The organism is Streptomyces sp. NPDC001450 (assembly GCF_053597295.1).
Window position 1 is genome coordinate 1 of the sequence record NZ_JBSFHY010000008.1, and the last position, 189,433, is coordinate 189,433.

Below are 189,433 nucleotides of genomic sequence, written 5' to 3' on the forward strand. Positions count from 1 at the left end.
AAAACGCTCGGCTGGGAAACCCCAGCCGAGCGCCTCGCTAAGCTCCTGGCCACAGCCAGTTGATCACTGTGTTGCAACGACCCCTGGAATTCGCCTGATCGGTTGGGGGCCTTTTCGCTGGTGGGGCCAACTGGTCCATCGACCGCTGGGGGCCACTGCCGTGACCGGCTCGTGGATGACGCGCCTGATCCCGCTGGCTCCCATGACGTTCGGCTTGTACGTGATCTGGCGGTTGGACCTGAGCCCTTACGTCTCATTCGGGCAGGATCGCCTCCACGTGAACAATATGTTCACGCGCTACCTTGTCCCCTACCACCTGATCACGACACTGGAGGGGCGGACCGCCCTCACCCTTGTCGTGTCGGGGTACGGCCGCTTGTCGGTGGACGCAGTCGGCGCCGCTCCTCTGACGGGCAAACTGGTGTCAAAAGACCCCCGGACCGATGATCCGGGGGTCTTCTCGCTGGTGGGGCTAACAGGATTTGAACCTGTGGCCTCATCCTTATCAGGGATGCGCTCTAACCAACTGAGCTATAGCCCCGCCGCGCTCTGCGGTGTGTGTCCCGCGCGCTGACTCCTGAAGATTAGCGCACGAGGGCGGCAGTCCCAAAATCGATTGTCGGGGGACTGTCAGGAGAGCCCGGCAGGTGGGGTCACTCGTCCTCGGCCAGCGTCAGTTCGACGCCGCCCACGAAGCCCGCGGAGAGGTTGTAGATGAAGGCGCCGAGGGTGGCCAGCGCCGTCGCGAGGACCACGTCGATCACCGCGATGATCGTCGTGAACGTCAGGACGTGCGGGAGCGAGAGGAAGGCCTGGAGATCGAAGCCGTTCGCCTCGTTGGAGCCGGTCGCCTCCGAGATCGTGCCGCCGACCGTGGAGAACACACCCATCGCGTCCATGACCATCCACAGCACCGCCGAGGCGACGATCGTGCAGATGCCCAGCGCGATGGAGAGCAGGAAGCTGACCTTCATCACCGACCACGGGTCGGCCTTGGCGACCCGCAGCCGTGCCTTGCGGGTGCGCGGCGCGGTCTTCGCACCGGTGCGCGGCCGGCGCACGGCCCCGGTGGGAGGCTGCGCCGGATAGGCCTGCGGCGGGTGGTAGGGCTCCGCGGACTCGGGGCGCCGCTCACCGGGCAGCGGGGACGCCTGCTGCCCATCGGCGGGGCCGGGCTGGGCCTGCGGGCCGCGGGTGTCCGTCACAGTTCCCCCCTGGGATCCATGCGTGTCGGGCGAGGGCGAGTCGGCCGTGCCTGCCTCGATCTTGCGCAGTTGGGTCGTGTGCGGGTCCGCCGCACGCGCGGCGGAGCCACGGCCGCCGCCGTCCGTTTCCGTACCCACAGAGGTACCGGCCGATCCCGCGCCCGTGGCTCCGCTCACGATGACTCACTCCTCGTGCCTACTCGGCCGAGGGCGCCTCACCCTCGTCCGTGCCGGTGGTCGCGGCACCCTCGGCGGCCTCGTCGACGGCATCCTCGCCGTCGACCTCCTCCGCCTCGCGCCCCGCCTCGGCGTTACGTGCGATACCGACCACGGCATCGCGCTTGCCCAGGTTGATCAGTTGGACGCCCATGGTGTCACGGCCCGTCTCCCTGACCTCGTTGACTCGCGTACGAATCACACCGCCGGACAGGGTGATCGCGAGGATCTCGTCGTTCTCCTCGACGACCAGCGCGCCGACGAGAGAACCGCGGTCCTCCACGATCTTGGCGGCCTTGATGCCGAGGCCGCCGCGACCCTGGACGCGGTACTCGTCGACAGCGGTCCGCTTCGCGTACCCGCCGTCCGTGGCAGTGAACACGAACGTACCGGGTCGAACAACATTCATCGACAGAAGTTCATCGCCCTCACGGAAACTCATCCCCTTGACGCCGGAGGTGGCGCGGCCCATCGGGCGCAGGGTGTCGTCCGAGGCGGTGAACCTGATCGACTGTGCCTTCTTGCTGATCAGAAGCAGATCGTCGTCGGCCGAGACCAGTTCGGCGCCGATCAGCTCGTCGTCCGAGCCGTCCTCGCGCTCGCGCAGGTTGATCGCGATCACTCCGCCGGAGCGGGGCGAATCGTAATCCTTCAGAGGCGTCTTCTTGACCAGGCCGGACTTGGTGGCCAGGACCAGGTACGGCGCCGCCTCGTAGTCGCGGATCGCGAGGATCTCGGCGATCGCCTCGTCCGGCTGGAAGGCGAGCAGGTTCGCCACGTGCTGGCCGCGCGCGTCCCGGCCGGCCTCGGGCAGCTCGTACGCCTTCGCCCGGTACACCCGGCCCTTGTTGGTGAAGAACAGCAGCCAGTGGTGCGTGGTGGAGACGAAGAAGTGGTCGACGATGTCGTCTTCCTTCAGCTTCGTGCCGCGCACGCCCTTGCCGCCGCGCTTCTGCGCCCGGTAGTCGTCCGTCTTCGTCCGCTTGACGTAACCGCCGCGCGAGACGGTGACGACGATGTCCTCCTCGGCGATCAGGTCCTCGATGGACATGTCGCCGTCGTAGGGCACCAGCATGGTCTTGCGGTCGTCGCCGTACTTCTCGACGATCGCGGCCAGCTCCTCGCTGACGATCCCGCGCTGGCGGACCGGGGAGGCGAGGATCTCGTTGTACTGGGTGATCTTCGCCTGGAGTTCGTCGTGCTCCTGGACGATCTTCTGGCGCTCCAGGGCGGCCAGGCGGCGCAGCTGCATCTCGAGGATGGCGTTCGCCTGGATCTCGTCGATCTCCAGGAGGCCCATCAGGCCGCTGCGCGCGATGTCGACGGTCTCACTGCGCCGGATCAGCGCGATGACCTCGTCGATGGCGTCCAGGGCCTTCAGCAGACCGCGCAGGATGTGAGCGCGCTCCTCGGCCTTGCGCAGCCGGAAGCGGGTCCGGCGGACGATGACCTCGATCTGGTGCGTCACCCAGTGGCGGATGAACGCGTCCAGGGAGAGGGTGCGCGGCACGCCGTCGACCAGCGCCAGCATGTTGGCGCCGAAGTTCGTCTGCAGGTCGGTGTGCTTGTACAGGTTGTTCAGGACGACCTTGGCGACCGCGTCCCGCTTGAGGACGATCACCAGGCGCTGGCCCGTACGGGACGACGTCTCGTCGCGGACGTCCGCGATGCCGCCGATCTTGCCGTCCTTCACCAGGTCGGCGATCTTCTGCGCCAGGTTGTCCGGATTGACCTGGTACGGCAGCTCCGTCACCACCAGGCACTGGCGGCTCTGGATCTCCTCGACCTCGACCACCGCGCGCATCGTGATGGAGCCGCGGCCGGTGCGGTACGCCTCCTCGATGCCCTTGCGGCCCACGACGAGCGCGCCGGTCGGGAAGTCCGGGCCCTTGATGCGCTCGATGAGCGCGTCCAGCAGCTCCTCGTGCGTGGCCTCCGGGTTCTCCAGGTACCACTGGGCGCCGGCCGCGACCTCGCGCAGGTTGTGCGGCGGGATGTTGGTCGCCATACCGACCGCGATACCGGCCGAGCCGTTGATCAGCAGGTTCGGGAAGCGGGAGGGCAGGACGGTCGGCTCCTGGGAGCGGCCGTCGTAGTTGTCCGTGAAATCGACAGTCTCCTCGTCGATGTCGCGGACCATCTCCATCGACAGCGGCGCCATCTTGCACTCGGTGTAGCGCATGGCGGCCGCCGGGTCGTTGCCCGGAGAGCCGAAGTTGCCGTTGGAGTCCACCAGCGGCATCCGCATCGACCACGGCTGGGCGAGGCGCACCAGGGCGTCGTAGATCGAGGAGTCGCCGTGCGGGTGGTAGTTGCCCATGACGTCGCCGACCACGCGCGCGCACTTGTAGAAGCCGCGCTCGGGGCGGTAGCCGCCGTCGTACATCGCGTACAGCACACGGCGGTGGACGGGCTTGAGACCGTCCCGGACGTCGGGCAGCGCGCGGGACACGATGACGGACATCGCGTAGTCCAGGTACGAGCGCTGCATCTCCGTCTCGAGCCCGACGGGCTCGATGCGCATCACGACGTCGCCGCCCTCTTCAGGGGTGACGGGAGTGTTCTCGTCGGCCATTGCTGGTGAAGATCCTTCCTGGTGCGGTCAGCTGAGACCGACTCAGATGTCGAGGAAGCGGACGTCCTTGGCGTTGCGCTGGATGAACTGGCGCCGGGCCTCGACGTCCTCGCCCATCAGGACCGAGAAGAGGTCGTCGGCCTGGGCGGCGTCGTCCAGGGTGACCTGGCCGAGGACGCGGTGCTCGATGTCCATCGTGGTCACGCGCAGCTCCTCGGCGTTCATCTCGCCGAGACCCTTGAAGCGCTGGATCGAGTCCTCGCGGACGCGCTTGCCGCGCTGGCGGCCCATCTCGATCAGCGCGTCGCGCTCCCGGTCCGAGTACGCGTACTCGGTGTCGTCCCGGCCCCACTTGATCTTGTACAGCGGCGGGCGGGACAGGAACACGTGCCCGGCCTCGACCAGCGGCCGCATGAAGCGGAACAGGAAGGTCAGCAGCAGGGTGTTGATGTGCTGGCCGTCGACGTCGGCGTCCGCCATCAGGATGATCTTGTGGTAGCGGAGCTTCTCGATGTCGAAGTCCTCGTGCACGCCCGTACCGAAGGCGGAGATCAGCGCCTGGATCTCCTGGTTCTGCAGGATCTTGTCGATCCTGGCCTTCTCGACGTTGAGAATCTTGCCGCGGATCGGGAGGATCGCCTGGTACTGCGGGTTGCGGCCGGACTTGGCCGAGCCGCCGGCGGAGTCACCCTCGACGATGAAGATCTCGCACTTGGTGGGGTCGTTGGACTGGCAGTCCGACAGCTTGCCCGGCAGGGACGCCGTCTCCAGCAGGCCCTTGCGGCGGGTCAGGTCGCGGGCCTTGCGGGCCGCCACGCGCGCGGTGGCCGCCTGGATGCCCTTGCGGACGATGTCCGCGGCCTCGACCGGGTTGCGGTCCAGCCAGTCGTTGAGGTGCTCGTAGACCGCCTTCTGCACGAAGGTCTTGGCCTCCGTGTTGCCCAGCTTGGTCTTCGTCTGGCCCTCGAACTGCGGCTCGCTCAGCTTGACCGAGATGATCGCGGTCAGACCCTCACGGATGTCGTCACCGGTGAGGTTGTCGTCCTTCTCGCGCAGCAGTTTCTTGTCGCGCGCGTACTTGTTGATCAGGCTCGTGAGGGCCGCGCGGAAGCCCTCCTCGTGCGTACCGCCCTCATGGGTGTGGATGATGTTCGCGAAGGAGTACACGCCCTCGCTGTAGCCGCTGTTCCACTGCATCGCGACCTCGAGGGACAGGCTCTTGTCCTTGTCCTCGGCGTCCAGGTCGATGACGGTGGGGTGCACCACGTCTCCCTTGCGGGAGTTGAGGTACTTCACGAAGTCGACGATGCCGCCCTCGTAGTGGTACGTGACGGTCTTGACCTCGGCCTTCTCGTCGGCGCCCGCCTCGTCCGCACCACTGGTCGCCTTCGCCGACTCGCGCTCGTCGGTGAGCCGGATGGTCAGGCCCTTGTTGAGGAAGGCCATCTCCTGGAAGCGCCGGGACAGCGTCTCGAAGGAGTACTCGGTCGTCTCGAAGATGTCGGGGTCGGCCCAGAAGGTGACCGAGGTGCCGGTCTCGTCCGTCGCCTCGTGCTGGTCGAGCGGGGCCGTCGGGACGCCGAGCTTGTAGTCCTGCGTCCAGCGGTGGCCGTCGGTCCTGATCTCGACGGCGACCTTCGTGGACAGCGCGTTCACGACGGACACGCCCACACCGTGCAGACCGCCGGAGACGGCGTAACCGCCGCCGCCGAACTTGCCGCCCGCGTGCAGCACGGTCAGCACGACCTCGACGGCCGGCTTGCCCTCGGACGGGACGATGCCCACGGGGATGCCACGGCCGTTGTCGACCACGCGCACGCCACCGTCGGCGAGGATCGTCACGTCGATGGTGTCCGCGTAGCCGGCCAGCGCCTCGTCGACCGAGTTGTCGACGACCTCGTACACCAGGTGGTGCAGACCGCGCTCGCCCGTGGAGCCGATGTACATGCCGGGCCGCTTGCGGACCGCGTCCAGCCCTTCGAGCACGGTGATGGCGCTGGCGTCGTAGGACGCAGAGACCGCGCCAGATTCCGTGGCCTCGGCAGTCACGCCGGCGTCGGTGGACGGGATGTTCTCGTTGGGGTTGCCGGAATCGGCCACGAAGCGCCCTTTCTGGCACAGCACGAGCCGGGCTCGTCGGCGGGTTGCCGGAGCGGCTGCGGCATGTTGCGTTGGTAAGCCTTGATCAGCGTTGCTCAGCTTTTCCCGGGCGGTCCCCACGATTGGGGCGGGATTGGCTTCCAGTCTACCGGTAGCGCCGACAGTGATGGGGGTTTGCCGGTACCTGAGTCCTCATGTGCCGCCCTCAACCGGTCTCGGCCGGGTCCCGATATGCGGAAGGGGGCCCCAAGGGGCTCACGGCGCCACTCAGCGCTTCGGGCCGTCAACCCTTGGCTACTGGGGGGTCAGCTCGTGATCCACACCTGTGCACAGGGGTGCGACAAGGCGTACGACGACGCCACGCGTCGACCGCGCGACGTGAGGTACGTCACCCGTAGGTATCACCCGGGCCCGTGCTCCCCGGAGCCCGCAGCGGGCCGTAGCGCCGGGTAGGACCACCGGGACCGTTGACCTTGAGCAGGCGGACCGTGCCGTGGCCGAGGTCCTCGTTGAGCCGGGCGACCAGGGTCGGGGCGAGCAGCCGCAGCTGGGTCGCCCACGCCGTCGAGTCGCACTGCACGGACAGCACCCGCTCGTCCTCGTCGTACCGCTGCGGCACACAGTGCTTCGCCAGATCCTCGCCGACGATCTGCGGCCAGCGGCCCATGACACCGCCCACCGCGGCCGGCGTCTCCCAGCCGCGCTCGTTGATCAGCCGGTTGATCGCGGACCCGAGCGCCATCGGGTCACGGCCGTCGGCACGCGCGCCGGAGCGCAACCCGCCGCCGCGCCGCGCCTGCTTCTTCTGCCGCGCCGCGTCCCCACGCGCGCGAGCCTGCTCCTTCGCGGCGCGCAACGCCACGCGCGCGAGGTCGACACCGGAGGGCTCCGGAGACTTCCCGGGGTTCTTCGGGGTGGGTTCGTCGGTGCTCATACGCGCTCCACCGTCCCGTCGGCCACCGCATAGCGGGCGCCGGCCAGTACATGCGGTACGTCGTCGTCCACAGCGGCGGTGACCAGCACCTGCTCACCCGGCGCGACCAGCTCGGCCAGCCGCTCACGGCGGCGGGCATCCAGTTCGGCGAAGACGTCGTCCAGGATCAGCACCGGCTCGTTGCCCTCCGCGCGCAACAGATCGTACGAGGCCAGGCGCAGGGCGAGGGCGTAGGACCAGGACTCACCGTGAGAGGCGTAGCCCTTGGCGGGCAGCTGACCGAGTTTGAGAATCAAATCATCCCGATGCGGGCCCACAAGAGTGACGCCCCGCTCGATCTCCTGCTTGCGCGCCTCCGTGAGTGCCGCCATCAGCTGGACGTACAGGTCCTCGCGGGTGTGCGCCTCGCCGGGCGCGGACGGCTTGTACTCCAGCGCGATCGGACCGCCGCCCGGAGCCAGCTGCTCGTACGCCTTGTCCGCCAGCGGCTGCAGCGCGGCGACCAGGTCCAGGCGCTGGGCAAGCAGCTCGGCGCCCGCGCGCGCGAGGTGCTGGTCCCACACGTCGAGCGTGGACAGGTCCATCGAGCGGCCGCCGTGCCTGCGGGCCAGCGCCGCGGTCTTGAGGAGCGTGTTGCGCTGCTTGAGCACCCGCTCGTAGTCCGAGCGCACACCCGCCATGCGCGGCGAGCGCGCGGTGATCAGCTCGTCCAGGAACCGGCGCCGCTCCCCGGGATCGCCCTTGACCAGCGCGAGATCCTCCGGCGCGAACAGCACGGTCCGTACGATCCCCAGTACGTCCCTCGGCCTGGCCTGCGAGGACCGGTTGATGCGAGCACGGTTGGCCTTGCCGGGGTTCAGCTCCAGCTCGACCAGCTGCTGCCGCTCGCCCTGTCTGACCTGCGCCCGGATGACGGCCCGCTCGGCGCCCATGCGGACCAGGGGAGCGTCGGAGGCGACACGGTGGCTGCCGAGGGTGGCGAGGTAGCCGACCGCCTCGACCAGGTTGGTCTTGCCCTGCCCGTTGGGGCCGACGAAGGCGGTGACGCCCGGGTCGAGCGGGACCTCGACCCGGGCGTACGAGCGGAAGTCGGCCAGCGAAAGATGCGTGACGTGCATGGTCGTTCGCCGACCTCCCCCAGGGTTGTGGATCGCGGAGCGACCCTGTGGATTACTTCTTCTCTACGGCGTGGCCGCCGAACTGGTTGCGCAGCGCGGCGATCATCTTCATCTGCGGCGAGTCCTCCTGGCGGGAGGCGAACCGCGCGAACAGCGACGCGGTGATCGCGGGAAGCGGCACCGCGTTGTCGATGGCGGCTTCCACAGTCCAGCGTCCCTCACCGGAGTCCTGTGCATAACCGCGCAGCTGGTCGAGGTGCTCGTCCTCGTGCAGCGCGTTCACCGCGAGGTCGAGCAGCCAGGAACGGATGACCGTGCCCTCCTGCCAGGAGCGGAACACCTCGCGGACGTTCTCCACGGAGTCGACCTTCTCCAGCAGCTCCCAGCCCTCGGCGTAGGCCTGCATCATGGCGTACTCGATGCCGTTGTGGACCATCTTCGCGAAGTGGCCCGCGCCGACCTTGCCGGCGTGCACCGAGCCGAAGTCACCCTCCGGCTTGAGCGCGTCGAAGACGGGCTGCACCTTGGCGACGTTCTCGGCGTCACCGCCGTACATCAGCGCGTACCCGTTCTCCAGGCCCCAGACGCCGCCGGAGACACCGCAGTCGACGAAGCCTATGCCCTTGGCGGCCAGCTCCTCGGCGTGCTTCTCGTCGTCCGTCCAGCGGGAGTTGCCGCCGTCCACGACCACGTCGCCGGGCTCCAGCAGCTCGGCGAGCTGGTCGATCGTGGACTGCGTGGGCTCGCCGGCCGGGACCATCACCCAGACCACGCGCGGACCGCTGAGCTTGCCCACAAGTTCTTCCAGGCTGTGGACATCCGCGAGGTCCGCGTTGCGGTCGTATCCGATGACGGTGTGGCCTGCGCGGCGGATCCGCTCGCGCATGTTGCCGCCCATCTTGCCGAGGCCGACGAGACCGAGCTCCATCAGTTGTGTTCCTTAGGTTGCTGTGTGGCGTGTGGGGCACCTGCGTACCCGGGTCCGAGCCTAGTCCCGGACCCTCACGCACAGCTGTGGGCATACGCGCTCATACGTATGCCCTCACCTGGGGCTTTGTCCTGTGGATACCGGCGGCTGGGCTCAGCCGCTGAGCCGCACCGGCATGATCAGGTACTTGTAGGCCTCGTCCGCCTCGGCGTCCAGCGCCGGCTTGCCGCTGAGCAGCGCGGGCTTGGTGGACGTCGTGAACGACAGCTGGGCCACCGGGGAGTCGATGGCGCTCAGACCGTCCAGCAGGAACGTCGGGTTGAAGGCGATCGAGATGTCGTCGCCCTCCAGCTGCGCGTCAACCCTTTCCACAGCCTGTGCGTCGTCGCTGGAACCGGCCTCCAGGATCAGCACGCCCTGCTCGAAGCTCAGCCGCACCGGGGTGTTCCGCTCGGCGACCAGGGCCACACGCTTGACGGCCTCCACGAAGGGGGCGGTCTCGATCACGGCGACGGAGTTGAACTCGGTCGGGAACAGCGTGCGGTACTTCGGCAGGTCGCCCTCGAGCAGACGCGTGGTCGTACGACGGCCCGCACCCTCGAAACCGATCAGGCCCTCGCCCGCGCCAGAGCCGGACAGGGCCAGCGTGACGCTGTCACCCGCGCCGAGCGACTTGGCGGTGTCCAGAAGCGTCTTGGCCGGGACCAGGGCGACCGCGGAGGCGTCCGGGTTCTCCGGCTTCCACAGGAACTCGCGGACCGCGAAGCGGTAGCGGTCGGTGGAGGCCAGGGTGACCGTGTCGCCCTCGATCTCGATGCGCACACCGGTGAGGACGGGCAGCGTGTCGTCGCGGCCGGCCGCGATGGCCACCTGGGACACGGCGGCCGCGAAGACCTCGCCGGGGACGGTGCCCGTCGCGTTCGGCATCTGCGGCAGCGCCGGGTACTCCTCCACAGGCAGGGTGTGGAGTGTGAACCGCGAGGTGCCGCAGACCACGGTCGCCCGTACACCGTCTGTGGAAATCTCCACCGGCCGGTTGGGGAGAGCGCGGGAGATGTCGGCGAGCAGCCGGCCGGAGACGAGGACCGTGCCCTCCTCGTCGACCTCGGCCTCGACGCTCACGCGAGCGGAGACCTCGTAGTCGAAGCTCGACAGGCTCAGCTGGCCGTCCTCGGCCTTCAGCAGCAGGCCGGCGAGGACAGGCGCCGGCGGACGGGCCGGGAGGCTGCGTGCAGCCCACGCCACTGCCTCCGCGAGTACGTCGCGTTCCACCCGGATCTTCACCGTAAGCCGCCTCCTGCTGTTGCTACTGAGTCCTCCGACTCGGTGTCACCACCCACTGCGACGGGAAGGACACCGGGGACCAGTCTGACGCACCGCACTGACAGTAGGTGCCTGTCGGGGTCAAGTCGCTCCGAGGGGCAGCCGGGCTCGAGAGCGCGAGTTGTGCACAGGCCCCGCTTCGAAACGGATTCCGAGCTCTCTCTAGTCGGAAGTAGTAGTAGGGCCTGTGGATACCGTGGATAACCACGTTTGCCCAGCTCAGAGCGGGAATTTTGTCCACCGGCCCTGTGGGTGGAGGCGGTGGACAACCTGGGGTCTCTGTGGAGAACAGAAAGTTCTGCACACACCGCCCACAGCTCGAGGGCAGTTCTCCCCAGCTGTGTCCCCAGGTTTACCCACGTTTCCCACACCCCAATCCGGCAGCTTCGTGTGACGGCTTTCACTCGACGCGGTGAGAGGGTGCGTCACGTTGCCGAACAGTGGACAGCCATGTGGAGAAGCCGGGATTCGCTGGGGACAACGGGCCTCAGCCTGTGGGCTTCCCGTGGAAAACTCCGTACACAGGCTGTGGATCTCCGCTTTGTCCACAGTCTGTGGAGATCGTTCGTCCACGATTCCACAGGCAGCTGAGCTGGGCGGACGCCGCTTCCCCAGCCTCCCTGTGGATGCAGTTCGGGACAACTCCACAGTCCCCAGGATGTGGACGGAAGAAAGTCACCGAATCTGTGGAGAGTGCCCGTAACCAGGCACTTAATCGAACACCCGGTGGCCGGGGAGGGATGGCTGCGGGGCGTCGACGAGTCGTCGGGAGGTCGCGAGGACGGGTGCCTGCGGCGGTCAGGGACGCGAAGGGCGGCGGCCGGCGATGCGAAGTACGGCCGCCCGGGGACGCGAGAGACGGCCACCCGAGGCACGGAGGACGGCTGCCAGGGGACGCGAGGGACGGCCACCCGGGACGGCGGAGGACGGCAGCCCGGGACGCGGCAGGCGGCCGCCGTGGACACGAAAAGGCGCCCCCGGATTGTCCTTCCGAGGGCGCCCTCAGCGTCGGCCCGTGGCCGCCGTCAGCCGTTCTTGATGCGGTTCGTCAGCTCGGTCACCTGGTTGTAGATCGAGCGCCGCTCGGCCATCAGCGCGCGGATCTTCCGGTCCGCGTGCATGACGGTCGTGTGGTCGCGGCCGCCGAAGTGCGCGCCGATCTTCGGCAGGGACAGGTCCGTGAGCTCACGGCACAGGTACATGGCGATCTGGCGGGCCGTGACCAGCTGGCGGCCCCGCGAGGTGCCGCACAGGTCGTCGACCGTGAGGCCGAAGTAGTCGGCGGTCGACGCCATGATGGCCGACGCGGTGATCTCGGGAGTCGAGTCCTCGCCCCCGGGGATCAGGTCCTTGAGGACGATCTCGGTCAGGCCCAGGTCCACCGGCTGCCGGTTGAGCGAGGCGAACGCCGTCACCCGGATCAGCGCGCCCTCCAGCTCACGGATGTTCCGCGAGATCCGGGAGGCGATGAACTCCAGTACCTCCGGCGGGGCGTTGAGCTGCTCCTGCACCGCCTTCTTGCGCAGGATCGCGATGCGCGTCTCCAGCTCGGGCGGCTGGACGTCGGTGATCAGGCCCCACTCGAAACGGTTCCGCAGCCGGTCCTCCAGTGTCACCAGCTGCTTGGGCGGCCGGTCGCTGGAGAGCACGATCTGCTTGTTCGCGTTGTGGAGCGTGTTGAAGGTGTGGAAGAACTCCTCCTGCGTCGACTCCTTGTCCGCCAGGAACTGGATGTCGTCGACGAGCAGGATGTCCATCTCGCGGTAGCGCTTGCGGAAGCTGTCGCCCTTGCCGTCTCGGATGGAGTTGATGAACTCGTTGGTGAACTCCTCGGAGCTTACGTACCGCACGCGTGTGCCCGGGTAGAGGCTGCGCGCGTAGTGCCCGATCGCGTGCAGCAGGTGCGTCTTGCCGAGCCCCGACTCCCCGTAGATGAAGAGGGGGTTGTACGCCTTCGCGGGCGCCTCGGCGACGGCCACCGCGGCCGCGTGCGCGAACCGGTTGGAGGCGCCGATGACGAACGTGTCGAAGAGGTACTTCGGGTTCAGTCGCGCGGTCGGCTCTCCGGGACCGCTCGACGGCGCGGGCTTCGCGGCCAGCGGACCGGGCGCGCCGCTCCCGCCGGCCGGCGGCAGGTCCGGGCGGCCGGGACCGCCCCGGTGCACCGGGCCGGCGCCGGCCGCCCGGTCGGGCAGCTCACGGCGGACGGGGTCGCGCTGGTCGTACTCCGCGCGCGGAGAGTCGTAGTCCGGGCGGGATTCGTAGTCCGGGCGCTCGTACTCCGAGCGGTCGTAGTCCGGACGGTCGTACTCCGGGCGCGGGGCGTCGTAGTCGCCGCGCTGCTGGTCGTACGACGGGCGCTCCATGCCCTTCGGGCGGTAGCCCTGGGTCGGCGCGCCATAGGTGTCCTGCCCCGCGGAGCCGTAGGAGTCCTGCGGCGGCGAGGCGTACGGGTCGCGCTCGGGGAAGCCGAGGCGCGGCTGCTGCCAGCTGTACTCGTCCTGTCCGGACCGCGGCCAGGCGCCGGGCTCGGGCCGCTGGTACTCGGACGGATAGGCGGGCCGGGCGGTCGGCAGCTGGTCCCCGCGGGCGGGCGGCTCGCTGCCCGGGAGCGGTTCGGCGGCACGGTGCCGGCCGTAGCCCTCGTACGGTCCGGAGGGCAGTTCCGGCTCCTCGTAGCGCGGCTGCCGCTGCGGCTGGGCGGGGGGCGCCTGCGGGGCCGGCGGCTCGCCGGCGGAGTCGTCCACGGTGATCGCGATGCGGATGGGGCGGCCGCACTCGCGGCTCAGGGTCTCGCTGACGATCGGCGCGAGACGGCCTTCCAGCACGTTCTTCGCGAATTCGTTCGGTACGGCGAGCAGCGCGGTGTCCGCGACCAGCGCGAGCGGCTGGCAGCGCCGGATCCAGTGCTCGTCCTTCGCCTCGACACCCTGTCCGCGGCCCTCACCGAGGAGCTGCTCGAGTACTCGTGGCCACACTGCGGCAAGATCGGCAGGTACGTCAGCCACAGGGCACGCTCTCTCACGGGTCCCACGAACGTGTGGTTGTGGGACGGGTCGGGATGAAATCCGGGTGGGTGGGTGGGGCAATCCCGCTCGGGCGGGGATAAGGGAACGAATCGGAGTCCAGCCACGGTAGTCAGCGCGGCGGGTACGGTTCAAGTTGTTGTCCCCAGCCTGTGGATAGTGTCTCTCGGTGACCCCCGGTTTGACCGGATGGCGTAGCCCCGCGTACCGTAACCAGGTCGAGTTGTCGATGGCTGCTGCCGCCTGCCTCCGAAGGGCACAGGTCACTTCAGGTGATTGGGAAGCGGTGCACTCGGGCGTGACGCGAGCTACTCGTGGGCGCACGGTGACAGCCAGGACGGCACCCGCCACCATCGATTTGATTTCTGGAGCCCCCGAGTGAGCAAGCGCACCTTCCAGCCGAACAACCGTCGTCGCGCGAAGACCCACGGCTTCCGCCTGCGGATGCGTACCCGTGCCGGCCGCGCGATTCTCGCGAACCGCCGCAGCAAGGGTCGCGCCAGCCTGTCCGCCTGATCCTGATCAGGTCATGACGTCGTGCTGCCTACCGAGCATCGGCTGAGGCGGCGCGAGGACTTCGCGACCGCGGTACGACGGGGTCGCCGGGCAGGCCGCCCGACCCTCGTCGTCCACCTTCGTAGCGGTGCCACGGACCCGCACGCGCCAGGGGAGAGCGCTCCCCCGACGCGTGCGGGTTTCGTCGTGAGCAAGGCCGTGGGTGGAGCGGTTGTGCGCAACAAAGTGAAGCGCAGACTGCGCCATCTGATGCGTGACCGAGTCGCCCTGTTTGCCCCCGGTAGCCTGGTAGTCGTACGAGCGCTGCCCGGAGCGGGTGACGCAGACCATGCACAGCTGGCCCGAGACCTGGATGCCGCCCTCGAGCGGCTGCTGGGAGGGGGCGCGCGATGAAGTACCCGCTGCTGGCTCTGATCAAGCTGTACCAGTGGACGATCAGTCCGCTGCTGGGGCCGGTGTGCAAGTACTACCCGTCGTGCTCCCACTACGGCTACACGGCCATCGACCGGCACGGTGCGATCAAGGGAACGGCACTCACCGCCTGGCGCATCCTCCGGTGCAATCCGTGGTCGCTCGGCGGTGTGGACCATGTTCCGCCGCGCAAGCGCCCGCGGTGGCACGAAATGCTGCGCAACGCTTGGCGCGCACGCAAGGGCGGGACCTCCGCCGCCGAACCGGCCACCGGGGAGACAGCTCACACCGAGCTTCCCCCGAGCCCGGCCGCAGAGACCTCGTCCCATGCCCAAGGAGCATGATTAGTGGACACGATTGCCAGCCTCTTCAGCTTCATCACGACACCTGTCTCCTGGGTCATCGTCCAGTTCCACACGGTGTACGGCGCCATCTTCGGCCCCGACACCGGGTGGGCCTGGGGCCTGTCGATCGTGTCCCTCGTGATCCTGATCCGTATCTGCCTGATCCCGCTCTTCGTGAAGCAGATCAAGGCGACCCGGGCGATGCAGACGCTCCAGCCCGAGATGAAGAAGATCCAGGAGCGCTACAAGAACGACAAGCAGCGTCAGTCCGAAGAGATGATGAAGCTGTACAAGGAGTCGGGCACCAACCCGCTCTCCTCGTGCCTTCCCATCCTGGCGCAGTCCCCGTTCTTCTTCGCCCTGTACCACGTGCTCAACGGCATCGCGTCGGGCCAGACCATCGGCGTCATCAACCAGTCGCTGCTGGAGAGCGCCCGTAAGGCGCACATCTTCGGGGCCCCGCTCGCCGCGAAGTTCAAGGACAGCGCCGAGACGATCCACGCGCTGGGCGCCTCGGTCGTGGACGTGCGCGTCGTGACCGTGGTCATGATCGTCATGATGTCCGCGTCGCAGTTCTACACGCAGCGCCAGCTGATGACGAAGAACGTCGACACCACGGTGAAGACGCCGTTCATGCAACAGCAGAAGATGCTGATGTACGTCTTCCCCGTCATGTTCGCCGTCTTCGGTATCAACTTCCCGGTCGGTGTCCTGATCTACTGGCTGACCACCAACGTGTGGACCATGGGCCAGCAGATGTACGTCATCCACAACAACCCGACCCCGGGTTCCAAGGCCCAGGCCGCCTACCTGGAGCGTCTCACCAAGCACGTCACGCACCACGGCAAGATCCGTCGCCGCAGCGAGAAGACCATCGTCAAGGCGATCGTCGCCAAGGGCCGCGACCGCAACGAGTTCGAGCGCAAGTTCATCAACGGCCTGAGCAAGGCGGGCCTCGCGGCCCAGGTCGACGGCACCGTGGTGAAGAGCGAGAGCCAGGCCGTGGTGCAGACCGAGGACGGCACGACGACGGCCACCGCCGCCGCCCGGCGCCAGCAGCCCAAGCGTCAGACCAAGGCCCAGCGTCAGTCCGGTGGGACCAAGCAGGCGGGCGACGAGACGCCGGCCACCTCGCTGGAGAAGTCCGACGACCCGCAGGACGCCAAGCCCGCCGCTGCCAAGCAGCCCCAGAAGCCCGGCTCCGGCACCCGCAGCAAGGCCCAGTCCGGCCAGCGCAAGGGTGGCCCGCAGCGGCCCAAGTCCCCGTCCAAGAAGTAAGAAGGAGCCCATCCCGTGACGGAAGGCACCACCTCCGCCGCTGCCGAGGGTGCAGACACCCTCACCCGCCTGGAGCAGGAGGGCGAGATCGCGGCGGACTACCTGGAGGGTCTGCTGGACATCGCCGACCTCGACGGCGACATCGACATGGACGTCGAGGCCGACCGGGCCTCCGTGTCGATCATCAGCGACACCAGCAGCCGTGACCTGCAGAAGCTGGTCGGCCGCGATGGCGAGGTGCTGGAGGCACTGCAGGAGCTGACGCGTCTGGCCGTGCACCGGGAGACCGGCGACCGCAGCCGCCTGATGCTGGACATCGCGGGCTACCGCGCCAAGAAGCGCGCCGAGCTGTCCGAACTGGGCTCCAAGGCCGCAGCTGACGTCAAGAACACCGGCGAGCCCGTGAAGCTCAAGCCGATGACCCCGTTCGAGCGCAAGGTCGTGCACGACGCGGTCAAGGCCGCCGGGCTGCGCAGCGAGTCGGAGGGCGAGGAGCCGCAGCGGTTCGTCGTCGTGCTGCCCGCCTGATCGGTCCCTCACGTTTCACCGGCCCCGTCTGCACGCAGACGGGGCCGAACTTTGTCAGCCTGGTAGTTCTGGTGGCCGGTGCGCGAAGCACTGGCGCTGTACGGAAGGACGGTCCCCGTGACGGAGGCAGCGGAGCTTCCCCCCGCGCCCGAGCAGGCGCGGGTAGTGTTTGGTGATCGCTTCGCCGATGCGGTCCGCTATGCGGAGCTGCTCGCCGAGGCGGGCGTGCAGCGTGGCCTGATCGGCCCACGCGAAGTGCCCCGCCTGTGGGAGCGGCATCTACTGAACTGCGCGGTCCTTTCGGAGGCGGTTCCCGAGGGGGTGACGGTATGCGACGTCGGCTCGGGTGCCGGCCTGCCGGGCATTCCGCTGGCCCTGGTCCGGGACGACCTGAACATCACCCTTCTTGAGCCCCTGCTGCGGCGCACCACCTTCCTCACCGAGGTCGTCGAGCTGCTGGGCCTGGATCACGTCACCGTGGTGCGGGGCCGGGCCGAGGAAGTCATGGGCAAGCTGCCGCCGGTCCATGTGGTGACGGCCCGCGCCGTGGCCCCGCTGGACCGTCTGGCAGCCTGGGGCATTCCGCTGCTGCGCCCGTACGGCGAGATGCTCGCGCTCAAGGGGGACACCGCCGAGGAGGAGCTGAAGTCCGCGGCCACCGCGCTCAGCAAGCTCGGTGCGGTGTCGACGTCCATCCTGCATGTGGGTGAGGGCGTGGTGGATCCCCCGTCCACGGTCGTACGGGTCGAGGTGGGCGAGAGCCCGGGCGGTGTGCGTTTCGCGGCCAAGCGGGCCAAGGCGGCCCGGACGGGTCGGGCACGGCGGCGTCGCTGATACGCGAGATCGGCGTCGCCGGCCCTGGAGACAGGCGTCTCTGATCCGTCCTGACGACGAGACGTACTCCACACAAGCTGCCAAACGTACGCAAGCCGGAGTGTCGCGAAGGTCCGGCCGCCGTCACTGTGCATCGTGTTTCACGTGAAACGTCGCTCACTGCTGCACGGCATCATCAGTCGCGGCCGCGCTGCGGCCGAACCTCGCGACCGGAGGCCTCTCGGTTCACTCGGAGAGGCACCGGAGTTGTCCACAGAGGTGGATTTCTCCACAGAACACCAGGCCTCACTGGTTCACGACCCCGAAGACATGGGAGGCTCTGTTCATTGCGAGCCTGAAGTCGAGGAGAGTGAATCCGTGCGGTCCGACGCCAACATCGCGGGACCGATGACCGATCCGGTCCCCGGTCCCCGTACCGAGTCGATGGGGGCGGATGTTTCACGTGAAACACCGTCCCCGATGGACGACACTCCCATCGGCCGTGCTGCCCAACTGGCGGTGGAGGCTCTGGGGCGCGCCGGCGAGGGCTTGCCGCGCCCCGAGCAGACCCGAGTCATCGTGGTCGCCAACCAGAAGGGCGGCGTGGGCAAGACCACAACGACCGTCAACCTTGCCGCTTCGCTGGCTCTGCACGGCGGCCGCGTTCTGGTGATCGACCTCGACCCGCAGGGCAACGCCTCCACGGCGCTGGGAATCGACCATCACGCGGAAGTTCCGTCCATCTACGACGTGTTGGTGGAGAGCAGGCCCCTCGCCGAGGTCGTCCAGCCCGTCCCCGATGTCGAAGGTCTCTTCTGCGCCCCTGCCACCATCGATCTCGCCGGTGCGGAGATTGAGTTGGTGTCCCTGGTGGCCCGTGAGAGCCGGCTGCAGCGTGCGATCCAGGCGTACGAGCAGCCGCTGGACTACATCCTCATCGACTGCCCGCCCTCGCTGGGTCTGTTGACGGTCAACGCGCTCGTCGCGGGCCAGGAGGTCCTCATCCCCATTCAGTGCGAGTACTACGCGCTGGAGGGCCTGGGCCAGCTACTCCGCAACGTCGACCTGGTGCGGGGGCACCTCAACCCCACCCTGCATGTGTCGACCATCCTGCTCACCATGTACGACGGCCGGACGCGTCTCGCCTCGCAGGTCGCGGAAGAGGTGCGCACCCACTTCGGTGACGAGGTACTGCGGACGAGCATTCCCCGCTCGGTCCGTATTTCCGAGGCGCCGAGTTACGGGCAGACGGTGCTGACTTACGATCCTGGATCGAGCGGTGCCCTCTCCTATCTTGAGGCGGCCCGAGAAATCGCGCTGAAGGGCGTCGGCATCAGCTATGACGCCAGCCAGGCCCACATCGGCGCCCAGAATGACCCGAGCATGGTGGAAGGGATCCAGTGAGCGAGCGACGGAGGGGGCTGGGCCGCGGACTTGGGGCACTGATCCCTGCTGCCCCGACCGAGAAGAACCCGGCTCCGGCCGCGATGGGGAGTGGAGCGTCCACGTCCCCGGCAGTGGCCCCGGTGCTGACGACCGACCGTGGGGTGGCTGCTGCGAAGGTGGCCACGCTGCCGCCTGTTTCACATGAAACCGAGGAGCCCTCGGTGAGCCCTGCCACAGAGGCTCCCGCGCCTCCGGTGGGCGCACACTTCGCCGAGCTGCCCCTCGACGCCATCACGCCGAACCCGCGCCAGCCGCGTGAGGTCTTCGACGAGGACGCGCTCCAGGAGCTGGTCACCTCCATCAAGGAGGTCGGTCTCCTCCAGCCCGTCGTCGTACGACAGCTGGGTCCGGGTCGCTATGAGCTGATCATGGGTGAGCGCCGGTGGCGGGCCTGCCGTGAAGCCGGCCTTGAGGCCATCCCGGCGATCGTCCGGGCCACCGATGACGAGAAGCTCCTCCTGGACGCCCTGCTGGAGAACCTGCACCGGGCGCAGCTGAACCCGCTGGAAGAGGCGGCCGCCTACGACCAGCTGCTGAAGGACTTCAACTGCACGCACGACCAGCTGGCGGACCGCATCGGGCGCTCCCGTCCGCAGGTCTCCAACACCCTGCGGCTGCTGAAGCTGTCGCCGGCGGTCCAGCGCAGGGTCGCCGCCGGGGTCCTCTCCGCCGGGCACGCCCGGGCGCTGCTGTCCGTCGAGGACTCGGAGGAGCAGGACCGGTTGGCCCATCGCATCGTGGCCGAGGGCCTCTCGGTACGGGCCGTCGAGGAGATCGTGACCTTGATGGGCTCGCGGCCCCAGACGCCCCAGCGCTCCAAGGGCCCGCGGGCCGGTGCTCGGCTCTCCCCGGCGCTGAGCGAGCTGGCCACCCGTCTGTCGGACCGCTTCGAGACCCGGGTGAAGGTCGACCTCGGTCAGAAGAAGGGCAAGATCACCGTCGAGTTCGCCTCCATGGAGGACCTTGAGCGGATCCTCGGCTCGCTCGCCCCGGGCGAGGGGCCGGTTCTGCAGAAGGGTCTTCACGACGGCGACTCCGAGGAGCAGGACGACTGAACCTCCGGCGGTCCCGCCGGAGGGTGCAGGGGAGCGGATCGCATCCGGTGTGTACCGGAAGGCGGTCCGCTCTTTTGCTTTGGGGCAGTATCGAGAGAATCGCTTCGTGGATACGATGCGGATGGGGTATGGCGCATCCACCTGGCGGATCTCTGAGTGGGGAGACAGGGGCCATGCGATCGATGAGCCGCACCGGACTGGTGAGTGCTGTCTTGGGCCTTGGGGCCGTCGGCGGATTCGTCGGCAGCCTGCTCAGGGAACACAGTGCTCTGACAGCCGCTCGCGACGCAGCGGGCGAAGGAAGCGAGGAACAGCCTTCATGGGGCGTCGGCTCGTACCGCTCACGCTGGACAACCTTCAGGACCTTCCCAAGCGCTGTCGCTCGTGTGTCTTCTGGGAGCTCGACCCCGTCAGCGGCGAAGCCGCGGTAAAGGCGGGCACCTCCGCGCTGGAGAAGGAGTCCTGGATCTCCGCCGTCCTGCTGGACTGGGGATCGTGCGGCCGGGTGGTCTACGTCGACGACGTCCCCGTGGGCTTCGTCCTCTACGCGCCACCGGCCTATGTCCCGCGCTCCACGGCGTTCCCCACGAGTCCGGTCTCACCGGATGCCGTCCAGCTCATGACGGCGTTCGTCATGCCCGGATATCAGGGGCAAGGGCTGGGCCGGGTGCTGGTTCAGACGGTCGCCAAGGACTTGCTGCGTCGGGGCTTCAAGGCGATCGAGGCGTTCGGTGACGCCCGCTGGAGGGAGCCCGCCTGTCTGCTGCCCGCCGACCATCTCCTGGCCGTGGGCTTCAAGACGGTCCGGCAGCATCCCACGCACCCCCGCCTGCGACTGGAGCTGCGCTCGACGCTCTCTTGGAAGGAAGACGTGGAGCTGGCGCTCGACCGGCTCCTGGGAGCCGTACAGAAGGAACCTGCGCTGCGGCCGTTGTAGAGGTCGCTGTCAGCCGAGGGCCTCATGCGAATGGGCCAACCCATGGGGGTTGGCCCATTCGTGTTTCACGTGAAACGTCACTCGGCGATGAACTCGTCGAGGTCGCGCACCAACGCAGCCTTCGGCTTGGCACCGACGATCGTCTTGACGACCTCGCCGCCCTGGTAGACGTTGAGGGTCGGGATGGACATGACGCCGTACTTGGCGGCCGTACCCGGGTTCTCGTCGATGTTCAGCTTGACGATCTCGATCTTGTCGCCGTGCTCGGCGGCAATGGCCTCGAGGGACGGAGCGATCTGGCGGCACGGGCCGCACCACTCGGCCCAGAAGTCCACCAGGACGGGCTTGTCGCTCTTGAGGACGTCCTCGTCGAAGGACGCGTCGGTCGTGCTCTTCAGGGCCACGGTGGGCTCCTTATCTTCTGCGGTGGGGCGGGGGAAGGGGAGGGTCAGGCGGTGGCGGCGGCCTCGGTCTTGTCCTCGTCCGCGAGGGCGGAGAGGAAGCGCTCGGCGTCGAGGGCGGCGGAGCAGCCGGTGCCGGCCGCGGTGATCGCCTGCCGGTAGGTGTGGTCGACCACGTCACCGGCGGCGAAGACACCGGTCAGGTTGGTGCGGGTGGACGGAGAGGCGACCTTCAGGTAACCCTCCTCGTCCAGGTCCAGCTGGCCCTTGAAGAGCTCGGTGCGCGGGTCGTGGCCGATCGCGATGAACAGGCCCGTCACCGGCAGATCGGAGAGCTCGCCCGTCTTGACGTTGCGCAGCTGCAGACCGGAGAGCTTCTGGTCGCCCTGAACCTCGGCGACCTCGCTGTCCCAGACGAACTTGATCTTCGGGTCGTTGAAGGCACGGTCCTGCATCGCCTTGGAGGCGCGCAGGCTGTCACGGCGGTGGACGACCGTCACGGACTTGGCGAACCGCGAGAGGAAGGTGGCCTCCTCCATCGCGGTGTCGCCACCGCCGATCACGGCGATGTCCTGGTCCTTGAAGAAGAACCCGTCACAGGTGGCGCACCAGGAGACACCGCGGCCGGAGAGGGCGTCCTCGTTAGGGAGGCCGAGCTTGCGGTGCTGGGAGCCGGTGGTGACGATGACGGCCTTCGCCCGGTGCACCGTGCCCGCGGTGTCAGTGACGGTCTTGATCTCACCGGTCAGGTCGACGGAGACGATGTCGTCCGGGATCAGCTCGGCGCCGAAGCGCTCGGCCTGCGCCCGCATGTTGTCCATCAGCTCAGGGCCCATGATGCCGTCGCGGAAGCCCGGGAAGTTCTCCACTTCGGTGGTGTTCATCAGCGCGCCACCGGCGGTGACGGCCCCCTCGAACACCAGGGGCTTCAGCGACGCGCGCGCGGTGTAGAGCGCCGCCGTGTAGCCTGCGGGCCCGGAGCCGATGATGATCACGTTACGGACGTCGCTCACGGCTTGATTCCTCGTCTCTGGTCTGTGTCAGTCGACCGGTGAGGGCCCCTTTCAGAACTCTCACCCCACCCAACGGATCCTAAGGGGCGCGCATTCCCGGTGTGTCCGGGCACACGGGGATCGCACACGGTACGGATGACCGCACAGACGGAGATGAATCCCTCTTCGGACTCAGGTTCGAGGGAAGGACTGCTTGAGCAAGACCTTGCCGACGGATGCGGGGTCCTGGTGGACACAGTCCGCGTCGACGACATAGGCCGTGACCCGGGTGCTGTCGCCGCCGTCGGGCATCACGACAAGATAGGCACTCCTGCCGGCATAGGTGCCTGTCTTGGCGCCGAGGACGTCGTCGCTGCTGTTGATCGCCTGCCGGACGCAGTCGGGAACAGAGGGCTGGGTCTGGATCAGGGTGTTCGCGCTCTGGGTGGACCCGGGGCTGTTCTGTTCGGAGTCGATGCCCGAGCGCGGCCGCTGGCTGGCGGAGCCCGGCTCCGTTCCCTTCTTCGTGGTGAGCAGATCCTCCACCTGGCTCTGCACGCTGTTCCCGGAGAACACGCTGACGGCCGGTGTCGGCCGGCCGTGAGCCGTCGTGTTGGAGCCACTGCTGACCAGCGACTGGAGGACGAGGGATCCGGCCCCCAGGACGGCGGCGGTGAGCACCGCACCCAGGGCGACGGTCTTGCGGCGCCGGCCGCGCTCGCGTCCCTTCCGCCCCGGGCCGGTCGATCCGCTGGGGCGCCCGAGGGGGCGGTCCGACGGGAGCGAGGTTTCACGTGAAACACGCCCGCCGGTGCTGGCCGGCTCCTCGGACCCGGAAATGAGGAGAGGCGCCTCCAGGGCTTCAGGTGCGGTGGAGGCCAGCAGCACTTCGGCGGCGAGGGCGGCATCGATGCGCCCGGCGACGTCCGCCGGCATACGCGGCGGGCCCGGCATGGTGCCGAGCAGCCCTCGGATCTCCTCCAGCGAGGCATGCACGTCCGCGCACAGCTCGCATCCCTCCAGGTGGCGCCGTACCTCTGTGCCTCGGTCCGGCGGGAGGAGGTTTTCGGTGAGGTCGGAGATCTCGGCGACGTCCGGGTGCCCGGCCGTGTCTGTCGAGGAAGTCACGCTCGCCCACCTCCGCCCTTCACTACGGCTGAATCGCTCGGACCCGTACGTCCGGGACCCTTGTCATGAGGACCCGTCGCAGGTGGGACGGATTTCCCTTCCACCCGGTTCCGTCCCGGCCCGGGTTCCTTTTCGTCACCTGTGCTTCCGGGCCGCAGATGGGTGAGCAGTGGTAGAAGTCTGGCCCGGCCTCGGGCGCACCGGCTCTTCACCGTCCCCGTGGGTACATCGAGGATCCGGGCGGCCTCGGCCACGGGGTAACCCTGCATGTCCACGAGTACCAGAGCCGAACGCTGCTCATACGGAAGCGTGCCGAGCGCCTCGAGGAGCTGGCGGTGCACATCGTTCCGCTCGGCGGGAGCGGAGGCCGACTCGTGCGGCTCCAGCAGCTGTTCCAGCCGCTCGGTGTCGTCGATCGGAGCGGTCTTCCTGGAGGCGGCCTTGCGGGCCCGGTCCAGGCAGGCGTTCACGGTGATGCGATGGAGCCATGTCGTGACGGCCGACTGCCCCCGGAAGGTGTGCGCGGCCCGGTAGGCGGACACCAGCGCATCCTGGACGGCGTCAGCGGCCTCCTCCCGGTCCCCCAGCGTCCGCAGCGCCACCGCCCAGAGCCGGTCCCGATGCCGCCGCACGATCTCACCGAAGGCATCGGGGTCGCCTTCCACATGGCGGGCGAGCAGGTCCTGGTCGCTCACTCCGTCGTATCCGGCGCCCTCTGCCATCTGCCCCTCCCGAGTGGAGACCTCAGCTGGTCACCTTGATGTCTGCCACTCTGCCCCGCCAGTGGTCTCCCCCGTCCGAGGGCAGCTTGGTCAGCCACACCAGGAGGTATTGGGTCTTGAGGGACTTGTCGGGCTTGAGTACCACCGTCGTGCCCGATCCGCTGGCAGCCTTGGTATAGGCGTCGAACGATGTCGGTTCCGACCCTGCGTCCGCGCTGGCGGCACGGAGCTCGACCGACGTGGCCCCCACGAAGGTGACGGTTACCTTTCCGACCTGCTGGACCTTGCCGAGGTCGAGGACCATCCCGACGCCCGGCTTCAGATTGCCGAACTCCGGGCTCAGGTAGAAGCTCGTCTCCCAGTTGGTGGACGGGCTGTTGTCGAAGGCCTTCGTCGTGTCATCAGGGTTTTCAGAGTGGTCGTCGCTGAACGGGTCGAAGTCGCGGCCACCCTTGATGGGGACGGGAGTGCCGGAAGTCGGCTTCTTCGGTCCCTTGCCGCCACCGTCCTGAACCTGCGTCTTGTTGGTGTCGTCCGACTTGTCGCCCTGGTCCATCAGGGCATCCGCCAGCTGCCAGCTGCCCAGACCCAGTGCGGCGATGAGGAGTGCCGAGACCGCCCACTTCAGGGCCTTGCCGGTGCGGCTCTGCAGCGGGGGCGGCGGTGCCACGATCGGCTGCGTGGCACCGGGACGCGCTGCGGAGCGGCCGTACGTGCCCTGCTGGTACGTCGTGCGCTGGTACTCCGGCGGGGCCGTGAACGCCGGCTCCGGCGGGCGGATGCGGGGCATCTCGCCGATCGCCTTGACCAGCTCTTCCGGCGTCGTGCAGGGAGACTCGTGCCGGGACGCGGTGGCCCCGTCGTTGACCAGGGCGCGCATGGCGAGCTCGGACAGGCCGCGGTGGACCCCGGCGCGCACCTGGTCCGGGGCGATCAGGCCGATGTCCTTGGGCAGGCCGGACAGGCCGTAGGCGTCGTTCTCGTACGGCCAGCGCTGGGTCAGCGCCGCGTACAGCAGGGCGCCGATCGACTCGGTGTCGGTGCGCTGCGGGGTGTCGGAACTGATGCCGCGCAGCGCCGCGTTCACGGCGAGGCCGCGGATGCGCCACTGACCGGTGGAGGCGCGCAGGACGGCGTTCGGGTTCAGCCGCAGATGGGCGAGGCCCTCGCGGTGTGCGGCGGCCATGGCGGAGGCGACCTGACTGACCATCTGGTAGGCGTCGTGCGGCTCCAGCGGGCCGGCCGCCAGCAGCGCGGTCAGTTCGGTGGCGTCGGGCAGCCACTCGTGCACGACGTAGACGAGGTCGTTCTCCTCGACGGCGTCCAGGACCTGGACGAAGCGCGGATCGCCGAGCAGCGCGGAGGAACGGGCGGCGGCCAGTACCGACCGGGCCCGCGTATGGTCCGCGGGCAGGATGTGGACGCCGACCGCGCGACGGAGTTTCTCGTCGACCGCACGCCAGCTGCTGAATCCGTCCAGACGGGTGACGCACTCCTCGAGACGGTAGCGTCTGGCGAGTTTGTGACCGCTGTGCAGTTCTGGCGGTGAGGCCTTCTTTCCGTGACCGTCCGTTCCGCCGCTCCCCTGCCCCTCGCTGTCCGTGTCCCGCTCCGGGTTCTGGGCCACCCCGTCGGCCGTGGACTGGTCCGCCTTGGCGGTCAGCGGCTGCTCGCCGCTGTTGTCTGCCACGTCGACGGCAGCCGTGCTCCGTTCCGCCACCGTCGTCCCTGCCTCCCCATCCGTTGCGCGCTGTCCGACGCCGAAACCAATTGTGCCCACAGTCCGCCGCTATGCACGACACACAGCTGCGGACGATGGTTGTGCGCCTACCCCCGCCTCAGCGACCCAGACGCCCGCGAACCATGCCCACGAGCGAGTTGAGTTCGTCGATCCGCATCCGGCGGGCGGCCACGAAGAAGACGCCGAGCAGAACCGCACCGCCCACGACCAGCGCCGCGAAGGAGCCGATGACGCCCTGGCCGAGGGTATGCCCGATGCCGTAGCAGGCGGCACCGCTGAGCAGGGCCGCCGGCACCGAGGCGATGCCGAGCCGCGCGTACGTCCGCAGCACCCGTGCGCCGTCCAGGTCACCGCCGAGCCGCTTGCGTAGCCTCCGCCAGGCCACGCCCACACCGATCGCGTAGGCGAGGCCGTACGCGGCGGCCATGCCCGCGACCGCCCAGCGGGACGGCAGCAGGAGGTAGCAGAGCGCGGAGGCGCTCGCGTTGACCGCCGCCACGATGACGGTGTTGTAGAAGGGCGTCCGGGTGTCCTCGTAGGCGTAGAAGGCGCGCAGGACCACGTACTGCACGGAGTACGGGATCAGGCCGAGGGCGAAGGCCATCAGCATGAAGCCCATGTTGGTGGCCGCGCCGGTGCCCGAGGAACCGAAGATCAGCGTGCACATCGGGATGCCGAGTGCGAGGAAGCCGAAGGAGATCGGGACGATGGCGACAGCGGTCGTCCGCAGGCCCTGGGAGATGTCGTCGCGGACGGCGCCCCCGTCGCCCTCGGCCGCCGAGCGCGAGATGCGCGGCAGGAGGGCGGCCATCAGGGACACCGTGATGATGGCCTGCGGCAGACCCCAGATCAGCTGGGCGTTGGCGTAGGCGGCGAAGCCGGTGCCTGCGGTGCCGGAGTCCTTGCCGGCCGCGGTGGACAGCTGGGTCACGATCATCGCGCCGGCCTGGTTCGCGAGGACGAACAGGACCGTCCACTTGGCGAGCATCGCGGCCTTGCCCAGGCCGTGGCCCCGCCAGTCGAAGCGCAGCCGGATCCGGAAGCCGGTCTCGCGCAGGTACGGGATCATCGCGAGCGCCTGCACGACCAGACCGAGCAGCACACCGACGCCGAGCAGCCGCTGACCCTCCGGCGGAATGCTGGCGACGGTCATGTGGGAGTTGGCGGCGCTGCCGTAGACCCAGATGAACATGCCCAGCGTCACGATGATGACGACGTTGTTCAGGACCGGGGTCCACATCATCGCGCCGAACTTTCCGCGCGCGTTGAGGATCTGACCCATCACCACGTGGATGCCCATGAAGAAGATCGAGGGCAGGAAGTAGCGGGTGAAGGTGACGGCCACGTCGTTGGCCGCCGAGTTGGTGGCGACCGGGTTCGACAACATGCGCACCAGGAGCGGTGCCGCGAACATCGCGAGACCGGTCAGCGCGGCCAGGGCCACCATCACGAGGGTCAGCAGCCGGTTGGCGAAGGCCTCGCCACCGTCCTCGTCCTCCTTCATCGAGCGCACCAGCTGGGGCACGAAGACGGAGTTGAGACCGCCGCCGACCGTGAGGATGTAGATCATCGTCGGCAGCTGGTAGGCCACTTGGAAGGAGTCGGCGAGGAAGCCGAGGCCCAGCGCGGCGGCGATCAGTGCGGAACGGATGAAACCGGTGAGCCGGGACACCATCGTGCCCGCCGCCATGACCGCACTGGACTTGAGCAGCCCGCCGGCCTTCCCGCCCTTCTTCGGGGCGGGAGCCGTGGGTGCGGAGGCCTCCGCGGGAGCGGACGGACCGGCAGGCTCGGGAGCCGCTGCCGGGGCCGGCACCGGGGGCTGGACCGGCTGCCCGGCGGCGGGCGGACCGGCCTGGTACGGCGTCTCGGCGTACTGGTTCGCGTACTGCGGGCTCTGGGCGTGCGGCGGCGCCGGGTACGGAGCCGCGGGGCCCTGTCCGGGGCCCGGCACGGCAGCCGGGCCGGGAACCGCCGGGGGATCCGTCGGCGCGGGCGCACCGCCCTGCTGCTGGTCCCGGAAGAGGTGCGCGAAGGCGTCGGGCTGGTGGTACTCCTCGCCTGAGTGCGTCACCAGGTCGTCCACGCCCACGAACTGGGTCGTACGGGGGTCGTCACCGTACGGCAGGTACTGGGTCGCGCCCTCCGGCTCCGGCGCCGGGGTCTGCGCCCACACGTGGGGGTCGGGGGCGTACGGCGACTGGGCCGGCGGCCCGTACAGCGGCTGCTGCTGCTCGTACGTGCCCGGGGGCGGCGGGGGGTGCGCGGCACGGTCGTAGAGCGCCTCGGCGACCGGGTCCTGAGCGGCGAGATCGTGGTCCCGGTAGGGGTCCTGGTCGTAGGCGTCCTGGAGGTACATGTCCGCAGCGTGCTGCGGCGGCACCTGCCCGGGCTCGGGCGTCGGCTCGGGGTAGCCAGAGCCGGCCGCGCCCTGACCGCGGTCACCGTCGTACGGCGCGTTCATGGTTACCCCACCTCATCGTCCCGGGCCACACCGGCCACGACATCGCTCAACGGTCCACTCTCTCACCCGTCCCGGACGGGTCGGCGCTTTCCGGTGCGGTGTCCGGTGCAGGGTCACTCGGCTGCTCCGGGTCGTCTGCCCCGGAGGGGGCGTCGGACTCCTCCGGGAGACGGTCTCCGGGGGCGCCGGGGTTCCCGGGCTTCTCACCGGTGTCCTCCCCCGCGGCGTCGGGGCCGTCGTCCTCGGCCTGGCGGGCGGCCGCGCGCTTGCGCTGGGTGTACATCCGGAAGCCGGCCAGGACGAGGAGGAGCACGCCGCCGCCGATGACCAGCATGACCGTGGGCGTGACCTCGGTGACCTTCACATCGAACTGGACGGGGTCGCCGTATTCCTGGCCGTCCTCGGTGTACAGCTGGGCGAAGACCGAGACCCGGCCGTTGGCGTTGGCCGAGGTGGTGAACTTCACGGACTGGCTGTGGCCGCCGGAGACATCGACGCGCTGGTCGTAGTAGGCCTTGCCGCCGATCTTCAGGCGGGTCGGATTCGTCGAGGTGAGCCGCAGCACGAGGTGGTTCACGGGCTGGACGAGGTTGTTCTGGACGGTCACCGGGATGGTGGCGCTGCGCCCGGAGAGCTTGGTCTCGGACTTGTCGATCAGCTTGACCTGGTCGGCCAGCTCGTCGAGCCAGTTCTCCACGTCGTCCCGGAAGCTGTCCGCCTGCGTGCTGCGGCCCCGCCACGACGTGGACATCTCACGGTTTATGGCCCGCCCGAACGGGGTGACCACGCGGGACTGGTCGCTGAGGATCACCTTGAAGTTGTCGAGCTTGTCCTGCGTGCGCGCGATCTGCTCGAAGGCGGTCCTGGGCAGCTCCTGCTTGCGCAGCGAGGAGGGGTAGGCGGACGTGGAGGGAATTCGCGTGGCGGCGTCCGGGTCCGGCTTGGCCTTGGCGGCGGCGGTGAGGTTCTGCGACTGGGACCAGGTCCCGTCCTGGAGCGTCTTCAGCGCCGCCGCCATCGCCTGTGCCTGGCTAGCCGACGGCATGCGCTGCGGAGCGACGACGATGCTGCGCTGCTCGTCCGTCTGCGCGTTCACCTCCAGGCTCTGCGCCAGGAACTTCTGCACGGCGAGCGTGGCCGAGTCCGCCTTGCTCAGATCGCCTTCGAAGGCTGTGGACAGCCGTGCGTCGGCCACCACGGCAGTCGTACCGCCGCCTACGGGGCGGGCTGCGGAGGGGGTGTAGGGCAGCCCGGTGGCCTCCTGAAGGCTGTCGCTGCGGGCGATCACCCGGTCGGCACCGGCCGAGGTGGCGACCTTCATGATCGACGGGTCCACGGCGCCTTCCACCGGCCAGGCGAAGTCCGTGCTCGGTGTGACATGGAGCACGGTCTTCACGGTGGTGGCGGCGACGTCGGTGGCGTCCTTGAGATGGCTCAGCGAGCCGGTGACGCTGGTGCCGTTGTGCGCGAGGGAGGCCAGGTCCGGGTCGGCGAAGGGCAGGGCGACGACCTCCTTGCCCGCCACGGCCTTCTGCAGGCCGGCCAGCCACTGCTTGGCGACCGCCTGGTGGGTGCCGGCCGTGGTGGTGTCGCCGTCGCCCTGGATGCGGTAGTTGCCCGCCATCGCGTCCACCGACGCCAGCAGGTCCGGGTCGATCACCCAGGTGACGTCGAGGTCCTTGCCCAGCTCCAGCATCTGCGCCAGCCGGCCGCCCGGGGCGATCTCCTTGGCCAGGTCGTCGTTGAGGAAGACCGGCGTCTGCAACTCGCCGGCACGTGTCCTGGCCGTCATGTGGACCGTGGAGATCAACGGCCACAGGAACGTCGTCTTCGTCTTCGTGTCGGCCTCGGAGGCCTGCCACGGCAGGAACGTCCGCTGGATGCCGAGCGTCTGCTCCCAGGACTGTGCGGAGGTCTGGCCGGACAGGGCGACGCCGAACTCGTAGACGCCGTCATCGCCGAGGTCGAGCTTGTCCACCGGGACCGAGATGCTGAAGTGCTCGGCGACTCCCGGGGCCAGCTTGGAGAATTTCTCCTCGTACTTTTCGCCGACCTCGGTGCTGGTGCCGCCCTGGAGGTCGTCGGAGCGCCGGGCGACGCCGTCGATCGCCGCGCGCGTGTTCAGCATGGGACCCACCCGCAGGCCCACGTGGGCGCCGGTGACGGCCTGCTTGCCTTTGTTCATCACCGTGCCGGACACGGTCAGCGTGTCGCCGTCCGTGGGGGCGCTGGGGCTGAGGGAGTCCACCGAGACGGACACGGTGTCGGAGGAGGCGGCCTGTGCCGGCCCTGCGGCGGGCAGCTGGAGGAGCCCGGCCAGCAGGGGCGCCCCGGCGAGCAGTCCTCCGGTGCGCCGCAGCCACCGGCGCACAGGTGAGGCACTGGTCCCCTGGAAGTCAGCCGCCTCGGCCACGCGCTCGCCCGTCCCTCGTCGTCGTCAGTGTGGTCGTCGGAATGTGCGTCCACGCATGGTAACGAGGCGCGCTGAGGGGAAGTGCCGCGGTCTGCTCCACAAGATCGGGGGACAGTAGCGACCCGTCCTCTATATCCAGTATCGGGGGAGAGCGGATGTACGCCGTAAGCGCAGCCCTTGTGCGGTTATGGCAGTAGGCATCCATGCCCGCCTAATCGAGGCGCCCCGGGTCGCCGGGGCCACGTACCCTCTTCTGTTGTGCCGAACCCCAACGATGACAAGCCCTCTGCCCTGAGTCAGGCGCAGCAACGCGCTGTGAGCGAGCTGCTACGGGTGGCCCCCGTGGCCGACGACCTCGCCCGCCGCTTCCAGGAGGCCGGGTTTTCGCTCGCCCTGGTGGGCGGTTCGGTCCGCGACGCGCTGCTCGGCCGGCTCGGAAACGACCTGGACTTCACCACCGACGCGCGCCCCGAGGACGTACTGAAGATCGTGCGCCCCTGGGCGGACGCCGTCTGGGAGGTCGGGATCGCCTTCGGCACGGTCGGGGCGCAGAAGGACGGCTACCAGATCGAGGTGACCACCTACCGGTCCGAGGCCTACGACCGCACCTCGCGCAAGCCCGAGGTGTCGTACGGCGACTCCATCGAGCAGGATCTGGTCCGCCGGGATTTCACGGTCAACGCGATGGCCGTGGTGATGCCGGAGAAGGAGTTCATCGACCCGTACGGCGGCCTGGAGGACCTCGCGGCCCAGGTGCTGCGCACCCCCGGCACGCCCGAGGAGTCGTTCTCGGACGATCCGCTGCGGATGATGCGGGCAGCCCGGTTCGCCGCGCAGCTGGACTTCGGGGTCGCTCCAGAGGTCGTCACGGCGATGACGGACATGGCCGCGCGGATCGAGATCGTCTCGGCCGAGAGGGTCCGGGACGAGCTGAACAAGCTGATCCTCTCCGCGAACCCGCGCAAGGGCCTGAGCCTTCTGGTCGACACCGGGCTCGCCGACCACGTCCTGCCCGAGCTGCCGGCCCTGCATCTGGAACGTGACGAGCACCACCGGCACAAGGACGTCTACGACCACACGCTGATCGTGCTGGAGCAGGCGATCGCGCTGGAGGAGGGCGGTCCCGACCTCACGCTGCGCCTGGCCGCGCTGCTGCACGACATCGGCAAGCCGCGCACCCGCCGCTTCGAGAAGGACGGCCGGGTCTCGTTCCACCACCACGAGGTGGTCGGCGCGAAGATGACCAAGAAGCGCATGACGGCCCTGAAGTACTCCAACGAGCTGGTGAAGGACGTCTCACGTCTGGTCGAACTCCACCTGCGCTTCCACGGCTACGGCACCGGTGAGTGGACGGATTCGGCGGTGCGCCGCTACGTGCGTGACGCGGGCCCGCTTCTGGACCGTCTGCACAAGCTGACCCGCTCCGACTGCACCACGCGGAACAAGCGGAAGGCGGCCGCGCTGTCGCGAGCCTACGACGGCCTGGAGGAGCGCATCGGGCAGCTCCAGGAGCAGGAGGAACTGGACTCGATCCGCCCGGACCTCGACGGCAACCAGATCATGGAGATCCTGGGCGTCGGCCCCGGCCCCGTCATCGGCAAGGCGTACAAGCACATGCTGGAGCTGCGCCTGGAGAACGGTCCGATGGACCACGATGCGGCGGTGGCGGCCCTCAAGGAGTGGTGGGCCGAGCAGAGCTGAGTCTGTGGGCGAGGTCATGTTTCACGTGAAACATGACGAGACCCCTAGCGAGGGGGTGATGTTTCACGTGAAACATCACCCCCTTTGCTGTCTCGGTACGCTTCGAAGCGGGCCATGACCACCGCGACCCCGCCATAGATCAGGGCGACGAACACCACCAGCACCACCGAGCGGCCGTCCGGCGGGAGCATCAGGGCGGCCACTCCGGCAGCACCCACGAAGGCGATGTTGAAGAGGACGTCGTACACGGAGAAGATCCGGCCCCGGAAGCCGTCCTCGACCGAGGACTGGACGATCGTGTCCGTGGCGATCTTGGCTCCCTGGGTGATCAGCCCCAGGACGAAGGCCGCGACCATCAAAGGGCCTGTGGCGAACGGCAGGCCCAGCGCAGGCTCCAGAACCGTGGCCGCGCCGGAGCAGACCACGATCCAGCGGCCGGGGCCGAGCCGTCCCACCGCCCACGGTGTCACCACGGCAGCCGCGAAGAAGCCCGCGCCGGACACCGCCACCGCGAGTCCGAGCAGCCGGAGTCCGTCGTCCGGGGTCGCGGCGAGGGTGTACCGGCACAGCATGAGGAGCAGTACGAGGAGCGCGCCGTAGCAGAAGCGCATCAACGTCATCGAGGCCAGCGCCCAGGCCGCTTCCCGGCGCCGGGGCTCGGCCAGATGCCGGACGGCCGCGAGCAGATCGCGTGCGGTGTCGGCGACCGCGGTCCGCATGTGAGGCTGCGCCTGTACCCGGTCGGGGCCCAGCAGCGCGGGAGCCATGCTCAGTGAAGTCACGGCGGCACAGAGATAGAGGAGGGCGCCGAGCAGGACCACCGCGGCATCCGAGCCCGACGCCACGAGCCGTACGAGGAAGGCGAGGCCGCCACCCGCGGTCGCGGCGAGGGTTCCGGCTGTCGGAGACAGGGAGTTGGCGATCACCAGGCGCTCGGTGTCGACCACGCGCGGCAGGGCGGCCGACAGTCCGGCCAGGACGAAGCGGTTGACGGCCGTGACGCACAGCGCGGACACGTAGAACAGCCAGTCCGGCACCGAGCTGACCATCAGTACGGCGGTGGCCGCCGCCAGCAGTGCGCGCAGCAGGTTGCCGTAGACGAGGACCTGGCGGCGCCGCCAGCGGTCCAGCAGCACGCCCGCGAAGGGACCGACCAGCGAGTAGGGGAGCAGCAGGACCGCCATCGCCGAGGCGATCGCCACGGCCGAGGTCTGTTTCTCCGGGGAGAAGACGACGTACGCGGCAAGCGCGACCTGGTAGACGCCGTCGGCGCCCTGCGAGAGGAGGCGCACGGACAGCAGACGTCGGAAGTCCCGCAGACGCAGCAGGACGCGCAGGTCACGGACGACGGGCATGGAGCAAAGCCTCACATATGCCGAGGGTCCCCGGGTCACGAAACCCGGGGACCCTCACAGCCCTGGCAGGAGCGTTCTGTGCGGCGCGCCTGGCGCACCACGTCGTGCCGAGCTAGCACGCCGCGTTGTGTCGAGCTAGCACGCCGCGTTGTGTCGAGCTAGCACGCCGCGTTGTGTCGAGCTAGCGCTCGACCTCACCGCGGATGAACTTCTCGACGTTCTCGCGGGCCTCGTCGTCGAAGTACTGGACCGGCGGGGACTTCATGAAGTAGCTGGACGCCGAGAGGATCGGGCCGCCGATGCCGCGGTCCTTGGCGATCTTCGCGGCGCGCAGGGCGTCGATGATGATGCCGGCGGAGTTCGGGGAGTCCCAGACCTCGAGCTTGTACTCCAGGTTCAGCGGGACCTCGCCGAAGGCGCGGCCCTCGAGGCGGACGTACGCCCACTTGCGGTCGTCCAGCCAGGCGACGTAGTCGGACGGGCCGATGTGGACGTTCTTCTCGCCGAGGTCCCGGTCGGGGATCTGGGAGGTGACGGCCTGCGTCTTGGAGATCTTCTTGGACTCCAGGCGGTCACGCTCGAGCATGTTCTTGAAGTCCATGTTGCCGCCGACGTTCAGCTGCATCGTGCGCTCCAGGCGCACACCACGGTCCTCGAACAGCTTCGCCATGACGCGGTGCGTGATGGTGGCGCCGACCTGGGACTTGATGTCGTCACCGACGATCGGGACGCCCGCCTCGGTGAACTTGTCCGCCCACTCCTTGGTGCCGGCGATGAAGACCGGAAGGGCGTTGACGAAGGCGACCTTGGCGTCGATGGCGCACTGGGCGTAGAACTTCGCCGCGTCCTCGGAACCGACGGGCAGGTAGCAGACGAGCACGTCGACCTGCTTGTCCTTGAGGACCTGGACGACGTCGACCGGCTCCTCGGCGGACTCCTCGATGGTGAGGCGGTAGTACTTACCGAGGCCGTCGAGGGTGTGGCCGCGCTGGACCGTGACGCCGGTGTTCGGAACGTCGGCGATCTTGATGGTGTTGTTCTCGGAGGCGCCGATCGCGTCCGCGAGGTCGAGGCCGACCTTCTTGGCGTCCACGTCGAAGGCAGCGACGAACTCGACGTCACCGACGTGGTAGTCGCCGAACTGCACGTGCATCAGGCCGGGGACCTTCGACGCCGGGTCGGCGTCCTTGTAGTACTCGACTCCCTGCACCAGCGACGCGGCGCAGTTGCCCACGCCGACGATGGCTACGCGAACCGAACCCATTCCGGTTGCTCCCTGTGTGTACGAGTGAGGCCCTGAGTGGGTCTCACGTGGCGGTGTCGCCGGGCGTATCCGCCCGGGGGGTTTCCCCGGGACGGGGCAGGCCGCCCGTCGCTCCAGTTGTGGTGTCCTGCTGAGCGGACCCCCCGGATGCGGAACCCTTCAGGTCCCGCCCGGCCCGCTCGCTCTCGATGAGCTCGTTCAGCCAGCGCACTTCGCGCTCCACGGACTCCATCCCGTGGCGCTGGAGCTCAAGCGTGTAGTCGTCGAGGCGCTCCCGGGTGCGTGCCAGGGAGGCGCGCATCTTCTCCAGGCGCTCCTCCAGGCGGCTGCGCCGGCCCTCCAGCACGCGCATACGCACATCGCGCGACGTCTGCCCGAAGAAGGCGAACCGTGCGGCGAAGTGCTCGTCCTCGTACGCGTCAGGACCGGTCTGTGAAAGAAGCTCCTCGAAGTGCTCCTTACCTTCTGCCGTCAACCGGTACACGATCTTCGCGCGGCGTCCGGCGAGGGCGGCGGCGAGGGCGTCCTCATGGGTGCTTCCTTCTTCGATCAACCAGCCGTTGGCGACCAGCGTCTTGAGGCAGGGGTACAGCGTCCCGTAGCTGAACGCCCGGAACACACCCAGAGACGTGTTGAGTCGTTTGCGCAGCTCATAGCCGTGCATCGGGGACTCGCGCAGCAGCCCGAGTACGGCGAACTCAAGGATGCCGGAACGTCGGCTCATGATCGCCTCCTCTCGGTCCGCAGCGTCTTTATCTCGCGCTGATGTATCGACTCGATACATCTCGACGATAGAACGGCCTTCCGTATGCGACAAGAGGGAGGACGGTGAACGGGATCACATCACCGATTCGTAGGACGCGAGTTGCCTGTTTTGGGGTGAACTTCGGGGCTCGGCAGGTTTTGGCGGTGCGTAGTCTGTGCGGCATGCACGCCACCGGGAACCAAGTGACGCCTGGGGGCGTCGTCGTCCCCGGTGCAGTACGGATGAATGCGGAACCGACCACATCCGTACTTCGGGGGGACCGGAAACCAGCCGCCGTTTCCAGGCGCGCACGGGTGCGCCTGCCCGAGGAGTAATCGTTCGATGAGCGAGCACCGTCGCAAACCGCCGCAGCCGCAGGAAGGCGGACGTGCCGCGGCCCGACGCGGCCAGTCCGGCCCGTCCTCCGGCCGCCGTGCGGCACCGCGAGGCGCCACCGGGTCTTCCGCCGACTCCTATGGTTCCAGTTCCCATGGGTCGGACTCCTACGGCTCGGGGGGTGAGGAGCGCCCCTACGGCAGCCGTGCCGAGGCCCGTCGGGCGGCGCAGAGAGGCGGCGGCAGGCGTCGTGTCGCCGACAACGGAGGTCCGGGCGGCCGGCGCGGCGGTCCGGGCGGACCGACCGGGCCCGGGCGCGGCAGGGGCCGTGCCGCGGCACCGCCCGACAAGAAGCGGTTCATCGACTACCCGCGGGCGGGCAAGTACGGCTGGCACCGCTGGGTGCCGTCCTGGAAGCTCGTCTCGGGTCTGTTCATCGGCTTCGTCGGCGGTCTCGTCGCCATGGTCGGCATCGGCTTCGCGATGGTGCAGATCCCCAGCGAGAACATCGCCGCCCAGTCGCAGAACAACGTCTACTACTGGGCCGACAACACTCAGATGGTGGCCACCGGCACCGGAGTCAACCGCCAGAACGTCACCATCGACAAGATCCCCGAGGCCATGCAGTACGCGGTGATCTCGGCCGAGAACAAGAGCTTCTACCAGGACTCGGGTGTCGACCCCATGGGTATCGTCCGAGCCCTGGCCAACATGGCGCGAGGCGGTCAGACGCAGGGTGGTTCGACCATCACCCAGCAGTTCGTCAAGAACACCTACCTGAGCCAGGACCAGACCGTCACCCGCAAGTTCCGCGAGATGTTCATCTCCATAAAGGTGGGTGCCAAGCTCTCGAAGCCGCAGATCCTCCAGGGGTATCTGAACACCTCGTACTACGGCCGCGGTGCCTACGGCATCCAGGCCGCCGCCCAGACCTACTACGGCGTGGACGCGGTCAAGCTCACGCCGAGCCAGTGCGCCGTCCTCGCGGCGCTGCTGAAGGGCCCGACGTACTACGACCCGGCGGGCAACCCGGATCTGGACAAGTCGGCGACCCAGAAGGCCAACACCAAGCGCTCGAAGGACCGCTGGTCCTGGATCCTCGGCGAGATGCACAAGGACAAGCACCTCACCGACGTCCAGTACCAGGAGGCCATCAAGGAGTACCCCGTGCCCCAGGGCCGCAAGGCGACCAAGGGCATGACCGGCCAGATCAGCTACCTCGCCGACACGGCGAAGAAGTACGTCCTGAACCACTCCCACATCACGGAGGCGGACTTCGACCGGGGCGGCTACCAGATCTACACGACCTTCCAGAAGAAGAAGGTCACCGCCCTGACCGCGGCCGTGAAGAAGATCCAGAAGTCGCGCCTCGACCCGAAGCACCGCGACCTGGACAAGTACGTCCAGTTCGGCGCGGCGTCGGTGGTGCCCAACGACGGCGCGATCGTCGCCCTCTACGGCGGTGACGGCTACGAGAACGGGCACTTCACCAACAACGCCGACACCTCGGGTGTCCCCGTCGGTTCGACGTGGAAGCCGTTCGTGCTGGCCGCGGCCATGGAGTACGGGACGTACAAGACCGCACCCGAGGGACTCTCGCCGCTGAGCAAGTACAACGGCAACGACAAGCTCAAGGTCCTGAACCAGGACGGCAGCACCGTCCTGAAGAAGGACGGCTCGCCCTTCTACCAGCGCAACGAGAGTGACCACCGCTGGGGCTACATCACCCTGCGCAAGGCGATGGAGCAGTCCATCAACACGCCGTTCGTCCAGCTCGGCATGGACGTGGGGATGTCGAAGGTCCGGGACGTCGCCCGCTCGACCGGCATCCTCGACCAGAGCATGTCGAAGGACCTCAACCCGTCGTTCGCCATCGGTACGTCCACTCCCAGCGCGATCCGCATGGCCGACGCCTACGCGACCTTCGCGGCGTCGGGCAAGCAGGCGGATCCGTACTCGGTGACCCGCCTCAAGAAGGACGGCCAGGACCTGCCCGGCTTCGAGAAGCCCAAGCGCAAGCCGGCGATGGACCCGAACATCGCCGACAACGTCACGGACGTCCTGCAGAACGTCATCCAGAACGGTACGGGTCAGAACGCCAAGGCCCTGGGCCGTACGGCGGCGGGCAAGACCGGTACCACCGACAGCAACAAGTCGGCCTGGTTCGTGGGCTACACCAAGCAGTTGTCCACCTCGGTGGCGATGTTCCGTGAGAACCCGAAGGACCACGAGCTGCTCTCCATGAACGGCACGGCCGGCGTCGCGTCGATCCATGGCGGTGACATCCCGACGTCGGTGTGGACCGAGTACATGAAGGTCGCGCTGCAGGGGAGCAACGACCTGGGCTTCCCGGAAGCCACCGAGATCGGCAAGGTCCAGGACGAGGCGGGTGCGCCTTCCCCGACCCCGTCGGTCACCGTCACGCCGAGCCAGACGCCGGCCGACTCGCCGAGCCCGACGCCGAGCGACACGGCTACGCTCCCGTCTCCGACGCCGAGCGACTCCTGCCAGTTCGGCTGGGGCAACAAGTGTGACACCAGCGGCGGCACGGGGAACGGTGGCACGACCGGCGGAACGTCGCCCACGCCTACAGCCACCGACACCACCAGTACCGGCAGCAGCAGAGGCAATGGCAATGGAGGAATCTTCGCAGGTCCGACTGGCTAGCCAGGCAGTCTGACCGATTGGCGGTCATATCGCCCGCCAAGGGTGTTTCACGTGAAACGAGGGCCGCCGTACCCACGAGGTACGGCGGCCCTCGGCGTACTCCTGGACAGGTACGGCAGGATGTGGCCCATGCCCAGTGCAGAGATGACACCCGCGAGCGTGCACGAGCCCGAGCCCGTGCGGCCTGCCGGTGCGGAGCCGGTGCGGCCGACCAGGGAGGACGAGGTCGCCGCGGCCGGGAGTGAGCTGATCGGTGGGCCCATCGGGCGGCGCGCCCTGCTCGGGACGACCTGGTGGACCCCCGTACGGGTCGTCGCGCTCGTCGCGATCGGCATGTTCGCGCTCGGCCTCGTCCAGAAGGCGCCCTGCTATCACAGCGCCTGGTTCTTCGGCGCGAGCTCGCAGTACACGCACGCCTGCTACTCGGACATCCCGCACCTCTACCAGGGGCGTGGCTTCGCCGACGGGCTGGTGCCGTATTTCGACAAGCTCCCGGGCGACATGGACTACCTCGAATACCCGGTGCTGACCGGTGTGTTCATGGAGGTGGCCGCCTGGCTCACGCCCGGCAGCGGCACCATCCAGCACCAGGAGCAGTGGTACTGGTTCGTCAACGCCGGGATGCTGATGGCCTGTGCGGCCGCCATCGCCGTCTGTGTGGCCCGCACCCACCGCCGGCGCCCCTGGGACGGCCTGCTGGTCGCTCTGGCGCCCGCCTTCGCCCTCACGGCCACCATCAACTGGGACCTGCTGGCGGTGGCTCTGACGGCCGCCGCGATGCTGATGTGGTCGCGGGGCCGTGCCCTTGCCTTCGGAGTCCTCCTGGGGCTGGCGACGGCCGCCAAGCTCTATCCGGTCTTTCTGCTCGGCCCGCTGCTCGTGCTGTGCTGGCGGGCCGGCAAGTGGCGGGAGTTCTTCCAGGCCGTGGGCGGAGCCGTCGTCGCCTGGCTCGTCGTGAACCTGCCGGTGATGCTCTTCGCGTTCCAGGGCTGGTCGAAGTTCTACACGTTCAGCCATGACCGGGGTGTCGATTTCGGTTCTTTCTGGCTGATCTGGGCGCAGAACTCCAGCAACCCGCCCACCACGGACTTCGTGAACACCGCCGCCACCGTGCTGGTGGTGCTGTGCTTCCTGGGGATCGCGGCCCTCACGCTCACCGCCCCGCGCCGGCCGCGCTTCGCCCAGCTCGCGTTCCTGATGGTGGCGGCCTTCATCGTCACCAACAAGGTCTACTCCCCGCAGTACGTCCTGTGGCTGGTGCCGCTGGCCGTTCTCGCCCGGCCCAAGTGGCGGGACTTCCTGATCTGGCAGGCGTGCGAGGTCGCGTACTTCCTGGGCATCTGGATGTACCTCGCCTACACGACCAGCGGAGACGCTCACAAGGGGCTGCCGACGCAGGGCTACCAGTGGGCGATCGCGTTGCACCTGCTGGGCACGCTGTACCTGTGCGCCGTCGTCGTACGGGACATCCTCATGCCCGAGCGGGACGTGGTGCGCCGGTCAGGCGACGACGACCCCTCGGGCGGGGTGCTCGACGGCGCGGAGGACGTCTTCGTGCTCGGTGGGGCGGCCCATCCCCCGCGGCACGCGGCCCACTTCGACGCTCCTCAGGTGATCTGGGGAAGGCCGGAGCCGCCATCCTACGAGGACCGTTCGCTCTGAGCGAACACCCTGTCGGGTGCCCCCTCGGCACACCGTCGGGGCCCCGGTGGGCATGAAGAAGGCCGTACGCGAACATCGTGTACGGCCTTTCGCCTCGGCAGCCCGGATCGGCAGCCCGGACTAGCGGTCCACGATCCGGTCGAACTGCGTGGTGGTGTGCCGCAGATGGGCCACCAGCTCGTCACCGACCGTCGGCTCGGGGGCGTCCGACGGGACGAACAGGATCGACACCTGCATGTGCGGCGGCTCGGCGAACCAGCGCTGCTTGCCGCCCCAGACGAACGGAGAAAGGTTCCGGTTCACCGTGGCGAGGCCGGCCCGTGCGACGCCCTTGGCGCGCGGCATGACGCCGTGCAGGGCCTTCGGGGCCTCCAGGCCCACCCCGTGCGACGTACCGCCCGCCACGACCACCAGGAAGCCGTCCGAGGCCGCCTTCTGCTGCCGGTAGCCGAAGCGGTCGCCCTTGGCCACGCGCGTGACGTCAAGGACGGCGCCGCGGTACTCGGTCGCCTCGTGGTCCCCCAGCCACAGGCGGGTGCCGATGCGGGCGCGGAACCGGGTCTGCGGGAACTGCTGCTGGAGCCGGGCGAGTTCCTCGGCCTTGAGGTGGCTGACGAACATGGTGTGCAGCGGCAGCCGGGCCGCCCGCAGCCGGTCCATCCAGCCGATGACCTCCTCGACGGCGTCCGAGCCGTCGGTGCGGTCCAGCGGCAGGTGGATGGCGAAGCCCTCCAGCCGGACGTTCTCTATGGCGGCGTGCAGCTGCGGCAGGTCCTGCTCGCTGATGCCGTGCCGCTTCATCGAGGACATCACCTCGATGACGACACGGGCGCCCACGAGGCCGTACACGCCGTCGATCGACGACACCGACCGGACCACCCGGTCCGGCAGCGGGACCGGTTCCTCACCGCGCCGGTACGGCGTCAGCACCAGCAGGTCACCGCTGAAGAAGTCCTTGATGCGCGCGGCCTCGTACGTGGTGCCGACGGCGAGGATGTCCGCGCCCAGGCGCGTGGCCTCCTCGGCCAGTCGTTCGTGTCCGAAGCCGTAGCCGTTGCCCTTGCAGACCGGGACGAGCCCAGGGAACTGCTCCTGCACGTGCTTGTGGTGCGCCCGCCAGCGCGCGGTGTCGACGTAGAGCGTGAGCGCCATGGCCGGACCTGGAACCTTTCTCGTGGCTGCGGTGTGTCAGAGGTGCGAAAGCTGTGAAGCCTATGGAATCAAACGCCCGCGGCTCAGCGGCGCGACATGTAGATGTCGAGCGCCTTGTGGAGCAGCTTGTTCAGCGGGAAGTCCCATTCGCCCAGGTACTCGGCGGCCTGCCCGCCCGTGCCGACCTTGAACTGGATCAGGCCGAACAGGTGATCCGTCTCGTCCAGCGAGTCGGAGATGCCGCGCAGGTCGTAGACGGTGGCGCCGAGCGCGTAGGCGTCCCGCAGCATCCGCCACTGCATCGCGTTCGAGGGCCGGACCTCACGGCCGATGTTGTCGGAGGCACCGTAGGAGTACCAGACGTGCCCGCCGACGATCAGCATGGTCGCGGCGGACAGGTTCACGCCGTTGTGGCGGGCGAAGTACAGCCGCATCCGGTTGGGGTCCTCGGTGTTGAGGGCCGTCCACATGCGCTGGAAGTACGACAGCGGGCGGGGCCGGAAGTGGTCGCGCACGGCCGTGATCTCGTACAGCCGCTGCCACTCGGCGAGGTCCTGGTAGCCACCCTGGACGACCTCGACGCCGGCCTTCTCGGCCTTCTTGATGTTGCGGCGCCACAGCTGGTTGAAGTTCTTGTGGACCTCTTCCAGGGAGCGGTTGGCCAGCGGCACCTGGAAGACGTAGCGCGGCTGCACGTCGCCGAAGCCGGCCCCGCCGTCCTCGCCCTGCTGCCAGCCCATACGGCGCAGCTTGTCGGCCACCTCGAAGGCGCGCGGCTCGATGAAGTCGGCCTCCATGTCGCGCAGGCGCTTCACGTCCTGGCTCTGGATGCCCCGCTTGATGGTCTCCGCGTTCCAGCGGCGGATGATCACCGGCGGGCCCATCTTCACGGAGAAGGCGCCCTGCTGCTTGAGGTGCGCCAGCATCGGCTGGATCCAGTCGTCCAGGTTCGGCGCGAACCAGTTGATGACCGGGCCCTCGGGGAGGTAGGCGAGGTAGCGCTTGATCTTGGGCAGCTGACGGTAGAGGACCAGACCGGCACCGACCATCTCGCCGGTGCGCTCGTCGAACCAGCCGAGGTGCTCCGAGCGCCACTCCGCCTTCACATCGGCCCAGGCCGGGACCTGCATGTGGCTCGCCGCCGGCAGGCTCTGGATGTAGGCCAGATGCTGCTCGCGGCTGATGGTCCTCAGGGTCAGGCTCATGTCGGGGCGCTCCTCGGGCTGGTGTGTCCCCATGGGTTCAGGGGCTCCGGCTCTCGCGCCGAAGCCTACTGCGCCGTGCGAGCACCCCGACTGGGGCGTACGGCACCTTCGCCCCGGCTTCTGGCCGCCGAGGCGTTTTCACGGTGTCGGGGAAGGTGCCGGACCGACGGCCGGACGGGTCAGCCGATGAGGCCGCCGAACAGTCCGCCGTTCGCCATGCCGAGCATGAAGCCGACTCCGGAGGCACCGAGACCCAGGATCAGACCGGTCCGCTCCCGTGTGGTCTCCGAGATCCACTGCCCGTACAGGCCGGTGATGATCCCCAGCAGGCCCGTCCAGGACGAGAGCAGGTGGAGGCCGTGGAAGAAGGACGTGATGAAGGCGACCAGGCCCAGGACCAGCGTCGCCACCGTCAGGGTGTCCTGGAGCGGATGAGGCTTGCCGTCTGTGGCGAAGAAGGATCCGGCGGTGTTGGGTCGCAATGCCTGCTGTGCCATGGGGCACCTCCTGCGGATCGCGGCGCACTGTAGCGCCATACACACCCGATGTGTACAGATTGAAGGGCCCCCGCCGCCGGATTTCAACCGGAAGCACGTGTGCAGGTAGTCTGTACCGTCTGCACCGGTGTCTGCCCAGGCCGCTGCGGGGATTCCCCGAGGAGCCCCCGATTGTCAGTGGTGGCCGATACCGTTGCGTACGCATCACAACCCTCCTGCCACGGAACGACCGTGGCCGCTGAGTCCAAAGGAGGTGGGTTCCACATGCGTCACTACGAGGTGATGGTCATCCTCGACCCCGATCTGGAGGAGCGCGCTGTCGCCCCCCTGATCGAGAACTTCCTCTCCGTCGTCCGTGAGGGCAACGGCAAGGTGGAGAAGGTCGACACCTGGGGCCGTCGTCGTCTCGCGTACGAGATCAAGAAGAAGCCCGAGGGCATCTACTCGGTCATCGACCTGCAGGCCGAGCCTGCGGTCGTGAAGGAGCTCGACCGCCAGATGAACCTGAACGAGTCGGTCCTCCGGACCAAGGTCCTCCGCCCCGAGACCCACTGAGCTTTCCCGCTCAGCTGATCTCGGGATTCGAGTAGCAGCAACAAGCAGCCAGAGCAGCAAACCCGCCGAGAGGTTCCCCCATGGCAGGCGAGACCGTCATCACGGTCGTCGGCAACCTTGTCGATGACCCCGAGCTGCGCTTCACCCCGTCCGGTGCGGCGGTCGCGAAGTTCCGCGTCGCGTCCACTCCCCGCACCTTCGACCGCCAGACGAACGAGTGGAAGGACGGCGAGAGCCTCTTCCTCACGTGCTCGGTCTGGCGGCAGGCGGCGGAGAACGTCGCCGAGTCGCTCCAGCGAGGCATGCGCGTCATCGTGCAGGGCCGGCTGAAGCAGCGGTCCTACGAGGACCGTGAGGGCGTCAAGCGCACGGTCTACGAGCTGGACGTCGAGGAAGTCGGCGCCAGCCTGCGCAACGCCACGGCCAAGGTCACCAAGACCGCCGCCGGTGGCGCTCGCGGTGGCCAGGGTGGTTACGGCGGCGGTGGCGGCCAGGGTGGCGGCGGCTGGGGCGGTGGCCCCGGTGGCGGCCAGCAGGGCGGCGCTCCTGCCGACGACCCGTGGGCGTCCGGCGCACCCGCCGGTGGCAACCAGGGCGGCGGCGGCTGGGGCGGAGGCTCCAGCGGCGGCGGTGGCGGCTACTCGGACGAGCCCCCCTTCTAGGGCTCGCATCCCCACTTCTTGATCACACAGGAGAAACACCATGGCGAAGCCGCCTGTGCGCAAGCCTAAGAAGAAGGTCTGCGCTTTCTGCAAGGACAAGGTCACGTACGTGGACTACAAGGACACGAACATGCTGCGGAAGTTCATTTCCGACCGCGGCAAGATCCGTGCCCGCCGCGTGACCGGCAACTGCACGCAGCACCAGCGTGACGTCGCCACGGCCGTCAAGAACAGCCGTGAGATGGCGCTGCTGCCCTACACGTCCACCGCGCGCTAAGGGAAGGGTGACCGACACATGAAGATCATCCTCACCCACGAGGTCTCCGGCCTCGGTGCCGCCGGCGACGTCGTCGACGTCAAGGACGGCTACGCTCGCAACTACCTCATCCCGCGGAAGTTCGCTATCCGCTGGACCAAGGGTGGCGAGAAGGACGTCGAGCAGATCCGTCGTGCTCGTAAGATCCACGAGATCCAGACCATCGAGCAGGCCAACGCTGTGAAGGCCCAGCTCGAGGGCGTCAAGGTGCGCCTGGCTGTTCGCTCCGGCGACTCCGGCCGTCTCTTCGGTTCCGTCACCCCGGCCGACATCGCTTCCGCGATCAAGGCTTCCGGTGGCCCCGAGGTCGACAAGCGCCGCATCGAGCTCGGCGCGCCGATCAAGACCCTGGGCGCCCACGAGACGTCCGTGCGTCTGCACCCCGAGGTGGCCGCCAAGGTCAACATCGAGGTCGTCGCGGCGTGACGCTGCGCTCGTCTTGAGCAGCTGAGAGGGGCCGCCTCCTACGAGGCGGCCCCTCTTCGCGTTCGGTGTCGGTACGGCTGCGCGCCGGGCGCTGCATGTTTCACGTGAAACGGTCAGCGCGTCGCGCCTGTCACGATCCAGCGGCCCGAGCGGGCGCGGAGCCAGAGGGTCAGCATTCTGACCGTCATCATGAGCGTCATGGCCGCCCAGAGTGCCGTGAGGCCCCCGCCCAGCGTGAGGACGAGCAGCGCCACCGGGGCGAACACGGCCAAGGTCGCCACCATCGCCCAGGCCAGATACGGCCCGTCCCCGGCGCCCATCAGGACACCGTCCAGCACGAAGACGATCCCGCAGACGGGCTGGGAGAGGGCAACCATCAGCAGCGCCGGCAGTGCCGTGTCCTTCACCACGGAGTCGCTGGTGAACAGCGGGAGGAAGAGCGGCCGGGCGGCCACCACGAGGAGGCCCAGTACGACACCGGCGGCTATGCCCCACTGGACCATGCGGCGGCAGGCGTCACGGGCGCCGTGGGCGTCGTTCGCGCCAAGGTAACGGCCGATGATGGCCTGTCCGGCGATCGCGATCGCGTCGAGGGCGAAGGCCAGCAGGCTCCACAGGGACAGGATGATCTGGTGGGCGGCGATGTCGGCGTCACCGAGGCGTGCCGCGACAGCCGTGGCGATCACGAGAATCGCCCGCAGCGACAACGTGCGGACGAGCAGGGGAACTCCGGCCTGTGCCGAGGCCCGGATGCCGGAGGCGTCCGGGCGCAGGGAGGCTCCGTGCTTGCGGGCCCCCCGCACGACCACGGCCAGGTAGACGGCCGCCATACCGCACTGTGCGATGACGGTGCCCCAGGCGGAACCGGCGATACCGAGTCCGGCGCCGTAGACGAGTCCCGCGTTGAGTGCGGCGTTGGCGACGAAGCCTGCGACAGCGACGTACAGCGGGGTCCTGGTGTCCTGCAGGCCGCGCAGCACGCCGGTGGCGGCGAGGAGGATCAGCATGGCCGGGATGCCGAGTGCGGAGATGCGCAGATACGTCGTGGCGTAGGGGGCAGCGGTGGCGGAGGCGCCGAAGAGGTCCACGATGTCCGGGGCCAGCGGGAGGACGAGGGCGATGACTGCCACGCCGAGGAGCAGGGCGAGCCAGATGCCGTCCATGCCCTGGCGGATGGCTGCCTGGAGATCGCCGGAGCCGACGCGCCGGGCCACGGCGGCCGTGGTGGCGTAGGCGAGGAAGACGAAGACGCTCACGGCGGTGGTGAGGAGAGCCGAGGCCACGCCCAGACCGGCGAGCTGGGCGGTCCCGAGGTGGCCGACGATGGCGCTGTCGGCCATGACGAACAGGGGCTCCGCGACGAGTGCGCCGAAGGCCGGGACGGCCAGCGCGATGATCTCTCGGTCGTGCCGGCGGGGGGTCGCCCGGGGGATCGCTGGAGCCTGTGTCATGAGCACTAATCTAATCGTCCACAGGTAAGAGATGCAATTGCTGACTGACCCTTACTTTCGATCTCGACCCGTGCACATGAGCGCACCGTTCGAGGCGATCTTGGTCCGACTGGGGAAGTTTTTCTTCTGCACAGCCCGTGGACGGTAAAGGTGCAGGTCAAAGCGCTGTGCTCGACGCGATCGAGGGCTTGTTCACAAGGCTGTCCACCGGGTCGTGCACAGGTTTCGGTGGGTTCTCCACAGCATCCGGGCCGTCGTCCACATGGCCTGTGGATAACCAGATTGGCTGACGGTGCCGACAGGCCTACGGTTGTCCGGCGCCCGCTTCTTCCCTCGGCCCGGGAAACGTCACAAAACCGACGCGCCAGAACCGGAGTTGGGCCTCTCAATTGTCAGTGTCGTGCCGTACAACAGAGGGCACGGCGAGGTCCGCCGTGCGGACGGGAGGAGGTGGCTCGGTGAGCATTTCCGAGCCCTTGGACGATCCGTGGGCCGACAGCGGACCCAGCGATCGTCTGCCCGCCTCCCGCCGCCGAAGCGACGGCGGCCGGGGCCGTGACGAACAGCACGACCGGGGCCGGGAGAACGGCGACTGGGAAGGCGGTTCCTCCTTCGAGCGAGTGCCGCCGCAGGACCTGGACGCCGAGCAGTCCGTGCTGGGCGGCATGCTGCTGTCCAAGGACGCCATCGCCGACGTCGTCGAGGTCCTCAAAGGCCACGACTTCTACAAGCCCGCGCACGAGACGATCTACCAGGCGATCCTCGACGTCTACGCCAAGGGCGAGCCGGCCGACCCCATCACCATCGCCGCCGAACTCACCAAGCGCGGCGAGATCAACAAGGTCGGCGGCGCGTCGTACCTCCACACCCTCGTCCAGACGGTGCCGACGGCGGCGAACGCCGAGTACTACGCCGAGATCGTCCACGAGCGAGCGGTCCTGCGCCGCCTGGTCGAGGCAGGCACCCGTATCACGCAGATGGGATACGCGGCCGACGACGACGTCGACGAGATCGTCAACCGCGCCCAGGCCGAGATCTACGCGGTCACCGAGCAGCGCACCAGCGAGGACTATCTGCCGCTCGGCGACATCATGGAGGGCGCCCTCGACGAGATCGAGGCGATCGGCTCGCGCAGCGGCGAGATGACCGGTGTGCCCACGGGCTTCACGGACCTGGACTCGCTGACCAACGGCCTGCACCCGGGCCAGATGATCGTCATCGCGGCCCGTCCCGCCATGGGTAAGTCCACGCTCGCGCTGGACTTCGCGCGCGCGGCGTCGATCAAGCACAATCTGGCCAGCGTCATCTTCTCCCTCGAAATGGGGCGCAACGAGATCGCGATGCGTCTGCTGTCGGCCGAGGCGCGCGTGGCCCTGCACCACATGCGCTCGGGCACCATGACGGACGAGGACTGGACCCGCCTGGCGCGCCGGATGCCCGAGGTCTCCTCCGCGCCGCTCTACATCGACGACTCCCCGAACCTGTCGATGATGGAGATCCGCGCGAAGTGCCGCCGGCTGAAGCAGCGCAACGACATCAAGCTCGTGATCATCGACTATCTGCAGCTGATGCAGTCCGGTGGTTCCAAGCGCTCCGAGAGCCGTCAGCAGGAGGTCTCGGACATGTCCCGTAACCTCAAGCTGCTGGCCAAGGAGCTGGAGGTACCGGTGATCGCGCTGTCGCAGCTCAACCGTGGTCCCGAGCAGCGCACGGACAAGAAGCCGATGGTGTCCGACCTGCGTGAGTCCGGCTCCATCGAGCAGGACGCCGACATGGTCATCCTGCTGCACCGCGAGGACGCCTACGAGAAGGAGTCACCGCGAGCGGGCGAGGCGGACATCATCGTGGGCAAGCACCGTAACGGCCCCACGGCGACGATCACCGTCGCTTTCCAGGGTCACTACTCCCGCTTCGTGGACATGGCCCAGACCTGACCCGGCCGGACTGCCGGGCAAATGAACTCGACGCATGGCGCCCCAGCGGATGGACTGGGCCCATGACGACATCGCAAGAAGAGCTGCTTCCGGGCACCCGGCGGGCATTGCTGCACCGGATCGCCGTCGCGCAGGCCGAAGGACGGGCGCCCTCGCTGGTCGCCGCGGTCGTGCGGGACGGGCGGGCCGTCTGGCACGGGTCGCGCACTTCGGTGGACGGGCACGGGCCGGACGAGAACGTGCAGTACCGGATTGGGTCGATCACCAAGACGTTCACCGCCGTACTGGTGCTGCGGCTGCGCGACGAGGGCGTGCTCGATCTCGGTGATCCCCTGGAGAAGTATCTGCCGGGTACCGGAGCCGGCGAGGCGACGATCGCCGAACTGCTCGCACACACCGCCGGGTTGGCCGCCGAGTCGCCCGCGCCCTGGTGGGAGCGGACCCCGGGCTCACTGCGCCCCGAGCTGAGCGACGTCCTCGGCGAGCAGCCCCTCCTGCACCCCGTCGGCCGACGCCACCACTACTCCAATCCCGGCTACACCCTGCTCGGCGCACTGGTGGAGGAGCTTCGGCGCGCCCCCTGGGGGGAGGTGTTGCGCAGCGAGGTGCTCGAACCCCTCGGCCTCCATCGCACCAGCGCCCAGCCGCAGGCGCCGCATGCGGGCGGCTGGGCGGTGCATCCCTGGGCCGACGCGCTGCTGCCCGAACCGCTGGAGGATCTCGGCCGGATGGCCCCCGCCGGCCAGCTGTGGTCCACCACCGGGGACCTCGCGCGGTTCGCCGCCTTCCTGGCGAGGGGGGACGACCGGGTGCTGAGCGCGGAGTCGGTGCGCGAGATGCGGACGCCCGCGGCGCCGGCCGAGGCCGCGGACGTGGTGGACGGGGCGACCTATGGCCTCGGCATGCAGGTCCAGCAGCGGGACGGCAGGCTCCTCGTCGGGCACTCCGGCTCGCTGCCCGGCTTCCTCGCGAACCTCACCATCAGCGTGGAGGACGACGTGGCGGCGGTGGTGCTGGCCAACTGCACCAGTGGCCCGCTGCTGGGTGCGGTGGGCGCCGATCTCGTCCGTATCGTCGCGGAGGCGGAGCCACGCATCCCCGAGCCGTGGCGCCCGCTGCGTGAAGTCGACCCGGACGTCCTGGAGTTGGCGGGGCAGTGGTACTGGGGGACGCACGCGTTCGCCCTGCGGGTGATGGCCGGCGGGCTTCTCGCACTGGGACCGCTGGCCGGTGGCGGTCGCCGGGCCCGCTTCCGTTCGAACGGAGACGGGACGTGGACGGGCCTGGAGGGTTACTACGCCGGAGAGCTGCTCCGGCCCGTCCGCCGCCCGGACGGGTCCGTGATCCATCTGGACCTCGGGTCGTTCGTGTTCACACGGCAGCCCTACGAGGAGGGGGCCGGAGTGCCCGGCGGGGTGGCTCCGAAGGGCTGGCGGGGGATCGCGGAGTAGGCGGCTTGTCGGCCGTGGGGTGGGCGTTTCACGTGAAACACCCACCCCACGGCCGTTCTTTCAGAGCTGGAGCTTGAACCCCACGTGCGAGGCGGTGAAGCCGAGGCGCTCGTAGAAACGGTGGGCGTCGGTGCGGCTGCTGTCGGAGGTCAGCTGCACCAACTGGCAGTTCTGGCGCCGGGATTCCTCGACAGCCCACTCGATGAGCTGGGTACCCAGGCCGCTGCCGCGTTCGTCGGCGTGGATGCGGACGGCCTCGATGATCGAGCGGGTCGCTCCCTTGCGGGAGAGCCCGGGGATGAGCGTCAGCTGGAGGGTACCGATGACTCGGCCCTCCCGCACCGCCACGACGAGCTGCTGGTTCGGGTCCGCGTTCAGCCGGTCCAGCGCCGCGAGGTAGGGCGTCAGGTTGTCGGGTGACTCGCGCTGGGCACCCAGTGGATCGTCGGCGAGCATGGCAACGATCGCCGGCAGATCGTCCGCGGTCGCACCGCGTATTTCAAGATCTCCCATACTCGCACCCTATGCGGGCACGTTCAGGGACTCCACGACGCGTACCAGCGGGGCCAGTTCGGGGTTCCTGGCCGCCTCGTCCAGCGCCTCGCGCAGGGCGGCGTCATTGGTGGGCCGCGCCTCCTCCAACAGCCGCATACCCGCCTCGGTGACGTTGGTGTAGATGCCGCGACGGTCGGTGGGGCACAGGTAGCGCTCCAGCAGACCGCGGTCCTCCAGGCGGGTCACCAGTCGCGTGGTGGCGCTCTGGCTGAGCACGACCGCGTCGGCGACCTGCTTCATCTGCAGATGGCCGCCTTCGCCCTCGTGCTGCCGGCTGAGCACGTCGAGCAGGGAGTACTCGCGCACGCTCAGGTCGTGCCCGGTCTGCAGGGCGCGCTCGATGTGCGCCTCGATCCTCCCGTGCAGGAGGGCGAGGGCGGACCAGCCCTGAGCGAGGGCGGTGAGCGCGGGGTCCGTCGCTGTCATTTGGCGTTTTCCTCCGTCCCGGAGCGGCTGGATCCAGGGTAGAGCACTCCCGCAATAGTCGGCGATTGCACTTAGCCCGCGTCTGCAACTATTGTGGACGCACGCAAAGCGCTCCTGCAATCGTCTGGGAAGGTGTATCCCCACATGCCTCTCGCGCTTCTGGCCCTCGCGATCGGGGCCTTCGGAATCGGAACGACCGAGTTCGTGATCATGGGTCTGCTGCCCGAGGTCGCCGGAGACTTCGGGGTCTCCATCCCCACAGCGGGCCTGCTCGTGACGGGATACGCCCTCGGCGTGGTGATCGGTGCCCCGCTGATGACCGTGCTCGGTACCAAGGTCTCGCGCAAGCGGATGCTGATGCTGCTGATGGGCCTGTTCATCGCCGGAAACCTGATCTCCGCCATGGCCCCCACCTTCGCGATCATGCTGATCGGACGGGTGATCGCCTCTCTCGCCCACGGTGCCTTCTTCGGCATCGGCTCGGTCGTCGCGGCCGAGCTGGTGGCTCCCGACAAGAGGGCCGGCGCCATCGCGATGATGTTCACGGGCCTGACCGTCGCCAATGTCGTCGGCGTCCCGCTGGGCACGCTCATCGGGCAGCACGTCGGCTGGCGCGTCACCTTCGGCATCGTCGCCGCCCTCGGTGTCGTCGGCCTGGCCGGCATCGCCAGGCTGGTGCCCGAGATGCCCAGGCCCGAAGGAGTGCACCTGCGCCATGAACTGGCCGCCTTGAAGAACGCCCAGGTCCTGCTCGCCATGGCGATGACCGTGCTCGGCTTCGGCGGTGTCTTCGCGGCCATCACCTACATCGCGCCGATGATGACCCACATCGCCGGCTTCGCCGACGGGTCCGTCACCTGGCTGCTGGTCCTGTTCGGCCTCGGCATGGTCGGCGGCAACCTCATCGGCGGCACGTTCGCCGACCGCGCGCTGATGCCGATGCTGTACGTCTCCCTGGGCGCCCTGGCCGCCGTCCTCGCGCTGTTCACGCTCACCGCGCACAACAAGATCGCCGCCGCCGTGACCATCGCCCTGATCGGCGCCCTCGGCTTCGCGACCGTCCCGCCGCTGCAGAAGCGCGTCCTCGACCAGGCCCACGGCGCCCCGACGCTCGCCTCGGCCGTGAACATCGGCGCCTTCAACCTGGGCAACGCCCTCTCCGCCTGGCTCGGCGGCATGGTGATCGCGGCCGGCTTCGGCTACACCGCCCCCAACTGGGTCGGCGCCGCCCTCGCCGCGGCCGCCTTGGTCCTCGCCGTCCTCTCGGCCGCCCTGGAGCGCCGGGACATCGGAGAGGGCGCCGTGGTGGCCTCCGGAAGCCCCGCCGGGCAGCGGACCGCCGTCCACCACTGAGCCCGCTGCGACCGCGGGGCATCACCACCCGTACCCGACCGTCATCCGGACCGCTGGGGCGCAGGCTGCCCCCGGCCCGTGCGGCACCCCCTCACCTCACGCACACACCGCACCAAGGAGAACGCTCCATGAGCACCACCGCCGTCGCCCCGCTCACCGTCGAGGACGCCGAGCTGCTCGTCGCCACGGCCCGGCGCGCGGCCGAGGAGGCCGGCGTCACCGTCAGCGTCACCGTTCTGGACGCAGGCGGCCACCTGCTCGCCTTCCGCCGGGACGACCGGGCCGTGCTGATCTCCGGCGAGACCAGCACCCGCAAGGCCTACACCGCGCTCCAGCTGAACGCGGCCACCGCCGACCTCGTGGACGCCGTCCAGCCCGGCGGCCTCTTCCACACGCTGCCCACGGCCCTCGACCGGCCCCTGCTCTTCATCGCGGGCGGTCTCCCCGTCCACCGGGACGGCCGACTGATCGGCGCGATCGGCGTCGGCGGCGGTGCCCCGGACCAGGACCACGGCTTCGCCGCCGCGTCCGTCCAGGCGCTCGCCTGACCGCACGGCCCGCGGCATGACATCGCCGGCCCCCGCCGCCCCTGGAGCGGTGAGGGCCGGCGTCTGCCGTGCGACCGCTCAGCCCGCGGCCACCGTCAGCGGCGCGAACCGGCGCGTCCAGTCCCCCGGCAGGTCCGTGACGCCGTAGGTCATGACGGCGTTGAAGGCCACGGAAGCCAGCCCCCGCGCCTTGGCCCAGGCCAGCAGCTCCTCGTGGCGAACGTCGATGTCGGTGCGCAGGGGGCGGTCCGTATGGGCTGCCAGCGAGGCGATGAGGGCCTTGGCCGTCTCGGTGTCCCGGGCGATCAGCGGGCCGACGACATGCGTGTCCATGTTGGGCCACGCGGCCGTGTAGCCGGTGATCCGGCCGCCGTCCTCGGCCACGCGCAGCTGATCGGCGAAGGCGGGCAGACGGGTGATGAGGGGAGTACGGTCGACGCCGAACACCTCCTCGTCGAGACGGAGGATCGAGGGCAGGTCCTCCGCGGTGGCAGCACGGGTCGCCACCCCGTTTTCCGGCCCGCCTGGGGCGAAGTGCCCCGTCACCATCTCCGCCCGGCCCGTGACCTTGAAGCCCAGTTCCTCGTAGAGCGGGCGCCCGTACGGCGTGGCGTGCAGGGTCAGCGGTGTGGTTCCCATGGCCGCGACGACATGCTGCATCAGTCGGCGCCCGACACCCCGGCGGGCGTGACGCTCGGCCACCAGGACCATGCCGATGGCGCCGAGCTCCGACCGCTCCCAGGAGCCGTACTCCGTGACGACGCAGGCGGCGACGAGCCCTCCGTCGGGATCGTCGATGCCGTAGCCCTTGCCGGCCGTGAGCAGGAAGCCCCACTTGTGTTCCTCGCGTGGCCACCCCCGATCTTCGGACAAGTCTGCGCAGGCGGTGAGATCGCGGAGCGTCAGACGGCGGATGGGCAGAGCAGTGAGGGAAGGAGTCGGCACGCAGGTCAGGCTGTCTGACGGGCACCCCTGACGTCCACCTGTTTCGATGCAGACGCAGGTGCTTTTGGCCAAGTAGTGGCCGTTCGCACAGGTCGTCGGCGGGCGTGGCTGTTTCACGTGAAACATCGGGGGGCGCGGTGGCGCCTCTCACTAGCCTCAGGCCATGGCGAGACTTCATCTCTTCGACCTCGATGGCACTTTGCTGCATGGCAGCACCGCTCCCGTGGAGATTTCCCGCCAGTTGGGCAGGGAGGCGGAGACGGTGGCGCTGGACCGGGAGATCGCGGAGGGACGGATAGGTCCGCCGGAGTATGCGACCCGGGTGTACGACCTGTGGGCGGAGCTGACCGAGGTGCATGTGAGTGCGGCCTTCGAAGCGGCTCCTTGGCTGGCCCGGATTCGTGAGGTCTGGGCGGAGATCAGAGCCACGGGGGACTACTGCGCGGTGGTGTCCCTCTCGCCTTCCTTCTTCGTGGAACGTCTCCTGGGCTGGGGTGCACACGCGGCCTACGGATCACGCTTCCCTGTCATGCCCTTCACCGAGCCCGTGGACCCGGCGGGGGTACTCAACGCCGCGGCCAAGGTGACCATCGCGGACCGGCTCTGCCAGGAATTCGGTGTGACCCGTGCGGACTGCGTCGCGTACGGCGATTCGCTGTCGGACAGGGAACTATTTGCTGTCGTACCGGTTTCTGTTGCGGTCAATGCGGACCGGCATCTGGCCGGACTCGCCACATACTCCTACACCGGCCGTGATCTGTGGGATGCCTATGAATTGGTGTACACGTCCGGTAGTTGAGGGAGTTCATGGTTCGCCCCTTGCTCGTTCCATGGGGAAGCAAGGGGGGACTTGTGTGCATGGCGACGGCCGGTAGGGTCGACTCCGGTTCACGTCCGGGATGGAGTGCACGCATCCCGTGCGGGCCGAGAGCAGGGCAGGCAGCCTAACGGGACGAAGAGATCGAAGACCCGCGTTTCCGGGTAAACGGCCGCGGCATCCGGCCAGGATGGGATGCTGCGGAGAGTGCTACGGCTGGCCGCCCGCCGGGGGAAAGCATGCGCCTCCCGAGGAGGTGCGCAGACCGACCGAGAGATGTTCGAGGCGAGGGCACCTATGGACGCTCCGACCACCACGTCGGGGGAGAACGGCATAGCGGGCGGAGGCGGCTGGTTCACGCCGCGCAACACGCCTTCGACCCCGCCGCCGGGCGGTGATCAGGAGACGGCCGAGGGACGCAGGCCCGCGGTGGTACGCCCGGTGGGCCGGCCGACCCGGGAGGGCGCCGCCCGCCCCGCGTCCGACGCTCCCGCCACCTACCCCGCTTCTGCCGCTCCCGTCGAGCAGCCCGCGCAGCCGCTCGCACAGGCCCCGCCCAGCGCATCGATTCCCGATCCCGCTGCGACCTCCGAGCCTGCACACCCGGCCGGCGCGTCGACCGAGCCGCAGCGCGTGCCCACCCACCACTCTGCTCCACCCGTCGTCGAGCAGGCATCCCCGGACGCCCTCGCCATCCGGGGCACGATGACCGAGATCGGCTCCGTCGCCGACAAGGTCACCTCCTACTTCTACGCGCTCCTCTTCGTTCGCCATCCCGAACTACGCCCGATGTTCCCGCCGGCGATGGACACCCAGCGGGACCGGCTGCTGAAAGCATTGCTCACCGCGGCCGAGCACATCGACAACAAGCCGGTCCTCGTCGAGTACCTGCAGAACCTGGGCCGTGGACACCGGAAGTACGGCACGCGCGCCGAGCATTATCCGGCCGTGGGCGAATGCCTCATCGGCGCACTCAGCAAGTACGCCTCCGCCATCTGGAACCCCGAGATCGAGGCGGCCTGGGTGCGGGCCTACACCACGATCTCCCAGGTGATGATCGACGCCGCGGCGGCGGACGAACTGCGCGCCCCGGCCTGGTGGCACGCCGAGATCGTCACGCACGACCTCAGAACCCCCGATGTCGCGGTCCTCACCGTCCGCCCGGACCAGCCCTACCCCTTCCTCGCCGGGCAGTACACAAGCGTGGAGACGCCCTGGTGGCCACGGGTCTGGCGGCACTACTCCTTCGCCTCGGCACCCCGCTCGGACGGCCTGCTCACGTTCCACGTGAAGGCCGTTCCGGCCGGCTGGGTCTCCAACGCGCTGGTGCATCGCGCCCGGCCAGGAGACGTCATACGCCTTGGCCCGCCGGTCGGCTCGATGACCATCGACCACACCACCGACAGCGGGCTGCTCTGTCTGGGCGGCGGCACCGGCATCGCACCCATCAAGGCCCTCGTCGAGGACGTGGCCGAGCACGGCCGGCGCCGTCAGGTCGAGGTGTTCTACGGCGCCCGCACCGACCACGACCTGTACGACATCGACACCATGCTCAGGCTCCAGCAGAGCCACCCGTGGCTCTCCGTGCGGGCGATCATCGACCAGCTGGCCCATCTCCAGCTGCCCGACGCCATACGGGAGTACGGCCCCTGGAACGAGTACGACGCCTACGTCTCGGGACCGCCCGGAATGATCCGCAGCGGGGTCCACGCCCTGCGGGACAGCGGCGTCCCCTCGGACCGCATACGGCACGACTCGGTCGAGGAACTGGTCGTCGTCGGGAACTGACCGGCGCCGGCCGACTATCCGAGGTCGGGGGCGTGCATGGCGCGGACGCCCTCGATATTGCCGTCCAGGTAGTGCCGCAGCGACAGCGGTACGAGATGGACGGAGGCGATGCCGACCCGGGTGAACGGGACACGGACGATCTCGTACTCGCCCGCCGGCTCCTCCACTTCGGGGCCGTGCCGCAGCGACGGGTCCATGGACTCCAGCCGGCAGACGAAGAAGTGCTGGACCTTCACGCCGGTCGCGCCGCCGTCCTCGCCGATGTGCTCCACGGTGTCCACGAAGCAGGGCACGACGTCGGTGATCTTGGCGCCGAGTTCCTCGTACACCTCGCGGTGCAGGGCGTCGACGACGGTCGGGTCCGCGGCCTCGACCCCGCCACCGGGAGTGACCCAGTAGGGATCGACACCGGGCTTGGTGCGTTTGATCAGGATCAGGTCGTCACCGTCCAGAAGAACGGCACGGGCGGTGCGCTTGACCACGGGTCGGACGGTCATGGGAGAAATGTGGCCCGGCTGGTTCCACGTGAAACATCCCACAGCGCCACCACCCGAGCACACCGCGTAAAACCCGGGAACAGGGGCTCATCTCATCCCCAGCTCGCGGCTGCCCGCAGAAGCCACTCGTGCGCCCGCGCGACATGCGGCATGGCGAGCGTTCCGGTACGCACCGCCAGGAAGTACGTGCGCAGCGGTGGCACCGCCGGGTCGTGCAGCGTCACGATCTCCCCCCGCTCGAGGCCGGGAGCGCACAGATAGCGGGGCAGCACCGCCAGTCCGGCGCCCGCGATCGCACAGGCGAGCACCGCACGCAGATCGGGGACGATGACCGTGCCTGAGGCGGCCGGGCGCGAGTCGAAGACGGAGGCCCAGTAGCGCGAGACGAACGGCAGCGACTCGTGGACCTCGACGACCGGCAGGTTCTCCAGGGCGGGCGCCCCCTTGAGGCGCAGCGCTCCGGGGCCGATCCGCTCGGCCCAGCGGGGGGCGGCGACCAGCATGTGCTCCTCGTCGCAGAGGGCGGTGGCGGTCAGGAGGGCACCGCGCGGCCGGACCGTGCTGATGGCCAGGTCATGGTGTCCGGCGGCCAGCCCCTCCAGCGTTTCCTCCGCGGTGCCGAAGGAGGCGCGCAGTGCGAAACCCTGGCCGTCGTCGCCGGTCAGTTCCGTCAGGACGGGAAGCGCGCGTTCGGCGGTGAACTCCGGCGGGCCGGCGAGATGCAGCGTCCGTAACGAGGACTCGTCGTCCAGGCCGCTCTCCGCTATCTCCACCAGGGCGTCGAGGTGCGGCGCGGCCTTGTGGGCGAGTTCGTCGCCGATCGTCGTGGGCGTGACTCCGCGGGCCTGCCGCAGGAACAGGGGGCGGCCCAACTGCCGCTCCAGGGTGCGGATCTGGGAGGTGACGGCGGGCTGGGAGAGGCCCAGCAGGGCGGCGGCGCGGGTGAAGGAGCCGGCCCGGTGCACGGTGACGAACGTGCGCAGCAAGGCCAGATCCATGGCACGCCCTTCCCTCTCCCTGCCCTTCTCCGGCCCCCGAGGCAGGCACCAACTATAAATAAGTCGATAGGTCTCTGTCGCTACCGTGATTGGACACTGACAGAGAGTCAACTAGCCTTGTTCGCGCGGTTCTTAGCGCGCGGAACCGAAGGCGGTCCGAGCCACGAGGGGGGAGGCTCGGACCGCCCGCAGACGGATCAGGCGGCTCCTGATCCGGTCACTCGGCGGACTCGTCCAGGGCCCGCAGCACATCCGCCACCAGGTCCTCGGGATCCTCGGCGCCGACGGACATCCGGATGAAGCCCTCCGGGACGGCGTCTTTGCCCCAGCGGCCGCGGCGTTCGGCCGTGGAGCGCACACCGCCGAAGCTCGTGGCGTCCTCGACCAGGTGCAGCGCCTGGAGGAAACGCTCGGCACGCGCGCGCGTGGGCAGCGTGAAGGAGACCACGCAGCCGTAGCGGCGCATCTGCTGGGCGGCGACCTTGTGCGCGGGGTCGTCGGGGAGCCCTGGATAACGCAGCCCGGAGACCTCGGGCCGCCGCCGCAGGGCCTCGGCGACCGCGAGGGCCGTCGCGTTCTGCCGGTCGACGCGCAGCTGGAGCGTGGCGATGGAGCGGTGCGCGAGCCAGGCCTCCATGGGGCCGGAGATCGCACCGACGATCTTGCGCCAGCGGCGTACGGCGGCCATCGCCTCGGCGTCGCGACCGGTGACGTAGCCCAGCAGGAGGTCACCGTGCCCGGTCAGCTGCTTGGTGCCGCTGGCCACGGAGAAGTCGGCGCCCAGCTCCAGCGGGCGCTGCCCGAGTGGGGTGGCGAGGGTGTTGTCGACGGCCACCAGGGCGCCCCGCGCGTGTGCCGCCTCGGCCAGCCGCCGGATGTCGCACACATCGAGCCCCGGGTTCGACGGCGACTCGATCCACAGCAGCCGCGCGCCGTCCAGGACCTCCAGCTGGGCGTCGCCGCCGGTGGGCGCGGTGCGCACCTCGATGCCGTAGGCCTCCAGCTGGGCGCGGACCAGCGGCAGCGCCTGGTAGCCGTCGCAGGGCAGGACGACCGCGTCCCCGGTACACAGCTGGGAGAACAGCACCGAGGAGATCGCGGCCATGCCGGAGGCGAACACCAGCGTCTCGACGTCGTCCCGCCCCGGCGCCTCCAACTCGCCGATGGCGCGCTCCAGCAGCGTCCAGGTGGGGTTGTCGTCCCGGCCGTAGGCGTATGGTCCGGACACCTCGCCCGGCAGGTGGAAGTGCGCGGCGAACACCGGTCCGGGCAGGGTCGGCTCGTGCTTGACGGGCTCGGGGAGTCCGGCCCGTACCGCGCGCGTGCCGTCGCCGACGCGGTCCGCGTCCTTGCCGGTGTCGCTCATGCGGCCCGTCCCTCCAGGTGTTCCCGTACGGCGGCGAGCAGACCGGTGCTCGCCGTCTCCGCCATCTCCAGGCACTCCTCGAAGCCGTCCCTGCCCCCGTAGTAGGGGTCAGGCACGTCGAGGTCGTCGCCGGCCGCGGGGTCGTACGCGCGCAGCAGGCGCACCTTGCGGGCGTCCTCCTCGGTGGGCGCGAGACGGCGCAGGGCCTTGAGATGGCCGGAGTCGAGGGCGATCACCAGGTCGAGGCGGGCGAACCAGGAGCGCTGGAACTGCCGTGCGACGTGCTCGGTGCCGTAGCCGTGCTCGTCGAGGACCGAGGCGGTGCGCGGATCGGCGGCATCCCCCTCGTGCCAGCCGCCGGTGCCGGCGCTGTCGATCTCCACCAGATCCGCGAGGCCGGCCTCTTCGACGCGCGCGCGGAAGACGGACTCGGCCATCGGGGAACGGCAGATGTTGCCGGTGCACACGAAACAGACGCGGTAGGCCATGGCGGGCTCAGTCCTCGTCGGGCAGGACGAGGTTCAGCGCCCACGAGACGACGGAGATGATCAGGCCGCCGAGCACGGCCGTCCAGAACCCGTCCACGTGGAAGCTCAGGTCGAGCTTGCCGCACACCCAGGAGGTCAGCAGCAGCATCAGCGCGTTGACGACCAGGGTGATCAGTCCGAGGGTGAGGATGAACAGCGGGAAGGTCAGCACCTTCATGATCGGCTTGACCAGGAAGTTCACCAGGCCGAAGATCAGCGCGACCACGATCAGCGTGCCGGCCTTCTTGGCCGTGCTGTCACCCGTGAGGGTGATCTTGTCGAGCAGCCACACGGCGACCGCCAGAGCGCCCGCGTTGGCGATCGTCTTGACTACGAAATTCTTCATGTGTCTGATCGTGGCAGACCAGATCGACGGTGAGCAGTGGGGCGAGGGCGGCAAACGGCGATGAAGGCATTCCGGCTGGACGAACTGGAGGCGGAGCGTGCCGCCAACGAAGGGGCCTACCTGCAGTTTCTGCGGGAGCGGCACATGTCGGTCGGCCTGTACGCCCTCAACGCGGGCGAGCACGACCCGCAGCGGCCGCACAACCAGGACGAGGTGTACTTCGTCGTCAGCGGCCGCGCGTCGATCACGGTCGGCGAGGAGACCACCCAGGTGGCGCGGGGCAGCGTGGTGTACGTGCCGGCCGGCGTCGCCCACAAGTTCCACCACATCAGCGAGGATCTGCGGGTTCTGGTCGTCTTCTCTCCGCCTGAGGCCTGAGCCCGGCCCTCAGGGTTCCCTAGGGGGCGGGTCAGGGGAGGACAAGGGGTGCGAGGCCCCCGCGGGACCCTCTGGCGGCCCTAGCATCGAGTGCAGACATCGAGAACTGTGTCCACGACAGCGCGCAGTACGCCGTGAACGCACCGGAACGCAAAGGACGAGGGCAATGCGAGAGATCTTCGCGGTGCTGCCGTGGTGGGTGAAGTGGGTCGCGGTGCCGGTCATCGCCCTGGTCGTCTTCGGCAGCCTGATAGCGACCGTGGTCGGCTTCGTGATCGGCCTGCTCTTCAAGGCGCTGATCTTCGTCGCCCTGGTCGGTGGACTGATCTACGTCGTGCGCAAGTTCATGTCGAACTCCTCGTCGCGCAGCGACTGGTGAGGGACACGGGAGCCGGTGACCGGTAACGGGAATCGCCGGTTCCCTCGGGGGAGGGAAGTTTCCTCAGCAGGCCGTCTGCACGCGGTGGCGGGCGGTTAGAGTCCGGAACCCCACGCGGGGCCGGGCCCCGCGGGCGGCGTACACCCCCACCCGTGCTTCCTCCGCACGGGCTGCCCCCACCCTCGCGCTACGGGAGTGACCCTTGGCCACGGTTGACACCGCACCGGCAGAACCCCACGCACCCCCCGCTCCGCCGCACTCCTGCACACCCCCCATGCAGCGGCCACCCTCCGCGGCCGTCCCGGGACAGCCGCGTGCCGCGTCCCTCGACGGAACCGCGCACTCCTCGGACGTTCCGGGTCAACCGTCCGCCGCGACCCTCATCGGATCCGTGCAGCGCGCGATGCGCCTGCTGGAGACCGTCGCGGCGCATGAGTACGGCGCCCCCGCCAAGCAACTCGCCCGCGAGACCGGCCTTGCCCTGCCCACGACCTATCACCTGCTGCGCACCCTGGTCCACGAGGGCTATCTGCGCCGCGAGAAAGGGCTGTTCTTCCTCGGTGACGCAGCCGAGCGGCTGAGCAGCAGCGGAGCGCAGCAGAAACGTCGCAGCACGGTGGCCGACACCCTGGCGCACTGGCACGATTCCATCGGTGTGCCGGTGTACTACGCGATGTACCGGGACGGCGAGATCGAGGTCATGTGCGTCGCCGACTCGCGGGAGACCCCGGCGGTCGAGGAGTGGGCCGACTTCCGCGAGACGGGGCACGCCCACGCGGTCGGCCAGTGCCTGCTCTCCCAGCTGGACGAGGACGCCCGCCGGGACCACCTGAGCCGCTATCCGGTGCAGTCCATCACCCCGTACACCGTGCGCGACAACCACGCCCTGCTGCGCCGGCTGGCCCGGATGCCACGGATGGAGCCGGTGGTGGAGCGTCAGGAGTACGCGCTGGGGACGGTCTGCGCGGCGATTCCGATCACGGTCGGCACCACGGCGGCCACGTTGGGCATCTCGCTCCCCGCCCACCAGGCCGACCGTCTGCTGCCCGCCGCCCAACGGTTGCAGGCCGAGATCGGGCGCCATCTGGGCGCGCTGACGCTCTCTATCAGTATCTGAAAACTCACTCCTTGTGATCTGTTGTGCACGTTCAGCAAGATTTGGACCACGGTCGAGGGATCAATCCCGGCCAGTCGATGTCATTTGACGGGGTAGGCGATGCGGGAATCCGTACAAGCAGAAGTCATGATGAGCTTTCTCGTGTCGGAGGAGCTCTCCTTCCGCATTCCGGTGGAGTTGCGCTACGAGACCTGTGATCCCTATGCCGTGCGGTTGACCTTCCATCTGCCCGGTGATGCCCCGGTGACCTGGGCCTTCGGCCGAGAGCTGCTGATCGACGGGGTCGGACGGCCGTGCGGTGAGGGGGATGTGCACATCTCCCCCGTCGACTCCGAGGTGCTGGGCGAGGTGCTGATCCGGCTTCAGGTCGGCGGCGACCAGGCCCTGTTCCGCTCTTCCGCACCGCCGCTCGTGGCCTTCCTCGACCGCACGGACAAGCTCGTGCCGCTCGGGCAGGAAGGCGCGCTGGCCGACTTCGACGCCCACCTCGACGAGGCCCTGGACCGCATCCTGGCCGAGGAGCAGAGCGCCGGCTGAGGTGTTGCGGCGACGGGGCGCCAGGCGCTCCGCCATGCCGCCTGCGACTGTGCAGGAACGCTTCTTCAATGGGCTCCCGGACCCGGCCCGGGCCTCCTCACCGCTTCCGGCGTCGGCCCCTGCCGCCGCGCGCCGGAACGGGTTGTGCCCCGGCGGGGGCCGCCGCGTCCGGTCCCGGCCGGTCGGCCGACACCACCAGGGCGGCGAGCACGGTGGTGACCGGGACGGAGGCGACCAGGCCGATCGAACCCACGAGCGTGCGCACGATCTCCTCCGCCACCAGCTCGCTGTTGGCGACCGTGCCCACGCTGCTCTGCGCGATCGAGAACAGCAGCAGCAGCGGCAGCGCGGCACCTGCGTAGGCGAGGACGAGGGTGTTGACCACCGAGGCGATGTGGTCGCGACCGATCCGGATGCCCGCCCGGTATAGCCCGCGCCAGCCCATCGCCGGATTGGCCTCGTGCAGTTCCCAGACCGCCGAGGTCTGGGTCACCGTCACATCGTCCAGGACACCCAGCGAACCGATGATGACGCCGGCCAGCAGCAGACCGCTCATGTCGATCGACGGATACAGGCCGTGGATCAGGCCTGTGCTGTCGTCCGTGTTGCCGGTCAGCGCGGCCCAGTCGATGAACTCCGAGCCGAGGATGCCGATCAGCAGGAGTGAGGCCAGCGTGCCGAGCACCGCCACCGATGTACGGGCCGACAGTCCATGGCACATGTAGAGCGCGATGAGCATGATCGCGCTGGATCCGACGACGGCCACCAGCAGCGGATTCGAGCCCTGCAGGATCGCGGGGAGGATGAAGAGCGTCAGCACCAGGAAGCTCACGGCCAGCGCCACCAGCGCCATGACACCGCGCATCCGGCCCACCACCACGACGGCGAGCGCGAAGATCCCCGCGAGCAACGCCATCGGGAACGTACGGTTCACATCGGTGACGGAGTACTGCAGGTCCTTCGGCGCCGAGGGCTCGTAGGCGACCACGACCTTCTCGCTCTGGTGCAACTGCCGTGACTGGTCCGGCTGCACGATCTCGGTGAACGTACGGCCCTGGTCGTTGCCGGTGTCGACCCGGACCGTCGCCTTCGTGCAGGTAGCTTTCGCCTCCTGCTGCGCCGAGTTGCCCCCGGCGGTGGAGGTGTCGCCGGGCGAGGTGCCCCCCGATGCGTTCACCGACTTGCAGCTCACCTCGACCACCTTGGTGACCGTGGCCTGCTGTGTCTGGCGGTCGAAGCCGACGCCCGTGCGCTCGTGCGGCGGGGCTCCCCCGGGCCAGAGCACCACCAGGCCGACCACGACCGCGGCCGCGAACGGGATCAGGACCGCCGCGATGACCTTGCGCAGATGCTTCGAGACGGGCGCGGCGGGTCCGTGGCTGTGGCTGTGGCTGTGCCCGTGCGAGTGGCCGTGGCCGGCGCCCGGGCCCTGCTGGCGCCGGTGTCCGTGGCCGTCATGGACGTGGCCGCCGCCCTGTCCGGAGCCGCCTCCGCGCGGCGGTTCGGACGGCGGGTGCGGGTGCTGCTCCGTCGTGGTCACCGCCCGATCATCGCAAGAACGGCAGGGGCCCCCTGTTCACCGCGCCCGAATTGACGCTAGCGTGGAGGCACCTTTGCACACGCGGGAGCTCGGAGCACCGGGCTGAGAGGGCGCTGACCTCCGTATTCGCGATGTTTCACGTGGAACGTGGTTTCACGGGAGACATCGGCAGACGGAAGCCGCTGCGTCGACCGCCGAACCTGTTACCGGGTAATGCCGGCGTAGGGAGTAGGTCTCATGACCAACAAGGACGCACGCACGCCTGCCTCCGTTCAGGACGAGAAGTCCCAGGAGGCCGGGAAGTCCATCGGCTGGCACAAGGCGTACGTCGAGGGCACCCGCCCCGACATGCGCGTGCCGGTCCGCCAGGTGCACCTCACCAACGGGCAGTCGGTCACGCTGTACGACACATCAGGCCCGTACACCGATCCACTCGTCGACACCGATGTCCGCAGGGGCCTGCCGCCGCTGCGGGAGAACTGGATCATCGCCCGCGGAGACACCGAGGAGTACGCCGGCCGTCCCGTCCGCCCCGAGGACGACGGGATCAAGCACACCTCACCGCGCGGCGGGCTGCGCAACCTGGACGCGGTCTTCCCCGGACGTCCGCGGCAGCCGCGCCGGGGCCGTGACGGCAAGGCGGTCACGCAACTCGCGTACGCCCGCCGCGGCGAGATCACGCCCGAGATGGAGTTCGTGGCCCTCCGCGAGAACGTTTCTCCCGAGGTGGTCCGCGAGGAGATCGCGGCGGGCCGCGCGGTGCTGCCGGCCAACGTCAACCACCCGGAGATCGAGCCGATGATCATCGGCAAGCGGTTCCTGGTGAAGGTGAACGCCAACATCGGCAACTCCGCGGTCACGTCCTCCATCGAGGAGGAGGTCGAGAAGATGACCTGGGCGACCCGCTGGGGCGCCGACACGGTCATGGACCTCTCCACCGGCCGCAACATCCACACCACCCGCGAGTGGGTGCTGCGCAACTCCCCCGTCCCCATCGGCACGGTGCCGCTCTACCAGGCGCTGGAGAAGGTCGACGGCAAGGCCGAGGAACTGACCTGGGAGATCTACAAGGACACGGTCATCGAGCAGGCCGAGCAGGGCGTGGACTACATGACCGTCCACGCGGGCGTGCGCCTGCCGTACGTGCCGCTCACCGCCAACCGCAAGACGGGCATCGTCTCGCGCGGCGGCTCGATCATGGCCGCGTGGTGCCTCGCGCACCACAAGGAGTCCTTCCTGTACGAGAACTTCGAGGAGCTCTGCGAGATCCTCGCCGCCTACGACGTCACGTACTCGCTGGGCGACGGCCTGCGGCCGGGCTCGATCGCCGACGCCAACGACGAGGCGCAGTTCGCGGAGCTGCGCACGCTCGGGGAACTCAACCGCATCGCGAAGCGTTTCAATGTTCAGACCATGATCGAGGGCCCGGGACACGTCCCGATGCACAAGATCAAGGAGAACATCGACCTTCAGCAGGAGATCTGCGATGAGGCTCCGTTCTATACGCTCGGCCCGCTGACGACGGACGTCGCTCCGGCGTACGACCACATCACCTCCGGCATCGGTGCCGCGATGATCGCCTGGTGGGGCACGGCGATGCTCTGCTACGTCACGCCCAAGGAGCACCTGGGCCTGCCCAACCGTGACGACGTCAAGACCGGCGTCATCACCTACAAGATCGCGGCGCATGCGGCCGACCTCGCCAAGGGGCACCCCGGAGCGCAGGAGTGGGACGACGCGCTGTCCGACGCCCGCTTCGAGTTCCGGTGGGAGGACCAGTTCAACCTCGCCCTGGACCCGGACACGGCACGGGAGTTCCACGACGAGACGCTGCCGGCCGAGCCCGCCAAGACGGCTCACTTCTGCTCCATGTGCGGGCCGAAGTTCTGCAGCATGAAGATCAGTCAAAGCATCACAGAGCGGTTCGGTGGTGCGGCGGCCGAGGGCGCGTCGGCGGAGGAGGTCGCTGAGGGGATGCTCCAGAAGTCGAAGGAGTTCGCCGAGGCGGGGAACCGGGTGTACCTGCCGATCGCGGACTGAACCATCTAGATTGGCGCTGCTCCGCGGGACGCAATGCCTCGGGAGCAGCGTCATCGGTGGGCGGCGGTCAGGGGGGCGGGCGATGGATCCCGTGGGGTTGTGGACGGTGTCGGCGTCGGTCCAGTCACTTGTCTGGCAGGGCGACGATCTGGTTGATCTGGTGGGAGGGCGAGCCTGGGATTCCGTCGGTGTGGAGCGTCGGATCTCTACCGACCACGGTCCCGGGTTCGACAGAAGCGTGGTGTCTCCCTCCGGCCGTTACAGCGTTGTCTACGCCGAGCGCGGGACCACGGCCCTGTTACTGGAAGGAGCGCGCGTTGTCCGGGAGCTCTCGCGCAGCGCTTACCACGCGGAGGACTTCGACTACCCCGTGGCATTGGGAGCGTTGCGGGATGGCCGGGAGATCCTGGTTCACTGCCCGGACGAGTACGCCGTCCTCCAGGTCGAGGACGTCGAATCGGGGCAACGGCTCACCGCAGGCACACGTCGAGCCAGGGATGTGTTCCATTCCCGGCTGTCGGTGAGCCAGGACGCCAGGCATCTTCTGGTAGCCGGCTGGGTGTGGCATCCGTACGGGATCGTTGAAGTGTTCGACCTGGACAGTGCGCTGGCAGACCCGGCCGTCCTGGACGGGCCAGGGGTGATGCCCATGGAGCCGGGACTGGATGCCGAAGTGGCGTCAGCCTGCTGGCTGGACAATGATCGCCTGGCTGTTGCGACCGGTGACTACGTCCTCGATGACGAGGAGGTGCCGACTCTGGGGCCTCAGCATCTCGGCGTGTGGTCCCTCTCCCAGCGCCGGTGGCTGCACCGAAACCGCACCGATTTCGAGATCGGCACCCTGATCGCAGAGGGCAGCCGGGTCGTCTCCCTGCATGGGCACCCCAGACTGATCGACATCGCGACCGCTTCCGTACTGGCGGAATGGCCCGAGCTGGACGTATCAAGGCGAGACGGGGCCTACGGCGTCACCCATGTCCCGACCCCGATTGCGGCGTTGCACCCCGACGGATCCCGCCTGGCAGTTGCTCAGGCCGAGAGCATCGCGATCGTCCAACTGCCTGATCCCGACGCATGACTGCGAATGACTCCGGCCCGAACTTGTCCAGCATGAAGATCTCGCAGGACATCCGCCGCGAGCACGGCGGCAGCCGGACCGAGATCGAGGAGGGCATGGCCCAGAAGTCGAAGGAGTTCGCGGCCGCGGGCAACCGGGTGTACCTGCCGTTGGCGGACTGACGCATCCGGATGGGCGCCGTTCCCCGGGCTCCGATGTCCGGGGAACTGCCGGATGCTCGCGCCGGACAGGCGCCGTAACGGAAGGAACACGATGCCGGCCGGGGGCTGACAAGATCCCTAAGGTCTCCCGTGTGGGTGGGATCGATGTTGCCAACGGGGTGGCCGGTGCTGTCATCGGCATGCTGTTCGCGGTGCTGTTCCAACAGCCTCTGCAGGACGCGTGGTTCCGGGTGCGCAAGCGCTCGGTGAGTGCGCTGCGCGGTCGCAGGCGCCGGGAGGAGTCGGGACCGGCGTGGCGGACGTTCTCGCTCGGGCCCTTGCAGACCTCGGCGCTGATCGTGGAGGGAGACGGCGAGACCCCGATCCCGACGGAGACGATCTTCGTGCACGTGCTGGACGAAGAGGTCCGGCTGCCGGCCGACATGAATCCGTGGCGGGACGAGATAGCCACCGAGAGCGAACGCCTGCGCGCCGAGGGGCGCACTCCGCTGTGGAACGGGCCGCGTTATGCGGTCGAATCGTTCGACATCTCTCGTACGGCACTGGACGAGACGCCGGAGGTGCACCTGCGCCTGCGGCCGACCGACTACTACACGTTCCTGGCGGCTCAGCAGCTCGACCGTCGGCTGCCGGACGGCGCGACCCCCCGGTCGCGATACCTGGATCCCGAGCAGCCCTTGGCCGCCCCCGCGTTCCTCCAGTGCAGCTTCGCCGTCAACGTCGCCGTGGTCACCGCCGACGACATGCTCGTGGTGAGCCGGCGCAGCGAGCGGGTCAGGATGGCGCCCGGCGTGTGGAACTCCTCGGTCAACGAGGGCCTGTCCCGGCACATCGACTCGTCGGGACGGAGCGCGCCGGACCTGCAGGCGGTGTGCCGTCGGGGAATGCGTGAGGAACTGGCTCTGGAGGCGCACGAGTACTCGCTCGACCTTCTGGCCTTCGTCCTGGATGTCGACAAGCGCCACTGGAGCGGCCACTACTTCGCCAGGCTCAAGGACTTGCGGAGTTCTGACCTCCAGGCGCGGATGAGCAGGGGTGTGGCGGACCGGTGGGAGCATCAGACGATCGACTATGTGCCGTTCCGTCCGGCGCCCGTCATCAGGTATCTGCTCCGGGAGGACCGTATCCACCGCTGGGCGCCGCTGGCGCCCCCGCTGTTCCACCTCGCTCTCGTGCACGTCTACAGCCGAACGTCCGTCGAACGCGTCGAGGCGCAGATCGTCCGACGGCTGTAGCGGGACCGGCTCGCTCCCGGCCGGGATCCGGCGTGTGCCCCGGGCGGGGCACACGCCTCACTCCGGCTGGTGTTCCGGGCCACCGAAGTCCGGGCTCGTGTAGTCCGGGCTGGTGAAGCTCGGGCGGCCGGAGGCGGAGCCGTCGTCGGGACTGCTGAAGCCGGGCCGGCCGTAACCCAGGCGCGGCATGCGGCCGGTCGGGGCCGACGGGGCCGTGGGGTGCAGGGCGGCCGTGCCCGGCTGGGCGAGCGCGTCCCGCAGGAACGGCAGAATGCCGCGCTCCAGCAGGGCCTCCCGCCAGGTCTCTCTGGCCCTGGCCACCGCCTCGCTCGCCGCGTCATGGGTCCCGGCTTCCGCCGCGGCACTGTTGCGCAGGGCGGTGAGCAGCAGACCGACCGCGGCGACGAGGATCGCGGCCGCGGCCACGGCGCCGAACACCCAGCCCGCGGTGAGCATGGTCTGGGCGAAGGCCTGGCCGGGGGCCAGCATTCTCAGGATGTAGCCGACGAGCAGGAAGATCGCCGCGGCGGTCCCGGCGAGGACGGGGGCCAGCACCGCGATCACGGCGATGGCGCCCGCTCCGGTCGTCTCGGCGGCCTCGCCGAGGCTGGTGGCGAGCCCCATCGTGTCCGCACCCGGTTCGGCGCAACCGGAATCGCGGGCGGCCGAGGGGGCGGACGGCGCCGGGTGGCGCTGTTCCTCGCGGACCTTCACGTAGTGCTGGTACTCGGTCGCCGCGGCCGCCGTGATGAGCGCGGTGGCGTTGAGGGCCATGGTGCGCAGTTGTTCGGGGTTCAGCCGCTGTCCGACAGCGGCCAGTTCCGGTCGGTGTGGTGCGGAGCGCAGCGCCTCATCGAGGATCCGCTCGAATTCCTGGCGGTCCTCGCTCAGCAGGTGCTGCGGAACGCTGTTCATGTGCATCCCCCGATGCTCCGTAGGGCTTGTGGCTCGCACGCGAGCGAGCCGTCGGGCAGAAACGGAGGGGAGCCTGCTACGGATAAGCCGATGGTAGAGCCGTGACGGCACGCGGTGACAGGGGGTTGCCGGAAATTGCCTGCCGACCTGCGCTCATGCGGTAGAGGGCGCGCCGGCCCAGCGAACGCTCAGATATCCAGGGGAAGTTGCTGGACCAGCAGTTTTCCGGCCATGGTCACGCCGCCGTCCATGGCGATGGCGAGTCCCTCGGCGTAGACGTGCGGTCCCTCGACGACGGGTCCACTGCTCTCCTCGCCGTCCTCGGATCCGACCTCGCCGAGCAGGTACGGGATGGGGCTGTGGCCGTGAACGACGCGGGTGCCGCCGTACGTATCGAGCAGGGAGCGTACGGCGTCGGCGCCGCCCTCGTCGCGGAAGGAGAAGCGCTTGGTGAACTTCCGGAAGAGGTCCCAGCACTCGTCCGCGTCGTTGCGCGTGAGCGTCTCGCGGACGGTGTCGTTGACGGCCTCGATCGAGTCACCGTAGTCGAGGTAGGCGGTGGTGTCGGAGTGCACGAGCAGGTAGCCGTCGACCTCCTCGACGGCGTCGAGGCGGGCCATCCACTGCAGATGGTGGTCCTGGAGGCGGTCCATGTCGGTCTTCTGGCCGCCGTTGAGCAACCAGGCCGCCTGGAAGGTGGCGGTGCCCGCGCCGGAGTTGACGGGGGTGTCACCGAACCGCTTGGCGCCGAGCAGCAGCAGCTCGTGGTTGCCCATGAGGGCCTTGCAGTAGCCGCCGGCCGCGGCCGCCTCGGCGGACAGCCGCATCACCAGGTCGATGACGCCGATGCCGTCCGGGCCGCGGTCGGTGAAGTCGCCGAGGAACCACAGCCGGGCGGTGCCCGCGCACCACTGGCCGGAGGCGTCGATCAGCCCCTTCTCCTGGAGGGCGGCCACCAGCTCGTCCAGGTAGCCGTGGACGTCGCCGACGACGTACAGCGCGCCGGGGCCGGCCGTGGGCTGCGCGGCGGGGGCGGCGGGGGCCGGTTCGACGGGGACCTGGAGCGTGTCGCCGCGGTTGATGACGGGCAGGTCGCGCTGGGTGGGCGTGTAGCCCTCCGGGTAGGCATCGTCCACGGGCGGGAGGGTGTCACCGGACTGGGCGTGGACGTACGGACCGGTCTCGTGGACGTACGCGGGTACCCGGAAGTCGCGCAACGTCGCCGTCCGCTCCACCTCGGGTCCCTGACCGGCCCCCTGAGTCATCAGACCCCTCCACCATCGCGCCGCAGCTGCACCGCTTCGGACTGCCTGGTCGCAGCGGCCCGCGGTGTCGTGGGCCCATCATAGGAATGCGCGTCGCGCCGTGTGATGACCCAGGGGTGGTGAATCAGAGCAAGACGCCAGTTCACCGCGGCTTTCGCCCCGTTTGGGCAGGGGTTCGACCGGCTGCCCGTCCTGCGTCGGCCGCACGGCTGGACGGTCGACCGACCCGTTTGGGGCTACGGAGCCGCGTGCCGCGAGGCGGCCGAGCCATGGCGGCCAGGCTCGGCCCCGCGGCCCCCGGCCGCAGCGGGAGATCCGACCGCGCCACCCGCCGGACTCCCGCCTGCGATCCCCTTCCCGCTATCGCCCTTCCGGGGCCCGCGGCGGGCTGACGGTCGTGCGCGGAGGACGCCGCTGGGACGAGGTGCGCACGATCAGCTCGGTCGGTATCACCTGCTCGACGGGATGGTCCGACTCGACGCCCTCGATGGCGTCGATGAGCAGCTGGACCACCGCGGTGCCGATCCGGCGCGGCTTCAGGGAGAGCGTGGTGATGGGCGGCTCGGTGTTGGCGTACACCGTGGACTCGCTGCAGCACACCAGCAGCAGGTCGTCCGGGACGCGCAGGCCGTAGCGGCGGGCGGCGGCGAGCAGGTCGGTGCCGTTGGGGTCGAAGAGGCCGTAGACGGCGTCGGGGCGGTCGGGGCGGGCGAGCAGCCGGTCGGCGGCGACGGCGCCCGCGCACGGGTCGTGCGCCGGGTAGGCCTCGTAGACCGGGTCCTGGCCGACGCGCTCGCACCAGCGCAGGTAGGCCGTGGTCGACAGATGGGTGTACGTGTCCGTCGTCGTGCCCGTGAGCAGGCCGATCCGGCGGGCGCCCGCGGCGGCGAGGTGGTCGAGGATGCCGAGGACGGCGGCCTCGTGGTCGTTGTCGACCCAGGCGGTGACCGGGAGCGAGCCGGCCGGGCGGCCGTCGGAGACGACCGGCAATCCCTGCCGGACGAGTTCGCTGACCACCGGGTCCTGGTCGGAGGGGTCGATGACGACCGTGCCGTCCAGGGCCACGTTGGACCACACGTCGTGGCGGGAGGTCGCGGGCAGGATGACCAGGGCGTAGCCACGGGCGAGCGCGGCCGAGGTGGCGGCCCGGGCCATCTCGGCGAAGTACGCGAACTCCGTGAAGGTGAAAGGTTCATCCCCGTACGTCGTCACGGTCAGGCCGATCAGTCCCGACTTGCCGGTACGGAGGGTGCGGGCGGCGGCCGAGGGGCGGTACCCCAGCCGGTCGGCGACCTCGCGGACGTGGCGCCGGGTGGCATCCGGGAGCCGGCCCTTGCCGTTGAGGGCGTCGGACACGGTCGTGATGGAGACCCCGGCGGCGGCGGCCACGTCTCTGATGCCTGCCCGGCCCGGCCGACTGCCTCGACGTGAGGTTTCCGCGCGGCTCACCTGGTGCTTCCCTGCTGCTGTCATGGCGAGCCGATAGTAGGGCTCATGCGGTGGGGTAGTGCGGACGCATATGCACGCGTTGGCAGGTACGTTTCTGCATGGTCATTACGGCTCAACTGTCTTGGAAAAGAAGGAAGTTGAGCGCTCTCATGGCAAGACGTAACTTGTCGACGCGCATGGGCCTGCCAAGTGCTCGATGTCTCGAAGAGGTCTCAACTCACCTGCACGGGTGATGCGCGCCACGGCGCGAGCCACCGGCGCATAGATATATGTGCGGCGCGCCCCCCGATACGTACGCCTTCGTCTGATGATGCCCCTGATGCCTGTGGGAACGATGAGGTTCACCTCTTGGTGTCCCGCATCTGTTCGCAGGAACGCCGAATCCTCATAAGGTGTGGAGTATTGAAAACCGGCGGCGTCGACGGTCCGCCGGGGGTCGCGAGGAGGACTGCGGTGAGCGAGACGAGCCCGAAGCTGCGCGCCGAGCTGGCGGGTATCCCCACCTACAAGCCGGGCAAGCCTGCCGCGGCCGGCGGGCCGGTCGCCTACAAGCTGTCCTCCAACGAGAACCCGTATCCGCCGCTGCCCGGCGTGATGGAGAGCGTGACCGCGGCCGCCTCCAACTTCAACCGCTACCCGGACATGGCCTGCACGGGTCTGATGAACGAGCTGTCGGAGCGCTTCGGTGTCCCGCTCTCCCACCTGGCCACCGGCACCGGCTCGGTGGGTGTCGCCCAGCAGCTGATCCAGGCCACCAGCGGCCCCGGCGACGAGGTGATCTACGCCTGGCGGTCCTTCGAGGCGTACCCGATCATCACCCAGATCAGCGGCGCCCGGTCGGTGCGGGTGCCGCTCACGCCGGGCGATGTGCACGACCTGGACGCGATGGCGGAGGCGATCACCGACCGGACGCGTCTGATCTTCGTCTGCAACCCCAACAACCCGACGGGCACGGTGGTGCGGCGCGCGGAGCTGGAGCGGTTCCTCGACCGGGTGCCCGGCGATGTGCTGGTGGTGCTGGACGAGGCCTACCGGGAGTTCATCCGCGACCCCGAGGTGCCCGACGGCGTCGAGCTGTACCGGAACCGGCCCAACGTCTGCGTCCTGCGCACGTTCTCGAAGGCCTACGGCCTCGCCGGACTGCGCGTCGGTTTTGCGATCGCGCACGAGCCGGTGGCGGCGGCGCTGCGCAAGACGGCGGTGCCCTTCGGTGTCAGCCAGCTCGCGCAGGAGGCGGCGATCACCTCGCTGCGGGCCGAGGACGAGCTGCTGGGCCGGGTCGGCTCGCTGGTGTGCGAGCGCACGCGCGTGGTCGACACGCTGCGAGCCCAGGGGTGGACGGTCCCGGAGACCCAGGCCAACTTCGTGTGGCTGCGGCTGGGGGAGCGCACGGTCGCGTTCGCGGCGGCCTGTGAGGAGCACGGTGTGGTGGTCCGGCCGTTCGCGGGCGAGGGTGTGCGGGTGACGATCGGCGAGACCGAGGCGAACGACATCTTCCTGAAGGTGGCGGAAGCGTTCCACAAGGAGATCTGAGCGGGCGCTCCGTCGGGAGCATCGAAGCGGTTCCGGGTGGGCCTCGCGTGTGCGGGGCCCACTCGTCGTTCCGTGCCTGCTCGTGGATCAGTTCCACGCGTACGGGGTCGCCGTCCCGCGCGGTCGCCAGGATTGAGGCGTCCCCGTCCAGGTGCCCGGAGCGCAATTCAACAAGATGTTGAAGTCATCGCCAAGGTCTTGACGTGACGGCACAGTGGGGACCCCCCGTTGGCTGTGGAAAATCGGTACGTCATAATGGCTTGTGAATGTGAACGCGTTCACAAGCGCATCCCTTTTGGTCCTCTATGTACGTGACAAGAGGGGCAAACCGCCGCAGTACCACGGCGTAGTAAGGAGAGTGATGACGTGGACCTGGCTCTGGCGCCGGAGACACTGGCGCGCTGGCAGTTCGGCATCACCACCGTCTACCACTTCCTGTTCGTCCCCCTGACGATCTCCCTGGCCGCCCTCACGGCCGGGCTCCAGACGGCCTGGGTGCGCACGGAGAAGGAGAAGTACCTCAGGGCGACGAAGTTCTGGGGCAAGCTCTTCCTGATCAACATCGCGATGGGTGTGGTCACCGGCATCGTGCAGGAGTTCCAGTTCGGCATGAACTGGTCGGACTACTCGCGCTTCGTCGGTGACATCTTCGGCGCCCCGCTCGCCTTCGAGGCCCTGATCGCGTTCTTCTTCGAGTCCACCTTCATCGGGCTGTGGATCTTCGGCTGGGACAAGCTGCCCAAGAAGATCCACCTGGCCTGCATCTGGATGGTCTCGATCGGCACGATCCTGTCGGCGTACTTCATCCTGTCGGCCAACTCCTGGATGCAGCACCCCGTCGGCTACCGGATCAACAAGGCGAAGGGCCGGGCCGAGCTCACCGACTTCTGGCATGTCCTGACCCAGAACACCGCGCTCAGCCAGGCCTTCCACACCCTCTCCGCGGCCTTCCTGACCGGCGGCGCCTTCATGGTCGGCATCTCCGCCTACCACCTGGCCCGCAAGCGGCACATCCGCGAGATGAAAACCTCGCTGCGGCTCGGCCTGGTCACGGTGGTCATCGCCGGCCTGCTCACCGCGGTCAGCGGTGACGTGCTCGGCAAGGTCATGTTCAAGCAGCAGCCCATGAAGATGGCCGCCGCCGAGGCGCTGTGGGACGGCCAGAAGCCGGCACCGTTCTCGATCTTCGCCTACGGCGACGTCGAGAAGGGCCACAACACGGTCGCGATAGAGATCCCGGGCCTGCTGTCCTTCCTCGCCAACGACGACTTCACCTCGTACGTCCCCGGCATCAACGACGTCAACAAGGCCGAGCAGCAGAAGTTCGGGCCCGGCGACTACCGGCCCAACATCCCGGTGGCCTTCTGGGGCTTCCGCTGGATGATCGGCTTCGGCATGGCCTCCTTCGCCATCGGCCTCGCCGGACTGTGGCTGACCCGGAAGAAGTTCATGCTGCCGCAGCACCTGAGGGTCGGCGACGACGAGGTGCCTCACCTGGTGCTGTTCCCGAACAAGGCGCTCGGCCCGAAGCTGACCACGTGGTACTGGCGCATCGCGATCTGGACCCTGGCCTTCCCGCTGATCGCCAACTCCTGGGGCTGGATCTTCACCGAGATGGGCCGTCAGCCGTGGGCCGTCTACGGCGTCCTGCAGACCCGGGACGCGGTCTCCCCCGGTGTCTCCCAGGGTGAGGTCCTCACCTCGATGATCGTCTTCACCGCGCTCTACGCGATCCTCGCCGTCGTCGAGGTCAAGCTGCTGGCGAAGTACGTCAAGGCCGGCCCGCCGGAGCTGACCGAGGCCGACCTCAACCCACCCACGAAGATCGGCGGCGACACCCGTGACGCCGACAAGCCGATGGCCTTCTCGTACTAGGCCGGGGGAACAGTCATGGAACTTCACGACGTCTGGTTCGTCCTCATCGCCGTCCTGTGGACCGGCTACTTCTTCCTGGAGGGCTTCGACTTCGGGATCGGCATCCTCACCAGGCTGCTCGCCCGGAACCGGCCCGAGCGCCGGGTGCTGATCAACACGATCGGGCCCGTCTGGGACGGCAACGAGGTGTGGCTGCTCACGGCGGGCGGCGCGACCTTCGCCGCCTTCCCGGAGTGGTACGCCACCCTCTTCTCCGGCTTCTATCTGCCGCTGCTGGTCATCCTGGTCTGTCTGATCGTCCGGGGCGTGGCCTTCGAGTACCGGGCGAAGCGGCCCGAGGAGAACTGGCAGCGCAACTGGGAGACGGCCATCTTCTGGACCTCGCTCATCCCTGCGTTCCTGTGGGGCGTGGCCTTCGGGAACATCGTGCGGGGGGTGAAGATCGACCAGCACTTCGAGTACGTCGGCAGCTTCGGAGACCTGCTCAACCCCTACGCCCTGCTCGGCGGCCTGGTGACGCTCACGCTCTTCACTTTCCACGGCGCGGTCTTCACGACGCTGAAGACCGTCGGGGACATCCGGCTGCGGGCACGGAAGCTGGCGCTGCGGGTCGGTCTCGTCACGGCTGTTCTGGCGCTCGCCTTCCTGCTGTGGACGCAGGCCGACAGCGGTGACGGCAAGAGTCTGGTGGCCCTGATCGTGGCGGTCGCCGCTCTGGTGGCCGCTCTGGTGGCCAATCAGGCGGGGCGCGAGGGATGGTCGTTCGCGCTGTCCGGCGTGACCATCGTGGCGGCGGTGGCGATGCTCTTCCTGTCGCTCTTCCCGAACGTCATGCCGTCCACGCTCAACGGGGGCTGGAGCCTGACGGTCACCAACGCCTCGTCGAGCCCGTACACGCTGAGGATCATGACCTGGTGTGCGGCCATCGCCACGCCGCTCGTCCTGCTCTACCAGAGCTGGACCTACTGGGTGTTCCGCAAGCGGATCGGCACGCAGCACATCGCTCCTGACGCTGCCGCACACTGAGTCCGTCGAGGGTGTGTTTCACGTGAAACACACCCTCTGGACCGAAGGGCATGTTTCACGTGAAACCAATCGATCCGCGCCTCCTGCACTACGCCCGCGCCACCCGTCTCTTCCTGGTGGCGGTCGTCGGCCTCGGGGCCGTCGGGGCCGGGCTGGTCATCGCCCAGGCCATGCTCATCGCCGAGGTGGTGGTCGGCGCCTTCCAGCACGGGCAGTCGGTCGCTGAACTGCGCACTCCCCTGGTGCTGTTGGCGGCTGTGGCCGTGGGGCGATCGGTTGTCGCGTGGCTCACCGAACTCGCTGCACACCGCGCGAGCGCGGCCGTGAAGGCGGAGCTGCGGGGGCGGCTGCTGGAGCGCGCCGCCCAGCTGGGTCCCGGGTGGCTGAGCGGGCAGCGGACCGGCTCGCTGGTCAACCTGGCCACCCGCGGGGTCGACGCCCTCGACGACTACTTTTCGCGCTATCTCCCGCAGCTGGGCCTCGCGGTCGTCGTCCCGGTGGCCGTGCTGGCGCGGATCGTCACCGAGGACTGGGTGTCGGCGGCGATCATCGTCGGCACCCTGCCGTTGATCCCCCTGTTCATGATGCTGATCGGCTGGGCCACCCAGTCCCGGATGGACCGTCAGTGGCGGCTGCTGTCCCGGCTGTCGGGCCACTTCCTTGACGTGGTCGCCGGGTTGCCCACGCTGAAGGTGTTCGGCCGGGCCAAGGCGCAGGCCGAGTCCATCCGCCGGATCACCGGCGAGTACCGCCAGGCCACGATGCGGACCCTGCGGATCGCGTTCCTCTCCTCGTTCGCCCTGGAGTTGCTGGCCACGCTGTCGGTCGCGCTGGTCGCCGTGACGATCGGCATGCGTCTGGTGCACGGCGACATGGACCTGTACATCGGCCTGGTCATCCTGGTGCTGGCGCCCGAGGCGTATCTGCCGCTGCGTCAGGTGGGCGCCCAGTACCACGCGGCGGCGGAGGGGCTCGCCGCGGCGGAGGAGATCTTCGCCCTACTGGAGACGCCGGTACCGGCGTCCGGCACCGCGGCGGTGCCCGAGGGCCCGCTGGCCTTCGACGGGGTGACAGTGCGCTATCCGGGGCGGTCGGCGGACGCCGTGAGCGAGGTGTCGTTCACCGTCGGGACCGGCGAGACCGTGGCGCTGGTCGGGCCGAGCGGCGCGGGCAAGTCGACGCTGCTGAACGTGCTGATGGGGTTCGTACGGCCCGCCGAGGGCCGGGTGCGGGTCGGGGGAACCGATCTCGCGGACGTCGACCTGGCGGAGTGGCGGTCGCGGATCGCGTGGGTGCCGCAGCGGCCGCACCTGTACGCGGGGACCATCGCCGAGAACGTACGGCTGGCCCGGCCCGATGCGGACGACACCGCAGTACGCCGGGCGCTGCGGGACGCGGGCGCCCTGGAGTTCGTGGACGCGTTGCCCGAGGGGGCCGGCACCGTGCTCGGCGAGGACGGGGCCGGGCTGTCCGCGGGGCAGCGGCAGCGGCTCGCGCTGGCCCGGGCCTTTCTCGCCGACCGGCCCGTGCTGCTGCTGGACGAGCCGACGGCCGCGCTGGACGGGGCGACCGAGGCCGACGTCGTGGCGGCGGTACGGCGGCTTGCGGCGGGGCGCACGGTGCTGCTTGTCGTGCATCGGCCGGCGCTGCTGGAAGTTGCCGATCGGGTGGTGCGGCTGGAGGGCGCGGAGACTTTGGCGCACCAGTCCGGGAGTTGCCCTCCCAGGGTGCTCCGCCCCCTGGACCCCCGTCCTGGCCCACCCGCCACCGGACTCGGTCAATGTGCAAGTGGCCCGGAAAGGCAGCCCGCGGCACGTACTCGGAGCGCGCTTGCCCGGGTTCGGGGGCTGGCCGGGCCCCGGCGCGGTCGGCTTCTTCTTGCGCTGCTGCTCGGGAGCCTGGCGCTCGGCAGCGCTGTCGGGCTGATGGCCACCTCCGGATGGCTGATCTCGCGGGCCTCGCAGCAGCCGCCGGTGCTGTATCTGATGGTGGCCGTGACGGCGACGCGGGCCTTCGGGATCGGGCGGGCCGTCTTCCGGTACGCCGAACGGCTGGTGTCGCACGATGCCGTGCTGCGGATGCTGGCCGACACCCGGGTCTCCGTCTACCGGCGGCTGGAGCGGCTGGCTCCCGCGGGGCTGCGCACGGCCCGCCGCGGTGATCTCCTCACCCGGCTGGTCGCCGACGTGGACGAGCTCCAGGACTACTGGCTGCGCTGGCTGCTGCCCGCCGGCGTCGCGGTCGCCGTCTCCACCGCCTCCGTCGCCTTCACGGCCTGGCTGCTGCCCGAGGCCGGAGCCGCCCTCGCGGCCGGGCTCCTCGCGGCCGGTGTCGGAGTCCCCCTGGTCACCGCGGCCGCGGCCCGGCGGGCCGAGCGGCGGCTGGCGCCCGCCCGCGGAGAGCTCGCTACCCGGGTGACCGACCTGCTCACCGGCACCGCCGAGCTGACCGTCGCCGGCGCGCTGCCGGCCCGTACGGCCGCGGCCCGGCAGGCCGACGGCACGCTCACCCGGATCGCCTCGCGCTCCGCCGCCGTCACCGCGCTCGGTGACGGGCTCACCGCGCTGCTCTCCGGCCTGACCGTCACCGCCGGTGCCCTGCTCGGCATCCAGGCGGTCGCCGCGGGCCGGCTCGGCGGCGTGGCGATGGCCGTGGTGGTCCTCACCCCGCTGGCCGCCTTCGAGGCCGTACTGGGGCTGCCGCTCGCCGTGCGCTACCGGCAGCGGGTGCGCCGGAGCGCGGAGCGCGTGTACGAGGTGCTGGACGCCCCGGAGCCCGTACGCGAGCCGGGGCGGCCCCGGCAGGCGCCCGCCTCGCCCTTCCCGGTCGTGCTCAGGGGCCTGGACGCCCGGCACGCCGGGCAGCACCGGGACGCGCTCGCCGGACTCGACCTCACGCTGGAGCAGGGCCGCCGGATCGCCGTGGTCGGTCCCTCCGGCTCCGGCAAGACGACCCTCGCCCAGGTGCTCCTCAGGTTCCTCGACCCGCGGGCGGGCTCGTACACGCTCGCCGGTGTGGACGCGTACGCCATGTCCGACGACGACGTACGGCGGCTCGTCGGACTGTGCGCCCAGGACGCGCACCTCTTCGACAGCAGCGTGCGCGAGAACCTGCTGCTCGCCCGGAAGGACGCCACCGAGGCCGACCTGCGAGACGCGCTGGCCCGGGCCCGGCTGCTGGACTGGGTGGACGGGCTGCCCGACGGGCTGGACACGCTCGTCGGCGAGCACGGGGCGCGGCTGTCCGGCGGACAGCGGCAGCGCCTCGCGCTGGCCCGCGCGCTCCTCGCCGACTTCCCGGTCCTCGTCCTGGACGAGCCCGCCGAGCACCTGGACCTGCCGACGGCGGACGCGCTCACCGCGGATCTGCTGGCCGCCACGGAGGGCCGTACGACCTTGCTGATCACTCACCGGCTGGCCGGACTCGACGCGGTGGACGAGGTGGTCGTACTCGACGCCGGCCGGGTGGTGCAGCGGGGGCGGTACGCGGAGCTGGCCGCCGTGGACGGGCCGCTGCGGGACATGGTGCTGCGGGAGACGGCGGCGGAGGAGCTGGCGGGAGCGCGGTGACGATGCGGTCCGTGGGCAGCTGGCTGGAACTGCACTCCACGCTGGACCGGATCTGCGAGACCGCTGCCGGTCCGGCCGGGGCCCGGTACGCCGCGATCGGTGTCGTCGCCGAGTACGGGAGGGCCTCGCCGGTCGTCCGCCACGGCGTCGACGAGGCGACCGCCCGCCGCATCGGGCGGCTCCCGGACGGGCAGGGGGCTGCTCGGCGCGCTCATCCGGCACCCCCTATGCCTGGCAACTGCTCCGGCCGGCAACCCTTCCGCCGGCGAGGCTGGGTCAGACGCGTTCGGCGATCATCTGTTCGATCACGACCGCCACGCCGTCGTCGTTGTTGGCGACCGTCCGGCCCGAGGCGGCGGCGATGACGTCCGGGTGGGCGTTGCCCATCGCGTACGACTGGCCGGCCCAGGTCAGCATCTCGACGTCGTTGGGCATGTCCCCGAAGGCGACGACCTCCTCAGGCGTGATGCCGCGCTCGGTGCAGCACAGGGCGAGTGTGCTGGCCTTGGAGACGTCCGGGCCGCTGAGTTCCAGCAGGGCGCTGGGGCTGGAGCGGGTGACGTTGGCGCGGTCGCCGATCGAGAGACGGGCCAGGGCGAGGAAGGCGTCCGGGTCGAGGTCGGGGTGGTAGGCGAGGATCTTGAGTACGGGCTGGTCGGCGTCCGGGCCGTCGGCCGCGAGAAGGTCCTCGGCGGGCAGGAGGTTGTCCGGTATCTCCATGTGCAGCTTGGGATAGGACGGTTCCTGGTGGAAGCCGTACGTCTGCTCGACCGCGAACACCGTGCCGGGGATCGCGGCGCGCAGCAGTCGTACGGCGTCCAGCGCGTTCTCCCGGGCCAGTTCGCGCACCTTCACGAAGCGGTGGGCGCCCGGGCCGCCGTGCAGGTCGACCACGGCGGCGCCGTTGCCGCAGATCGCCAGGCCGTGGCCGTGGACGTGGTCGCTGACGACGTCCATCCAGCGGGCCGGGCGGCCGGTGACGAAGAAGACCTCGATGCCCGCGGCCTCGGCGGCGGCCAGCGCGGCGACCGTCCTCGGGGAGACCGACTTGTCGTCGCGCAGGAGAGTGCCGTCGAGGTCGGTGGCGATCAGCCGCGGCGGTAGAGCGGCGGCCGGGGTCCCGGGCTGTCTGGTCGCTGAGGTCACCGGGTCATTCTCGCGCATATGCCAGCACGCCCGTGCGGAAGTCCGCACAGATGAGTCCACAGACACATCGGAGTTGGCCGACGGGTGACGTCTGTCACCGGTTCACGCCAGCTGCGCGGGCGCCTCCATGGCGATCCGCTCGAAGACCTTCTCGTCCGCGGCGAAGTCCGAGTCCGGGACGGGCCAGTGGATCACGATCTCGGTGAAGCCCAGCTCCTGGTGGCGCCCGGCGAAGTCCACGAAGGCGTCCAGGGATTCGAGCGGCCGGGCGCGGTCCGGGGTGAAGCCGGTGAGCAGGACCTTCTCCAGCTCGGTCACGTCCCGGCCGAGCGACGCGCAGGTCTCGGACAGCTTCTCCAGCTGTCCGCGCAGCGCCTCGACCGACTGCTCCGGCGTGCCGCTCTCGTACAGCTTCGGGTCGCCGGTGGTCACCCACGCCTGTCCGTGACGTGCGGCCAGCTTGAGCCCGCGCGGGCCGGTGGCCGCCACCGCGAAGGGCAGCCGGGGACGCTGCACACAGCCGGGGATGTTGCGCGCCTCGTGCGCCGAGTAGAACCGGCCCTCGTACGTCACCGCGTCCTCGGTGAGCAGTCGGTCGAGCAGTGGCACGAACTCGGCGAACCTGTCGGCGCGCTCGCGCGGCGTCCACGGCTCCTGGCCGAGGGCGGTCGCGTCGAAGCCGGTGCCGCCGGCGCCGATGCCCAGGGTGATGCGGCCGCCGGAGATGTCGTCCAGGGAGATCAGCTCCTTGGCGAGGGTCACCGGGTGCCGGAAGTTCGGCGAGGTGACCAGAGTGCCGAGACGGAGCCGGTCGGTGGCGGCCGCGGCGGCGGTCAGCGTCGGTACGGCGCCGAACCACGGGCCGTCGCGGAAGCTGCGCCAGGACAGGTGGTCGTAGGTGTACGCGGTGTGGAAACCGAGTTGCTCGGCCCGCACCCAGGCCGAACGGCCGCCTTCGCTCCAGCGGCGGTACGGAAGGATCACGGTGCTCAGACGCAGACTCATGCGTCCGAGGGTACGGGGCCCCACGGACCAGGGCCGAAATCGATCAAGAGAACCGCAGGTAGCGGGGTGGCACCGCCTTGGTGAGCCAGACTCCGTTCGCGCTGATGCGGAAGACGTGGCCGTCGCGGTGCATGGCCCCGGCGTCCACGGCGAGCACGACGGGGCGGCCGCGGCGGGCGCCGACCCGGGTCGCGGTCTCGCGGTCGGCCGAGAGATGGACGTCGTGCCTGCTCATGGGCCTGAGGCCTTCGGCGCGGATCGCGTCCAGGCGGGCGGCCACGGTGCCGTGGTAGAGGTACGGCGGCGGGGTCGCCGGGGGCAGGCCGAGGTCGATCTCGATGCTGTGGCCCTGGCTGGCGCGGATTCTCGTGCCCTCGACCGCGAAGCGCTGCTTGTCGTTGGCGGCCACCACGTGGTCGAGCTCTTCGCGGGTGAACCGGAACCCGTGTGCGGCGGCCGCGGCGATCAGCGTGTCGATCTCCACCCAGCCGCCCGGGTCGAGCGTGAGACCGATGCGCTCGGGCTGGTGGCGGAGGTGTTTCGAGAGGTACTTCGACACCTTCACGGTGCGTCTTTCTTCCATGCCTCCAGGGTGCTGGAGAGACGCGGATCACGCAGGTTGTTTTCGCTGCCGGGTTTGATCCACAAGCAAGTGCGGTTATCCACAGGGGAATTGGAAAAAGTGTGGACAACTGGCAGGTGATTCACGGTGATTCGTGAAGTTCGTTGTGAGGGAGCTTCAGTGCGGCGAGGTCATCCAAGGTCCTTGCTCTGACCTCCCGTTCGGTGGCCAGAGCGATGAACATGGAGGTGCGTTCGCGGCCAACGAGGCGCTCCACGGCGGTGATCGTCTCCGTGGGCAGGTCGACGGAACGCGTCCGGCTGGGCGGCTCGGGCGGATCCTCGGCGCCGAGGCGTGTTCGCAGGTGCTGGACCGCGAACACGCGCATGGCCCGGGCCAGTTCGGCGTCCACGGTCTGCTGGGCCAGGGGGCGGAGACGGCGCACCAGTGAGGCCGCTTCCGACGCGTGGGCGTCCGTTCGGTGGGCAGGGTCGTCGAGATAGCGGGCGAAGACGTACTCGGTGGTGAACTCCAGGAAGCGGGCGGCTATGTGCTCCACCTGGCCCCTCAACTCCCTCAGGTGGCCCGAGATCGCGGAGAGCGGCACGCCGGCTGCGTGCAACTCGGCTGCCACGGACAGTTCTTGGGGGCTCGGCACCAGGAAGGTGTCCGGGTCGCCGTCCACCGGTTCCAGTACGCCGAGTTCGACCGCCTCGGCCACGGCGTCCTCGTCGGAGGCGCCGCCGAAGCGTGCGTCCAGCTCGGAGCGGGTGATGCGAGCCGGCTGCTCGTCGGTCCACGGGCCTTCCACCTCGGTGACCAGGCCGAGGACACCGCCCAGGCCGCGGCCGGTGTCCCAGGCGTCCAGGAGTTCCTTGATCGAGGCGAGGGTGTAGCCGCGGTCGAGGAGGTGGGCGATCTGGTGGAGACGGGTGAGGTGGATGCCGGAGTAGAGGTTGGCGCGGCCCTGGCGCTCGGGGCGGGGGAGGAGACCTTTGTCCTGGTAGGCGCGGATGGTTCTGACAGTGGTGCGGCTGTGGTGGGCGAGGTCTTCGATGCGGTAGGTCTTCTGGGCCGGGGGGCCGGTCATGTCAGGCTTCCTCGGCGGGACACCGGAGGCTTCACAGCTTCGGCTCCACCCGCGCGATCCCCCGCAACACTCCCGGCATGAACCGCGACAGAAGATGCGCGCCTCTCGCCTCGGGTGTCACCGGTACCACCGCCTTGTTGTGGGTCACCGCGTCCAGGACGGCCTTGGCGACCTTCTCCGGTGGGTAGTTGCGCAGGCCGTAGAGGCGGGCCGAGTGCTTCTGGCGGCGGCGCTCCTCGGCCTCGTCGACGCCGGTGAAGCGGGCCGTGGAGGTGATGTTGGTGTTGACGAAGCCTGGGCAGATCGCCGTGACTCCGATGTCCTGTGCGGCCAGTTCGGCGCGCAGGCACTCGGAGAGCATCAGGACCGCCGCCTTGGAGGTGCTGTAGGCGGGCAGTGCCCGGGAGGGCTGGTAGGCGGCCGCCGACGCGATGTTGACGATGTGGCCGCCCTGGCCGCGCTCGGCCATGCGCGCGCCGAAGAGGCGGCAGCCGTGGATCACGCCCCAGAGGTTGACGTCCAGGACCCTGCGCCAGTCGTCGGTCGTGGTGGTGAAGAAGGAGCCCGACAGGCCGATCCCCGCGTTGTTGACCAGCACGTCCAGCACGCCGTGTTCGCGGTGCACCTTCTCGGCGAGCTTCTCCATGACCTGTTCGTCGGAGACGTCCGCCGTCTCCGCCCATGCCTCGGGGGCGCCGACCAGCCGGGACAGCTCGGCGGTGCGGGCGGCGGCCTCGGAGTCGCGGTCGACGGCCACCACGCGCGCGCCCGCCTCCGCGAAGGCGAACGCCGTGGCCCGGCCGATACCGCTGCCCGCTCCGGTGACCAGCACCAACTGTCCGCCGAACCGGTCCGCGTGGCGGCCGGCGGCCCTGGGCTCCGGCCGGCCGCCCTCGACGCTCGTCACGAACTCCTCGATCCAGGCGGCCACCTGGTCGGGACGCGTGCGCGGGATCCAGTGCTTGGCCGGGAGGGTGCGCCGGGTCAGCTGCGGCACCCACTGCTCCAGGTCGTCGTACAGGCGCTCCGACAGGAACGCGTCCCCCTGGGGCGTGATGAGCTGCACGGGCGCGTGTGCGAACGCGTCAGGGCGGGGCCTCAGCAGCCGCGCGCGCACGTTGTCGCGGTACAGCCAGGCGCCGTGCGCCGCGTCGGAGGGGAGGGAGGGGGTCGGGTAGTCGCCGGCGGGGACCTTCTCGGTCCGCTGGAGGATCTTCGGCCAGCGCTTGCCGAGCGGGCCGCGCCAGGCCAGTTCCGGCAGGGCGGGGGTGTGCAGCAGGTAGACGTACCAGGACTTGGCGCCCTGCCCGAGGAGCTGGCCCACCCGGCGGGGCGTGGGACGCTTCACGCGCGCGTTGATCCAGTGCCCGAAGTGGTCCAGGGAGGGGCCGGACATCGACGTGAAGGAGGCGATACGGCCCTCCGTGCGGCCCACGGTGACGAACTCCCAGGACTGCACCGAGCCCCAGTCGTGCCCGACGAGGTGCACCGGGCGGTCCGGGCTCACCGCGTCCACGACCGCCAGGAAGTCGTCCGTGAGCTTCGCCAGGGTGAAGCCGCCGCGCAGCGGCTGCGGTGCCGTGGAGCGGCCGTGGCCCCGCACGTCGTACACGACGACGTGGAAGTGGTCGGCGAGGCGGACGGCGACCTCCGACCAGACCTCCTTGCTGTCCGGGTAGCCGTGCACCAGCACGACCGTCGGCTGCTCCGGGTCACCCAGCTCGGCCACGCACAGCTCGACCCCGCCGGTGTGCACCCGGCGCTCACGCGCACCCTTCAGCGTCACTTCGCCTCCGCCCAGCGCCGCACGTGCGGCAGATCGTCGTCCAGCCAGAACGCGCTCTGCTCGGGGTCCCGGGAGTCGGTGACCACCAGGATCTCCTCGAACTTCGCGCCCGTACCCCGGAAGCCGAGGTGGGGTTCGACCGCCCACAGGCCCGGCTGCGGCGGGTGGTCGGAGAAGCGGTACGGCGACCACAGGGGCGACCAGCCCTCGCGGTGGCCGTGCAGGGCGTCGGCGGCCAGGCCCTTCAGGGACTGGGTGCCGAACCCGAACAGATGGGGTGACCAGCGGCGCTGCTTCACCCGGTCCACCTTGTGGGCGATCACGCCGAACGGGTACGCCCGGTGCCGGTTGGCGTAGCCCTGGCGGACCATGAGCCGGTCCACGTCCTCGTAGATCTCGCGCAGCGGCCGCCGTTCGCGCACCTCGCGCAGGATCAGCTCGCGGTGCGCCTCCAGGTCGGCCATCAGCCGGTCCTGCACCGGGTTGACGCCGAGGGAGCCCGAGTAGCCGATGTCGGCCGTGCATCCCTCGTACACCGGGGCCATGTCCAGGATGAACGGCATCCCGGGCTCCAGGGCGCGGTCGGTCGGGAAGAACTGCAGCGGGATGCGGAAGTTCACGAACGCCGTGCGGTCGCCGAACCAGGCGAAGGGGAGGTGGAACCAGTCCCGCACGCCCCGCTCGCGCAGCCACTCGCGCTGCATCCGCGCCGCCTCGCGCTCGGTCACACCCGGTTCGAGGCGTGCCGCGACCGCTTCCGCGCATTCGTAGGCGAGGCGCTGCACCCGCCTGAACCCCTGCAACTCCACGGAGAGTTCGCTGCTCACTGCCGTCGTCATGCCGCCCCGTCCCGTCGACTGCGGTACGCGTCCGTAACTTGACACTGGTGAATGTGACAGTTGTTAGAGGCGGCGTCAACAGGCGGGGATCAAGGCTGTGGACAACGCTCGGTGTGCGACTGTGGATAACTCTCAGGCAGGGGATCCCTCAGGGCCCCGTAATACTCGAGTCTGACGCGAAGACGGCTCTGAGGTCTGACGACCGGCGTGGTCCGGATCACTACGGTCGATGACGTGACTGTGATCGCGACCGAAAGCCTGAGCAAGCGGTTCCCCCGGGTGACCGCGCTCGACCGGCTGTCCGTGGACATCGGACCCGGTGTGACCGGACTCGTCGGAGCCAACGGCGCCGGCAAGTCCACCCTGATCAAGATCCTGCTGGGTCTGTCCCCCGCCACGGAGGGCCGCGCCGAGGTGCTCGGCCTCGACGTGGCCACCAAGGGCGCCGCCATCCGCGAACGCGTGGGCTACATGCCGGAGCACGACTGCCTGCCGCCCGACGTCTCGGCCACCGAGTTCGTCGTCCACATGGCCCGCATGTCCGGCCTGCCGCCCACCGCGGCACGCGAGCGCACCGCGGACACCCTGCGCCATGTAGGCCTGTACGAGGAGCGCTACCGTCCCATCGGCGGCTACTCCACCGGCATGAAGCAGCGCGTGAAGCTCGCCCAGGCCCTGGTGCACGACCCCCAGCTGGTCTTCCTGGACGAGCCGACCAACGGCCTCGACCCGGTCGGCCGCGACGAGATGCTCGGCCTGATCCGCCGCATCCACACCGACTTCGGCATCTCGGTCCTGGTCACCTCCCACCTGCTGGGCGAGCTCGAGCGCACCTGCGACCACGTCGTCGTCGTCGACGGCGGCAAGCTGCTGCGCTCCAGCTCCACCACCGACTTCACCCAGAGCACGGCGACCCTCGCGATCGAGGTCACCGACAGCGACGAACACCCGGACGGCACCCGCGCGGTCCGTGAGGCGCTCCACGCGCGCGGGGTGGACACCCACGACAGCAGCGGCCTCCCCGGCGCCGGGCACATCCTGCTGCTCACCGCGCAGGGCGAGGAGACGCACGACCTGGTGCGCGACACCGTCGCCGACCTGGGCCTCGGTCTGGTGCGCATGGAGCAGCGCCGGCACCACATCTCGGAGGTCTTCACGAGCGAGGAAGAGCAGCGGAAGGAGACTGTCGGCCATGGCGGTTGAGCAGCCCATGCGGACACCCGTCACGCTGCCGGGTGACCAGACCCGGATCCACAACATCGGCTACCGCAACTACGACGGCCCCCGCCTCGGCCGTTCCTACGCCACCCGCTCGCTCTACTCGCAGTCCCTGCGCGGCGCGTACGGCCTCGGCCGCTCGGTCAAGTCCAAGGTGCTGCCGATGCTGCTGTTCGTGGTGATGTGCGTGCCGGCGGCCATCATGGTCGCCGTCGCGGTCGCCACGAAGGCGAAGGACCTGCCCGTCGACTACACGCGCTACGCGATCATCATGCAGGCCGTCATCAGCCTGTACGTCGCCTCGCAGGCGCCCCAGTCCGTCTCGCGCGACCTGCGCTTCAAGACCGTGCCGCTGTACTTCTCGCGGCCGATCGAGACCGCCGACTACGTGCGCGCGAAGTACGCGGCGCTGGCCTCCGCGCTGTTCGTCCTCACCGCGGCCCCGCTGCTCGTGCTCTACATCGGCGCGCTGCTGGCCAAGCTCGACTTCGCCGACCAGACCAAGGGATTCGCACAGGGAATCGTGTCCGTGGCACTGCTCTCGTTGCTCTTCGCCGGCATCGGTCTGGTCATCGCCTCGGTGACCCCGCGGCGCGGCTTCGGCATCGCGGCCGTCATCGCCGTCATGACGATCTCCTACGGGGCGGTCTCCACGCTCCAGGCCATCGCCGAGGCGCAGAACAGCACGGGCGCCATCCCCTGGATCGGCCTCTTCTCGCCCGTCACGCTCATCGACGGAGTGCAGTCCGCGTTCCTCGGCGCGAGTTCGTCGTTCCCCGGAGCGGTCGGACCCACCGACGGGGAGGGCGTGGTCTACGTCCTCGCCGTCCTGGGCCTCATCGCCGCCAGCTACGGCCTCCTCATGCGCCGCTACCGGAAGGTGGGACTGTGACCACGCTCTCCATCGACCACGTCTCCCGCTGGTTCGGCAACGTGGTCGCCGTCAACGACATCACCATGACCATCGGCCCCGGTGTCACCGGCCTGCTCGGCCCGAACGGCGCCGGAAAGTCCACCCTCATCAACATGATGGGCGGCTTCCTTGCCCCCTCCACCGGCACCGTCACCCTCGACGGACAGCAGGTGTGGCGCAACGAGGCCATCTACAAGCACATCGGCATCGTCCCCGAGCGCGAGGCGATGTACGACTTCCTCACCGGCCGCGAATTCGTCGTCGCCAACGCCGAGTTGCACGGCCTGGGCGCGAAGGCCGCCGGGCGGGCCCTCGCCACCGTCGAGATGGAATACGCGCAGGACCGCAAGATCTCGACGTACTCCAAGGGCATGCGCCAGCGCGTGAAGATGGCCAGCGCCCTGGTGCACGACCCGTCGCTGCTCCTGCTGGACGAGCCCTTCAACGGCATGGACCCGCGCCAGCGCATGCAGCTCATGGAGCTGCTGCGGCGCATGGGCGACGAGGGCCGCACGGTGCTGTTCTCGTCCCACATCCTCGAAGAGGTCGAGCAGCTCGCCTGGCACATCGAGGTCGTCGTCGCCGGGCGGCACGCGGCCAGCGGCGACTTCCGCAAGATCCGCCGCCTGATGACCGACCGCCCGCACCGCTACCTGGTGCGCTCCAGCGACGACCGCGCGCTCGCGGCCGCGCTGATCGCCGACCCGTCGACGTCCGGCATCGAGGTCGACGTCACCGAGGGCGCCCTGCGTATCCAGGCCGTCGATTTCGGCCGCTTCACCGTCCTGCTGCCCAAGGTCGCCCGCGACCACGGCATCCGGCTGCTCACGGTCTCGCCGTCCGACGAGTCCCTCGAGTCCGTCTTCTCGTACCTGGTCGCGGCGTAGGAGGCCGAAAGATGTACGACCCCACAGTCGCCCGGCTCACCTACCGGGCCCTGCTCGGCCGTCGCCGGGCCCTCATCCTGGGCGCCCTGCCGCTCCTGCTGATCGCGATCTCCGTCGTCGTCCGCGGCCTCGCGGGCGCCGACGACCAGACGGCCGCCGACCTGCTGGGCGGGCTCGGGCTCGCCACGATGGTGCCGATCATCGGCGTCATCGCGGGCACGGGCGCGATCGGCCCGGAGATCGATGACGGCTCCGTCGTCTACCTGCTGGCCAAGCCGGTGAAGCGCCCGACGATCATCTTCACCAAGCTGATCGTGGCGGTCGCCGTGACGATGGTGTTCTCGGCCCTGCCGACGCTCATCGCGGGCTTCATCCTCAACGGCAACGGTCAGCAGATCGCCGTCGCCTACACGGTGGCCGCGCTGGTCGCGTCGATCGCCTACGCGGCGATGTTCCTGCTGCTCGGCACGGTGTCCCGGCACGCGGTGGTGTTCGGTCTCGTCTACGCCCTCGTCTGGGAGGCCCTGTTCGGCTCCCTGGTGTCCGGCGCCCGCACCCTGAGCGTCCAGCAGTGGTCGCTCGCCGTCGCCCACAAGGTGGCGGGCGGGGACCTGGTGACCTCGGACGTCGGGCTGCCCACGGCGACGGTCCTGCTGGTCGTGGTCACCGTGCTCGCCACCTGGTACGCGGGCCAGAAGCTGCGGTCGCTGACGCTCGCCGGCGAGGAGTGACAGGTCCCGGTCCTGACGGGGGCTTCACCTCGGGCCGGGCACACTGGGCAAAGCGGATGTTCGGCTGGGAGGCCGCAGATGGCAGAGGAGATCCCGCAGCACGAGGGACGAGGGCGGTCCGGCGGTGACGTCTGGGACGAGCTGGTCCTGGACGAGGACTTCGTGCGGGCCGCCGAGACCTCCGAGCCGTCCGCCCGGGCCCGGATGCTCGCCGCCCGCTGGCGCGGCGAGGAGCCGGAGCCGCAGCCGTGGCGGTCCGACGACCCGCCGGCGGGCTGGTTCTTCAGCAGGGCGCGCCGGCGCAGGTGGCGCCGCCGGTAGCGGCGGCCCCCGGCTAATTCAGTGGCGCCCAACCCGGTGGCGGGGCACAGTGGTTGTGCCCCATCCGCCGGGAGTGTCCCGGCGCCGCGTTCTGGGAGAGGAGTTGGGCGATGTCCATGCACGGCAGTACGTCCAGCTCCCTTCAGGGCAGCCTGAGCCGGGCTCCGGAGTGATCCCTACCCCTCCGTAGAGCTCATGGGAGCTGCCCGGGGCGGCCGCTTCGAGCACGCGATGTGTCTCTCGCGTGGGCCGCCCACCCGGAGGATTGGCCGAGTGGTAAGGCACCGGCTTGCTAAGCCGTGGTCGGGGGCGACCCCGCGCACGTTCGATCCGTGCATCCTCCGCGAGACGTTGTCACTGGGACTTGGCCGGGTTTCAGGGCTGGGCCACCCACAGCGGTTGCGCAGCGGCCGCCCGTCCCCGGCTCAACCCAACAACCGCTCCAGCACCACCGCGATCCCGTCCTCCTCGTTGGAGGTCGTGACCTCGTCCGCCACCGCCCTGAGCTCGTCGTGGGCGTTGGCCATCGCCACGCCCCGGGACGACCAGGCGAACATCGGGACGTCGTTGGGCATGTCGCCGAAGGCGATGGTGTCGGCGGCCTTCAGGCCCAGGCGGCGGGCCGCCAGGGACAGGCCCGTGGCCTTGGACAGGCCGAGGGGCAGCAGCTCCACGATGCCCTCGCCCGCCATGGCGACCGTGACGAATCCGCCGGCCGCCCGGCGGGCCGCCTCCGCCAGCTCGTCGTCGCCCAGCGTCGGATGCTGGATGTAGATCTTGTTCAGCGGGGCGGTCCAGAGGTCGGACGCGTCCGTGAAGGGGGTGGCGGGAAGGGCGCCCGAGACCGCGTAGCCCGGCCCCACCAGCACCTTGCCGTCCAGGCCGTCCTGGCTCGCCGCCACGCACAGCGGGCCCACCTCGGCCTCGATCTTCGCCAGGGCCACGCCCGCCAGCTGCCGGTCCAGGGTGACGGACGTCAGCAGGCGGTGCTGCCCGGCGTCGTACACCTGCGCGCCCTGGCCGCAGACGGCGAGGCCGTCGTAGCCGAGGTCGTCGAGGATGTGCCGGGTCCAGGGGGCCGCACGGCCGGTGACGACGATGTGCGCCGCGCCCGCCGCGGTGGCCGCGGCGAGCGCCTCACGGGTGCGCTGCGAGACCGACTGGTCGGAGCGCAGGAGCGTCCCGTCGAGGTCGGTGGCGATGAGTCGGAACGGGAATCCGGCGCTCACTTGGCGACCGGCTCCAGGACCTCCCGGCCGCCGAGGTACGGACGCAGCACCTTGGGCACGTACACGGAGCCGTCGGCCTGCTGGTGGTTCTCCAGGATCGCCACGATCGTGCGCGGTACGGCGCACAGCGTGCCGTTGAGCGTGGCCAGCGGCTTGACCTGCTTGCCGTCACGGACGCGGATCTGCAGCCGGCGGGACTGGAACTCGGTGCAGTCCGAGGTCGAGGTCAGCTCGCGGTACTTGCCCTGGGTCGGGATCCACGCCTCGCAGTCGTACTTACGGGAGGCCGAGGCGCCGAGGTCGGCGGAGGCGACGTCGATCACCCGGAACGGCAGCTCCAGCGAGGTCAGCCACTGCTTCTCCCACTCCAGCAGGCGCTTGTGCTCCTGCTGCGAGTCCTCGGGAGCGACGTACGAGAACATCTCGACCTTGTCGAACTGGTGCACGCGGAAGATGCCTCGCGTGTCCTTGCCGTGCGAGCCGGCCTCGCGGCGGAAGCACGGGGAGAAGCCCGCGTAGCGCAGCGGCAGCCGGTCGGCGTCGATGATCTCGTCCATGTGGTACGCCGCCAGCGGGACCTCGGAGGTGCCGACCAGGTACAGGTCGTCCTTGTCGAGGTGGTAGACGTCCTGGGCCGCCTGGCCGAGGAAGCCGGTGCCGGCCATGGACTGCGGGCGCACCAGCGCCGGGGTGAGCATCGGCGTGAAGCCGGCCTCGGTGGCCTGCGCGATCGCCGCGTTCACCAGGGCCAGCTCCAGCAGGGCGCCGACACCGGTGAGGAAGTAGAAGCGGGAGCCGGAGACCTTGGCGCCGCGCTCGACGTCGATCGCGCCGAGGATCTGGCCCAGTTCCAGGTGGTCCTTGGGCTCGAAGCCCTCGGCGCCGAAGTCGCGGATCGTGCCGTGCGTCTCCAGCGTGACGAAGTCCTCCTCGCCGCCGACGGGCACGTCGGGGTGGACGAGGTTGCCGAGCCGGAGCAGCAGCTGCTGGGTCTCGGCGTCGGCCGCGTCGCGCTCGGCGTCGGCGGCCTTGACGTCGGCCTTCAGCTGCTCGGCACGCGCCAGCAGCTCGGCTTTCTCGTCGGCGCCGGCCTTGGGGATCAGCTTGCCGAGCTGCTTCTGCTCGGCGCGCAGCTCGTCGAAGCGGACGCCGGAGGACCTGCGCCGCTCGTCGGCAGACAGGAGGGAGTCGACGAGCGCGACGTCCTCTCCACGGGCGCGCTGGGACGCGCGCACACGGTCGGGGTCCTCACGAAGCAGGCGAAGGTCAATCACGGGGCCAAGGCTACCGGTGCGAGCTCCCAGGCCACGACTCACTATTGCGACTCACGCCTTACGTGCCGTTATGGGGTAATTGCGCAGAGTGTCGAGGCGTGTCAATGAAAGCCGTCTCATTCCCTGGAACGAGGCAGTCGGCCGACCCCTGGTTGACTTGATTCCCTTGTGGAGAGCGGGACTTGGCGGGCCCGTTGTCCACAGGAATCCGCATGTCGGGAAGAGTTATCCACAGGCTGTGCGGAAAGTCTGTGGACTTCGGAATTGATCACTCCGGAAGTTCCGCCCGGACTGAAGAATTCCCGGTTCAAACAGGGGTGACACCCACTTTCGGGTGGAAAGGGGTCGCTCCAAAAGATGAACCAAAGGAAACGAGTGGACGAAGGGTGACCTGCCGGGCGGTGGCCGCAATTGGGACGTCCAGGGCGATTTGTCGACCGGATGACGCTCTCTTGTCGACTTGTCCCCAGGTCGAGAAGCGGACCTGTGGATAACTTCTGTGGATAACGAAGATATGCAGGTACGACTGGCTAGAACCGGCCGTCCTGGCAGCGCGCGACCCAGTCCGCGGCCCCCACGAACTCCTCGTCCGAGGTCCCCGGCAGCGTGGCCCGGGCCTCGCCCGGCTTGATGTCCGCGCGCGGATAGGAACCGAGGAAACGAACCTGCAGGCAGATCCGCTTCAGCCCCATCAGTGCCTCGGCCACCCGCCGGTCGGAGATATGGCCCTCGGCGTCGATGCAGAAGCAGTAGTTGCCGATGCCGGCACCGGTCGGCCGGGACTGCAGCAGCATGAGGTTGATGCCGCGGGTGGCGAACTCGCCGAGCAGGTCACGCAGGGCGCCGGGGTGGTCGTCCCGCTGCCACAGCACCACCGAGGTCTTGTCGGCACCGGTGGGCGCGGCGGGCCGGGCCGGGCGGCCGACCAGCACGAACCTGGTCTGCGCGTTCTCCGCGTCATGGATGCCGGTCTCCAGGGCCTCGAGGCCGTACCGGGCGGCGGCGAACTCGCCCGCGAACGCGGCGTCGTACTGGCCCTCCTGGACCAGCCGCGCGGCGTCCGCGTTCGAGGCGGCCGACTCCCAGTGGACGTCCGGGAGGTTCTTCTTGAGCCAGTTGCGGACCTGCGGCTGGGCGGCCGGGTGCGCGGAGACCGTCTTGATGTCGGACAGTTTCGTGCCCGGGCGGACCAGCAGCGCGAAGGTGATCGACAGCAGCACCTCGCGGTAGATCATCAGCGGCTCGCCCGCGACCAGCTCGTCCAGGGTGGTGGTGATGCCGCCCTCGACGGAGTTCTCGATCGGTACGAACGCGGCCTCGGCCTCGCCGGCCCGCACCGCGTCCAGCGCGGACTGCACCGACACGTACGGGATCAGCTCGCGGGTGGCCGCCTCCGGAAGCGTGCGCAGGGCGACTTCGGTGAAGGTGCCTTCGGGACCGAGATACGCATAACTCGCTGGCATGTCCTCACCCTAATGGTCGCAGGCGAGCGCGGCCCTCGTGTCTCGCGGTCGCCACTCGACCGGGTGGTTTGAAACCCGGAATCACCCCTCCAGCAGCTGCTGCCCCACGTACTCTCCCTCGGCCGCACCGCCGGGCACCGCGAACAGACCGCTCGACTCGTGCCGGATGTACGTCGACAGCGCGTCCCCGCGGTCGAGCTTGCGCTGCACCGGTACGAAGCCGCGCAGCGGGTCCGCCTGCCAGCAGACGAACAGCAGCCCCGCGTCCGGCGTCCCGTCCGTGTCGATGCCGTCGTGGTAGGAGAACGGGCGCCGCAGCATGGCGGCGCCGCCGTTCCGGTCGGGCCTGGTGATCCGGGCATGGGCGTTGACCGGGACGACGTACTGGCCCTTGGCGTCGGCCTTCTCCAGGTCCATCGGGGTCGTCTCGGTGCCTCCGGACAGTGGCGCCCCGTCGGCCTTCCGGCGCCCGATGACCGCTTCCTGGGCCGTGAGCGACAGCTTCTCCCAGTCGTCGAGGAGCATGCGGATCCGGCGTACGACGGCGTAGGAGCCGTTCGCCATCCACGCGGGCTCTCCCGAGGCGGGCACGAATATCCGTTTGTCGAAGTCGGCGTCGGCCGGCTTGGGGTTGCGGGTGCCGTCGAGCTGGCCCATGAGGTTGCGGGCCGTCATGGGGTGGGCGGTGGCGCCGGGGGTGCGGTTGAAGCCGTTCATCTGCCAGCGGACCCGGGCCGCACTGCCTGCGTCCTTCTGGATCGCGCGCAGCGCGTGAAAGGCGACCAGGGCGTCGTCGGCGCCGATCTGCACCCACAGGTCGCCGTCGCTGCGTGCCTTGTCCAGCTGGTCGGAGGAGAAGTCGGGCAGCGGGTCGAGGGCGCCCGGCCGCTGCTTCTCCAGACCGGTCCTGCCGAAGAAGCTGTGGCCGAAACCGAAGGTGATCGTCAGCGCGGACGGACCCGCGTCCCGAGCCACATAGGTGTCGTCGTGCGGCGCCGCCTCGCCCGCCATGAGCCGCTCGGCCGTCGCCGACCAGCGGCGCAGCAGGGCCGCCGCCTCCTTGCGGCCCGCGCCCGCCGCCAGATCGAAGGCGACGAGGTGGCCGCGGGCCTGCAGTCCCTCGGTGATGCCGGGCTGATGTTTCCCGTGAAACATCGCCCGGTCGGAGCCCACCGAGGTCAGCGGGGTGGTGGCCTGGGCGGGCGCGGCCGCGTAGCCCACGGCTCCGCCGGCCGCGCCGAGCACGAGCCCGGTGGCCCCGGCGGTGCCGATCAGCGCGCGCCGGGAGATGCCGTGGCCGCCGTCGGTGGCGGGCTCCCGCACCGCGGACTCGGGCGTACGGGCCTGGGGAAGGGACTGGTCGGGCATGGTGGGGTTCAGCCGATCTGCGCGTTCTTGGAGACGGTCACCTGGTCGATGTCGGAGGTCCGCACGGTCACGGCGATCTTCCAGTCGCCCGCCATGGGGATCTGCACGCTGCTCGCCGACCAGCGGCCGGTGGTGATGTGGTCGGGGGCCACCGGAAGCGGCCCGATCTTCTTCGCCGTGAGGGTGAAGGCGACCTTCACCTCGGGGATGTCGAAGGCGCGCCCGTTGGGCCGCTGGACGTAGACGTGCATCTCGTTGCCGCCCACGCGCGCGGGGTCGAGGTCGACCCGTACGAGGCCCTTGCCGTCGGTGCCGCCGGTGTCGAAGGGCATGTCCAGGGTCAGCGTGCCGGAGGAACTCGACGACGAGGACGACGAGGACGAGGAGGACGAGGAGGACGACGTGGCCGCCTTGGCCTCCTGCTCGGTGCGGCCCGGCTCGGTCTGGGTGAGCCAGGTGGTGACGGCGAGCAGCACGACCGCGACGCCGGCCTCGGCGAGCACCGAGCGGCGCAGACCGAAACGGTTCGTGTCGGCGTCCCGCAGCCGCTTCTGCCGGGCGGTGTCCACCGCGGCCCGCTGCCGGGCGAGTTGGGCGGCGCGCTTGTCGTCACCGCGGACGCCACCCTTGCCGGTGTCCTTGTCGCTGCCCTTGCCGGCTGCCTTCGACGCGGAGACGTGCTCCTTCTCGCGCTCCTTGGCGCGCTCCTTCTCGGGCTGCTTCGCCTTCTTGGCGGCGGTGACCGTGTCCGTGACGTCCGCCAGTCGTCCCGTCCACCGCCGCGAGATCCACGCGATGCCCAGCAGCAGCGCCACCAGCCCGATCTTGACCAGCAGCAGCTGCCCGTACCGGGTCTCGGTGAACGCGGACCAGGAGCCGAGCTGGCGCCAGGACTGGTAGGTGCCGGTGGCGACCAGGGTGAGGACGGAGCCGAACGCGACGCGGGAGAACCGGTGGACGGCGGCGGACTCGATCGGCGTGTCCGCGGGGGCCCGGTACAGAGCCACGAGCAGGGCGGTCAGGCCGCCCAGCCAGGCGGCGACGGCCAGCAGGTGGAGGACGTCGACGGGCATGGCGATGCCCGGCTGGAGCCCGGTGGAGGCGTGCTCGGCCATGGCCCAGCTCGCCGCGAGCCCGGCGGCCACGACCACTCCGCCGATCGCGAGCCCGAAGGTCAGGTCGCGCTTCTCCTCGCCCTCCTCCCTGGAATCAGGCAGTCGGCGCGCAGCGTCGTCGTTCAGGGTGGTGGCGGGTGACGTGCGGGCGTAGGCGCCGAAGAGGACGGTGATGAACAGCGCGGCGGCGGCGAGCAGCAGCAGCCGGGAGACCAGCGCGGCGCCGGTCTTCGTCTGCAGCACCTGGCCGAGCAGGTCGAGATCGAAGACGTCCCCGAACTTCCCCGAGGAGGTGTAGGAGCCGCGCAGGAGCAGCAGCCACAGGGTGGCCGCGGTGAGCGCGAGCCAGCCGCCGACCACGAGCCGCTGCAGGGCCCGTACACCCGAGCCGCGCTGCCAGCAGGCCAGCACGAAGGCGGTGCCGCCCGCCAGCACGATGAAGCCGGCGTACGAGACGTACCGTCCGAACGCGTAGAGCCAGCCGACGGCTGTGTCGTTCGCCGCGGTCCCGACCCCGGAGACGACGGTCTGCGAGGGCGCCCCGATGGAGAAGGTGTAGGCGCCGGAGACGGGGTGGCTGTCCGCCGAGACGACCTGGTAGGCGACCGTGTAGGTGCCCTTGGCCAGGCCGCTCTTCAGCTTCACCGCGTACGTCGTGCCGCTCACATTCGTGGGCGAGCCCACCTCGGCCTTCTCGCCCTTGGGGTCGAGGACCTGCAGCGAGTCGTCGTTCATCGCCACCTTCTCGGAGAAGGTGAGCGACACCTGGGTGGGCGCCTTGTCGACCACCACCCCCTGTGCGGGGTCGCTGCCGGTCAGCGCGGCATGCGCGGAGGCCGGCCCGGCGCCCGCCAGCAGCACGCCGGTGACGGCGAGAAGCAGCAGCACCAGGGTCCGCAGGCGGGGGGCGATGGTCCGGATCAAGGTGGTCCCTCCCTCAGTGGCCGGTCGACGGGTTGTACGTGGCGGACTTCACCGGCATCTCGACGGTGAGGGGCCCGGACTTGGCGAAGGTGAGCTTCAGGGTGACCTGCTGCCCCTGCTCCGGCCTGCGCTTCAGCTTCTCGAACATCAGATGGTTGCCACCGCTTTTGAACACGAGTTGACCATGCGCCGGGACGGCGAAGGAGGTCTTCTCCTCCATGGCCCCGCCGACGGTGCTGTGCATGGTGACCTGGCCGGCGACGTCGCTGGTGACCGAGGTCAGCTCGTCCTTCGCGCCGCCCTTGTTGGTGATCGTCAGGAACCCGGCGGCCATGTCGGCGGAGACCGGCCGGGGCATGTAGGGCGAACTCACCGACAGCTCGGTCTTCGAGGAGCCGGAGCCGGTGCCGGTGCCGCAGCCCGTGAGGGCGAGGGCGCCCGCGAGTGCGGCCGCGGTCAGGACGGCACGCCTCACGGCTTGACTCCCTTGACGAGCTTCGGCAGGTCCTTGGTGTAGTCGTCGACCGTGGCGTCCTCGCCGTAGAGGACGTAACCTCCGTCGGTCTTCGGCGAGAACGCGATGACCTGGGTGCCGTGCACCGAGACGACCTTGCCGTTCTTGTCCTTCTTCGTCGGCTCGATGGAGATGCCGAGGGCGCGGGCGCCGGCCTGGATGGTGGAGAAGTCGCCGGTCAGGCCGATGAACTGGGTGTCGATGCCCTTGAGCCACTTGCCCAGTTCGGCGGGGGTGTCGCGGTCGGGGTCGGTGGTGACGAAGACGACCCTGAGGTCGTTCTGCTCGGCCTTGGGCAGCGCCTTCTTGGCGACGGCGATGTTGCTCATCGTCGTCGGGCAGACGTCGGGGCAGTGCGTGTAGCCGAAGTAGACCAGGGTCGGGTGGCCCTTGGTCTCGGCACGCAGGTCGTACTTCTTGCCGTGCGTGTCCGTGAGGACCAGGTCGGGCTTCTCGAACGGCTGGTCGAGGATGGTCGCGGCCTTGCCCGAGTCGGTCTCCTCGGAGACCACGGCGACGGGCGACTTTCCGTCGTCACCGCTGCCGCAGGCGGAGAGGGTCAGGGTGGCGGCGGCGAGCAGCGCGGCCGCGGCGAACGTCTTCTTGCGCATAGAAAAATGTCCCAGATGTGAGAACTCCGGTGCGCACCGGGGTCGTACGACAGCCTCGCACGACCCCTGGTGCGCATACGGAACGGTGGGTCAGGCGGTCCGGCGGCGGCCGGCGAGGACGCCGTAGGCCACGCCCGCGACACCGATGACGATGCCGACCACGCCGAGCACGCGCGCGGTGGTGTCGCTGCCGCCCTTCGCGTCCTCGTCGGCGGCCGTCGTCTCGTTCTTGCCGGCGGCCTTGCCCTCGGTCTTGTCGGTGGCGTCCTCGGCGGTCGAGGTGCCGTGGTGGTCGCCGGTGGCGGCGGCCAGCTGCAGCACCGGGGCCGGGTTCTCCGGCTCGTCCCGGCCCTCCTGCGGCACCTCGATCCAGCGCACGACCTCCTTGTCGGAGTACGTCTGGATCGACTTGAACACGAGCTGGTCGGTGTCCTCGGGCAGGGCGCCGACGGAGAGCGGGAACTTCTGGAAGTAGCCGGGCTCGATGCCCTTGCCGTCGGCGGTCCAGGTGACCTTGGTGACGGCTTCGTCGATCTTCTCGCCGTGCAGGGTCAGCGGCTTGTCCAGCCTGGACTTGGTGACCTTGACGCTCCAGCCGGCGATCGGCTCCGGCATGACGGAGGCCAGCGGGTGGTCGGCGGGGAAGTTCACCTCGAGCTTGGTGGTCGAGGCGTCGTCCCGCTCGTTGGGGACCTTGAAGTCGACGACCGCGTAGCCGCCCTTGGCCGCGGTGCCTTCGGGCTGCACGCTGACGTGCGCGAAGGCGGGGGCGGACAGCGTGAGCACGGCCGTGCCCGCGACGGCAGCGGCGGCGGCGATACGAGAAGCCTTCATGGCGGGGAGCACTCCACTCCGAGTGAGTTCGGTGGTGATCAGGAGTACGCGTGCGCGTGGCGGTACCACTCGTGGTGCCACATGCCGATGTGCGCACGCGCGTGTGCCGCACGACGGCGGCCCCTCCCGTCCGGTTCTCCGTTTCCGGCTCCGGTGCAGTGATGGTCGCGTCGCGTCAGGCGGCGAGGAGGAACGCGGCGGCGGGCGGGCCGCGCCGGATCACCGTGTGCTGGAGTGCGGTGGTGTGCGGGGCGGGTTCCTCGTCCCGGGCGGTACGACGGCCCCGGGGGCCGGGCTCGGGCGCGGGCAGCAGCCCGGCGCACAGGGCGTGCGCCAGCGCGAGCGCGCCCCGCAGGGATCGAACGAGCGCCCCCTCCGCGACTCCGTGCGCCGACAGCTCGATCAGCCGCAGCACGGCCAGGTCGCCGCGGCGCAGCAGCCAGCCGACGGCGACGGCCGCGAGGACGTGGCCGAGCAGCATCGGCAGGGAGGGCAGCAACGACGCCGAGGAACCGGTGGCGTCGGCCATGTGGTGCATGGCCGGCGTGGCGCCCACGGCCCGGCCCGAGGGGTCGATGAGGTGCGCGTCGAGCAGGAGCCGGTAGGCGTGCCCGGGGGTGAGCGCCGAGGGGCTGGACCCGCACACGAGCCGGGCGGCCCGCTGGGCGAGCGCGCCGCTGCTCAGCGACCCGTCCGTCGAACTCATCGCCATCGCGCCGGTCGTGCCTTGCTGACCCAGTTCGAACAGCGTGTGCAGCACGGTCTGGCCGAGAGCGAGGAGCGCGGCGATGCCGGGCAGCGAGCGCCGCCGTCCGGCGAGCGGTGCCACGAGCAGCAGGGAGCCCAGGAATCCCGCGCCGAGCGTCCACAGGGGCACGCGCGCGCAGGAGGCCAGTGTGTGCCCGGCCGCGGCCAGCGCGACGACGACCGCGGCGAACACCGCGGCCCGCAGGAACCGGAGCCCGGCTCCGGGGCGCGCCGTGCGCGGGTGGGGGGCAGTCATGGCGGCCTCATCATCCCACTGGCCCTACCCCGTCCCTACGGCAGGGCACGGGATCCGGCCTCGGCGAAAAAGATCACCACAAAGAATGGAAGATCATCCTCCGCCCGAGGGCCTGCCCACATACACCGATTCCTCCTGGGACGCATCGACCGTATGGGCGGAGTCACGTCAACGGTGTGCTTACAGCCGTGCACGGGCGGCAATACGTAACGGTATGTCGAGCCGCGGCCAGGAGGCTGGAGCATGAGCATCTGGTGGTCACTCCATCTGCGGCGCGAGGCTGCGAGCGTCCCGCTCGCCCGGCGGCTGCTGATCGGCACGATGGAGACGGCGGGCGTCGACCCGGACGTCTCCTACGACCTGTCCGTCGCCCTCAGTGAGGCCTGCGCGAACGCGGTCGAGCACGGTGGCGGCTCGCGCGACGGCTCCTCGGAGGCCTACCGGGTGACCGCCTACCTCGACGGCGAGAAGTGCCGGATCGAGGTGGCCGATTCCGGGCCCGGGTTCACCCGCACCCAGGACATCAGACCCGCCCGCGCGGACGCCGAGCACGGCCGCGGGCTCTGTCTGATCCGGGAACTCGCCGATCACGTGCACATCGGTGCCAAGCCGGGCCGGGGCGGGACGGTGGTCAGCTTCGACAAGATGCTCAAGTGGAAGAAAGATCCTTCCCTGCTTACGGCATGACGGTCCCTCTCCTGAGTCCGCGCCGCTAGGGTGCGCGCATGCATGGCATACATATGGAATTGCAGCACGAGAAAATAGCGGGCGGAGTGATCCTGCGTCCGCTCGCCGCGGCCGATGCTTCCGCGCTCGCCTCCGCCTATACGGAGAACCGTAAACACCTGGAACCCTGGGAGCCGGTCAGACCGGAATCCTTCTTCACCACCGAGGGTCAGGCTGAGCGCATCGACGGGCTGCTGCGGCAGTTCGCCGAGGGCGCCGTGAGGCCGTGGGTGTTCGAGGCTCCGGACGGCCGGATCGTCGGGGCGATCACCTTGTCCGGTATTTCGCACGGCCCTTTCTGCAGTTCCTATCTCGGGTACTGGGTGGCCGCCGACCAGCAGAACAAGGGGCTGGCCAGCTCCGCGGTCGAGCAGGTCTGCCGTATCGCCCGGGACACGATCGGGCTGCACCGCATAGAGGCGTCCACGCTGACCGAGAACACCGGTTCGCAGCGGGTTCTGGTGAAATGCGGATTCGAAGCGATCGGACTTGCGCCCGATTACCTGCACATCAACGGGGAATGGCGGGACTGCCGGCTCTTCCAGCGCGTGCTGCACGACCACGCTCCGGTCCCGTAAGGGCGCGTTCTGGCCCAAGGGTGCGTTTTCGGCCGTCTTCTCGAACTCCCCTTCCTTCACAGCTTTCCCAGGCCATGCCCATCGGGCTGACAAGCGGCGTTCCTAACTTCCCCGGCCATGACGGGAAAACACGGAAACACCTGGATCACCCGGCGCCGGGCCCTCGCGGTCGCCGGCTACCAGTCGGCATTCGCCGACACGGCCACGGAGGCGTTCGCCGCTGCACTCCGCGGGCCCGATCGGCCTGCGGCAGGTGCAGGCGGGGGCCCGCGCCGTCCTGGAGGAGGGCGGTACGGCGACGGCGGCCGGCGCCGAGGCACTGGCCGAGCTCGACGCCGGGCTGCACGCGCGCGCGTGGAGCCCCCGGGGCAGCGCGGGTCTGCTCGCGGGGGCGTTGTTCCTGGACGCGTTGCCGGTCAGCCCGCGAGTGCCGGCTCGGTGACCGTCCGCTCGGCACGGCCGGTGGCCCGGCGGGCCACCGGCCCCATCGCGTAGGCCGCCACCGGCATCAGCGCGCCCAGCAGCAGCCAGCCCGGGGTGCCCCAGCCCATCAGCAGCGAGGTCACCACCAGCGGCCCCAGGGTGCGGGCCACCGTGACACCCGTGCCGAAGAAGCCCTGATACTCGCCCATCCGGTCGGCCGGGGCCAGGTCGAAGGACAGCTGCCACGAGCCCGCCGACTGCTGCATCTCCGCGACGACCTGCAGCACCGCGCCGACCACCAGGATCACCGCCGCGGGCCACGCGGACCGGCCCGCCGACAGCGCGAACACCGCGCAGGACGCGAGCATCACCACCCCGGACCGGCGCAGCACCCGTACCGCCGTGGCCGGCCCGGTGACGGCTCGGGCCGCCCGCACCTGGAACAGCGTGACCGCCCCGGTGTTGAGCACGAACAGCACCGAGGCCAGCCAGGCCGGAGCCCCGGTCCGCTCCGTGATCCACAGTGGCAGCGCGAGGCTCAGCAGCGGCAGACGCAGCAGCAGTACGGCGTTGAGCAGCGCGAGGAGCGCGTACGGCCGGTCGCGCAGGACTGCGAACCGCTGCTCCCGGCGCCCGCCCGCCACTGCCGTCCCCGTCACCGGTGCCACCGCCGGCAGCCGCAGCAGGATCAGCGCGCACACCACGAAGCACACCGCGTCGAGCGTCAGCACCGCCCGGTACGCACCCGCCGTACCGGCGTTCAGCGCGAGCCCGCCGAGCGCCGCGCCGACCGCCAGCCCACCGTTGAGCGTCGACTGCAGCCGTGCCAGCAGTCCCGTCCGCTCCCCGGCCGGCACCAGCCCCGCCAGCAGCGCGTGCCGGGCCGCTGCCAGACCCGACTGCGCCGAGGCGTAGGCACCGGCGGTGAGGACGAACGGCACGAATCCCCGCACCAGGAGAAATGCCCCGACCGCAGCCGAGGTTCCCAGCGCCAGCAGCACCGCCGTGCCGCGGGCCCCGCGCCGGTCCGCGAGCCGTCCGAGCGGCACCCCGACCAGCGAGCCGACCGCCCAGGCGAACGTCAGCCCGAGCCCCACGCGCGCGGGCGCGAGGCCGACGACCCCGGTGAAGTACAGCGCGGAGGTGACGTAGAAGGCGCCGTCCCCGACGGAGTTGGCGAGCTGGGCGAGGGCCAGGAAGCGCTGCGGACGGTTCGTCATACCGATGACGTTAGGGGTCTATTGGCTCCATCATCAGACCCAATCTGCTGCTCTTGTACTGACCCACTTCAGCCCTCCAGGACCTTCGCCAGCACCTCCAGCGCCTCCGGATACGCCCGCTCGCGGGGGGTGCCGTAGCCGACGACCAGGCCCTGGGGCCGGCCTTCGGCGGGGGTCTGCCAGTGGCTGCCCAGATGGCCGACGGCGAGTCCTTCCGCCTCGGCGCGGGCCAGCGCCTCGGCCTCGTCGGGGACGTCGATCAGGGCGTGCAGCCCGGCAGCGATGCCGCGTACGTTCCGCCGTGCCCCCAGCCGGTCCAGCAGCTGGTCCCTGCGGCGCCGGTAGCGCAGCCGGCACGCGCGTACGTGCCGGTCGTAGGCGTGGCTGTCGATCAGCTCGGCGAGCGCCAGCTGCCCGATGCTCTCGGTGTGGTGGTCGCTGTGCAGCTTGGCGTCGGCGACCGCGTCGACCAGCTGCGGCGGCAGCACCATCCAGCCGAGCCGGAGTGCGGGGCCGAGGGTCTTGGAGGCGGTGCCCAGGTAGACGACCTGGCCCGGGGCCATGCCCTGCAGCGCGCCCACCGGCTGGCGGTCGTAGCGGAACTCGCCGTCGTAGTCGTCCTCGACGATGAGCCCCCCGCGCGCGCGTGCCCAGTCGGTGAGCGCGCGGCGCCGCTCGGGGTGCAGGGTCACACCGGTCGGGTACTGGTGGGCCGGGGTGACCACCACGGCGGCCGCCTCGCCCAGTTCCCCGGGACGCACCCCGCGCTCGTCCACCCGTACCGGCAGCACGGTCCCGCCGTTGCGCCGCACCACCTCCCGGTGGAAGGGCAGCCCCGGGTCCTCCATCGCGACGCGGGCGCCGTCCAGCACCCGGGTGAGGAGCGCGAGTCCCTGGACGTACCCGGAGGTGATCACGATCCGCTCCGGCGGCGCGAGCACCCCGCGCGCCCGCCCCAGGTAGCCCGAGAGCGCGGTGCGCAGTTCGATCCGGCCGCGCGGGTCGCCGTAGTCGTACGCCAGTGAGGGCGCCGTCGCTATGGCCCGGCGCAGTGCGCGCAGCCAGGCCGCGGCCGGGAACGCGCCCACGTCGGGACTGCCCGGCCTCAGGTCGAAACGCGGCGCACGCGCGTGTGGCGCCGTTCCCGGCGCCTCCTCCCGCAGGGCCGGCAGTTCGGCGACCCGGGTGCCGGAGCCCTGCCGGGCCGTGAGATAGCCCTCGGCGACGAGCTGGTCGTACGCCGACTTCGCGGTGCCGCGCGAGATGCCGAGTTCCGTCGCGAGCCGCCGGGTGGCGGGCAGCCGGGTGCCGGGTGCGAGCCGTCCGTCGCGCACGGCGTCCCTGAGCGCCCGTTCCAGACCGACCCGGCGGCCGTCGGCCGCGTCGGGTTCCAGATGCAGGTCCACGCCCACACCGGACCAGAAGTCGTCCACGAAAACCCTCCCCCTAGGCACGTGAATCCTGCGCACGCGTACGGACACGCCGATGGCCGGGCACCTTCCGGGTGCCCGGCCATCAGTGTCTTATCAGCCCTTCAGGGACGCCATCCAGGCCTCCACCTCGTCGGAGCGGCGCGGCAGGCCGTCCGAGAGGTTCCTGTTGCCGTCCTCGGTGACGAGGATGTCGTCCTCGATGCGGACGCCGATGCCCCGGTACTCCTCGGGGACCGTCAGGTCGTCGGCCTGGAAGTACAGGCCGGGCTCCACGGTGAGCACCATGCCCGGCTCCAGCGTTCCGTCGACGTACGTCTCGGTCCGCGCGGCCGCGCAGTCGTGCACGTCCATGCCGAGCATGTGACCGGTGCCGTGCAGGGTCCAGCGGCGCTGCAGGCCCAGCTCCAGGACGCGCTCGACCGGGCCCTCGACCAGGCCCCACTCGACGAGCCGCTCGGTCAGCACGTGCTGCGCGGCGTCGTGGAAGTCGCGGTACTTGGCGCCCGGCTTCACGGCCGCGATACCGGCCTCCTGGGCGTCGTACACCGCGTCGTAGACCTTCTTCTGGACCTCGCTGTACGTGCCGTTGATCGGCAGCGTGCGCGTGACGTCGGCGGTGTACAGCGTGTGCGTCTCCACGCCCGCGTCCAGCAGGAGCAGGTCGCCGGAGCGGACCGGGCCGTCGTTGCGCACCCAGTGCAGTGTGCAGGCGTGCGGGCCGGCCGCGCAGATCGAGCCGTAGCCGACGTCGTTGCCCTCCACGCGCGCGCGGAGGAAGAACGTGCCCTCGATGTAGCGCTCGCTCGTCGCCTCGGCCTTGTCGAGGACCTTCACGACGTCCTCGAAGCCGCGCACGGTGGAGTCGACGGCCTTCTGCAGCTCGCCGATCTCGAACTCGTCCTTGACCAGCCGGGCCTCGGAGAGGAAGACCCGCAGTTCCTCGTCGCGCTCGGCGGTGACCTTGTCGGTCAGGGCGGCCTCGACGCCGGCGTCGTAGCCGCGGACGACCCGCACCGGGCCGGTGGCCTCGCGCAGCTTGTCGGCCAGCTCGCGCACGTCGGAGGCGGGGATGCCGTAGAGCGCCTCGGACTCGGTCAGGGAGTGGCGGCGGCCGACCCACAGCTCGCCGTGGCCGGAGAGCCAGAACTCGCCGTTCTCGCGGTCGGAGCGGGGCAGGAGGTAGATCGTCTCCTTGTGGCCCTCGGTGGTGGGCTCCAGGACGAGGACGCCGTCCTCGGTCTGGTTGCCGGTGAGGTACGCGTACTCGACCGACGCGCGGAAGGCGTACTCGGTGTCGTTCGAGCGGGTCTTCAGGTTGCCCGCGGGGATGACGAGGCGCTCACCCGGGAAGCGCGCGGAGAGCGCGGCGCGGCGACGGGCGGTCTCGGCGGCCTGCGGGATCGGCTGCAGGTCGTGCAGCTCGGTGTCGGCCCACCCGGACTTCATGTTCTCGGCCAGCTCGTCGGAGACGCCCGGGTACAGGCCGTTCTTCCGCTGCTTGATGGGCTCCTCGGACTCAGCTTCCGGGCCCGCTGCGGTAGCAGCTTCATCGGGCACAGCCGGGTTGAGCTCATCGGACACGTGATCCTCCTCGGTACGCATGTGATCTCCCCCCGGGCCCGCGACGCTCATGCTTGTGGCCGAGCGGGGACCTCCATCATCGTACGGTCGTACACGATGCGACCCAGGCCGGAAGACCTGTTATGCCCACCCATGCCAGGCGGTGCGGGAGCGCTCTCAGTCGAAGCGGGCCGCCAGCAGGACCACGTCCTCCTCGCCGTCCTCCCCCAGTCTCCCCAGTCTCGAATCCGCTCGACCGGGAGTTGCCCCCACGTCCGGGCCGTCGGGCAGGACGGCGCGCAGCACGTGGTCGGCGATCGCCCCCGGGTCGCGGCGCAGGGTGCGCGGGACGCTCGCGGCGGCCGCGTGCAGCCGGGCGAAGGCGCGGTCCATGGGGTCGCCGGTACGGTGCAGCAGCCCGTCGGTGTAGAGCAGGACGGTCTCCCCGGCCTCGGCCTGGATCTCCACGCTCGGTGCCTCCCAGCAGGCGAGCATGCCGAGCGGCGCGGAGACGGAGGTCTCGGCGAACTCGGTGCGCCGCTCGCCGATCAGCAGGGGCGGACTGTGCCCGGCGCCGGCCAGGGTGATCTTGCGCAGGGCCGGCTCGCAGTAGGCGAACAGGGCTGTGGCCGAGCGGGCGGGCTCGGTCAGGCGCAGCAGCAGCTCCAGGTCGGACAGGACGGCGACCGGGTCCTCGCCCTCCATCACGGCGTACGCCCGCAGGGAGGCGCGCAGCCGGCCCATGGCGGCCACCGCGCTGGGTCCGGAGCCGGTGACCGAGCCGACGGAGAGGCCGAGGGCGGCGTCGGGCAGCGGCAGCGCGTCGTACCAGTCGCCGCCGCCGCGCGGGCCGGTGCGGTGCCGGGCGGCGAGCTGGACGCCGGCCACCCGCGGCAGCCGGGAGGGGAGCAGTTCCTCGGCGATGGTCGCCGCGCACGCGCGCGTGCGTTCCACCTCCACCAGCAGGGCGAGGTGTTCGGCGGCGTGGCGGACGTACAGGCCGATCAGGTGGCGGTGGTGCCCGTCCGGCTCGGCGGGCTCGTCGTACAGCCACACGGCGGCGCCGAGGCGGCCGGCGGATCCGGCGGTCAGGGGCAGGGCGTAGCTGGCGGCGTAGCCGAGGCGGGCGGCAACCTCGCGGTGGCGGGGGTCGAGGCCGTCCTCGGCGAACAGGTCGGCGTGCACGATCTCGACGGTGCCGGCGCCGGTGTCGAGGAGGGGGCCGTAGGGCTGCGAGCCGCGCGGCACGGTCTCCATGTGGCCGAGATCGGCGCGGCCGAGGCCGAGGCCGAGGGTGGTGCGGGGGCCGAGTCCGTCGGCGGGTTCCAGGACGACCAGGCCGCGGCGGGCGCCGACGAGGGCGGATCCGGCGCGCAGCAGCTCCTCGATGGCGGGCTCGAGTGCGTTCGTGCGGGACAGGCGTTCGGTGAGTTCGTGGAGGGTCGTGAGGTCCGAGACCCAGCCGGCCAGCCGGTCCTGGAGCAGGGTGCCGGGGGCGGGTCCGGCGGGGGCGGGGGTGTTCTTGACCGGAAGCGCGGTGTCCGGGGAGGGGACGGCGGGTGTGGGCGCGACAGTGTGTGCGGGCGGAGGAACCGCTGGATCGATTCCAGCCACTTTCGGAGGGTGCGGGGCGTTCATGGCGTCCGGCTTTCAGACCGGTGCGTATTGCTCAAAAGCATCGCAAACCCCCATGTCATTCTGCGCCGCTAGCAGTGTCTCCACATGTACACGCACTCGTGAGGGGATGTCCAGCATTGTCCTGCGGGGATTCCTGGTGTCCATGGGTCTGATGTGGGTTTCTTCCGAACCCCTTGCCTTACTGCCAAGTTGGCTTAAAACTGCCTCAGGTATCGGTCCATTGCGGTCGACTGGCCTTGCTCCACGCAGCGTCACAGCGGTCGTGATGGGTACGTACTCGGTGAAGACCAGGGGTGGTTGGGGGCCACCCGGAACCTGGCGACGGACCCGGGCGTCATAGCCACCGACGGCCGAGCCCCATCCTCCCGTGGCGGAGGCGGAGAGAAATACGCGCGACGGCAAAACGCCATACTTCGCCACCCCCACGCCGCACCCGTGCTTTTGATGGACGCACTATGGACGCGGCCAACGCTCGACCCCTTGGGGTTCCCCTTTGCCAAGCGCAAGGGTGTGATGCGCCAACAGGTACGCACAGTGAAGTGATCGACACATGATGTGATGTGGTCCACGGTGTTGCCAGCGGTGCAACGGAAAGGAACGAGCGCTCATGCGCGAGATCCTCGGAAGGCGACGCAGGCTCCTGTCCTGGCGGAAAGACGGGAGGCCTGAGCTGATCAGCGCGGCCCTGACCTTCGCGACGGAATGGCAGTGGCCCGTGCTCCCGGGCGTGGCCCCGGACCCGCAGGGACGGGCCCGCTGCGGCTGCCCCGACCCGGAGTGCACGGTGCCCGGTGCGCACCCCTTCGACCCCGGCCTGCTCGCCGCCACCACCGACGCGCGCATGGTGCGCTGGTGGTGGGCCAACCGGCCGGGCGCGCCGATCATCCTCGCCACCGGCGGCAACGCGCCCTGCGCGGTCAGCCTGCCGGCGCCCGCGGCGGCCCACGCCCTCGACCTGCTCGACCGGCGGGGCATGCGCCTCGGTCCGGTGATCGCCGCACCGACCCGCTGGTCGCTGCTCGTCAAGCCGTACTCCATGGAACAGCTCGGCGAGCTGCTCTACGCCAAGGACTTCGTGCCCGGCTCCCTGCGCTTCCACGGCGAGGGCGGCTACCTCGCCCTGCCTCCCTCCGAGACCGGTCAGGGCGCCGTCCGCTGGGAGCGTGCGCCGTTGCCGGGCTCGGCCTCGCCCTGGGTGCCCGACGTGGAGGCCGTGGTGGACGCGGTGGTCGACGCCCTCACTCGTACGGGTGTGAGCGCACCCGAGTTGTAGGGGTGTCGGGCGCGGGCGCCGCCCGATGTCCGCCCTTGGTCGTTATCTTCCGCTACATGCTGCGCATTTCTGGGGGCCATGGCACTCGATCGCCGCACCGCGGCGGGCCGGACCCCCGAAGGCTTCGTCTGCTCGCCCTCGCGGGTGTCGTGGTGGCCGCCGTCGTGCTGCCGCTGGCCATGGCGTCCGCGGGGCAGGTGGGCGAGGCCGCGGGACGTCGGGCGGTGGGCGCCCGGGCCGGCGTACACGCGCCGTCGTCCAAGTCGTCCACGTCGTCCACGTCGTCCTCGTCGTCCTCGTCGTCCTCGTCGTCGGACGGTGACGCGAAGATGCCCTCCGTCGATCCCACGCGCTCCCCGCTGCTGCTCGGCCTGGGCCTGGCCACCGCCGCCCGCTGCGGACCGGAACTCTCCTCCCCCGAAGGTGTCGAGGCGCAGACCTGTGTGCTGACCCAGGGCGAGGACACCTGGGCGCGCACCTACTACCGCAACACCACCGGCGAGGCCGTGGACGCCGTGCTGAGCCTGATGAAGCCGGGCGGCCGGACCGTGCAGACGCACTGCGCCACGGATGCCGACGACGAGCCCACCACCTGTGAGACACCCCGCGAACGCACCCGGGGCTCGCTGGACGGCTACACGGCCGTCGCCGAGTTCGCCGCGCGCGGCGCCGACGGGCCGCTGCTGCTGCGCTCGGGCAGCAACTCCGAGGAGACGAACGGGAGTTGACGCCCTGCTGCGCGGTGTACACCGCACGCGGGCATGGAAAGGCCCGGTTGCTGGCGACGGGGGATGCACCAGCAACCGGGCTACTGGAACGGTAACAAGAGATCGGCGGTTCGCAAATTCGATCTCGGCTATTCGGACACCGATTTACCTGTCGCGACGGGGAGTTGTGACAGGAGTCACCTGTATCGGGCACCGTTGTCACGGCTGACCGACCGTTCAGCCGTGACACGGGCCCCGAGGGCGGTCAGCTGAGCGTGACCTGCCGGTTGGTCAGTCCGCCGCGCGCGCGGCGCTCGTCGGCCGTGAGCGGCTCGGTGGCCGCGAGGGCGGTGGCGAGCCGCTCGGCGAACTCGGCGGCCGGCTTCTCCACGTCCTCCGCCGTGACCCCGCTCGGCAGGTCCCAGACCGGCACCGTGAGGCCGTGAGCACGGAAGGAGCCCACCAGCCGGGTGCCCTCGCCGAGGCTGGAGCGGCCCGCCGCGTGCAGCCGGGCGAGAGCGTCCAGAAGCTGCTCCTCCGAGTGCGGCATGACCCAGCGCAGGTGGTTCTTCTCCGGGGTCTCGCACCAGTACGCGGCGTCCACGCCGGACAGCTTCACGGTCGGGATGGCGGCGGCGTTGGCCCGCTCCAGGGAGGCGGCCACGTCCGGGGTGGCGTTCTCCGCGTCCGGCACCCAGAACTCGAAGCCGCTGTGCACGACTGGCTCGAAGGAGCCTTCAAGGTCGAGCAGGTCCTGCAGTCGCGGACCCTCGGAGGGGGCGCGGCGGCCCTCCACCGGCGTGCCCGGCGCGGCCTCCAGCGCACGCTGGAGCGTGTCGGCGAGGTCGCGGCTGATGTCGCCGGAGGGCGTGTCGTTCTGCAGGCCGAGCAGGACCGAGCCGTCGTCGCGGCGCAGCGCGGGCCAGGCCATCGGCAGCACCGTGGCGAGCGTGACCGACGGGACGTCCTCGGGCAGGCCGCTCTTGAGGGTCAGCTCCACCGTGGCGGCCGGCACCAGCTCGCGCAGCGCCACCCAGTCGCACTCGCCCGGCAGCCCCTCGAACGGACGCTGCACCAGCTCGGTCGCGGCGTGCGCGGCGGCCCGGCCGTGGCACGCCTTGTAGCGCCGGCCGCTGCCGCAGGGGCAGGGCTCGCGGGCGCCGACAACCGGGATCTCTCCGTCCGTGATCTGTGGCTTGGCCTTCGTCTGGGGTCGCTTCTTGGCCATCGTGGGGTCTCCCGGTTACGGCTCGTCTGGTACGGGCGGGAGCCTAGCCGTTCGCGCCACGGCCGACGGGAACCTGTGGACAACGGACACCTGGGCGACGCCGACGGGGTGAACCTGGGGACGACTTCCGTGCCTCCGCACGGCTCGGGCGGTCCGGTCCTCGTGTCACCGCCGCGCTCAGTCCAGGTCGTCGAACGCGTCCGTGAAGTCCAGGTCGGCCATGGCCGGAACCGCGGAGGAGATGACGCGCGTAGCGAAACCGTCGGGGCGGCACCCGGCATCAGGATCATGGACGTCCTCGTTGACCACGACCCAGACCGTCACCTCGCCGTGGATGTCGTCCCGGACACCCCAGTCGTCGGCCAGGGCCGTGATGATGTTCAGCCCGCGGCCGCCGTGCGCGGTGACCGACGGGGTGGCTGGAGCCGGGCGGGTCGGGCCGCCGCCGTCCGTCACCTCCACGGTGAGCCGCCCGCGTGCGTCCACCCGCCAGGCGGCGCGTACGTCGCCGTCCCCGGGGGGAGCGTCACCCAGGGGCCGCCCGTGTTTGCAGGCGTTGCTCAGCAGCTCCGAAAGGATCAGTACGGCATCGTCGATGACCGATTCCGACACGCCGCCGCTGCGCAACTGCGCACGCATCCGGTGTCTCGCCTTCCCCACGCCCGCAGGGCCATGGGGAACGGCCATGCTCGACGACGTGGGCACCTCCTGTGCCACCACCAACGCCACCCCCGAGACCTCCTTTGCCCCACGCCACGGTGTGGATGCCCCATTGGCCTGTACCGGAAACCGGCCAATCCTCTTCCGGTGACGCATTCGCAACGACCGCATACGGAGCGAATGCGCCGGAGCACTCCCTGTGACGGGCCTGTCATCGTGTGGCTGGAATTCAGTGGTGTGGCCGAGAACGGAGGATGGCCGAGCCGGGCGGCCGGGTCAAGGGGTGCGGAGCGGTCCTTACCCGGCTCTTGAGGCGCGGTCCCCCGCTCAGCGGCCCAGTCGCCGCAACACCGCGCGCGGGCGGTTGGTGATGATGGCGTCGATGCCCAGCTCGACACAGAGGTCGACGTCCTCGGGCTCGTTCACGGTCCAGACGTGGACCTGGTGACCGGCGCGCTTCAGTCGCTCCACGTACCCCGGGTTGTTGCGCACGATACGGATCGAGGGACCCGCGATCCGCACGCCCACCGGCAGCCGTCCGTCGCGCAGCCGGGGCGAGAGGAACTGGACCAGGTAGACCGTCGGCAGGGTCGGCGCCGCGGTCCGCACGCGGTGCAGCGAGCGCGCCGAGAAGCTCATGATCCGTACCTGCGACTCGGCGGCCGAGGCCGGCGCGTCCAGCCCGAAACGCTTCAGCAGGAGCAGCAGCCGCTCCTCCACCTGCCCGGCCCAGCGCGTGGGGTGCTTGGTCTCGATGGCCAGTTCCACGCGCCGCCCGGAGTCCGAGACCAGCTCCAGCAGCCGCTCCAGGGTGAGTACGGAGGTGTCCGCCGGATCCTCCGGGCGGTTCTCCCAGTCGGGCTCCTCGTCGCGTCCGCGCCAGGCTTCGCGCGTCTTCCAGGAGCCGAAGTCCAGGGCGGCGAGATCGGCCAGCTCCAGGGCGGAGACCGCCCCGCGGCCGTTGGAGGTGCGGTTCACCCGCCGGTCGTGGACGCAGACCAGATGGCCGTCGGCGGTCAGCCGTACGTCGCACTCCAGGGCGTCCGCGCCGTCCTCGATCGCCTTCTTGTACGCGGCGAGGGTGTGTTCGGGCGCATCCTCGGAGGCCCCCCGGTGGGCGACGACCTGGATGGGGTGCTGTGGTGCGTGGGTCACCGCGTCATCGTGCCACCCGTGCGGCGAGTGCGGGGCGGCGCGGGAGCGTCTGTGCGAGGAACGGAGGCACCCACCATGCCCCTTTGTGTAACTTTTGCCAGAAAGGTCCCATATAAAGGATGACCCTGGACCCACAGCCACCGCTTATGGTGCTCTGACGGCCCGTGGGAAAAGCTGACTGCATACAAGCACCACGCAGGACCATGCACAGCTGTTCGCAACGGACCGACGACAGCGTGAACGAGCGTGACCGAGTGCGACCTATGACAACAGCCGTGGATCGAGGAGAAGAGCTGTGAGCACCGAGAACGAGGGCAACGCGGTACCCCCGGCGCCGTCCGCACCTCCCGTGCCGGTGGCATCTCCCGCAACCTCGCCGCAGGGCCCCGTGCCCGACGGAGCGCCGACGGCCCAGCTCCCGCCGGTGCCCCCGGGCACCCCGGGCGCGCCCGAGCAGGGCATGCCGGCCGCACCGGCCCACGAGGGTTCGCCCGCCGGACACCAGCCCCCCGCCGGCTACCCCGGCCCCGCCCCCGACGGCTCCTGGCCGCCGCCGGCCACGCCCGCCTACGGCGACGCCGGCTCCGGTGGCTCCGGCACCGTGTGGGGCGCGTCGTACCAGCAGCCCGCCCCCAAGCCCCGCAGCGGGCGTGGTGGGCTGGTCGCCGCGGTCCTGGTGGCCGCGCTGGTCGCGGGCGGTCTGGGCGGCGGCCTCGGCTACACCCTGGCCAAGGACAACGACAGCAACGGCTCCACCACCATCTCCGCCTCCGACAGCAGCGCCTCCCAGGTCAAGCGTGCCCCCGGCACGATCGCCAACGTGGCCGCCAGTGCGCTGCCGAGCACGGTCACCATCGAGGCGGAGAGCACCAGCGGCGAGGGCGGCACCGGCACCGGGTTCGTCTTCGACAAGCAGGGCCACATCGTCACCAACAACCACGTGGTGGCGGACGCCGTCGACGGCGGCAAGCTGACCGCGACGTTCCCCAACGGCAAGAAGTACGACGCCGAGATCGTCGGCCACGCCCAGGGCTACGACGTCGCCGTCATCAAGCTCAAGAACGCCCCCTCCGACCTCAAGCCCCTCGCCCTCGGCGACTCGGACAAGGTGGCCGTCGGCGACGAGACCATCGCCATCGGCGCCCCCTTCGGGCTGTCCAACACGGTCACCACGGGCATCATCAGCGCCAAGAACCGCCCGGTGGCCTCCAGTGACGGCAGCTCGTCCAGCAAGGCGTCCTACATGAGCGCCCTGCAGACCGACGCGTCCATCAACCCCGGCAACTCGGGTGGCCCGCTGCTGGACGCCTCCGGCTCGGTCATCGGCATCAACTCGGCCATCCAGTCCACCGGCAGCGGCGGATTCGGCTCCGGCCAGTCCGGTTCGATCGGCCTCGGCTTCGCGATCCCGATCAACCAGGCCAAGTATGTCGCCCAGCAGCTGATCAAGACCGGCAAGCCGGTGTACGCCAAGATCGGCGCCTCCGTCTCCCTGGAGGAGTCCACCGGCGGCGCGAAGATCACCGACCAGGGCGCGGGCGGCGCCGCCGCGGTCGAGTCGGGCGGCCCGGCCGACAAGGCAGGCCTCAAGCCCGGGGACGTCATCACCAAGCTCGACGACAACGTGATCGACAGCGGCCCGACCCTGATCGGCGAGATCTGGACCCACAAGCCCGGCGACAAGGTCGCGATCACCTACACGCGGGGCGGCCAGGAGCACACGGTGGACCTCACCCTCGGCTCCAGGGCGGGCGACAGCTGACCCGCACGCCCGCGCAGGGGCGCGGCCTCCCGGGAAAGTCCCGCCGGCCCGGCACAAGATCGGCCGACGGCGCCTCCTGAGCGGACCACGCCCCACGGCCGGCCCCGCTCCCGGTACTCTGTACCCGCTCCGCCCCAGGTGCGGCGTGAGCGAGGTGGGTTGCCCGAGCGGCCTAAGGGAACGGTCTTGAAAAACGTGAGGACGTGAAAGCGTCCCCGTGGGGTCGGATCCCACCGCCGCCGCAGGTCATAGACGTGCTGGTCAGAAGGGGTGTCCCTGGACGAGGGGCGCCCCTTCTGCATGGGGGCTGTCTCACCTTGATCCGGTCCTGTCACGTTGGGGATCAGTGCGTGTGGACCAGGCGTGGACCAAGAACCGGCGGACGAGGGCCAGGAACCTGCTGGCCAGACAAGGCGACCGGTTGCTCTGTGTGTACCTCAAATTACGCTCAGAATAGAGATCACTTCTTGATGCGAGCATGACCGGCCCGTAGTGTCCTGGTATCCGCCCGTGACCAAGGCGGATACCTGAACAGGGGGGATACCTATGAGCATCGGCATTCGTCGAACTGCTATCGCTTCCGGTACCGCGTTGCTGCTCTGCCTGGGAACCATCGGCACCGCAACTGCGGATGATGAGTTTCCGACGTCTACGACCAGTGACTCGGAGCAGGCCGTAACCGCCGGCGACGCTGTCGCGCAAGATGACGTCGACATCAATGACCGTGCCGACTGGGAGGACGGCGAGGCCAGCAGTGTTGTGAATCCCCACTACTGCGATGGCCCCCAGACCTGGATCGAGATCACGTCGAAGAAGAACTACCACGTGCCGTCCTGGTGGAACGGCACGAAGTACAAGAACGGCCCTGGCGGCAGCATGACTGTGACTGTCACCAAGGCTGGCACCATCTCGATGGAAATTTCAGCTGGCGCGGAAGCCGAGGCCGGCGTAGTGCTCGCCAAGGCCAAGACGAGCATCAGTGTCAAGGTTGCCGGAAGCGTGTCGGTCACGACCGGGCACAGCTACACGCACGCCATTCCCAGTCACAAATACGGCCACATGCAGTACGGTTCGTGGGGCTACAAGATCTCGTGGAAGAAGTTGCGACGGAGGGGCGACGGCTGCGGCACCCCGACCCTCGTCAAGAGCGGCACGGCTACGATCCCGACGTCTGAGACGGGCTGGAAGTATTGGGAAACCTCCTCATGAAACCACGGTCCAAGTGGCTACTCGGCACCGCGTTGGTTCCAGTGCTCTGTCTGACGGCTTGCACGTCGGACAAAGACTCCGCGCCTAAACACTCTGCGACACCGTCAAGTCATCCAAGCGCAGAGGCGTCGGCCGAGAAGAAGCTCACAAAACAAGCCCAGTCGGCACTCGACGCCGCTACTGATCAAGGTAAGTCGATGGTCGAGTCGGGGGTGGAACGTGTCTCGGACGGAATCCACACTCGGCCCGACGTTGCGACAGGCCGCGCCTACCAGCTGACTGTGGTCTGCGCCGGCAACGGCAATGCGGAGATCGCATTCACTCCGAGCAAGACGGCAGCGAAGAAGGCCGTTCCCTGCGATCAGTCCGTAGTCTTCGAGCGCTTCACCGGCACGAATGAGCTGAAGATCGATGTTCAGGGCAACTCGCAGGCAGTCGGGATGATTGCCTGGCGGATCAACACCGTGTAAGCCACCCGTCGGGGGGCCAGGGAGCTGCCGATAAATAACTCCTCGGTTTCTGGGGTCTGTTGGCCCGCAGGATAGGAGTTATTTGTCGACAGCTCCCTGGCTGGTCAGCGGCCTAAGGGTTGTCCCGTAACTGCGGTTGCGGGACAACCGTGGCCTCGTCAGGTGCTCGGGTTCCTCCACACATGCCGCTCGTCCAGGGTCCCGAATCGCACGTCTCCGCGTTCAAGGTCGACGAGGATGGGCCAGCAGTCCAGCAGCTGCTGTCTCACATCACGCGAGGCGAGGTACTGCACAGAGTTGTAGGGCACGATCAGGAGCCCGTTGCACTCTCGGACCCGCTCTGCATCGATGGCGAGAGGCGGCTCGGCATCGCGCTGGCTGCGCGCGAGAAACGCCACCGCGAGCTGCAGGGCCTCGTGCTGCTCCATCATCTGTCTCCAGTCCGTCGGCTCGAAGGAGGCACCCTAACCGGCCTGGGATGATCTTGGTGTGGCTGGTGTGATCACGGCATCGGAGCCGTCCTGGATAGCCCCGTTCACCGGGCTGAGCCCCCAATCCTTCGGGAAGCTGGTGACGGTTCTGCGGCGCGAGGGTGCGGACGCGGTCCGCAAGGGCCGGCCGTGGAGCCTTCCGCTGGAGGATCGGGCACTGCTGGTAGCGGCTTACTGGCGCACGAACTTGACGATGCGCCAGCTAGCGCCGCTGTTCGGGGTCTCGAAGTCGGCGGCGGACCGGATCATCGACCACCTCGGGCCGATGCTCGCGCTCCAGCCACGCACGCGGTTCGCCAAGGACACCGTGCTCATCGTGGACGGCACGTTGGTCCCCACTCGCGATCACAGCATCGCCGAGCGGTCGAAGAACTACCGGTACTCCACGAACCACCAGGTCGTCATCGACGCCGACACTCGCCTGGTCGTCGTGGTCGGTCGGCCGCTCGCCGGAAACCGCAACGACTGCAAGGCGTGGGAGGAGTCCGGTGCCAAGGCCGCCGTCGGCAAGACCACCACGATCGCCGACGGCGGCTACCCGGGTACCGGACTGGTCATCCCGCACCGTCGCGAGCGTGGCCAGAGCGAACTCCCGGACTGGAAAGAAGAACACAACAAGTCCCACAAGCAGGTCCGGGCCCGCGTCGAGCACGTCTTCGCCCGCATGAAGACCTGGAAGATCCTCCGCGACTGCCGCCTCAAAGGCGACGGCGTCCACCACGCCATGCTCGGCATCGCCCGGATGCACAACCTTGCCCTCGCCGGATAGGCCGACGGATGACACGCCATGCCTGAGGCGACTCAAAGATCATTTACGGGACAACCCTTAGTTGATCTAGCGAGAGTGACGGCAACGCTGACGGCAACCGCGGCACACAGACGCGCGGGCTCGCGCACCCAGGCCATCAGAGTGGGAAGCCGTCGGCACGCCCCATGGCCTGCTGCCCGATCCTACGGATCAGAAGGTCGCCTCTCCTAGGCTTGCACCTGTCGGGCTAGTGCCGCCGGCCAAGCGTCTGAGCGAAGCGGCGGCCCCGGGAGCGGGCAAAGCAGAGCCAGTGGACCCAGTGTGGACCACGGACCCCGCGCGAGGCCGGAGGCCGGTAGGCTGTAGCCCGCTCCGCCCCAGGTGGGACGGGGCCGAGGTGGGTTGCCCGAGCGGCCTAAGGGAACGGTCTTGAAAACCGTCGTGGCGCGAGTCACCGTGGGTTCAAATCCCACACCCACCGCGTAGCAGGTCAGAGACTTGCAGGTCAGAAGGGGTGCCACTCTCCGGAGCGGCACCCCTTCGGCGTGACCGTGTCTCACCCTGATTCGCCGGTATCCCACCTCTGACCAGCGCGTGCGGCCAACCTGCGGCCAGGATTCAGGCCCCCTTGGCCTCGCCCTCCTGCTCTGCCAACCCCTGCTCAATCAGGGCGTTCATCTTCGCTTCCTCGCCGTCCAGCACCTTGGCGTAGTAGCGCTGGAGAACGGCGACGCTCTGGCCCGCCCGACGGGCTGTCTCGGCAAGACTCACCCCCGAGCGGAGCCAGAACGACACACAAGCGTGCCGGAGGTCGTACGGGATCGCGGCCAGCGGGGAGGCGACTTGGGCGGGCGTGAGCACCTTCTTGCGGGCCTCCTTCCAAGCGGCGCCATACTCCTGTGAACGAATCGGCCCGCCACGTACGGCGCTGAAGAGTCGGCCCTCAGGAGTGGTCCCGAACGCGTCCAGATGTGCCCGCAGGATGGCGACCAGTACCGGCGGGATGGGTACGGGCCGTACCGCGCGGCGGGCCCGATGCTTCAGTTGCCGTTCCTCGTACGGCTTGCCGTCGTCCGTCCAGGCGGAACCCACCTGAGGGCGGGCACCAGAGAGCATGAGTCGGCCCCACCCCTCCTCCGGTAGTTCGCACTGGTCAGCACTCAGCATCGACACCTCTTCCGGGCGCATCGCCGCGTAGTAGATGCAGGCGAAGAACGCGACCAGGTGGGCACCGCGAGTGCCCTGTGCACGGACCGCGTCGAGCAGGGCTCGTGCCTGTACGGGCGTGGCGACGCTGCGCACGTCGAGTTCCTCGACTGCTTTGGGCGTCTCCCAGTGGACCCGGAGCAGAGGATTGCCAGGCAACAGCTCGTGTTCAACAGCCAGGCGCAGGCAGTTGCTCAGCACCGCGCGGCGGCGCCGAAAGGTGTTGGCGGCTGCGGACTTCCCGTCCTGTCGTTTGGCAAGGTGTTCCAGCACCGTGCGTACGCGCTTGGCGCTGTCTAGGTCGACCACGGCCGGCGCGTTGCGTTCCACCCAGGCCAGTGCCTTGGCTTCCGCCTCCGGTGGCTGTTGGCCGTGACGCCCAGCGTTGAAGGCCCACTGGTAGAGGGCACGGCGCAGGAGTTCGTCATCCGGGCGCCCCTTGCCCGTCGGACACAAGGCCATGGTGGCGATGGTCAGACTCTCCGCGATGCTCGCTCGGTGCTTCGCTGCCGCGGTTGGCCACTTTCGGGCAGCGTGGGCACGCGCGTGGGTGTACCAGCTCGTCCGGTTCCGCTCGCGCACCTCCGAGACGGGAAGCCCTGTCTCAGTGTCGAACGGCTCGCCTTTGCGTGTTGCCGTCAGCAGCTCTGCCCGACGGGCGTCCGCGAGCGTCTTGGTCGCGAACTTCTCGTGGAACTCGATTTCGTCGACCAGCCAGCGCAGTTGGAAAGGGGCGGACTTGCTGGAACGCTTACGGACACTCCAAAGGCGCACGTTGTAGCTGTGCATTGATCTCCCTCATTGGGAAGGGGCCCCGCCGCGTGGCGGGGCCCCTTCGGTCGGTCAACGTTCAGGCGGCGATCTCGTGCTTTGCCCACCACGCGTCCAAGTCGCTACGGCGGCAACGGATCTGTCCGTTCGGCAACTTGATGAGCTTTGGCGCCTTACCGCGGGCGCGCATCCGGTAGAAGGCGGCGCGGCTCATCTCGATCTCTTCAAGGACTTCGGCGAGCTTGAGCTTCTCGGTGCTGGCCAAGGCTGTGACTCCTTCTCGGGGAGAGGGGAGGACGGGCCGGGGTGTGATTGGCGTCCCGACGTTGTGGGGCCCGGCTCGCCCTTGCGGAAGGCAGGAGCGGGGGTGTCCGATAGGCGCCATGACTGAAGCGTTAGCGGCCCCTGGGGGCGCAGATGGATCGGACGATCAGGACCTTCTGTACCGGGACGGCGAGTGGACTCGGATTCCGCCGCCGATCTCGGGTGAGGGGGACTGGGACAAGGCAGTCTCTGAAGCCGGATACAGGGAATTTTTCGGGTCTGGCGACCCGGAAGCGAACTATGTGAGCATCCGCCTGTATCGGGGGCCGTCGAACTACCTGATCGATCTGTCATCGAATGTGTCGAGCGAGGTGGTGTATGCGGCCACGTTGCCGGACGCGATGGACCTTCTCGCCAAGTGGATGCCCGTCGTCAGCTCGGCGAGCTTGGGTTGCTTGCTTGCCGATCTTGACCAAGGCCAATCAGCGCTGGGCCAGTTGATCGTCAAAGCTCTCGGGAAGCAGTGAGGCCGCTTAGCCGCTGGCGCCGTTGGCGGGTTTGAGGCACGTGGCCGCCGGAGTCCCAACCGGTGCGGCCAACAATGCTGTGGGTCGCGGACCATCGCGGACCACCTTGCGTGACCTGCGCTTTTGATGGGGTGACTGTGCGGACCATCGCGGACCACGGAGCTTCGGCCGGTCCGCGGTGGTCCGCTTTGCGGTCCGGTGGAATCCGCAGGTCATGAGGGGTGGTCCGCGATGGTCCGCGACCCCGCGGATTGTGGAACTAGCTCTGGCCGGCTGCGCAGAGTGTGACCCCCGTGTAGGTGCGTACCCGGCTTTCGCCGTCGCGGGGGCGGGTGAGAGTGAGTTGGGGGATGACGGAGAGCAGGTTGCGGCCGAATACCTGTTTCGTGCCGGGACGGACGTTGTTGTCCTCAGCCCACTCACGCCAGACCGTCCACAAGGCGTCCACGGGGACAGAGCAGGAGGGCCCGGTGGTGCAGCGTTCACGGATGAACGCGCTGGTGGGTGAGGCGGTGTCCTGCATGGTGGTGACCGCTTCGCGGCTGGAGGCCGGTTCGGTGATCCGTCCCGTGTGCTGGAGTCGGGCGAGGCCTTCGAGTGCCCAGTTGAGGATGCCGGGCATCTCCGCGGTGAGCCGGTCGAAGAGGGTGGGGTCTTCCCTGCCCAGCCACGACACGGTCATGTTGAGTAGGACGAAGCGGCGGGCGATGACGCCGGAGGAGTCGCCGAAGTGCGGCAGTTCGTTGGACAGGATGACCAGCCGGGTGGGGAGCTTGCCGGTCCACACGGGGCGGTACTTGCGGTCGATGTCGATGGTGTCTTCACCGGAGATGGTCAGCAGCCGTTCGACGACTTGGCTGTTGTTGCTGTTGCCGTCCAGCCGGGCGTCGGCGATGACGGCGAGGGGCTTGCCGATCAGGGTGGACAGGCCGAAGTTCGTGCCGAGTCCGGCGAGGGTGGGGCCCGCGAGATTCTCCTTGCCGACCAGCTCTTTCAGGACGCGGGCGATGGTGCCCTTGCCGGAGCGGGAGGGGCCGACCATGAGCAGGATCTTCTGCTGGTCGGTGCGGCCGGAGAGGACGTAGCCGAACCACTCCTGAACGGTCCGGATGGCGTCGGGGTCGTTGGGCCAGATCTGGTGGAGGAAGCCTTCCCAGGTGGGGGCGGTGGCGGTGGGGTCGTAGGCGAACGGGACGGAGACCAGGTTGAAGAACCCGGGGCTGTGCGGCAGCAGGGCGCGGTCCCGGATGCGCAGCAGGCCGTTCTCACATGCCACCATCGGGCCGTCCGCCGTCTCTGTGTCCGTGCCATCGATCCAGGCGGGGGCGTCGGTGTCGGTCGGCAGGAGGGTGATGGAGCCGAGTGCGTCGAGCAGGTTGCTGATCTTCTGCTTCGTCGGTGACCAGTCGCGTTCCTCGAACTGTCCGTCCTTGACGGGCGCCTGGTAGACGGCGTGTTCCAGGCGCTCGTACATGCCCTTGCGGACCTGTTCTTCGTCCAGCTCCCGCCAGTGGGTTCCGGTCCAGCGCATCCACGAGCCGCGCCAGCGCCGGCGGACAAGCTGTCCGTCGTGGGTCTGCCAGGCGGGGATGATGCGCCGGGCAACGGCCAACGGGTTGGAGGGCGGGGGGAGTTGTTCCTGCTCGGTCATGCGGCGGTCCTCCCTTCCTGGGGAGTGCGGAGCGGGCACAGGTCGCGGTGTGCGGTGTGGTCGGCGATCAGGGCCAGTACGCGCTTGTGGCCGATGGCGCTGCGGTTGTGGCCGCACTCGCACCGTGAGGTGGCGGTGGGGGTGGCGCCCCGCGGGACGCTGATGTGCAGCCACGCGACGGGGTACCGGCCGTCTCCGGTCTGCGGGTCAGGACCAACAGCAGTGCGGACGCCCTGGCGGGCGGCGCCTGTCGGCTCGCCCACGGCCAGACGGGGCGCGGCCTGGTCGGCGGCGTGCGGGCTGGTCGGGGTGGGGGTGAGGCTTTTACCTGCGGGGCGGGGGCGGGGGCCGGTCATGCCGTCTCCCGGGGCCAAGCGGTGCGCAGGGAGTAGTCCAGGGCTTTGCGGATGGTGGCGCGGCACTCGCCCGGCGGCAGTCCGGCCGACTCGCCCCCGCAGGTAAAAGCCGCTTCGACCGTGGCGCGGTCGAGGTCTCCCCAGGCGACGAACCGGCCGACGGCCCGTACAGCGCGCAGGAGTTCGGCCTGGCGTCCGCCCTCGGGTGTGGTCGCCACGGCGTGCACCTCGCGTCGTAGAACGGCGGCGGCGTACCGGTCGGTGTCGCGGGCGAGGACCGGCAGGATCGGGGCCGTGGCGGGCTTCTGTGGGGCCGTCAGAGCCTTTTGGAGCCATTCGGGCAGGTTTGTAACGGGTTGGTCGTCCAGGACCGTGTAGGGGCCCTGTGGCGTGATGCTGCCGGGGGCGACGACCTGACCGCCCCATGCGCGGGTGTCGACCTTGGGCGTGAGCGTGCCCGTGGTGTTGGTGAACCGGACGCCGTTGGGGGCGGTGAAGTACAGGTGCTCTCCCCCGCTGGGGGTCCGGATGCGCCGGGTGAGGGGCGCGGCCTGCCCGGCGCGCTCGCAGAGCGCCTGGAAGTTGGCCGCGCCGTCAGGCGTGCCCTTTTCGTCTGTGGGCTTGAGGGTGTCGAGGTCGACGACCAGCAGATGGGCGGGGCCGGTGGCGATGCCGGCGTTGAACGGGCCCGAAGCCCAGCAGCGTTCGATGCGGCCGGGGTCGGTGGTGGCGCGCTGCTCGAACGTGCGGTGTCCGTCCGAGCAGTCGCCGGTTCGGGGGCAGCGGCGTTCCCCGTGCAGGGCGGGGACCTTGCTGCCGGGGCGGAGCGGGATGACGGGCCAGCCTTGTGCGGCGGCGTCCAGGGCCGCGCGCAGCAGCGCGGACCGGGCGGCATGGGTCATGCTGGGTGTCCTCCGGTTCGTGTGAGCGTGCCGGGTGAGCAAGGGCGGCCCCGGTTCTTTGGCGAGATGCGGGGGCCGCCCTTGGCGTCGCTACTGGTCGGTGAGCGTGAGGGCGTACTGCTGCCGGACGTAGGCGCGCGGGTCGCAGATCACGCCCGGCTGGTCGAGGTCGAGCAGGTAGAGCGCTGCTGCGTCGGCGGTCATGGTGGCGTCGCCGAACACGTCGGGCTCGTCCAGGAGCGCAATGCGGTCCAGGAGGGCGGCCTTGCGGAGGTAGAACTCACGCTCCAGCTCGGTGAAGCAACCGGCTTCGGCGAGGAAGCGGGCAGTCCAGCCGATCTCGCTGTTGATGCTGGGCGCGTTGGCGTAAGCCTGCTCGGGGGTGGGCCAGTCCTGCGCGGCGGGGCGGTGGTCGGCGGTGAGGTAGAGGCGGGTGCGCTTGCCGTCGCGGGCCAGGTAGCGGCGCACGTCGCCCGTCATGAACGCGGCGGCCACGCGGTCGGTGTCGGCGGTCTCGCAGATGACACGGATCTCGAACACGCAGGGCTCCTGTCAGCCGTTGAAGTGGTTGCGCTTGAAGATGGCTTTGCGGATGTTGACCGTGGTCCCGCCCGGGGCCTTGTGGGGTTTGAAGATCTGCACGGCGACGAACCCGCCGAAGCAGACGGCGGCGAGCGTGATGAGCTGGGTAACCAGCGCCGTGAGCGCGGTGATGAACGTGGTGAGCAGCAGCAGTCCGCCGCACACCGCGAGGAACCCCACGCCCCCCAGCGCGACGTTCACGGCCGCGCGGGAGACGGGCGGCTTCACCGCGACGACGGGGTCGGGCTGCACGGGGCTGAGCGAGTAGCCGGTGACGACACGGCCGTCGGGCAGGACGATGCTCGCCACGGTCGGCAGGGTGCCCGGCTGGAGCGGGGTGAGCGGCGCCGGCGTCACGACGGCGGGCTGCATCGGGGTCGGCTGGTGGACTTCCACGGCACGCTGTTCGGGCGTGTGGCGGGCAGGCTCGGGGTACATGCGGAATCCCTTCCGGGGCGGGTTCAGGGAGGCGGAAGCACCCCCTTCCGGGAGTGCTGTGGAGGGGGTTTTCGGGGTCTGGCCTGCGCCGCCTCCCTGCCTCCCTGAACGATTATCTGTGCAGGTCAGAGCCAGGGAGGCGGGTCAGGGAGGGGGTGAGGGAGTTCTCCCTGCCTCCCTGCCCCGAGCAGGGTTGGCTCCCTGTTATTCGGCGGTGGAAGCGGAACCCTCGCCGTCGCGGTTGGCGAGGGCGGCGGTGATGCGGTCGCGGGAGACGACCATGACCCCGTCGGACTTGTGGGGCTCGGCTCCGGCCGCGTCGAGGACGCGCTTGAGGTCGATGAACGACCACGAGCCGTAGGCGTCCTCGTTCAGCACGGCGAGGCGCTTGAGGACGTCCTTGGTGCGCACGCGGGACGCGTCGCCGACCACGGATGCGATGTCGGCGAGCGGGTCACGCTTCTCGCCCCGCTCGATGACGGTGAGCGTGGTGACCCCGTCGCGCAGGGCCTTGGCGCGGTCGGTGATGGCCACGGCGTCGTCGTCGTCGATGTAGTGCGTCCGCACCGTGATCGACGCCTGGCCCGCGGGGATGGCGATGCCGTCGGAGGCGACCACCAGCGTTCCCCGGTCCAGACCCGGACGCAGCAGGTTCGGGGCGGCGCCGCCGTCGACCGCCTTGTCCCCGAGCGCCATGCGGGCCTGAGACTCCGTGCCCAGCGCGAGGGAGGCGCGGGTGTGGGCGCCCTCGCGGACCAGCTTGGGAAGGTTCTGGTCGGTGGGGTCCTGGGTGCCCTGCCACATCAGCACGTTCACGGCACGGCCCTGGTTGTGAATCTTCCGGACGGCCATGAAGTACCGCGAGTTGGACTTGGAGCCGCCGTAGGGCCGCTTGTCCTCGTCCTTGAGCGGGCACATGAACGCCACCTGCGCCTCGTCCACCAGCACGATCAGGGGCGGGAACTGTGTTCCGGGCGGGGCCATCAGGCGGCGGTTCATCTCGTCGACGGCGCCCTCGACCATCTCGGTCACCTGGATCACGTGCTCATCCGTCGGCCCCTGGATCAGGGTGTCGGCGAGACCGTCGAACATGTTCCAGTCGCCCACGCCCTTGAGGTCGCCCATCAGGAAGCGCACCGACTTGTCCAGCGCCAGCCACAGCGCGAGGGAGCGCAGGGCGACCGTCTTGCCCTGGTTGGACAGGCCTGTGATGAGCAGGTGGCGCTGATACAGCGACAGGGCGGCAGCGTCCCCGCGCAGGTCCTGGCCCCACGGGGCGCGGCCCTTGGCGTAGTCGGCGGTCATCGTGTCGTCGGTGACCAGCGGGGACGGGCCAATCGGCTCATCCAGCGCGCCGGAGTCGGCGACCCACAGCCGGACCGTGCGCGCGGCCTGCGGGATCGTGATGAACACCTCGTGCTCGTGCCGGGTCAGGTTCTCCGCCAGCTTGCGGCGGCGCTGCTGCACCTCGTTCGTCGACACCCCCGAGGGAAGCGTGACGTCGACCTCGACCCCGCATCCCGCGATGCGGATCGGACCCAGCATCGACGCGCCGGCGTCGCCCATGTCCTTGATGGCGTTGCGCATCGCCGGGATGCCGAGATCCCGCAGGGCCTTGACGACGATGGACGGGGTGATCGGCTCGCCCTCCCCGTTGCGGACGTTGTCCGGCAGAGCCCAAGCGGGGGCGGCCTGCTGCTTGCTGCCGACCGCCCACAGCGCCAGCAGGGCGAACAGCGGACCGAGGACGACCGCGTACGGCCAGACGATCTGCACGATCCGGATCAGGGTCGCAATGAAGTCGATGACCGCCTTGATCGGGGTGACCACGTCTTTCACGTCGTGGCTGTTGATGGCCATGACCACCCCGAGGGCGACCAGCCCAGCGGCACCGGTCCCGACGCCGACCCCGAGACCCTTCGCGGCATCGAGCGGGGAGTGGAGCAGGTCCATACGGCGGCGGTGACGTGCCTCGCGGAAGCGCTGCCCGCGCTCTTCCCACTCAGCGGCGATCTCGTGGTTGCCGGCCGCTTCGGCGGCGCGCTGCATCCGCTCGTAGCGGGCCGGGGTGCGCGCCTCCCACGTGCGGCGGGCCACGATCCGGCCGCCGTTGAACGTGTACAGGCCGTGCCGGACGACCGTCCGCGCGGCGGTGCGGGTGTTCTCGTGGGTGACGGCGGTCTTCACCGCGCGGCCGGAGCGCACCCACAGCGGTATCGGCGCGGCCGGGGCGGGGTCGGGGACCACGGTCAGCGTGGTCACGGACGCCGACTCGGCCGCTCCGGCGGCGGGTTCGGTGTTCTTGTGCAGGTTGACGACGTTCTCGGACATGCTGAACTGACTCCTGACTGCCCTCATCGGGGCGGGAGTTGAAGGAAGGGTGCCGGGGCGGTCGGGTCCGTGGCAGGGACGACCGCCCCGGCAGTCGAGGCGAACGGGCGGCGGGCCGATCAGGCGGCGGCGCGGGCGGCGGGTGTGCTCACCACCACCCCGAGGACTTCTTGGCCGCCTTCTCCTTGGCGGCCTCCGTCACGATCCGGGCCCGCTCCATCTGCAACGCGGTCACCTCAGCGATCAGCCGGGTCTCAGCGGCCGTCGAGACGGCGTCCATCTGCTGTTCGGCGCGGTCGGTGCTCCTGCCCCGCATGACGCGGTAGGAGCCGCCGACCAGGCCACGCATGACCTGACGGCGTTCCTGGCTGGTCAGCGGCCACATCTCACCGTTGCGGACGGCTTCCAGCTTCCGGTTCGTCAGCCGGATCTCACGATCGAGGCGGCGGGTGTCGGGCTTACCCATGGTCAGCAACTCCCAGACGGGTCGAGGGTGTTGGGGGACGTGCCGGGCATCAGGCGGCCACCACGCGCTTCCACGCGGCCCTAAGGCGCACCTCGGAGGCGGAGTGACCGGACTGGCGGAAGCGGGCGGCCATCTCGCGGTAGGACAGGGCCGGGGTCCGGCTGTGACGGATCTCGTCGACCAGCGCGTCAAGCGCCGCGTCGGTGAGCGCGGGGCCGGACTCCAGCGCGGCAACGGGCTCCACCGGACCCCACACGGGCAGTTCCCAGCGGGGTGTGACGTCGGGCGTGACGCGGCTCGTCACGCTGGTCAGCGCCCTGCCGGTCTCCTCGCCCTGCCGCGCGCTCTCCAGCGTCGACCACGCCCCGGCAAGGGTCTTCGCGGTGCGCGCCTGGACGCGTGCGACGCGCGCCCCGGCAGCCGTCACGGCCGTCAGGCGGGTCTCCTCGGTCGTGGCGTCCGCGCGCAGCCGGGCGCGGGCCACGGCCGCCTCATCGCGCGCTTCCTGCTGAATGCCCCGGATGGCGTCGAGGGCGAGCGGTGTGAGGGCGGTGCGCTCCCACAGCCCGTGCACAAGCCACAGGGCCTTGGCGGCGATCGGCAGCCAGGCCACGGCCAGCCACGCCCCCGCGGACGTTTCGGCGGTGAGGGCGTGGGCGACCAGGACGCCGGAGGCGATGAGGCCGAACGACCAGCCGACGGCGGTCACGATGCGGTTGTGGTCGCCCTGCGCGGCCAGGCGCCGTTCGTAGGCGAGGGTGGCCAGCCAGCCGCCGTCGATGCCGAGTCCGACGACCAGGGCGATGGGCCACGGCACCGATGTGCCGAGCCACATCATGACCACGGCCAGGGTCAGCACCATGGACACGGCCGTCATCGCGACGGCGGGAAGCACGGTCTTGCCGTTACGCGCGTTCATCGCGCACCTCCGACAGTCAGCAGGGCGGCGAGGATGAGCAGGGCGCCGCCGGTCTGGGTGAGGTCGACCGCACGGCGCAGGCAGGTGAACTTGGCGACCGCGAGGCGCGACAGGCCGGCGACATCGGCGGCGAGACTGCCGCTGAGCGCGGCAGGGATCTCGTCGGCGGCCAGAGTGGCCCACAACGGGAAACCGTGCCGCCCCTTGAGGTTGGGCCGGGTCGAGCGCAGCAGCAGACCAGCCGCCGCGACCAGCGCCGCCATACCGGCCCCGCCCACGATCAGCGCGGGCAGGTTCAGGGGCAGGCTCTGGGCGATGGACCAGGCGCCGGCCAGCACCGCGCCGACGAACGCCAGCAACAGAGCCGTCTTGTTGTCGGTGCGGGCGATCTCCGCCTTCACCTCAGCATGCGCTGCGGCAAGCTTGTCGGTGGCGCTCACGCGGCACCCCCGGTCACGCCGAACGTGCGGTTGGCGAGCGTGCGCCGCTCGACCAGCACCCGGTTGCGGGCACGGCGGATGCGCCGGGCGTCCAGCTCGTTCGGGGTGCGGTCGAGGGTGACGATGTGCGCGTCGAGCAGGTCGACCTCCGCCAGGATCAGTGGAGACTCCAGCTCGATGGTGTCCAGCTCAGCGTCCGTCGGCTCCATGAAGTCGGCGAACGCGGTAACAACGTCCTGAACAGTGACGATGTGGTCCATTGGGTCGTGGTTCCTCTCACAGGGTGAACGGCCCGAACTGCGCCCCCGGTGTTCGAGCACCGGGGGCGCTTTCCGTTGGGGTCGGAATGTCCGGCTCCCCTCAACCCCTGCCGTGCGGACTCTGCGAGAGCGGGCCCGAACGGTAGAGGGAGGCAACCGGCGCAGCGTGAGCCGCCGCGAGGCTGGAAGCGAGTGGACCGAGCAATTACTCAGGCGACGCCGGAAGGTCCGTCACGGCGACGCCCAAAGATGTCGTTGGAACATCGGAACTCCTGTCGGTTGAGGGACACGGGACAAGCACTGCAAGGGGGACCTTGTCCCCACTCTCCGGCCGTTGCTCGCGGTCACCGGGCCACCTCGCCAGTACGGGCCGAAACCCTGTTCCACCTGGCCTTTAGCGGGATTGCAGCGTCCCCGCCCTCTGCATTCGTGCGGCCTGGAGGCAACCCAAAGAAGGCTCCTTCCGGCCCGCTGTCCTAGGACTGCGGGCGGCCTGAGAAGAAGATGGCACGCAGTCCTAGGACTGTCAACAGTCCTAGGACTGTGCTTCACTGGTTCGCGTCGAGAGGAGTTCTGCGTGGCACCGAAGTGGCGCGACCTGGCGGACAGGTTCGCGGAGCAGATCAAGAGCGGTGAGCGACCGCCGGGCGCCCAGTTGCCCCAGATCAGAGACCTAGTTGAGGCCGGGGAAGGCTCCAAGGAAACCGTCCACAAGGCATACAAGGCCTTGGAGGCCGAAGGTCTTGTGACCTCTACGCGCGGACATGGCACCGTGGTGCGTCCGCGTACGCCGCTCAAGCGGCTCGGCATCGCCCGGTATGACAAGGCGAAGTGGCGCGACGGCGATGAGGTCGCGTTCATCGCTGACCGGGTCGCATCTGGTCGCGCGTACAAGCGCGATGAGCAGACGCAGACTGTGAGCCGCGTCCAGGCGGACAGCCTTGTTGCGGCGGGGCTCGGCGTCCCACTCGGCTCTGAGGTGTATGCGCGGGCGCGCCTCGTGAAGGAGGGGACGCAGCCGACTCATACCCTGACCAGCTACTACAGGCCGGAGCATGTCGAGGGGACGCGAATCGTCGACCCCACCCCGGGCCCTGCCGGCCGTGGCGGCGGGTACCGGGTCCTCTACGACGCCGGTTACGAGATCGACCACATGAGAGAGGCTCTGTTCGCCCGCAACCCCACGCCTAACGAGGTACAGCTCCTACAGCTCCCCGTCAGTGAGCCTGTGGTTGAGCTGCACAGGACCACGTACACGGCAGACGGCACGGTGGTCGAGTTTGCAGTGGGTGTCCACTCGGCTTCTCGATTCGCGTGGGAGTACGACTTCAAGGTTCCGGACTCAGCGCACGACAGGAAGGGACAGGAATGATCTCGGCACAGTCATGGGCGGACGCCCGGATTCTGTGGGACTACCACCGCATGCACCACGACCTACGGCCCTGCTCGGTGGCCGTCGGTCTGGGCAGTCACGATCTGGGAGTGGCTGACGTGACGGCGGAGCTGTACCACCAGGGCATGGCGCCAGTCATCGTGTTCACAGGGTCCACCAGCCCCACGACCCGGGCGCGCATGCCGCGTGGTGAGGCCGTCCACTACCGCGAGCGAGCGTTGCAGCTCGGCGTGCCCGATTCGGCGGTACTCCTGGAGCCGCGCGCCACGAGTACCGGCGAGAACATCGAGTTCACGAAGGCGGTGCTAGCTGACGCCGGAGTTAAGGTCTCGTCCGTCCTGCTCGTGAGCAAGCCGTACGAGGAACGGCGCTCATACGCCATGATGCGGAAGCTCTGGCCCGACGTTGAAGTGGTCTGTGCGTCCACGTCGATGGGTCTGGAAGAGTACGCGGACTCCATCGGAGACGCTCGCATGGTCATCGACATGATCGTGGGCGCCCTGCAACGCGTGCTCGTCCTCCCCGGCTTGGGCGCGGCCATCGAGCAGGAAGTGCCGAATTCCGTCGTTGCCGCCTACGAGCGACTGTGTGTCGCGGGCTTCACCAGCCGACTCCTGCCGGCAGACGTTGCCGCCCGCCCTGGCACGTGAGGGCGGCGGGGCCGCGCCGGCGGCAGACCCCTGCGGCCATCCTCTGGCCAAGATGGGCGAGCCGGTAGGACGCAACACAACGTAGGTACAGGTCAAGGCACATCCCGCCCGGCGAAACCGGATGGTCTACATGAACGCCGGCTTCACCCTGGTTCGCGGCGTAGACCTCCCGCACCGCAAGTCAGGCGCCCTCTTCCAGCGTGCTACCAGCTGGGTTCCTACCTGAAGCACTGATTTGGTGTACCGGCTGCTGTGAGTCAACCGGTACGCCCGCAGCAGCGACCTTCACTCAACTGGGTCCGCAACTCGTTCGGATGAACGAAGACGCACGTGCCCTGATCATTGATGGAGTGCGCTGGGCGGTTATAAAATAACCGCCATGCTCACACCTGAGGACGCTGCCTTCATCACTGCGGCTACTGAGGGTCTGGCGGACCCTCTCTACGAAGCACTCGATCACGGCTACACCGCCGCTCATGCCCACTACGACGACGCCGGCATGATCGGCGAGGGTTACACCAAGGGGCGCACCGACCTGGCCCGAGACCATGCGCGCCGCTTCATCGAGCAGCGACGGGGGGAGTTCCTCGACCTCGGCGGTTGGGAGCCGATCAAGAACTCCAGTGGGCGGCTGCACCTGCGCAACGGGATGATGACTCTGCGGCTCCTGCATGCGACGCCGTTTGACTTGGTTCCGGCCCCGGGCCGGAACAAGGCGCGGATCAGCTACTACTACAATCGAACAGTCGACCTATTTGGGGTGGAGGCCAGCAACCTCCTCGCTGTGTGGCTGTCCCCTCCCGCTGAGGGCGGCGAGATCTCGGTGCGTATCGTTCGTCCAATCGGTGAGTGGAAGCCGGGACGCGCTCCGAAGTTCGACCTCGACTTCGAGCTCCCTAGGAACACTGAGTCGTTCACCGGCTGGGAGTTCATCCCCGACGACAAGGGCCTAGTCCTGCCCTTCGAGTTCGAAGAAGATCAGCGTGAAGAGGGTGAAGGAAGTGGCACGGGATCCAGCTGAGCGCATTCGAACCCTGAGGCTCCTCATGGGGCTCACTCAGGGTGAGCTCGCGCAAGCTGCTGGTGTGTCACAGCCGCTGATCTCGCAGATCCAGAAGGGCATCAAACTCGTCACAGACGACGTGCTCGTGCGCATCGCCGAGGCGACCGGCACGCCGATGTCGTTCTTCGAGGTCGACCCCGCTGACCTTCCTGCCGACACGCTGATGTTCCGGAAGAAGGCCAGCGCGTCGGCCAAGGAGGTAGCCAGGGTGGAGGCGACGGTCAGGGAGGCGTACCGAGTCTCGGTGCGCCTCATGGCCGAAACCAAGGTGCGTCGGACCACACTCCCGCGGGCGGAGGGCGACATTACGTCCGACGACATCGAGGACCTTGCCGCGCAGACCCGCGCTGCGTTGGGCATTGGCTCGGATGGCGTGATTGGGCACGTCATCCGAGCCTGTGAGCGTGCCGGCCTCCCTGTGGTCCCCCTCCTACTGGTGGACTCGCAAGGGCACGGCGAGGACATCGTCGTGGGGCATTCCGGTGCCTCTTGCTGGCGCGGCACGACTGAGCCATCCATGATCAGCTACTTTTCCGCCGGCAGTGGCGACAGGCAGCGCTTCACAACAGCGCACGAGCTGGGCCATCTGGTGCTACATCCCGCACGTCGTAACGGACTGGACGCTAAGAGTGCCGAGAGTGAGGCTCACCGATTTGCCGGCGCCTTCTTGCTGCCTCGGGAGCGGGCAAATGAGGCGTTCACGGGACCGTTGATGTTGAGGGAGTTTGCCGCGCTCAAAAAGCGTTGGGGTATCTCAATTCAGGCTCTTATCAACAGAGCCTACGATCTCGGGCATATCGACCAGACCCGCCGGGAAAGTCTCTACAAGCAACTTGGCGCCCGTGGATGGAGGACGAACGAGCCTGTCATGGTCCACGCGGAGCAGCCAACGTTGCTGAGAGCCATGTTGGGTCGGAAGTACGGCGAGCCGCCGTCTCTACTTCAAGCCTCCGAAGGTTTGGGGCTCCACCCAGTACTCATGCGGTCACTGGCACCAGATGTCACGGAAGACCCGGCACCACGCGCAATGGCCGATGTCATCAGCCTTGGCGATCGACGCCGGCAATCCTCCCGCCTACAGGCTCTTGATCCGAGACGGCAAGAACTGTGAGTCACTAACGCGTCAAACGATTGAGTGCAGGCCCGAAGACGCGTCAACCGTTTGGCGCTTCGACACGAGGTGATGTTGTCCCGGCCCCGTGTCACGACCGGGACGACTCACAAAGAGGACTTGCGTGTGGGCGCTCGCAAGCGCGGACCCTTGAGGTTGCGCTACCGTTCACCTCGACGCATTTCGTGACGAGGCGTGGGGGTCGGAATGGCAGAGGCAACTTCGAGCAATGACCTGATTCCAATCAAGAGTCAGACAAAGACGATCCAGAATTGCTTCCGAGAATTCCTGTACGAGGTTCCCAACTTTCAGCGACCCTACAGTTGGACACAGGAGCAGCTCGGCGATTTCTGGAACGATGTGATCCTAGCAAAGGGGGATTTCTTCTTCGGCTCTACGGTGACGTGGGTCAGCGAGAAAAGGGCTCTTTTTAACGATACGTACTCAATTATCGACGGCCAACAAAGGCTCACCACGAGCACAATCCTGCTGTCGGTTGTTCGCGACACACTTAGAGACGTCGCCGATAAGTACGATGACGTCGATGAGTTCGACACGAATACGGCCACTAGTCAAGCGACGGCTACTCAGAAGTACCTGATCATCGAGGACGATGACGGCAAGAGTCATCCGGTTTTGCGTCGGCCTGAGCCTATGTTCTACGAAAAGATTCAGAAACCGAGCGCCATTCCATCGGGGGAAAAGTGGAATGGGAGCGCTACACGAATCGGAGAGGCTCGATCCTTCTTTGAGGAGAAGATTCTCGCCGCGATCAATGGGTTGACTCCGAGCGAACAGGTCGAACGCCTTAAGGAAATTCGATCAAACGCCTTGAAGGCGCGCGTAATCCAGGTTGAATTGGCGTCCGAGGAAGACGGATTCCTGGTCTTCGAGACGCTGAATACGCGCGGGTCAGACTTGCGACTATCCGACCTTGTCAAGAACCTACTGATTCGCGGTGGAGCCACAGGTGCCGACGATCGAAAAGCGATCGCAGACCGCTGGGACCGACTAGTCGACTGCGTTCAGCTAGGACGTGTGAACGCAGATGTTGTCGACAGGTTCATTTGGCAGTCATGGAACTCGCGACGTGAGGCGGTGAAGGAACCTGAACTTTTCAAGAAGATTAGTAGCATGGTGATCGCCAATCCAGCCGCACACGTCTCCTACCTGGAGGAACTCGAACGAGATGCGGAAACTTATGCACTGCTAGAAGACGAAAGTGTGCAGGTTCAGTCAAAAGTCAACGGAATACGCAACGCCTTCGCATTCCCGGAGTTCGTTGACAGTGTTCGCGCACTCGCAATTTTCAACGTCTCAGTGGCTAACTCTACGATCCTCGCTGTAGCCCGCAAGTTCCGAGAGACGAACTTGATCAAGCAGGCGCAGGTTATCGAAGCCCTTCGGCTCGTCGAAGCTTTCCATTTCCAGTACACCGCACTGACGAATGGCGGCTCCACGGGCGGCACTCGAAGTCGATATAATCGTTTCGCTGTTCGCTTGGAGAATGCAAAGTCCGTCGGCGATGTCGCGTCGGCTATCACGGATTTGAGAGTGAAACTTCGCACAAGTCTGCCCGATCGCGCGAGAGCACTAAAAGAGTTCTGCTCTCTGTTCTATGCGCCCTCACTTCAGCTCACCCAGAAGCAGAAACTCCGGTCTCGTAAGATTTTCATCGCTTATGTACTGATGTCGTTCGCGAAGCGAGAAAACTTGCTGCCAGCGGGTCAGAATCTCACGACGTGGTCAATTGAGCACATCAAGCCACAGTCGAATGCCTCAGCAAAATACGACGATCCAGTCTATTCGATTGGCAATCTGACGCTACTCACCGAACGCCTTAACTCTGCCCTTGGAGATGCACCGCTATCGGTCAAGGCTGCGAAACTCAAGACAGGGAGTGCGTTTTTCGATCCGGAACTCGCCTCATGGGAAGCGAGCGGCAACGATTCTCCATCTAATGCCCAGATTGAGGCGAGGTCACTTTCCCTGGCGACCGACGCGTTGGATCGGGTGTGGAGCCTGTAGCACAGAAATCCTCCGCGCCAGTCGCGCCTAGCTACTGTTACTCCAGCCGGCCGGCACGCGACTGCCATTCTCTGTAACGCCACGTGAGTGCCTCGGCGTGTGGGCGTCGAGGCAACCCACGAAGGTGCGGCGTCCCTGAACACGGCTAGCCCAGACCCCCTCAGGCTGAGGTGATAGGGAGCGCACGTGGCCAACCTGCGGCCAAAGACCCCTGGATGAGGTCACCGCAACTGTGAACAACCAGCTCAAGGGCGCAATCGCTGACAGCACCTGGCCGGTCTTGAAAACCGTCGTGGCAGCGATGTCACCGTGGGTTCAAATCCCACACCCACCGCGTAGTTGAACGGCCCCGGACCGGGCTCATCGGTCCGGGGCCGTTGCTGTCGTCCCGGGGGAGGGGCCTTCCGGTTCTGGTCTGTTCTGGCCTGTGCACGTCACATGATCCGTGCGGGGTGACGGCACTGTCCCGAGTTGGTGACACAGGCTGTTCGGGTGGTGCGGTGAGCGCGGGGAGGGCGTTACGGTCCCGATCCGGGAGCGGCCGGTCGGGCCGCCCGTGACCAGGGGGGACGTCCCAGATGAATGCCCATCGCCTCAGACCCGTTGCCGTCGCGCTCACAGCCGTCGCGCTGGCCGCCGTACTCACCGGATGCCAGGGGGACGACTCCGCCGCGGGGGCCTCCGACGCGCCGAAGGCCGGGGCCACGGCCGGTTCGGCGACGCCCGGTACGGCAGGCGGTACCAGCAAGGGCAGCGGCACCGGCACGGGAAGCGGCAAGGACACCAGCACCGGAACCGGCAAGGGCGGGGGCACGGCGGGTACGGGCGCCACCGCGGCCGCGACGCCCGCCGGCAAGGGCACCGGATCGGGCAAGTCCGCGGCACCGGCCGCCGACTGTGTCACCAAGGCGCCGGACCCGGACCACTACGACCCCGACGAGTTCGCCCTCTACCGCATCGAGGAACTCCCGGGCAGCACCGGCAAGGTGAACCTCGTCATCCAGCACGGCGCCTGGGGATGCGCCGGTGGGGACAGTGACGGCAAGCCGTTCGTCGTCAGCGGCGAGGAGGCCCGCTGGGCCATGGACCAGGCCGCGTACGTCACCGCCACCAACCCCGTCACCGGCAGCAGCACGAACCAGCGCATCGGTGTGGGGGAGCTGATGGACTGGGTCAAGGCCCACCCCGACTCCGGCCTGGTGTTCAAGTACGAGACCGGCGCCGACGGTTCCATCGACCGGCTGGAGCAGGTCTACGCGCCGTAACCACCCCATCACCCGCCCTGGTTCCCCGGCCTCACTCCCGATGTCCCGCCATCCGGGCCGCCGACGCGATCGTCGCGCGGGCCTCGTGTTCGGACAGGCCGGTGCTGACGGCCGCCTCGACCAGGGGGTCGAGCAGGGCGGGGCCGAGCCCGTTCTCGTAGGCGCGGCAGGCCGCCCAGAACAGGCGGGTGTTGCGCTGGCCCGCGTGTGCGGTCAGGACGAACTGGACCAGGCCGCGCCCGTGGTCACCGGTCGAGGGCGCTGCCGGGTGCGTGGCGCGGGGCGGGGGCAGCAGCAGCCGTAGCAGGGCCGGCGGGCAGGCGGCGGGGGCCAGGTGCGCGGTGCCGGGCGCGGCGGCGTACACGCCGTGGGCGGTGCGGGAGCCGGGGCCCACGAGGTAGCCGCCGGCGCCCCGGATGTCGATGCCGGGAGCCAGCCGGCCGGCCGAGTTGGGGACGACGACGTCCGGCGGGCCGGTCAGCCATAGATGGCGGCCGCCGCTCGGGGTGAGGACGACGACCGTCTCGGGAATCGTGAACAGATGCCGCAGCGCCAGTTCGCGCAGTGCGGCCGAGGAGTCCGTGCCGGACTTGGTGTCGAGGTCGACACCGATGAGGTGGTGCGGGGGCAGCCCGCAGGCGATGCCGTAGCCGGTGGCCCAGGGCGCGGCGGCGAACAGCTCGCGGATGCGGACCGGGTCGGTGGAGGCGTCGTACACACCGTGGCCGAAGCGGCCGCACTCGCCGTGACAGGGCGGCCCCACCGGTTCCGGGGCGTCGCGGTGCGGGGAGCGCAGGGCCGGGAGTTTCGTCCGGGACAGGGGGATGACGGCCAGTCCGCGTTCGGCGGCTGACAGGGCGTGTGCGAGGGCCAGCGTCGTGGCCTGCCGGTCGGTGGTGGCCATGCCTCCATGTTCGTACGCATGTTCGAAAAAAGGAAGGGGGGTCGGCGGTGACGCGCCGGGCCGAGAAGATTGGCCGGAAATGCGCCGGAACGATTCATCTCTTGTGGTGCTTGACGGGTGAAGGTGTGGCCTGTGCCGTGACATGACCTGAGATGACCAAAGGTGGCGAAAAGGGTTTATCGACTTGTCATCACGCTTGCGTGCGAATCGGGTCTTCCGGGGTGGTTCGCCGGGATTCGGTGGGCAACTCTGGATGCGCGACGTCGTTCACGAAAACCCGAGGCGGTCGGCCAACTGCCTTGGTGCAGGGCTTAATTGGCGCATCCTCGGCCTCGGTGCCGAGAGTGTTCTGTTCTGGAGGAACAAACATGGCAAGCATCCGTACCGCCCGCGTTCTCGCCGCCGTCTCCGCTCTTCCGCTCGCAGCCGCCCTCTTCGCCGGTGTCGCTGCCGCGGACAACGGCGCCTTCGCGGACAACGGATCGAACGCCGGCGTGGCGAGCATCATCGGCAGCGGTGTCGGCCACGACAACAACGGAAACTCGTCCACCACCCAGCAGAACGCGGTCGGCTCCGGCGCCTCGAACCAGAGCAACACCGCACAGGTCAACGGATCCGCCTGGACGGCCCTCCAGCAGGGCAACGAGAACGTCGCCGTCCACTTCACCAACCTGTGGTGAGCCGCGGTCGAGGCCCCTCTCGCTGAGGGTCCTCGTGGGGTGTGCTTCGGGGTCGTAACGCGTCTGTGCGGCGGTGCTTCGGTGCCGCCGCGCAGACGTTTTCCGGTGCGCGGTTCCGGGCGGACGACCTTGACACGGAGCACTATCTGACGGACAGTCAGAAACTGTCCTGTCAGGCAAGCGAGGCCGGGAGGGCCCGCCGTGCACCTCGCCCCCACCGAGCGGCAGCAGCGGCTGCGCGCCGAACTCCGCGCCTACTTCCGGACCGTGCTGCCCGAGGCAGGTGAACCCGCCGACGGCCGCGCTTTGTTGCGCCGCATCGGCGCCGACGGCTGGCTGGGACTCGGCTGGCCGGTCGAGTACGGCGGTCAGGGGCGTGGCGCGGACGAGCAGTTCGTGTTCTTCGACGAGGCGTACCGGGCCGGCGCCCCCGTCTCCATGGTCACGCTCAACACGGTCGGGCCCACGCTGATGAAGTACGGCAGCGAGCGCCAGAAGGCCCACTTCCTGCCCCGGATCCTCGCCGGTGACCTGGTCTTCGCGATCGGCTACACCGAGCCTTCTGCCGGCACCGACCTCGCCTCGCTGCGGACCCGGGCCGTACGGGAGGGCGACGGCTGGCGGATCGACGGGCAGAAGATCTTCACCTCGGGTGCCCAGCACGCCGACTGGATCTGGCTCGCCTGCCGCACCGACCCGGACGCGCCCAAGCACCGTGGCATCTCCATCCTCGTCGTCCCCACGGACGCCCCCGGCTTCTCCTGGACGCCGATCGAGACCGTGGGCGGCCAGACGACGACGGCCACGTACTACGACGGTGTCCGCGTCCCCGCCCGGAACCTGGTCGGAGCCGAGAACGAGGGCTGGTCGCTGATCACCGGCCAGCTCAACCACGAACGGGTCGCCCTCGCCGCCATCGGCATGCAGGCCGAGGAGTTCTACGCGGCGGCGCTCGCCGCCGCCCGCACCCCCGATCAGGTGACCGGCAGGCGCCGGATTGACGAGCCGTGGGTGCGTTCCCGACTGGCCGAGGTGCATGCCCGGCTGGCGGCATCACGCCTGCTCAACTGGCGTTTGGTGGGGGACGTGGGGGCGGGCGGGCCGGCCCCCGGCGACGCCAGCGCGGTGAAGGTCGCGGGAACGGAATCGGCTGTCGCGACGTATCGCATGTGTCAGGAGATCGTCGGCGATGCGGGACTCGTCCGCTCGGGGTCGCCGGGGGCGTTCGAGGGCGGCGACCTGGAGCGGCTGAACAGGGCGGCACAGATCAACACGTTCGGGGGCGGGGTGAGCGAGGTGCAGCGGGAGATCGTCGCGACGATGCGGCTCGGGATGACGAGGGGGCGGAGGTGAGCGAGCGGATGGACGAGGTGGGGAGGCGGCTCAAGGCGTACGAGGGCCGGCCCGCCGCCGTCGCCGGGGTGGGCAAGGACCCGGTGAACGCGCCGATGATCCGGCACTGGTGCGAGGCGATGGGCGACACCAGCCCGGCGTACCTCGGACCCGACGCCGTCGCCCCGCCGACCATGCTCCAGGCGTGGACGATGGGCGGCCTCTCCGGCCACGAGGGCCGCACCGGTGCCTACGACGAACTCCTCGCCCTGCTGGACGAGTCGGGCTGCACGTCGGTGGTGGCCACCGACTGCGAGCAGGAGTATCTGCGGCCCCTGCGCCCGGGGGACGAGGTCACCTTCGACGCGGTGATCGAGTCGGTCTCCGACCGCAAGACGACCAAGCTGGGCACGGGGTACTTCGTCACGACCCGCATGGACGTACGGGTGGACGGCGAACTCGCCGGCACCCACCGCTTCCGCATCCTCAAGTACGCCCCGGCCCGCCGCACACCCCCGGTCGATCGGCCCCGGCGCCCCCGACCGGTGGTCAACCGGGACAACGCCGGCTTCTGGGAGGGCGTGACCGGGTACCGGCTCCTCGTCCAGCGCTGCACGGGCTGCGGCACCCTGCGCCACCCCTGGCTGCCGGGCTGCAACGCCTGCGGCTGCCTGGACTGGGACACGCTCGAGGCGAGCGGCGCGGGCACGGTCTACTCGTACGTGGTGATGCACCACCCGCCCTTCCCGGCCTTCACAGAATCCGATCATGCCGCTGACGCGGCGGGGCCGTATGCGGTCGGCCTGATCGAACTCGCCGAGGGCGTGCGGATGGTGAGCAACGTGGTCGGGGTGCCGTACGACAAGGTGCGCATCGGCCTGCCGGTCCGGGTGGAGTTCATGTCCTGTGAGGACGGGGAAGGCGTACTGGTCCTGCCGGTCTTCCGGGTCGTCGAAGGCGAGGCGTGACATGGACTTCACGCCCACCGAGGCTCAGGCCGACGCCCGTGACCTGGCCGCGCGGATCTTCGGCGACCTCGCCACCCACGAGCGGCTGAAGGCCGCCGGCGCCGGCAGCGACCCCGAGCTGTTCAAGGCCCTGTGCACGGCGGGCCTGGTCGGCGCCGTGAGCGAGCTGGGCCTGCTCGGGCTCGTGCTGATCCTGGAGGAACAGGGGCGTACGACGGCCCAGGTGCCCTATGCGGCGACGTGCGTGTACGGCCTCCTGGCGGTCGCCTCCCACGGCACGCCCGAGCAGCGGGAGCGGCTGCTGCCGGGCATCGAGGACGGCTCGGTGGTGGTCGCCGGTGCGCTCTTGGCACAGGGAGGTGTGCGGGCCGCCGCGCCAGGCGAGCTGACCGGCGCCGTCCCCGTCGTCCCCTGGCTCCGGGACGCCACCCACGTCCTGGTCGCCGACGCCGACCGGCACCTGTGGCTGGCCCCGCTCGGCGAGGGCACCGGGATCACCCCGGTGGAGCTGACGGCACCCTGGTCCGCGGCCCGTCTCACCCTCGACCGTGCCCCGGCGGAACCCCTCGGCGGTCCGGGCGCCGACGCGTGTGCCGACGTCCTCGCCACCGCCCGCACCGCCTTCGCCGGCCTCCAGGCCGGGGTGTGCGCCGGGTCGCTGGCCCGGGCGGTGGCGCACACGAACACCAGGGAGCAGTTCGGGCGTCCGCTCGCCACCCGGCAGGCCGTCCAACTCCGGGCCGCCGACGCCCACATGGACACCGAGGCGATACGGGTGACGGCGTACGAGGCCGCCTGGCGGCGGGACGCCGGGTTGCCCTACGCCACGCACGCGCTGACCGCCGCCTGGTGGGCCTCCGAGGCGGGGCAGCGGGTCGTCCACACCGGCCAGCATCTGCACGGCGGGGCCGGAGCCGACCTCGACCATCCGGTGCACCGGCACTTCCTGTGGGGGCGGCAGCTGGACGCCCACCTGGGATGCGGGGCCGAAGTGCTCCAGGAACTGGGGGAGTTGATCGCACATGGGGAGTGAGACGCGGGCACCGCGGCCGGCGGCGGGCGCCGAGTTGCCGCCGCTGGAGATCCCGATCACCCGCACGCTGATCGTGGCCGGGGCGATCGCCTCCCGGGACTACCAGGACGTGCACCACGACGCGGAGCTGGCCCGGCAGAAGGGCTCCCCCGACGTCTTCATGAACATCCTGACGACGAACGGGCTGGTCGGCAGGTACATCACGGACCACTTCGGCCCCTCCGCGGTGCTCCGCAAGGTCGCCATCAGGCTGGGGGCGCCCAACTATCCGGGGGACACGATGGTGCTGACGGGCAGGGTCGAGGAGGTCGACGGCGACACGGCGACGGTGCGCGTGGTCGGGGCCAACGCCATCGGCCGGCATGTGACCGGCACGGTGACGGTCAGCGTCCCGGCGCCCGCACCGGCGTCGGCACCGGTCTCGGCACCGTCCTCCGTGTCGGGCGGGGAGGCCGCGTCATGAGCGTGCGCAACCGGGACTCCCTCGGCGGCCGGGCGGCGATCGTCGGCATCGGGGCCACCGAGTTCTCCAAGGACTCCGGCCGCAGTGAGCTGCGGCTGGCGGTGGAGGCGGTGGGGGCCGCGCTGGACGACGCGGGGCTCACCCCGGCGGACGTGGACGGTCTGGTGACGTTCACGATGGACACCAGCCCGGAGATCACCGTGGCCCAGGCCTGCGGGATGGGCGAGCTGTCCTTCTTCTCCCGCGTCCACTACGGCGGCGGGGCGGCCTGCGCGACCGTCCAGCAGGCGGCGCTGGCGGTGGCGACCGGTGTGGCCGAGGTGGTGGTCTGCTACCGGGCCTTCAACGAGCGGTCGGGCCGCAGATTCGGCGCGGGCGTGCAGCACCGGGAGCCGTCGGCGGAGGGCGTGGCGCTCGGCTGGGTGCTGCCGTTCGGGCTGCTCACCCCGGCCTCGTGGGTGGCGATGGCGGCCCAGCGATATCTGCACGCCTACGGGCTGACCCCCGAGGCGTTCGGGCACGTGGCCGTGGCGGACCGGAAGTACGCGGCCACCAACCCGGCGGCCTACTTCCACGGCCGCCCCATCACCCTCGCCGACCACACGGCCTCCCGCTGGATCGTGGAGCCGCTCAGGCTGCTGGACTGCTGTCAGGAGACCGACGGCGGCCAGGCCCTGGTGGTGACGTCCCTCGAGCGGGCCCGGGACCTGCCGCATCCGCCCGCCGTGATCGCGGCGGCCGCCCAGGGCGCCGGCCGGGCGCAGGAGCAGATGACCAGCTTCTACCGCGACGATCTGACCGGTCTGCCGGAGATGGGCGTGGTGGCCCGCCAGCTGTGGCGGACGTCGGGGCTGGGCCCGGCCGACATCGACGTGGGGATCCTGTACGACCACTTCACACCGTTCGTGCTCATGCAGCTGGAGGAGTTCGGGTTCTGCGGGAAGGGCGAGGCGGCCGACCTCGTGGCCGAGGAGCGGCTGCCGATCAACACGCACGGGGGACAGCTCGGGGAGGCCTACCTGCACGGGATGAACGGCGTCGCGGAAGCGGTGCGCCAGCTGCGGGGCACGGCGGTGAACCAGATACCGGGGGCGGCCCGGACCCTGGTGACGGCAGGCACGGGGGTGCCGACGTCGGGGCTGGTTCTGGCGGCCGACGGGTGAGCGCTCTCAGGGGCGAACCCGCAGACGGGGTCACCCCGCAGTCCACCTTCAGGAGGTGTACGCAGCCCCACCCCTACAACCTGAGGGGGACCCTGCTTCGGGACTTGGGGCCGATCCGCCGGAGTGCGGTCCACTCCTAGCGTGGAGCCATGACCACACCCGTCTGCACCAGCGCCTCGGCCGCCGCCGCACCAGCGCGGCAGACCCACGCATACCCGTCGTTCTCCTCGTACGTGAGGGCCCGCCAGCCGGTCCTGCTGCGCACCGCGCGCTCACTGACCGCGAACCCGAGCGACGCCGAGGACCTGCTGCAGACCGCGCTCACCAAGACCTACGTGGCGTGGGAGCGGATCGAGGACCACCGGGCGCTCGACGGCTATGTGCGCCGGGCCCTGCTGAACACGCGGACCTCGCAGTGGCGCAAGCGCAGAGTGGACGAGTACGTCTGCGACGAGCTGCCCGAGCCGGAGCCCGTACCCGGCGAGGACGACCCGGCCGAGCGGCAGGCACTGCACGACGCCATGTGGCGGGCGATCACCAAGCTGCCCGCGCGGCAGCGGGCGATGGTCGTGCTCAGGTACTACGAGGACCTCAGCGAGGCCCAGACGGCCGAGGTGCTCGGGGTCTCGGTGGGCACGGTGAAGTCGGCGGTCTCCCGGGCCCTGGGCAAGCTGCGCGAGGATCCCGAGCTGGGACTGGTGCGCTAGGGGGTGTCTGCATGGATCATGCCGGCGACGCGGGGTCGGGTCGGCCACCAGGGCACCGAGACGATGGCGCCGACCTGATCCAGCAGACACCCCCTAGGCCTCAGTTTCGCTTCCCCTAGTGACATACCGCGCGGTATGTGCGCAGAATCAGCGCAACCTCTACTCCCGCGTAGGCAATGTCGCCATGGAGGACGCCGTGCTGAGCACCATGCAGGACGTACCGCTGCTGATCTCGAGGATCCTGACCCACGGGGCGACGGTCCACGGAACGTCGCGGGTGAGCACCTGGACCGGCGAGGGTGAGCCGCAACGCCGTACCTACGCCGAGATCGGCACCCGTGCGGCCCAGTTGGCGCACGCTCTTCGGGACGAACTCGGCGTCCGGGACGACGACCGGGTCGCGACGCTGATGTGGAACAACGCCGAGCACGTCGAGGCCTACTTTGCGATCCCCTCCATGGGCGCGGTCCTGCACACCCTGAACCTCCGCCTCCCGGCCGAGCAGCTGGCGTGGATCGTCAACCACGCCGCCGACCGCGTGATCATCGTCAACGGCTCGCTGATCCCGCTGATCGCGCCGCTGCTGGCCAAGCTGCCGACGGTGGAGCACATCGTCGTCTCGGGCGCCGGTGACCGTTCCCCGCTCGCGGGTGCCACCGCGCGGGTGCACGAGTACGAGGAGCTGATCGCCGGCCGGCCCACCGGCTACGACTGGCCCGAGCTGGACGAACGCCAGGCCGCCGCGATGTGCTACACCTCCGGCACGACCGGCGACCCCAAGGGCGTGGTGTACAGCCACCGTTCGATCTACCTGCACTCCATGCAGGTGAACATGACCCAGTCGATGGGCCTGACCGACCAGGACACCTCGCTGGTCGTGGTCCCCCAGTTCCACGTCAACGCCTGGGGCCTGCCGCACGCCACCTTCATGAGCGGCGTCAACCTGCTGATGCCCGACCGTTTCCTGCAGCCCGCCCCGCTCGCCGAGATGATCGAGGGGGAGCGGCCGACGCACGCGGCCGCCGTCCCCACCATCTGGCAGGGCCTGCTCGCCGAGCTCACCGCCCGCCCCCGGGACGTCTCCACCCTCGTCCAGGTCACCATCGGCGGCGCCGCCTGCCCGCCCGCCCTGATGGCGGCCTTCGACAAGCTCGGCATGCGGGTCTGCCACGCCTGGGGCATGACGGAGACCTCCCCGCTCGGCACGGTGGCCCGCCCGCCGGCCCACGCGGTCGGCACCGAGCAGGAGTTCGCCTACCGCCTCACCCAGGGCCGCTTCCCGACGAGCGTCGAGGCCCGCCTCACCGGACCCGGCGGCGAACGCCTGCCCTGGGACGGCGAGTCGGCGGGCGAGCTGGAGGTCCGCGGCCCCTGGATCGCGGGCGCCTACTACAACGGCCCCGACGCCGAACCGCTGCGCCCCGCGGACAAGTTCAGCGAGGACGGCTGGCTGAAGACCGGCGACGTCGGCACCATCTCCCCCGAGGGTTTCCTGACGCTCACCGACCGCGCCAAGGACGTCATCAAGTCCGGCGGCGAGTGGATCTCCTCGGTCGAGCTGGAGAACGCGCTGATGGCCCACCCGGATGTCGCCGAGGCCGCCGTGGTCGCCGTACCCGACGAGAAGTGGGGCGAGCGCCCGCTGGCCACGGTCGTCCTCAAGGAGGGCGCGAGCACCGGCTTCGAGGCCCTGCGCACCTTCCTCGCCGAGGAGGGCCACATCGCCAGGTGGCAGCTCCCCGAGCGCTGGACGATCGTCGAGTCGGTGCCGAAGACGAGCGTGGGCAAGTTCGACAAGAAGGTGCTGCGCCGGCGGTACGCGGAGGGGGAGCTGGACGTCACCAGCCTCTGACCGGGGACGTCACCAGCCTCTGCCGAACCAGGGGTGGGCGGCCGTACGGAGGGGACAGGCCTCAGCGCCGTACCGCCGTGCTCGCCCACCCCAGCACCAGCCACACGCCCGCCACCGCGCTGACCCCGCCCCAGCCCCAGTGGCCGAAGGCCAGGCCCGCCAGGGTCGAGGCGAGGGCGCCGCCGGTGAAGCCGGCGACGACGTAGGCGGTGTTGGCGGTGGCCGGGGCGGAGGTGGTCGTCAGGGCCAGCGTCTGGTTGGCGACATGGGAGGCGACCAGGGCGGCGTGGATGGCGACGGCGGCCACGAACAGCGCGGCCAGCATGTGTCCGCCGAGCCAGAACAGCGGCACGGACACGGCCGCGAGCAGATACGCGGACCGTACGACCTTGGCGGCGCCGAAGCGGTCGACCAGGCCGCCCGCGAGCGGGGCCACCGCGGTGGCGGTGAGGCCGAAGAGGCCGAACAGGCCGGCGGTCGCGGTGGACAGGCCGTACGCCGGGCCGGTCAGCAGCAGGGCGAGCGAGGTCCACAGGGCGCTCCAGGCGCCGAACATCCCGGCCTGGCGCACGCACGCCCGCCACAGGTCGGGCGAGCGGCGGACGAGTCCGGGCAGCTCGGTGATGCCCGAGAACAGGGCTCCCCTGCGGGGGCGCCGCTCCGAGGGCAGGGCCAGAGCCGTGGCCAGACCCAGGGCGAGGGTCAGCGCGCCGGACCCGGCGAACACCCAGCGCCAGCCGAAGGCCTGTCCGGCGAGTCCGCCGACCACCCGGGCACCGACGATGCCGGTGAACAGTCCGGCGATGACGGCCGCGACATGGCGGGCACGGTGGTGGGCGGGGGCGCGTTCGGCGACCAGCGGGACGAGCAGCTGGGGGATGACGGTCGCCGCCGCGGCGACGAAGACGGCGACCGCCAGGGCGGCGGTGCCGGTCGCGGCCGCGCCGAGCCCCAGCGCGGCGGCTGTGGCCACCGAGAGCAGGGCGACCAGCGGGCGCCGGTTGACGCGGTCGCCGAGCGGGGCGAAGAAGAGCAGGCCGGCCGCGTAGCCGAACTGGGCGACCGAGGCGATCCAGGTGACGGCCGGAGGGGCCGTGCCGAAGTCGTGGGCGATCAGGGGGAACAGCGGGGCCGCGAGGTAGATGTTGGCGGCCGTGACGGCGGTGCAGACGGCGATGAGCAGGAGGAAGAGCCGGCCGGAGGCGGGCTGTTCCCGGGCGGGGATCCGGACCTCGGGTGCCCGGTGGGTGGTGCTGGTCGCTGACGGCATGAGCGGAGCTACTCCTTAGAGCCGACTCTCACAACTAACTGGTTGGTTGGATGCCTCAACAGAATGCCCCTCTTCGGAATTCCCTGTCAACCAAACGGTTGGTTATAAGAGCGGTACCCTGCTCGCATGGCAGCAGTCAGGGACCCCGAAGCCACCAGGGCCCGCATCTTCGACGCGGCGGTCGCCGAGTTCGCCCGGTACGGCATCGCGGGCGCCCGCATCGACCGCATCGCCGCCGAGGCCAAGGCCAACAAGCAGCTGATCTACGCCTACTTCGGCAACAAGGCGGAGCTGTTCACGCAGGTCCTGGAGAAGGCGATGCTCGATCTGGCCGTCGCCGTCCCCGTCGATCCCGACGACATCGAGGGCTGGGTCGACCGCGTGATCGACTATCACGCCACCCACCCCGAGGTCCTCCGCCTGCTCTTCTGGGAGGGCCTGGAGTACGGCGCGAGCGCCGAACTGCCCGACGAGAGCGAGCGCCAGGAGCACTACCGCAAGAAGATCGACGCGCTGCGGGAGGGCCAGGACCGGGGCGTGATCACCGACGCGATCCCGGCCCGCGACCTGCTCTTCCTGCTCATCGCCCTGGCCAACTGGGCCTCGGTCGTCCCCCAGATGCGCCGCATCGTGGTGGGCGCCGAGGACACCGACCGGGACCGCCTGCGCGCCTCGATCAGAGAGGCGGCCCGGCGGCTGGTCGCACGCTGACGCCGGCGCCCGAGACGGGCTACACCAGCCCCGCTCACCTGTGGCTGGGTAGCACCGCCGAAAACCGCGCGGAATGGGCCAGTCGGCACTGCACCACCACAGGCCCGCTCGCAGAACTCCGCGGGGCTGCTGGACGCACCCGCCCTATCGCCGCCGCCCGGGCTTGCTGCCGGAGAGGACCCAGCACGATCGGAGACCGGAATCACGCAGCAGAAGCCGCAGGACTCCCCTCTCACCTTGCGGGGGCGCCGCAGTTCGTGGCTGGCCGCGGTTGGGGCGGAGCCCCCTCGCCTCCTGGAGCGGCCTACCGCGCGCCAGGTTGTTCAGCTCGGTGATCGCGGTCCCTGCGTGCGGTGCTCACGCTTCCCCGTCGTCGGTGTCCCGGTCGCTGTGGGCGAGGCGCTCGCTCTGGTGGCCTGGCGCGTCGGCTCTGCAGGGTCGGAAGCGGGCGAGGTATGCCGGGCTTGGGCCGCGGCGCTCGGTCAGGTGGAGGCCGGCGGCGTCGGCGAGCCGGTGCAGCCGGCCGAAGGGGATCCAGTGCCGGTCGAAGAACTCGCCGATCACCAGCCGCCCGCCTGGTGCCAGCACCCGTGCCGCCTCGCGCAGTACCCGATCCGGCTCGGGGATCTCGCCGAGCGCGGTCACGGCGTATACGGCGTCGAATGTCCCGTCGGCGTAGGGCAGTTCACGTGCGTCCGAGCGGGTGGGCCTGATCGTCGCCAGGCCGTCGCGCTCGGCGCGGCACATCACGTGGTCGAGCATCTCCTGCTGGATGTCGAGCACATCGAGCCGTCCCTCCGGCCCGAGCTGCGGGGCGACGTGCAGCGACTGCAGGCCCGTCCCCGGGCCGATCTCCAGGATCCGCTCCCCCGGCCGCGGTTGCAGTACGGCGTCCATCCGGTCGGCTGTCAGGAACGGCAACGGCACGTCGAGGAGGCCGCGTTGGGCGTACGGATAGGGCACCGTGTCGCCCAGCCACCAGGCGGCGGCCAACGCGGCGCCGACACCGGCGGCGACCGCCCAGCGGGTCCGGGCCGGGATCGGGGCGACGGGGGCGGTGGTGATGCGGTGCATGGTGTTCTCCGGTGGATCGATTCGGTCCGTGGCATGTGGCTGGGCGGTCGGCGTCACGCGTGCCGGCTCAGCGCCCGCAGCGCCAGTCGGCCGCACAGCGCGGCGAGCGGCAGCTCGGCGCCGAGCGCCATGGCGACCGCGGTGGCGAAGTCGCCGCCCGGGGCCGCGGTCGTGGTGTCGAACCAGGCGTCCACCGCAAGCAGCGTCGCGGTCGCGGCGGCTGCCAGGGCGTGCCGCCGGTCGCCGCGGGCGGCGAGGAGGCCGGTGGCGATCAGGCCGAGCGCCTCCAGCGCGTCGAGCCCGACCCAGGCGACCGGCCAGTGCGCCGCGGTCGCGGTGGCCGGCAGGCCGGTGGCCAGCACGTACAGCCACGGCAGCAGGGCGAGCCCGCAGGCGACCAGCAGCCACCCGGCCCGCCGCATGCCCCGCGCCGGGCGCGGTTCCTCCGCCTCTTCGTGGAGCGGGATGACCTCGGCGCGGTCAAAGTCCTCGGCGCTGGCCACTTCCTCATCGCACAAGCCCAGTTGACGCATCGTCTTCCCCCGCTCCCCGCCGGCTCTCCCCTTCACGTGCTCCACCCTCCGCCGCACACCAGGGCGCCGTCAGTCACGCAGGGTTCCGACCCGGGGTGGAGATAAGTGCACCCCCGAACCGGGCGGGAGCGTCATGGCACGGGGATGGCCTGCGGCTTTACCGTTTGACGCATGCAACTCACGACGTGGCGGCAGCTGATGCAGGGCCGGCCGTTCCGCAGGGCGGGACACCGGACCGCGCTCGTCGCCGCCGGCCTGCCGCTCCACCTCGCCGTGGTGCCACTGTGGCTCTGGCTGGTCGGCACGATGGCGGCGTTGGTGCCGGCCGTGACTCCGCTGCCCGTGCTGCTCACGCTCGTGGCGCTGCCCGTGCTGCTCACGCTCGTGGTGACACCCCTGCTGACCGTCGGGCAGCGGCGGCGCTACCGGGCGCTCGTCGGCAAGGACCTCCCGCGCCCCGCCGTACCCGGGCCGGGACGCAACTGGAAGTCGGCGGTGCGCCGGCCGACCACGCGGGCCTTGTGGCGGCAGGTCTGCTACCACGCCGTGGCGGGTCCACTGCTCGCCGTCCTGGACCTCGCCGTCCTCGCCGTCTGGGCCGTCGCTCTCGTGGCCGCCTCCATCTACGTGTGGATCTGGGCGCTGCCCCCACAGTGGCGGGTCACCGACGTCGGGTACACCACGCAGGCCGCGTACATCACCACCGGCGGTCTCGCCCTGCTGTTCCTCGGGCCCCGGCTGACCGGCGCTCTGGTGCGGCTGGAGACCCGGGCGGCCGAGGTCCTGCTCGGCCCCAGCCGCACGGAGAAGCTGGCCCGCCGGGTCGCCGACCTCGCCGAGAGCCGGGCCGGCGTGCTCGACGCCGCCGACGCCGAGCGGCGGCGGATCGAGCGCGACCTGCACGACGGCGCGCAGCAGCGCCTCGTCTCACTCGCCGTCAACCTGGGCCTGGCCAGGTCCACCCTCGGCGACCTGCCGGCGGACGCCCGCAAGGTGATCGACGAGGCGCACCGCGAGGCGAAGGAGGCGATCGCCGAGCTGAACGACCTGGTGCGCGGCCTGCATCCGGCCGTCCTTGAGGACCGCGGCCTCGACGCCGCGCTGTCCGGGGTCGCCGCCCGCCTCCCGATCCCGGTGCGCGTGGCGGTGGACCTGCCGCAGCGCCCCTCACCCACGGTCGAGGCCGTCGCGTACTTCGTGGTCTCCGAGGCCCTGACGAACGTGGTCAAACACGCCCAGGCGACCCGGGCGGACGTGACCGTGGAGCGGATCGGGGAGACACTGCTGGTGGTCGTCGCGGACGACGGCGCGGGCGGCGCGGATCTCGCGGCGGCCGGCGGCGGCACCGGGCTCGCCGGGCTCGCCAAGCGCGTCGCGTCCGTCGACGGCACGTTCTCCTGCCGCAGTCCCGCCGGGGGCCCGACCGTCATCACCGTGGAGCTGCCGTGCGCGCCGTGATCGCCGAGGATTCCCTCTTGCTGCGCATCGGCGTGGTCAAGGTGCTGGAGGCGGCCGGCTTCGAGATGTGCGCGCAGGTCGCCGACGCAGAAGGGCTGCTGGCGGCCGTCGAGGAGCACCGTCCCGACATCGCCGTGGTCGACGTGCGCATGCCGCCCGGCTTCACCGACGAGGGAGTACGCGCCGCGCTGGTGATCCGCCGCCAGTATCCGCGTACCGCCGTGCTCCTGCTGTCGCAGTACGTGGAGGAGCGGTACGCCGCCGATCTGCTCGCCGCCAACACCTCGGGCGTCGGCTATCTGCTCAAGCAACGGGTCGCCGACGTCGAGGAGTTCGCCGAGGCGGTACGCCGGGTGGCGGCCGGCGGCACCGCGCTCGACCCGCAGGTCGTCGCGCAGCTGCTGGTACGCCGGCACAGCGATCCGCTCGACCGGCTGACACCGCGCGAGCGGGAGGTGCTGGAGCTGATGGCGGGCGGCCGGTCCAACTCCGGCGTCGCCGCCGAGCTGGTCGTGAGCGAGAGCGCGGTCGCCAAGCACATCAACAGCATCTTCACCAAGCTCGACCTGCCCAAGGCCGACGCCGACCACCGTCGTGTCCTAGCGGTGCTGCGCTTCCTGGGCGTTGCGACCGCATAGTGCGCGATCACGCCCGCATGCCCAGTCGACAACGGTGCTGAGCAGCACTTAGTGGGGAATGCGGCGCCTTCGGACAGGTGCTCTCCACCAGGCTTTGCCGCGCTGGGTGCCGAAGGCGGTGGCCGTCGTGCGCAGGGCCATGGCATGGGTGGGGCTGGTCATCACTGGTGTCCTCGCAGTCGCGCCTGCCTTCGCTGACGTGATGGCGCGGCTGCGTGTTCCCCGACGGCGTGGACGGCCCCGGACCCGGCCAGCGGCAGTCCTCGCAGACGAGACGTATTCGTCGCGGGCCATCCGTGAACACCTCAGGCGGCGCGGCATCCGGGCGGTCATCCCCGTGCCGGCCGATCAACGCGGCCGCCGTCTGCGACGCGGCAGCCGGGGTGGCAGGCCACCCGCCTTCGACCGCGAGACCTACAAGCAACGCAACACGGTCGAACGCTGCATCAACCGCTTGAAACAGTGGCGAGGCATCGCCACCCGCTACGAGAAGACAGCAGCCATCTACCTGGCCGGACTCCACGCCCGAGCATCTTCCTCTGGTCAGCCAGGTGATCCAAACGAAACCGCCTAGTTGGTCCCGATCCGCGCGAGCAGGTCCACGATCCGGCTCTGCACCTCGTTGCTGGTGGACCGCTCCGCGAGGAACAGCACCGTCTCGCCCGAGGCCAGCCGCGGCAGGTCGGCCGGGTCGACGGCGGCGGTGTAGACGACCAGCGGGGTGCGGTTGAGCTGCCCGTTCGCGCGCAGCCAGTCGATGATCCCGGCCTGCCGCCGGTGCACCTGCATCAGGTCCATCACCACGAGGTTCGGCCTGAGCTGCCCCGCCAGTGTCACCGCGTCGTTGTCGTTCGCGGCCCGCGCCACCTGCATCCCACGCCGCTCCAGCGTCGAGGTCAGCGCCAGCGCGATCTCCGCGTGCTCCTCGATCAGCAGCACCCGCGGCGGATGCTGTTCGCTGTCGCGCGGCGCCAGCGCCTTCAGGAGTACGGCGGGATCGGCGCCGTACGCCGCCTCGCGCGTCGCCTGCCCGAGCCCGGCCGTGACCAGCACCGGCACCTCGGCCGCGACCGCCGCCTGGCGCAGCGACTGCAGCGCGGTACGGGTGATCGGCCCGGTCAGCGGGTCCACGAACAGCGCGGCCGGGAACGCCGCGATCTGCGCGTCGACCTCCTCGCGGGAGTGCACGATGACCGGCCGGTAGCCGCAGTCGCTCAGCGCCTGCTGGGTCGTCACGTCCGGCGCGGGCCACATCAGCAGCCGGCGCGGGTTGTCCAGCGGCTCCGGGGGCAGCTCGTCGTCCATCGGCTGCGGCCGCGGCATGTCCGCGACCTCGATCGCCCCACCGGGTCCGTCCAGCGGTTCGGGCCCCTCGGCCGCGTTCGCGTCCGGGGCACCTATGGCGTACGACCGCCCGGCGCCCTCGGTGGCCGGGGCGAGCCGGGACTGCCCCGCGAGCGAGGGCTGCGCGGGCAGCGGTTCGGCCGACGGATGCGGGCGGGCCGCCTGCTCCGGCTGCGGCTCCTGGCGCGCGGCCGGGTCGGGCGGCGTGCCCAGCTTCCGCCGGCGGCCGGAACCGCCCGGCGTGTGCGGGGGCGGGGTCGCCGTCGGCTGCTGCACCTGCAGGGCCTGCCGCGCGAACGGCACGCCCTGCCCCAGCGTGCGGACACTGATCGCCCGGCCCTGGGTGGAGTTGAGGTCGACCGCGGGCCCCGCGGCCTCGGCGGGCAGGGGCTGGGCCGCCGCCCGCTGGACACCGGCGGGCGGCGGGAGCGGGGTGCCGGGTGCCGGTGTGGCGGACTGCGGTGCCGGGACACCCGCACCGGACGTGTCGTCGGCGCCGGGCCACTGCTGGGGGACGGCGGCCGCGGGGGTACCGGCGGCCGGCGTCGCCGCGCCCTGGCCCGCCGGCACCTGACCGGGAGCGGCCTCCACCGGGAGCGGCTGACCGGGGTGCGGCGCGGCCGGGGTACCTGCGGGCGGGGTGGTCTGCGCCGCCGGGGTGGGGGAGGCGGGGGGCTGCTGGGCCTGGGGGGCCTGCGCCTGCGCCGGTACGGGCTGAGCGGGTACCGGCTGTGCGGGTACGGGCTGGGCAGGCAGCGGCTGGGCGGGCGCCGGCTGTGCGGGTACGGGCTGGGCAGGCAGCGGCTGTGCGGGTACCGGCTGTGCGGGTACGGGCTGGCCGGGTGCCACCTGGACGGAAACGGACTGGCCTGGCGCCACCTGCGCCGGAACCGGCTGTCCCGGCGGAACCGGTACGCCCTGACCGGCGGTGCCCTGCGCGGGCACGGCGGCGTTGGGCACGGCCGTCGGCTGCCCGGGGGCGGCCAGGGCTGCCACGCCGGGCTGAGCTACGGCATCGGGAGCTGCCACACCGGGCTGAGCCACGACACCGGGCTGAGCCGCGAAACCGGTCGGAGTGACGACGCCGGGCTGAGCCGCGACACCGGGCTGAGCCGCGACACCGGCCTGCGCCGCGACACCGGCCTGCGCCGCGACGCCGGGCTGAGCGACGACGCCGGGCTGAGCGACGACGCCGGGCTGAGCGACGACGCCGGGCTGAGCGACGACGCCGGGCTGAGCGACGACGCCGGGCTGTCCCGCAGCCCCCGTCGGCGCGCCCGTACCCTGCGCCGGAATCCCGTGCCCCGGGGTCGGCTGCCCCACGGCGACCTGAGCAGCCTGCGGAACCTGTCCGGGCTGTACCGGCTGCACCGGCTGCCCGGGAGCGGCCGGTACCGGAGCCGCCTGAACCGGAAGTGCCGGAACGGCCTGGCCAGGGGCACCGGGAGCAGCAGCGGCCAGCGGGGCCGCCGTCTCCGTGGGCTCGCCCGGATGGGCCACGGCCCGCCGCCGGCGGCCGGTCGGTGCGGACGTGGGGTGCGGCTGGGGCGGGGTGTGGTCCTCGGCCTGGTCGAGCGGTACGGCGTCATGCCGGCCGGCGTCGCCGGGAACTCCCTCCATGGCCCCGTGCACCTGACCCGGGACCTGGGCACCCGGAGCCACGGCCACCCCTACACCGGTCGCCGCGTCGGCAGAGTCGGGTGAGCGGTCGGCCTCGGCCGGGGGCAGCGCGAAGACCGTACGGGCCCCCGCCTCCTGTGCGGCGGCCCGCTCCGCGGCGGCGGCCAGCGCACGCCGGCGTCGCCCGGTCGGCTGCTCGTCCGAGGCCGCCTCGGCCGGGACGGGCTGCGCGGGCCCGGTACCGGCCGCGGGCAGCGCGGGCGGCAGGGCGGCCTGCGGTGCGCCGGAGTCGCGCCTGGCCCGGCGGCCCGTGGGCGCGGGCACGCCCTGCGGCGGCACGGTGCCGCCGAGTCCGTTGCCCGTGGCGGCGGCGCCCGCGGCATGCTCGGCCGCGGTCACCACGGCACCCTCGGACACGCCGTTCTGTTCCGTACCGGCGTCGGTTTCGGCGGGCCGTCCGCGCCGCCGCCCGGTCCCGCCGGACGCGGTCTCCGCACCCTCGTCGACGACCGGCGGAGCCGCCTCGACGGCCGCCGCCGCACGCCTGCGGCGCCGCCCGGTCGGCGTGGGCGCCTCCGCCTCGCCGTCACCGGACTCAGCGGACTCAGCGGGGGTGTCGCTCTCCAGGAAGGCGTCCGTGGAGGCCCGCCGGGCCCGCCGCCGCCCGCCGCCGGTGCTCTGCTCGGCGGCTCCGGCAGCGGTGTCCTCGGGGCCGGCGGCCTGCGCGGCGACCGCCCCGGCGCCACCGCCGAGCGGCACTTCGAGGACGTACGCACTGCCGCTCATGCCCGGCACCTCGTGCGTCTGCAGCACACCACCGTGCGCCCGGACGATCCCGCGCACCATGGGCTCGTGCACCGGGTCTCCCCCGGCGTACGGCCCGCGCACCTCGATGCGCGCGACCTCACCGCGCTGCGCGGCCGCGACCACGACGGTGTTGTCCATGTAACCGCCCGCGGACACGGGCGTGTTGCCGGTGGCGTCGACGCCCGCCACGTCCGCGACGAGATGCGCGAGCGCGGTGGCGAGCCGCTGCGGGTCGACCTCGGCCTCGATGGGCGGCGCGTGTACGGCGAACTGGACGCGGCCCGGTCCGATCAGCTCGACGGCCCCGTCCACACCGGCGGCGACGACGGCGTCGAGCATCACCTTCGTACGGGTGATGTCCTCGGCGCCCGCGTCCAGCCGCTGGTAGCCGAGGACGTTGTCGATGAGGGTGGTGATGCGCGAGTACCCGGCCGAGAGGTGGTGCAGCACCTGGTTGGCCTCGGGCCACAGCTGCCCGGCGTCGTCCGCGGCCAGGGCGGACAGCTCGTGCCGCAGCTCGTCCAGCGGTCCGCGCAGGGACTGCCCGAGCAGCGTCAGCAACTGCTCGTGCCGCCCGGAGAGGGCCTCGTACCGGTCCTTCTCCCGCTCGGCGAGCGCGGCGTACCGCTCCTCGCCGGCCGCCAGCTCCTCCTCATGCTTCTCGCGCAGTTCGTCGAGTTCGGTGACGTGCTGCTGGCGCAGCGCCGTCAGGTCGGAGGCGTGCTCCTCCGAGAGCCGCTCCAGCTCCTCGGCGTGCGCCTTCTCCTGAGCGTCCTTCTCCTCGGCGAGGGCGTCGTACGGCCGCCGGTCCGTGAAGGTCATGACGGCGCCGACGAGCTGGTCGCCGTCGCGCACCGGAGCGGTGGTCAGGTCGACCGCGACCTCCTGGTCGCCCTTGGACCACATCACCTGCCCGCGCACCCGGTGCTTGCGCCCGGAGCGCAGGGTGTCGGCGAGTGGCGACTCCTCGTACGGGAAGGGGGAGCCGTCGGCGCGGGAGTGCAGCACGAGGGTGTGCAGCTCCTTGCCGCCGAGCTCACCGGCCCGGTAGCCCAGTATCTGGGCGGCGGCCGGATTGACGAGCACGATCCGCCCGTCGGTGTCGGTGCCCACGACACCCTCGGCCACGGCCCGCAGGATCATCTCGGTCTGCCGCTGCGAGCGAGCCAGCTCGGCCTCGGTGTCGACGGTCCCGGACAGGTCCCGTACGACGATCATGAGCAGCTCGTCGCCGGTGTAGCCGTAACCGTCGTACGCCTGCTGTCCGTTCTCCAGGTTCGCGCTCGTGACCTCGACCGGGAACTCGGATCCGTCCGTCCGCCGCGCGATCATCCGCGTGGGCTTGGTCCGCCCGTGCGGATCCATGTGATCGGGGCGCCGCATGGAGCCGGGGATGAGCCGGGAGTCGAACTGCGGCAGCAGATCGAGCAGCCCCCGCCCGACGAGCGCGGTGCCCGGTGCCTCGAAGGCCTCCAGGGCGATGGTGTTGGCGTTGACGACGGTTCCGTTGGCGTTGACCAGCACCAACGCGTCGGGCAGCGCGTCGAGTATGGCTGCGAGGCGAGCAGCGCCTCGGGATGGCCTGCTGCTCACGAGACGCTTCCTCCCTGTTACCGCTTTCCGACCGCTCGGGCCATCTTGCCAACCGGCCCGCAGCGTGTCACGCGAGGGAGTCTAAGGGCACGGGTTGCGCTCGCGACGCCGGATGAGAGGGAGGTCGCACGAGGAAGTGACGGCGAACATGTGACCGTATGCCCGCTCGGCGCCCCGGTTCCGGCCCCGGCTCCGCAGGACCTTCGCGGGACCTTTACGAGGCCGGTGATTCCGCCAAGAAACACATGACAAGCACCGAATCACCTACTGAAGCGATTCCGAGGGCGATTCCGAGGGCGGACCCGAAGGCGAACCGAGCTTCGGCAGCAGGGGCACCATCCGGTCCCACCGCCCGATCTCGCACCCGTCGCCGCGGTCGTACGAGGCGTCGACCGGACGTCCGGCCCACGTGCCGGTGACGTGGGCGGTGGCCGGGCCGCCGTAGAGCATGGTGCAGCTGCTGCCGGAGGCCACCGGGGCGAAGGTGTCCTGCCCCCAGCGCGTGTTCGAGTCGAGCACCCGGCAGGCCCCCGCCACGTCCGGGTGATTCCCGGCCCCGGGATGACAGGACACCTCGTACGTCCCGTCCCGCCCCGCGCCGGCGTGCTCCACGACGACGGTGAGGTGATCACCACCGCGGTCCTCGGGCCGCACGGGCGGAGGCAGGGCGGGCGCGGCGGCGGGTGCGGCGGGCGCCGCGGCAGCGGGTGCCGCGGCCGGGCCGACCAGGGACAGGACCGAGAACGAGACCGAGGCGGCGGCAGCGGCGGCGGCAGTGCGGGACACCGCCACCACGCCCCGCGGGACGACCGACAAGACAGAGACCATGTCCTGCCCAACGCTCGCGCCCCCCGGACGTTGCGCCGGGCCCCGGACCTGCCGCCCCGCCGGGCGAAGCCCTTTGCCCTGTGGCCCCCGCGCCTAGTACCGTGGGAGCCGATTGGTGACAGCACGCTCGACTGTGTCATCATCTGCACGCACCAGTCGCGCGCTCGCGCGAGTGGTTGTGCTGGAGGCGTCGCCTAGTCCGGTCTATGGCGCCGCACTGCTAATGCGGTTTGGGCCTTAAAGCCCATCGAGGGTTCAAATCCCTCCGCCTCCGCACCGATCCCGAAGCCCCGGTCCTCAGGACCGGGGCTTCGGTGTTCCCGGGGTGTTCGGTGGGCGTTCCCGGACCGCCCGAGGATCTCCCTCTTCCCCGTCCGATCCACGTTTCCGCAGGTCACAAGGGGTATGCGAATCGGATTTCACATGACGGCGGCAGTCATGTAATGTTCTTCCTGTCGCCGCGAGCGGGCCGAAAGGGCCGAGAGCGAAGACGAAAAACAAGCACTCGTAGCTTAACGGATAGAGCATCTGACTACGGATCAGAAGGTTGCAGGTTCGAATCCTGCCGAGTGCACACAGGTTAGAGGCCCCGGAGAGATCCGGGGCCTCTTGCGTTTCAGGGGCGTACAGCAGCGAAGTACAGCAACCGCCTCAGCCAGTGCCGTCCATGGCATCGGAGAGCTTGCCGAGCGCGGCCCGCACCTCCTCCTCGCTCGCTTCCGCGTAGACCTCCATCGTCATGGCGATCTGCGAGTGCCGCAGGATCCGCTGTGCCACCTTCGGATGCACCTTCAGGGCGACGAGAAGCGAGCTGCACGTGTGGCGGGTGTTCCTGAGCGGGATCACCCGGAGGCCGGCGCGCCGGGCCCGCAGGGCGAACATGCGGGTGAGGTTGCCCGGCTCGATCGGGGTGCCGTACTTCGTGGTGAAGATCAGGCCGCGCGTGTCCCGCCAGAGATCACCGGCCGCCTTCCGGTCCCCGGTCTGCTGAGCCCGTCGCATCCGGAGCGCCCTGAGGCAGAACTCAGGGAGGGGAAGGAAGTCGTCGGACTCCTTCGTTTTGGTCTCCCGGTGGAGGATCCGACGGCCCGCGCGCTGGATCTGGTGATCCACGTACAACTCACCGGTCTCGAAGTCGATCGACTTCCAGGTCAGGCCAAGGACCTCACCACGGCGCAGCCCCAGGCAGAGGACCAGCACCCACGCCGCGAAGAGCGGATCTTCCCGCGCGAGGGAATCGGCGAGGAAGCGCCCGGCTTCGACCACGGACCAGGGCTTGATCCGGCGGCGGCGAGGCTTGGGGACCTTGACCAGAGAGGCCACGTTCTTGCTGATCTCCTCCTCGGTCACAGCGTGGGTGAGGGCGGCTCGCAGGGCGTCACGGGCGGCCTGGACGACTCGCCGGGAGGGGAACGCCTTGCAGCACTCCCCGACGGCACAGCAGCGCTGCCGTGCCTTGGCCCGCTTGGCGTCCTTGCCCTGTGCGCAGCACTGGCAGATGCCAGCCAGCTTGGTCAGCCACTCCCGCACGTCCCGGACGGTGAGCTTGTCGAGCCGCTTCGTGCCCAGGTGCGGGACGATGTACAGCTGCACGGAGCCCTCGTACGAGATGTAGGAGAGCGGGGCGAGGTTGGGCTTCACGATCGACGCAAGCCAGTAGGAGAGGAAGGCCTGCACCGTGCGGTGGCGGGTCTGCAAGGGGCCCTTGGAGGCCTCGTTGTGCAGCTTGATCCACTTCTCGTGGGTCTCGTCGCAGGTCTTGCCGTAGACGTACTTCCGCTTGCGGTCGCCCTCCGGAGTGGTGACCCATGCGTAGGCGGCGAAGCCGTTCTTGTACGGGTAGATGGATCCCTCGCCGTTGGCGCGCTTTCCGCTCATGCCGCCCACTCCTCGGCTTCGGAGGCGCAGCGGCTCACGTACTCGTCGACCCACGCCGGGAGGATGCGACGGTTGCGGCCGATCTTCACGGACCGGATCTCACCGCTCAGGATGAGCGCCTTGGTCTTGGAGAGGCCGAAGCCGAGCATCTCGGCGACCTCGGCTGTGGTGTGCCACTTGCGCGTGATGGACACCGTGGTCATGCGGTGGGCTCTCCTTCCGTTCCGGGAGCGGGTTCGAGGGATGCGGCAAGCCAGGCCTCGGCGCCGGACAGGCCGGTACCGGCGAAGACCCAGTGGGCGAGGACGTACGTCGTGTCGGGCTCCGGCCCGTTGGGTGCTGCCGCTTGTGCTCGGCGCCATTCGGCGCGGGCGTCACGGAGGGCGCCGAGGGTGGTGGAGTAACGGCGGGACTTGGTGGAGAAGTGGCCGCGGAAGCCGAGCATGTGAGCCCACGCGCGCAGGCGGAGGTGTTCCAGGTCTTTGCGGGCGCCGAGGGCCCAGGCTGTTCGGATGAGGCGGCGGGCGTGGTCGCTGATGTCGAGCTGGGCGAGTTCGGCGGCGAACTTCAGCGGCCGGTCGAGGGCACCTGTCGCCGTCTCGGCGCCCTTGGCCGCGTACTTGGCGATGTAGCGGCGACGGCTCGTTCGGTCAGTTCCTGGCCGTTGTTGAAGTCGGCAGAGCGGATCGTGCGGACGTCGAGCTGGCGGCTGAAGGCGAAGGTGCGTGCGCGACCGTCCAGGGTCGGGCCGTCGACACGGACCTTGGTGGCGGCGGCTCGGATGGCGTCGGTCAACAGCTCGGCGGTCGCCCAGGCCGGGGGCACGGTGTCGCCACCGCCGGGACCGTCCAGGCGGATGACTGCGTGGAAGTGAACGGCGCCCCGCTTCTGGTACTCGGCGACCTTGGCGAAGGAAACCCGGGCGTGCTCGCGGAGCCGACGTTGAGAGAGTCCCGCGCGCTTGGCGACCTCCCGGCGCAGGTAGACGGAGAAGCGTCGCCAAAGGGCACCGGCGTGGGCGTTCCACAGGACGGCCGCTTCGTAGTCGTAGGTGTCCGGGTCGAGCGGGGTGCCAAGGGCGTCGTCGTCCTGGTCGTGGTGGCGGCCGCAGCGGCAAGGGTGGCCGTCGGTCCGGCGGTTGTGGACCGGGCCGAAGCCGGGGGCGGTGAAGGTGGCGAAGACGCGAGGGTGGGCGGCGACGTGTTCCGGGGTGCCCTTGCCGCCGCGCAGTCCGGCGGTGATCAGCTGGAAGGTGTCGCGGCGGTAGACCTCGGCGCAGGCCGGGCAGCGGGTGGTGCGGCGGTTGTTGCAGCGGACGAGGAGTTGGCCGGCGGGGAGGGCCGAGGAGTCGAGGTGTTGGAGAACGTGGCCGATCTCGCCGGTTGTGGTGTTGAGGTCGTACTCGGTGCGGTGGCCGTCCAGGCGGATCGGGTGGGTGCAGCCGCCGAGCCCGGAGAGCTGCCGGAGGATACCGGGCAGGTGACCGTCGGCGGCGAGGTTGCTGAGTGCCCGGAACGGGGGCGGGGTGGTGCGGGTGAAGATGGCTTCTCTCCTTCTGACTGGTGCTGTCGGGAGGGATGGGCCACCGGGGCGGCGGATGCTTGGCCGTGTCGCGCCGCCCCGGAGGTCAAGGCGCGTCAGCGCCGGTTGTGTTCGCGGAGCAGGGAGCGCAGGACCACGGCGGCGACGGCCACCGAGATGGCAGTCACGGCGACGGCGGCCAGGAGCGCGGTGAGGACCACACCGCCGACGAGCACGGCCGCGACCGTCTTCTGGTCGATGGAGACCGACGGGAGCGAGCGCCGGACGGGCGCCGGGTCGGTCGGGGTGTGGGCGTGCGCGAGCGGCGGGGCCGGGTTGTCGGGGTACTTGGGCAAGAACACGAACCTCTCCTTATCTGCTCGTCTAGTCATGTGAGCCGTTTACGACGCCCACTCCGGAGCGCGTACCGGACTCGATTGCAGGGGCGAGGAAGGTGTGCGAGAGCCAGAAGCCGAAGAGGGCGATCAGGACGACGATCCAGGTGCGGACGCCGAGGTACTTGATCGCGCCCCAGGCGAAGAAGCCGAGGACGACGACGAGCGGCAGGCTGACGGTCACGGTTTTCCGGGTCCTTTCAGCGGACGGGGCAGCGGTGGGTACGGGCGGCGAGTTCTGCGGCTGCGCGGTTGTCGTAGTCGGCGGAGAAGCCGCAGCGCGGGGCGGTGCAGGCGGCGGTGTGCTTCTCGCGGCCACGGTTGTCGTAGGCGGTGCCGACCTGCACGGGGCCGATGCGGGTGACGTTGCGGAAGCTGCGGTTGGCGGTCATCGGGCTTCCTTTCACAGGTGGGCGGCGATGGCTTCGGCCATGGGGGCCGGGACGCCGAGGCGGGCGCGCAGCGTGGGGGTGTCGATCGGGGAGCCGGTACGGGTGTGGTGCTCGACAGCGACCTTGCGGGCGTGGTCGATGAGGGCGGACGGGACCGGGACGGGCGGGCGTTCCAGTGGTGCGTCGATGGCGGGCGGCTCGTGGGTGGGGTCGGTCTCGTTCTCCTGGTCCGCGATGGCCTCGGCGGTCGTGGCTGCTCTGGGTGCCGAGTGGGCTAGGAGGGTTCCGCCGAGGAAGGCGACGGCAGGCCAGCCCGCGACGAGGATGCTCAGCCAGGCCGGGACGTCGCCGAGGTCGAGCACGCCGGCGGTGGCGACGTTCGCGCCGAGGGATGCAGTGAGTGCGATGACGAACCAGCACCAGGCCGCCGCATTGGCTCCACCGGAGCGCAGTCGGCGCCAGGCGGCGACGAGCAGCAGGTCTACGGAGACGGGGTAAGCCCAGGCTTTCCACCCGTCCTGTCCGGCTGCCATCGCGACGTCATGAATGTGCGCGAAGGACAGCACGGCGGCGATGAGCGCCTGGACAAGCACCGCGTCTACGCGGGCCAGTTGGGCGCGCATTAGGCGGCTCCTTCCTGGTTCAGGCATGGGAGGGGCAGGGACTTGGCGCGAGACGGTCACGCCAGCCGGTTGGAACGTGAGGGGGCGGCTAGGCGGCGAGGGTCGAGGACTCGACGGGCTGTACGGGCACCTCGGGCCTTAAGGGGTTCAGCGCGGGGACGTCGGGCATCAGGTGAGCCGTCTCCCGGCAGGTGTCGGCGGCGGCGCCGAGGGAGAGGTACGGGGTGCGGATGCGGGACCAGCCGCCGGAGGTGTCCCCCGCAACGGCGAGGCCGGGACGTTCGGGGGCGATGGCACAGGCAGCCATGACAGCTTCTGGTGCGATGTCGCCAAGGGCCATCTTGGCGAAGGCTTCATCGTTGACGCGGTGGCAGACACGGCCGGTGAGCTGGGCGCGGAGCATGGTGGCGCCCTTGCCGAGTTCGGCACCGAAGCGCTGCCCGCAGACTTCCAGATAGATGCCGGCCGCGCGGCCCAGCTGGGCGAGGCGGATGAGCTGGGTGACCATCTCGTCCCGGCGCTCCTCGTCCTTCTTCGTGGCGACGAGGAACAGCTCGGCGACCTCGTCCACGAACAGCACTATGGGCACGGGCCGTTCGCTTCTGGGCAGGCCCCAGATGTCGGAGGTGATCTCCTCCTCGGGAGTGTCCGGTGCGATGCCCTGCCGGGCCTTGATCAGGTCGTATCGGTCCTCCATCTCCTTCACGAGTACCGGCAGCAGATCTGCGGCTTCGGCCGGGTCGGTGGCGAGCGCGGACAGGCGTGGGGCGAAGGGCGCCAGCTCCACACCCCGTTTGCAGTCGATGCCGACCAGGGCGACGGGTTGAGGGGCGAGCCCGGAGATGAGGTGGCGCAGGTACATGGACTTGCCCGACAGCGTTGCGCCGAGGGTGAGCTGGTGGGGAACGGTACGGTAGTCGCGTACGAAGGGCATGGCGTCCTCCCGCAGCGCAACCGGCACCTTGAGGAACCCGGCTTCGGCCTTGCGCGGCATGCGAACCTTGCGCAGGACGTCAAAGCCGACCAGGCGCAGTTCCACGACACCCGGTTTGACGGTGGTGACGTAGACGGCGTGAACCCCCCAGGCATGGCGAAGTCGTTCGGCCGAGGCGGCGAGGTCAGCGGGTTCCTGTCCCGGGGCGAGGCGGAGCCTAAGCCGTAAGCCGGTCGTGGTGGGCCGGATGATGCCCCGGCGGGGCGGCACCGGCCGCACTTCACGTCGGGTGGTGGCCTTCATGGCAAGGACGCGCAGCCGCGAGGGCGCCACGGTCAGGCCGCACGCTTCCATGACCGAGGCGTACGAGCCGAGCAGCCGGACGGTGGACGCCGGGCCACCGACCGTGCACCAGAAGAGGACGGGATGCTTGGCCCGGGCGTAGGCGGCCCCACCGCCGCGCGCGGCGACAGGACCACCCACTTCCAGGAGCGTCGTCAGGTCGGACATCAGGCAGCGTTCCCCACGTTCGGGAAAGCGGCCGGGGTGACGGCGGCGGCGCGGTAGGCGATGCCGTGACGCTGCTGCCCGTTGAAGACGCTCTCCCAGGGCCGGGCAGCCAGCCCCGGCAGCGAGACCGGCGAGCCGAGCGCCAGTCCCTCGGAGACCCCGCTCTCGGGGATGGTGACCTTGATGAGGGAGGACTCTCCTTCCTCGATGTAGACGACGCCGATGGTCATCAGCGCCTCGCCGCTGGCGGCGTCTTTGGCGATCTCGCCGGTCTGCCGGTCGCGGATCTTCGGCTCGGGAGCCTCGGTCAGGAGGATCGTGGCGGCAGAGGTCTCAACGCGGATGGTGCGCAAGGCACACACTCCTATCTACTCGTCTATACAAGACGCAATCTACGAACCCGTTCTCCCGGGTTACGTAATCACCCTGCCACACAACTTGCCCACTCGTCTATACGAGTATGCGTGTTGGGGTGTACGAGTTCTGAGAAGTGTCCCCGCGCACCACCGCCGGTTATGCCCTCACGTGGCCGGGAGCTGGTACGACAGGACGTACGCGTCCGCCGCCATGACCGTGTCACAGACCTCGACCGCGCGTCCCTCGGCATCGAAGGCGGTACGGATCAGATGGATGACGGGCACACCGGCCGCCAGATGCAGCGTCTTGACCTCGGCGGGCGAGGGCATCCGGGCACGGATCTCCTCCTCGAAGTGATCGAGACGGTGACCCAGCTCTTCGAGGCGGGCGTAGATGCCGCCGGGACCAGGGTTCGGCTCGGCGATGGGCGTACCGCGGGCGATGTCGAGCGGGAGGTAGGAGGTCGCGAACTCGACCGGCTTCCCGTCCAGCAGGTACCGGCGCCGACGGGCGAGGACCCGCCGCACGGACCCGAGCCTGGCGGAGATGTCCTGGCTCGGCTTCTCCTCCTTGACCTCCAAGCTGTCGACCGTGGGGTGACCGCCGGCCGCGTCGGCCTCCACGATGAACGCGGACTTGCCCTGCTCCCGATGCCGTCGGGCGAACCGGTCGGAGGCGAGGCGGCGCACGGGCGGACGCGGCCGGACGAAGACGCCCTTGCCGTGCTCGGCGTGCACCAGGCCCTCACCCGTGAGGACGGAGAACGAGTTGCGGACGGTCATTCGGGATACCCCGTAGTGGTCTACCAGCTCGGCTTCCGAGGGCAGCTTCTCGCCCTCGCGGAATCGCCCACGGTCGATGGCCTCACGCAGCTGGTCGGCGATCTGCCGGAAGACCGCACGATCGCTCGTGGGGTCGAGATCGCCGAGGAGGCCCGAAGGGAGAGGGCTCACGTGTACTCCTTTAGGTATCTAGACGAGTGGGCGAGTGTTGTTGCTACGGTGGAGAGCCTAGCCATCCGAGAGGGCCCAGGAACGTGAGCACAGAACGCCCGCACTCCGTGAGCGTGGCCGGGGTCGTCGTCGACGACCGGGGCCGAGCCCTCCTGATTCAGCGCCGGGACAACGGTCACTGGGAGCCACCGGGCGGCGTCCTCGAACGCGAGGAGACCATTCCCGAGGCCCTCCAGCGCGAAGTCCTCGAAGAGACCGGCATCAAGATCGCACTTCCCGCGACCCTGACCGGCGTCTACAAGAACATGACGGGCTTGATCGTTTCGCTGGTCTTCCGCTGCGAGGCCGCTGACGGCACGCCCACCACTGGTGACGAGACCCGCGCCCTGCGCTGGGCTACCCGCGAAGAGGTCTCCGAGCTTGCCGACGAGGCGTACGCGATCCGCGTCCTGGACGCACTCGACGCGGCGTCTCCGCCGGCCATCCGCGCCCACGACGGCGTGAAACTCGTCTAGCCTGAACCCGCTGCACATGGCGGCCTACCAGCACGAAGGAACTTGTATGCACGAGTATACGAGTACAGCCCGGGTCTGGGGGCTCAGTTGCCCAGGATTCCCGGAAGAGGTGAGTCGGGCCCGCCGCTGGACCCGCGACATCCTGCGCGACTCCCCCTTAGCCGAAGACGCCGAACTGATCGTGAGCGAGCTGAGCGCGAACGCGATCCTCCACACGGCCAGCGGCTGCGAGTCCGGCAGCTTCCACCTGGCCGTCGCCGTCTCGGCACAGGTGGTCGCAGTGTCGGTGACGGACGACGGGGGCGCGGCCAGCGCTCCGAAGGTCGAGCACCAGGACCAGGACGCCGAGCACGGCCGAGGCTTGGGCATGGTCAGCGCGATCGCCCACCGGGTCGTCGTCCACGACAGCGATCACGGTCACACGGTTACCGCAGAGCTGTACGCGGACGCTCAGCGGGGAGGCCATCCATGCTGAGGAACACCACCAGACGCGGCTTCTGGTGCGAATGCTGGACGGAAGACCTGACTGATCAGCGGGGGCTGGCGCTGGTGGCATCGTTCGACGCCTACTCGGCACCGCAGGCTGATCGATGGGTTGCGGTCGCGCTCAGCACGATCTCACCAGCTTTGGATGCGGACGCGTCGGACGAGGCTTGGGAGTCGCTGTACGACGGCCGCGCGGAGACCAGACGAGCGCTCCTGCGGTCAGAGTCCTGCACCGTGTCAGTGACCCACGTCGACACCCGCATCACCTGGACAGTCCGACCAGTGACCTACCTGCTGCTCGCCCACCGTGAGGGCACTGAACTCCCAGCCTGTGCGTACGACTTCAAGCCTCGACCCACGGACTGAGTTACAACTTTCTTTACTGGTTCAAGCCCCGGCTGCGCTCCGCTCCGCCGGGCGCGCTCCCGGCTCCGCTGCGGGCGCCGCTCCTGCCTCCGGCCCGCTCCGCCCGCGCTGCGCCGACGCGCGCCCACTGGTGTGTAGGGCCGGTGGCCATGAGTCGATCACCGCGTACGCGGCCGGTCACAACAGAGCCTCCGGCGGGGGATCGGCCGGCACCGGGATGGAGGGGGCGCCGTCGCCGACTGCGGGCCCTTCGGGGCGGATGCTGGGGGCTCCCATCCCGCACACCATCGACCCAGGCAGAGCCGAGCAGACGCGGCCCCTGGCGTCCAGGTCGTTCGTACAGTGGCGCGCTCCACCTGGACGCCAGGAACCACGCCTGCTCCACGGTGTGTGCGTCGACGGCGTACGGGATGGGAGCTGGGGCGAGTGGTGGTGAAGGAAGCAGGCAGCTGAAGCCGGGTCTATCCTCGCGGCCTCTGATCAGGGTTGACTCGGCGGGCACTTCAAGATGAGTGTGGTGGATCAATTCCTGGGGGTGGGGCAACGTGGCGTTACGACGGTTGCGGGGATGGGCCATGGCAGTGGCCGTCGTGATCGGCTGGGGGGCGGCGGGATGCTCCTCGGGGATGCACGCCAGTACCAGGGCGATCATCGGGGTCGATGCGCCGATAGCCCTGGCTGATCAGGCCGTTCACTTGAAGATCAGTGGTCTGGAGCCACACGACGAAATCACTGTCGGCTCGTCGGCGACCGCGCACGACCACAAGGTGTGGCATGGCCAGGCAACATTCACCGCGGACGACCATGGCCTCGTCGACCTCTCCAAGACGCGGCCGGCCTCGGGGACGTACCACACGGTCGACAGTATGGGCCTGTTCTGGTCCATGAGGCCCCCGACCAGCGATCCGAACAGTGAGAACTTCGCCCCTCTTTACCCTGAGCTCTCCCCCTCATACACCGTGCAGATCACCGTGACAGCGCATGGGCGGCGATTGGCGAGCCGCACGCTCACCCGGGAATGGGTGGCCAAAGGAGTCAGCGCCCGAACGCTCACCCTGGCCCATGACAAGGTCGTCGGAGAGATGTTCCTGCCCCGCCCCGGCACTCCCCGGCACCCGGCCGTGCTGGCCTTCGGTGGATCCGAAGGCGGCATCGGCGGCATGAAGTACGCGGCGGCTCTGCTCGCCTCCCACGGCTACCCGACGCTGGCTCTCGGCTACTTCGCGATGCCCGGCCTGCCCGCCAGACTGAACAACGTCCCGTTGGAGTACTTCGCCACCGCCGCCCGACTGCTGGCAGCCCAGCCTGACGCCGACCCCGCACGCATCATTTCCATGGGCTACTCCCGAGGTAGCGAACCCGCCCTGCTTCTCGCCGAGGACTATCCCGATCTGATCCACGGCGTCGTCGTGTACTCCCCGTCGTCCAACGTCAACCCGGGAATCCCAGGCAGTGGCAACGCCTGGACCAAGGACGGGAAACCCATTCCCCTGGGCGGCATCCCACTGGATCACCTCAGCGGACCACTGCTGGCCATCGCCGGCGCAGACGACGCCCTATGGCCATCGCCGACCTATGTCAAGGCGATCACCGACGAGGTGCATGCGGACCACGACCGGCATCCGTACCAGGCGCTGGTCTACCCCAACGCCGGACACGGTGTCGGTACCTTCCCCTTCCTCGCGGAGGACACAGGTATCACGGAGTCCCTGGGTGGCAGTCGCACCGGCAACGCTGTCGCAAAGGAGCAGGGCTGGCCCAAGGTCCTCGCTCTCCTCGCCGGCACCCAGAGGTGAGTGCCACGGCGCGCAGGCCAGAACGGGCAGGCCTTGGCAAAACCACGTGCGGCGTTTGACACCAGCGGCCGACACCAACGAGCACGAACAGCAGCGGTCGAGGCCGGACCCCAGCGGACGATCAGCTGAGGCACAGAGCCGGTTAGTCGACCGTGACAGACCCTGTGATCGACCTGATAAGGATGAGGCCAGACCTCAAAGCTCTCACCTCGTACGGACGCCGTCCTCACCGTGGGGCGGCGCCCGTCGCCTTGCCTCGGTCCCAAAACTCCAGCCCGAAGCCGCTACGCCGCACACGTTCCCAAAGTGCAGGTCGCCCTGGGTTTGTCATGCGGCATCATGCGCGTGTGGAGATTGCTCGCTTAGTGCTCGACTACCTCAAGGTCATCATCTGGCCCGCTGTGACCGTAGTGATCGTTTACGGCTTCCGAAGCCAGCTCAGAGACCTCATACGCAGAGTTCGGATGCTAAGCGCGCCAGGTGTTGACGCTGAGTTCTCCAACGAGGTCATCGCTGCCAGCGCAGATGCAGAGGTGGCGGTACTGAACAATCACCTTGGGGTTCCCGACCAAACTGAGTTGCCGCCTGTGCTCGACCACGGGGCACAACCCGCGGCGCCGCCTGGGGCAGATTCCACCGGCCGGCCACAGGGCTCGTTCGTCCGCGCTTACTACAGGATGGCTCCAGACGACGACCCTCTCCTGACCCTCGCAGAGACGCACTCAAACGCCGCAGTCGTCGCAGCCTTCCTAGGAGTAGAGGCTCAGCTGCGACGACTTGAAGATCAATATCTACCGGCATCACGGTTGCGCTCGCCGGTCAGGCGCCTAGCCGAGCGACTAGACCTGCCCCCCGACATCAGAGCATCGATCATCGAGCTAAGCCAAGTGCGCAACGAAGTCACCCATGGCCAACGCTGCGCAGTGACTCCCGAGGCGGCCCGTACTTATGTCCGCAGCTGTCGAGAGATGATCGATTGGCTTGAAGAGCGTGGGCACCAGCAGATGATGTTCGACCTGGATTAGGCAGGCACGGGCCGCAGGCCAGAGACCTAGCTGTCCGTCTCAGTTTCCGTCTCATTCAGGGGTGGACGCCGACGTTCAGGAGAGTTCGGCCGTCGGCTGTCGTTGACAGGCCGGACGGACATGGACCCAGGTGAACGCCCCGGCATCAGGCCAGCCAGACCACCAACAGACTTGGAAAGCGTGTTGGCGGTGCCGGGGTGGGAGTGCGGCACGCAGCAGCACGCCGAGCACGGTCTGATGCTTGCCGGCTTTGGCTCGTCAGATGTAGGTCCAGCGCCATGCGTTCGAGCTGTAGGTGCACTTGATCTTCGTGCCGCCTGCGGTGGTGGTGATGGCGCCGTGGTCGCTGTTCCGGCAGAACTGCCCCGCCGAGTAGCAGTTTCCCGCGTTGGAAACGATGGTGCACGTGCCGGTGCTGTCCTGGCTACCGCTACCGCTACTCCCAGCGGCCTTGGCGGTGGTGGTCCTGGTGACGGTGACCGTGGGACCGGGCTTGGCCTTGGCTTTAACGGTCTCAGTGACGGTCGGGCCGGGCTCGGGCGTGGCTGTGACGGTCGCGGTGATGGTCGTCGTGGGTTTGACCTTGGTCTCGACGGGCTGTTGCCCGTCGTGCCCGGTGGAGCCGATGAGCGCGCCCGTGATGAACAGGGCCGTGCCGCCGACCCACACGAGTACGCGCTTGTGGAGCGGACGGGTGTCTGGTGGGCGTGGTGTCGGCGGTATGGGAGTGGTGTACGGGTCGGTCATCTCGTCCCCCAGGATGCTTCGGGTGGAGCGACCGTAGTGCCCAGCAGAGTCGTGTGCACAGAGTGTGTAGGAGTGGTGGCCATTCTGTGACCCGCGCTCGGTCGGTGCTCCAGAGCGCAAGATGGTGACGCCGGGCCGCACGGAGCTTGGCGGGGGTGAGGGCCTTCAGCGGAGGATCGGTGAAGGGGTTCCTCGGAGCAGTGCGGTACAGCAACGAAGTACAGCAACCACAGCAACCGACCATGACCCACAGCAACCCTCAGGAGCCGAACGACTGCCTGTATGACCTCCGTTGACCGATCTCTGTAGAGCTACGGATCAGAAGGTTGCAGGTTCGAATCCTGCCGAGTGCACACAGGTCAAAAGCCCTTCGGGATCATCCCGGAGGGCTTTTGACATCAACGGCTGACAGCAACGCGCCCCGAAGCGCCGCCGATCACTCCTCGGCGTGCGGCTCCTGCTCGCCGTCTGCTTCCTCCTCCGACTCGTCCAGTCCAAGCGCGTCGTCCATCCGGTCGGCGGCGGCCTTGAGCGTCGTGCTCATCACGTGCGCGTAGGTGTCCAGCGTCATCGTGATCGTGCTGTGCCCGAGCGTTTCCATGATCGTGCGAGCGTCCACGCCCTGGGCCAGTAGGAGTGACGCGCACGTGTGCCGGAGGTCGTGCACCCGCACCCGTCGTACGCCGGTATCCCGACACAGGATGGTCAGCATCCGGTTCAGGCTGCGGGGGTCCGTGACGCGACCGGTCGTTGTCGTGAAGATCAGCCCGTCCGGCTGCCCCGGCGTCGGCTGCCACTTCTTCCCCGCCACCTTGCGTTCCCGCTCCTGCTGGGCTCGATGTTGCACGAGAGCCCACACGCAGTGCTTCGGGAGGGACGCCGTACGGATGGAGCGCATGGTCTTGGGACTGCCGAAGATCAGCTCACGCCGGATGCGCTGGACGTTCCGGCGGACGCGGAGCTGACCGTTCGTGAGATCGACGTCCGCCCAGGTGAGGGCGAGCGCTTCGCCCCACCGCAGGCCTGTGAACACGAGCAGCAGCCACAGCGCAGCGCGTAGAGGCGGTGGGAGCGGGCGGTCCTGAGCATGAGGCGAGCCTCTGCGGCGTCCAGCGGACGCACTTCCTTGCGGGTAACAGTGGGGGTCTCCACGATCCGCGCGACGTTCCGCGCGATCAACTCCTCTCGGATCGCCTGCTGAAGCGAGGACCGGAGGACGGCATGGATGTGCTGGACGGTTCGGGCGGAAGGGCGACGCTCGCAGCAGATTGACGGTGCTTCGCGGCTGGTTGGCGCCGCATGGATCCGGGGTGAACGCGCCTACGGACAAGGGGCGTGGCGCTTGCTGCAGGCGGTCGATGGATGCTCCTAGAATCGAACGTGTGAACGATCACTCGCCGTCCCGACTCGAGGCCGGTCCGAAACGCATTCGCCCTCACCGGTGACTGGCCGGCGAGACCGTCGTCGCAGGCCTTTGAGGGTTGTTGCCAGAGCCCTGCCAGATTGTCAGACAGATGTCGATTGCAGCGTTTCGCCACGTTTTATGTTCTTTTGTCAGGTTCCATTACCTGCGCGACAGCGGTGTTTGTGCGTCGTCGCTCTATCGCCCCCGGGCCGTTTTCTGACGTAGCGGGGAATTGCTTCAGGAGAGGATCGGCGTGTTGTGACCAATGACGTTCACAGATCTCAAAGTTGGGGCGAGCGGGGCCTCTGGCGTGTCACTGGTCGTCGGGCGGCGCAAGTGTCGGCTTCAGCGGCATCGCCGGCCGGGCCCGGGCGGGGTTGGTGGCGTACGAGCGTCACCGCAGCGGTGTGTGCCGTGCTCACCGGTGCGGGGGTGCCGGCGGCCGTCGCCGACTCTCCGACGGCAGGTCATCGCAGCGGCAGTCGGGCAGCCGCGCCAGTCAGTCAGACCTTCACCTTCACCGGCGCTCCGCAGACCCTGACGGTTCCTGCGGGGATGCTCGTGACGATCACCGCGGACGGGGCCGGCGGTGCCGACAACACCGGCACCCCCTGTTCCGTCACGGGGACCGGTGGGACGGGGGCACGGGTCGTCACTACGCTCCCGCAAACCGCCGCACCGACGACCTTCACCATCAACGTCGGCGGCACCGGCGGCAAAGGCTGCAACGGCACCGGGACGCCGGGTGCCGGCGGGTTCAACGGCGGCGCCCCAGGTGGGAGTTATCCGACCCCTGGTTTTCATTTTGAAGGGCCGGGTGGGGGCGGGGCCTCCAGCATCAGCACGGGCGGCTCCTTGCTGGTGGTCGCCGGGGGCGGCGGTGCCGCCGGCGGCACCGGAGCGGGCTCTACGGGGGGGAACGGAGGCAACGGCGGGACAACGCCGGATGCCACCGGCGGTACCGCGGGAAGCGCCACCGGCCCTGGGGCTTCGCCGGGGCAGGGCGGGGGCGGTGGCAGCACCAGCACCAGCACCGGCGGGGCCGGCGGGGCCGGCGGCACCGCTCCACCCTGTGCGGTCACGAACGGCGGGCCGGGGAGCGGGTTCTCCGGTGCCACGGTCGGTACCGGTGGCACCGGTGGCAGCTTCGACGGCGGCTGCGCCGCCACTGCCATCGCTGGTGGTGGGGGCGGTGGTGGTGGGTACTTCGCCGGCGGGGGCGGCGGCAGCGGCGCCGTCAACAGCAGCGGCACCTCGGCGGGTGGGGGCGGTGGTGGTGGGGGCAGCAGCTTCACCACCACGTCGAGCACCGGTACACACTATGCGCCGTCCACGATCGGGACGGCGAACAACAACGGCCAGGTGACCATCTCCTACGGCCCCCCTGGCCCGAGCTTGACCATCGGCAAGAGCCACAGTGGCAGTTTGGTGCGGGGTCAGTCCGGCTCCTACACGCTCACGGTCGGCAACGACGGGATCGACGCGACCGATGGCACCGTCGTCACCGTGACCGACACTCTCCCGGCTGGGCTCACCGCGACGTCGTTGAGCGGTACCGGGTGGACGTGCACGCTGGCCACGCTGACCTGTACCCGCAGTGACGTCCTCGCGTCCGGTGGCAGCTATCCGGCGCTCACCCTCACGGTCAACGTCGCCTGTACGGCCTCCGGTCAGGTCACCAACACCGCCTCGGCCACTGGCGGCGGGGACACCTCCACTCACACCGCGACCGATCCCACGACCGTCACCGGCGCCTGCCCGCCCACGCTGGCGATCAGCAAGAGCCACAGTGGCAGTTTCGTGCGGGGTCAGTCCGGCTCCTACACGCTCACGGTCGGCAACAACGGGACCGGCGCGACCGATGGCACCGTCGTCACCGTGACCGACACTCTCCCGGCTGGGCTCACCGCGACGTCGTTGAGCGGTACCGGGTGGACGTGCACGCTGGCCACGCTGACCTGTACCCGCAGTGACGTCCTCGCGTCCGGTGGCAGCTATCCGGCGCTCACCCTCACGGTCAACGTCGCCTGTACGGCCTCCGGTCAGGTCACCAACACCGCCTCGGCCACTGGCGGCGGGGACACCTCCACTCACACCGCGACCGATCCCACGACCGTCACCGGCGCCTGCCCGCCCACGCTGGCGATCAGCAAGAGCCACAATGGCGCGTTCGGGCAGGGCAAGAGGGGCACCTACAGCATCACGGTCACCAACAGTGGCACCGGCCCGACCGACGGCACCACCGTCACTCTGACCGAAACCTTGCCCAAGGGACTCACCCCCGTCTCGCTTAGCGGTACTGGATGGGCCTGCAGCCGATCCACCCTCACCTGTACCCGCAGCGACGTCCTCCCCTCAGGGAGCAGCTACCCACCCATCACCCTCAAGGTGGACGTCTCCTGCAAGGCCCCCGGCACCGTCACCAACACCGCCACCGTCACCGGAGGCGGCGACACCACCACCCACACCGCCACCGACCCCACCAAGATCAAGCGTCACCAGCACGACAAGCACTGCGATCACCACGACCACTGGTAGGGCGACTCCCCTTGACGAGATCCGGCTAGAGCTACGGATCAGAAGCTGCCCGTGCCCCATCCGTGCCGGAAACCGGGGGGACCACAGTGGCGAGCGGATATGACGCAACAACACGGCCCCCTGACCGTCTCGTCCGGTCAGGGGCCATTCACCGGCGCGGTGGGTGTGGGATTTGAACCCAGGGTGGCTCGCGCACGACCGTTTTCAAGACCTGTCTGTCGTTGGCGGGCCGGATCTGGCGTCCGGCTGATCCGGCAGGTTACGACTTCACGAGCGAAGCCGCAGGTCCGGGGACATCAACAGAGGCGTACAACCACGCACGGCGGCGGCCCGTGAGCGGCGGACGGACCAACAGATCCCAGCAGGCGAACGGTCCGTGATGGTGCTGCACGCGCCTACGGATCACAAGGTTGCAGGTTCGAATCCTGCCGAGTGCACACCGCCTGTGGCCCTCGGTCTGACCGGCCGTCGACGGCGAAGGGCCCGGAGGGGAGCCCCCGGGCCCTTCGCCGCGCGTTCCGGGACGCCGTCCGGTGGTCAGGGCTGGATCGAGCCCTCGGGCGAGCACTCCATCGCGTGGTACTTCGGGATCGTGCCGCAGATGGTGATCGTGGTGGGCGGTGCCTCGTCGGTCACGGCGAGCATGCTGGTGTACGTGTCGCGGTCCACGCGGATCGTGGCGGACTGCTGAAGGTCGTACTTGTCCTTGATGGTGACGGAGTCGCCCACCGCGCCGTTCTCGATGCGCCCCCAGACCGCACCGCAGGCACGGCTGTAGCGCAGCTCTATGTGCATGCCGCGCAGCCAGGTCTCCCGGGCGGTCGTCGCGTCCCACTGGCAGTCCATGGCCTGGGGGTCGCGCCGTAGGCAGGTGTCATGGGAGCAGCCGGCGCGCGGGGGCTTCGGGCTGTGCTGGGAGAGGTTCTTCCCGCTGGAGGCGGAGTCCGTGCCGCCCGCGCGGGAGGTGGCCTGCGCTCCGGTGAGTACGGCCACGGTGACCAGGCTGCCCGCGAGGGCCCCGGTGGCGACGAGCCCGGCCCGGCGCAGGTTGGTCCGCCAGGTCCGGGTGGTGGCTTTCCCGTCCCGGTCGGCGGGCGCGGGCTCGGACTCGGACTCGGGTTCCGGTGGTGGACCGTCCACCGTGGTGTCGTCCACCGGGGCCTTGTCGGCGGAGGTCCCGGTGGGCGAGGTCTCGTTGTCCGAGGTGGTGGCGGTCGCCGGTGCCTCGGCCGACGGGACCCGTTCGGGGGGACGCTCGTCCACCGCGGTCTCGTCGCCGAAGTCTCCTGCTCCCGTGGCTTGTTCCAGCAGCCCCGTCAGGTAGTCCGCGTCCGCCTCCATGACGGCCGCGAACTCCTGCAGGGCGACCGAGGTCGGCAACTGCTTCCCGTTCAGGAAGCGTTCCCAGGACGAACGGCTGTAGTGGGTCCTGTCGGCCAACCGCCCGAAACTGAGCCCGGATTCCTGCTTCAGTCGCCGCATCTCGGCGGCGAGCCGTTCTCTGCCGGACGGCTCGCCGCCACCCCCCTGATCACCAGACACTTGCTGTCCCCCCTGTTTCGGTCAGTCACTATCAGTTTTGGTCACTATCAGTGCAGTTGAGCGGGGAGATTATCGCGCGCAGGTGAAGGGGGACGATCAGCCGCGCGGGCGTGCCTCTTACCTCTTCGGCTGCCCCTCCTCGGCCCTTCCCCGACCGTCTCAGGGACGTCCCGCCCGCATCCGGGACGTGGGCGGCCGTCTCGGGACGCCTCGCGGCCGGGCAACTCCCGTCCGCTGACCTAGCATTCGAGGTCGCGAGTCCCCGTGCAGCCGTTCGACCAGGCTGTCCGCCCGCCGCGTTCGTGCGACGCGGGCCGCTCGTTCCTCACTCCTGGCCGGCCCCTGGCTTCAGCGGGCCAACTTTCTCTTGGTGGCGAACATGTCAGTGCAAGGTCCTTCGTTCGACGAGGTCGTGGCCGCCTCCGTGTCGCGTCGCCACGTCATGGTCGGCGGCACCGCGGCCCTCGCCGCCTTCCTCGGCCTCTCCGCCCCCGCTCCCGCCTCCGCCGCCCCGCAGCCGGAGCCGGCGGCCGGAGCGAGAGGGCGCCTGGGCTTCGCCGCGGTCCCCGCGAGCACGGCGGACACCGTGACCGTGCCGGCGGGCTACTCGGTGCGGACGCTCGCGCCCTGGGGGCAGCCGGTGCGCGGACACAGCCCGCGCTGGCGCGCCGACGGCGGCAACAGCGCCGCCGAGCAGGCCCTGCAGATCGGTACGCACCACAGTGGGGTGCACTTCTTCCCGTACGACGACGGCCCCCGCGGCAACCGGCGCGGGACACTCGTGATCGGGCACGAGGCCACCGACGCCGTACTGCTCCACCGCGACGGCGGTGCGGAGATGACGAGGGAGAAGGTCGCCAAGTCCCTCGCCGCGCAGGGCCTCAGCGTGCTGGAGGTGCGGGAGAGCGGCGACACCTGGACCGTCGTCGACTCCGCACGCAACACACGCATCACGGGCACGACCCCGGTCGCCTTCTCGGGCCCGGTACGCGCCGACCATCCGGCGCTGCGCACCGGCGCGGACCCCGTGGGCACACTGGGCAACAGCTCCTACGGCGTGACCCCGTGGGGCACGTACCTGAGCTGCGAGGAGAACGTCACCGGCTACTTCGGCACCGACGACCGCGGCTGGCGGCCCACCCTGGCCCAGAAGCGGTACGGCGTCAGCGCGGCCGGCCACGGACACCGCTGGCACCAGGCCGAGCCGCGTTTCGACCTCGCGGTCGACGCGGGCGAGGTGAACCGGTTCGGCTGGGTCGTGGAGATCGACCCGCGCGCACCCCGGGCCACCCCGGTCAAGCGCACCGCGCTGGGCCGCTTCCAGCACGTCGGCGCGACGGTCACCGAGGCGGCCGGCCGCGTCGTCGTCTACAGCGGCGACGACGAGAACGGCGGCTACCTCTACAAGTTCGTCAGCCGGGACACCTGGCGCCGGCTGCGTGCGCGGGGCCTCAGCCCGCTGGACCACGGCACCCTGTACGTGGCCCGGTTCGAGGACGACGGCACGGGCCGCTGGCTGCCGCTGACACACGGCACGGGCCCGCTCACCCCGGACAACGGCTGGCAGGACCAGGCCGATGTCGTCCTGCGGGCCCGGCAGGCCGCGGACACGCTCGGGGCGACCCCGCTGGACCGGCCCCAGCAGACCGCGATCGCCCCGGCCGACGGAACCGTCTACCTCGCCCTCGCCAACAGCCCCGGCGGCCCGCACTGCGGCTCCGCCTCGGGCGCCGCGTGCCGTCCCGCGGTCAGTCCGCGTGACTCCAATCCGTACGGGCACATCGTCCGTTGGCGAGAGGACGCCGTCGACGCCGGTGACGGCGACGGCACGGTGGCCGGGTTCCGCTGGGACGTCTTCGTGCTCGCCGGGGACCCGGCCCACGACGAGACCGTCGCACTCGACGACACGAGCGTGTTCGGCTCGCCCAAGGGCCTGTGGTTCGACGCCGACGGTCTGCTGTGGATCCAGACCGGCGTCTCGTCGTACGCCCAGAGCCGTGCCGGGACCGGTCACGAGCGCCTCGGCAACAACGCGGTGCTCGTCGCCGACCCGGCCACCGGCGAGATCCGCCGCTTCCTGACCGGCCCGCGCGGAGCGGAGATCACCGGCGTCACCGCGACCCCCGACCGGCGCACCCTCTTCGTCACCGTCCAGCACCCCGGCGCACGTACGGCCGCGTGGGGTGCCCCCACCCCCGACGACCCGTGCGCGGTCAGCGACTGGCCCGACCACGATCCGCAGGGCCGGCCGCGCTCGGCGACGGTCGTGGTCCGGCGGGTGGACGGGGGTGTGATCGGCGCGGTGTGAGGCGCGCGTCGATCCGGAGGACTTCACACCAGACAGGCAGACGGCAGTTCAGGAGAAGCACATGGTCACCATCATCGAGCGCGGCGAATGGCACGCGCTGCCCCCGAAGAAGATCGATCCGGAGCCCTTCACGCCCTGGCAGGGCGGGGTGGTCATCCACCACGAAGGGGCCGGACTCGTCGCCACCGATCCCCATGACGAGTGCTACGCACAGGTCCGGGACATCCAGAAGAACGCGATGTACTACAGCGTCCTCAACGAGCTCAAGGAGTTCGCCGGGTTCAGGGAGAAGGAGTACGACGACATCCCGTACAACTTCGTCATATGCCAGCACGGCGGCATCTTCGAGGGCCGCGGGTTCGACCGGCGGTCCGCCGCCAACGGGACCGAGCTGAAGGGCGCCAACCAGAACTACTACGCGATCATGGGCCTCATGGGGGCGGACGACCAGGTCGCCCCGGAGATGGTCACGGCGTTCAAGGAGCTGATCGGGTTCCTCAGGGACCGCGAGGCCGGCAGCGCGATCGTGGGGCACCGGGACATGCGGCTAACCTACACGGAGTGCCCCGGCAAGTTGTATCCGTACGTCCTGCGCGGCGATCTCGAACCCGACAAGCCCGCCCCCGACGTCCCCACCGACGACGTGCTGTACCTCTACTCGCGCAGCCAGTGGGGCGCGCGGCCGCCGAAGGACGTCACCAGGGTCGAGCCGAGCGAGCGGACCGGATTCACCGTCCACTACTCGGACGGCCCGACGACCCAGACCGTCCGGCAGATCCAGAACTACCACATGGACTCCAACGGCTGGTCCGACATCGGCTACAACTTCCTCGTCGACACCGACGGCCGGATCTTCGAGGGCCGGGGCTGGTACGTGCAGGGCGCACACGCCTACGGACACAACACCAGCCACATCGGTGTCTGCTTCATCGGCGAGAGCGGAGACGCGACGGACCTCGCGCTGTCCGCGATCCGCACGCTCTACGACGAGGCGTGCCGGATGACCGGACGCGACCTGGAGAAGACGTATCACGGAGGCCTCTCCGGGAACTCCACGGACTGCCCCGGCGCCCAGCTGCGCGCGTGGGTGCAGGGCGGCATGGAGGCGACGGTCCGCTCCATCGAGTACGGGACGGGCGGGGCCACCGGCGACTCCAGCGGGGGTGCGGGCGGCGGTATGACCCAGGTCCGGTCCGTGGCCGAGCAGCAGCAGGCGGTCAACGGCCTCGGCTACAGCCCGGCGTTGGACGTCGACGGCCTGTGGGGGCCGAAGACGGACGCGGGTGTGCGCTGGCTGCAGGGCAAGGTCGGCACGGGTGCGGACGGTCTGTGGGGTCCGGCCACCGAGACGGCGTACAAGGCCTACACGGGCGGGAGTTCGGGTGGCGGCGGTATGACGTCGGTGCGCTCGGTGAAGTCCCAGCAGTGGGCGGTCAACAGCATCGGCTACAGCCCGGCGTTGGACGAGGACGGCCTGTGGGGGCCGAAGACGGACGCGGGTGTGCGCTGGCTGCAGGGCAAGGTCGGCACGGGCGCGGACGGACGGTGGGGGCCGGCCACCGAGTCCGCCTACTACGCGTACATCGACGACGGCGCCGGTCTGGCCGTGGACGGCGACTTCGGACCCGCGACGGTCAGGGCCACGCAGCGCGCGATCGGCGTCACCGTGGACGGACAGTGGGGCACGGACTCCAAGCGAGGGCTCCAGCACCATCTGAACGTGTGGTCGGGGGCGAGTCTGGTCGAGGACGGCATCACCGGGCCGGCCACGTACAAGGCCCTGCAGACCCATCTGAACAGGATGACCGGTGCCGGTCTGACCGTGGACGGGGTCTGGGGGCCCGCCACCGTGAAGGCGCTGCAGACCGCGCTGAACCAGGGCAGGTTCTAGGTCCCGCGTGGTGCGCCGGTGAGGGCGTCGTGCAGGGTACGGGTCTCAGCACTCCTCTTCCGGGTCGTTCCGGTTCAGCTTCTCCAGGTAGTCGTGGGCCAGCGTCGTCGCCCGGGTGAACCAGTCCGTGATGACCGCCAGCTCCTCGGGGGAGTAGTCGGCGAACAGGGTCGTGAGGCGCTTGTAGTGGCCCGCGTACACGGCCTCGACGCGGGCCACGGCGGCCGGTACGGCGGCCACGCGCACCCGGCGGCGGTCCGCGGGGTCGGGGCGGCGGGTGACGTAGCCCGCGCGTTCCAGGCGGTTGAGGATGCCGGTCACCGCGCCCGTGGTCACGTGGGCGCGGGCCGCGAGGTCGCCGGCCGTGAGCAGTTCCTCGCCGGCCTCCAGGACGAAGGCGAAGCAGGTCAGGTCGGTGACGTTCAGTCCCAGCCGCCGGGCCAGTTCCTGCTGTCCGATCAGGTGGGCGGCGATGAGGTGGTCCATCGCCGACAGCGCCTGGGGCGGCGTGGCGGGCGGTCGGGGCGTGCCGTCCATCTTTCGGAATCCCTTAGCTCGTGAGATATTCGGGTGGTAAATGTCTTAGCCCGTGAGGGATCTTGCCCTGGAGGCGGTTCCATGAGTCTGTACGACGAGGGTCACACGATCGCCGGTTGGACCGGCTTCGGCATCGCTGCCGTCGGAAGCGGCGTGGTGGGGTTGGGGGTGTGCACGGCCTCCGTGCCGGCCGCCGTGGGCGGGCTGGCGATCGTCGCGGTGAGCGTCCTGGTCACCTGGGTGCTCCACCTGTCCGGCTGGGGCAAGCCGCCGGGGGTGCGACCACGGGACCAGTGGGGGATGCGGATCCGGGACACCCGGGCCCGGGAAGGGCATGCCGGGTGCGTGGGGTGCCGGCTGGCGGGGCGGGGGCGGACCGCGGCGGATGCGATGCCGGTGCCCGTGGCGCAGGGCGAGGTTCGCGTCGAATCGTAGTGCCCCTCCCGGCCGCCCGCACGGCGTTGTCAGTGCTCTCTTCTACCCTCGAGAGCGATGGCACACAGGTGGAAATGCTCCGGACTGCGCTGGACGCCGGACGGCCCCGTGCTGGTCTGGGACGGCGGGCGGCGCAGTGCGCTGCCGTGGGGGAAGCGGGTCGCGTTCGGCGTCGCGGAGGGCTCGGCGCGGCAGTGCGTGGGGGCGCGGGGGCATGGGTGCGCGGTGCGAGCCGTGGTGCCGGGGCGGAGCACGGGAGCCCGGTGCGAGGAGTGTGCGCGGCTGGACCGGGCGCACTCCGTGGCCGCCGACACCATGGCCGATGACCCGCGGCCGTACCACGTCTATCTGGCCTGGTTCGGACCCGGCATGGTCAAGGTCGGCATCACCGCCGTCGAGCGCGGTTCGGCGCGGCTGCTCGAGCAGGGTGCCGTCTGCTTCAGCTGGCTGGGCACCGGACCGCTGATGGCCGCCCGGCGCACCGAGGAGCTGCTGCGGGCCGCCCTCCAGGTCCCGGACCGGATTCCGTACGCCGAGAAGCGGGCGGTGCGGGCGGTGCTGCCGGAGACGGAGGACGAGAGAGCCGCAGAAGTGCGGGAGGTGCACGCGCGTGCCGTCGTACTCGACGCGTGGCCCGAGTCGTTGCGCCGGGAGCCGTGCCAACCGGTCGATCACGTCAGGCACTTCGGGCTCTCACGGCCACCGGCCGCCGTCGGTGACGTCGTCGAGCTGGTCCCGGGCGGCGCCGTCAGCGGTGAGCTGGTCGCTGCCGCCGGGCCCGATCTGCATCTGGCGGTCGACGGGCGCGGGGTCGTCGTCCTCGACACACGGCTCATGACCGGGTGGGAGCTGATGCCGCTGCCGCGTGAGGTCAGCGCTTTCACCGTCCCGACAAGGGAGTTCAGGAGGGAGCAGGACGGACTCTTCTGACCCACGGCCCGAAGGTCAGGACATCGCCCGGGTCGAGCGCAGCCACGGGTTCACGCGTGCGTGAGTGGTTCCCAGGGGTTCCCTGAGAAGCGCCTGTGCGTTTCTTAGGGAAATCACAGAGTCGTGAAAGCGTGTTCTCAGAGGACCCCGACATGGTGTCCGCCATGACCACGACCTCGCCCCAGGGGCGCACCGAACTGCTGAGGCCGGACGGGAGCCCCGTCCGAGTGCTTGTGGTGGACGACGAGCTGTCGATCACCGAACTGCTGAGCATGGCCCTTCGATACGAGGGCTGGCAGATCAGGAGTGCGGGGGACGGCCAGGGGGCCGTCCAGACGGCCCGTGAGTTCCGGCCCGACGCCGTCGTGCTGGACATGATGCTGCCGGACATGGACGGGCTGGCCGTCCTCGGGCGGCTGCGCCGTGAGCTGCCCGACGTGCCCGTCCTCTTCCTCACCGCCAAGGACGCCGTCGAGGACCGTATCGCCGGCCTCACCGCCGGCGGCGACGACTACGTCACCAAGCCGTTCAGCCTGGAAGAGGTGGTGGCCCGGCTGCGAGGGCTCATCCGCCGGTCCGGGGCCGCCGACCGACGGTCCGACTCCGTGCTCGTCGTGGGAGACCTGACCCTGGACGAGGACAGCCACGAGGTCTCGCGGGCCGGGGAGTCCATCCACCTCACCGCCACCGAGTTCGAGCTGCTCCGCTTCCTCATGCGCAATCCGCGGCGCGTGCTCAGCAAGGCGCAGATCCTGGACCGTGTGTGGTCGTACGACTTCGGCGGGCAGGCCAACGTGGTCGAGCTGTACATCTCGTATCTGCGGCGGAAGATCGACGCCGGGCGTGAGCCCATGATCCACACCCGGCGTGGGGCCGGTTACCTGATCAAGCCCGCCGCGTCATGAGCGGGCGACGACGGCCGCGTCCGCAGAAGCGGCATGGGGGTCCCCCCGCTCGAGCGAAGTCGAGAGCGGGGGAGGGACAACCGCGCACCCTGCGGACGCGGCTCGTCGTCGCGTCCGTGGTGCTGATCGCCGTGGTCTGCGCGGTGATCGGCACCGTGACGACGCTCGCGCTGCGCACCCATCTGTACGACCAGCTGGACGACAAGGTCCGCGACATCGCCATACGCGCGGCGGGCGGCCGGCTGCCGGGCGGTACGGAACCGGGTGGCCCGACGGTGCCCGTCTCACCGTCCGGGACCAGCAGCACGCCGAGCGAGCGTGTCGAGCACCTCCTGACCAACGGCCCGACGCAGCCCAACACCGTCGCGGCGTACGTACAGAACGGCTCGATCGCCAGCGCCGGCAAGGCCGTTCAGCTGAGCGACAGTTACAACAGGTTCCGCAAGATGAGCGCCGTCGATCTCACCGCCGCGCAGAAGCGGGCGCTCGCCAAGGTGCCGAAGGACGACAACGCGCACACGGTGGAGCTCCCCGGTCTCGGGGACTACCGGGTCCGGTACCAGGTGAGTCCCGACGGCAGCGACGCCTTCTACGTCGCCCTGCCCACCAAGGACGTCGACGGCAACATCGACACCCTGATCGTCGTCGAGGTCTGTGTCACCGTGGCGGGACTGCTCGCCGCCTCCCTCGCCGGCTTCGTCATCGTCGGCGTGGCCACCCGCCCCCTGCGCAAGGTCGCCGCCACCGCCACCCGGGTCTCCGAACTCCCCCTGCACACCGGCGAGGTCAACCTCAGCGAGCGGGTCCCGGAGTCGGAGTGCGACCCGCACACCGAGGTCGGCCAGGTCGGCGCCGCGCTCAACCGGATGCTCGACCATGTGCACGGCGCCCTGCACGCCCGCCAGCAGAGCGAGATGCGGGTACGGCAGTTCGTCGCCGACGCCAGTCATGAGCTGCGGACGCCCCTCGCGTCCATTCGCGGGTATGCCGAGCTCACCCGGCGCGGGCGCGAGCAGGTCGGGCCCGACACCCGGCACGCGCTCGGGCGGATCGAGTCCGAGGCCGGGCGGATGACCCTCCTCGTGGAGGATCTGCTGCTGCTCGCCCGGCTGGACGCCGGCCGGCCGCTGCAGTTCGAGCAGACCGACCTCATCCCGCTCGTCGTGGACACCATCAGCGACGCCCGCGCGGCCGGCATGGACCACAACTGGCGGCTCGACCTGCCGGACGAGCCCGCGCCGGTGTCCGCGGACGCGGCCCGGCTGCAGCAGGTGCTCGTCAATCTGCTGGGCAACGCCCGCAACCACACGCCGCCCGGTACGACCGTCACCGCGCGCGTGCAGCGGCGCGGACCCTGGATGTGCATCGACGTCGAGGACAACGGGCAGGGGATCCCGCCCGAACTGCTCCCGCACGTCTTCGAGCGGTTCGCGCGCGGGGACTCCGCGCGCTCCCGTGCCACCGGCTCCACCGGGCTCGGCCTCGCCATCGTGCAGGCCGTCGCGGCCGCGCACGGTGGTGCCGTGACCGTGGACAGCGTGCCTGGGCGGACCGTGTTCACGGTGCATCTGCCGGCGCTCGCCCCGCAGCCGGACATGAGCCGGCAACAGCACTCACAGGCAGAGCACAGTGCCACCACATGGGTGCAACAGGGCGCTTGACGAGAGTCGGTTCCATGCGAACCGACTCTTCTCCCGGCACCCTGCCGGCGCGGGAGCACCTCCCGGCCGGAAACGCCGGTACGCCTGTCCTGGACGTAGTGATCCCCGTCTACAACGAGGAGAAGGACCTCCAGCCGTGCGTGCTCAGACTGCACGATCACCTCAGGCGCACCTTCCCGTACGCCTTCCGCATCACGATCGCGGACAACGCGTCCACGGACAGCACCCCGCTGGTGGCGGCGCGGCTGGAGGCGGAGATCCCCGAGGTCGCGGGCTTCCGGCTGGAGCAGAAGGGCCGCGGACGCGCCCTGAGGACCGTGTGGTCGGCGTCCGACGCGCCGATCCTCGCGTACATGGACGTCGACCTGTCCACCGACCTCAACGCCCTGCTGCCGCTGGTGGCGCCGCTGATCTCGGGCCACTCGGACCTGGCGATCGGCTCCCGGCTCGCCCGTACCTCCCGGGTCGTGCGCGGCACCAAGCGTGAGTTCATCAGCCGGGCCTACAACATGATCCTGCGCGGCTCGCTGCAGGCCCGCTTCTCGGACGCGCAGTGCGGCTTCAAGGCCATCCGGCGCGATGTCGCCCAGGTGCTGCTGCCGCTGGTGGAGGACACCGGCTGGTTCTTCGACACCGAGATGCTGGTGCTCGCCGAGCGGGCGGGGCTCAGGATCCACGAGGTGCCGGTCGACTGGGTCGACGACCCCGACTCGACCGTGCACATCGTCAAGACGGCCACTGACGATCTCAAGGGCGTGTGGCGCATCGGCAAGGCGCTGGCCGGCGGTTCGCTGCCGCTGGACCGGCTCACCCGGCCCTTCGGCGACGACCCGCGCGACCGCGAGATCCAGGACGTGCCCAAGGGGCTGGCCCGCCAGCTCGTCGGGTTCTGTGTGGTCGGCGGCCTGTCGACGCTCTTCTACCTGGTGCTCTACAGCGTCTTCCGGCAGTTCTCCGGCTCGCAGGTCGCCAACGCGCTCGCCCTGCTGGTCTCGGCGATCGCCAACACGGCCGCCAACCGCCGGCTGACCTTCGGGGTGCGCGGCCGGGGCGGCGCCGTCCGGCACCAGGCCCAGGGCCTGGTCGTCTTCGGTATCGGACTCGCCCTGACCAGCGGCTCCCTGGCCGCCCTGAACGCGGCCACCGGTGACCCGGCGCACTCCACCGAGCTGGCGGTGCTCATCGCCGCCAACCTCGCGGCGACCGTCCTGCGCTTCCTGCTCTTCCGTGCCTGGGTGTTCCCGGACCACCGGGAGTCCGGCCGGGAATCGACGGTGGTGGCGACGCACCACGCGTCCTCGCCCACCTACAGCACGACGGCTCCGTACGCACCGCTCCCGCAGCGCCCCGTGTCGTACCGGCAGCCGTACCAGACCACCCAGGTCCGCGCCGGTGAAGCCGCGGACGGCAACTGGAGGGACGCCACCATGCGGCTGCAGCCGGTGCGCCCTCACGACACCGACCCGGGGGACCCCCGATGACCACCCACTTCGACCAGCCGACCACCCAGCAGGGCAGCCCCAGCGCCTGGGGCCCGCCGTCGGCCGCTCCCCCGCAGGCCGCTCCCCCGCAGGCCGGTGAGCCGCGACAGCCCCTCGTACGCAGACTGTGGCGCGGCCGCCCCGAGGACCCGCGCTGGGCACGCCCGGCCTTCCTCGGCCTGCTGGCCCTCACCCTCGTCACCTACCTCTACGACCTGAGCGCCTCCGGCTACGCCAACTCCTTCTACTCGGCGGCCGTCCAGGCGGGCAGCAAGTCCTGGAAGGCGTTCTTCTTCGGCTCGCTGGACGCGGGCAACGCCATCACCGTCGACAAGCCCTCGGCCTTCATGTGGCCGATGGAGCTGTCGGTGCGGATCTTCGGCCTGAACTCGTGGGCGATCCTCACCCCCGAGGTCCTCATGGGCGTCGGCTCGGTGGCGGTCGTGTACGCGGGTGTACGGCGCCGGTTCAGCCCCGCGGCCGGACTGATCGCGGGCGCGGTGCTCGCGCTGACCCCTGTCGCGGCGCTGATGTTCCGGTTCAACAACCCGGACGCGCTGCTGGCCCTGCTGATGGCGCTGGCCTGCTACTTCGTCGTCCGTGCCGTGGAGGACGGGCGGACGAGGTGGCTGGTGTGGGCGGGTGCCGCGATCGGCTTCGCGTTCCTCGCCAAGACGCTGCAGGCCTTCCTGATCCTGCCGCCGCTGGCCATCGTCTACGCGGTCTGCGGTCCGGTGAGGCTGCGCAAGCGCCTGGTGCAGCTGGGACTGGCGACCGTCGCGCTCGTCGTGGCCGGCGGCTGGTGGGTCGCGATCGTCGAGCTGTGGCCGGCCTCCTCCCGCCCCTACATCGGCGGTTCGCAGAACAACAGCTTCCTGGAGCTGACCTTCGGCTACAACGGCCTCGGCCGGATCAACGGCGACGAGACCGGCAGCGTCGGCGGCGGTGGCGGTGGCAACGGCTCCGGCCGCTGGGGCGCCACGGGCTGGGACCGGATGTTCAGCTCCGAGATCGGCAGCCAGATCTCCTGGCTGCTCCCGGCCGCGCTGATCCTGCTGGTCGCGGGCCTGTGGGCGACCCGCAAGGCACGGCGTACGTCCGTCACGCGCGCCTCGTTCCTGGTGTGGGGCGGCTCGCTGCTGATCACCATGGTGGTCTTCAGCTACATGGCGGGCATCTTCCACCAGTACTACACGGTGGCCCTCGCCCCCTACATCGCGGCCGTCACCGGCATGGGCGCCGGGCTGCTGTGGGAGAAGCGGAAGGAGACCTGGGCGTCGCTCACGCTCGCCGCCGCCGTGGTGGCCACGGCCGCCTGGGGCTACGTCCTGCTCAACCGCACCTCCGGCTATCTGCCCTGGCTGAAGTGGCTGGTCCTGATCGGCGGGCTCGCGGCCGCGTTCGGCCTGATCTTCGCGGGCCGCATCTCGCGGCAGCTCGCCCTCGGTGCGGCGGCGGTGGGCCTGCTGGCCGCGCTGGCCGGTCCGACGGCGTACACCCTCAGCACGGTGAACTCCGCGCACACCGGCTCCATCCCGACGGCCGGCCCGGCGGGCGCGAGCATGATGGGCTTCGGAGGCGGTCGTCCGGGTGGCGGCTTCGGCGGCGGAACGGGCGGCGGCTTCGGTGGCGGAATGCCGGGCCAGCAGGGCCAGCAGAACGGCAACGGGAACATGCCGGGCGGCCAGGGCCAGGGCTTTCCCGGCGGGGGCATGCCGGGCCAGAACGGCAACAGCCAGGGCCAGAGTCAGGGGCAGGGCCAGAACCAGCAGAACGGCAACGGCTTCCCGGGCGGCGGTCAGCTGGGCGGGGGCGGCCGTATGGGCGGCGGCGGTGGCGCCGGCGGCCTGCTGAACGGCGCGAACGTCAGCTCCGCGGCCAAGAAGCTGCTGGAGAAGGACGCGGACGAGTACACCTGGGTCGCCGCCTCCATCGGCTCCCAGAACGCCGCGAGCTACCAGCTGGCCACCGGTGACCCGGTGATGGCGATCGGCGGCTTCAACGGCACCGACCCGTCCCCGACGCTGACCCAGTTCAAGAAGTACGTGGCGGACGGAAAGATCCACTACTTCATCGCCGGCGGCGGCATGGGTGGGGGCATGGGAGGCAGCAACAGTGGTACGTCGTCCCAGATCACCTCGTGGGTCGAGAGCAACTTCAAGAAGGTGACGGTCGGTTCGGCCACCTTCTACGACCTGACCCAGAAGGCCGGTGGCTGAGCGGGCCGGTAGCGGAGCTCGCCGTGTTCGCGTACCGGAAGAGGTGCGGGTCGACGAACCGATGCTCGACCCGCACCTCTTCCCGGCTGCACTCCTGGCATCTTTGGAAGGGGCCGGATCTCCAGAGAGGTGCGTCGATGGCGAAGGCGGGTGCGCGGTCGGTGCGGGCCAGTGTGTGGTTGGAGGGGAAGACGCGGCGGGGTGGGCGTAGCGCGCAGCCCTCGGAGCTCGACCGGGACCGGATCACCGCCGTGAGCGTGCGGCTGCTGGACGCCGAGGGGCTGGCGAAGTTCTCCATGCGGCGGCTCGCCGGTGAGCTGAACGTCACCGCGATGTCCCTGTACTGGTACGTCGACACCAAGGACGACCTGCTCGAACTCGCCCTGGACGCGGCCTACGGCGAGCTGCGGCTGCCCGTGTCGGAGGACACCGCCGACTGGCGGGAGCAGCTGCGGGCGCTGGCGGCCGAGTACCGGGTGCTGCTGGTGCGCCATCCCTGGATGTCGCCGCTGGCCGGTCGGTACCTCAACATCGGCCCCGAGTCGCTCGCCTTCTCGCGCAGTGCGCAGCGGGTCATCCGGCGCGCCGGGCTGCCGGCGCACCGGGTGACGGGCGCCATCTCGGCCGTGTTCCAGTTCGTGTACGGCTACGGCACGCTGGAGGGCCGGTTCCTGTCCCGGATCGCGGACTCCGGCCTGCCCCCGGACGACTACTTCCAGCAGGCCATGAGCTCGGCCCGGCAGGACCCCGAGGCCGCGGGCTGTCTCCAGGAGACCAAGGAGATCATGGGCGCCCGCGGCGGCGACACGGTCGCCGAGACGATGGACCGGGACTTCACCTTCGCCCTGGACCTGCTGGTGGCCGGTATCGAGGCGATGGTCGACCGCGGCTGACTACTCCGAGACCAGCCGTGCGGGGAAGCCGCCCGTCGCCACGGGCCCCCACCGTTCCGGAGTGACCCGGATGATCGACTTGTCCTGCTTGACCATCGCCTCCCGGGCGCCTTTTTGTTTGCGCCCCTCGCACTGCTTCGCAGGCTTCGGAGCGCTGCGCCGGACTCCGTCCGTCGGTCTGTGCCGGGCTGGGAGGTCTACCCCTCGGCCACCAGTCGC

The 189,433-nt window shown here is 69.8% G+C and carries 168 protein-coding genes, 5 tRNA genes and 5 pseudogenes; 87 read left to right on the plus strand and 91 right to left on the minus strand.

Translation table 11 applies throughout. The annotated features are described in order from the left end of the window. Positions 1-464: 464 nt before the first annotated feature. The 9 genes from ACWC5O_RS10560 to dnaA all read right to left on the minus strand — a co-directional run bounded on the left by ACWC5O_RS10560 (position 465) and on the right by dnaA (position 13,407). Positions 465-541 (minus strand) — tRNA-Ile (locus ACWC5O_RS10560). A 112-nt stretch (positions 542-653) separates the two neighbouring features. Further along, positions 654-1,382: a DUF3566 domain-containing protein gene (locus ACWC5O_RS10565; RefSeq protein ID WP_450586018.1), complete on the minus strand. Its 729-nt coding sequence runs from the start codon at positions 1,380-1,382 to the stop codon at positions 654-656. A gap of 19 nt (positions 1,383-1,401) precedes the next feature. Continuing rightward, positions 1,402-3,996: a DNA gyrase subunit A gene (gene gyrA / locus ACWC5O_RS10570; protein ID WP_450586020.1), complete on the minus strand. Its 2,595-nt coding sequence runs from the start codon at positions 3,994-3,996 to the stop codon at positions 1,402-1,404. Positions 3,997-4,038: 42 nt separating this feature from the next. Then, positions 4,039-6,120, minus strand: a complete 2,082-nt coding sequence (gene gyrB, locus ACWC5O_RS10575) for a DNA topoisomerase (ATP-hydrolyzing) subunit B (protein ID WP_450586022.1) — start codon at positions 6,118-6,120, stop codon at positions 4,039-4,041. A 364-nt stretch (positions 6,121-6,484) separates the two neighbouring features. After that, positions 6,485-7,030, minus strand: coding sequence for a DUF721 domain-containing protein (locus tag ACWC5O_RS10580; protein WP_450586024.1), 546 nt, complete (start codon positions 7,028-7,030; stop codon positions 6,485-6,487). After that, positions 7,027-8,148, minus strand: coding sequence for a DNA replication/repair protein RecF (gene recF / locus ACWC5O_RS10585; protein ID WP_450586026.1), 1,122 nt, complete (start codon positions 8,146-8,148; stop codon positions 7,027-7,029). Before recF ends, ACWC5O_RS10580 begins: the two co-directional genes overlap by 4 nt. A 52-nt stretch (positions 8,149-8,200) precedes the next feature. Beyond that, entirely contained in the window at positions 8,201-9,076 is an 876-nt protein-coding gene (gene gnd, locus ACWC5O_RS10590) for a phosphogluconate dehydrogenase (NAD(+)-dependent, decarboxylating) (RefSeq protein WP_450586028.1), read from the minus strand. Positions 9,077-9,229: 153 nt separating this feature from the next. Continuing rightward, positions 9,230-10,360 carry a DNA polymerase III subunit beta gene (dnaN, locus tag ACWC5O_RS10595; RefSeq protein WP_450586029.1) on the minus strand — a complete coding sequence of 377 codons (1,131 nt, stop codon included), beginning with the start codon at positions 10,358-10,360 and terminating at the stop codon, positions 9,230-9,232. A gap of 1,064 nt (positions 10,361-11,424) precedes the next feature. Next, complete coding sequence (gene dnaA / locus ACWC5O_RS10600; RefSeq protein WP_450586031.1) at positions 11,425-13,407, minus strand: chromosomal replication initiator protein DnaA; 1,983 nt, start codon at positions 13,405-13,407, stop codon at positions 11,425-11,427. A 396-nt stretch (positions 13,408-13,803) separates the two neighbouring features. On the opposite strand from dnaA, the gene rpmH reads away from it, so the two are divergent. The 9 genes from rpmH (at position 13,804) to ACWC5O_RS10645 (ending at position 20,753) form a co-directional block, all read left to right on the plus strand. Then, positions 13,804-13,941, plus strand: a complete 138-nt coding sequence (gene rpmH, locus ACWC5O_RS10605; protein ID WP_005482975.1) for a 50S ribosomal protein L34 — start codon at positions 13,804-13,806, stop codon at positions 13,939-13,941. Between the two features lie 21 nt (positions 13,942-13,962). Beyond that, positions 13,963-14,334: a ribonuclease P protein component gene (rnpA, locus tag ACWC5O_RS10610; protein ID WP_393474744.1), complete on the plus strand. Its 372-nt coding sequence runs from the start codon at positions 13,963-13,965 to the stop codon at positions 14,332-14,334. Beyond that, positions 14,331-14,696 carry a membrane protein insertion efficiency factor YidD gene (gene yidD, locus ACWC5O_RS10615; protein WP_450586034.1) on the plus strand — a complete coding sequence of 122 codons (366 nt, stop codon included), beginning with the start codon at positions 14,331-14,333 and terminating at the stop codon, positions 14,694-14,696. The genes rnpA and yidD overlap by 4 nt, the downstream gene beginning before the upstream one ends. Positions 14,697-14,699: 3 nt before the next feature. Beyond that, the gene (gene yidC, locus ACWC5O_RS10620) at positions 14,700-15,974 is read left to right on the plus strand and encodes a membrane protein insertase YidC (protein WP_450586036.1); all 1,275 of its coding nucleotides are present in this window, start codon (positions 14,700-14,702) and stop codon (positions 15,972-15,974) included. 15 nt (positions 15,975-15,989) lie between these two features. Beyond that, positions 15,990-16,502: a Jag family protein gene (locus ACWC5O_RS10625; RefSeq protein WP_450586038.1), complete on the plus strand. Its 513-nt coding sequence runs from the start codon at positions 15,990-15,992 to the stop codon at positions 16,500-16,502. A gap of 117 nt (positions 16,503-16,619) precedes the next feature. Continuing rightward, positions 16,620-17,336 (plus strand): 16S rRNA (guanine(527)-N(7))-methyltransferase RsmG, encoded by a 717-nt coding sequence (gene rsmG / locus ACWC5O_RS10630; protein WP_450586040.1) that lies wholly within the window; start codon positions 16,620-16,622, stop codon positions 17,334-17,336. Positions 17,337-17,645: 309 nt separating this feature from the next. Next, positions 17,646-18,719 (plus strand): ParA family protein, encoded by a 1,074-nt coding sequence (locus ACWC5O_RS10635; RefSeq protein ID WP_450586428.1) that lies wholly within the window; start codon positions 17,646-17,648, stop codon positions 18,717-18,719. Beyond that, positions 18,716-19,816, plus strand: coding sequence for a ParB/RepB/Spo0J family partition protein (locus ACWC5O_RS10640; RefSeq protein WP_450586042.1), 1,101 nt, complete (start codon positions 18,716-18,718; stop codon positions 19,814-19,816). Before ACWC5O_RS10635 ends, ACWC5O_RS10640 begins: the two co-directional genes overlap by 4 nt. 319 nt (positions 19,817-20,135) lie before the next feature. Then, entirely contained in the window at positions 20,136-20,753 is a 618-nt protein-coding gene (locus tag ACWC5O_RS10645; protein WP_450586044.1) for a GNAT family N-acetyltransferase, read from the plus strand. A gap of 77 nt (positions 20,754-20,830) precedes the next feature. Here ACWC5O_RS10645 and trxA read toward each other — a convergent pair whose 3' ends face one another. The 7 genes from trxA to ACWC5O_RS10680 form a co-directional block, all read right to left on the minus strand. Further along, positions 20,831-21,157, minus strand: coding sequence for a thioredoxin (trxA, locus tag ACWC5O_RS10650; RefSeq protein ID WP_145878953.1), 327 nt, complete (start codon positions 21,155-21,157; stop codon positions 20,831-20,833). 44 nt (positions 21,158-21,201) lie between these two features. Then, the gene (gene trxB / locus ACWC5O_RS10655; protein WP_450586047.1) at positions 21,202-22,167 is read right to left on the minus strand and encodes a thioredoxin-disulfide reductase; all 966 of its coding nucleotides are present in this window, start codon (positions 22,165-22,167) and stop codon (positions 21,202-21,204) included. 171 nt (positions 22,168-22,338) lie between these two features. Beyond that, a complete protein-coding gene (locus ACWC5O_RS10660; protein ID WP_450586049.1) occupies positions 22,339-23,274 on the minus strand; it encodes an anti-sigma factor family protein in 936 nt (311 codons plus the stop codon). Then, on the minus strand, positions 23,271-23,996 hold the full coding sequence (sigM, locus tag ACWC5O_RS10665) for an RNA polymerase sigma factor SigM (protein WP_450586051.1): 726 nt from the start codon (positions 23,994-23,996) through the stop codon (positions 23,271-23,273). The genes ACWC5O_RS10660 and sigM overlap by 4 nt, the downstream gene beginning before the upstream one ends. Positions 23,997-24,018: 22 nt before the next feature. Beyond that, the gene (locus ACWC5O_RS10670; RefSeq protein WP_450586053.1) at positions 24,019-25,716 is read right to left on the minus strand and encodes a protein kinase family protein; all 1,698 of its coding nucleotides are present in this window, start codon (positions 25,714-25,716) and stop codon (positions 24,019-24,021) included. A 118-nt stretch (positions 25,717-25,834) separates the two neighbouring features. Further along, positions 25,835-28,201 carry a murein biosynthesis integral membrane protein MurJ gene (gene murJ / locus ACWC5O_RS10675; protein WP_450586055.1) on the minus strand — a complete coding sequence of 789 codons (2,367 nt, stop codon included), beginning with the start codon at positions 28,199-28,201 and terminating at the stop codon, positions 25,835-25,837. A 46-nt stretch (positions 28,202-28,247) separates the two neighbouring features. Next, on the minus strand, positions 28,248-30,614 hold the full coding sequence (locus ACWC5O_RS10680) for a DUF6049 family protein (RefSeq protein WP_450586057.1): 2,367 nt from the start codon (positions 30,612-30,614) through the stop codon (positions 28,248-28,250). Between the two features lie 258 nt (positions 30,615-30,872). Here ACWC5O_RS10680 and ACWC5O_RS10685 point away from each other — a divergent pair, with 258 nt between their 5' ends. Further along, positions 30,873-32,315: a CCA tRNA nucleotidyltransferase gene (locus ACWC5O_RS10685; protein ID WP_450586059.1), complete on the plus strand. Its 1,443-nt coding sequence runs from the start codon at positions 30,873-30,875 to the stop codon at positions 32,313-32,315. Positions 32,316-32,359: 44 nt separating this feature from the next. Here the strand turns inward: ACWC5O_RS10685 and ACWC5O_RS10690 are convergent, their stop codons facing one another. From ACWC5O_RS10690 to ACWC5O_RS10700, 3 genes are all read right to left on the minus strand, one after another. Further along, positions 32,360-33,670: an MFS transporter gene (locus ACWC5O_RS10690; RefSeq protein ID WP_450586060.1), complete on the minus strand. Its 1,311-nt coding sequence runs from the start codon at positions 33,668-33,670 to the stop codon at positions 32,360-32,362. A gap of 181 nt (positions 33,671-33,851) precedes the next feature. After that, positions 33,852-34,934 carry an inositol-3-phosphate synthase gene (locus tag ACWC5O_RS10695; RefSeq protein ID WP_450586062.1) on the minus strand — a complete coding sequence of 361 codons (1,083 nt, stop codon included), beginning with the start codon at positions 34,932-34,934 and terminating at the stop codon, positions 33,852-33,854. A 43-nt stretch (positions 34,935-34,977) separates the two neighbouring features. Next, positions 34,978-35,658: a helix-turn-helix transcriptional regulator gene (locus ACWC5O_RS10700; protein ID WP_450586064.1), complete on the minus strand. Its 681-nt coding sequence runs from the start codon at positions 35,656-35,658 to the stop codon at positions 34,978-34,980. Positions 35,659-36,021: 363 nt separating this feature from the next. Between ACWC5O_RS10700 and ACWC5O_RS10705 the strand changes: the two genes are divergently transcribed. Beyond that, the gene (locus tag ACWC5O_RS10705; protein ID WP_450586066.1) at positions 36,022-38,682 is read left to right on the plus strand and encodes a transglycosylase domain-containing protein; all 2,661 of its coding nucleotides are present in this window, start codon (positions 36,022-36,024) and stop codon (positions 38,680-38,682) included. 129 nt (positions 38,683-38,811) lie between these two features. Next, entirely contained in the window at positions 38,812-40,344 is a 1,533-nt protein-coding gene (locus tag ACWC5O_RS10710) for a glycosyltransferase family 87 protein (protein WP_450586068.1), read from the plus strand. 120 nt (positions 40,345-40,464) lie between these two features. Here the strand turns inward: ACWC5O_RS10710 and ACWC5O_RS10715 are convergent, their stop codons facing one another. The 3 genes from ACWC5O_RS10715 to ACWC5O_RS10725 form a co-directional block, all read right to left on the minus strand. Beyond that, on the minus strand, positions 40,465-41,496 hold the full coding sequence (locus ACWC5O_RS10715; RefSeq protein WP_450586070.1) for an alanine racemase: 1,032 nt from the start codon (positions 41,494-41,496) through the stop codon (positions 40,465-40,467). 83 nt (positions 41,497-41,579) lie between these two features. Continuing rightward, positions 41,580-42,701: a peptidoglycan bridge formation glycyltransferase FemX gene (gene femX, locus ACWC5O_RS10720; protein WP_450586072.1), complete on the minus strand. Its 1,122-nt coding sequence runs from the start codon at positions 42,699-42,701 to the stop codon at positions 41,580-41,582. Positions 42,702-42,880: 179 nt separating this feature from the next. Next, complete coding sequence (locus ACWC5O_RS10725) at positions 42,881-43,198, minus strand: hypothetical protein (protein ID WP_450586074.1); 318 nt, start codon at positions 43,196-43,198, stop codon at positions 42,881-42,883. A gap of 264 nt (positions 43,199-43,462) precedes the next feature. Here ACWC5O_RS10725 and rpsF point away from each other — a divergent pair, with 264 nt between their 5' ends. From rpsF to rplI, 4 genes are all read left to right on the plus strand, one after another. Further along, positions 43,463-43,753, plus strand: a complete 291-nt coding sequence (rpsF, locus tag ACWC5O_RS10730) for a 30S ribosomal protein S6 (RefSeq protein WP_003956532.1) — start codon at positions 43,463-43,465, stop codon at positions 43,751-43,753. A gap of 80 nt (positions 43,754-43,833) precedes the next feature. Next, positions 43,834-44,415: a single-stranded DNA-binding protein gene (locus tag ACWC5O_RS10735; RefSeq protein ID WP_450586076.1), complete on the plus strand. Its 582-nt coding sequence runs from the start codon at positions 43,834-43,836 to the stop codon at positions 44,413-44,415. 40 nt (positions 44,416-44,455) lie between these two features. Further along, positions 44,456-44,692 (plus strand): 30S ribosomal protein S18, encoded by a 237-nt coding sequence (rpsR, locus tag ACWC5O_RS10740; protein ID WP_003949403.1) that lies wholly within the window; start codon positions 44,456-44,458, stop codon positions 44,690-44,692. Between the two features lie 18 nt (positions 44,693-44,710). Beyond that, positions 44,711-45,157 (plus strand): 50S ribosomal protein L9, encoded by a 447-nt coding sequence (rplI, locus tag ACWC5O_RS10745; protein WP_450586077.1) that lies wholly within the window; start codon positions 44,711-44,713, stop codon positions 45,155-45,157. A gap of 113 nt (positions 45,158-45,270) precedes the next feature. Here the strand turns inward: rplI and ACWC5O_RS10750 are convergent, their stop codons facing one another. Beyond that, positions 45,271-46,608, minus strand: a complete 1,338-nt coding sequence (locus ACWC5O_RS10750) for an MATE family efflux transporter (RefSeq protein ID WP_450586079.1) — start codon at positions 46,606-46,608, stop codon at positions 45,271-45,273. A gap of 458 nt (positions 46,609-47,066) precedes the next feature. Between ACWC5O_RS10750 and dnaB the strand changes: the two genes are divergently transcribed. Then, the gene (dnaB, locus tag ACWC5O_RS10755; protein WP_450586081.1) at positions 47,067-48,542 is read left to right on the plus strand and encodes a replicative DNA helicase; all 1,476 of its coding nucleotides are present in this window, start codon (positions 47,067-47,069) and stop codon (positions 48,540-48,542) included. A 62-nt stretch (positions 48,543-48,604) separates the two neighbouring features. After that, positions 48,605-49,993: a serine hydrolase domain-containing protein gene (locus ACWC5O_RS10760; protein ID WP_450586082.1), complete on the plus strand. Its 1,389-nt coding sequence runs from the start codon at positions 48,605-48,607 to the stop codon at positions 49,991-49,993. A gap of 60 nt (positions 49,994-50,053) precedes the next feature. On the opposite strand, the gene ACWC5O_RS10765 is transcribed toward ACWC5O_RS10760, so the two are convergent. Together ACWC5O_RS10765 and ACWC5O_RS10770 are read right to left on the minus strand one after the other, a co-directional pair. Beyond that, positions 50,054-50,506, minus strand: a complete 453-nt coding sequence (locus tag ACWC5O_RS10765; protein ID WP_450586084.1) for an N-acetyltransferase family protein — start codon at positions 50,504-50,506, stop codon at positions 50,054-50,056. Between the two features lie 9 nt (positions 50,507-50,515). Continuing rightward, positions 50,516-50,974, minus strand: coding sequence for a MarR family winged helix-turn-helix transcriptional regulator (locus ACWC5O_RS10770; RefSeq protein WP_450586085.1), 459 nt, complete (start codon positions 50,972-50,974; stop codon positions 50,516-50,518). A 144-nt stretch (positions 50,975-51,118) separates the two neighbouring features. On the opposite strand from ACWC5O_RS10770, the gene ACWC5O_RS10775 reads away from it, so the two are divergent. Together ACWC5O_RS10775 and ACWC5O_RS10780 are read left to right on the plus strand one after the other, a co-directional pair. After that, positions 51,119-52,327 carry an MFS transporter gene (locus ACWC5O_RS10775; protein ID WP_450586087.1) on the plus strand — a complete coding sequence of 403 codons (1,209 nt, stop codon included), beginning with the start codon at positions 51,119-51,121 and terminating at the stop codon, positions 52,325-52,327. A gap of 128 nt (positions 52,328-52,455) precedes the next feature. Beyond that, positions 52,456-52,875, plus strand: coding sequence for a GlcG/HbpS family heme-binding protein (locus tag ACWC5O_RS10780; protein WP_450586088.1), 420 nt, complete (start codon positions 52,456-52,458; stop codon positions 52,873-52,875). Between the two features lie 78 nt (positions 52,876-52,953). Here ACWC5O_RS10780 and ACWC5O_RS10785 read toward each other — a convergent pair whose 3' ends face one another. Beyond that, positions 52,954-53,820, minus strand: coding sequence for a GNAT family N-acetyltransferase (locus ACWC5O_RS10785; protein WP_450586089.1), 867 nt, complete (start codon positions 53,818-53,820; stop codon positions 52,954-52,956). A 163-nt stretch (positions 53,821-53,983) separates the two neighbouring features. On the opposite strand from ACWC5O_RS10785, the gene ACWC5O_RS10790 reads away from it, so the two are divergent. Both ACWC5O_RS10790 and ACWC5O_RS10795 read left to right on the plus strand, forming a co-directional pair. Beyond that, positions 53,984-54,619 (plus strand): HAD family hydrolase, encoded by a 636-nt coding sequence (locus tag ACWC5O_RS10790; RefSeq protein WP_450586091.1) that lies wholly within the window; start codon positions 53,984-53,986, stop codon positions 54,617-54,619. A 315-nt stretch (positions 54,620-54,934) separates the two neighbouring features. After that, the gene (locus tag ACWC5O_RS10795; protein WP_450586093.1) at positions 54,935-56,425 is read left to right on the plus strand and encodes a globin domain-containing protein; all 1,491 of its coding nucleotides are present in this window, start codon (positions 54,935-54,937) and stop codon (positions 56,423-56,425) included. A gap of 14 nt (positions 56,426-56,439) precedes the next feature. Here the strand turns inward: ACWC5O_RS10795 and ACWC5O_RS10800 are convergent, their stop codons facing one another. From ACWC5O_RS10800 to ACWC5O_RS10820, 5 genes are all read right to left on the minus strand, one after another. Further along, a complete protein-coding gene (locus ACWC5O_RS10800) occupies positions 56,440-56,922 on the minus strand; it encodes an NUDIX domain-containing protein (RefSeq protein WP_389178940.1) in 483 nt (160 codons plus the stop codon). A 92-nt stretch (positions 56,923-57,014) separates the two neighbouring features. After that, positions 57,015-57,920, minus strand: coding sequence for a LysR family transcriptional regulator (locus ACWC5O_RS10805; protein ID WP_450586095.1), 906 nt, complete (start codon positions 57,918-57,920; stop codon positions 57,015-57,017). 217 nt (positions 57,921-58,137) lie between these two features. Continuing rightward, positions 58,138-59,286 carry a cystathionine gamma-lyase gene (locus tag ACWC5O_RS10810; RefSeq protein WP_450586097.1) on the minus strand — a complete coding sequence of 383 codons (1,149 nt, stop codon included), beginning with the start codon at positions 59,284-59,286 and terminating at the stop codon, positions 58,138-58,140. Next, the gene (locus ACWC5O_RS10815) at positions 59,283-59,774 is read right to left on the minus strand and encodes a low molecular weight protein-tyrosine-phosphatase (RefSeq protein ID WP_450586099.1); all 492 of its coding nucleotides are present in this window, start codon (positions 59,772-59,774) and stop codon (positions 59,283-59,285) included. Before ACWC5O_RS10815 ends, ACWC5O_RS10810 begins: the two co-directional genes overlap by 4 nt. A 7-nt stretch (positions 59,775-59,781) precedes the next feature. Then, entirely contained in the window at positions 59,782-60,159 is a 378-nt protein-coding gene (locus tag ACWC5O_RS10820) for a phage holin family protein (RefSeq protein ID WP_450586101.1), read from the minus strand. Positions 60,160-60,219: 60 nt separating this feature from the next. Between ACWC5O_RS10820 and ACWC5O_RS10825 the strand changes: the two genes are divergently transcribed. From ACWC5O_RS10825 to ACWC5O_RS10840, 4 genes are all read left to right on the plus strand, one after another. Continuing rightward, the gene (locus ACWC5O_RS10825; protein ID WP_094218692.1) at positions 60,220-60,537 is read left to right on the plus strand and encodes a cupin domain-containing protein; all 318 of its coding nucleotides are present in this window, start codon (positions 60,220-60,222) and stop codon (positions 60,535-60,537) included. Positions 60,538-60,703: 166 nt separating this feature from the next. After that, positions 60,704-60,916 carry a DUF5326 family protein gene (locus ACWC5O_RS10830; protein ID WP_450586103.1) on the plus strand — a complete coding sequence of 71 codons (213 nt, stop codon included), beginning with the start codon at positions 60,704-60,706 and terminating at the stop codon, positions 60,914-60,916. A 274-nt stretch (positions 60,917-61,190) separates the two neighbouring features. Beyond that, positions 61,191-62,033, plus strand: coding sequence for an IclR family transcriptional regulator (locus ACWC5O_RS10835; RefSeq protein ID WP_450586104.1), 843 nt, complete (start codon positions 61,191-61,193; stop codon positions 62,031-62,033). Between the two features lie 99 nt (positions 62,034-62,132). After that, positions 62,133-62,570 (plus strand): SsgA family sporulation/cell division regulator, encoded by a 438-nt coding sequence (locus ACWC5O_RS10840; protein WP_450586106.1) that lies wholly within the window; start codon positions 62,133-62,135, stop codon positions 62,568-62,570. A 97-nt stretch (positions 62,571-62,667) separates the two neighbouring features. Here ACWC5O_RS10840 and ACWC5O_RS10845 read toward each other — a convergent pair whose 3' ends face one another. After that, positions 62,668-64,110, minus strand: a complete 1,443-nt coding sequence (locus ACWC5O_RS10845; RefSeq protein ID WP_450586108.1) for a YibE/F family protein — start codon at positions 64,108-64,110, stop codon at positions 62,668-62,670. 237 nt (positions 64,111-64,347) lie between these two features. On the opposite strand from ACWC5O_RS10845, the gene thiC reads away from it, so the two are divergent. The 4 genes from thiC to ACWC5O_RS10865 all read left to right on the plus strand — a co-directional run bounded on the left by thiC (position 64,348) and on the right by ACWC5O_RS10865 (position 68,624). After that, positions 64,348-66,150 (plus strand): phosphomethylpyrimidine synthase ThiC, encoded by a 1,803-nt coding sequence (thiC, locus tag ACWC5O_RS10850; RefSeq protein WP_450586110.1) that lies wholly within the window; start codon positions 64,348-64,350, stop codon positions 66,148-66,150. 82 nt (positions 66,151-66,232) lie between these two features. Beyond that, positions 66,233-67,228 (plus strand): hypothetical protein, encoded by a 996-nt coding sequence (locus ACWC5O_RS10855; protein ID WP_450586112.1) that lies wholly within the window; start codon positions 66,233-66,235, stop codon positions 67,226-67,228. A gap of 32 nt (positions 67,229-67,260) precedes the next feature. Further along, complete coding sequence (locus ACWC5O_RS10860) at positions 67,261-67,389, plus strand: hypothetical protein (RefSeq protein ID WP_450586442.1); 129 nt, start codon at positions 67,261-67,263, stop codon at positions 67,387-67,389. Positions 67,390-67,520: 131 nt separating this feature from the next. Then, the gene (locus ACWC5O_RS10865; protein WP_450586113.1) at positions 67,521-68,624 is read left to right on the plus strand and encodes a hypothetical protein; all 1,104 of its coding nucleotides are present in this window, start codon (positions 67,521-67,523) and stop codon (positions 68,622-68,624) included. 57 nt (positions 68,625-68,681) lie between these two features. Here ACWC5O_RS10865 and ACWC5O_RS10870 read toward each other — a convergent pair whose 3' ends face one another. The 3 genes from ACWC5O_RS10870 to ACWC5O_RS10880 form a co-directional block, all read right to left on the minus strand. Then, on the minus strand, positions 68,682-69,545 hold the full coding sequence (locus ACWC5O_RS10870) for a hypothetical protein (RefSeq protein ID WP_450586115.1): 864 nt from the start codon (positions 69,543-69,545) through the stop codon (positions 68,682-68,684). Between the two features lie 182 nt (positions 69,546-69,727). Further along, positions 69,728-70,804 carry a metallophosphoesterase gene (locus ACWC5O_RS10875; protein ID WP_450586117.1) on the minus strand — a complete coding sequence of 359 codons (1,077 nt, stop codon included), beginning with the start codon at positions 70,802-70,804 and terminating at the stop codon, positions 69,728-69,730. Positions 70,805-71,164: 360 nt separating this feature from the next. Beyond that, on the minus strand, positions 71,165-72,277 hold the full coding sequence (locus ACWC5O_RS10880) for a LacI family DNA-binding transcriptional regulator (RefSeq protein ID WP_450586118.1): 1,113 nt from the start codon (positions 72,275-72,277) through the stop codon (positions 71,165-71,167). Positions 72,278-72,706: 429 nt separating this feature from the next. Between ACWC5O_RS10880 and hisC the strand changes: the two genes are divergently transcribed. The 5 genes and pseudogenes from hisC to ACWC5O_RS10905 all read left to right on the plus strand — a co-directional run. Further along, a complete protein-coding gene (gene hisC / locus ACWC5O_RS10885; protein ID WP_450586120.1) occupies positions 72,707-73,786 on the plus strand; it encodes a histidinol-phosphate transaminase in 1,080 nt (359 codons plus the stop codon). A gap of 366 nt (positions 73,787-74,152) precedes the next feature. Further along, positions 74,153-75,661 (plus strand): cytochrome ubiquinol oxidase subunit I, encoded by a 1,509-nt coding sequence (locus tag ACWC5O_RS10890; protein ID WP_450586121.1) that lies wholly within the window; start codon positions 74,153-74,155, stop codon positions 75,659-75,661. A gap of 15 nt (positions 75,662-75,676) precedes the next feature. After that, positions 75,677-76,687: a cytochrome d ubiquinol oxidase subunit II gene (gene cydB / locus ACWC5O_RS10895; protein WP_450586123.1), complete on the plus strand. Its 1,011-nt coding sequence runs from the start codon at positions 75,677-75,679 to the stop codon at positions 76,685-76,687. Positions 76,688-76,746: 59 nt separating this feature from the next. Then, a complete protein-coding gene (gene cydD, locus ACWC5O_RS10900) occupies positions 76,747-80,256 on the plus strand; it encodes a thiol reductant ABC exporter subunit CydD (protein ID WP_450586124.1) in 3,510 nt (1,169 codons plus the stop codon). 2 nt (positions 80,257-80,258) lie between these two features. Continuing rightward, positions 80,259-80,481, plus strand: a pseudogene (locus tag ACWC5O_RS10905) (histidine kinase); the annotation flags it as partial. Between the two features lie 51 nt (positions 80,482-80,532). On the opposite strand, the gene ACWC5O_RS10910 reads toward ACWC5O_RS10905, so the two are convergent. The 6 genes from ACWC5O_RS10910 to ACWC5O_RS10935 form a co-directional block, all read right to left on the minus strand. After that, on the minus strand, positions 80,533-81,420 hold the full coding sequence (locus ACWC5O_RS10910; RefSeq protein ID WP_450586126.1) for an HAD-IIB family hydrolase: 888 nt from the start codon (positions 81,418-81,420) through the stop codon (positions 80,533-80,535). 84 nt (positions 81,421-81,504) lie between these two features. Then, the gene (locus ACWC5O_RS10915; protein ID WP_450586128.1) at positions 81,505-82,407 is read right to left on the minus strand and encodes an LLM class flavin-dependent oxidoreductase; all 903 of its coding nucleotides are present in this window, start codon (positions 82,405-82,407) and stop codon (positions 81,505-81,507) included. 43 nt (positions 82,408-82,450) lie between these two features. Next, positions 82,451-82,990: an RNA 2'-phosphotransferase gene (locus ACWC5O_RS10920; RefSeq protein WP_450586130.1), complete on the minus strand. Its 540-nt coding sequence runs from the start codon at positions 82,988-82,990 to the stop codon at positions 82,451-82,453. A 121-nt stretch (positions 82,991-83,111) separates the two neighbouring features. After that, a complete protein-coding gene (locus ACWC5O_RS10925; protein ID WP_450586131.1) occupies positions 83,112-84,059 on the minus strand; it encodes a MerR family transcriptional regulator in 948 nt (315 codons plus the stop codon). 31 nt (positions 84,060-84,090) lie between these two features. Beyond that, positions 84,091-85,845, minus strand: a complete 1,755-nt coding sequence (locus ACWC5O_RS10930) for an SDR family oxidoreductase (RefSeq protein WP_450586132.1) — start codon at positions 85,843-85,845, stop codon at positions 84,091-84,093. Next, on the minus strand, positions 85,842-86,684 hold the full coding sequence (locus ACWC5O_RS10935) for a M24 family metallopeptidase (RefSeq protein WP_450586134.1): 843 nt from the start codon (positions 86,682-86,684) through the stop codon (positions 85,842-85,844). Before ACWC5O_RS10935 ends, ACWC5O_RS10930 begins: the two co-directional genes overlap by 4 nt. Positions 86,685-86,924: 240 nt before the next feature. Here ACWC5O_RS10935 and ACWC5O_RS10940 point away from each other — a divergent pair, with 240 nt between their 5' ends. From ACWC5O_RS10940 to ACWC5O_RS10965, 6 genes are all read left to right on the plus strand, one after another. Then, positions 86,925-87,887 carry an ABC transporter ATP-binding protein gene (locus tag ACWC5O_RS10940; RefSeq protein ID WP_450586430.1) on the plus strand — a complete coding sequence of 321 codons (963 nt, stop codon included), beginning with the start codon at positions 86,925-86,927 and terminating at the stop codon, positions 87,885-87,887. Beyond that, complete coding sequence (locus ACWC5O_RS10945) at positions 87,877-88,794, plus strand: ABC transporter permease (protein ID WP_450586136.1); 918 nt, start codon at positions 87,877-87,879, stop codon at positions 88,792-88,794. The genes ACWC5O_RS10940 and ACWC5O_RS10945 overlap by 11 nt, the downstream gene beginning before the upstream one ends. Then, positions 88,791-89,702, plus strand: a complete 912-nt coding sequence (locus ACWC5O_RS10950; RefSeq protein ID WP_450586137.1) for an ABC transporter ATP-binding protein — start codon at positions 88,791-88,793, stop codon at positions 89,700-89,702. Before ACWC5O_RS10945 ends, ACWC5O_RS10950 begins: the two co-directional genes overlap by 4 nt. A gap of 11 nt (positions 89,703-89,713) precedes the next feature. Next, positions 89,714-90,433, plus strand: coding sequence for an ABC transporter permease subunit (locus ACWC5O_RS10955; protein WP_450586139.1), 720 nt, complete (start codon positions 89,714-89,716; stop codon positions 90,431-90,433). Between the two features lie 78 nt (positions 90,434-90,511). Further along, complete coding sequence (locus tag ACWC5O_RS10960) at positions 90,512-90,754, plus strand: SGM_3592 family protein (RefSeq protein WP_450586140.1); 243 nt, start codon at positions 90,512-90,514, stop codon at positions 90,752-90,754. A gap of 259 nt (positions 90,755-91,013) precedes the next feature. Further along, positions 91,014-91,098 (plus strand) — tRNA-Ser (locus ACWC5O_RS10965). A gap of 81 nt (positions 91,099-91,179) precedes the next feature. Here the strand turns inward: ACWC5O_RS10965 and ACWC5O_RS10970 are convergent. From ACWC5O_RS10970 to ACWC5O_RS11010, 9 genes are all read right to left on the minus strand, one after another. After that, positions 91,180-91,983 carry an HAD family hydrolase gene (locus ACWC5O_RS10970; protein WP_450586141.1) on the minus strand — a complete coding sequence of 268 codons (804 nt, stop codon included), beginning with the start codon at positions 91,981-91,983 and terminating at the stop codon, positions 91,180-91,182. Further along, the gene (serS, locus tag ACWC5O_RS10975) at positions 91,980-93,257 is read right to left on the minus strand and encodes a serine--tRNA ligase (RefSeq protein WP_450586143.1); all 1,278 of its coding nucleotides are present in this window, start codon (positions 93,255-93,257) and stop codon (positions 91,980-91,982) included. Before serS ends, ACWC5O_RS10970 begins: the two co-directional genes overlap by 4 nt. A gap of 530 nt (positions 93,258-93,787) precedes the next feature. Beyond that, positions 93,788-94,720, minus strand: a complete 933-nt coding sequence (gene pheA, locus ACWC5O_RS10980) for a prephenate dehydratase (RefSeq protein WP_450586145.1) — start codon at positions 94,718-94,720, stop codon at positions 93,788-93,790. Between the two features lie 81 nt (positions 94,721-94,801). Beyond that, positions 94,802-96,088, minus strand: coding sequence for an iron uptake transporter deferrochelatase/peroxidase subunit (efeB, locus tag ACWC5O_RS10985; RefSeq protein WP_450586146.1), 1,287 nt, complete (start codon positions 96,086-96,088; stop codon positions 94,802-94,804). Between the two features lie 8 nt (positions 96,089-96,096). Further along, entirely contained in the window at positions 96,097-98,127 is a 2,031-nt protein-coding gene (locus ACWC5O_RS10990) for a copper resistance CopC/CopD family protein (RefSeq protein WP_450586148.1), read from the minus strand. 13 nt (positions 98,128-98,140) lie between these two features. Further along, positions 98,141-98,602 carry a copper chaperone PCu(A)C gene (locus ACWC5O_RS10995; protein ID WP_450586150.1) on the minus strand — a complete coding sequence of 154 codons (462 nt, stop codon included), beginning with the start codon at positions 98,600-98,602 and terminating at the stop codon, positions 98,141-98,143. Then, a complete protein-coding gene (locus ACWC5O_RS11000) occupies positions 98,599-99,252 on the minus strand; it encodes an SCO family protein (protein WP_450586152.1) in 654 nt (217 codons plus the stop codon). The genes ACWC5O_RS10995 and ACWC5O_RS11000 overlap by 4 nt, the downstream gene beginning before the upstream one ends. A gap of 90 nt (positions 99,253-99,342) precedes the next feature. Then, entirely contained in the window at positions 99,343-100,086 is a 744-nt protein-coding gene (locus ACWC5O_RS11005) for a YcnI family copper-binding membrane protein (RefSeq protein ID WP_450586154.1), read from the minus strand. 175 nt (positions 100,087-100,261) lie between these two features. Continuing rightward, positions 100,262-101,089: a hypothetical protein gene (locus tag ACWC5O_RS11010; protein ID WP_450586156.1), complete on the minus strand. Its 828-nt coding sequence runs from the start codon at positions 101,087-101,089 to the stop codon at positions 100,262-100,264. Between the two features lie 243 nt (positions 101,090-101,332). Here ACWC5O_RS11010 and ACWC5O_RS11015 point away from each other — a divergent pair, with 243 nt between their 5' ends. The 3 genes and pseudogenes from ACWC5O_RS11015 to ACWC5O_RS11025 form a co-directional block, all read left to right on the plus strand. Further along, entirely contained in the window at positions 101,333-101,776 is a 444-nt protein-coding gene (locus ACWC5O_RS11015; protein ID WP_450586157.1) for an ATP-binding protein, read from the plus strand. A 38-nt stretch (positions 101,777-101,814) separates the two neighbouring features. After that, complete coding sequence (locus tag ACWC5O_RS11020) at positions 101,815-102,393, plus strand: GNAT family N-acetyltransferase (RefSeq protein ID WP_450586159.1); 579 nt, start codon at positions 101,815-101,817, stop codon at positions 102,391-102,393. Positions 102,394-102,613: 220 nt separating this feature from the next. Next, positions 102,614-102,835: pseudogene (locus ACWC5O_RS11025) on the plus strand (triphosphoribosyl-dephospho-CoA synthase); the annotation flags it as partial. Here ACWC5O_RS11025 and ACWC5O_RS11030 read toward each other — a convergent pair. The 4 genes from ACWC5O_RS11030 to ACWC5O_RS11045 form a co-directional block, all read right to left on the minus strand. Continuing rightward, entirely contained in the window at positions 102,810-104,036 is a 1,227-nt protein-coding gene (locus ACWC5O_RS11030) for an MFS transporter (protein ID WP_450586161.1), read from the minus strand. The pseudogene ACWC5O_RS11025 and the gene ACWC5O_RS11030 sit on opposite strands and share 26 nt — an antisense overlap. Before the next feature lie 68 nt (positions 104,037-104,104). Then, the gene (gene pdxR / locus ACWC5O_RS11035) at positions 104,105-105,469 is read right to left on the minus strand and encodes a MocR-like pyridoxine biosynthesis transcription factor PdxR (protein ID WP_450586163.1); all 1,365 of its coding nucleotides are present in this window, start codon (positions 105,467-105,469) and stop codon (positions 104,105-104,107) included. Positions 105,470-105,562: 93 nt separating this feature from the next. Continuing rightward, entirely contained in the window at positions 105,563-107,071 is a 1,509-nt protein-coding gene (locus ACWC5O_RS11040) for an aminopeptidase P family protein (protein WP_450586165.1), read from the minus strand. 135 nt (positions 107,072-107,206) lie between these two features. Beyond that, positions 107,207-108,667 carry a PP2C family protein-serine/threonine phosphatase gene (locus ACWC5O_RS11045; protein ID WP_450586167.1) on the minus strand — a complete coding sequence of 487 codons (1,461 nt, stop codon included), beginning with the start codon at positions 108,665-108,667 and terminating at the stop codon, positions 107,207-107,209. Positions 108,668-109,274: 607 nt separating this feature from the next. On the opposite strand from ACWC5O_RS11045, the gene ACWC5O_RS11050 reads away from it, so the two are divergent. After that, the gene (locus tag ACWC5O_RS11050) at positions 109,275-109,940 is read left to right on the plus strand and encodes a bifunctional DNA primase/polymerase (RefSeq protein ID WP_450586169.1); all 666 of its coding nucleotides are present in this window, start codon (positions 109,275-109,277) and stop codon (positions 109,938-109,940) included. A gap of 56 nt (positions 109,941-109,996) precedes the next feature. Then, entirely contained in the window at positions 109,997-110,668 is a 672-nt protein-coding gene (locus tag ACWC5O_RS11055) for a hypothetical protein (protein ID WP_450586170.1), read from the plus strand. Positions 110,669-110,912: 244 nt separating this feature from the next. Here ACWC5O_RS11055 and ACWC5O_RS11060 read toward each other — a convergent pair whose 3' ends face one another. The 3 genes from ACWC5O_RS11060 to ACWC5O_RS11070 form a co-directional block, all read right to left on the minus strand. Beyond that, entirely contained in the window at positions 110,913-111,875 is a 963-nt protein-coding gene (locus ACWC5O_RS11060) for a DUF5926 family protein (RefSeq protein ID WP_450586171.1), read from the minus strand. A 177-nt stretch (positions 111,876-112,052) separates the two neighbouring features. After that, on the minus strand, positions 112,053-112,691 hold the full coding sequence (locus tag ACWC5O_RS11065) for an ATP-binding protein (protein WP_450586173.1): 639 nt from the start codon (positions 112,689-112,691) through the stop codon (positions 112,053-112,055). A gap of 171 nt (positions 112,692-112,862) precedes the next feature. Continuing rightward, entirely contained in the window at positions 112,863-113,690 is an 828-nt protein-coding gene (locus tag ACWC5O_RS11070) for a glycerophosphodiester phosphodiesterase (RefSeq protein ID WP_450586175.1), read from the minus strand. A gap of 295 nt (positions 113,691-113,985) precedes the next feature. Between ACWC5O_RS11070 and ACWC5O_RS11075 the strand changes: the two genes are divergently transcribed. The 3 genes from ACWC5O_RS11075 to ACWC5O_RS11085 all read left to right on the plus strand — a co-directional run bounded on the left by ACWC5O_RS11075 (position 113,986) and on the right by ACWC5O_RS11085 (position 117,131). Next, positions 113,986-115,452: a trypsin-like peptidase domain-containing protein gene (locus tag ACWC5O_RS11075; protein ID WP_450586176.1), complete on the plus strand. Its 1,467-nt coding sequence runs from the start codon at positions 113,986-113,988 to the stop codon at positions 115,450-115,452. Between the two features lie 546 nt (positions 115,453-115,998). Next, positions 115,999-116,661 carry a hypothetical protein gene (locus tag ACWC5O_RS11080; protein ID WP_450586178.1) on the plus strand — a complete coding sequence of 221 codons (663 nt, stop codon included), beginning with the start codon at positions 115,999-116,001 and terminating at the stop codon, positions 116,659-116,661. A 197-nt stretch (positions 116,662-116,858) separates the two neighbouring features. Beyond that, entirely contained in the window at positions 116,859-117,131 is a 273-nt protein-coding gene (locus ACWC5O_RS11085) for a hypothetical protein (RefSeq protein ID WP_450586180.1), read from the plus strand. Positions 117,132-117,289: 158 nt separating this feature from the next. Here the strand turns inward: ACWC5O_RS11085 and ACWC5O_RS11090 are convergent, their stop codons facing one another. Beyond that, positions 117,290-117,562: a YrhB domain-containing protein gene (locus ACWC5O_RS11090; RefSeq protein WP_450586182.1), complete on the minus strand. Its 273-nt coding sequence runs from the start codon at positions 117,560-117,562 to the stop codon at positions 117,290-117,292. A 58-nt stretch (positions 117,563-117,620) separates the two neighbouring features. Here ACWC5O_RS11090 and ACWC5O_RS11095 point away from each other — a divergent pair, with 58 nt between their 5' ends. After that, positions 117,621-118,391: a transposase gene (locus ACWC5O_RS11095; RefSeq protein ID WP_450586183.1), complete on the plus strand. Its 771-nt coding sequence runs from the start codon at positions 117,621-117,623 to the stop codon at positions 118,389-118,391. A gap of 375 nt (positions 118,392-118,766) precedes the next feature. Continuing rightward, positions 118,767-118,851: transfer RNA gene (locus ACWC5O_RS11100), tRNA-Ser, on the plus strand. A 137-nt stretch (positions 118,852-118,988) separates the two neighbouring features. Here the strand turns inward: ACWC5O_RS11100 and ACWC5O_RS11105 are convergent. Beyond that, positions 118,989-120,365, minus strand: a complete 1,377-nt coding sequence (locus tag ACWC5O_RS11105) for a tyrosine-type recombinase/integrase (protein ID WP_450586184.1) — start codon at positions 120,363-120,365, stop codon at positions 118,989-118,991. Positions 120,366-120,426: 61 nt separating this feature from the next. Then, the gene (locus ACWC5O_RS11110; protein ID WP_398216866.1) at positions 120,427-120,612 is read right to left on the minus strand and encodes a helix-turn-helix transcriptional regulator; all 186 of its coding nucleotides are present in this window, start codon (positions 120,610-120,612) and stop codon (positions 120,427-120,429) included. A 118-nt stretch (positions 120,613-120,730) separates the two neighbouring features. On the opposite strand from ACWC5O_RS11110, the gene ACWC5O_RS11115 reads away from it, so the two are divergent. Next, on the plus strand, positions 120,731-121,138 hold the full coding sequence (locus ACWC5O_RS11115; RefSeq protein ID WP_450586186.1) for a hypothetical protein: 408 nt from the start codon (positions 120,731-120,733) through the stop codon (positions 121,136-121,138). 259 nt (positions 121,139-121,397) lie between these two features. Here the strand turns inward: ACWC5O_RS11115 and ACWC5O_RS11120 are convergent, their stop codons facing one another. The 10 genes from ACWC5O_RS11120 to ACWC5O_RS11165 form a co-directional block, all read right to left on the minus strand. Further along, entirely contained in the window at positions 121,398-122,789 is a 1,392-nt protein-coding gene (locus ACWC5O_RS11120; protein WP_450586188.1) for a DNA primase family protein, read from the minus strand. Further along, complete coding sequence (locus tag ACWC5O_RS11125) at positions 122,786-123,145, minus strand: hypothetical protein (protein ID WP_450586190.1); 360 nt, start codon at positions 123,143-123,145, stop codon at positions 122,786-122,788. Before ACWC5O_RS11125 ends, ACWC5O_RS11120 begins: the two co-directional genes overlap by 4 nt. After that, positions 123,142-124,047: a bifunctional DNA primase/polymerase gene (locus ACWC5O_RS11130; protein WP_450586191.1), complete on the minus strand. Its 906-nt coding sequence runs from the start codon at positions 124,045-124,047 to the stop codon at positions 123,142-123,144. The genes ACWC5O_RS11125 and ACWC5O_RS11130 overlap by 4 nt, the downstream gene beginning before the upstream one ends. 90 nt (positions 124,048-124,137) lie before the next feature. Further along, positions 124,138-124,587, minus strand: coding sequence for a hypothetical protein (locus ACWC5O_RS11135; RefSeq protein ID WP_450586193.1), 450 nt, complete (start codon positions 124,585-124,587; stop codon positions 124,138-124,140). A gap of 12 nt (positions 124,588-124,599) precedes the next feature. Further along, positions 124,600-125,067, minus strand: coding sequence for a hypothetical protein (locus ACWC5O_RS11140; RefSeq protein WP_450586195.1), 468 nt, complete (start codon positions 125,065-125,067; stop codon positions 124,600-124,602). A gap of 204 nt (positions 125,068-125,271) precedes the next feature. Beyond that, the gene (locus ACWC5O_RS11145; RefSeq protein ID WP_450586197.1) at positions 125,272-127,398 is read right to left on the minus strand and encodes an FtsK/SpoIIIE domain-containing protein; all 2,127 of its coding nucleotides are present in this window, start codon (positions 127,396-127,398) and stop codon (positions 125,272-125,274) included. Between the two features lie 148 nt (positions 127,399-127,546). After that, on the minus strand, positions 127,547-127,864 hold the full coding sequence (locus ACWC5O_RS11150; protein WP_450586199.1) for a hypothetical protein: 318 nt from the start codon (positions 127,862-127,864) through the stop codon (positions 127,547-127,549). Positions 127,865-127,913: 49 nt separating this feature from the next. Next, positions 127,914-128,783, minus strand: a complete 870-nt coding sequence (locus tag ACWC5O_RS11155; RefSeq protein WP_450586201.1) for a protein spdB — start codon at positions 128,781-128,783, stop codon at positions 127,914-127,916. After that, a complete protein-coding gene (locus tag ACWC5O_RS11160) occupies positions 128,780-129,223 on the minus strand; it encodes a Pycsar system effector family protein (protein ID WP_450586203.1) in 444 nt (147 codons plus the stop codon). The genes ACWC5O_RS11155 and ACWC5O_RS11160 overlap by 4 nt, the downstream gene beginning before the upstream one ends. After that, on the minus strand, positions 129,220-129,483 hold the full coding sequence (locus ACWC5O_RS11165) for a DUF6284 family protein (protein ID WP_450586204.1): 264 nt from the start codon (positions 129,481-129,483) through the stop codon (positions 129,220-129,222). The genes ACWC5O_RS11160 and ACWC5O_RS11165 overlap by 4 nt, the downstream gene beginning before the upstream one ends. A 577-nt stretch (positions 129,484-130,060) precedes the next feature. Here ACWC5O_RS11165 and ACWC5O_RS11170 point away from each other — a divergent pair. The 6 genes from ACWC5O_RS11170 to ACWC5O_RS11195 all read left to right on the plus strand — a co-directional run bounded on the left by ACWC5O_RS11170 (position 130,061) and on the right by ACWC5O_RS11195 (position 136,993). After that, positions 130,061-130,855 (plus strand): GntR family transcriptional regulator, encoded by a 795-nt coding sequence (locus ACWC5O_RS11170; RefSeq protein WP_450586205.1) that lies wholly within the window; start codon positions 130,061-130,063, stop codon positions 130,853-130,855. Beyond that, entirely contained in the window at positions 130,852-131,526 is a 675-nt protein-coding gene (locus ACWC5O_RS11175) for a YdcF family protein (RefSeq protein ID WP_450586207.1), read from the plus strand. Before ACWC5O_RS11170 ends, ACWC5O_RS11175 begins: the two co-directional genes overlap by 4 nt. 379 nt (positions 131,527-131,905) lie before the next feature. Further along, positions 131,906-132,547 carry a hypothetical protein gene (locus ACWC5O_RS11180; protein WP_450586209.1) on the plus strand — a complete coding sequence of 214 codons (642 nt, stop codon included), beginning with the start codon at positions 131,906-131,908 and terminating at the stop codon, positions 132,545-132,547. Further along, positions 132,510-133,700, plus strand: a complete 1,191-nt coding sequence (locus ACWC5O_RS11185; RefSeq protein WP_450586210.1) for a helix-turn-helix domain-containing protein — start codon at positions 132,510-132,512, stop codon at positions 133,698-133,700. Before ACWC5O_RS11180 ends, ACWC5O_RS11185 begins: the two co-directional genes overlap by 38 nt. A gap of 207 nt (positions 133,701-133,907) precedes the next feature. Beyond that, positions 133,908-135,728, plus strand: coding sequence for a DUF262 domain-containing protein (locus ACWC5O_RS11190; protein ID WP_450586212.1), 1,821 nt, complete (start codon positions 133,908-133,910; stop codon positions 135,726-135,728). Between the two features lie 578 nt (positions 135,729-136,306). Beyond that, positions 136,307-136,993 (plus strand): hypothetical protein, encoded by a 687-nt coding sequence (locus ACWC5O_RS11195; protein ID WP_450586213.1) that lies wholly within the window; start codon positions 136,307-136,309, stop codon positions 136,991-136,993. A 31-nt stretch (positions 136,994-137,024) separates the two neighbouring features. Here ACWC5O_RS11195 and ACWC5O_RS11200 read toward each other — a convergent pair whose 3' ends face one another. Next, positions 137,025-137,897, minus strand: a complete 873-nt coding sequence (locus ACWC5O_RS11200) for a bifunctional DNA primase/polymerase (protein WP_450586215.1) — start codon at positions 137,895-137,897, stop codon at positions 137,025-137,027. Between the two features lie 368 nt (positions 137,898-138,265). Between ACWC5O_RS11200 and ACWC5O_RS11205 the strand changes: the two genes are divergently transcribed. The 8 genes from ACWC5O_RS11205 (at position 138,266) to ACWC5O_RS11240 (ending at position 146,095) form a co-directional block, all read left to right on the plus strand. Further along, on the plus strand, positions 138,266-138,577 hold the full coding sequence (locus ACWC5O_RS11205; RefSeq protein WP_450586216.1) for a hypothetical protein: 312 nt from the start codon (positions 138,266-138,268) through the stop codon (positions 138,575-138,577). 201 nt (positions 138,578-138,778) lie between these two features. After that, positions 138,779-139,930, plus strand: a complete 1,152-nt coding sequence (locus ACWC5O_RS11210) for an acyl-CoA dehydrogenase family protein (RefSeq protein WP_450586218.1) — start codon at positions 138,779-138,781, stop codon at positions 139,928-139,930. An 8-nt stretch (positions 139,931-139,938) separates the two neighbouring features. Beyond that, on the plus strand, positions 139,939-140,877 hold the full coding sequence (locus ACWC5O_RS11215) for a bifunctional MaoC family dehydratase N-terminal/OB-fold nucleic acid binding domain-containing protein (protein ID WP_450586432.1): 939 nt from the start codon (positions 139,939-139,941) through the stop codon (positions 140,875-140,877). Position 140,878: 1 nt separating this feature from the next. Further along, entirely contained in the window at positions 140,879-141,910 is a 1,032-nt protein-coding gene (locus tag ACWC5O_RS11220) for an acyl-CoA dehydrogenase family protein (protein WP_450586220.1), read from the plus strand. Continuing rightward, the gene (locus tag ACWC5O_RS11225; protein WP_450586222.1) at positions 141,900-142,373 is read left to right on the plus strand and encodes a MaoC family dehydratase; all 474 of its coding nucleotides are present in this window, start codon (positions 141,900-141,902) and stop codon (positions 142,371-142,373) included. Before ACWC5O_RS11220 ends, ACWC5O_RS11225 begins: the two co-directional genes overlap by 11 nt. Beyond that, a complete protein-coding gene (locus ACWC5O_RS11230; RefSeq protein WP_450586223.1) occupies positions 142,370-143,536 on the plus strand; it encodes a lipid-transfer protein in 1,167 nt (388 codons plus the stop codon). Before ACWC5O_RS11225 ends, ACWC5O_RS11230 begins: the two co-directional genes overlap by 4 nt. 149 nt (positions 143,537-143,685) lie before the next feature. Next, the gene (locus ACWC5O_RS11235) at positions 143,686-144,243 is read left to right on the plus strand and encodes a SigE family RNA polymerase sigma factor (RefSeq protein WP_389178788.1); all 558 of its coding nucleotides are present in this window, start codon (positions 143,686-143,688) and stop codon (positions 144,241-144,243) included. Between the two features lie 196 nt (positions 144,244-144,439). Continuing rightward, positions 144,440-146,095, plus strand: coding sequence for a long-chain fatty acid--CoA ligase (locus ACWC5O_RS11240; RefSeq protein ID WP_450586225.1), 1,656 nt, complete (start codon positions 144,440-144,442; stop codon positions 146,093-146,095). 61 nt (positions 146,096-146,156) lie between these two features. Here ACWC5O_RS11240 and ACWC5O_RS11245 read toward each other — a convergent pair whose 3' ends face one another. Further along, positions 146,157-147,365, minus strand: coding sequence for an MFS transporter (locus ACWC5O_RS11245; RefSeq protein ID WP_450586226.1), 1,209 nt, complete (start codon positions 147,363-147,365; stop codon positions 146,157-146,159). Positions 147,366-147,491: 126 nt separating this feature from the next. On the opposite strand from ACWC5O_RS11245, the gene ACWC5O_RS11250 reads away from it, so the two are divergent. After that, entirely contained in the window at positions 147,492-148,076 is a 585-nt protein-coding gene (locus ACWC5O_RS11250) for a TetR family transcriptional regulator (protein ID WP_450586228.1), read from the plus strand. A 357-nt stretch (positions 148,077-148,433) separates the two neighbouring features. Here ACWC5O_RS11250 and ACWC5O_RS11255 read toward each other — a convergent pair whose 3' ends face one another. After that, positions 148,434-149,150 (minus strand): class I SAM-dependent methyltransferase, encoded by a 717-nt coding sequence (locus ACWC5O_RS11255; RefSeq protein WP_450586229.1) that lies wholly within the window; start codon positions 149,148-149,150, stop codon positions 148,434-148,436. Between the two features lie 53 nt (positions 149,151-149,203). Continuing rightward, complete coding sequence (locus tag ACWC5O_RS11260) at positions 149,204-149,719, minus strand: hypothetical protein (protein ID WP_450586231.1); 516 nt, start codon at positions 149,717-149,719, stop codon at positions 149,204-149,206. 135 nt (positions 149,720-149,854) lie between these two features. On the opposite strand from ACWC5O_RS11260, the gene ACWC5O_RS11265 reads away from it, so the two are divergent. The 3 genes and pseudogenes from ACWC5O_RS11265 to ACWC5O_RS11275 form a co-directional block, all read left to right on the plus strand. Then, positions 149,855-151,141 carry a histidine kinase gene (locus tag ACWC5O_RS11265; protein WP_450586232.1) on the plus strand — a complete coding sequence of 429 codons (1,287 nt, stop codon included), beginning with the start codon at positions 149,855-149,857 and terminating at the stop codon, positions 151,139-151,141. Further along, on the plus strand, positions 151,129-151,779 hold the full coding sequence (locus ACWC5O_RS11270; RefSeq protein WP_067360243.1) for a response regulator transcription factor: 651 nt from the start codon (positions 151,129-151,131) through the stop codon (positions 151,777-151,779). The genes ACWC5O_RS11265 and ACWC5O_RS11270 overlap by 13 nt, the downstream gene beginning before the upstream one ends. Positions 151,780-151,969: 190 nt before the next feature. Continuing rightward, positions 151,970-152,353: pseudogene (locus ACWC5O_RS11275) on the plus strand (transposase); the annotation flags it as partial. On the opposite strand, the gene ACWC5O_RS11280 reads toward ACWC5O_RS11275, so the two are convergent. After that, positions 152,350-157,143, minus strand: coding sequence for a PAS domain-containing protein (locus tag ACWC5O_RS11280; protein WP_450780956.1), 4,794 nt, complete (start codon positions 157,141-157,143; stop codon positions 152,350-152,352). The pseudogene ACWC5O_RS11275 and the gene ACWC5O_RS11280 overlap by 4 nt on opposite strands. Positions 157,144-157,407: 264 nt before the next feature. Beyond that, positions 157,408-157,971, minus strand: a complete 564-nt coding sequence (locus ACWC5O_RS11285) for an SSI family serine proteinase inhibitor (RefSeq protein ID WP_450586238.1) — start codon at positions 157,969-157,971, stop codon at positions 157,408-157,410. 183 nt (positions 157,972-158,154) lie between these two features. On the opposite strand from ACWC5O_RS11285, the gene ACWC5O_RS11290 reads away from it, so the two are divergent. Continuing rightward, a tRNA-Ser gene (locus ACWC5O_RS11290) sits at positions 158,155-158,245 on the plus strand. A 227-nt stretch (positions 158,246-158,472) separates the two neighbouring features. Next, positions 158,473-158,545, plus strand: a tRNA-Arg gene (locus ACWC5O_RS11295). A gap of 77 nt (positions 158,546-158,622) precedes the next feature. Here the strand turns inward: ACWC5O_RS11295 and ACWC5O_RS11300 are convergent. The 10 genes and pseudogenes from ACWC5O_RS11300 to ACWC5O_RS11345 all read right to left on the minus strand — a co-directional run bounded on the left by ACWC5O_RS11300 (position 158,623) and on the right by ACWC5O_RS11345 (position 165,534). Next, entirely contained in the window at positions 158,623-159,849 is a 1,227-nt protein-coding gene (locus ACWC5O_RS11300; RefSeq protein ID WP_450586240.1) for a site-specific integrase, read from the minus strand. Then, positions 159,846-160,052: an excisionase family DNA-binding protein gene (locus ACWC5O_RS11305; RefSeq protein ID WP_450586242.1), complete on the minus strand. Its 207-nt coding sequence runs from the start codon at positions 160,050-160,052 to the stop codon at positions 159,846-159,848. Before ACWC5O_RS11305 ends, ACWC5O_RS11300 begins: the two co-directional genes overlap by 4 nt. Next, a pseudogene (locus ACWC5O_RS11310) lies at positions 160,049-161,328 on the minus strand (replication initiator). Before ACWC5O_RS11310 ends, ACWC5O_RS11305 begins: the two are co-directional and overlap by 4 nt. Positions 161,329-161,486: 158 nt before the next feature. Then, a complete protein-coding gene (locus tag ACWC5O_RS11315; RefSeq protein ID WP_450586244.1) occupies positions 161,487-161,732 on the minus strand; it encodes a SpdD protein in 246 nt (81 codons plus the stop codon). Positions 161,733-161,754: 22 nt separating this feature from the next. After that, entirely contained in the window at positions 161,755-161,949 is a 195-nt protein-coding gene (locus ACWC5O_RS11320; RefSeq protein ID WP_101373780.1) for a hypothetical protein, read from the minus strand. 16 nt (positions 161,950-161,965) lie between these two features. Further along, positions 161,966-162,157, minus strand: coding sequence for a mobile element transfer protein (locus ACWC5O_RS11325; RefSeq protein ID WP_450586245.1), 192 nt, complete (start codon positions 162,155-162,157; stop codon positions 161,966-161,968). Between the two features lie 11 nt (positions 162,158-162,168). Then, entirely contained in the window at positions 162,169-162,780 is a 612-nt protein-coding gene (locus ACWC5O_RS11330) for a DUF2637 domain-containing protein (RefSeq protein WP_450586247.1), read from the minus strand. Between the two features lie 88 nt (positions 162,781-162,868). After that, positions 162,869-164,224, minus strand: a complete 1,356-nt coding sequence (locus tag ACWC5O_RS11335) for an FtsK/SpoIIIE domain-containing protein (protein ID WP_450586249.1) — start codon at positions 164,222-164,224, stop codon at positions 162,869-162,871. Continuing rightward, positions 164,224-164,577, minus strand: a complete 354-nt coding sequence (locus ACWC5O_RS11340) for an SCO3933 family regulatory protein (RefSeq protein ID WP_450586251.1) — start codon at positions 164,575-164,577, stop codon at positions 164,224-164,226. The genes ACWC5O_RS11335 and ACWC5O_RS11340 overlap by 1 nt, the downstream gene beginning before the upstream one ends. A 168-nt stretch (positions 164,578-164,745) precedes the next feature. Further along, on the minus strand, positions 164,746-165,534 hold the full coding sequence (locus ACWC5O_RS11345; RefSeq protein WP_450586253.1) for a GntR family transcriptional regulator: 789 nt from the start codon (positions 165,532-165,534) through the stop codon (positions 164,746-164,748). Positions 165,535-165,641: 107 nt separating this feature from the next. Between ACWC5O_RS11345 and ACWC5O_RS11350 the strand changes: the two genes are divergently transcribed. The 5 genes from ACWC5O_RS11350 (at position 165,642) to ACWC5O_RS11370 (ending at position 169,722) form a co-directional block, all read left to right on the plus strand. Then, on the plus strand, positions 165,642-166,049 hold the full coding sequence (locus ACWC5O_RS11350) for an NUDIX hydrolase (protein WP_413947249.1): 408 nt from the start codon (positions 165,642-165,644) through the stop codon (positions 166,047-166,049). Between the two features lie 46 nt (positions 166,050-166,095). Further along, a complete protein-coding gene (locus ACWC5O_RS11355; RefSeq protein WP_450586255.1) occupies positions 166,096-166,524 on the plus strand; it encodes an ATP-binding protein in 429 nt (142 codons plus the stop codon). Beyond that, entirely contained in the window at positions 166,518-166,901 is a 384-nt protein-coding gene (locus ACWC5O_RS11360; protein WP_450586256.1) for a hypothetical protein, read from the plus strand. The genes ACWC5O_RS11355 and ACWC5O_RS11360 overlap by 7 nt, the downstream gene beginning before the upstream one ends. Positions 166,902-167,476: 575 nt before the next feature. Next, positions 167,477-168,697 (plus strand): acyl-CoA thioesterase/BAAT N-terminal domain-containing protein, encoded by a 1,221-nt coding sequence (locus ACWC5O_RS11365; RefSeq protein WP_450586258.1) that lies wholly within the window; start codon positions 167,477-167,479, stop codon positions 168,695-168,697. Positions 168,698-169,044: 347 nt separating this feature from the next. After that, a complete protein-coding gene (locus tag ACWC5O_RS11370) occupies positions 169,045-169,722 on the plus strand; it encodes a hypothetical protein (RefSeq protein ID WP_450586260.1) in 678 nt (225 codons plus the stop codon). Positions 169,723-169,980: 258 nt separating this feature from the next. On the opposite strand, the gene ACWC5O_RS11375 is transcribed toward ACWC5O_RS11370, so the two are convergent. Together ACWC5O_RS11375 and ACWC5O_RS11380 are read right to left on the minus strand one after the other, a co-directional pair. Continuing rightward, complete coding sequence (locus ACWC5O_RS11375) at positions 169,981-170,469, minus strand: hypothetical protein (RefSeq protein ID WP_450586261.1); 489 nt, start codon at positions 170,467-170,469, stop codon at positions 169,981-169,983. Between the two features lie 436 nt (positions 170,470-170,905). Continuing rightward, entirely contained in the window at positions 170,906-171,502 is a 597-nt protein-coding gene (locus ACWC5O_RS11380; RefSeq protein ID WP_450586263.1) for a site-specific integrase, read from the minus strand. A 933-nt stretch (positions 171,503-172,435) separates the two neighbouring features. Between ACWC5O_RS11380 and ACWC5O_RS11385 the strand changes: the two genes are divergently transcribed. Next, entirely contained in the window at positions 172,436-174,412 is a 1,977-nt protein-coding gene (locus tag ACWC5O_RS11385) for a hypothetical protein (RefSeq protein WP_450586265.1), read from the plus strand. Between the two features lie 537 nt (positions 174,413-174,949). Here the strand turns inward: ACWC5O_RS11385 and ACWC5O_RS11390 are convergent. Further along, on the minus strand, positions 174,950-175,954 hold the full coding sequence (locus ACWC5O_RS11390) for a helix-turn-helix domain-containing protein (protein ID WP_450586267.1): 1,005 nt from the start codon (positions 175,952-175,954) through the stop codon (positions 174,950-174,952). A 379-nt stretch (positions 175,955-176,333) separates the two neighbouring features. Between ACWC5O_RS11390 and ACWC5O_RS11395 the strand changes: the two genes are divergently transcribed. After that, the gene (locus ACWC5O_RS11395; RefSeq protein ID WP_450586269.1) at positions 176,334-178,262 is read left to right on the plus strand and encodes a PhoX family protein; all 1,929 of its coding nucleotides are present in this window, start codon (positions 176,334-176,336) and stop codon (positions 178,260-178,262) included. Between the two features lie 61 nt (positions 178,263-178,323). Next, positions 178,324-180,153 (plus strand): peptidoglycan recognition protein family protein, encoded by a 1,830-nt coding sequence (locus ACWC5O_RS11400; protein ID WP_450780958.1) that lies wholly within the window; start codon positions 178,324-178,326, stop codon positions 180,151-180,153. Between the two features lie 45 nt (positions 180,154-180,198). Here the strand turns inward: ACWC5O_RS11400 and ACWC5O_RS11405 are convergent, their stop codons facing one another. Beyond that, positions 180,199-180,690 (minus strand): MarR family transcriptional regulator, encoded by a 492-nt coding sequence (locus tag ACWC5O_RS11405; protein WP_450586275.1) that lies wholly within the window; start codon positions 180,688-180,690, stop codon positions 180,199-180,201. 81 nt (positions 180,691-180,771) lie between these two features. Here ACWC5O_RS11405 and ACWC5O_RS11410 point away from each other — a divergent pair, with 81 nt between their 5' ends. From ACWC5O_RS11410 to ACWC5O_RS11440, 7 genes are all read left to right on the plus strand, one after another. Next, complete coding sequence (locus tag ACWC5O_RS11410) at positions 180,772-181,125, plus strand: HGxxPAAW family protein (RefSeq protein ID WP_450586276.1); 354 nt, start codon at positions 180,772-180,774, stop codon at positions 181,123-181,125. A 57-nt stretch (positions 181,126-181,182) separates the two neighbouring features. Further along, a complete protein-coding gene (locus tag ACWC5O_RS11415) occupies positions 181,183-182,055 on the plus strand; it encodes a DUF2797 domain-containing protein (RefSeq protein ID WP_450586278.1) in 873 nt (290 codons plus the stop codon). Positions 182,056-182,219: 164 nt separating this feature from the next. Then, the gene (locus ACWC5O_RS11420) at positions 182,220-182,960 is read left to right on the plus strand and encodes a response regulator transcription factor (protein ID WP_236053546.1); all 741 of its coding nucleotides are present in this window, start codon (positions 182,220-182,222) and stop codon (positions 182,958-182,960) included. Beyond that, positions 182,957-184,621: an ATP-binding protein gene (locus tag ACWC5O_RS11425; protein WP_450586281.1), complete on the plus strand. Its 1,665-nt coding sequence runs from the start codon at positions 182,957-182,959 to the stop codon at positions 184,619-184,621. The genes ACWC5O_RS11420 and ACWC5O_RS11425 overlap by 4 nt, the downstream gene beginning before the upstream one ends. 14 nt (positions 184,622-184,635) lie before the next feature. Further along, positions 184,636-186,102: a glycosyltransferase gene (locus ACWC5O_RS11430; protein WP_450586282.1), complete on the plus strand. Its 1,467-nt coding sequence runs from the start codon at positions 184,636-184,638 to the stop codon at positions 186,100-186,102. Continuing rightward, positions 186,099-188,321, plus strand: coding sequence for an ArnT family glycosyltransferase (locus ACWC5O_RS11435; protein WP_450586284.1), 2,223 nt, complete (start codon positions 186,099-186,101; stop codon positions 188,319-188,321). Before ACWC5O_RS11430 ends, ACWC5O_RS11435 begins: the two co-directional genes overlap by 4 nt. A 137-nt stretch (positions 188,322-188,458) precedes the next feature. Next, on the plus strand, positions 188,459-189,214 hold the full coding sequence (locus tag ACWC5O_RS11440) for a TetR/AcrR family transcriptional regulator (RefSeq protein WP_450586286.1): 756 nt from the start codon (positions 188,459-188,461) through the stop codon (positions 189,212-189,214). Here ACWC5O_RS11440 and ACWC5O_RS11445 read toward each other — a convergent pair. Further along, positions 189,215-189,319 (minus strand): annotated as a pseudogene (locus tag ACWC5O_RS11445) (PPOX class F420-dependent oxidoreductase); the annotation flags it as partial. Positions 189,320-189,433 lie beyond the last annotated feature (114 nt).

Coding starts and splice junctions, on each gene's coding strand:
- gyrA (WP_450586020.1), bottom strand. CDS start 3,996: ATGGCCGACGAGAACACTCCCGTCACCCCTGAAGAGGGCGGCGACGTC.
- ACWC5O_RS10580 (WP_450586024.1), bottom strand. CDS start 7,030: ATGAGCACCGACGAACCCACCCCGAAGAACCCCGGGAAGTCTCCGGAG.
- recF (WP_450586026.1), bottom strand. CDS start 8,148: ATGCACGTCACGCATCTTTCGCTGGCCGACTTCCGCTCGTACGCCCGG.
- gnd (WP_450586028.1), bottom strand. CDS start 9,076: ATGGAGCTCGGTCTCGTCGGCCTCGGCAAGATGGGCGGCAACATGCGC.
- yidD (WP_450586034.1), top strand. CDS start 14,331: ATGAAGTACCCGCTGCTGGCTCTGATCAAGCTGTACCAGTGGACGATC.
- ACWC5O_RS10635 (WP_450586428.1), top strand. CDS start 17,646: ATGGGAGGCTCTGTTCATTGCGAGCCTGAAGTCGAGGAGAGTGAATCC.
- ACWC5O_RS10645 (WP_450586044.1), top strand. CDS start 20,136: ATGGGGCGTCGGCTCGTACCGCTCACGCTGGACAACCTTCAGGACCTT.
- sigM (WP_450586051.1), bottom strand. CDS start 23,996: ATGGCAGAGGGCGCCGGATACGACGGAGTGAGCGACCAGGACCTGCTC.
- murJ (WP_450586055.1), bottom strand. CDS start 28,201: ATGAACGCGCCGTACGACGGTGACCGCGGTCAGGGCGCGGCCGGCTCT.
- ACWC5O_RS10690 (WP_450586060.1), bottom strand. CDS start 33,670: ATGCCCGTCGTCCGTGACCTGCGCGTCCTGCTGCGTCTGCGGGACTTC.
- ACWC5O_RS10695 (WP_450586062.1), bottom strand. CDS start 34,934: ATGGGTTCGGTTCGCGTAGCCATCGTCGGCGTGGGCAACTGCGCCGCG.
- ACWC5O_RS10700 (WP_450586064.1), bottom strand. CDS start 35,658: ATGAGCCGACGTTCCGGCATCCTTGAGTTCGCCGTACTCGGGCTGCTG.
- ACWC5O_RS10705 (WP_450586066.1), top strand. CDS start 36,022: ATGAGCGAGCACCGTCGCAAACCGCCGCAGCCGCAGGAAGGCGGACGT.
- ACWC5O_RS10710 (WP_450586068.1), top strand. CDS start 38,812: ATGCCCAGTGCAGAGATGACACCCGCGAGCGTGCACGAGCCCGAGCCC.
- ACWC5O_RS10715 (WP_450586070.1), bottom strand. CDS start 41,496: ATGGCGCTCACGCTCTACGTCGACACCGCGCGCTGGCGGGCGCACCAC.
- femX (WP_450586072.1), bottom strand. CDS start 42,701: ATGAGCCTGACCCTGAGGACCATCAGCCGCGAGCAGCATCTGGCCTAC.
- ACWC5O_RS10725 (WP_450586074.1), bottom strand. CDS start 43,198: ATGGCACAGCAGGCATTGCGACCCAACACCGCCGGATCCTTCTTCGCC.
- rpsF (WP_003956532.1), top strand. CDS start 43,463: ATGCGTCACTACGAGGTGATGGTCATCCTCGACCCCGATCTGGAGGAG.
- ACWC5O_RS10735 (WP_450586076.1), top strand. CDS start 43,834: ATGGCAGGCGAGACCGTCATCACGGTCGTCGGCAACCTTGTCGATGAC.
- rpsR (WP_003949403.1), top strand. CDS start 44,456: ATGGCGAAGCCGCCTGTGCGCAAGCCTAAGAAGAAGGTCTGCGCTTTC.
- rplI (WP_450586077.1), top strand. CDS start 44,711: ATGAAGATCATCCTCACCCACGAGGTCTCCGGCCTCGGTGCCGCCGGC.
- ACWC5O_RS10750 (WP_450586079.1), bottom strand. CDS start 46,608: ATGACACAGGCTCCAGCGATCCCCCGGGCGACCCCCCGCCGGCACGAC.
- ACWC5O_RS10760 (WP_450586082.1), top strand. CDS start 48,605: ATGACGACATCGCAAGAAGAGCTGCTTCCGGGCACCCGGCGGGCATTG.
- ACWC5O_RS10765 (WP_450586084.1), bottom strand. CDS start 50,506: ATGGGAGATCTTGAAATACGCGGTGCGACCGCGGACGATCTGCCGGCG.
- ACWC5O_RS10770 (WP_450586085.1), bottom strand. CDS start 50,974: ATGACAGCGACGGACCCCGCGCTCACCGCCCTCGCTCAGGGCTGGTCC.
- ACWC5O_RS10775 (WP_450586087.1), top strand. CDS start 51,119: ATGCCTCTCGCGCTTCTGGCCCTCGCGATCGGGGCCTTCGGAATCGGA.
- ACWC5O_RS10780 (WP_450586088.1), top strand. CDS start 52,456: ATGAGCACCACCGCCGTCGCCCCGCTCACCGTCGAGGACGCCGAGCTG.
- ACWC5O_RS10790 (WP_450586091.1), top strand. CDS start 53,984: ATGGCGAGACTTCATCTCTTCGACCTCGATGGCACTTTGCTGCATGGC.
- ACWC5O_RS10795 (WP_450586093.1), top strand. CDS start 54,935: ATGGACGCTCCGACCACCACGTCGGGGGAGAACGGCATAGCGGGCGGA.
- ACWC5O_RS10800 (WP_389178940.1), bottom strand. CDS start 56,922: ATGACCGTCCGACCCGTGGTCAAGCGCACCGCCCGTGCCGTTCTTCTG.
- ACWC5O_RS10805 (WP_450586095.1), bottom strand. CDS start 57,920: ATGGATCTGGCCTTGCTGCGCACGTTCGTCACCGTGCACCGGGCCGGC.
- ACWC5O_RS10810 (WP_450586097.1), bottom strand. CDS start 59,286: ATGAGCGACACCGGCAAGGACGCGGACCGCGTCGGCGACGGCACGCGC.
- ACWC5O_RS10815 (WP_450586099.1), bottom strand. CDS start 59,774: ATGGCCTACCGCGTCTGTTTCGTGTGCACCGGCAACATCTGCCGTTCC.
- ACWC5O_RS10820 (WP_450586101.1), bottom strand. CDS start 60,159: ATGAAGAATTTCGTAGTCAAGACGATCGCCAACGCGGGCGCTCTGGCG.
- ACWC5O_RS10825 (WP_094218692.1), top strand. CDS start 60,220: ATGAAGGCATTCCGGCTGGACGAACTGGAGGCGGAGCGTGCCGCCAAC.
- ACWC5O_RS10830 (WP_450586103.1), top strand. CDS start 60,704: ATGCGAGAGATCTTCGCGGTGCTGCCGTGGTGGGTGAAGTGGGTCGCG.
- ACWC5O_RS10835 (WP_450586104.1), top strand. CDS start 61,191: ATGCAGCGGCCACCCTCCGCGGCCGTCCCGGGACAGCCGCGTGCCGCG.
- ACWC5O_RS10840 (WP_450586106.1), top strand. CDS start 62,133: ATGCGGGAATCCGTACAAGCAGAAGTCATGATGAGCTTTCTCGTGTCG.
- thiC (WP_450586110.1), top strand. CDS start 64,348: ATGACCAACAAGGACGCACGCACGCCTGCCTCCGTTCAGGACGAGAAG.
- ACWC5O_RS10855 (WP_450586112.1), top strand. CDS start 66,233: ATGGATCCCGTGGGGTTGTGGACGGTGTCGGCGTCGGTCCAGTCACTT.
- ACWC5O_RS10860 (WP_450586442.1), top strand. CDS start 67,261: ATGAAGATCTCGCAGGACATCCGCCGCGAGCACGGCGGCAGCCGGACC.
- ACWC5O_RS10870 (WP_450586115.1), bottom strand. CDS start 69,545: ATGCACATGAACAGCGTTCCGCAGCACCTGCTGAGCGAGGACCGCCAG.
- ACWC5O_RS10875 (WP_450586117.1), bottom strand. CDS start 70,804: ATGACTCAGGGGGCCGGTCAGGGACCCGAGGTGGAGCGGACGGCGACG.
- ACWC5O_RS10880 (WP_450586118.1), bottom strand. CDS start 72,277: ATGACAGCAGCAGGGAAGCACCAGGTGAGCCGCGCGGAAACCTCACGT.
- cydB (WP_450586123.1), top strand. CDS start 75,677: ATGGAACTTCACGACGTCTGGTTCGTCCTCATCGCCGTCCTGTGGACC.
- ACWC5O_RS10910 (WP_450586126.1), bottom strand. CDS start 81,420: ATGCGCGAGAATGACCCGGTGACCTCAGCGACCAGACAGCCCGGGACC.
- ACWC5O_RS10915 (WP_450586128.1), bottom strand. CDS start 82,407: ATGAGTCTGCGTCTGAGCACCGTGATCCTTCCGTACCGCCGCTGGAGC.
- ACWC5O_RS10920 (WP_450586130.1), bottom strand. CDS start 82,990: ATGGAAGAAAGACGCACCGTGAAGGTGTCGAAGTACCTCTCGAAACAC.
- ACWC5O_RS10925 (WP_450586131.1), bottom strand. CDS start 84,059: ATGACCGGCCCCCCGGCCCAGAAGACCTACCGCATCGAAGACCTCGCC.
- ACWC5O_RS10935 (WP_450586134.1), bottom strand. CDS start 86,684: ATGACGACGGCAGTGAGCAGCGAACTCTCCGTGGAGTTGCAGGGGTTC.
- ACWC5O_RS10945 (WP_450586136.1), top strand. CDS start 87,877: ATGGCGGTTGAGCAGCCCATGCGGACACCCGTCACGCTGCCGGGTGAC.
- ACWC5O_RS10955 (WP_450586139.1), top strand. CDS start 89,714: ATGTACGACCCCACAGTCGCCCGGCTCACCTACCGGGCCCTGCTCGGC.
- ACWC5O_RS10960 (WP_450586140.1), top strand. CDS start 90,512: ATGGCAGAGGAGATCCCGCAGCACGAGGGACGAGGGCGGTCCGGCGGT.
- pheA (WP_450586145.1), bottom strand. CDS start 94,720: ATGCCAGCGAGTTATGCGTATCTCGGTCCCGAAGGCACCTTCACCGAA.
- efeB (WP_450586146.1), bottom strand. CDS start 96,088: ATGCCCGACCAGTCCCTTCCCCAGGCCCGTACGCCCGAGTCCGCGGTG.
- ACWC5O_RS11000 (WP_450586152.1), bottom strand. CDS start 99,252: ATGCGCAAGAAGACGTTCGCCGCGGCCGCGCTGCTCGCCGCCGCCACC.
- ACWC5O_RS11005 (WP_450586154.1), bottom strand. CDS start 100,086: ATGAAGGCTTCTCGTATCGCCGCCGCCGCTGCCGTCGCGGGCACGGCC.
- ACWC5O_RS11010 (WP_450586156.1), bottom strand. CDS start 101,089: ATGACTGCCCCCCACCCGCGCACGGCGCGCCCCGGAGCCGGGCTCCGG.
- ACWC5O_RS11015 (WP_450586157.1), top strand. CDS start 101,333: ATGAGCATCTGGTGGTCACTCCATCTGCGGCGCGAGGCTGCGAGCGTC.
- ACWC5O_RS11020 (WP_450586159.1), top strand. CDS start 101,815: ATGCATGGCATACATATGGAATTGCAGCACGAGAAAATAGCGGGCGGA.
- ACWC5O_RS11030 (WP_450586161.1), bottom strand. CDS start 104,036: ATGACGAACCGTCCGCAGCGCTTCCTGGCCCTCGCCCAGCTCGCCAAC.
- ACWC5O_RS11040 (WP_450586165.1), bottom strand. CDS start 107,071: ATGCGTACCGAGGAGGATCACGTGTCCGATGAGCTCAACCCGGCTGTG.
- ACWC5O_RS11045 (WP_450586167.1), bottom strand. CDS start 108,667: ATGAACGCCCCGCACCCTCCGAAAGTGGCTGGAATCGATCCAGCGGTT.
- ACWC5O_RS11050 (WP_450586169.1), top strand. CDS start 109,275: ATGCGCGAGATCCTCGGAAGGCGACGCAGGCTCCTGTCCTGGCGGAAA.
- ACWC5O_RS11055 (WP_450586170.1), top strand. CDS start 109,997: ATGCTGCGCATTTCTGGGGGCCATGGCACTCGATCGCCGCACCGCGGC.
- ACWC5O_RS11060 (WP_450586171.1), bottom strand. CDS start 111,875: ATGGCCAAGAAGCGACCCCAGACGAAGGCCAAGCCACAGATCACGGAC.
- ACWC5O_RS11065 (WP_450586173.1), bottom strand. CDS start 112,691: ATGCGTCACCGGAAGAGGATTGGCCGGTTTCCGGTACAGGCCAATGGG.
- ACWC5O_RS11080 (WP_450586178.1), top strand. CDS start 115,999: ATGAGCATCGGCATTCGTCGAACTGCTATCGCTTCCGGTACCGCGTTG.
- ACWC5O_RS11085 (WP_450586180.1), top strand. CDS start 116,859: ATGGTCGAGTCGGGGGTGGAACGTGTCTCGGACGGAATCCACACTCGG.
- ACWC5O_RS11090 (WP_450586182.1), bottom strand. CDS start 117,562: ATGATGGAGCAGCACGAGGCCCTGCAGCTCGCGGTGGCGTTTCTCGCG.
- ACWC5O_RS11105 (WP_450586184.1), bottom strand. CDS start 120,365: ATGCACAGCTACAACGTGCGCCTTTGGAGTGTCCGTAAGCGTTCCAGC.
- ACWC5O_RS11115 (WP_450586186.1), top strand. CDS start 120,731: ATGACTGAAGCGTTAGCGGCCCCTGGGGGCGCAGATGGATCGGACGAT.
- ACWC5O_RS11120 (WP_450586188.1), bottom strand. CDS start 122,789: ATGACCGAGCAGGAACAACTCCCCCCGCCCTCCAACCCGTTGGCCGTT.
- ACWC5O_RS11125 (WP_450586190.1), bottom strand. CDS start 123,145: ATGACCGGCCCCCGCCCCCGCCCCGCAGGTAAAAGCCTCACCCCCACC.
- ACWC5O_RS11130 (WP_450586191.1), bottom strand. CDS start 124,047: ATGACCCATGCCGCCCGGTCCGCGCTGCTGCGCGCGGCCCTGGACGCC.
- ACWC5O_RS11140 (WP_450586195.1), bottom strand. CDS start 125,067: ATGTACCCCGAGCCTGCCCGCCACACGCCCGAACAGCGTGCCGTGGAA.
- ACWC5O_RS11145 (WP_450586197.1), bottom strand. CDS start 127,398: ATGTCCGAGAACGTCGTCAACCTGCACAAGAACACCGAACCCGCCGCC.
- ACWC5O_RS11150 (WP_450586199.1), bottom strand. CDS start 127,864: ATGGGTAAGCCCGACACCCGCCGCCTCGATCGTGAGATCCGGCTGACG.
- ACWC5O_RS11155 (WP_450586201.1), bottom strand. CDS start 128,783: ATGAACGCGCGTAACGGCAAGACCGTGCTTCCCGCCGTCGCGATGACG.
- ACWC5O_RS11165 (WP_450586204.1), bottom strand. CDS start 129,483: ATGGACCACATCGTCACTGTTCAGGACGTTGTTACCGCGTTCGCCGAC.
- ACWC5O_RS11175 (WP_450586207.1), top strand. CDS start 130,852: ATGATCTCGGCACAGTCATGGGCGGACGCCCGGATTCTGTGGGACTAC.
- ACWC5O_RS11180 (WP_450586209.1), top strand. CDS start 131,906: ATGCTCACACCTGAGGACGCTGCCTTCATCACTGCGGCTACTGAGGGT.
- ACWC5O_RS11190 (WP_450586212.1), top strand. CDS start 133,908: ATGGCAGAGGCAACTTCGAGCAATGACCTGATTCCAATCAAGAGTCAG.
- ACWC5O_RS11195 (WP_450586213.1), top strand. CDS start 136,307: ATGAATGCCCATCGCCTCAGACCCGTTGCCGTCGCGCTCACAGCCGTC.
- ACWC5O_RS11200 (WP_450586215.1), bottom strand. CDS start 137,897: ATGGCCACCACCGACCGGCAGGCCACGACGCTGGCCCTCGCACACGCC.
- ACWC5O_RS11205 (WP_450586216.1), top strand. CDS start 138,266: ATGGCAAGCATCCGTACCGCCCGCGTTCTCGCCGCCGTCTCCGCTCTT.
- ACWC5O_RS11215 (WP_450586432.1), top strand. CDS start 139,939: ATGGACGAGGTGGGGAGGCGGCTCAAGGCGTACGAGGGCCGGCCCGCC.
- ACWC5O_RS11220 (WP_450586220.1), top strand. CDS start 140,879: ATGGACTTCACGCCCACCGAGGCTCAGGCCGACGCCCGTGACCTGGCC.
- ACWC5O_RS11225 (WP_450586222.1), top strand. CDS start 141,900: ATGGGGAGTGAGACGCGGGCACCGCGGCCGGCGGCGGGCGCCGAGTTG.
- ACWC5O_RS11230 (WP_450586223.1), top strand. CDS start 142,370: ATGAGCGTGCGCAACCGGGACTCCCTCGGCGGCCGGGCGGCGATCGTC.
- ACWC5O_RS11235 (WP_389178788.1), top strand. CDS start 143,686: ATGACCACACCCGTCTGCACCAGCGCCTCGGCCGCCGCCGCACCAGCG.
- ACWC5O_RS11245 (WP_450586226.1), bottom strand. CDS start 147,365: ATGCCGTCAGCGACCAGCACCACCCACCGGGCACCCGAGGTCCGGATC.
- ACWC5O_RS11250 (WP_450586228.1), top strand. CDS start 147,492: ATGGCAGCAGTCAGGGACCCCGAAGCCACCAGGGCCCGCATCTTCGAC.
- ACWC5O_RS11255 (WP_450586229.1), bottom strand. CDS start 149,150: ATGCACCGCATCACCACCGCCCCCGTCGCCCCGATCCCGGCCCGGACC.
- ACWC5O_RS11265 (WP_450586232.1), top strand. CDS start 149,855: ATGCAACTCACGACGTGGCGGCAGCTGATGCAGGGCCGGCCGTTCCGC.
- ACWC5O_RS11285 (WP_450586238.1), bottom strand. CDS start 157,971: ATGGTCTCTGTCTTGTCGGTCGTCCCGCGGGGCGTGGTGGCGGTGTCC.
- ACWC5O_RS11300 (WP_450586240.1), bottom strand. CDS start 159,849: ATGAGCGGAAAGCGCGCCAACGGCGAGGGATCCATCTACCCGTACAAG.
- ACWC5O_RS11305 (WP_450586242.1), bottom strand. CDS start 160,052: ATGACCACGGTGTCCATCACGCGCAAGTGGCACACCACAGCCGAGGTC.
- ACWC5O_RS11325 (WP_450586245.1), bottom strand. CDS start 162,157: ATGACCGCCAACCGCAGCTTCCGCAACGTCACCCGCATCGGCCCCGTG.
- ACWC5O_RS11330 (WP_450586247.1), bottom strand. CDS start 162,780: ATGCGCGCCCAACTGGCCCGCGTAGACGCGGTGCTTGTCCAGGCGCTC.
- ACWC5O_RS11335 (WP_450586249.1), bottom strand. CDS start 164,224: ATGTCCGACCTGACGACGCTCCTGGAAGTGGGTGGTCCTGTCGCCGCG.
- ACWC5O_RS11355 (WP_450586255.1), top strand. CDS start 166,096: ATGCACGAGTATACGAGTACAGCCCGGGTCTGGGGGCTCAGTTGCCCA.
- ACWC5O_RS11360 (WP_450586256.1), top strand. CDS start 166,518: ATGCTGAGGAACACCACCAGACGCGGCTTCTGGTGCGAATGCTGGACG.
- ACWC5O_RS11365 (WP_450586258.1), top strand. CDS start 167,477: ATGGCAGTGGCCGTCGTGATCGGCTGGGGGGCGGCGGGATGCTCCTCG.
- ACWC5O_RS11375 (WP_450586261.1), bottom strand. CDS start 170,469: ATGACCGACCCGTACACCACTCCCATACCGCCGACACCACGCCCACCA.
- ACWC5O_RS11395 (WP_450586269.1), top strand. CDS start 176,334: ATGTCAGTGCAAGGTCCTTCGTTCGACGAGGTCGTGGCCGCCTCCGTG.
- ACWC5O_RS11400 (WP_450780958.1), top strand. CDS start 178,324: ATGGTCACCATCATCGAGCGCGGCGAATGGCACGCGCTGCCCCCGAAG.
- ACWC5O_RS11405 (WP_450586275.1), bottom strand. CDS start 180,690: ATGGACGGCACGCCCCGACCGCCCGCCACGCCGCCCCAGGCGCTGTCG.
- ACWC5O_RS11410 (WP_450586276.1), top strand. CDS start 180,772: ATGAGTCTGTACGACGAGGGTCACACGATCGCCGGTTGGACCGGCTTC.
- ACWC5O_RS11415 (WP_450586278.1), top strand. CDS start 181,183: ATGGCACACAGGTGGAAATGCTCCGGACTGCGCTGGACGCCGGACGGC.
- ACWC5O_RS11420 (WP_236053546.1), top strand. CDS start 182,220: ATGACCACGACCTCGCCCCAGGGGCGCACCGAACTGCTGAGGCCGGAC.
- ACWC5O_RS11425 (WP_450586281.1), top strand. CDS start 182,957: ATGAGCGGGCGACGACGGCCGCGTCCGCAGAAGCGGCATGGGGGTCCC.
- ACWC5O_RS11430 (WP_450586282.1), top strand. CDS start 184,636: ATGCGAACCGACTCTTCTCCCGGCACCCTGCCGGCGCGGGAGCACCTC.
- ACWC5O_RS11435 (WP_450586284.1), top strand. CDS start 186,099: ATGACCACCCACTTCGACCAGCCGACCACCCAGCAGGGCAGCCCCAGC.
- ACWC5O_RS11440 (WP_450586286.1), top strand. CDS start 188,459: ATGGCGAAGGCGGGTGCGCGGTCGGTGCGGGCCAGTGTGTGGTTGGAG.